The organism is Fertoeibacter niger (genome assembly GCF_009380135.2).
GTDB classification, from domain to species: Bacteria; Pseudomonadota; Alphaproteobacteria; order Rhodobacterales; family Rhodobacteraceae; genus Fertoeibacter; species Fertoeibacter niger.
Window position 1 is genome coordinate 1 of sequence record NZ_WHUT02000001.1, and the last position, 219,172, is coordinate 219,172.

The following is a 219,172-nucleotide window of genomic DNA, read 5'->3' on the forward strand; positions in this document are numbered from 1 at the left end:
AACATGCCCTCACGGGCCTGATATGAGAGCCACTGGCGGGTAGCATGAACCCAAGCAGGCAAAAAGACCTGCTGCGAACCCCTCACATCGCTGGTGGCGGTTGGTGCAGGAGTTTCCACACAGCCTAGGCCCTTGGCGGCTTCCTCGCCCTGCCACAGCGCCGTCAGCATCATTGCCCTGACTTTCGGAAACCCCGGCGGGCCAGCATCCTGTCCACAAAGCCGGGGGGCGTTAGCGGGTTCTTCGGGGGCGGGAACTTGATCGCGCGTTGCCACCCGATCCGGTCCAGATCCTTGCGGTCGAATTCCTTCGCTATCTCGTCCAGCCGACGACCGACTGCAGCCCTTTCCTCTGGACTCAATCCAAATCGCGCGCCGATCCTTGTCGGTTCTTCGTCCATCACCTACCCCGCAAGTTTTCGCGCCAGCGCGACCATGCCCGACGTGGGAAGCGCGTCGAGCCAGCCTATGGCCCTGCGGACATCCCCATCGTTCTGCCGGTCCAATACGCGCCACAGCCGCTCCTGCAAGACCGCAAGCTTGCGCGGCGCGTCATAGCCCCACTCATTCGCCAGCGCCCGATAGGCGGGCACCGTAGCAAGTCGCTGCATATCCTCTTCGCGGAACGGATCCGCGGCAACCGCGCGCCGGTCACACAGCATCGAGAAGGCCGCAGAATGGACCGACACCGGCAAGGCCGCGAAGCTGTCACCCACGGCCACCCGCGCGCCATCAGCCACCACGCTGGATTCACAAGATGAATCCCTCACGCGATTTGTGCAACAGAGCCCACAACCCGGCATGCCTTTGCGTCCGGGCCCCGGCGTCGGCCCTGTGTGCAACCGCAGGAAGGCAGTCATGCAGCGTGCCTGATGGGCTGCGCCCGCAAAACGTGCGACCGGTGCAGGGTGTTCAGCAGCGGCGGAACAGGGCGTCGGGGCTCAGGGCAGGGGATGCGGCCACAACCCGCCTTCCCGCCAGGTCGATCAGATGCGCCAGCAGGTTGCGTTGTGCCGCCGGCCACAGCGCCGGGGCAGTATCGGCATAGACCCGAGCCGTCAGCGCGGCCAGGCTTTGCGGGCCGTCGTCAAGGGCCGCAAGGATTGCGGCCTCACGCTGGCGGCGGTGCGCGGCCAGACCGGCCAGCCGGGCCGCAGCCCCCGTCACCGGCGCGCCGTGGCCGGGATAAAGCACCGCCCAGTCGCGCGCAGCCAGCCGGGCCAGCGATGCCATATAGGCCGCCATGTCGCCATCGGGGGGCGAGACCAGCGACGGGGCCCAGCCCATCACATGATCGCCGGTAAAGCAGCGCGCACCCCAGGCAAAGCACAGATGGTTGCCGAAATGCCCGGGCGTGTGCAGCGCCTCCAGACGCCAGCCGGGGCCATGGGCCAAAGGTGCGCCCGCGGGCTGCGGAATGGCGCGGCCGAAAGCCGCGTCGGGCGCCACCGCTTCCGACGGCACATCAGCCGCAACCACCCCGCCCGCTGTCACCTCTGCCCCGTCGGGCAGGGTCGTGTCGGGGGCAAAGCCCGCATCCACGCCTTCGCCGCCGCCCAGATCATCCAGCCCCGCCATGATGGCGCTGCGCCCGGCGCGGGCCGCGCCAAAGGCCAGCACCGTTGCACCGGTCAGCGCGGCCAATGGCCGGGCCAGCGGAGAATGGTCAAGATGCGCATGGGTCACCAGAATGTGGCTGATCCGCTCGCCCGGGCGCAGGGCCGCCAGCAGCGCCGCACGGTGGGCGGGTAGGTCGGGGCCAGGGTCGATCAGCGCCACCGTGCCCTCGCCGATGATATAGCTGTTGGTGCCCCAATGCGTCATCGGCGAAGGGTTGGGTGCCAGAACGCGCCGCAGGCCGGGTTCCAGCCAGATGCAATCGCCCGCCGATGGTTGTGCGCCGTCCATTCTCGCCCCTTTCGCCCGGGCGCGCGGGCCGCTAGGCTGCGCCCATGTTCCGCCCGCTGAAAACCCTGATGCCGCGCAGCCTTTATGGCCGTGCCGCGCTGATCCTGATCGTGCCCATCGTCACGATCCAGCTTGTCGTGTCCATCAGCTTTATCCAGCGGCACTTCGAACGAGTCACCCAGCAGATGACACAGGGGCTGGCGGTGGACCTGCGCTATCTGCTGACCGAGGCCGACGGGGCGGCCAGCGCGGCAGGGGCGCAGCTGCGCGCCGGTCGGCTGGCGCAGGCGCTGGAATTCACCCTGGCCTATCCGGCCGACTGGAACGGCGGGGCCGACCGGCGCGACATATGGGATCTGTCGGGCCGGGTGGTGGCGCGCACCCTGCGTGAGGCGCTTCCGGCGTTGCTGGCTGTCGATCTTCAGGCCGACAGCCGCGCGGTGCGGTTGCTGTTCTCGACGCGTTGGGGGCCGATGGCGGTGACGGTGGACCGGCGGCGTGTCACGGCGTCCAACCCGCATCAGTTGCTTGTGCTGATGATCTTCGCATCGGTGCTGATGACGGTGATCGCCTATCTGTTCCTGTCCAACCAGTTGCGCCCGATCCAGCGGCTGGCGATTGCCGCCGAAGCCTTCGGCAAGGGTCGCGTCGTGCCCTACCGCCCCCGGGGCGCGGTCGAGGTGCGGGCGGCGGGCAATGCGTTTCTGGACATGCGCGCGCGGATCGAGCGGCAGATCGAACAGCGCACTCTGATGCTGTCGGGCGTCAGCCATGACCTGCGCACGCCGCTGACCCGGCTGCGGCTGGGCCTTTCGATGCTGCCTGAGGATGACGAGACCGAGGCTTTGCTGGGCGATGTGGCCGACATGGAACGTCTGGTCGATGAATTCCTGTCCTTCGCGCGCGGTGACGCGCTGGACGAGGCGGTAGAGGCTGATCCGGTGGCACTGGTGCGCCGGGTGGTTGAAAACGCCCAGCGCGCAGGGCAGGCGGTGACGCTGGGGCAGGCCGAAGGCGCGGCGCTGGTGCGGCTGCGCCCGGCGGCGGTGCAGCGGGCGCTGGAAAATCTGGTGGGCAATGCCATCCGCTATGGCAAACGCGCCGTGGTCAGCGTGGTGGTGACAGACCGCGCGGTGCGGCTGGTGGTCGAGGATGACGGCCCGGGCATTCCCAAGGAACGGCGCGACGAGGCGCTGCACCCCTTCACCCGGCTTGATGGCGCGCGCGACCCCAACCGGGGCGGCGGTGTGGGGCTGGGCCTGTCGATCGCCACCGACATCGCCCGCAGCCACGGCGGCACCCTGCGGCTGGGCGAAAGCGAGGCGCTGGGCGGGCTGAAGGCCGAGATCGTGCTGGCACGGTAGGGCAGAATTTGCCGACATCTCAGCCGGCATGACGCGCAACGCCGGCCACCAATCCACTTAAGGTCTGCCTTGCACATGCCGGGCAGGTTTGCCAACCTTTGGAAGAGGTCAAACAACCGCGCACCGCCGTGCAGGCGGCATCATGGCGCGGGGCACACCCTCAATACAGCCCGTCAATCTCTACCGGCAGGCGGCGCACGGGTTTAGGTTCGGCCAGAAGGCTGCCCTTGTCGCGCGGATCGGCCTCGATGGCCTTCAGCCGCTGGAAGCGGTTGGTCGAAACGTTCGAAACATCCGTGCGGGTGCGCAGGATCGTGGGGCGCAGGAACACGAACAGCGTCTGCTTGCGCGCCGATTCGCCCCTTGAGCGGAAGAGCCCGCCCACGATGGGCAGCTTGCCCAGCCCCGGCACTTCTGACCGGGTGCTTTGCCTGTCATCGGTGATCAGCCCGCCCAGCACGATGGTGCCGCCATTGTCGGCCAGCACCGTGGTCTTGATGCTGCGGCGGTTGGTCACGATGTCGGCGGCGCCTGCCACAGCCGCGCTGGCCAGCGATGATACCTCTTGCGTGATGTCCAGCTGGATCACGTCACCCTGATTGACGCGCGGCACCACCCGCATGGTGATGCCCACGTCGCGCCGTTCGATGGTGCTTTGCGTGCTGCCCTCGCTGGTGAACGACCCGGTGCGGAACGGCACGTTCTGGCCCACGATGATCTCGGCGGGCTGGTTGTCCAGCGTGGTGATGCTGGGGGTGGACAACAGGTTGGCCTTGGTCGATTGCCCCAGCGCCTGTATCAGCAGCCCGTATTCATCCGCCCGCGACAGCCCGATGGAAAGCCCCGTCGGTGCCACCCCGGCAGCGACGGGCGAGCCCAGCAGCGTCAGGATATTGTCCAGCGTCACGCCCGCCTGCGAAAACGAGGTGGCGGCAAAGCCCCCCGGCGGGGCGGCGGCGCCAAAGCCCAGCTGCACGCCCAAAGCCTCGGATATGTCGCCCGACACTTCGACAATCGCCGCCTCGATCAGCACCTGCGGGCGGCGCTGGTCCAGCTCGAATATCAGGGATGCCAGATCGGCCTGCACCTCGGCCCGCGCGCGCACCACCACGGCGTTGCTTTCCAGCACGGGCTGGATGGTGATCTCCTCGGCCGCCAGCGACCCCACGGGCGGGGCCACCAGCCGCACATCGGCCAAAGGCTCGCCGGTTTCGGGGTCCAGCGCGGCCACTTGCGGCGCCAGTGCCTCGGCCACCGGATTGCCCACGGCGGTGGAGCCTGATCCGACAAGCCCGCGCAGCACCTCGGCCATCGAGCTCGCATCGGCGTATTTCAGGTTGTAGACCCGCGTGACCGGCACGGTAGACGGCACCGCGCGGCCCGGCACATCCAGATCGGCCACGATGCGCTGCACCATGGCAAAGGTTTCGGCATCACCGTTCAGGATCAGCAGGTTGGACCGCGCATCCACCGTCACGCGCGGCGCGTTGCCGCCCGTCACCGCCGGATCGGTGCCCAGAATGCTGGTCACGGCCGCGCCCACCTCTGTCGCATCGGCATTGCGGATCGGGATGGTGAACACCTCTTGCCCGTTGTCGCCATCCAGCGCGCGGGCAATCCCCTCGATCCGGCGCACGTTTTCTGCCGTGTCGGTGATGACCAGCGTGTTCGTTTCCGCCACCGCCTCGATATAGCCGAAATTCGCCACCAGCGGGCGCAGCGCGCCCACAGCCGTCGCCGCCGGGAAATTCTTCAAGGGCACCAGCCGGGTGATCACATCCAGCCGACCAAGGTCTGCGTCGCTTTCCACCACGCCGCCGCCCTCGCGGATCGTGGCCTGCGGCACGATGCGCCACAGGTTGCCCGAGGGCAGCGCGGCATAGCCCTGCACCCCCAGCACCGACTGGTAAAGCTCCCAAACGCCATCGACATCCAGGGGCTGCGTGGAAATCACCGTGACGATGCCTGCCACGTTCGGATCCAGCACCAGCGTGCGCCCGGTGATTTCCGACACCTGTTCCGACAGGGTGCGGATATCGGCATCGCGCAGGTTGATGACAAAGCTGGGCGGGGCGTCGGGCGCGTCCTGCGCCACAGCGGGCAGGGGTGCAAAGGCCAACAAAATCAGCGGGACAAGACGAAAAGGATGCAAGACGGATCCGCTCATCGCAAGGGAAAGGACATGACGATGCTTTGCCCGTCACGCTGGATTTCGACCCGGGCCCGCCCCGATGCCGCCACCTCATCGAAATAGCCGCGATCCGCCGCCATGTCGCCCACTTTCTGACCGTTCACGGTTGTGACCACATCGCCGGGACGAAAGCCCGCCTGCCGCACCCCGGGCGAGGCCTGATCGGTGATGCGGTAGCCCTGATCGGTGATTTCCAGCCCCAGCCGGTCCATCACGCCCTGCGCATCCTGCTGGATGGCATTGCGATACCGGGCGATCACCGCATCGGGGGCATTGTCGGGGGCAGGGGCGGCGGCGGCCCCCTGCTGCGGGATCAGGTTGCGCAGGTCGGTGCCAGCGGTGGCAGGGGCCGCAGCACCCGGCTTGGTGAAAGACAGCGTTTCCAGCCGGTCGCCCACGCGCAGCACCACATGGTCGGCCGCCACTGCATGCAGCAGGGCCGCGTCGGTGATGGCCGCCCCCACGGCATAGCTTTGCGCAACAGGCTCCGCCCCCGCGATGATGGCGCGCGAGGCGCTGGCGGGTGTGGCAATCGTGACGCCCAGCAGCGTCAGCCCCAGCGCGGTTTCGCCCGCCAGTTCAGGGGCCGCGGCCTGCGGCTGCGCCGCGCTGCCAAAGGGCGCAAAGGCCAGCACCGGGCCAAGATCGGTGCGCGGCGCGGGCTGATCCGGCTGGGCCATGGTCGCTGGCGGGCGCTGACCGGTCTCGCCCGCCAGTCGCCAGACCACGGGGCCTGCCGCAGCGCCAAGGCTGATCACGGTCAATGCCAGCGCCAGCCAGACCAGAAGGGGCGGCACCCGCATCATCCGCCACCGCCCTGCGGTTGCGCCAGAAATCCGGTCAGCCGGGCATAGGTGGTGCCATCGGCGCTGTCGGCCACGGTGATGTCGATCTGGCTCAGCCCCGGGTCAGTCGTGGCGCGCAGGTCTTCGGTGACGGCAAAGGCAAAGCCCAGCACCGGGCCGGGAGGCTGGGGCGCCACGCCCAACGTCCGCTCGGCCAGATGGTTTTCCGCCACCCATTGCGCCGCCGCCCGCGCCTCCAGCCCGCCGATGCGCGCGATATGTGCCTCGGTCGCACCCAGCAGCGCCACGGCGGATGTGGCCAGCACCGCCAGCGCCACCAGCGTCTCGATCAGTGTGAAGCCCGCCTCAGGCCGGCGGGCAGGGTGTTGCGCCGGCCGGTCCTGCGGGCAGCGCCGGGAGCGTGGCAGCCCCCGCCGCAGTCCCCGTCGCCCTGTCGGAAGCTTCATCCGGCGCGTCATGCCCCGCCCTCCGGCACGGCGCGGGCCGAAAAGCCGTCAAACAGCACCTGCCATCCCGCGCCGCGCCCGGTGATGGCAAACACCTGCGGCCTGCCGGTGGCGCTGGCGCTGATCAGCACCGGGGCCGGGTCAGCCTTGCCCGATGACAGTTCCAGCGGCCCGGCCAGTTCATGCCGCGCGCCAAGGGCCCCGGCGGCGGGTTGCCAGCCCGGTTCATCTTCCTGCCACCGCAGGAAACGATAGCCCCCGGCATCCCAGACCAGCGCCAGCGGCGCACCGGCCACCAGCGCCTCATCCACCCCCAGCGCCAGCCGCTGCGCCAGACGCTGCGCCTCGAACGCCGCCCCCGTGCCCCGGTCGGCGGCATTCACCCCCAGCAGCGTGGCCCCCGAGGCCACGCCGATCACCACCAGCACGATCAGCACCTCGATCAGCGTGATTCCCGCTTGGGGTGGGCGCACCAGCCGCGCGCCCTGCGGGCCCGATGTTCGCCCCGCCCCGCCAAAGCCCGCGCGCATCAACGTCGTTCGCCGCCGGGCTGCCCCGCCCAAGCCTGCCCTTTCCAAGCCTGCCCCTCTCATTCTCATACGGTCAGACATGCATACCGTCGCCGCCCGCACCCCGGTTGACGCGCGGACCCCTGTCATCCGCTGGCCCCGCCCCGGTGGGAAATGTCGGCATTCACACCCTCGCCGCCCGGCTCGCCATCGGCCCCCAGCGACATCAGGTCATAGGGCGCGTTTTCACCCGGGGCGCGGTAGATGTAGGGGCGGCCCCAGGGGTCTGTCGGGGTTTGCGGCAGATAGCCGCCCTCGGCCCAGTTCGGGGGCAGAGGGGCAACGGTGGGGGCCTCGGTCAGCGCGGCCAGCCCCTGCGCGGTTGTGGGGTAGCTGCGGTTGTCCAGACGGTACATCTCCAGGCTGGCGGCCACGGTGCGCAGATCAGCCCCCGCCACCTGCGCCCGCGCCTCGTCGGGCCGCCCGATCACATTGGGCACCACAAGGGCGGCCACGATGCCGATGATCACCAGGACCACCATCATCTCGATCAGCGTCACGCCGCTGTCGGCCCGGCGCGGGCGGCGCGTGCGCCGGGGGGCAAGTGGCAATCTGCGCAGGGGCATGGCGGAACTTTCTGCAAGGTCACTGTGGGTTATACCCTATACGGGTTGAAACTCGCCGGGGTTTCATCGCGTAATCAGATTGCCGCCAATTTCGTTGCGCGGCAAGGAGAGGCGTCCCGATGGCCGAAACCCCCAGCATCGCGGCAGTCCAGCGCCCGGCGCTTCATCTGGTCGTGGCCGGGCCGGCGACGCCCGCCTCGCCGGATGACGGGGCTGTGGAGGGCAGGCACCCCGGCCCGCCATTGCCCGCAGCGCCGCCCGCGCCGCCCGGCGTGGTCTGGCTGCCCGGCGAGGATGTGCTGCTTTTGGCCGTCGAACTGCCGGCAATGCCCGCCGCGCAGCGCCGCGCCGCCATCGGCTTTGCGGTCGAGGACCGCATCGCGCAACCGCTGGATGAGGTGGACGTGATCCTGGGCCCCGCGCTGGGTCCAAGCACATGGCTGGCGGCGGTCGTGGCGCGGAACCGCAGGCCGCAGGCCGGTGGCGCGCGGCTGCTGCCCGACACGCTGGCGCTGCCGGTGCCCGCCGCGGGTTGGGCCGTCTGGGCGGGTGCGCGGGTGCTGGTGCGGCCCGCCGACGGGTCGGGCTTTGCCTGCCGTCCCACCGATCTGGCGCTGTTCTGGGCGGCGGCGGGTGCGCCCCCCATCACGCTTTACGCGGGCGACCTGCCGCCCGGCATGGCCGTCACGGCCCGCGCCGCCCTGCCTGCTGCAATCGCGCCCGCGCTGGCGGGGTTTGATCTGGCGCAGCACCGCCATGGCGCGGGGCAGGGCCTGCCGCGCGGTCTGGGCGCGCTGGCCGCCGTGCTGACGCTGGCGGTGGCCGGGCATCTGGCACTGATGGCAGCCGATGTGCTGGCGCTCTCGCGGCTGTCTGCCTCGCGTGAGGCGGAATTGCGCGTGGCGCTGACCGCCGCAGGCCAGCCGCCCGGGGCCGATCTGGATACTTCGCTGGCCCGCGCGCTGGCCGCGCGTCAGCCCGCAGGGCAGGGCGGCTTTCTGCCGCTGATGGCGCAGGTCTTTGCCGCCATGGCCCCCGAGGCGGGTCACGTCACCCTGCGCGATCTGCGCTATGACGCGGCGGAGGGTTCTGCGCAGGCCACGCTGGATGCGCCCGATCTGGCCACGCTGCAAGGGCTGGAAACCGCGCTGGCCGCCGCCGGGCTGGCCGTGACCGCCGGGGCCGCCACCACCGGCGACGGCGGGGCCGAGGTGCAGATGACCCTGCGGGCGCTGCCATGACGCGCGCCCTGACCGATTGGCTGGCCCTGCGCACCCCGCGCGAGCGGCTGTTGCTGGGGGCCATGCTGGCGCTGGGGCTGGTCTGGCTGGTCCATGCGGCGCTGTGGCAGCCGCTGGCAGCGCGGCAGGCGGCACTCGCCGACCGCATCCAGCGGCATGACCGCGCCTTGGTGCTGCTGCAATCCCAGCCTGCCCGTGCCGCGTCCGCGCCCGCCGACACCCGCCCGCTGAACGTGATCGTCACCGAAACCGCCGCCGCCTTCGGCCTCGTGATCCGGCGGCTGGAGCCTGAGGGCGAAAGCCTGCGGCTGGTGCTGGACGAAGCCCCGTTCGATGCCGTGATCCTGTGGCTGGAGGCGGTGGAGCGTGACCACGGCCTGACGCTTGCCGCGCTTGACCTGCAACGCCGCCCCGCGCCCGGCGTGGTGAATGCCAGCCTGACGCTGGAAAGGCCCGCGCCATGACGCCGCCCACCCAACGCCATGGCGCAAGCCGCCACGCAGCCGCCCCGGTTCCCAGTCGCCCCCGCCTGTGCAGCCGCGCAGACAGGTGCCCCCCGCCACAAAGGCCCGCCCCATGACCGCCCCGCATCCGCGCCTGCCCTACAGCTTTGCCCGCCAGCATGGCGTGATCCTGGAACCGGGGGCCAGCGGCCCGGTATGTGCCCTGCGCCCCGGTGCCCCGGTCACGGCACTGGCCGAGGTGCAGCGGATCGCGCCCGGCCTGACATTCGAGCCGCTTTCCCCCGAGGCGTTCGAAGCCCGCCTTGCCGCCGCCTACCGCGACAATGCCGCCGACGCATCCGATGCCGCAGGGGCCGATGGCGGGCTGGCCAGCCTTGCCGATGCCACGGCGGTGGTGGATGACCTGCTTGACCAGTCCGAGGATGCCCCGGTGGTGCGGCTGATCAACGCCCTGCTGCTGGAGGCGATCCGCGAGGGCGCCTCCGACATCCATATCGAAACGCAGGAACGCAGCCTGAAGGTCCGCTTCCGCATCGACGGCATATTGCGCGAGATGGTGGAACCCAAACGCGCCCTTGCCCCGCTGCTGGTCAGCCGCATCAAGGTGATGGCGAAACTCGACATCGCCGAAAAACGCCTGCCGCAGGATGGCCGGGTCAGCCTCAGGGTGGGCGGGCATGAGGTGGATGTGCGCGTGTCCACCATCCCGTCGCAATATGGCGAACGGGTGGTGATGCGGCTGTTGGACCGTGACGCCACCCGGCTGGGGCTTGACCGGCTGGGCATGTCGCCCCGCGATGCCCAGGTGTTCGCGCGGATGCTGGCCCGGCCCGATGGCATGCTGCTGGTCACGGGCCCCACCGGCTCGGGCAAGACCACCACGCTTTACGCCGCACTTGACCATCTGAACGACAAATCCCGCAACATCATGACGGTCGAAGACCCGATCGAATATTCGGTAGATGGCATCGGCCAGATGCAGGTGAACCCGCGCACCGACCTCAGCTTTGCGCGGGGCCTGCGCGCCATCCTGCGGCAAGACCCCGATGTGATCATGGTGGGCGAGATCCGCGACCGCGAAACCGCGCAGGTGGCGGTGGAATCGGCGATGACCGGGCATCTGGTGCTGTCCACCCTGCACACCAACACGGCCATTGGTGCGGTGGCGCGGCTGACCGACATGGGGGTGGAACGGTTCCTGCTGGCACCGATGCTGGTGGGCGTGGTGGCGCAGCGGCTGGTGCGCCGCCTTTGCCCCGATTGCCGCCGCCCCGATACCGCCAGTGCCGCCGATGCCGCATTGGTCGAAGGGCTGGCCCCCGGCGACGCGCTCTACCGCGCCTGCGGCTGTCCGGCCTGCCACGGCCAGGGCTACCGTGGCCGCTCGGGCATCTACGAGGTGGTGGCCATCACCCGCGCGCTGGAAACACTGATCCATGCCGGGGCGTCCGAGGCCGATCTCACCGCCGCCGCCCGCGCCGATGGCCCCGGCCTGCTTGCCGACGGGCTGCGCCAGATCCGCGCGGGCCTCACCACGGTCGAGGATGTCGCCCGCGTCGCGGCCGAGGTGTAACCCATGCCCCGGCCCCCCGCAGCCGCCCCGCTTTCCCCACCCTCTGCCCGTCCTGCCGTGCTCTGCAAATTCTTGCTGGCCCAAATATCCCCGCCGGAGGCCTCCGCCACTGGCGAACCAGTTTACCGGCAGCGGTGGCGCGACAAGGCCACGCCACCGCCTTGGCCTGTTTTCGCGGGGCCGCCCTGATGGCCGCCTACCGCTTCAAGGCCGTGGATGCCGCCGGGGCCGCGCAATCGGGCATGATCGAGGCGGCCAGCCCGGCGGCGGCGCGTGCGGCGCTGCGCGGGCGCGGGCTGCTGCCGCTGGAACTGACGGCCTCGGTCGTGCCGCTGCGGCCTGCCAAGGCCGCTGCCGGTGCCCCTCCGCCCCCGCCGCGCAGCGGGCCGCGCCTGCCGTTGGCGGCGCTGACGCTGGTCACGCGGCAGATGGCCACGCTGCTGGGCTCGGGCCTGCGGATCGAGGATGCGCTTTCGACCATCGCCGCAGGCCAGCCGCCCAAGGTCGCAGGTGTGCTGTTGACCGTGCGGGCGGCGGTGCTGGAGGGGCGCAGCTTTGGCGATGCGCTGGCCGCCTATCCGCAGGTGTTTTCCGATTTCTACCGGGCCACGGTGCGGGCGGGTGAACAGTCGGGCACGCTTGACCAGGTGATGACCCATCTGGCGGCCTTTGTCGAAAACCGCGCGCGCAACCGCCAGACCGTGCAGCTGGCGCTGCTTTACCCCGCGCTGCTGGCGGTGGTCAGCCTGTCGATCATCACGCTGCTGATGGCCTTCGTGGTGCCCGACATCGTGCGGGTGTTCGCCTCGCGCGGGGCGGATCTGCCGTTCATCACCCGGGCGCTGATCGCCGTGTCGGCGGGGGTGCGGGGCTATGGGCTTTATGCCGGGCTGGGGCTGGCTGTGGCGATCCTTGGCTTTGGCCGCTGGGTGCAGATCCCGGCCAACCGCCTGCGCTGGGATGGCTTTCTGGCCCGGGCGCGGCTGACGCGCAAGCTGGTGCAACGGATGAATGCCGCGCAATTCGCAGGCACGCTGGCCACATTGGTGCAAAGCCGCGTGCCGCTGGTCGAGGCGCTGATGGCGGCGGCCGATGTCACCCCCAACCGGCATATCCGCGCCAAGGTGGCCGAGGTGACGGAAAAGGTCCGGCAGGGCAGCAGCCTGAAACGCGCGCTGGACGAGGCTGCGGTCTTTCCGCCGATGCTGACGGCCATGGTGGCCAGTGGCGAGGCGACGGGCAATCTGGGTGCCGCGCTGGACCATGCCGCCACCGACCAGCAGCGCGATCTGGATGCCTGGGTGCGCGCGCTGGTGGCGCTGGTGGAACCGGCGATCCTTCTGGTGATGGGCGGGCTGGTGATGCTGATGGTGCTGGCGATCCTGCTGCCGATCGTGTCGCTGAACGGGCTGGCCGGTGTGTGAGCGGGGCATTTCGGTGCAAGGGCAGGGCATCTGCGCATGGTCGCCAACGCCCGCCCCGGCAGGCTGCCGGCGCAATGCGGGACTGCGTACCGCGGCAGGTCGCGGGGCAGGGCGGTGCGCGGCCTCATCCGCAACAGCAGCCTGCGTGGCATCAGGGCAGCAGGGCCGCCAGCGGCAACTCGATCTCGCTGTCGGCACTGGCGGGCATGCCGGGCACCAGCGCGGCCCCGGCGGCATGGATGGTCAGCCGCAGGCGGTCATCCTGCGTCAGCAGCGCGGTCAGCAGCGGCAGGCCGGGCGTCTCGCCCGTCAGCACGGCCTGCACCCCGTCGGCGGTGGTGGTCAGTTCGGCCAGCAGGGCGGGGGTGGGCACCGGCGGCACCGCGCCATCGACCCTTGCGCAAGTGCCGGGGGCTGCGCTGATGCGGCCTTCGCCGGTGTAGGCCCCCCGTGCCAGCGCCAGCCGCAGCCCGGCGACCTGCGCCGTGGCGGTGCAGGTGATGGGCAGGCCCGGCATTGCGGCCTCGGCCAGCGCCCAGCCTGCCGTGCCCGCCACCCGGTCAAGCACCAGACCACCCGGGCGCAGCGCCGCTTGCCCGGCCAGTGCGGTGCCCGGCCCCTCGGCCTGCCAACCGGCCACCAGCGCCAGCCCGGTCAGGCTTGCCAGCGCATCGGTATCCCACCGCAGGCTATGGCCACCCTCCAGCCGCAGCGCGCCATGCCACAGCGTGCCCGACAGGCGGTCTGCCGCCACCGGCAAACCCACTTGCTGCGCGGCAAAGCGAAGCGGCATAGTGATGGCAAGCGAGAGCGCGAAGGCCGCCACACCAAGGAGCAGCACCAATGACCCCAGCAGAAACTGCCGCCAGCGCCGCCGGGGCACATCCCCGGTGTGAAACGCATCTGACGCGGCGTGGTCTTGTGCGCTCTGCCTTGGCAAGCTGGGCCGTTCCTTTTCTGGCCGCGCCTCTGGCGGCCTGCGGGGCCCTGCCATCGGGCGGGGGCGGGGGGGCGTCACGGGCGGGCGGGCGCGATGCGGCGCTGCTGTTGCCCCTGACCGGGGCCGCAGCGGCCCTTGGGCAGAATATGGGCCGCGCCGCCAGCCTTGTCACGCAGGGAGTGCCGCCCGAGGATGCGCCAAAGATCCATGACACCGCCGACAGCGCCGAAGGTGCGGCGGCGGCGGCGCGGGCGGCCATCGCGGCGGGGGCGCGGATACTGCTGGGGCCTCTGCGGTCAGACCAGACCCCGGCGGTGCTGGCGGTGGCGGGCAATGTGCCGGTGATCACCTTTTCCAATGACGATGCGCTGGGTCCGCAGGGGGCCTTCGTGATGGGCATCACCCCGGCGCAGTCGGTCTCGACCATGTTCAGCTATGCCCGCGCGCAGGGGGTGCAGCGCATCGCGCTGGTGGCGCGCGACACGCCGCTGGGGCAAGCCTCGGCGCAAGCCGCGCAGCGCATCGCGGCGGCGGGGGGCATCACACTGACCACGGCGCTGCTGCGCGACCCGGGCGCGGGCGGGCTGGTCGATGCGATCCGGCAGGCCAGTGGCGGCACCCTGCCGCAGGCGGTGTTCCTGCCCGATGGCGGCGCCACGCTGACGGCCTTTGCCCGCGCGCTGCGGGGCAGCAGCATGCAGATACTGGGCTCGGTGCAATGGGGGGTGGATGATGTGACCGGCGACGGCAATCTGGCGGGCGCATGGTTCGCCGCCCCGCCGCCCGATCTGTTCCTGCCCTTTGCCGACCGCTTTCAGGTGGCCTTTGGTGAACAGCCGGGCATTGTCGCAGCACTGGGCCATGATGCGGCGCTGCTGGCGGTGGGGCTGGGGGCCAACCGTGCGCTGAACCGCAGGGGGGTGGCGCGGGCGGCGGGTTTTACCGGCGTTCTGGGCGCGTTCCGGTTTCTGGACGACGGGCGCTGCCAGCGCGATCTGTCGGTGCTGGCCATCGAAGGCGGGCAGATCACCCTGCTGGGCGAGGTCGCCGGAACGTGACCGCCCGCCGGCAGGGGCCAGATCCGGGGCCAGATCCGGGGCCAGCTTTGGGGCCAGATCCGGGGCCGGATCCCGGGCTTCGTAAGGGCAATGCGGGCGTCACGCTGATCGAGGTTCTGGTGGCGCTGGCGCTGTTTGCGCTGATCGGCGGGGCGGGGTTTGCCATGCTGGATCAGGTGCTGCGAACCCAGTCCCGCACCGAGGGCAGGCTGGAGCGTCTGGCCGAAATGCAACGCGCCATGTATCTGGTATCGCAGGATTTTGCCCAGGCGCGCGGGCGGTCCCTGCGGGTCGAGGCCACGCCCGATGGCCCGCAGGTCACGCTGCGCCGCGCGGTGCCCCAGATGGCCGAGGGCACCATGACCCTGCGCTATGCGCTGACTGGCGATGTGCTGACCCGCAGCCTGTCGCGCGCCGCAGGCCCGCCGCTGGCGGTGCAGCCGCTGCTGACCGGGGTGGCCGGGGTGGAATGGGTGTTTCACGGCCCCGCAGGCTGGGGGCCGGACTGGCCGCCGCCCGGCACTGTGGCGCTGGCCGGTCAGGCCCCCGCCAACCCCGCTGCCGTGGCCCTGCGCCTGACGCTGGCCGAGGGTGGCAACCTGCGCCGCGTGGCCCTGCTGCCCGCCGAGGCGCGATGATGCGGGGAGCTGCCGCGTGGCGACAGCCTGTGTCGCGGCAGGGGCAAAGCGGCGTGGTGCTGATCAACGTGCTGGTGATCCTTGCGCTGACCTCGGCGATGGTATTCGCCATGATCAGCCTGTCGGATCTGTCGATTGCCCGCAGCCAGCGGTTCAGCGAGGCGGGGCAGGCGCAGGCCTTGATCGCGGCGGGCGAGGCCAGCGCCATGGTGGCCCTGCGCCGCGACATGGAGGAGGGGGCCGCAACCGACCATCCGGGTGAGCCATGGGCCCAGATCGCGCAGGCCGAAGTGCGCATCGACGCCGGGCGTTTCGCGCTGCAGATCGCCGATGCGCAGGGGCTGTTCAACCTCAACAGCCTGCCGGGAAGCGGGGCGGCAGGCGCACAGATCCTGCAACGTATCGTGGCGGTGCTGGATCTGCCCGCCGATGTCGGGCCGCGCATCATTGCCCGGCTGGCGCAGCCCGCGCCGCTGGAACGGCTGGCCGATCTGGTGGCCGAGGCCGGGCTGGAGGATGCCGAGGTGACAAGGCTGGCCACGCTTGTCACCGTGCTGCCGGGCCGGACCGAGGTGAACGTGAACACCGCGCCCGAGGCGCTGCTGGCCGTGCTGGCCGACAACCCCGTGCAGGCCAATGCGCTGGCGGGCCGCCGCGCCCGCAACGGCTTTCTGACGCCGGCGGATGTGGCGGCGGCGCGGGTGATATTGCCGCCGGGCGTGGGCTATACCTCACGGTTTTTCGCGCTGCGGGTGACGGTGACTGTGGGCGAGACGACGCAGACCGCCGCCAGCCTGCTGCAACGCCGCCGCGACGCGGGCGGGCCGCAAGTGGCGGTGATCGCCCGTGACAGTGGACCGGGCGGCCCGGTGCCGCTGCCGGACTAGGGGGCGCAGTTCCAGCCGCAACAGAGGGCCAGAGTGTCATCGGCACAAAATGCCGCTTTGTTCTCAGATGTTCTTATAAAGTTCTTGACGGAATGCGAGTCGCATGAGAACAATACAGCAACATAGAAAGGGAACATCTGATGCTGAAGGAAATCGCCGCCGTGTTCGACCGCTCCTCCGCCACGTTGCTGGAAGACAGCATCGGTGTCGCCGGGCTGTTCTCGCTTCTCATCGCCGCGCTGTGTCTGCCCGGCCTTGTCTGAATTCGTTCCTGCCGGGGGTCTGGCGTGATGCTGCCCTTGCCTGAACACACGTTTCTGCCTGCGGTCTGACCTCGGGGCGCATGTCCCCAACTGCCTCGCGTCATTGCCTCTGACGCCCTCCCGAACAGACACGCCACTTGCCGCCGCCATCCCTTTGGATGAGCGGCGGTTTTTTTTGACTTGGCTCGGGGCGGGTGACGTGCCGCAGCGGCGGCATTGCGCAGCCCCGATCACGCCAACCGGTCACACCGGTCCGATTTAGCCAACCGGTCTGGCCCCCCAGATCGCGCCATCAGATCACGCCGCCCCAGTCACGCCGCCCCAGTCACGCCGCCCGTTCGGCGGCCAGCATCGCCTCGGCGGCGGCCTCGATCGGCAGCAGGATCGAGGCATGGCGGTTCTTGTAGTCCCGCGCCGGAAGCAGCACCTCGAAACCGTCAAACGGCGCTGCGGGCACCGGGCCGCCATCCTTCAGCATGGCGCGCAAAGCATCGCGCGCCGCCTCCACCTCGGCGCGGCTGCGCCCCTTTAGCGCCCGGCCCATGACCGAGGCCGCCGCCTGACCCAGCGCGCAGGCTTTCACATCCTGTGCGAAATCCGCCACCCGCCCGTCGCGCAGCACCAGATCCACCGTCACGGTCGATCCACACAGCGGCGAGCGGCGTTTCGCGCTGCCCTGCGGGGCCGTCAGCCGCCCCAGATGCGGAATGTCGGCGGCCAGTTCCAGAATCCGGCCGGAGTAGAGTTTGATCAGATCGCTGTCGCTCATGCTGTGGTCTGCCTGTTTGCGCTGATGTCCGGCACCGGGCTTTCCTTGCCGGGCGCAGCACCTTAGATAGCCTGCAATCCAGATAGGGCCCTGCCGCCCGTTTGAAAAGGAGCAAGCCCGATGGCCTTCGACCCCTCAAGCCTAAAGTATGATGCCAATGGCCTGCTTCCCGCCATCGCGCAGGACCATGCGACGGGCGAGGTGCTGATGCTGGCCTGGATGAACGCGCAATCGCTGGCAGAAACGCTGGCCAGCGGGCAAGTGACTTATTGGTCACGCTCGCGGCAGGCGCTGTGGGCCAAGGGCGCGACCTCGGGCCATGTGCAGCGGCTAGTGGAGTTGCGGCTGGATTGCGACCGCGACTGCCTGCTGCTGCTGGTCGATCAGACCGGCCCGGCCTGCCACACCCTCCGCCGGTCATGCTTTTACACCGCGCTGCGCGGGGGGGACGAGGTGGAGATCATGGCACCTTTGCCGTAAGGGCAAGATTTTTCGCAGAAAAATCGAGGCGGCTAAAGGCTGGTCAGATCGCCCGCGCTATCCACCAGCGTGATGCGCCCCACCCCGGGCAGCCGGGCGCGGATGCCGGGAATCGCCGCGCGCGGCGCAAAGACCAGTGCCGTTGACAGGCCATCGGCCAGCGCCGCCGTATCCGCCTCGACCGTGACGCTGGACCACAGCGGCGCAAGACCTTGCGGATGCAGGATATGCGCCCGCCCACCGATGGTCATCGCCCCGGGGCTGGAGGTGGCCACCGCCCCGCCGGTGATCTGCCGCTGCGCCAGCATCCCGGCCACGGGGTCGGCCACCCCCAGCGCGAATGGCCCGCCAAGGGCGGCAAATTCGCCGATGTTGATCAGCGCATGGTCAAAGCCGTGCCGCGCCAGCAGCGCGCGCACCGCATCTGTGGCAAAACCCTGCGCGATGCCGTTGAAGGTCAGCGCCTGGCCGGGGGCCAGCACCACGGCCCCGTCATGCCGCACCCGCCGCCAGCCGGTGGCACGCGCTGCCGCAGCCACATCGCCGCCATCCGCCAGCGCCCGCCACAGGGGCTGCACCGTGGGGTCAAATATCCCGTCCGTTGCCTTGTGCAGCACATCGGTCAGGGCGCAGAGCGCGTGATACGCGGGCGAGGGGGAGGCCAACCGCCCCGCAGCGTTAAGCCGCACCAGCGCCGAATCCGCGCGATACAGGCTGAACTCTCGCTCGATCCGGGCCAGCAACGGCGGGATGGCGGCCAAGACGCGCTGGGCTGCCCCGGCCTCGCCCCGCAGCACCACCTCCGCCTCGGCCCCCAATGCGACACCTTGCCAGCGCCAGTCGCCCGCCTGCGCTGCACGCGGCAGCAGCGCCGCCGCCGCCACCTGCAAGAACCGCCGCCGTTTCATTCCGCCACCGCAGGCATCAAGGGCCGCCGCCCCCGCGCGGCAAGTATCAGGGGCACGCAGGCCTTGGGGTCGTCATGGATGGTCACGCAGTCAAGGCACTGGAAACATTCGGCATAGTCGATCTTGCCCGAGGGCTTTATCGCGCCATAGCTGCATTTCACACGGCACAGCTGGCAGGGTGATCCGCATTCCGCCCGCCGCGCGATCCAGTCGCGGCCCCGGATCAGCCCGCCGATGGCCATCACCGCGCCCAGCGGGCAGACATAGCGGCAGAACCCCTTGAAGGTGAACATCCCCAGCACCAGCCAGCCCGCCGCATAGGCCACATAATACCATTCGCGCAGGAAAAATGTGGTGATCGCGGTCTTGAACGGCTCCACCTCGGCCACAAGGTCGACCCGGTCGGGTGCAAGGGCCAGCGTCACCAGCATGCCCGCCAGCAGCGCGTATTTCACCCGCTTCAGCTGCCCGTCCCACAGCACCGACGGCTGCCATTGCGGCAGGCGCAGCAGGCGGCCCAGATGATGCGCAAACTCCTGCAACGCGCCGAAGGGGCAAAGCCAGCCACAGAACAGCCCGCGCCCCCACAGAACGAAACCCGCGATGGTCACGCCCCAGATGGCCAGCGAGAACGGATCATAGAGCAGATAGGCCAGTGAACCGCCCTCGACTCCCGTGCGCAGGGTGGCCAGCGGGGTGACGATGGACAGCTGCCCTTGCCCCCACCAGCCGATGAAGGCGGTGACAAAGGCAAGCACCACCAGCCTGACGGGCGTATATGTGGCCATGGCAGCCAACCGGTGCATCCCCGGCCCCAAGGCCAGCAAAAGCCCCGCCAGAAACACCGCCAGCACCACAAGATCGGCCTGCCGGTTGAAGATCGCCTCGCGCCATGGGGCCAGCCGTTCCACCACGCCGGGGCGCAGAAAGAACCGCTCGGGCGTGGCGTGGGTCAAAGACAGGGTGACAGTGCCGGATTCGGGCTGGAACATGCCGTGTTCCCGCACAGCCTGCACGTTCAGCACCCAGGGCCGCGTGGGGTCCAGCCCCAGCCGCCGGTCGGTGCGCAGGATCATCGCGCTGCCCTCGGGCACGCCGGGTGCGGTGGAAAAGATCAGATCGGCATCGCGCAGCGCCACCGGCAGGCCATCCTGATCCGCCGACAGCCGGTCTGGCGCGGTGTTGCGCACGAAATCGGGGCTGACCAGCCCGTGCCGCCCGGCGTCGATCACCAGAAACGGCTCGTCATGGTCGGAAACGGCCATGAAGCGTTGCAGGTCACGAAAGCCATCGTCATCCAGCACGGCGCGGGCAATGGCGGGCGGGCCGATATCCACCAGCCACAGGTCAAGATACAGGCCCTCGGGGTCGGCCTGCGCCTCAGGGTCGTCATCCGCCCAGAGCGTGCCCGCGAAAGCCGCGTCGATTTCGGCATTCGTCACCCGCAGATTGCGCGCCAGCCCCTGATCCACCAGCGCGGGCCAGTCCAGCGGCTCGGCATGATCCGGGTCGGGATAGGCGGGCGGGGCGGTGCTGATGCCCTGCATCTTTTCGCGCGCCACCTGCAACGTTGCCGCCAGCAGCGATTCATGCGCAATGCGGACCGATGCGGTGGCCTTGGTCACGCCGTCGAGGTAAACCAGATCAGACCCCGCACCGGCCTCGCCGTAAGGTGTGCCCACCACCAGCGCCGTGTTGATCGAATGGCCGCGGTATTGCTCGAAGAACTTGTGGAACGGGGCCTCGCCCAGACCCGAGACGAAAATCGGCTCGTTATGCGCGATCAGCCGCACGTCGATGAACCTGCCCTCCAGATCCAGCATCACCAGCATGTTGATCGGCGCGCCGGAAAAGCCGGGCAGGGGGGCCATCGGTTCTGTTTCAAAGACATAGCCCGCCTCGGCCCCGCCCGAATTGCGCAGCGACCACACCCCATTGTCGTTAAGCGGCTCGCCCAGGGCATAGGGTGGCACGATGAAGGCTTCGATCGCCGATTGCTCCAGCGGCGCTGCAGCCAGCAGCGGGGCGAACAGGAACCACAGGGCAAGGGCCAGAAAGTTGCGCATGGGCCGGACGATAGGCGCATCCCGGCCCCTGCGGCCATAGGACGAAGGTAGAGGCGCATCGCGGGCAGGCACGGCTTAAGGTTCGCCTGCGTCGGATGTGGCGCGGGGGCCACTCATCACGCCTTGGCGGGCGTTTTTCGTTGCGGCGCGCAACAAGCAACCGGCAGCGCGCGGCGGGCGATCCGGCCCGACAGAATGAAACCGCGTCACCCCCGGCGGGCGGAGGAACCATGCGCCAGACAACACGCGACCCGGTGATATTCCTGTTGTCGATGGCCGGTTTTGTGCTGTTCTGGGCGGCGCTGGCCTGGGCCAAGGCCGACCCCCGCGTTCTGCCCGGCCCGTGGGAGGTGATGGTTGAGGTGGCCGATGAGGCCGCGTCAGGCGCGCTGGCCCGGCATGTGGGGGCCACGCTGCTGCGCGTGGCGCTGGCCTTTGCGCTGGCGATGAGCCTGGGCACCGCGCTGGGGCTGGCGCTGGGCCGCTGGCGCAGGCTTGACCGCTGGGCCGACCCCTGGGTGATGATCTTCCTGAACCTGCCCGCGCTGGTGGTGATCGTGCTGTGCTATCTGTGGATCGGGCTGAACGAACTGGCCGCCGTGGTGGCCGTGACGGTGAACAAGACCGCCATGGTGCTGGTGACGGTGCGCGAAGGCGCCCGGACGCTGGACCGCGCGGTGGCCGAGATGGCGCAGGTCTACCGTCTGACCCCGCTGGCCCGCCTGCGCCATGTGGTGCTGCCGCAACTGGCGCCCTACATGGCGGCTTCGGCCCGCAACGGGCTGGCCGTCATCTGGAAAATCGTGCTTGTGGTGGAGTTTCTGGGCCGCTCCGATGGCGTGGGCTTCCAGATCCACCTGCGGTTCCAGCTGTTCGACATCCCCGGCGTGATGGCCTATGCGCTCAGCTTTGTGGCCGTGATGCTGGTGCTGGATTACGGGGTGATCCAGCCGTGGGAACGGAGAGCGGGGAAGTGGCGGGGGGTGTGAGTGTCACCCCCGCCCATGCCCCTCATCCCAATCCAGCACGGGGTTGATCGGCAAGATCCTGTGCGGGTTTATCGTGGCGTGGCTGTAGTGGTAGTGGCGCACGATATGGTCGAAATGCACCGTCTCGCGCACGCCCGGCCATTGGTAAAGCGCCCGGGCATAGGCCCACAGATGCGGGTAATCCACGATCCGCCGCCGGTTGCATTTGAAATGCAGGTGATAGACCGGATCAAACCGCAACAGCGTGGTGAACAGCCGCCAGTCGGCCTCGGTGATCACATCGCCTAGCAGATAGCGGTGGTCGGCAAGATGCCCCTCCAGCCAGTCGAGGCTGTCGAACAGCGGGTGCACGGCGGCATCATAGGCGGCCTGAGTGGTGGCGAAACCGGCCTTGTAGACGCCGTTGTTCACCGAGTCATAGATGCGGGTGTTGAACGCCTCGATCCGCTCGCGCAGCGGTTCGGGCCAGTAATCGGCGCTGTTTCCAGTCAGCCCGTCAAAGGCGCTGTTGAACATGCGGATGATTTCCGACGATTCATTGCTGACAATGGTTTCGCGCAGTGTGTCCCACAGCACCGGCACCGTCACGCGGCCCGAAATGCCCGGATCGGCGCGGGTGTAGATGTTACGCAGGAAGGGCAGGCCGAACAATGCGTCGCCGGTGGCGCCCGGAAAATCGGTGGCAAAGGTCCAGCCGTCATCCAGCATGTCGGGATGCACCACTGACACGCCGATATGCTCCTGCAAGCCCTTGAGGCTGCGGAAGATCAGCGTGCGGTGCGCCCAGGGGCAGGCATGCGAGACATAAAGGTGATAGCGCCCGGATTCGGCCGGAAATGCGCCGCTACCTGACGGCCCGGCGCTGTCATCGGGTGTAATCCAGTTGCGGAATGTGGTGGTGGTGCGTTCAAACCGCCCGCCGGTCGCGCGGGTGTCATACCATTCGCTGCTCCACGCGCCGTCGATCAGTTGTCCCATGGTCTGCCCCTTTGTTTCATTTGCAAAGATGGGCCCGCCGCCCGCGACTGCAACACCGCAGCAGCGCACAGCGCCTGTTCACCGCCCCCAGACCACCGCATTCTCGTGCCGCTTGATCAGGTGTTTCAGTTCCACAAAGGCCTTTGTCACAAAGGCCGCGAACCGGTCAGCCGCCTGCGACCGTTGCACCCCGGCCCGGCGCAAGATGCCAAGCGACCGGTTGGGCTGCGGTATCTCCAGCGGCAGCACGGTGATCCGCGCCTCTTTCCGCGTGGCAAAGACCACCGAATGCGGCAGAACGGCCAGAGCATTGGTTTCGGCCATGTAGTTGATCACGCTCATCAACGACCCGCCGGAATAGCGGATCGTCAGATCTGACATGCCGATGGTCAGAAGGATCGAATGCAGGTCCGACAGCAGGGGCGAGCCGGGCAGGGGGGCCACCCAGGGAAAATCCGTCAGATCCGAGGTTTGCAGCCGGGGTTTGCGCAGCAAGGGATGCGCCATGCGGCAGGCCACGATGTTGCGGCCCGGCAGAATCTCGGTGAATTCGAACCCCGGGGCCACATCCAGCAGGCCCATCGGCACGATGCCAAGGTCGATCTTTTCGCTTTCCAGCGCCTGTGAAAGCTCTGGCAGGTTGCCGTAGGACTGGTGCACCGCCACATCCGGCTCGATGTTCTGGAATTCTGCCACCATGCGCGAGATCATCGCATCCATGAAGAACGGCACGCCGCCCACCTGCACCTGCCCCTTGGTGCCGCGCAGGAAACCCTGCACCGCATCGGAGGCCTGCCGCGAGGCGGCGATGATGATGCGGCCCTGACCGGCCAGTTGCAGCCCCAGCGCGGTGGGTTGCAGCGGGCGTTTGCCTTTCTGGAACAGTGGCTCGCCCACCCGCGCCTCGAGCATGGCCAGCGACCGCGACACGGCGGGCTGCGACAGGCCCAGCAGCGCCGCCCCTTCCGAGACGCCGCCCGCGTCGATCACGGCGGCAAGTTGCATGAGATGGCGTTCGTTCAGGCGCATAACAGAATGGTATACTGTGTGGCGCAATAAGCATCAACTTTCTGTGCTCCGACGCTAACATTCCGACAGGGATCGGGGAGGATGCCTTGGAGGGAAATCAACCATCACTGGTGCCGTCTGCGCCCCTGCACGATCTGGCCCAGCGGCTGATCGCCACGGGCGAGGGCCGGCTGGTCAGCGGCCTGCTGGCGGCGGTGCAGCATGTGCATGCGCTGGTAGCCGAAACCCGCCCCTCGGCAGACGAGATGCGCGCCGTGATCGACTTTCTGACCGAGGTGGGCCACAGCGCCGACGCGCGGCGGCAGGAATGGGTATTGCTGGCCGATGTGCTGGGCGTGTCCACGCTGGTGGAGGATATGAACGCGCAGCGCCCGCTTGGTGCCACGCCGAATACCGTGGCCGGGCCGTTCTACCGCGCCGATGTGCCTGAAACCGCCAATGGTGGCAGCATCTGCCGCGATGGCAGCGGTGCGCCGCTGCGGGTGACGGGGCGGATCACCGATCTGGCCGGGGCCGGTCTGGGCCCGTCGCTGGTCGAGGTGTGGCAGGCCAATGGTGCGGGCGTCTACGAGAATCAGGAACCCGACCTGCAACCCGAATTCAACCTGCGCGGCCGGCTGGTGACAGATTCGCTGGGCCGGTTCAGCTTTCATTCCGTGCGGCCCAAGGGCTACCGGCTTCCCGATGATGGCCCGGTGGGGCGGGTGCTGACCGGGCTTGGCCTGGCGCTGGAACGGCCCGCGCATCTGCATTTCCGCGTGACCGCGCCCGGATGCCAGGTGCTGACCACGCATGTGTTTGACCGCAGCGACCCGGCGCTGGCGCGCGATGCGATGTTCGCGGTGAAACCGGAACTGCTGGCCGACATCACGCCTGACCCTGACCTGGCGGGGGCGTGGCGGCTGAACGTGACATTCGTGCTGGCCCCGCTGGCTGGCCACACACCACAACCGACCCGAGGGAGGATCTGACGATGGCCTTTGTAAGCGGCTACCACCACCTGACACTCAGCACCGACGGGGTGCAGGAAGACTATGATTTCTATACCAAGACGCTGGGCCTGCATTCGGTCAAGCGCACGGTGCTGTTCGATGGCACCATTCCGGTCTATCACCTGTATTACGGGGCGCGCGGCGGTGATGCCTCGACCATCATCACCACATTCCCGTTCCGCAAGCCCGGCATCTTTGGCCGCCGCGGCACCAACCAGTCGAAAACCATCATGCAGGCCATTCCGGTGGGGGCCGCCGAATTCTGGGTGAACCGGCTGAACGAGTGTGGCATCCCGGCGGAAAAGGGCAGCCGGTTCGGCCTGACCCGGGTGATGTTCAAACATCCCTGCGGCATTCCGCACGAACTGGTGGAAAACCCCGCCGACGCCCGCGCTCCCATCACCAATGACGCGCAGGGCATCGGTCCGGCGCATGGCATTCTGGGCATCTATGGCGGTGGCGTCGCGGTCTGGGACCGCACGGCGATGGATGATTTCCTGACCATCGGCATGGGCATGACCAAAGAGGCCGACAGCGACGAGGGCCTGATGTTTTCCGTGCCCAACCCCGGCGGGCCATCATCGGTGGTGGAGGTTCTGCACGAAACCACCGGGCCGCAGGGCACATGGACGCTGGCGGGCGGCACGATTCACCATCTGGCGCTGAACACAGGGAATGAGGAAAACCAGTTGAAGCTGAAGGCGCATCTCGAAGGGATGGGCTTTACCGACGTGTCCGACCAGAAGGACCGCAACTATTTCAAATCCTGCTATGTGCGCAGCCCGGGTGGCGCGCTGTTTGAAATCGCCTGGTCGGTTGAGGGCGGCTGGGCGCTGGACGAACCCGCCGATGCCATCGGCTCGACCCTGGTGTTCCCGCCGTGGTTCGAGCATCGTCGGGCGGAGCTGACCGAAGGCCTGGAACCGGCGGCGTTCTGAATGCAGGCCGATGACGCCCCCCTGACCCTTGGCGCGCCCCAGACCGGGGCGCGTGCGCTGTGTGTGTTCCTGCATGGCCGGGGCCAGACCCCGGAAGAGATGCAGGAACAGGTGATCCGCCATCTGACGGTGCCCGGGGTGGCCTATGTGTTGCCGCGTGCGCCGGGCAAGGTCTGGTATGATGCCAAGGCGGTGGATCCGCTGACAGAAACCACGCAGGCGCAACTGGTGGCGGGGCTTGACCGGATCGCCGCAACCATCGGCACGCCGCAGGTGCCGCTGCTGCTGGCGGGATTCAGCCAGGGGGCCTGCATGGCGCTGGAATATGCGCTGCTGCGCGGGGCATGGCATGGCGGGCTGGTGGCCTTTACCGGCTGCCGGGTGGGCGATGCCGCGCGGCCCGTCGCCGATCTGGGCAGCATGCCGGTGTATCTGACCGGCAGCGACGCCGACCCGTGGATACCGCTGCCGGCCTTTGCCGCTGCGGTCGAGGCCTGCGGCCGCGCCCGCGCGCAACTGCGCGCCGAATGCTTTCCGGGCCGGTCGCATGAGGTGTCGCGCGCCGAGATCAATGTTCTGGATCAGATGCTTGCCACGCTGGCCAGGCAGGAGGCGTGATGGACCCCTTTGTTTTCCCCGGCCTGACGACGCGGGTGATCTTCGGCTCTGGCACGCTGGCGCAGGTGGGGGCCGAGGTGGAACGGCTGGGCCATTCCCGCGTGCTGGTGCTGTCAACCGAAGGCCAGCAGGCGGATGCCGAGGCGCTGTCGGCCCGGCTTGGCGCGCTGTCGGCGGGGGTGTTTGCGCAAGCCGCCATGCACACGCCGGTCGAGGTGACGCAAACCGCGCTGGCGGCCTTCAAGGCTTCCAGTGCTACGGCGGTCGTATCGCTGGGCGGCGGATCGACCACGGGGCTGGGCAAGGCCATCGCCATTCGCACCGGGGCTGATCAGGTGGTGATCCCCACCACCTATGCCGGGTCGGAAATGACCGATATTCTGGGCGAAACGGCGGGCGGCCAGAAAACCACGCGCCGCGACCCGGGCATCCGCCCCGAGGTGGTGATCTATGACGTTGACCTGACGCTGACCCTGCCTCCCGCGCTGACCGTGACTTCGGCACTGAACGCCATCGCCCATGCGGTCGAGGCCTTCTATGCCACTGACCGCAACCCGGTAATCACCGCCATGTGCCGCGAGGCTTTGCCCGCCTTCCGCGACGGTTTGCCCATGATCGCCCGCGACCCGCGCGACACAGAGGCACGCTCGCAGGTGCTGTATGGCGCATGGCTGTGTTCCACCGCGCTGGGTTATGTGTCGATGGCGCTGCATCACAAGCTTGCGCATGTGCTGGGCGGCAGTTTCAACACGCCGCATGCCGATACCCATGCCATCCTCTTGCCGCATACCGCAGGTTTCAACGGTGCCGCCGTGCCCGGTCTGCTGGCCCCGGTGACAGAGGCTTTTGGCACCAGCCCCGGCGCGGGCCTGTGGGATTTTGCCAGTGCGGTGGGTGCCCCCCTGCGGCTGGCCGACCTTGGCCTGACCGAGGCCGATCTTGACCGCGCGGCGGATATTGCCGTGCAGAACCCCTATGCCAACCCGCGCCCGTTTGACCGCAGCGCCATCCGCGCGCTGTTGCAGGATGCCTGGGAAGGCCGCCGCCCCGCCACCTGACGCCAATCAAGGGCCACCAGGGCCATAAGCCATCAAGGTCACAAACCACCAAGGCCAGAAGCCATCAAGGGAGGAACCACCATGCTGACACGCCGCCGTTTCCTGCATACCAGCGCCGCCACCGGCCTTACCCTGGCCAGCAGCCACCTTGCCGCCCCCGCACTGGCCCAGGGCGCGAAGATCCGCCTTGGCTATGTCAGCCCGCAATCCGGGCCGCTGGCCGGTTTCGCCGAAAGCGACGCCTACAACATCAAGGCCTTCCTTGCGTCCGAGGCCGGGGCGAATTTCGAGGTCATCGTCAAGGACAGCCAGTCGAACCCCAACCGCGCCGCCGAAGTGGCCAAGGAACTGATCATCGACGACGAGATCAACCTGATGCTCGTCGCCTCCACCCCCGAAAACACCAACCCCGTCGCCACGACATGCGAGGCCGAGGGCATGCCGGTCATCTCTACCGCCGCCCCCTGGCAGCCGTGGTTCATTGGCCAGCAGGGCAACCCGGGCGATCCGGCGTCCTGGAAACCCTTCGATTTCGCCTTCCACTATTTCTGGGGGCTGGAAGATGTGATCGCCGTGTTCCTGAATATGTGGAACCAGCTTGATACCAACAAATCCATCGGCGGCCTGTTCCCCAATGATGCCGACGGCAACGCCTGGGGCGACCCGAACGTGGGCGTGGGCCCCGGTTTCGCCGCCGCAGGCTACACGCTGAACGACCCGGGCCGCTATCAGAACCTGACCGACGATTTCACCGCGCAGATCAACGCCTTCAAGGCGGCAAATGCCCAGATCGTGACCGGCGTGGTGATCCCGCCCGATTTCACGACCTTCTGGAATCAGGCCAAGCAGCAGGGCTTTGCGCCCAAGGCGGCGACGGTGGCCAAGGCCATCCTGTTCCCGCAATCGGTCGAGGCTTTGGGCGAGGCCGGTCACAACCTGTCGTCCGAGGTCTGGTGGTCGAACACGCATCCCTTCGCCTCGTCCCTCACCGGCCAGTCGGCGGCAGACCTTGCGGCAGGCTTCACGGCGGAAACCGGGCGGCCGTGGACGCAGCCCATCGGCTTCATCCATTCGCTGTTCCAAATGGCCACCAATGTCATGGGCCGGGTGGATGACGCCGCTGACCCCGAAGCGGTGGCGGCGGCGATTGCCGCGACCGACATGGATACGATCGTGGGCAAGGTGGCCTTCAACGGCGCGGGCCTGCCACCCTTCGCCGCCGCCAACGTCTGCAAGACCCCGCTGGTCGGCGGCCAGTGGCGGCGCAAGGCCGATGGCACCTTCGATCTGGTGGTGGTCGACAACCAGACCGCGCCGATGATCCCGACCGGCGGCGTGATGGAAGCGCTGGCCTGACAGGACGCCACGGCTGCGCCCCGCCCGGGGCGCGGCCAACCCCGGAGATTCCAGTGACCATCCTCAGCCTGCACAATGTCTCGAAACGCTTCGGTGCCCTGACGGTCACCGATGACGTGACCTTTGACGTGCCGCGCGGGCAGGCTCTGGGCATCATCGGGCCGAATGGCGCGGGCAAATCGACCTTGTTCAACCTGATCACCGGCAATATCCGCGCCGATGCCGGGCGCATCGACTTCCTTGGCCGCGACGTCACGCGCGACCCCGCGATGAAACGGGTGCAGGCCGGGGTGGGGCGCAGTTTCCAGATCCCGCAACCGTTTGAAAAGCTGACCGTGTTCGAAAACCTGGCCACCGCCGCCAGCTTTGGCCGCCGCCTGCCCGAACGCGCCGTGACCGCGGCCTGTCTCGACATCCTCGAACAGACCGAGCTGATGCGCCGCGCCAACACGCCGGCCGGGCAATTGTCGCTGCTGGAACGCAAGCGGCTGGAACTGGCCCGCGCCATGGCCACCGGGCCGCAACTGCTGCTGCTGGATGAAATCGCGGGCGGGCTGACCGAGGGCGAATGTCAGGCGCTTGTGGCCACGATCAGGGCCATCCATGCGCAGGGCACCACGATCATCTGGATCGAACATGTGCTGCACGCGCTGAACGCGGTGGTGGAACGGCTGCTGGTGCTGGATTTCGGCCGCGTGATCGGCATCGGCGAACCCGCCGCCATCATGGCCTCGAAAGAGGTGCGCGAGATCTATCTGGGGATCGAGATTTGACACCGCTGCTGGAAACCCGGGGCCTGACGGCCAATTACGGCGACTTCCGCGCACTGTTCGGCGTGGATATCACCGTTCAGCCCGGTGAAACCGTGGCGATCATCGGGGCCAATGGCGCGGGCAAGACCACGCTCCTTCGCGCCATCGCGGGCGTGCTGCGCTCGGCCCCCGCGCAGGTGCTGCACCACGGAGCCCCCATCGGCGCGCTGCCCGCCGATCAGGTGATGCAGCGCGGCATCAGCATGGTGCCCGAGGGGCGCCGGCTCTTCCCCTCGCTGTCGGTCGAGGAGAACCTGCTGATCGGCGGCCAGACCCGCCGCGCCAAAGGGCCGTGGTCGCTGGCAACTGTCTATGACTTGTTCCCCATCCTGCGCGAGCGCCGCCATTCCCCCGGCACGGCGCTTTCGGGGGGCCAGCAGCAGATGGTCGCCATCGGCCGCGCGCTGATGGCCAACCCTGAACTGATGCTGTGTGACGAGATCAGCCTTGGCCTCGCCCCCGTGGTTATCCGCGACATCTATGCCGCCCTGCCGCAGATCAAGGCGGGGGGTGCGTCGCTGGTGATCGTGGAGCAGGACATCGCCCAGGCCCTGCGCGTGGCCGACCGTGTCTATTGCCTGATGGAAGGCCGCGTCACCCTGACCGGCCGCCCCGCCGACATCACCCGCGACGCGATCCACGCCGCCTATTTCGGAGCGCCCGCATGACCATCCTCCACCTTGCGCATTTTCTGCCCCTAAATATCCCCGCCGGAGGCCTCCACCAAGGCGACCGCCGCCTCGGTCGGCGTCTCACCGGGTGGCAACGCCGCCTGAGGGGGCTCGATGCCCCCGAAGGCGGCTCCCCCCCGCTGGCCGTGGAAACCGGGGCGGGGGAGCCGCGCGCGGGGGCATCGAGCCCCCTTGCGCGGCGTTGCCACGGGACAAGCCCCGAGGAGGGCCGGTCGTTGCCGCTGTGGAGGCCTCCGGCGGGGATATTTAGGGGCAGAAAATGGGAAACCTGCGCCCTTGCGTACTGCGACCCGTGGGTGGCCGGCGGTGGAGGTCTGCGAAGTGGGTGTCTTTACAAGGACGAAAGGCGGACGGCGTGATCGGAGTTGATACCATCGTGCAGGGTGTGCTGCTGGGCGGGCTTTATGCGCTGTTCGCGGCGGGGTTGAGCCTGGTGTTCGGCATCATGCGGCTGGTGAACCTGGCGCATGGTGACCTGATCGTGATGGGGGCCTATCTGATCCTGATCCTGGTCACGCTGTCGGGGCTGAACCCGTTTCTGGCGGCGCTGGTGGCGGCGCCCCTGATGTTCGGGCTGGGATGGGGCTTGCAGCGGCTGGTCCTGAACCGCACGCTGGGCAAGGACATCCTGCCGCCGCTGCTGGTGACGTTCGGCCTGTCCATCGCCTTGCAAAACGCCTTGCTGGAGGGGTTTTCGGCCGACAGCCGCAAGATTTCGGCGGGCGGGCTGGAGACGGCCTCGGCCGATCTGGGGATCGTCACGGTGGGGGTGATGCCCTTGCTGACCTTCGCCTCGGCCATCGCGGTGATCGTGGGGCTGAACGCGCTGTTCTACCGCACCGCTTTGGGCCGGGCGTTCCGGGCGGTGTCGGATGATCCGGTGACGGCCAGCCTGATGGGTATCAGGCCCGCGCATGTCTTTGCCATGGCGACCGGGGTGGCCATGCTGGTGGTCACGGTGGCGGCGCTGTATTTCGGCATGCGGGCGAATTTCGATCCGGCGATCGGCCCCGCCCGGCTGATCTATGCCTTTGAGGCGGTGATCATCGGGGGGCTGGGCAGTCTGTGGGGCACGCTGGCGGGAGGGATCATCATCGGCGTGGCGCAGACAGTGGGGGCGGCGGTGAACCCCGAATGGCAGATACTGGCCGGGCATGTGGCCTTTCTGCTGGTGTTGCTGGTCAGGCCGCGCGGCCTGTTTCCCCGGGCGGTGGACTGATGCGCTACAGGGTTCAGACCCGCACCCGGGCGGGACATATCGCGGGATTTGTGGCGCTGGGGCTGATCGCGCTGGCCATCGTGCTGCCGGTCTTTGCCGGGCGCGGGCTGATACAGGACATGTTCTTCATCCTGACCATGCTGGTGCTGGCGCAGTTCTGGAACCTTCTGGCGGGCTATGGCGGGCTGGTGTCGGTGGGCCAGCAGGCTTTTGTCGGCATGGGGGCCTACGCGATGTTCGGCGCGGTGATCCTGTGGGGGGTGGACCCGATACCGGCGATTCTGGCGGGCGGGGTGGCGGCGCTGTTGCTGGCCGTGCCCACGGCCTATTTCGCGTTCCGCCTGCAGGGGGCCTATTTCGCCATCGGCACATGGGTGATCGCCGAGGTGACGCGGCTGATGGTGGCGCAGTGGAAGGCGCTGGGCGGGGGCACCGGCACATCGCTGCCGCGCGAGGCGACGGGCGACATGTGGGGTGTATCAGCAGTGCAGGCGCTGTTCGGCCTGCGCGAGGCGGCGGCGCGCGATGTGCTGGCCTATTGGCTGGCGCTGGCGCTGGCGGTGGCCACCATAGGCGGCATCTACTGGCTTTTGCGCAACCGGCTGGGGCTGGCGCTGTCGGCGGTGCGCGACAACACCGAGGCGGCGAAATCGGTGGGCGTCGATGCGGGCCGGATGAAATGGTTTGTCTTCCTGATCGCGGCCTTCGGCACCGGCCTGTGCGGCGCGCTGATCTTCGTGCAGACCGCCCGCATTTCCCCCGACGCCGCCTTCAACGTCAGCCAGTGGACGGCCTATGTCATCTTCATCGTGGTGATCGGCGGCATCGGCACCATCGAGGGGCCCATTCTGGGCGTGCTGATCTTTTTTGCGCTGCAATCGGCCTTTGCCGATTACGGCAGCTGGTATCTGTTCGCGCTGGGGATCATCGGCATCGTGGTGATGCTGGTGGCACCGCGCGGGCTTTGGGGCCTGTTTTCCGACAGGACCGGCATTCACCTGTTCCCGGTGCAGCGCAGGCTGGTCGGGCGGGATATTTCTGAGGGAGAGACGTGATGGCCGACATAACCACAGATGTTCTGATCATCGGCACCGGCCCCGCAGGGTCGGCCACGGCGGCGCTGCTGGCGAGTTACGGCGTGGCGCATATGGTGATCAACCGCTACCGCTGGCTGGCCACCACGCCGCGCGCGCATATCACCAACCAGCGCACGATGGAGGTGCTGCGCGATCTGGGGTCGGAGGTCGAGGGCGAGGCCTATATGCACGCCAGCCCGCAGGAGCTGATGGGCGAGAATGTGTTCTGCGAGAGTCTGGCGGGTGAGGAGATCGGCCGGATGAAAAGCTGGGGCAACCACCCCCTGTCGATGGCCGAACACCTGCTGTCCTCGCCCTGCAAGATGAACGACCTGCCGCAGACCTTCATGGAACCCCTGCTGTTCAAGACCGCCTGTTCGCGCGGCACCCAGGCCCGGATGAGCACCGAATACATCAGCCACGAACAGGATGCCGAAGGGGTGACAACCACCTGCCGCGACCGGCTGACCGGGGGCACGTTCACGGTGCGGTCAAAGTATCTGGTGGGGGCCGATGGCGGCAACAGCCTGGTGGCCGAGCATCTTGGCCTGCCGTTCGAGGGGCGCATGGGTGTGGGCGGGTCGATGAACATCCTGTTCCGCGCGGATCTGTCACGCTATGTCGCCCACCGCCCCTCGGTGCTTTACTGGGTGATGCAGCCGGGGGCCGACGTGGGTGGCATCGGCATGGGTCTGGTGCGCATGGTGCGGCCCTGGAACGAATGGCTGATCGTCTGGGGCTATGACATCAACGGCCCCGCCCCGGTGGTGGATGAAGCCATGGCCACGCAGGTGGCGCGGCAACTGGTGGGCGACCCGGCGCTGGAGATCGAACTGCTGGGGGCATCCGTCTGGACGGTGAACAACATGTTCGCCACCCATATGCAGAAAGGCCGGGTGTTCATCATGGGCGACGCCGCGCACCGGCACCCGCCGTCGAACGGGCTGGGGTCGAACACCTCGATTCAGGATGGCTTCAACCTGGCATGGAAACTGGCGGCGGTGCTGAAAGGGCAGGCGGGGGAACGGCTGCTTGACAGCTATTCCGCCGAACGCGCGCCCATCGCGCGGCAGATCGTGACCCGCGCCAACCAGTCGATCGGTGAATTCGGCCCGATTTTCAAGGCGTTGGGCATGGATGGCGGCACCGATCACGAAAAGATCCAGCGCAACATGGATGCGCGGGTAACGGCCGCCCCCGAGGCCGAGGCGCAGCGCGAGGCGCTCAGGCAGGCCTTCGCCTTCAAGAAATACGAATTCGACTGCCACGGGGTAGAGATGAACCAGCGCTACCGGTCGGATGCCATCCTGACCGACGGCCAGCCGGAACCCGCTTTCGAAAAGGATGCCGAACTGCATTATGCCCCCACCACCTGGCCCGGCGCGCGCCTGCCACATGTCTGGGTGTTCGCCAAATCCGGCGAAAAGCTCTCCACCCTCGACCTTTGCGGCAAGGGGCAGTTCACCCTCTTGACCGGCATCGGGGGTGAGGCTTGGGTCGCGGCTGCCGAAACGCTGGCCGCCGAACTGGGCTTGCCGATCCGCTGCCACCTGATCGGCCCGCGCCGCGCCGTCGAGGATCACACCGGCGACTGGGCCCGCGCATCGGAGATCCGCGATGCGGGCTGCCTTCTGGTGCGGCCCGACCATCACATTGCCTGGCGGTCGGAAACGCCGGCCGCCGATCCCGTGGCCGAACTGCGCCGCGTCCTGACAACCCTGCTGGCGAGGTAGCCATGACCACATCCCATGAATCCGGCTTTTTCACCGAAGAAACCTCGGCCGAGGTGGTGATCGCCCGCAATGCCAATGCGGGCAACGAACGGCTGAAACAGGTGATGGCCGTCATCACCCGCAAACTGCACGAGGCGGTGAAGGAAATTGAACCGACGCAGGACGAATGGATGCAGGCCATCCTGTTCCTGACCGAAACCGGCCATACCTGCACAGACTGGCGGCAGGAATTCATCCTGCTTTCCGATGTGCTGGGCGTGTCGATGCTGGTGGATGCGGTGAACAACCGCAAACCCTCGGGGGCATCGGAATCCACCGTGCTGGGGCCGTTCCATGTGGCCGATGCCCCGGAACTGCCGATGGGCGCAGATATCTGCCTTGACCAGAAAGGCACGCCGATGCTGGTGCATGGCCGCATTCTGGACACGGCGGGCAACCCGGTGGCAGGCGCGAAAATCGACGTGTGGCAGGCCAATGACGAGGGCTTCTACGACGTGCAGCAAAAAGGCATCCAGCCCGATTTCAACCTGCGCGGCGTGTTTCGCACCGGCGCGGACGGGCGCTACTGGTTCAAGGGGGTGAAACCGAAATTCTACCCGATCCCCGATGACGGCCCGGTGGGCAAGCTCCTGGCCGCGCTGGGCCGCCACCCCTACCGCCCTGCGCATCTGCATTACATCATCGAGGCCGAAGGGCTGGCCACGCTGGTCACGCATATCTTCGACCCCGACGATCCCTATATCGCCTCGGATGCGGTGTTCGGGGTGAAGGACGGGCTGATGGCGACGTTCAAGCCGGTGGACGATCCCGCCCGCATGGCCGATGCAGGCTTCGCCGCGCCCTTTGTCGAAGTGGCTTTCGATTTCGTGCTGGCACCACAACCCGCCTGACACCGCGCTGCGCTTTCTCATTGGCAAAAATATCCCCGCCGGAGGCCTCTGCCGTTGCCCGTCACGCAGAGGCCCGCGGGATAACGCAACCTTTCCCGCGGCCAAATTTCTTCAAAGAAATTTGCAAAAAATCCTTCCGAGGATTTTTGCCCGGCACCTCAGGCCTGCGCCCCGTCACCCCTCGGGCGGTTGCAGGATCAGCGCCAGAATGCGTTCCGCCGCAGGGGTAAGGCTGGCCCCGGCGCGGCGGATCAGGCCGAAGGGCTCCACCTCGATCCCCAGATCCAACGGCAGCACGCCGTAGGGGCTGCCCGGATCGGCGGTGAAACGCTCGGCCACGGCGCGGGCCAGCGGCGCTATGGCGTTGGTCTGCTGCAACAGCGCCAGCGTCAGCAGGAAGGACGAGGTCGATACCCGGCCCGGCGGGTCGGGCAGCCCCAGCGCGCGCAGCCGCGCCAGCACGGTGCGGCGCAGGATCGCATCGGGGCCGGGCATCACCCAGTCAAAGGCCATCAGATCGGCGGGAACCAGCGGCATGGCCGTCATCAGCCGGTGGCCGCGCCGCACCATCAGGCTGACCGGCTCGCTGGCCAGCATGGCAATCTCGAACAGGCCCGCAGCGGCGCGGTCGGGCAGGCGGGCGATGGCAAAGTCGATCCGCCCGGCCAGCAGCTGATCGCCCAGAATGTCGGATGTGGCGACCACCACCTCCACCGTCACCTGCGGCAGCGACAGACGTGCGGCGCGCAGCGCGGGCAACACTCGGTCCATCGCGGGGCCGGTGACGGAACCCAGCCGCACATGCCCGCCGGCACCTTTGGCCAGTTCCGACAGTTCGCGCCCGGCATCGGCAATCTCCATCAGCACCCTTGCTGCGCGCCGCGCCAAGGCCTGCCCCTCGGGCGTCAGCGCCACGCCGCGCCCGGTGCGGGCGTGAATGGCATGGCCGCTGATCCGCTCCACCTCGGCCAGAAGCCGCGAGGCGGCGGGCTGCGTGATGCCCAGCCGGTCGGCGGCCAACCCGATCTGCCCGGTCTCCGCCAGCCCCGCCACGATGCGCAGATGCGCCAGTTTCAGCCCCCGGCGCAGAAAATCTTCGGTCATCACCCAAATCCATACCAGAAGTGATATATCAACCTGCCATAATATGATTTGACCGGCATGGAAAGACTTGCGATGGCTTGGCCCGCGCCCAAGGAGGGGTGCGCCAATTGATCCGGGTGCCGCGCGCAACCGGCACCGACACAAGAACCGCCACCTGGGCCGCGCCCGGTGCGGCAATGGGAGGACGACAATGAAACGCTTCACACGGACGCTGGCCGCACTGGCGGCAGCGGCCATCGTCACGTCTGCGCCGGTCGCAGCGCAGGACAAGGGCACCATCGGCATCGCCATGCCCACCCAATCCTCGGCCCGCTGGATCACCGACGGCAATTCGATGGTGGAACAGTTCACCGCCGCCGGTTACGGCACCGATCTGCAATATGCCGAAGACGACATTCCGAACCAGCTGGCCCAGATCGAGAACATGATCACCAAGGGCGTGAAGGTTCTGGTCATCGCGGCCATCGACGGCACCACGCTGTCGAACGCGCTGGACAACGCCGCAGCCTCGGGCATCAAGGTCATCGCCTATGACCGCCTGATCCGCGATTCCGGCAGCGTCGATTACTATGCCACCTTTGACAACTTCAAGGTTGGCGTGCAGCAGGCCACCAGCCTTGTGGCCGGGATGCAGGAACGCTTCCCCGACACCAAACCGCTGAACGTCGAACTGTTCGGCGGCAGCCCGGATGACAACAACGCCTTCTTCTTCTACAACGGCGCGATGTCGGTGCTGGACCCGCTGATCGCCTCGGGCGACATCGTGATCCCGTCGGGCCAGATGGGCATGGATGTGGTCGGCACGCTGCGCTGGGATGGTGCCGTGGCACAGGCCCGCATGGATAACCTGCTGTCGGCCAACTATGGCGACAAGGTGCTGCATGGCGCGCTTTCCCCTTATGACGGGCTGTCGATCGGCATCCTTTCGTCGTTGAAAGGCGTGGGCTATGGTTCGGGCGATCTGGCGATGCCGATCGTGACCGGGCAGGACGCCGAAGTGCAGTCGGTGAAATCCATGATCGCGGGCGAACAGTATTCGACCGTGTTCAAGGACACCCGCGAACTGGCCCGCGTGACCGTGGGCATGGTCGATGCGCTGCTGAACGGCGGCGAGCCGGAAATCAACGACACCACCACCTATGACAACGGTGTGAAGGTCGTGCCGTCCTACCTGCTGGAGCCGGTGCCGGTCGATGTGTCGAACTACGAGGAAATCCTTGTGGGTTCGGGCTATTACACCGCCGATCAGCTGAAGTAAGACAAATGGGGCGGCGGCGCGGGATCATTCCGCATCCGCCGCCCCATCCCCAAATTGCAGGGCGCAAGAAAAATGGCACTTCTGGAAATGCGGGGAATCTCGAAAACCTTCCCCGGCGTGCGCGCACTGGACAACGTGACGCTGGCGGTCGAGCAGGGCGAGATCCACGCGATCTGCGGCGAGAATGGCGCAGGCAAATCCACCCTGATGAAGGTTCTGTCGGGCGTCTATCCGCATGGCAGCTATGAGGGTGACATTGTTTACAATGGCGAAACAATGGCCTTCCGTGGCATCCGCGACAGCGAAGACCGCGGCATCATCATCATCCATCAGGAACTTGCGCTGGTGCCGTTGCTGTCCATCGCCGAAAACCTGTTTCTGGGCAATGAACGCGCCAAGGGTGGCGTGATCAACTGGCCCGAAACCATGCAGCAGACCGAAGCCCTGCTGCGCAAGGTTGGGCTGACCGACGCACCCGCAACTCAGGTGGGCAAGCTGGGCGTCGGCAAGCAGCAACTGGTGGAAATCGCCAAGGCGCTGGCCAAGGATGTGCGCCTGCTGATCCTTGATGAACCCACCGCCGCCTTGCAGGAAAATGACAGCCAGAAGCTGCTGGATCTGTTGCTGGAGCTGAAGGCGCAGGGCGTCACATCCATCATGATCAGCCACAAGCTGAACGAGATTTCCCGCGTGGCCGACCGGATCACCGTGATCCGCGACGGGGCCACTGTTTCCACGCTGGACACAGCCGACATCACCGAGGAACGCATCATCCGCGACATGGTGGGCCGCGACATGGCGCACCGTTACCCCGACCGCACGCCGCAGATCGGCGAAGTGCTGATGGAGGTGAAGGGTTGGAACGTCTGGCACCCGGATCAGAAAGACCGCCAGATGATCCGCGACGCCGCGTTCCATGTGCGTAAGGGCGAGATCGTGGGCATCGCAGGCCTGATGGGCGCGGGCCGCACCGAACTGGCGATGAGCATCTTTGGCCGCAGCTATGGGCGCAACATCACCGGGCAGGTGATGATGGGCGGGCAGGTGGCCGATACATCGACCGTGGCCAAGGCGGTGGCGGCGGGGCTGGCCTATGTGACCGAAGACCGCAAGGTGCTGGGCCTTGTGCTGGAAGAACCGATCCTGCGCAACATCACGCTGGCAAACCTGCCGGGCGTGGCGCAGCGCGGCGTGCTGGACAAGCGGCGCGAATCTGCGGTGGCCGAGAAATACCGGCGTGCCATGGCGATCCGCACCCCCGGCGTGTTCCAGAAGGTCGTGAACCTGTCGGGCGGCAACCAGCAGAAGGTGGTGCTGTCGAAATGGCTGTTCACCGACCCGCAGGTGCTGATCCTGGACGAACCCACGCGCGGCATCGACGTGGGCGCGAAGTTTGAAATCTACGGCATCATGAACGATCTGGCCGCGCAGGGCCGGGGGGTGGTGATGATCAGTTCCGAAATGCCCGAGCTTCTGGGCATGTGTGACCGGATCTACGTGATGAACGAGGGGCGCATTCTGGGCGAACTGGCGCGGTCCGAGGCCAGCCAGGAACGCATCATGGCCCTGATCCTCAAGAACAACGGAAAGGCGGCGTGATGAGCGACCAGACCAAAACCATGGCAGGCGGCAAGGGCCTTGGCGCGCAACTGGGCGGCCATATGCGCGAAAGCGGGATGATGATGGCGCTTGTGGCCATCGTGCTGTTCTTCACCGTCATCCTGCGGGTGGTTCCGGCGAACCCGATCGATTTCCTGTCGGCGCAGAACATCACCAACATCTTCCTGCAAAACTCCTACGTCATCATCATGGCGCTGGGGATGCTGCTGGTCATCGTGGCAGGGCATATCGACCTGTCGGTGGGGTCTGTCGTGGGCTTCACCGGGGCGGTTGCGGCCTATCTGACGGTGACGCTGGGCTGGCCGGTCATCGCCGTGGTGCCTTCGTGCCTGCTGGTGGGCCTGCTGATCGGGGCCGCGCAGGGCTATTGGATCGCCTATTGGCGCATCCCCAGCTTCATCGTGACGCTGGCGGGGATGCTGGTGTTCCGCGGGCTTACGCTGTGGCTGCTGAACGGCCAGAACATCGGCCCGTTCCCCAGGGCGTTCCAGTCGCTGTCCACCGGCTTCATCCCCGACATGTTCGGGGTGGGGCGGCCCAACATGACGGCGCTGGCGCTGGTGACGCTGGCCGCGCTGGTGGTGGTTTACGTGGGCTGGCGCGCCCGGATCCGCGACGCCGAATTCGGCATCACGCCGGAACCGATGGGTGTCTTTATCATCCGCAACGCGGTGGTGGCGGCGGCGCTGATCTTCGTGGGCTGGAAGCTCGCGTCCTTCCGGGGCCTGCCGAACGTGGTCATCATCCTGTCGGTGCTGACCGTGCTTTACGCCTTTTTCACCGAGAATACGACCACCGGGCGGCGCATCTATGCCCTTGGCGGCAATGAGAAGGCTGCGAAACTTTCCGGCATCAAGACCGACCGGCTGGTGTTTCTTACCTTCTGCAACATGGGCGTGCTGGCGGCATTGGCGGGCATGATCGTGGCGGCGCGGCTGAACTCCTCCACCCCCAAGGCGGGCGCGGGGTTCGAGCTTGACGTGATCGCGGCGGTGTTCATCGGCGGCGCGTCGATGTCGGGCGGGGTTGGCAAGATACTGGGTGTCGTGGTCGGGGCGCTGATCATGGGTGTGATGAACAACGGCATGTCGATCATGGGCATCGGCATTGACTATCAGCAGGTGATCAAGGGGCTGGTGTTGCTGGCTGCCGTGATCTTCGATGTTTACAACAAGTCGAAATAGGGTGCAGGCATGCTTTTGTCTCAGATAACGGGGCCGGGCGGCCTTGCCGTAGTGGCGCGCGACGGGTCAGAGGCCGCCGTGGTGCGGGGGGCGGCCAGCACCTATGCGCTGGCGGTCGAGGCGGCGGAACAGGGCCGCTCACTGGCGCAGGTGATTGCCGCGCATGGGCTGGGCGAGGCGGTGGATCTGGTGGCGCTGGCCGCTGCGGGCCGCGTAACCTTTCCCGTCATGCACCCCGATCCGGCGCATCTGCATCTGACCGGCACGGGGCTGACGCATCTGGGCTCTGCCGCCACACGGGATGCGATGCACGCGAAACCCGAGGCCGAGATGACGGATTCGATGAAGATGTTCCGCATGGGGCTGGAAAACGGCCGCCCCGCGCCGGGGCATGAAGGCGTGCAGCCGGAATGGTTCTACAAGGGCAACGGTGCCGCCGCCGTGGCCCCCGGTGCCGCGCTGCAAAGCCCCGGCTTTGCGCTGGACGCGGGCGAAGAGCCCGAGATTGCGGGCATCTACCTGATCGCTGCCGATGGCACGCCCTGCCGCATCGGCTGGACGCTGGCGAATGAATTTTCCGACCATGTGACCGAACGCATCAACTACCTCTATCTGGCGCATTCGAAACTGCGGCAGGCATCCTTCGGCCCCGAGATTCTGGTGGGTGATCTGCCCGCCGATATCCGTGGCACCAGCCGCATCCGGCGCGATGGCGCGGTGATCTGGGAAAAACCGTTCCTGTCGGGCGAGGCGAACATGTCGCATAGTTTCGCCAATCTGGAACACCACCATTTCAAATACGCGCTGTTCCGCCAGCCCGGCGATCTGCATGTGCACATGTTTGGCACCGCCACGCTTTCCTTTGCCGATGGCATCAGCACCGCGCCGGGTGATGTGTTCGAGATCGAGGCAGAACCCTTTGGCCTGCCGCTGAAAAACCCCTTGGCCGTTGAACCCGCATCTGGCGTGGTTCAGGTGCGCCCGCTCTGAAAGGCCCCGAAGATGACCTTCACCCCCGCCCCCTGGCCCCGGAAACTGCGTTCGCAGGAATGGTTCGGCGGCACCACCAAGGATGCGATCTATCACCGTTCCTGGATGAAAAATCAGGGCCTGCCCGCTGACCTGTTCGATGGCCGCCCGGTGATCGGCATTTGCAACACCTGGTCGGAACTGACGCCTTGCAACGCCCATCTGCGCGATCTGGCGGAGAAGGTGAAATTCGGCGTGTATGAGGCGGGCGGCCTGCCGGTGGAATTCCCGGTGTTTTCACCCTCGGAATCCACTCTGCGCCCCACCGCCATGATGTTCCGCAACCTCTGCGCCATGGATGTGGAAGAGGCCATTCGCGGCAAATGCATTGACGGCGTGGTGCTGCTGGCGGGCTGCGACAAGACTACACCCGCGCTGCTGATGGGTGCGGCCTCGGTCGATCTGCCCGCGATCATGGTGTCGGGCGGGCCGATGCTGAACGGGCATTTCCGGGGCGAACGTGTGGGGTCGGGCACCCATCTGTGGAAATTCTCGGAAGCCGTGAAGGCGGGCGAGATGACGGCAGATGAATTTGTCGAGGCCGAGGCCTCGATGAGCCGCTCGCCCGGTTCCTGCAACACCATGGGCACGGCATCCACCATGGCCTCGATGGCCGAGGCGTTGGGCATGACGCTTTCGGGCAATGCGGCCATCCCGGCGGTGGATTCACGCCGCCGCATGATGGCGCATCTGACCGGGCGGCGCATCGTGCAGATGGTGAAGGATGACCTGAAACCCTCTGACATCATGACGAAAAACGCGTTTGAGAATGCCATCCGGGTGAACGGTGCCATCGGCGGTTCCACCAACGCGGTGATTCACCTGCTGGCCGTCGCGGGCCGCGTGGGCATCGACCTGACGCTTGATGACTGGGACCGTTGCGGGCGCGATGTGCCCACGGTGGTGAACCTGATGCCATCGGGCAAATACCTGATGGAGGAATTCTTCTTTGCCGGGGGCCTGCCTGTCGTGATCAAGCGGCTGGGGGAATCGGGCCTGTTGCACAAGGATGCGCTGACGGTGTCCGGTGGCCCGATCTGGGACGAGGTGAAGAACGTCCAGAACTGGAATGACGACGTGATCCTGCCGGTTGAAAAGGCGCTGGCGCAATCGGGCGGCATCGCCGTGCTGCGCGGCAATCTGGCCCCGGGCGGCGCGGTGCTGAAACCCTCGGCGGCCTCGCCCCACCTCATGCAGCACCGGGGCCGCGCCGTGGTGTTCGAGGATATCGACGATTACAAGGCTCGCATCGAGGATGAGGCGCTGGATATCGACGAGACCTGCGTGATGGTGCTGAAAAACTGCGGCCCGCGCGGCTATCCCGGCATGGCGGAGGTGGGCAACATGGGCCTGCCGCCCAAGGTGCTGCGCAAGGGCATCGTGGATATGGTGCGCATTTCCGACGCGCGCATGTCGGGCACCGCCTATGGCACCGTGGTTCTGCACACCTCGCCCGAGGCGGCGCGCGGCGGGCCGCTGGCCGTGGTGCGGTCGGGCGACATGATAGAGCTGGACGTGGCCGCGCGGCGCATCCATCTGGATATATCTGACGAGGAGCTTGCGGCCCGTCTGGCGGCCTGGGTGCCTGCGGTCAAGCCCCCGGTTGGTGGCTATGCCCAGCTTTACCACGAACGGGTGATGGGGCCGGATACCGGGGCCGATTTCGACTTTCTGGTGGGTTGCCGTGGCAATGCCGTGGCGCGGGAGTCGCATTGATGCAGCCGATAGCCTTGGTGGGTATCGGCAAGATCGCCGTTGATCAGCATGTGCCAGCACTGGCCGCCAGCCCCGACTGGCACCTGGCGGCCACGGTCAGCCGGTCGGGCACGGTGGAGGGTGTCGAACCCTTCACCGATTTTGCCGCGATGCTGGCCGCGCGCGAGGATATCCGCGTGATCTCGCTCTGCCTGCCGCCGCAGCCGCGCTTTGCCTATGCCGAGGCGGCGCTGAAGGCGGGCCGGCATTTGATGCTGGAAAAGCCGCCGGGCCAGACGCTGGCCGAGGTGCATGCGCTTCAGGCGCTGGCGGCAGCGCAAGGCGTGGTGCTGTTCGCCACCTGGCACAGCCGCATGGCGGCGGGTGTGGCGGCGGCAAAGGCCTGGCTGGCAGGGCGGGTGGTGCAAAGCGCCCATATCACCTGGCGCGAGGATGTGCGCAAATGGCACCCCGGGCAGGACTGGGTGTTTGAACCCGGCGGCATGGGTGTGTTCGACCCCGGCATCAACGCGCTGTCGGTGCTGACCGAGGTGCTGCCCGCGCCAGTGCATCTGACCGCCGCCGTTCTGCAATACCCCGCCAACCGCGCCACGCCGATCGCGGCGGCGCTGACATTTTCCGGCGGGGTGACGGCGGATTTCGACTGGCGGCAAGAGGGGCCCCAGACCTGGGACATCGCGGTTGAAACCGATGGCGGCAGCCTGTTGCTGCGTGACGGCGGGGCGCGGCTGCTGATCGACGGGGCGGAGCATCCGCAGGGGCCGAACCGCGAATATCCCGCACTTTATGACCGGATGGCGGAACTGGTGGCCGCTGGCCGGTCGGATGTCGATCTGGCGCCGATGGTGCATGTGGCCGATGCGCTTAGCCTGGGGCGGCGGGTCGTGGTGGAGCCGTTCCACTTCTGAACCGGGCGGCCCGGTCGACCCCGGCCCTGACGGGCCGGTGCGCGCGGGCCGCTGGCGCATCACGCCTGCCGGTCGCTTGGCCTGCCCGGCGGAGGCGCGCCGCGCGGGGATATTTAGAGACAGAAAATGCAAGAAGGGCGGCATTTGTCTGACCCTTCCGGGCTTTCATCTTGGCAAAGTGTCCGCGCTGCAGGCCTTCGCCGCGGTCAGACCTTGACCGATCAGATATCCTTCACCAGCCGCAGCGCGTCATAGATCGCGGCATGGGTGTTGCGGGCCGACACCGCATCGCCGATGCGGAACAGTTGGAACCCATCCCCGGGTCCGCCGTGCAGCGCCTGTGGGCGGCCGTCTATCAGCGCGGCGTGATCCACCGCGCCGTGGTTGCGCGACAGCGGTTTCAGCGCGAAATAAAGCTCGTCCAGCGGCAGGGTGCCGTGGTTCACCACGACCTGATCGTAGTGAGCTTCCTTGGCCAGTGTCTTGTAATCGCTGCCGATTGTGGCGCGCAGGCGGTTGCCGTCGCGCGCGACTGACCGCAGGCGGTAGGTGACGGTGAAGGTGGTATCCAGTGATTGCAGTGCGCGCATGTAGGGCACAAGGTTCATGCCCATCACATCGGGCGCGAAGGTGCGGTCGGGGGTCATGATTTCCACATGCGCGCCGGTTTCTGCAATCAGTTGCGCCGCTTGCAGGGCGGCGTGGTCGCCCGCGTCGTCGTAAAGCAGCACGTTGAGCCCCGGCTTCACATCGCCTGACAGGATGTCCCAGGCCGAAACCGTCAGGTCATTGCCGGATTCGAGGATGTCGGTGTTGGGCAGGCCGCCGGTGGCGATGATCACCACATCGGGCGATTGTGCCGTGATATCATCGGCTTCGGCATAGGTGTTGAAGTGGAATGTCACGTCGCGCGCCGCGCATTGCGCCATGCGCCAGTCGATGATGCCGATCATCTCGCGCCGCCGGGGGCTTTGCGCGGTCAGGCGGATCTGGCCGCCGGGGTTGGGGGCGGCTTCAAAGACCGTCACCTGATGCCCACGCTCGGCGGCCACGCGGGCGGCCTCCAGCCCGGCGGGGCCTGCACCGACGATTGTTATGCGTTTACGGGTGGTTGCGGGCGGAATTGCATGTGGTACGGTCAGTTCGCGGCCCGTGGCCGCGTTGTGGATGCACAAAGCCTCGCCCGCCTGATAGATCCGGTCCAGGCAATAGGTGGCGCCGACGCAGGGGCGGATGTCGGACTCACGGCCCTCGACGATTTTCCGCACGATGTGCGGGTCGGCCATATGGGCGCGGGTCATGCCCACCATGTCGAGCTTGCCCGAGGCCACGGCATGCCGGGCGGTGGCCACATCGGGGATGCGGGCGGCGTGGAAGGTTGGCAGGCCCACCTCAGCCCGGATGCGGCCCGCGAAATCGAGATGCGGGGCGGATGGCATGCCCTGAATCGGGATCACATCGGTCATCGCGGGGTCGGTGTGAATCTGGCCACGGATGATGTTCAGGAAATCCACCATGCCGCTGTCGCGGAACAGATGGCCCATGCGGATGCCATCCTCGGCGGTGATGCCGCCCTGCGCCACCTCGTCGGCGGTATAGCGGATGCCGATCAGGAAACCGGGGCCGGTGCGTTTGCGCACGGCCTCCAGCACGTCAATGGTGAAGCGGGAGCGGTTTTCGAAACTGCCGCCATAGGGGGCGGCCAGCGTGTTGGTGAGGGGGGACCAGAACTGATCCATCAGATGCCCGTAGCATTCGAATTCGATGCCATCCAGACCCGCCGCCTGCATGCGTTCGGCAGCATCGGCGTAATCCTCGATGATGCGGGCTATGTCCCAATCCTCCAGCACCTTGGGAAAGGCGCGGTGGGCGGGTTCACGGAACGGGCCGGGGGCGACGGAGGGCAGCCAGTCGCCCTTGTTCCATGTGGTGCGGCGGCCAAGATGGGTCAGCTGTATCATCACGGCGCAGCCATGGGCGTGGCATTCGTCGGTCAAGGCCTTCATCCATGGCACCACCTCATCCTTGTAGGCCAGGATGTTGTTGAACACCGGCGGGCTGTCGCGCGACACGGCTGCTGACCCCGCCGTCATGGTCAGCGCCACGCCCGCCTTGGCCCGTTCGGCGTGATAGGCGCGGTAGCGGTCTTTCGGCATGCCATCGACCGGATAGGCCGGTTCGTGGCTGGTCGTCATGATCCGGTTTTTCAGCGTCAGGTGCTTCAGCCGGTAGGGTTGCAGCAGCGGATCGGTTGACATGGGGCACCTGTATGACGGGGTTCGGACAAGGCTAGCAGCCCTTTGCGGGCGCGTCAGGGCAGGAATCGACATGGGTGTCGATTTTTGCCGGTTTCCGGCCGCGGCCTGTGCTAGCCTTGCCCCATGGAGAGCGGCACAAAGGAACGCGGCTGGCGCGGGTCGCCCGAACTGTGGCTGGAGGCCGCCTATGCGGCGCTGGTCACGGGCGGGGTCGATCAGGTGCGGGTGATGCCGCTGGCGCAGGCGCTTGGCCTGTCGCGCACCAGTTTCTACTGGCATTTCGCGGATCGCGAGGCGCTGCTGGCCGCCCTGGTGGACCGTTGGCAGGCCACCAACACGCGCAACCTGGTGGCGCGCTGCGAGGCGCCGGCGGCCAGCGTGACCGAGGCGATGCTGAACCTGTTCGATTGCTGGATCACGCCAGAACTGTTCGATGCGCGGCTGGAATTTGCCATGCGCAACTGGGCGCTGGCCGATGCCGGGGTGGCTGCCACGTTCCTGGCCACCGATGCGCGGCGGCTGGAGGCGCTGCGGGCGGTCTTCGCACGTTTCGGCTACGCGGCGGATCAGGCGGATGCGCGGGCGCGCACGATTTACCTTACCCAGGTCGGCTATATCGCCATGCGCACGGATGAGACGCTGGCCGAACGGGTGCGCCGCATGCCCGCCTATGTGGAAACCTTTACCGGGCTGGCCCCCACAGTGCCCGAGGTGGCGGCCTATCTGGCACGCCATGCGGCAAAGCTGGCGGGCGACCCCGCATGACGCAGGATCGGGTGCCACGGTGAAACGGGCGTTGCGTTGCGAAAAGCCGGGTTGCATGGCCCGCTGCGATGGGTCTGTGCCCGACCGGCGTTGATTCACGGGGCAGGGCGCAGTATCTCGGGCGGATGATCACGCAAAAGATGAAATATGCGCTGAAGGCCCTGATGGTGCTGGCCGATGAAAAAGCCGGCGAGGGCCAGTCTTTGCGCATCGAGGATATTGCCAGGCTGTCAGGCACGCCCAAGCGGTTTCTGGAACACATCCTGCTGGAAGTGCGCAACGCGGGCATCATCGCCTCGGTCCGGGGGCGGTCAGGCGGTTATGTGCTGATCAAGCCGCCCGAGGCGGTGTCGGTGTCTGAACTGTTGCGCCTGATTGACGGGCCGATTGCGCCCTTGCCCTGCCTGTCACGCCGGGCCTACCAGCGCTGCGAGGATTGCGCGGATGAGGAAAGCTGCCGCATCCGCCGGGTCTTTGCCGAAATCTTCTGGTCCTACTTGGTGCTGATCGATTCGCTGACGCTGGCCGATCTGGTGAAATCGCCCCCCGTGGCCGCGCAGGTTTTGGGCGCGCCAGAGCCTATCTGAGGCAAACAACTGAATTTAATGTAAAAATTCCTGAATTCGCGTCGCGGATGACGGTGGAATTATATCCCATAATCACGACAGATTTAGGCGTGTTATTTTTCTTGATAAACTCGATAAAGTCTGTAGTTATTAAGGGGTCAGCAGGGCCGACCCGGCCCGGTGCTGACTGGCAGACGAAAGGAGACCCCGATGACCCCATCTGTCCACGCCTTCGGCGCCCCCCTTGCGGGCAGCGTTCCGGTTCCGGTGATGCAGCAGGGCGCGACCTGCGCTGTCCGTCTGATCGACCGCCGCACCGGCCGCCCACACCGTCTGGCAGGAGTGCCGCTGACCGTTTTCACCAGGACGCCGCTGGAAACCGCCGCCGAACTGCTGGCGGGCCGCAACCCCGCCCATTGGGAAACCCGCATCGAAGCCCTGATCACGGTGCAGAGCCGATGAGCATCCACAGCGTTTTCGGGCTGCTGCCCCTGATCCCCCTGCGTGGCAATGGCCGTGCAGCCCCCTTGACCAAGGAGACAACACCCATGTTTGCCACCATCCGGATCGCCAGCCACATAACCGCGCAGGGCCACCATCTGCATGACCTGCCTGATGGCCGCGTGATGATTTCCACCGGCGAGCGCACGCTGATCGGCTGGCCCGTTGCGCGCAGGCTGCGCGGTGCGGTGACGGCGCTTGCGCTGGTGCTGGCAGGGCTTGCCGCGCCGCAAGGCGCGCAGGCCGACGCGCTGCTGAACGTAAGCTATGACCCGACGCGCGAATTCTACCGCGAATTCAACGAGGCTTTTACCGCGCATTGGGTGGCCGAAGGCAATGCGGCACCCGACATACAGACCTCGCATGGTGGGTCAGGGTCGCAGGCCCGCGCCGTGATCGACGGGCTGGAGGCGCAGGTTGTGACGCTGGCGCTGTCCTCCGACATCGACAGGATCGCCGAGGCGGGCAAGCTGCCCGCCGACTGGCAGGCCAGCCTGCCGCACAATTCCAGCCCCTATACCTCGACCATCGTGTTTCTGGTGCGCGAGGGCAACCCCAAGGGCCTGACCGACTGGGGCGATCTGGTGGCCGAGGGGGTGGAGGTGATTACCCCCAACCCAAAAACCTCGGGCGGGGCGCGGTGGAACTATCTGGCCGCCTGGGCCTGGGCGGAAAGGAACGGGCAGGATCCACAGGCCTTTGTCGGCGCGCTCTACAAGAACGTGCCGGTGCTGGATACCGGCGCGCGCGGATCGACCACCACGTTCGCGCAGCGTGGCATCGGTGACGTGCTGCTGGCCTGGGAAAATGAGGCCTATCTGGCGCTGAAGGAACTGGGCGAGGATGCGTTTGACATCGTGGTGCCATCCGTATCAGTGCTGGCCGAACCGCCGGTGGCGCTGGTCGAGGGCAATATCAAGACCGATGCTGACCGTGCGCTGGCAACCGCCTATCTCGACTATCTCTACAGCCCCGCAGGGCAGGCGCTGGCCTTCAGGCATTTCTATCGCGCCTGGGATGCGTCTGCGGCAGACCCTGCGGATGTGGCACGCTTTCCCGAACTGGAACTGGTGGACATCGGCCATTTCGGCGGCTGGGCGAAGGTGCAGCCTGAACATTTCGGCGATGGCGGGATCTTTGACCAGATCTATGTGGCGAAATGAGCAGGGCATTGCTGCACCCATCCCCCATGCCCGGGTTCGGGCTGGCCATGGGGGTCACGCTGACCATGCTGTCGCTGGTCGTGATCTTGCCGATTGGCGCCCTTCTGTGGAAGGGCGCTGCCTTTGGTCCGCTAGAGGTCTGGCGCGTCATCAACACGGAACGCAGCTTTGCGGCGCTGTTCCTGTCGTTCCGGGTGGCGCTGTTGGCGGCGTTGTTCAACCTGGTGTTCGGTTGCCTTTTGGCCTGGGTGCTGGTGCGCTATCGCTTTCCGGGCAGACGGCTGATCGACGCGGCGGTTGACCTGCCCTTTGCCCTGCCCACGGCCGTGGCGGGTATCGCGCTGACCGCGCTTTACGCGCCAAACGGGGCCATCGGGTCGCTGGCGCGCGAACTGGGCATGAAGATCGCCTACACCGAAACCGGCATCCTGATCGCGCTGATTTTCGTGGGCCTGCCCTTTGTCACCCGCACCGTGCAGCCAGTGATCGAGGAGATCGAAAAAGAGGTGGAGGAAGCCTCGGCCACGCTGGGGGCGACCCGCGCCTACACCCTGCGCCGGGTGGTGGTGCCGATGCTGGCACCAGCGGCGCTGACCGGGTTCGCGCTGGCGCTGGCGCGGTCGGTGGGCGAATACGGTTCGGTGATCTTCATCGCGGGCAACATCCCGCTTGTGACCGAAATCGCGCCGCTGCTGATCGTCATCAGGCTGGAGGAATTCGATTACAACGGTGCCGCCGCCATCGGCATAGCCATGCTGTTCATTTCATTCTCGATGCTGCTGGCGATCAATGCCGTGCAGATCTGGAGCCGCCGGAGGATTGGCTATGTCTGACGCCACGCTGGTCGACCTGCAACGCAGGCGCGCCTTTCGCGCGCCGACAAACGAGGCCCCCTGGCTGCGGGTGCTGCTGACCCTGGGGGTGGTGGGCGTGCTGGCGCTGCTGCTGTTCGCGCCGCTGATCGTGGTGTTCGTGGATGCGCTGGCACAGGGGGCGGGGGCGGCGCTGGCGTCGCTCGCCAACCCCGATGCGGAATCGGCCATCTGGCTGACGCTGACGGTGACGGCCATCGTGTTGCCGCTGAACGCCGCTTTCGGCATTGCCGCCGCCTGGGCGATCACCAAGTTCGACTTTCGCGGCAAGGCGTTTCTGATCACGCTGATCGACCTGCCGTTTTCCGTCTCGCCGGTGGTGGCGGGGCTGTGTCTGGTGCTGCTGTTCGGGTCGAACAGCCTGATCGGCGGCTGGCTGGTGGCCAGCGGGTATCCCATCATCTTTGCGCTGCCGGGCATCGTGCTGGCCACGCTGTTCGTGACCTTTCCCTTTGTGGCGCGTGAGCTGATCCCGGTGATGATCGAACAGGGCCGCGCCGAGGAAGAGGCGGCGCTGACGCTGGGGGCAGGGGGCTGGCGGGTGTTCTTCACCGTCACCCTGCCCAACATCCGCTGGGCGCTGCTGTATGGCGTTTTGCTGTGCAATGCCCGCGCCATGGGCGAGTTCGGCGCGGTGGCGGTGGTGTCGGGCAAGATCAGGGGCCAGACCGCCACCATGCCGATCACCATCGAGATGCTTTATAACGAGTATCTTTCGGTCGCGGCCTTTTCCATGGCCGCCCTGCTGGCGCTGCTGGCGCTGGTGACGCTGACGCTGAAAACCCTGCTGGAATGGCGCTATGCCGACCAGCTGGCTGCAAACCACCGGCATTGAGGGGCCTTGCCATGCACATCCAGATTGATGAAATCTCGAAAGAATTCGGCAGCACGGCGGCGCTGACGCCGGTGACGCTGGGCATCCCCTCGGGGGCGCTGGCGGCACTGCTGGGCCCATCGGGGTCGGGAAAGACGACCTTGCTGCGCATCCTGGGGGGCCTCGAATTCCCCAGTTCCGGCCGGGTGCTGTTTGACGGGCAGGATGCGACGGGCCTGTCGGTGCAGGAACGCCGGGCGGGTTTCGTGTTCCAGTCCTATGCGCTGTTCCGGCATATGACGGTGTTTGAGAACATCGCCTATGGGTTGCGCGCCCGGCCCCGGGTCAGCCGACCCGCCGATGCGGAAATCACGCGGCGGGTGACGAAACTGCTGGACCTGATCCAGTTGCCGCAGATCGGCACCCGCTATCCCAGCCAGTTGTCGGGCGGCCAGCGCCAACGCGTGGCGCTGGCCCGCGCGCTGGCGATCGAGCCGCGCATGCTGCTTCTGGACGAACCCTTCGGCGCGCTGGATGCCCGCGTGCGCAAGGAATTGCGGCAGGGCCTGCGCGAGATTCACGACAACACGGGGCTGACCACGGTTTTCGTGACACATGACCAGGAAGAGGCGATGGAACTGGCCGATCTGGTGGTGGTGATGTCGATGGGCCGCATCGAACAGGTGGGCCGCCCGGCCGACATCCGCGCCCGGCCAAAGACCGATTTCGTGCGGGAGTTCATCAGCGTGTAGAATTCTGGCCGGGGCGGCGTTGCGCAATGCCCATTGCGCAAGGCAGCCCCCGGCTTGCATTTCTCATCCGCAGATCGCAGCGCAGTTGGACGGCATGGCAAAGCGCCGTGACGTCGCACTGGCCCGGTTTGGTTTTCTTACCTTATCACGATCTCATCTGCCCGGATGTAGCCCAGCACGGTGCGGGCCTGTTCATCCAGCAGGTCAAGATCCAGATATTCATCTGACAGCCGTCTGGTCTTGTTCTCGATCTCGGCCAGCGCCAGCACCAGGCGGTCACGCTCCAGCCGCAGTTCCTCGGCCTCGGCGGCGATCTGCACCTGGCGGAACACGCCGTAATCGCCCTGCACGGCGGCAAAGGTGAAATAGGCCCCCAAGGTGCAGACCAGCAGGAAATACAGGCTGGCCCCGATGGCGGGGCGGTGAGTGGTGGGTGTCATCTGCGGGCCTCTGGCTGGCCCCGCTGCACGGGGGCTTTCGGGCGAATCATGCCACAGGGACGGGGCGATGTGAATCCCTCATTCTGCATGGCCCGAAAGGCCGCCTGTCACAGCCCGCTGAACTGAAGCCCGGTGTCGAATGTGCCGCTGAACTTGCGGCAGGCCCCGTTCTTGCCGCCGCGCGGGCACAATTCGGCGGTCAGCCGCCCGGACATGCTGCCATAGCCACTGCCGCTGCCCAGTTCGATGGCCGTAATCTCCAGCACCGCGGCCCGGCCCTGCGACGAAAGGCGCGGCCCTTCGAGGCCATCGTCGAAAATCTCGATCATCAGGGCTGTCGGCTTGCTGCCAACCTGCGGTGTGCTGGCATAGGTGGCTGCAACACGCAGTCGGCCCGTTTCGGCATCGGGGTCGCCGGGGGTGTAGCCGATCAGTTTAAACGTGATACCGTCATAAGTGTCGATCCAGGCCGAGGCGTCGAAGGCACCGATGGAAAAATCATAGGTCTGCCACGCCACGGCGTCGCGGCCCAGCGTGGCTGCCACATCGCCCAGAACAGGCGGATAGCCGGGCGGCGGATCGGGGTAATAGGCCTCTTGCCCCGCTGCGGGGGCGGCCAGCGCCAGAACCAGAACCGCCGCCCGCCACATCAGGCTTTGCCCTTGTAGATGTCGACCAGTTTCGCCAGCATCGCCAGCGCATCCTCGCGCGACCGCTGGAAGCTGTTGCGCCCGATGATCGACCCGTTGCCGCCGCCGTCGCGGATCGCGCGGGCGTCGTCATAGACCGCATCGGCACCCTTGGCCGCACCGCCCGAGAACACGATGATCCGGCGGCCGGCAAAGGACGCCTCGACACAATGCCTTACCCGCGCCGCCTGCGTGGCGATATCGATCTTTTCCTTTTCATAGACCTTCTTGGCCTCGCCCAGCATCAGGTGATCGGTCGAAAGCTTGATCTTGATGATATGCGCGCCCAGCAGGGCCGCCACATGCGCCGCATAAGCCGCCACGTCGATGGCGGTTTCGCCGTCTTTCGTCACGGCCTCGCCACGCGGATAGGACCAGATGACAGTGGCCACGCCCTTGGCGGCGGCCTCTTTGCGCATCTCGACGATTTCCTCGAACATGTCCAGCGCCATGTCCGACCCCGGATAGATTGTGAAACCGATGGCCGCGCAGCCCAGCCGCAGCGCATCATCAACCGATGCCGTCACGGCCTGATTCTTGCCCGCCGTATCCGACATCAGACTGTTGGCGCTGTTGCACTTCAGGATCGTGGGGATCTGGCCTGCGAATGTGTCGGCGCCCGCTTCCAGCGAGCCAAGGGGGGCTGCATAGGCGCTCAGCCCCGCGTCGATGGCCAGTTGGTAATGGTAATGCGGGTCATAGCCTGCCGTATTGGGCGCAAAGCTGCGGGCCGGGCCATGTTCAAACCCCTGATCGACGGGCAGGATGATCATCTTGCCGGTGCCGCCCAGCTTGCCTTCCATCAGCATGCTGCAAAGGTTGCCCTTCACGCCGGGCGTTTCGCCCTCATACATGCTCAGGATCTTCTGGACTGCCTTGGTCGCGCGCATCGGGGGGTTCCTTTCACTCAGCGGGCCGTGGCTCCGCGTCTAGAATCAGCCTTTCAGTCATGCAATCTTGTTGGCGCTAACAGGTTGCGCCAACATGACAAAGCGTTGCGTTCAGGTCTCAAGCGCGGCGACGCCGGGCAGAACCTTGCCCTCCATCCATTCCAGAAACGCCCCGCCCGCGGTGGAGATGAAGGTGAAATCATCGGCCGCCCCGGCCTTGTTCAGTGCCGCCACGGTATCACCGCCCCCCGCGACCGAGATCAGGCCACTCGCGCGCGTCATGGCCGCAGCCTGCGCCGCCGCCGCATTGGTGGCCGCATCAAACGGTTCGATTTCAAACGCGCCCAGCGGGCCGTTCCAGATAAGGGTTTTCGCCGTGGCGAATACCGCCGCCACCGCCGCCACCGTGGCGGGCCCGGCATCAAGGATCATGGCATCGGCGGGGCAGGCATCGGCGGCGACCACCTCGTTCGCCGCGCCTGCCTTGAATTCGCGCGCCACCACCACATCCACCGGCAGATGGATGGTGCAGCCCGCCGCCTTTGCCTTGGCGACAATCTCCAGCGCAGTTGGGGCCATGTCACGCTCGGCCAGTGATTTGCCCACCTCGATGCCCTGCGCCACAAGGAAGGTGTTGGCCATGCCGCCGCCGATCACCAGATGATCCACCTTGGTCACAAGATTGCCCAAGAGGTCCAGCTTGGTCGAAACCTTGGCCCCGCCCACCACCGCCACCACCGGGCGCTGCGGCTGGCCCAAAGCGGCCTCCAGCGCCTTCAGCTCCGCCTCCATCAACCGGCCAGCGGCGGCGGGCAGCAGCCGGGCAATCGCCTCGGTCGAGGAATGCGCGCGGTGTGCCGCCGAAAAGGCGTCATTCACATAGACTTCGCCCAAGGCCGCCATGCCCGCTGCAAGTTCGGCATCGTTCGTTTCCTCGCCCGCGTGGAAACGGGTGTTTTCCAACAGCAGCACATCGCCCGGCCCCATCGCCGCCACCGCCGCCTTGGCCGGGCCACCGATGCAATCCTTGGCAAAACCAACGCGATGCCCCGGCAAAGCGGCCTGCAAGGCGGGCAGCACCAGTTCAAGGCTCATCTCGGGCACCACCTTGCCCTTGGGCCGCCCGAAATGCGCAAGCAACACCGGCTTGCCGCCCTTGGCCAGAATGTCCGTAATCGTGGGCACGATCTTTTCGATCCGCGTCGCATCCGTGACCACGCCGTTTTCCATCGGCACGTTCACATCGACGCGCACCAGCACAACCTTGCCGTTCATGTCGATGTCGTCGAGTGTTTTCCAGCCCATGATGCCCTCGCAATTCGGTTTGCCCTGTTCCACCCTATCGGCGGGCATCCGTCAACCGCGCGCATCACGCAGCTTTGCCCTTTTCACCATGGCTGCGCCCGACTAGGGTTCGCCCACAGTTTTGCAGGAGGGCCCGATGGCCGAAATAACCGATCCCGAGAACACCATCATCATGACGCTGAAAACCGGCGAGGTGGTGATCCAGTTGCTGCCCGACGTGGCCCCCAAACATGTGGAGCGGATGAAGACCCTCGCCCGCGCCGGGGCCTATGACAATGTGGTGTTCCACCGCGTCATCGACGGCTTCATGGCCCAGACCGGCGACGTGGAAAACGGCAATGCCGAAAAGAACTTCAACCTGCGCCGCGCGGGCACGGGCGGGTCGGAGCATCCCGATCTGCCGGCCGAATTTTCCAAGCTGCCGCATGCGCGCGGGTCCATCGGGGCGGCGCGGTCGCAGAACCCCAACAGCGCCAACAGCCAGTTCTTCATCAACTTCACCGACAACAATTTCCTGAACGGGCAGTATACCGTTTACGGTCAGGTGATTTCCGGCATGGATCATGTGGACAAGATCACCCGGGGCGAGCCTGCGCCAAACCCGGACCGGATGATTTCGGTCAAGGTGGCTGCCGATGTCTAAGGTCATTCTTGCAGGGGTGGCCGCCCTTGGCCTTGCGGCGCTGGGCGGGTTCGCACTGTCGCAAACCGCGCAGGCGCAGGCCACCGATGGCCCCGGCCCCAATCTGGTGATCGAGGTGGCCGGCGCCGCCAATGGCACCGTGACCATCGACCTGCTGCCCGATGTGGCCCCGCTGCATGTGGCGCAGATCACGGCGCTGGCCAAAGAGGGCGCCTATGACGACGTGGTGTTCCACCGCGTCATCGACGGTTTCATGGCGCAGACCGGCGATGTGCAGTTCGGCAAGGGCGGTGTCACCGGCCAGTCGGGCATGGGCGGGTCTTCCTTGCCCGACATTCCGGCCGAGTTTTCGGATGTGAGCTTTGATCGCGGCGTGGTGGGCATGGCGCGGTCACAAGACCCGAATTCCGCCAACAGCCAGTTCTTCATCATGTTCGCGCCGGGCGAATTCCTGAACGGGCAATACACCGTGGTGGGCCGGGTGATTTCGGGCATGGATGTGGTGGACGCCATCCAGCGCGGCGAGCCGCCGTCGGCCGCCGACCGCATGGTGAAAGTGACCGTGGCCGAATAGCCGCTGTCGCGCTTGTTGAGAGCGCCGGGGGGGCTGCCTGCCCCCCCGGACCCCCCCGGGGATATTTAACGACAGAAAATGAAGAAGGTGCAGGGTCGCCTGAGTCACGCCATCCGCACGAGCCTGTGCTTCTTCTTGCCGATCGAGACTTTCAGTTCGGTCCCGATAAGATCGCCTGACACCGTGCCATTCGCATCCGTCACAAGATCATTGTTGAATCTGAGCCCGTGTTCGGCCACCAGCCGTTTCGCCTCTTTGCCCGAGGCGACCAGACCGGCGGCCACCAGGAAATGCGTGACCGACAGGCCATCGCCCAGAGTGGCTGCGGGCAGGGTGACAACCTCCAGATCCTCGCCCACGCCGCCCTGTTCGAACACCGCGCGCGCCGTGGCTTCGGCATTGGCGGCGGCCTCGGCACCATGCAGCAGGGTTGTGACCTGATTGGCCAGGATGATCTTGGCGTCGTTGATCGCCGAGCCTTCCAGCGCGCCCAGACGGTCGCATTCGTCGACCGGCAGTTCGGTATAGAGTTTCAGGAACCGGCCCACATCGGCATCGGTGGTGTTGCGCCAGAACTGCCAGAAATCATAGGGCGACAGCATCGCGCCGTTCAGCCAGACCGCGCCCCCCTGCGACTTGCCCATCTTGCGCCCGTCAGAGGTCGTCAGCAGCGGCGAGGTAAGGCCGAAGATCTGCTGGTCAATCACCCGGCGCGTCAGGTCGATGCCGTTGATGATATTGCCCCATTGATCCGACCCGCCCATCTGCAAAAGGCAGCCGTAGCGGCGGTTGATTTCAAGGAAATCATAGGCTTGCAGGATCATGTAGTTGAATTCGAGGAAGCTGAGGCTCTGTTCCCGATCCAGCCGCGATTTCACGCTTTCGAACGCCAGCATCCGGTTCACCGAGAAATGCCGCCCGATGTCGCGCAGGAAATCGAGGTAGTTCAGCCCATCCAGCCATTCGGCGTTGTTCAGCATGATGGCATCGGTCGGCCCGTCGCCGTAGGAAAGGTAGCGCGCGAAAACCGTGTTCATGCCCGCGATATTGGCGTCGATCTGCGCGGGCGTCAGCAGCGGGCGCTCATCGGCGCGAAACGACGGATCGCCCACTTTTGTGGTGCCGCCGCCCATCAGGGTGATCGGCTTGTGCCCGGTCTTTTGCAACCAGCGCAGCATCATGATGTTCAAGAGGTGGCCCACATGCAAGGACGCCGCCGTGGCATCATAGCCGATATAGGCAGGCACGACCCCCTTGACCAAAGCCTCGTCAAGCGCCTGATAATCCGTGCAGTCGGCCAGAAAGCCGCGCTCGGTCATCACACGCAGGAAGTCGGATTTCGCATGGTAGGTCATGGTGCTCTCGTGCATTAAAGACGTGTCCGTATACCGGGCGCGGGTATGAAGGGGAAGGCATGTTGAAAGCGGGGCCAGTCTGGGCGCTGGGGGCGATGTCGGGCACGTCGCTGGACGGCGTCGATGCTGCCATGCTGCTGACCGACGGGGTGCGGATACTGGACTTTGGCCCGGTGGGGTATCGGCCCTATACCGAGGCCGAACGCGCGGTGATCCGTGCGGGTTTCGGCCTCTGGCCCGGCGATCCGGGGGTGGAGGCGGCGGCGGAGGTGGTGGAAACCGCGCATGCCGAACTGCTGTCGGGCTTTTCCGGGGCCGATCTGGTGGGGTTTCACGGGCAGACACTGGCGCATGACCCGCGCGGGCGGGGCACGCATCAGGCGGGGTCGGGCGATGTGCTGGCGCAGGTGCTGGGCCTGCCGGTGGTCTGGGATTTCCGCAGCGCGGATGTGCGGATGGGCGGGCAGGGCGCACCGCTGGCCCCGTTCTATCACGCGGCCTGCGCGCAATGGATGGGGGCCACGGGGCCGCTGGCCTTCCTCAATCTGGGCGGGGTGGGCAACCTGACCTGGGTGGACCCGCGCGTGGCCGGCCCGGATGCGCCGGGGGCCTGTCTGGCCTTTGACACCGGCCCCGCCAATGCGCCGGTGAACGACCTGATGCTGGCGCGGCGGGGCCTGGCACAGGATGCGGGCGGGGCGCTGGCGGCCGAGGGTGTGCCGGATGCCGCCGTGCTGACCGCTTTCCTGAACCATCCGTATTTCTTCAAGATGCCGCCGAAGTCGCTGGACCGCAACGATTTTCCGGCACTTGTCGCGGCTGTGGCGGGGCTTTCGGATGCCGATGCCGCGGCCACCCTTACCGCCGCTGCCGCATTGGCCGTGGCGCGGGGGGCCGAGCATTTTCCCGTGGCGGTGGACCGTGTGCTGGTCTGTGGCGGCGGGCGGCACAATGCCACGCTGATGGCGATGCTGGCGGCTGAATTGCCCTGCACGGTGGCCCCGGTCGAGGATGCTGGGCTGGACGGCGACATGCTGGAGGCGCAGGCCTTTGCCTATCTGGCGGTGCGTGTGGCGCGGGGGCTGCCCACCTCGGGGCCATCGACCACGGGGGTTGCGGGGGCGGTGGGGGGCGGGCAGATCAGCCGGCCCTGATGCCGCCACGCGGCCCCGCGCCCGCCCTAGCAGACGGCCAGCCCGGTCTGGTGGCACCATTTGATGCTGACCGTTGTTTTCGGTCTGGCATAAACCCCGTCTTTACGCGCTGCCCCTGATAACGGCGCAACACAGCGCGCAGGGGGTTCCAATGGCGGTGGCAGCGAAACTGGCGGTAGATTCCTCGGCCGATGCCATGCAGATGGCAGATGCCATGTTCGGCAACGGGATCGCCGTGCAATCGGCCAGCTATATCGGCGCCGCGTCGGCCAAGGGCATCTACAGCAACGGCGATCTGGTTGCGCCCGGTCTTACCCCGTCCGACTCGGGGGTGATCCTGTCAACCGGCAAGGCGGCTGATGTGACGAACGCCGCTGGCGATGCCAATGTTTCGGCGGGAACGACGACAAATCACTACCGGCAAGGCGACGACGATCTGTCGCAGGTCTCTGGTCACGAGACGTTTGACGCGGCGGTGTTCGAGGCGACCTTCATCCCCGAGGGCAGCACGCTGACGATGCAGGTTGTGTTTTCGTCGGAGGAATATCTGGAGTTCACCAACTCGGGGTTCAATGATGCGGTGGGGGTCTGGGTCAACGGCGTTTCCGCTACGCTGACGGTCGGCACCGGCGACATCACGATCAACAACATCAATGACACCAGCAACGCCAACCTCTACATCGACAACCCGGCCAGTGCCGAGACGCACAACACCGAGATGGACGGCTTTACAGTGACACTGACGCTCAAGGCACCCGTCGTGCCGGGGCAGGTGAACACGATCAAGATCGGCATCGCCGATGGCGGTGACGCGGCCTATGACAGCAACCTGCTCATCGCGGGCAATTCCATCCAGACCGCGCTGATCGCCGGGGATGACGCTGTCAGCATGACTGCCGGAACGACAGCACAGATCGACGTGCTGGCCAATGACGTTTCGGCAACAGGCGGAACGCTGACGATCACCCACATCAACGGTCAGGCTGTCGCGGTTGGCGATACCATCACGCTTGCAACAGGCGAACAGATCACGCTGACGGCGACGGGTTTTCGTCTGGCGATCGACGCGGAAGAAGCAGGCAGCAACACGTTTTCCTATAACGTGGTGGATGACCTGGGCAATTCCGACGTGGCCTTTGTCACTGTCACAACGTCGGTGCCCTGCTTTGCCGCGGGCACGCTGGTTGCCACGCCAACCGGCCCCCGCCCGGTGGAGCGGATTTTGGTGGGTGATCTTGTCATGACGCTGGATCACGGCGCGCGGCCGGTGCGCTGGATCGGCAAGAGGCGGCTTTCGGGCAACGAACTGGCGGCGATGCCGGCTTTGCGCCCGATCCGCATCGCGCGAGGGGCCCTTGGGGCAGGGCGGCCGCTGGCGGATCTTCTGCTGTCGCCGCAGCATCGGGTGCTGGTCCGTTCGCGCATTGCACGGCGGATGTTCGATGCCGACGAAGTGCTGGTGGCGGCAAAGCAGCTGCTGGGGATGCCCGGTGTCACGCAGGACTCTGGGGCGCAGTCTGTGACCTATGTGCATCTGCTGTTTGACCGGCACGAACTGGTTCTGTCCAATGGTGCGGCGACCGAGTCGCTGTTCACCGGGGCAGAGGCGGTGAAAACCATCGAGCCCGCTGCGCTGGCCGAGATTTTCGCCATCTTCCCGGCGCTGCGCGCGCCGCAGCCGGTGCGCCCCTTTGTGCAGGGCAAGGCGGCGCGCCAGCTGGCCGCGCGCCACCAGCGCAACGATGTGGCGTTGCAGGCACTGTGATGGAACGGGACGGTGTGCGGGGCTGAGTGGCAGATTGATCCGGTGGCTTCTGTCAGGCCCCGGCAACCAGTTTGCAGCGAAGGTGCATTCCGCCGCAGATTGCGCCCGTCATCTGGCGCTGCGGGAAGTGGCCCGGCCGCAGGTGCAGCCCCCCGCCCGCCGCGGGTCAGCGCAGCAACACCATCCGGTCGCCGTCAATCTCCACCCGGAAGCGGCCCAGATAATCCATCCCCAACAGGGATCCATCCATCGGCGCCTCGTTCACAAAGGCGGTCAGGCGGCGGTCGGTGACGGGGCCAAGCGCCACATCCTCCAGCAACACGCGCGCCGTGCGGACGGGGCCGTTTGCGGTCTGGGCCTGCCCGTCGAACCGCAGGGTGGCCAGATCGATGCCCAGGGCCTGCGCATCGGCGGGCGACAGAACAACCGATGTGGCCCCGGTATCGGCCAGAAAGGTCACGGGCTGGCCCCGCACGGTCAGCGTCACATAGTAATGCCCGTCAGGTGCGCGGGGGATGGTGATGCCGCCGTCCTGCATCACCGCCTGCTGCGGGCGGCTGGCCTGCATGCCGGTCCAGACGCCGTAAGCCGCCATCAGGCCCAGAAAGATCATCCCCCAGGCCAGCGCCGTGCGCAGCGCAAGGCCCAGACGGCTGCGGTATTCGGCAAAGACCCAGCCACCCACGGCCATCAGCAGCAGCAAAAGATAGGCCAGTTGTCCGTAACTTCCGCCGTCCATCGCCCCGATCCTTCTGCTGTGCGCCCGTCCGATATAGGGGCCGCCCGCGCCGATGCAATTGGCGGGGGGCGTGGTCAGCCGATCAGCCCGGTGCCTCTGATCCCGTCGATCACGAATTGCACCGACAGCGCCGCCAGCAGCATGCCCAACAGGCGGGTGATCACGATGGTGCCGATGCGTCCCAGCATCCGCTCCAGCGGACCTGCGATCAGGAACAGCGCAAAGGCCAGCGCCACCACGAAGATCATCACCAGATGCACGGCCACCGTGCCCGCCCAGCCCGGACCGGATTCACCCACCAGCAGGATCATCGTGGCAATCGCCCCCGGCCCCGCGATCAGCGGGATGGCGATGGGAAACACCGACGGGTCATGCAGGGGCTCGTTCTTCTGGCCCTCGCGCCGCTGGGTGCGGCGTTCGAACAGCATGTCCAGCGCGGTCAGGAACAGGAGTATCCCGCCCGCGATGCGGAAGGCGGGCATGGAAATGCCGATGAAGTTCAGCACCGCCTCGCCTGCCAGCCCGAACACCGTCAGGATGCCGATGGCCACAATGCAGGCCCGCCCGCCAATCGCGCGGCGCTGCGCGGGCGACATGCCGGGGGTCAGCGCGATGAACAAAGGGATCAACCCCGGAGGGTCGATGACCACAAACAGCGTGGCAAAGGCGGTGATGAGGAAGGCGGTTTCGATCATCGGGAACCCTGCATGTCTGGCCCACCCATTCCTAGCCGCTGCGGTGGCCGCAAGCCAGAACTTACGGTTCAGACGATACGCGGCCCCAGTGTGGCGGGGTCGATGCCCGGCGTGGCCCAGAATTCGGCGGCAAAGGGCGGCAGGCGGGCGATCACCCGGTCAAGATCGCGCGCCTGCACCGCCTTGCGCAGGGCGATTGCCGTGGCGGCCACGCAGTTTTCCGGCGTCAGGTTGTGGTGCGGGCGCAGCGCGCGGGCCTCGGCCGTCCAGTCGGCACGGGTGCGGGGGTCGGCAGGCGGTGCCAACTGCCATTCCGCCACGAACAGCGCGCGCAGCACTGACGGCAGCACCCCGGCAAAATCCACCGCCTGTTGCGGGGTCAGACGGCGGCGAAAGGCGCGCAGCACGCCTTGCACCGCCGTGTAGGTGGAATTGTCGCTGACCAGCGCCATTTCGTCGCGCGCATCGGCCAGAAAGGCGCGCCATTCCGCCGTGGCCTGCCGGTAGGTTGCTGGCATCGGCATCGGCGATCAGGCCCCAACAAGCTCCAGCTTTTCCTGCGCTTTCAGCCACAGCGCCTCGGCACGGTCCAGACCTTCCATCACCTCGGCGTATTTCTTTTGCCAGGTTTCCGCCTCGGATCCGCGGGACGGGTCGTAAAGCGCAGGGTCAGCCAGCTTTTTCGCCAGTTTGTCGCGCATGTCGTTCAGCTTGCCCAGCCGTTCCTCGCATTTGCGCACCTCGGCCTTGAGGGCCAGAATCTCGTCGCGGCTGGCCTTTTTCGGCTTGTCCGCCACCACGGGTTTTTCCTTGGGCGTCTCGTCGCCCGCCAGCAGTTCGGCGCGGTAGGTGTCGAGATCCTTTTCATAGGGCACCACCGCTCCGCCCTTCACCAGCCAAAGCCGGTCGGCCACCAGCCCCAAAAGGTGCATGTCATGGCTGACCAGCACCACGGCACCGGAATATTGCGTCAGCGCCTCGACCAGCGCCTCGCGGCTTTCCATGTCAAGGTGGTTGGTCGGTTCGTCCAGAATCAGCAGATGCGGCGCGTCGATGGTGGCCAGCAGCAACGAGAGCCGCGCCTTTTGCCCGCCCGACAGGCGGCCCACGGCGGTTTCCGCCTGATCGGCCATCAGGCCAAAGCCCGCAAGCCGCGCCCGCAGCCTTGGCTGCCCCTCGGCGGGCCGCAGCCGCATGACATGTTGCAAGGGGGTTTCGTCGATATGCAGCTCGTCCACCTGATGCTGCGCGAAATAGCCGATGCGCAGTTTGGACGACCGCACGATCTTGCCCTCGGCCGTGGCCAGTTTCCCGGCCAGCAGCTTGGAAAGCGTCGATTTGCCTTCGCCGTTCCGCCCCAACAAGGCGATCCGGTCATCCTGATCTATGCGCAGGCTGAGTTTTTTCAGCACCGGCGGGCCGCCATAGCCCACAGCCGCATTGTCGATGTTGATGATCGGGGGCGACAGCTCTTCCGGCTCGGGGAAGGTGAAGACCTGTTTCTTCGCTTCCTCGGGCGGGGTGATCGTCTCCATCTTTTCCAGCATCTTCACGCGGCTTTGCGCCTGCACGGCTTTTGATGCCTTGGCCTTGAACCGGTCCACGAAAGATTGCAGATGCGCGCGCCGCGCCTCCTGCTTTTTCGCCTCGGCCACCAGAACGGCGCGCTTTTCGGCCATCTGGCGGGCGAACTGGTCATAAGGGCCGTTCCAGTAGGTCAGCTTTTTCTGATCCAGATGCAGGATGCCCTGCACCGCCCGGTTCAACAGCCCCCGGTCGTGGGAAATGATGATGACCGAATGCGGGTATTTCTGAAGGTATGACTCCAGCCACAAGGCGCCTTCCAGATCCAGATAGTTGGTCGGTTCGTCCAGAAGCAGCAGGTCGGGCTGGGCAAACAGCACGCCCGCAAGTGCCACGCGCATCCGCCAGCCGCCGGAAAAATCGGAACAGGGGCGCAACTGCGCCTCGGCGTCAAACCCCAGACCTTTCAGAATCGCCGAAGCCCGGCCTTCCGCCGACCAGGCATCAATATCGGCCAGCCGGGTCTGAATTTCGGAAATGCGCGCGGGGTCATGCGCGGTTTCCGATTCCTTCAGCAAGGCTGCGCGTTCTGTATCCGCCTCCAGCACCGTATCCAGCAAGGATGTGGAGGATGACGGCACCTCCTGCGCCACGCCACCGATGCGGGACCGCGCGGGCAGGCTGATCTCACCGCCCTCCAGCGCCAGTTCGCCCCTTATCAGCTTGAACAGGGTGGTCTTGCCGGTGCCGTTGCGGCCGACAAGGCCGACCTTGTGGCCAGCGGGAATCGTGGCCGTGGCCCCTTGCAGCAAGGGGCGGCCTTCGACGGAGTAATTTATATCCATGATGCGCAGCATGTGCGCGCCTTAGCAGAGCCCGGCGGCGGGGGGAAGGCAGAGCGTGTCAGCCGTGCGGTTGCCACAGCTCGATCGGGTGCCCCTCGGGGTCATGCAGCCGGGCGAACCGGCCAACGCCGTCACTGTCCCATTCCGCGCGGGTTTCCACCGCGATTCCCGCCCCCCGCAAGCTTGCGATCATTGCATCAAGGCCCGCGACGCGGAAATTCAGCATGAAGCGCTGGTCGGCGGCGAAATAATCACTGTCGGCGGCAAAGGGCTGAAACAGCAGCGGCCCCGCCTCGGTTGGCCAGAATGGCAGATCGCCCTGCGGGCCGATGCCCAGATGGGTGGCATACCACGCGGCCAATGCCGCAGGATCGCGCGCGCGAAAGAAAAATCCGCCGATTCCGGTTACAGGCATGGTCGCCTCCGTCAGTGCCGCAGCGTCATCCTACACCGCATCGGGCGGATTGAGGTGTTTTCTTCGCATCCGCCCCATGCTAGCAGGACGGCGCAATTCACCGGCGCGGGCAGGGGCCCGCACCGCCAGCATGGAAAGAGGGCATCATGGCCATCGAACGCACCCTGTCGATCATCAAACCCGATGCGACCCGCCGCAACCTGACCGGCAAGATCAACGCCAAATTCGAAGAAGCGGGCCTGCGCATCGTCGCGCAGAAGCGCGTTCACCTGAGCCTCGCCCAGGCGCAGAAATTCTACGAAGTGCATGCCGAGCGTCCGTTCTTCGGCGAACTGACCGAATTCATGGCGTCCGAGCCGGTGGTGGTGCAGGTGCTGGAAGGCGAAGGCGCCATTGCGAAAAACCGCGAAGTGATGGGCGCGACCAACCCGGCCAATGCCGCTGACGGCACGATCCGCAAGGAATTCGCCCTGTCGGTCGGCGAAAACTCGGTCCACGGGTCGGACGCGCCGGAAACCGCCGCTCAGGAAATCGCCTATTTCTTTGCCGGTCTGGAACTGGTCGGCTGATCTGACGACTGCGCAATGAAACGGTCGCATCCCCCGGGGTGCGGCCTTTTGATTCGAACCGTTCGGTGTCAGCCACGGGGACGGGGGCGTTCGATCACGCCGATCTGGTCAAGAAACGCATCAAGCGCGCGGTTGCGCCCCGATGGGGCGGCGCTGGCGGCATGCTGCGCCTTCAGCGCATCGAACCGCAGGCGCAGGGCCTTTTTCTCTTCCCCCTTGCAATCGTTCCAGGGGCGGCCTTGCAGACCCATTACCAGCACATAATAGCCGATGAAATGCGCCGCAACGCCGTTCGCCAAAAGGCGCAGATAGGCGGCATCGGCCCCCAAATCGCGGATCTCCTCGGCGGAATGGATGCCTGCGCGGGCAAAGGCCGCCTCGGATGCGGGGCCAAGGTTTGGGATGGATGTGACCGGGCTGGGCATGGCAAAGCCTTGTGGTTTTGCCGCAGCCTAGCCGCTGGCCCCGGGCGGGCAAGGCAAATTCGCCCTGTGTGCCTGTGCCAGCGGCCTGTCAGGCCGCAGGTGCCGCGCCTTGCGTCAGATCGACGCCCAGTCGCGGAAGATCGGCTTTTGGCCCTGCTGCGGGGCGGGGGCGGCGTCTTGCCCCTGCTGCTGGCTGGGCGAGGGCGCGCTGCCCTGTTGCGGGCTGGGTTGCGACGGGGTCTTGGCCATGTGACTGCTCCGGTGTTCTGGCTCTTGGGTCGTCATTCATCTGTCATAAACCATTTTCGCCCACGGATATGGCCGGGCAGCGACCGCTTCATGACAGTTTTGCGGCGATCTATGCGGTTCCTGGGCGGGCTGCAAGCCGGTCGATGTGACAATCATTGCCATGTGTTGCAGGGCCGTGAGGTGTAGCCATGCGCCTGTGGCATGGCGGCAATTCCTGTTGCATGGCTGACATCTGCCGCGCTGCGGCGTAAATTGGCTGCGGGGAGTGACAATTATCAGGATGATGCCATGACCCTTTCTTCACAAAGTTCCACCACCCCCGCCGACATGGATGCCATTCTGCGCGAGGCCCACCGCCTGCGCGCCGAAGCCCTGCGCGGTATGGGTGTGGCACTGCACCGCGCGCTGCGGTTGCGCTTTGCCCGCCTGACGGGCCGCCAGTCGCGCCGCGCCGCCTGACGCCCCTGCGCTGGGGCCTTTCGCCGGGGGGCGGAACCTAGTATCCGGGGGCATGACATCCCCCGATCCGCAAGCGCCCCGCCCCGCCATGCCCGACACTGAAACCGTCCAGACCGAAACCGCCCGCGCGCACCCCACCGTGCGGCTGAAGCCCAAGGCCGAGGCCCGGGCGATCCGCCACGGTTTCCCTTGGGTCTATGCCGATGAACTGGTGACAGACCGGCGCACACAGGGGCTGGCCCCCGGTGCCCTGGCCGTGCTGGAGGATGACCTGCGCCGCCCGCTGGGGCTGGTGACGGTGAACAACGCGTCCAAGATCATCGCCCGCATGCTGGACCGTGACGAAAACGCGGTGATTGATCAGGCTTGGTTCGCCGCCCGGCTGACCCGCGCGCTGGCGCTGCGCGAACGGCTTTATGCCACGCCCTTCTACCGGCTGGTGCATGCCGAGGCTGACGGCCTGCCGGGCGTGGTGATCGACCGTTTCGGCGATACCGCCGTGGTGCAGCCCAACGCCGCCTGGGCCGAGACGCATCTGGATACGCTGGTGGCGGCTTTGGTCGCCGTGACCGGCGTGGCGCATGTGGTGAAAAACGGCACCGGCCGCGCGCGCGGGCTGGAAGGCCTGCCCGAAGATACGCAGGTGCTGCGCGGCACGGTCGATGCGCCGATCCCGGTGCCGATGAACGGGGCCACCTATCTGGCCGATCTGATGGGCGGGCAGAAAACCGGGCTGTTCTTTGACCAGCGGCCCAACCATGCCTTTGCCGCCGGACTGGCCAAGGGCGCACGGGTGCTGGACATGTTCACCCATGTCGGCGGTTTTGCCCTGGCCGCGCTGGCCGGTGGCGCGCAATCGGCACTGGCGGTCGATGCGTCAGCCCCCGCCTTGGCGCTGGCGGAGCAGGGTGCTGCGGCCAGCGGCGTGGCCGACCGTTTCACCACCCGCCAGGGCGATGCCTTTGTGGTGCTGGAGACTTTGGGCACCGAGGGCGCGCAGTTCGACATGGTGATCTGCGACCCGCCCGCCTTTGCCCCCGCCAAACCGGCGCTTGAGGCGGGGCTTCGCGCCTATGAACGGCTGGCGCGGCTGGCGGCGCCGCTGGTGGCACCGGGCGGCTATCTGGTGCTGTGCTCCTGTTCGCATGCCGCCGACCTTGCCAGTTTCCGCAACGCCTCGGCGCGCGGCATCGGGCGGGGCGGGCGGCGGGCGCAACTGCTGCATACCGGATTTGCCGCGCCCGACCACCCGATGCTGCTGCAACTGGCGGAATCGGGCTATCTCAAGGCGCTGTTCTTCCGGCTTGACGGGTGAAGGTGGTTCTGGACGCCTGCGTTCTTTACCCATCCGTGTTGCGCGCGATCCTGCTGCGCGTGGCGGCGGCGGGCTGCTACACCCCGCTGTGGTCCGACCGGATACTGGAGGAATGGGCACGGGCCACGGCCAAGCTGGGCATGGCGGCCCAAGCCACGGCGCGCGCCGACATTGCGCTGATGCGCGGTGCGTTTCCGGGTGCGACAGTGCGCGCCCAGCCCAATCTTGAGGCGCGGCTGCACCTGCCGGACGAGAATGACATTCACGTTCTGGCGGTGGCCATCGGCAGCAGCGCCGATGCGATCCTGACCTTCAACGCGGCGGATTTCCCGCGGCATGTGCTGGCCGCCGAAGGGGTCGCACGCCGCGACCCCGACGGGTTTCTGTGGGAATTGTGGTCGCACCACCCCGCCCGCGTGACCGAGGCGCTGGAACAGGTGCGCGCCGAGGCGGAACGCATGGCAGGCACCCCGGTGGCGCTGAAACCGCTGCTGAAAAAGGCGCAACTGCCACGGCTGGCCAAGGCTGTTGCGGCCCAAACATGATTACGCGGCTGCGGCGGCAGCCTTGGGCGTGCAGGTCATGTCTTTCGGGCAGTCCGGTGGCGTTGCCGCCGTGATCGCCAGCCACATGAAAATGATCGAGGCCGCCAGCGCCAGTGCCTTTGGCCCCAAATCCTTCAACGCTTTCAACAGTTCGGCCAGTTTGCCCGGATCGACGCTGTCGATCAGCGCCTTGCCCTCAGGCGGCTGAATCGCCTCTTTGGCATTATTCCATTCATCCAAAAGCAGAAACAGAAAAATCACAAACGTCACGACGGAAAAGACAAGACTGACCCAGGCAATGTTTTCCAGCATAATGCGCACCCAAATGAAATTGTCCGATGCCTGACAATATCAGTTTCCGGGCGAGTCGCACAGTCGCCCTGCAACGCAGGGTCAGGGCACGCGCCTGTCAGGCAGCACCGGCACGCCCCATTTCTGTTCGCGCGCCTCGATGGCCCTGATGCGGTCTTCGGTCGCGGGGTGGCTCAGCAGCCAGGCGGGGGTGCCTGCGCCATGGCCCCCCGTCAGCACGCCCAGTTTGCGGAACAGAGATTTCTGCGGGCCGGTGCCGATGCCCGCCTTGACCAGCAGGGCCGAGGCATAGGCATCGGCCTCGTGCTCATCCCGGCGCGACAGGCGGGCGGCCAGTGCCGTGCTGATCAGCCGCGCGATCCAGATGCCGATGAAGGGCAAAAAGCGGTTCAGCAGTGCCGACAGCATCATGAACACTGCATTCTGGCCGGTAAAGTCGATCATCCGGCGGCGCGAATGCCCCAATGCCACATGCCCCAGTTCATGCGCGATGACCGATGCCAGTTCTTCCGCCGTCACCTCGCCCGCGCGGAATTTCTGCACGAACCCGCGCGTCAGGAATATCCGCCCGTCGGGGGCGGCCAGACCGTTCACCGCATCCACCTCGAACACATGCACCTTCACCTGTGGCACATCCAGCGCCACCGCCATCTTGTCAGCCAGCCGGGTAATCTCGCGCTCGGTCAGGGGCCGCGACTGCTGATCCAGCATCTTCGCCGTCCGCCAGGCGGAAAAGCGATACATCGCAAGGCCGTAAGCGATGGCAAGCAGAAAGGGGAGGAATTTCAGCATGAAGGGAATATGGGATGAAAACCGCCCGAGGCAAAGTGCGATGCAGGGAAAATTCGCGTCATCGCCCCAGCACCCTGATCCCTTGCGAAATGCCCTCCAGCGTCATGGGCACCATGCGGTCGGGGAAGATCTGGCGGATCAGGCGGGTGGAATGGGTATGTTCCCAGAACCGTTCCGGGGTGGGGTTGATCCACAGATGTGCGGGCCATTGCTGACAGGCGCGGGCCAGCCAGACATGGCCTGCCTCGGCGTTCCAGTGTTCGTTCGCGCCGCCGGGGTGCAGGATTTCATAGGGCGACATCGCCGCATCGCCGACAAAGATGCATTTCCAGTCCGGCCCATGGGTGCGCAGCACATCCCATGTGGGGGTCTGTGCATCCCAGCGCCGGGCATTGTCGCGCCACACGCCCTCATAAAGACAGTTGTGAAAGTAATAGGGCACCAGATGCTTGAATTCGCTGCGGGCGGCGGAAAACAGTTCTTCCATCACCTTGACATGCGCGTCCATCGAGCCGCCGATATCCAGAAACAGCAGCACCTTTACCGCATTGCGCCGCTCTGGTCGTGTCTGCACATCCAGCCAGCCATGTTCAGCGGTGGCGCGGATGGTGCCGTCCAGATCAAGCTCCTGCTCGGCACCATCCCGGGCCCACTTGCGCAACCGGCGCAGGGCGATCTTGATGTTGCGGGTACCCAGTTCCACCTGATCGTCCAGATTGCGGAATTCGCGCTTGTCCCAGACCTTCACCGCGCGCTGGTGGCGGCTGGCATCCTGACCGATGCGCACGCCCTCGGGGTTGTAGCCATAGGCACCAAAGGGGCTGGTGCCCGCCGTGCCCACCCATTTGTTGCCGCCCTGATGGCGGCCCTTCTGTTCCGCCAGCCGCTTTTTCAGCGTCTCCATCAACGCATCGAACCCGCCAAGCGCCGCGATGGCCGCGCGTTCCTCGGCGCTCAGGTGCTTTTCGGCCAGCTTTTCCAGCCAGTCGCGCGGCACGTCCAGCGCGGTCAGCACATCCTCGGGGCTGATGCCCTCCAGCCCCTTGAACGCCTCGGCAAAGGCGCGGTCGAAACGATCAAGGTGGCGTTCGTCCTTTACCATCGCCGTGCGGGCGAGGTAGTAGAATTCCTCGGGGTCATAGGTTGCCAGCCCTGCCGCCATGCCTTCGAGAAACGCCAGATATTCGCGCAGGGATACCGGAACCCCGGTGCGGCGCAGCGTGTCGAAGAACGGCAGGAACATCGCGGCTACAGCATCCTTTCCAGAAAGATCGTGGCGAACAGGCCCAGAAGGCCAAAGGCAATGCCGTAACCGGCGGCATATTGCAGCGCGTCCAGCACCTTGCCGCCGCGGCGCAACGCCACGCTGGCCCCCATGGCCGCCCCCAGCCCCAAACCTGCGATAACGATCACGAAACCCCCTTGCGGCGGCCGCTGCCGCCCGTGGCGGGGCGGTGTGTCATGCAACACCACGCGCCCCCGCATTTCCATTGTTCGCGCGACGCCGGGAAGCCCCCGGTCACGCCCTAACCCCCGGTGCCGCGTGGCGTCAGGAGTGCGATTTCCGACATCCGCGCCCGCACCTCGGGCTCTGCGCCAAAGCCATAACGCGCCCATCCCAGACTGTCGAGCCGCGCCGCCCGCGCCTCGGTGTCGCGGCCCAGCAGCGCCAGCGCCTCGGACCGGATCATCAAGAGTGTGGCCAGCAGGGCGGCATTTTCCGCCTCGCGCACCACGGGAATCGCCTGCCCGGTCAGCACCACAGCCTCGGCTGCCTGCCCCGATGACAGGGCAAAGGCCGCCATCTGCATATCGACATGCGCCGCATGCAGCCGCCCGGTGGGCAGGCCGCGGTAGATGCGCGCGGCCTCGGCAAAGGCGGTGACGGCGGTTTCCACCTCGTCTCCCATGCTCAGCCGCCCCAGCGCGAAATAGCTGAAGGCAAGGCGCGCATCTGTCCAGCCCTCGGCGCGGGCGATGGTCAGGGCGGTGCGCGCGGCGTCGCGGCGGCGCAGCGCCGGTGTGCGCGGGCCAAGGGCCGTCTCAACGGCGTTGATCCAGACGCGCGGCGTGGCACGGTCAACGGCTTGTCCCGGGCGCTGACCTGCGGGGTTCAATCGGGCCAACAGGCCGGGCAGAAGGGCCGCCACCTGCGCCTCGGTCATGCCCGACCGCAGCTCGGGCGCGTAATAGACCCGCAGCATCAGCATGTCGAAGCCGGTCAGCACCGTGTGGAAATTGTCGTCGTTGAACACCGAATCAGACAGCCGGTAAAGATCGTTCAGCGGACCCAGCGCCTGCGCCAGTTCCTCGTGCAGGCAATCGCGCACCTCTTGCGGGCTGGTATCCGATGGGATGAAGATCGCCACCCGTTCGCGTGTGGTCAGTGTCGTCCAATCCACCCGCGAAGAGGCGCGCGCGCCGCGGTATTCGGCAAACGAGGTGACGCGTGGCACCACGAAACAGGCGGCTGTGGGCACCACGGCCTGCATGCGCGCGCGGGGCAGGAATTCCACCGTGATGGCCGCATCGCCCGTGGCCTGCCGGATGTCCACCCCCGCCTCGGCGCGCAACCGCGCGATCAGCCGGGCCAGATCGGGGCCGGCACTGGCCGGCACCGCGCCTACCAGTGCCACGGTCACGGGGCCCTCGAACCGGGTCATCACCGGCACCGCGCGACCGCTTTCCATGCGGAATGTCAGGTCAAGAAAATCCTGCGCCATCTGGGTGTTGCTGCGCCCGGCGGCATCGGCCCGCGCGGGGGCAAAGGTTTTCATCGCGGGCAGCGCATCGGTGATCAGCAGGCGCTGGCGGTCCATCGACACATCCGCCCCCGGCGTGGCGCAGGCCGCCAGTGCCAGAAAGCCCAGCAGGGGGAAAAGGCGCATGTCAGGCGGTCCTGTTGTATTCGATGAACGGTGTCTTGACCGCCATCCTGTCATAAAGCCGTTGCGCTGTCGCGTTGTCTGCGGCGGTCAGCCAGTAAACATTCGCGGCGCCATGGGCATCGGCGGCGGCATAGACCGCTTCGATCAGCGCCCGGCCTACGCCCATGCCACGGGCGGCGGGCACGGCGTAAAGATCTTGCAGATAGCACAGATCGCCGGTTTCCCAGCAGGTGCGGTGAAACAGGTAGTGCGCCAGCCCCACCGGCTGCCCGCCCTGTTCCGCGATCAGCCCGCGAAATTCATGCGCGCTGCCGGATGTCAGCCGGGCAAAGGTGGCGGCAAACACCTCGGGCGGGCGGGTCGTCCCGTAGAACGCCAGATAGGCCTGCCACAGTCCGCGCCACGCAGCCTCATCCCCGGCAACCAGAGGGCGGATTGTCAGGTTGCCTGCGTCTGTCATCGCCCAGTCTCCCGCTACCGCTGGCCGCGCGCCATGAAGGCAAGCCGTTCGAACAGATGCACGTCCTGTTCATTCTTCAACAGCGCGCCATGCAGTTTGGGCAGGCTGTGCTTGCCGTCACGCCGCAAATCCTCGTGCGTCAGATCCTCGGCCAAGAGCAGCTTCAGCCAGTCCAGCACCTCGGATGTCGATGGCTTTTTCTTCAGCCCCGGCGTGTCGCGCAATTCCATGAACTGCGTCAGCGCGGTGGTCAGCAGCGCATCCTTGATGCCGGGGAAATGCACCTGCACGATGGCGCGCAACGTCTCCATGTCGGGGAAACGGATGAAGTGGAAAAAGCACCGCCGCAAGAACGCATCCGGCAGTTCCTTTTCGTTGTTCGAGGTGATGATGACCACGGGCCGGTGCAGCGCGCGCACCGTCTCGCCGGTTTCATAGACGTGGAATTCCATGCGGTCCAACTCCTGCAACAGGTCGTTGGGAAATTCGATGTCGGCCTTGTCGATCTCGTCGATCAGCAGCACCACGCGGCCCGGCGCGGTGAAGGCCTGCCACAATTTGCCGCGCCGGATGTAATGCGCCACGTCATGCACGCGCGCCTCGCCCAGCTGGCTGTCGCGCAGGCGCGACACCGCGTCATACTCGTAAAGCCCCTGCTGCGCCTTGGTGGTGGATTTCACATGCCACTCGATCAACGGCAGGTTGAGCGCGCCCGCCACCTGTCGCGCCAGTTCGGTCTTGCCGGTGCCCGGTTCGCCCTTGACCAGCAGGGGCCGCTGCAACGTCACCGCCGCATTCACCGCCACGGTCAGGTCGGCCGTGGCCACATAGCCGGCGGTCGAGGCAAATTTCATAAGCATCGCCTTGCGTTGCACCATTCTGTTGGCGCGACCTTAACACAGGCCGATTTCACCGCAAGGCGGCGACGGGGGCTAGTGACAATCCTTTTGCCATGCGGTAATGGACCCCGCATGAGGGAGTGCCGGATGTCAGCGACCCATAGTGCCGAGCGATCCGGCCTGCAGGAGAATGCAGCCATGAAAGCCGAAACCTTTCTTCCAGACGATTACCGGCCGGCCGAATCCGAGCCCTTCATGAATGACAGGCAGCTGGAGTATTTCCGCCGCAAGCTGCACATGTGGAAGCAGGAGCTGATGTCGCAGAGCGCCGAGACCATCGAAGGTCTGCAGGACTCGGGCCGCAACGTGCCAGACATCGCCGACCGCGCATCCGAGGAAACCGACCGCGCGCTGGAACTGCGCACCCGCGACCGCCAGCGCAAGCTGGTCAGCAAGATCGACGCGGCGCTGCGGCGGATCGACAATGGCGAATACGGCTATTGCGAAGTGTCCGGCGAGCCGATCTCGCTGAAGCGGCTGGATGCCCGCCCGATCGCCACGATGACGCTGGAAGCGCAGGAACGGCACGAACGCCGCGAAAAGGTGCACCGCGACGAATGATGCCTGCGCCCTGCGACGCGGGGCGGCATTGCCGTTGCGGCTGAAACACGGATGATGACGCGCCGGGCCGATGGTCCGGCGTTTGCATGTGCGGGGGGAGTGATGAGCCTGATCGGTGCCGAAGTGACCGTGCTGGGCGCGGGTGTGGCCGGGCTGGCGGTGGCCCGGGCGCTGGCCTTGCGCGGGGCGCGGGTGACGGTGCTGGAACAGGCCCCGGCGCTGGGTGAAGTGGGCGCGGGCATCCAGATTTCGCCCAACGGGGCGGCGGTGTTGCGGGCGCTGGGGCTGGGGGCGGCACTGGACGCTTCATCGCTGCGGGCGGGGGCGGTTGTCTTGCATGACGGAATCCGCGGCGGGCAGGTGCTGCGGCTGGATCTGGCGCGGCTGCGGCCCGGTCAGGGCTATCATTTCCTGCACCGGGCCGATCTGATCGCGCTGCTGGCGGCGGGGGCAGCCGAGGCGGGGGTGGTGCTGCGGCTGGGCGAAAAGGTGCGCGACGTGGCGCTTGGCGGTAGCCCGCAGATCACGCTGGGCAATGGCGCCGTGCATCGCCCCGCCTTGCTGCTGGGGGCCGACGGGCTGCATTCGCCGGTCAGGGCGGCGCTGAACGGCGTGGCTGCGCCGTTCTTCACCGGGCAGGTGGCCTGGCGCGCGGTGATCGCGGCCGAATCCGGGGCCGTGCCACAGGCCGAGGTGCATATGGGCCGGGGCCGCCATCTGGTCAGCTATCCCCTGCCGGGCGGACGGCGCAACATCGTGGCGGTGGAAGAGCGTGCAGGCTGGGCCGCCGAAGGCTGGTCGCACCGCGATGACCCCGCCCACCTGCGCCACGCCTTCCGCGATTTCAGCCCCCGGGTGCAGGGCTGGCTGGCCGAGGTAAAGGCCCCCGGGCTGTGGGGCCTGTTCCGCCACCCGGTCGCCGCGCATTGGCAGGGGCAGGGCGTGGCAATTCTGGGCGATGCCGCGCATCCCACGCTGCCATTCATGGCGCAGGGGGCCAACATGGCGCTGGAGGATGCCTGGGTGCTGGCCGCCTGCCTTGCCGGTCATGACGATCCGCAGGCCGGGCTTGCCGCCTATCAGGCGCGCCGCGCCCCGCGCTGCACCCGCATCGTGGCGGCGGCGGGCAACAGCGCGCGCATCTATCATCTGGGCGGCCCGGCCCGCCACATTGCCCATCTGGGCCTGCGCGGCATGGGGTGGCTGGCCCCCGGCCTTGCGCTGCGGCGGTTTGACTGGCTCTATGGGCATGATGTGACGGCCTGAGGACAGCCAATGCCCAAAGCCAGCAATGACATGATCCTTGATGCCGGGTTGCGGCTGCTGCTGCAACAGGGGCCGCAGCGGTTTTCCCCTGCCGATGTGGCGGAGGACCTGGGGCTGCACCGGGCGGCGCCCACCCGGCGCTTTGGCGGGCGGCAGGGCCTGATGCTGGCCATGGCCTCGCGGCAGTTGGTGCTGACCCGCCTGTGGCTGGACGGGTTCGCGCTGGAACGTTCACCCGCCGGGCTGCGCGCCTTTCTGGCGGGTGTCGTGGCGGCGATGGGCGAGGGCGGGGGGTTTTCGGCGCATCTGGCGCTGGCCGCGATGGAGGCCGAGGATGCGGACATGGCCAGTGCCACAGCCGAACGCTACGCCCTTATGCAGCAGGCCATCGCGGCGCGCGTGCCCGCGGGTCTGGCCCTGCCGCCTGATGCGGTGGCGGGGTTGCTGCATGCGATCATGGTGGGGGCGCCGCTGCAATGGGTGGCGCTGGGGCAGGGCCGGCTGGACGCATTCGTGCAGGCGCGGCTGGATCAGGCCTTGGCGGCGCTGCTGCCGGGCTGAGGGCTACGCCGCCAGATCGACCCAGACCGGCACATGGTCGGACGGTTTGTCGCCCGCCCGCACTTCGCGGTCGATGCGTGCATCGGCCAGCAGATCGGCGGCCTGCGGGCTGAGCAGCAGATGGTCGATGCGGATGCCGTTGTTTTTTTCCCAGGCACCCGCCTGATAATCCCAGAAACTGTAATGCCCCGGGCCGGGATTGCGGGTGCGGAACGCCTCGGTGAACCCTAGGTTCAGGATGCGCCGGTAGGCGGCACGGCTGGCGGGCAGGAACAGCGCGTCCTCGGTCCAGGCATCGGGGCGCGCGGCATCCTCGCGCTGCGGGATGATGTTGTAGTCGCCCGCCATGACCACGGGTTCTTCGGTCGCCAGCAAGGCGCGCGCACGGGTCAGCATCCGTGCCATCCAGGCCAGCTTGAAATCATATTTCGGCCCCGGTGCCGGGTTGCCGTTGGGCAGATACAATCCGCAGACCCGCACCGCACGCGCGCCGATCACCGTCGCCTCGATCCACCGCGCCTGTTCGTCGGCGTCATCGCCGGGCAACCCGCGCGTCACATCCTCCAGCGGCAGTTTCGACAGGATGGCCACGCCGTTGAAGCCCTTTTGCCCATGGGTTTCAACGCGGTATCCCATGTCTTCGAACAGCGCGCGGGGAAAACCCTCGTCCACCGACTTGATTTCCTGCAACAGCGCCACATCGGGCTTGGCGGCGATCAGCCAGGCGGGCAGGGCATCAATCCGCGCCTTGATGCCGTTGATGTTGAATGTGGCGATCTTCATCGGCGGCCCCCCGTTTGCCCCTGTTTAAGGTGCTGGGCTGGGTGGCGCAAGTCACGCGCTCAGCCGCCGCGCGGGCTGGGCCGCTGCCAGCCACAGCGCATCCAGTTCGGCCAGCGCCCGGGCATCGAACCGTGCTGCCTGTTCCCAATACCGCCCCGTTGGCACGACATAGCCAAGCTCGGCCTCGCGTGCCAGGGCGCGGGTGGCCAGCGCATCGTCAAAATCCTGCACCCGCACGCCCGCCAGCCCCGTGACCGAGGCGCGCGGAAACACCAGCCGCGAGGGGGCCTGCGACAGGTTCACCATCGCCGTGCCCTGCATGGCGGCCAGCACCATCAGCCGCGCCGCCTTGCCCTCCAGCGATTGCAGGGTGATGTCGGGCCGCAGCGGATCTGGCGACCCCATGCCATAGAAATGCGTGGGCCCGGTTTTGGGATAGGTCATGTCGCAACCCATCATCGCCACAACCCGGGGTGCATGGGCATGCAGCGCCCAGTAGGCGGCGGTAAAGGCCATGGTGCCACCGCCATAGACAAAACCGCCAAAGGCATTCTGTGCGGGCACGAAATCTTCCTGCGTGACCAGCCGCTGCGCGGGGCCGGGCACGGGGCGACGCTCGGCCGGGAAATCCCAGGGGTGGATCAGCGCATCCCAGTCAGGCCGCACGCGCCAGGCGTTGTTGATGGCAAGCACATGGTCAAAGCCTGCGCGCGGCCAGTGGCGGGCCTCGGTCACATTGGGGCCGGAGCCGAGAATAAGCTGAGACCGCATCGCCGCATTCCTTCACAAGACCGTCAGACGCGACATAGAGCGGGTCAGCAGAAAACCAGTGCCACGAAGAATTTTCGCAGAAAATTCGTCATGCGCTATGCGAATTTTCTGCGAAAATTCATAAGATTGAAAGCTGCTGTTCGCCCCGGTCAGATCGAGAAACTGGTGCCGCAGCCGCAGGAGGAACTGGCATTTGGGTTTTCGATCACGAAACGCGCGCCGATCAGTTCCTCGGAAAAGTCGATCACCGCATTCGCCAGGAACGGCAGCGATACGGAATCGACCAGCACTTTCTGCCCGTCCTTTTCCAGCACCAGATCATCCGGCGCGGGCGCATCCAGCTTTATGTCATACTGAAAGCCGGAACAGCCGCCACCCTCGACCGCCACGCGCAGCGCCTGTGCGCCGCCCATGCTTTCGGCAATCTCGGCCAGCCGGGCAAAGGCTCGGTCGGTCACGCGCGGGGGGAGTGTCAGGGTCTGCATTGATTTACCCGTGTCCTGTTCGTTACCAATTGCATATAGGATGCAGCAAAACACCGAACAAGAACAGGCAGAAACATGTTGGCCCCCTATGCCTGCCAGCCCGGCGCCAGCCGCGGGCGGCTTCATACCGAGCGGATGAGCAGTTTCCGCTCGCCCTTTCAGCGCGACCGTGACCGGATCATCCACTCATCGGCCTTCCGGAGGCTGAAGCACAAGACGCAGGTGTTTGTCGAACATGAGGGCGATTATTACCGCACCCGGCTGACCCACAGCATCGAGGTGGCGCAGGTGGCGCGCACCATCGCGGGCGTGCTGGGGCTGAACACCGATCTGGCCGAATGTATCGCGCTGGCGCATGACCTGGGCCACACGCCCTTTGGCCATACCGGCGAGGATGCTTTGGAGGCGCTGATGGCGCCCTATGGCGGGTTTGACCACAATGCGCAGGCGATCCGCATCGTGACCCGGCTGGAGCGGCATTATGCCGAGTTTGACGGGCTGAACCTGACATGGGAGGCGCTGGAAGGCATCGCCAAGCACAATGGCCCGCTGACCGGCCCCTTTGCCGATGAAAAGCATGCGGGCGCGTTGCCCTATGCCCTGGCCGAGGCGAATGCGGCCTGGGATCTGGAACTGCACACCTTCGCATCGGCCGAGGCGCAGGTGGCGGCCATCGCCGATGACGTGGCCTATTCGCACCATGACCTGCATGACGGCCTGCGGTCTGGCCTGTTCAACGAACGTGACCTGATGGACCTGCCCGTCACCGGCCCGGCGTTCGAGGCGGTGGATGCGCTTTACCCGGGGCTTGATCCGATGCGGCGGCGGCACGAGGCCTTGCGCCGCGTCTTTGGCCGCATGGTCGAGGATGTGATCGCCGTGGCGCAGGGCCGGCTGGAGGCCGCGCGGCCGCAATCAGTGGATGACATCCGCGCGATGGAGGGCACGATCATCCGCTTTTCCAAGCCGCTCTATCAGGAACTGAAGGTGATCCGCAGCTTTCTGTTCCACCGGATGTATCGCGCGCCTTCGGTGATGGTGGAACGCGCCAAGGTCACGCAGGTGGTGAATGACCTGTTTCCGCTGTTCATGGCGCGGCCTGACCTGCTGCCCGGCGAATGGCGGGTGGATGTGGCGGCGATGTCGGATGAAACCGCCGTGGCGCGTCTGGTGGCTGACTATGTGTCTGGCATGACAGACCGCTTTGCCTTGCAGGAGCATGCGCGGCTGTGTGGCGGGGTGTGAGGGGCCAAGGCCGCCAGCACCCCGAGGCACCGAACATGCTAGATCCGCGCGATACGCTCGGTCAGCAGGGCAAAGAACCCGTCGGCATCCACATCGCCCATGAACAGCGCGTTCTTTGGCCGTTTGGTGACGCCCCACCAGTCGGCCACCGTCATGCCCAGCGTCAGTTCGCTGCCGGTCTCCACCTCCACATTGATGTGGCGGCCCTTGAACAGATCAGGGCGGATCAGCCATGCGATGACGCAGGGGTCGTGCAAAGGCGCGCCCTCTGACCCGTATTTTGCCATGTCGAAACGTTCAAAGAAATCGGTCCATTCCGCCACCATGGTGCCCGCCTGCGTGCCAAGCGCGCGAAAGGCCGCGACCCGCGCCTTGTTGGTCAGCACCTTGTGCGTCACGTCCAGCGGCATCACCACAATGGGAATCCCGGATTTGAACACGATGTCAGCGGCTTCTGGGTCGACATAGATGTTGAATTCCGCTGCGGGTGTGATGTTGCCCACCTCGAAATAGGCGCCGCCCATCAGCACGATCTCCTGCACCCGTCCGGCTATGTCGGGCGCGCGTTGCAGGGCCACAGCGATATTGGTCAACGGCCCCAGCGGGCACAAGGTGACGCTGCCCGCGGGTTCGCGCCGCAGCGTGTCGATGATGAAATCCACCGCATGACCCTGGGCCAGCGGCATCACCGGGTCGGGCATCACCGGGCCATCGAGGCCGGTCTTGCCATGCACATGCTCGGCCGTCACCAGCGTGCGCTTCAGCGGCGCGTCGCAGCCGGCATAGACCGGCATGTCGGGCCGCCCGGCCAGTTCGCAGATGATACGCGCGTTTTTCTGCGTCAGGGGCAGCGGCACATTGCCCGCCACGGCGGTGATGCCCAGCACCGTCACATCCTCGGGGCTGGCCAGCGCCAGCAGGATGGCTACGGCGTCATCCTGCCCGGGGTCAGTGTCGATGATGATCTTGCGCGGTTTCGTCATGGTGTTCTCCGGGTGTTCCTTGCGAAGAAAACCGAAGGCGCGCGACTTGTCCATGTGCAAAGGGGGGCCATCGGCCCCCCTTTGTATGTCTGGCGACACTGGCTGTGGCGGCTATCCGCCGGTGGCCCGGCGGAAGGCGGCGTCTCAGCCGTCGTAGTTGACTTCTTCCATCAGCTTCAACGCGGCGGGGCGCTGGGCGGCCACATCGGCCAAAGGCAGCGTGTCCGGGGTGAACTCGCCCCAGCTTTGCACCAGCGCCGACCGTGCCACGCCCGGTTTCACCGGGAATTCGTTGTTGGTTTCGGCATAGATCGCCTGCGCCGCGTCCGACGACAGGAATTCCATCAGCTTCAGCGCCGATTCCCTGTTTGGCGCGGCCTTGGTCATCGCCACGCCCGAGATGTTCATGTGGGTGCCGCCATCCTCGAAGGTCGGGAACACGATGCGCACCGATTCCGCCCAGGCCTTTTGTTCGTCATCCGCCAGCATCTGCCCCATATAATAGGTGTTGCCGATGGAAATGTCGCATTCACCGGCCCAGATGGATTTCACCTGGTCGCGGTCGCCGCCATCGGGCTTTTTCGCCAGATTGCCTTTCAGCCCCTCGACCCAGGTTTTCGCGGCCTCGATCCCATCATGCGCGATGACCGCGCCCAGCAGCGCCACGTTGTAGTCATTGGTGCCCGAACGGGTGCAGATGCGGCCTTTCCACTTTTCCGAGGCCAGATCCTCATAGGTCGTCACCTCGCCATCGGCCACGCGTTCCTTGCTGGCATAGACGATGCGGGCGCGGGCGGTCAGGCCGAACCACTGGTCGGCCGGATCGCGGAATTCGGCGGGAATGTTTGCCTCCAGCACATCCGACTGCACGGGCTGGGTCACGCCCGCATCGACCACCTGCATCAGACGGGCGATATCGACGGTCAGCACCAGATCGGCGGGCGAGCGGTCGCCCTCGGCCACCAGACGTTCGGCCATGCCCTTGTCAACAAAGGCCACATTCACCGGGATGCCGGTTTCGGCGGTGAAGGCGTCGATCAGCGGCTGGATGAGTTCGGGCTGGCGGTGCGAATAGACATTCACCTCTTGGGCCAGCACGGGCAGGGCGGTGGACCCGAGGGCCAGGGCGAGCAGGGGCAGACGCAGGTTCATTGGGTGACCTTTCTTGTCGGAAATTATGCCGTCCATAAACATGAGTCTTTTACTTTGGTCAATCGTTGAGTGAAGTTGTCGGAAATTTTCCATGAAGGGGCGGTGTCCGTCAGGGACGGGCATTTTGCGCTACGGCACGGCTGGTAGCCCAAGAATTTTCGAAAATTCTTGCAAAAAAATCTTCGAAGATTTTTTCGGTGCGCGACCGGCAGGCCCGGTGCCTGTGCGGGGGCCTCATGCGTGCATCTATGGCCCAAGATGAACGTGCAGGGGCCGTTCAGCCCGTCAGGCGGATTTTTCTTCGGCCTTTGCGCGGTTCCACAGCGCGTCCATCTCGGCAAGGTCGCTTTGGTCGGGGGTCTTGCCGGCCTCGGCCAGCCAGGCCTCGATCCGGGCAAAGCGGCGGGTGAATTTGGCATTGGCGGCGCGCAGGGCGGCCTCGGGGTCAACCTTCATGTGGCGGGCAAGATTGGCCATCACGAACATCAGATCGCCGAATTCCTCTTCGACCTCGGCGGGGGAAAGGCTGTCGCGCGCCTCGACCAGTTCGCGCGATTCCTCCAGCAGTTTGTCCAGCACCTGATCGGTGGAGGGCCAGTCGAACCCCACCCGCGCCGCGCGCTTTTGCAGTTTCACCGCGCGGGTCAGGGCGGGCAGGCCCATCGCCACACCATCCAGCACGCCGCCCTGGGCTTTTTGCGCCCGTTCGGCCGCCTTGATCTTTTCCCAGTCGGCGGTCTGCTGGTCGGCGGATTTGTCGCGGCTTTCAGCCCCAAAGACATGCGGGTGGCGGGCCAGCATCTTGTCGGCAATGGATTTTGTCACGGAGGCAAAGTCGAAAAGCCCCGCCTCGGCCCCGATCTGGGCGTGGAACACGGTTTGCAACAAGAGGTCGCCCAACTCCCCTTCCAACTCGGGCCAGTCTTGCCGGGCGATGGCATCGGCCACTTCATGCGCCTCTTCAATGGTATAGGGCGCGATGGTGGCGAAGGTCTGCTGGATATCCCAGGGGCAGCCGGTGGCGGGGTCGCGCAGGCGGCGCATGATTTCCAGCAGGCGCGGCAGCCCGCCTGCGGGGTCGGCGATCAGGGCGGCGGCGTCAGGGGCATGGTCGGGCATTGCGGCGGCGTCCGTTTTGGGGTTCTGTGCAGCCTTCAATACGTCGCCGCAAGGAGCCTGACCATGCCCGTTCTGAACCGCATCGCCGCCTATGCGGAGGAGATGACAGGCTGGCGCCGCCATCTGCACCAGCACCCCGAGCTGAAATTCGATTGCCACCAGACCGCCGCCTTCATCGTGGAACGGCTGCGCGAATTCGGCGTGGACGAGGTGCATCAGGGCATCGCCACCTCGGGGGTCGTGGCCATCATCAACGGGCAGGGGCCGGGTGACACCATCGGGCTGCGCGCCGACATGGATGCGCTGCCGATGGATGAGATCACCGGGGCCGATTACGCCTCGACCGTGGCGGGCAAGATGCATGCCTGCGGCCATGATGGCCATGTGACCATGCTGCTGGGGGCTGCGAAATACCTGTGCGAGACGCGGCGTTTTACCGGCCGGGTGGCGCTGCTGTTCCAGCCCGCCGAGGAGGATGGCGGCGGCGGCGAGGTGATGGTGCAGGAGGGTGTGATGGACCGTTTCGGCATCAGCCAGGTCTACGGCATCCACAATGCGCCCAACGTGCCCTTCGGCAAGTTCGTCACCACGCCCGGGCCGCTGATGGCTGCGGTGGATACGGCAACCGTCTGGGTCACGGGCAAGGGTGGCCACGGGGCCACGCCGCATGAAACGGTTGACCCGGTGGTGGCAATCACCGGCATGGTGGGTGCGTTGCAGACCATCATCAGCCGCAACCTTTATGCGCTGGACGAGCTGGTGCTGTCGGTGACGCAGATCCATGTGGGATCGGCGTCGAACATCATCGCGGAAGAGGGCTGGTTCTGCGCCACGATCCGCACCTTCACCCCCGAGGTGCGCGCGCTGGTCGAACAGCGGTTCCGCTCGATTGTCGAGGGCCATGCGGCGGCCTATGGCTGCACCGTGCGCATCGACTATGAGCTGGGCTATCCGCCCACCGTCAACCACCCCGCCGAGACGGATTTTGCCGCGGATGTGGCGCGCGAAGTGTCGGGCGAGGATGGCATCGACGCCCGCGCCAACCGCGAGATGGGATCGGAGGATTTCGCCTATATGCTGGAGGCGCGGCCCGGCGCCTATCTGTTCCTTGGCACCGGGCCGGGGGCGGGGCTGCACCATCCGGCCTTTGATTTCAACGACGAGGCGGCACCGGTGGGGGCATCGTTCTTTGCCCGGCTGGTGGAACGGGCGCAGCCGCTGGCCTGATGCGGGGGGGGTGCAGGCGCGGTCAGGCCTGCCGGGCCTGCCGAACCAGCGCGCAAGATGACAATTGCCGTCACAGGGTCGCCGCGCCCTAGCAGCCCCTTGCCCGGCGAAGGGGCAACTGCCAAAGCTGGGTTGTCGGTGGCCACAATGGCGCACCGTCCTGGGAGACTGCGATGCTGAATTATCTGACTGCGGGGCTGTTGCTGGCCGCCGGACCCGTGTTTGCCGATGACATCGTGATGTTTCAGGCCCCGTCGGGCAACATCCACTGCATGATGATCGACGGCGAATATGCCGAAACCCGCTGCGACATCCGCGAATTCACCCCGTCCTTCACCGATTTCCCCGCCGATTGCGAGGGTGATTGGGGTGACAGTCTGGGCATCAGCCCCGGCGACCGGCGCGGGCGTGCCATTTGCCATGGCGATACGGTGATGATGCAGGAAAACCCGGTGATCGGCTATGGCAACAGCATCGAACATGGCGGGATGACCTGCGAGATCGCACAGCAGGGCGTGACCTGTTTCAACGCCGGTGGCGCAGGCTTTTCCATTGCCCGCGCCCAGCAGGCGGTGTTCTGATCCTTTGGCCCGGCTGCCGCCTGCGGTGGCCGGGCTATTGCGACGGGGGCAGCGTCAGCGCCAGAAGATGCGCGCGCAGCCGCGCCAGATCATCCGGCGCAGGGCCGCTGCCGCTGATCATGCCCAGCCAGATGCCATCGGCGGCAAAGCGCGCGGTTTGCAGGGCAATGTCCGGCCCATCCTCGGCATGGTCGGCCAGCCGCCCCGCCAGCCAGTCGCGCCAGCCATCGCGCAGTTCGGCGTTCGACAGCGTGGCGAAATAAACCGCGATCCACAGCCCGTCGCTGCCGCCCGCATCGGGCTCGGTCACGGCATGGATATAGGCGCGGGTGAACCGGCCATGGGGCAGGGGGTCGGCGGCAATCGCATCAGCCAGATAGGCATCCAGCCGGTCGATCAGGTCATGGAACACCGCCGCCACCAGCGCCTGCTTGCTGGGGAAATGGTGAAAGAACGCGCCCTTGGTCACGCCCGCCTCGGCCGATACCGCCTCGACGGTCACGGTCTGCACACCCGCCCGCGTGGCGATGCGGGCGGCGGCATCCAGAAGGTCGCGGCGCACTTTTTCGGGCTGCTTGCGGCGGGGGGTCAGACTCATCTTGCAAACTCAGATACCAAACGGTATCTATGATCATACCAACCATTTGGTATGATTCAAGCCCGAACGAGGATGCCATGACCGCCCCGACCAACCGCTCTGCCTGGGAAATGGACCGCAGCCACGCCCTGCACCCCTGGACCAACTTTGGCCCATTTGAGGATCAGGGCGCATTGGTGATCACCCGGGGCGAGGGCTGCCACCTGTGGGACGACCGCGGCAACCGTTACTTTGATGCGGTAGGGGGCCTGTGGTGCACCAACATCGGCCTTGGCCGCGCGGAAATGGCCGAAGCCATTGCCGATCAGGCACGCAGGCTGGCGTTTTCCAACACATTCGTTGACATGACCAATGATCCCTCTGCCCGGCTGGCGGCGAAACTGGCCGATCTGGCCCCGGGCGACTTGAACCGGGTGCATTTCACCACTGGCGGATCAACCGCCGTCGATACCGCCGCGCGGATGGTGCAGTATTATCAAAGCTGCATGGGCCGCCCCGAAAAGGGGCATCTGGTGGCGCGCGACCATTCGTATCACGGCTCCACTTACCTGTCGCAAAGCATCGGCAAACGGCCCGGCGACCGGGTGGAACAGTTCCGCTACAAAGAGGATGGCATCCACCACCTGTCCGTCCCCAACCCCTACCGCGCGCCGGATGGCATGGATGAGGCCGCGTTCTGCGACCATCTGGTTGCCGAGTTCGAGGCGCTGATCGCGCATGTTGGCGCAGACCGCATCGGCGGCTTCTTCGCCGAACCGATCCAGGCCTCGGGCGGGGTGATCGTGCCGCCCCAGGGCTATCTGCGCCGCATGTGGGAGGTGTGCCAGCGCCATGACATCCTGTTCGTGGCGGATGAGGTTGTCACCGCCTTTGGCCGTCTGGGCCACTGGTTCGCCTCATGGGATGAGTTTGGCGTGCAGCCCGACATCATCTGCACCGCCAAGGGTTTGACCTCGGGCTATATCCCGATGGGTGCGATGATCTTCTCCGACCGGATATGGCAGGCGATGGCGGCCGACGGCGCGCGCTGGTTCACCTCGGGCTTTACCTATGCCGGGCATCCGGTGGCCTGTGCCGCGGCGCTGAAGAACATCGAGATCATGGAACGCGAGGATCTGCTGGGCAACGCCACCCGCGTGGGCGCGCTGTTCGAGACGCGGATGAAAGCGCTGGAAGCCCTGCCGCTGATCGGTCAGGTGCGGGGCAAAAAGCTGATGGTCTGTGTCGAATCGGTGGCCGACAAGGCGACCCGCGCCCTGCTGCAGGACGAGGCAGATGTGGGCAAACGCATTTCCGACGCCTGCGAGGCGATGGGCCTGATGGTGCGCCCCATAGGCCACCTGAACGTCATGTCGCCGCCGCTGGTCATCACCGCCGATGACGTGGATTTCATCGGTGACACGCTGGAAACCGCGATCCGCCGCGTGGCCGACGATCTGGCGCGCGAAGGGCTGGTATAGCGCATCACGACAACGCCTGCTGGCCAGCGCCTTTCACCCTGGCGCGAATATCCCACCGGGGTCGGGCGGCGCGTGGCCACAGGCGCTGCCCTTGACAGTCTTCCCCCCAAAGGGCCTTCTGCCCCGAACCGGATCAAGCGGCGTCTCCGGCACCCAACGACTCCGCCGATTCTCATGAGGGCTGCCATGGGTCTGGAAGACGCGAAATCCGAGGTCGACACCGCTTTCACCCGCAAGGGCAACCGGGGCTATGCCTTCGAGAATGCCTTTGGCGGGACCACGTCCTTTCTGCGGCGCAGCTACAGCAAGGATCTGGCTGGGGTCGATCTGGCCATCACCGGCGTGCCCTTTGACCAGGCGGTCACGCACCGGCCCGGCACCCGCTTTGGCCCCCGCGCGATCCGCGAAGCATCGGCGCTGCAACCCTACGATCCGCCCTATGGCTGGCCCTTTGACCCGCTGGAGGAGATGAGCATCGTCGATTACGGCGATCTGGCCTTCGACTATGCGAAGGTGGCCGATTTCCCCGATGCGCTGACAGCCCATATCCGCACCATCCTTGCTGCGGGCGCGGGCACCGTCACGCTGGGGGGCGACCATTACATCACCTATCCGATCCTGCGCGCCTATGCCGAAAAGTTCGGCCCGTTGGGCGTCATCCATTTCGATGCGCATTCCGACCTTTGGCCCGATGATGACCTGACGCGCATCGACCACGGCACCATGCTTTACAAGGCCGTCAAGACCGGTCTGCTGGACCCCGCGCGTTCAGTGCAGATCGGCATCCGCACCACGACCGAGGATTATCTGGGCGTGCATGTGATCGACGCCCGCGAGGTGCATGAAAAGGGCACGGCAGCGGCGGTGGCCAAGGCCCGCGCCATCGTTGGCGACCAGCCCACCTATGTGACCTTCGACATCGACGCGCTGGACCCGGCCTTTGCCCCGGGCACCGGCACCCCGGTCTGGGGTGGGCTGGCCAGCTGGCAGGCGGCGGCGATGCTGCGCGATCTGGCAGGGATAAACATGGTCGGCGGTGACGTGGTCGAGGTCTCGCCCCCCTATGACACCACCGGCGCCACCGCCATCGCCGGCGCGCATGTGGCCTATGAGCTGATCTGCCTTTATGGCTGGACGCGCCGGAAAGGATGAGGCGGATGACCGACATCCTCATCATCCTTGCCGTGCTGGTGCTGGGCGCGCTCTTGTTCGTGCGCTTTGCACCCTCCGATCCGGCCGACTGGCACGCCGACCCGCTGACCGTCGCAAAACCCGCGCGGCCAAACCACTGGCTGATCCGCGACGGCGGCGATGCGCCTGCCGTTCTGCTGCCGCAGCCGCCCGATCAGGTGATGGCACGGCTTGACAGCATCGCGCGCGCCACCCCGCGCACCCGGCTGCTGGCCGGAACAGGCTTTCACAAGACCTGGCGCACGCGCTCGGCCACCCTTGGCTTTCCCGACTACACCTCGGTGCGGGTCGAACCGGCAGGTGCGGGCACAAGGCTGACGCTCTACGCCCGCGCGCGCTTTGGCAGTTCCGACTTCGGGGTGAACCGCAAGCGGGCCGAGGGCTGGATAGCACAGATCGCCGACTGACCAAACTCTTCTGCATTTTCTGCCCCTAAATATTCCACGGGGGTCCGGGGGTGTGAAACCCCCGGCGGCCAGCCCCCCTTGACCGGCTCCCCCTTGACCGGCCCCCCGGCATCAGCCAAACCCCGCCCATGGTTCCCATGGACACGCTTTTGCAAATCATCCGCCGTTTCGAGTTTCTCGAAGCGCGGCTTGCCGCCGGTGCCCCGCATGCCGAAATAGCCGCCCTCAGCCGCGAATATTCCGACCTGAAGCCGGTGGTGGCCGACATCACCGCTTACCGACAGGCGCTGGATGATCTGGCCGAGGCGGAAAAGATGCTGGCCGATCCCGAAATGCGCAGCCTGGCCGAGGATGAGATCCCCGCGCTGCGCGCCCGCATCCCCGAAATGGAACAGGCGCTGCGGCTGGCCCTTCTGCCCAAGGATGCCGCCGATGCCCGCCCCGCCATCCTTGAGATCCGCCCCGGCACCGGCGGGGACGAGGCCGCGCTGTTCGCCGCCGACCTGTTGCGCATGTATCAGAAATACGCCGAACAGCAGGGCTGGCGTTTCGAGATCCTTGAACAGGCGACCTCGGAACTGGGCGGCATCCGCGAAGTCACCGCCCATGTGCAGGGCGAGGGCGTCTTTGCCCGGCTGAAATACGAATCCGGCGTGCACCGCGTGCAGCGCGTGCCGGAAACCGAGGCGCAGGGCCGCATCCACACCTCGGCCGCCACCGTGGCCGTGCTGCCCGAGGCCGAGGCGGTGGAGCTTGACATCCCGGCCACCGACATCCGCATCGATACGATGCGCGCCAGCGGGGCCGGGGGCCAGCATGTGAACACCACCGATTCGGCGGTGCGCATCACCCATCTGCCCACCGGGCTGATCGTGACCTCATCCGAGAAATCCCAGCACCGCAACCGCGAGATCGCCATGCAGGTGCTGCGCGCCCGGCTTTACGATCTGGAACGCGCCCGGGTGGACAATGAACGCGCCGCCACCCGCAAATCGCAGGTGGGTTCGGGCGACCGGTCGGAACGCATCCGCACCTACAACTTTCCGCAGGGGCGGATGACCGACCACCGCATCAACCTTACGCTTTATGCGTTGCCGCAGATCATGGCAGGCGGGCTGGATGACATCATCGCGGCGCTGACCGCGCATGATCAGGCCGCACGGCTGGCCGAGATGGAGGCATGAGGGCGCAGGACGCCTTGCGCTTCGCGGTGCGCAGGCTGGCCGACGCAGGCATTCCCGACGCTGCCCGCGATGCGCGGCATCTGCTGGCCTTCGCCATGGGGCTGGCCGCCGACCGGCTGACCCTGCACCTGCCCGACGATCTGGCCCCGGGTGTCGAGGAACGGCTGGAGGCCGCGCTTGCCGCCCGCGCCGCCCGCCAGCCCGTTGCCCAGATCACTGGCCGCCGCCTGTTCTGGGGCCGCGCATTCCGCGTCACCCGCGACACGCTGGACCCGCGCCCCGAAACCGAAACGCTGATCGCGGCGGCGCTGGAGCGTCCGTTCTCCCGCGTGCTCGATCTGGGCACCGGCACGGGGGCGATCCTGCTGACCCTGCTGGCCGAACGCCCGCAGGCCAGCGGTCTTGGCACCGACATTTCGCCTGCCGCACTGGCCGTGGCGCAGGGCAATGCAGTGGCGCTTGGCCTTGCCCCTCGCGCGGCTTTTCAAACCGCTGACTGGTTCGATGCCATCAGCGGCAGCTTTGACCTGATCGTGTCAAACCCGCCCTATATCGCCGCCGCCGAAATGCCCGGCCTTGCCCCCGAGGTGCGCGAGTGGGAGCCGCATCTGGCCCTCACCCCCGGCGGCGATGGGTTGTCACCCTACCGCAGCATCGCCGCAGGGGCCGCCGGGCGCCTGACACCCGGCGGGCGGCTGTTGCTGGAAATCGGCCCCACCCAAGGCGTCGCGGTGGCCGCGCTGCTGGCAGCTGCCGGGTTTGGCACCATCACCATCCACCCCGACATGGATGGACGCGACCGCGTGGTTTCCGCCACCTGCGCGGCGAAATGACGCGCGACGCGGGGAATTGGGCCACAATGCGCCGGTTTTGCCATGCAAAACAGCAAAACCCACCGCGGCCTGTCAGAATCGTCTTGTCAGGCCGGGCGGGGCGTGATTATTCAAAGGCACGCGCCGGGTGGATGGTTTGGGTTGTCCAGTATCGTTGCCCGCGCGGTTAAGCCAAAAATGCACGACCCGCCGCGCACCAACGATCAGGACGCGGACGCAGCATGAACCCGCTGCACGGTGCTCTGCACGGCCAGATCATTCTGGATACAAGGACAAGATGAGATCCTCCAAGTCCCGCTCGCGTTCGAAATCGAACCGCCCGCGCACCCTGGGCAATATCGTGAACCGCGTCTTCGACAGCTCCGGCCCCGAAGGCAAGGTGCGCGGCACGCCCCAGCAGATCATTGAAAAATACCTGTTCCTGGCCCGTGACGCCCAATTGTCGAATGACCGGGTGGCGGCGGAAAACTTTCTGCAACACGCCGAACATTACACCCGCATGCTGGGCGAGGCGCAGCGCGAAATGGCGGCCGAGCAGGACAGCCGCGGCTATCAGGGCCAGAACGGCAACGGCCATGCCAATGGCAACGGCCCGCAGCCGCAGCACGACAACCGCCCCCGCGACGATCGGCAAGACAACCGGCCCCGCGATGACCGGCAAGACAATCGCCAGGACAACCGGCCCCGCGATGACCGGCAGGACAATCGTCAGGAAAACCGCCCGCGCGAGGAGCGGCAAGACAACCGCCAGGACAACCGCACCCGCGAAGATCGCCAGGATAACCGCCCACGGGATGAGCGCCCCCGTGAGGAGCGTCAGGACAATCGCCCCCGCGATGACCGCCAGCGCGATGAGCGTGCCGAACCCCGGCCCGACCCCCGGTCAAGCTACCGGCCCCAGCCCGATCCCGCGCAGGCCGACCAGCCGCAACCCGAGGTGATCCGGCCCGAAGCAGCGCGCGCCGAGCCGCTGAAATCCGTGCCCGAAGTGCTGGACCTGACCGTCGGCGAGGATGACACCGGGCTGGTCGAAACCCCGGAAACCCGCCGCAGCCCGCCGCCCCGCCGGCGTGAGCCGCGCCCGGCCCAGCCCGCCGCACCGGAAGCCAAATCCCCTGCGGCTGACCCGCAACCGGCAGAACCTGCCGCTGCGCAAGATACCCCCGCCGCATCACCGGCCGAAACCGTCCCCGCCGCAAAAGAGCCTGTCCGCCGCCCCCGCGCGCCGCGCAAACCGCGCAGCCCCAAGGCCGAAGGCGATGCGCCCGATCCCGGCGAACCCCGCGAAGCCGCCGAGTAACGCGGCGCGGCGCTGGCCCGAAACACAAAGGCGGCATCCCCGGATGCCGCCTTTTCCACATCCGGCCCTCGGTTCACATCCGGCCAGAAACCGTCAACCCCGCGCCACCTCGCGCGCCAGCGCGCAGAACCCCTCCAGCGAGATTTCCTCGGCCCGGGCTGTCGGCTCCAGCCCCGCCGCCAGCAGCCGCTCCTCGATCCCCGGCATCAGCCCCTTCAGGCTTGATCGCAGCATCTTGCGCCGCTGGTTGAAGGCCATGGCCGTCACCCGCTGCAACACCGCCTCATCCGCCGGGTAACGCGGGCCTGGCAGCGCCGTCAGATGCACCACCGCCGAATGCACCTTGGGCGCGGGCGTAAAAGCCTCGGGTGGCAGGATCATCACGATCTTCGCATCGCAGCGCCATTGCGCCAGCAGCGCCAGCCGCCCGTAATGATCGCCCCGCGGCTTGGCCACGATCCGCTCGGCCACCTCCTTTTGAAACATCAGCGTCAGGCTTTGCCAGAACGGCGGCCATTGCGCGGGCGTCAGCCAGCGGATCAGCAGTTCCGTGCCCACGTTGTAGGGCAGGTTCGCCACTACCCGCACCGGGGCCGTCAGATGCGCCTGCACATCCACCGCCAGCGCGTCGCCATTCACCACCTCCAGCCGCCCCGGGTAATGCGCGGCGATCTCGGCCAAGGGCGCCATGCAGCGCGCGTCCTTTTCCACCGCCAGCACACGCCGCGCGCCCTCGGCCAGCAGCCCGCGTGTCAGCCCGCCGGGCCCCGGCCCCACCTCCAGCACATCGCAGCCCGCCAGATCCCCCGCCAGCCGTGCGATCTTGGCGGTCAGGTTCAGATCCAGCAGAAAGTTCTGCCCCAGCTGCTTTTTCGCCACCAGATCATGCGCGGCAATCACTTCGCGCAATGGCGCAAGCCCGTCAATCGCCGCCATGGGCAGACCTCTACTTTCTCATTTTCTGTCCAAAAACATCCCACGGGGGGTCCGGGGGGGTGAAACCCCCCGGCTCCGCAAAGACAGCATACCAGCCGCCTGCTTAACCCGCCGCCCGTGCCGCCGCCATCACCGAAGCCATATCCAGCGCCGCGATCAGGCTTGACGGGTCGGCCACGCCTTGCCCCGCGATGTCGAATGCGGTGCCGTGGTCGGGCGAGGTGCGGATGAAGGGCAGGCCCAGCGTCACATTCACCCCGCCGGCAAAATCAATCGTCTTGATCGGGATCAGCGCCTGATCGTGATACATCGCCACGGCGGCGTCATAGCGCGCGCGCGCGGCCGCGTGAAACAGCGTATCCGCCGGATGCGGGCCGGTCAGCCGCATCCCCTCCGCCGCCAGCCGCGCCAGCACCGGGGCGATGACGTGGGCCTCCTGCTGCCCCATCGCCCCTCCCTCGCCGGCGTGGGGGTTCAGCCCGGTCACGGCGATGCGGGGGGCGGCGATGCCGAAATCGCGGATCAGGGCGGCATGGGTGATGCGCAGCGTCGCCTCCAGCAATTCGGGCGTCAGGGCGGCGGGCACATCCTCCAGCGCGATGTGGATCGTCACCGGCACCACGCGCAGCGCGGGGCAGGCCAGCATCATCACCACCCTATCCACCCCCGCCAAGGATGCCAGAAACTCGGTATGGCCGGGAAAGGCAAAACCTGCACCCTCATGCAGCGCCTGTTTGGAAATCGGCGCGGTGCAGATGGCTGAGGCTGCCCCGGCCTGCACCAGCGCCACGGCGCGCGAAATCGCCGTGACCACCGCCGTCGCGTTTCCGCCCGACGGGCGGCCCGGCACGGCGGCATCGGGAAACGGATGCGGCAGCACGGGCAGCAGTCCCGGCGGCACATCCACGGTATCCGATGGCGTGCGGATCACCTGAAACCCGCTGCCCGGCGGCAGATGGCGCGGATCGCCGATCCAGAAGAATGGCAGCCGCGACCCCAGCGCCAGGCGCGCCTTGACGGCGATTTCCGGGCCGATGCCCGCCGGTTCGCCGCAGGTCAGCGCGATGGGGCCCGTGGCCCGGGGCAGGGGGCCGCTGCCCTGCGCGGAGGGCAGCATGGTCACGGTTCGCGGATGATCGCGTTGGCGCGCAGATCCTGCAGATAGGCCTCGGCCAGACCGGCGATGCGCTGGTTCAGGATCTGCTGGCGGATCTCGTCGCGCGAGGGCACGGTTTCCAGCTGCGGGCGGCGGGCGCACAGCATCAGGAACACCCGGTTGCCGCCGCGCACCAGTGCGGTCGACACTTCGCCCGCATCCAGCCGGGCCAGTTCCAGCGCCACATCCTGCGGCACGGCTGACATGGGCTGGGTGGTGCGCGTCAGTTGCGGTTCGCCCGCGCCATCGGTGAGGCCGTAAAGATCGTTGCAGGTATCGACGCCGCTGCGCAGCCGGGCAAAGCTGGCCTCGGCGCTGCCGTCATTGGGCAGCAGATACTGGGCGTATTCCACCTCCATCGCGGCGGGGGCGGACAGGGCGGTTTCCTCCAGCGCGCGCAGCAGGAACACCGCCACGGCATCGGGGATGGCCACCGGCTGCGTCACCTCGCCGGGGCTCAGCGCCAGCACGAAAGGCGCTATGGCGGGCGGCAGGTTGGCCAGCGGCACCCAGTCGATCCGCCCGCCGTTGGCGGCCGAGGCTGCGGCGGAATACTGGCGCGCGGCGGCGGCAAAGGCGGCCTCGCCGCGTGTGTCGCGCGCGATGCGGCTGGCCAGGGCCAGGGCCTGCGCCTCGTTCCCTGCCGGGGCGGGGATGATGATTTCCGAAAGCAGCACGCGCACGGCGGCGCGGGGCTGGGCATTGGCCAGCGCGCGGTCGATGTCGATATCCGTCACTGACACGCGCGGCAGAAACCGGGCGCGCACCACTTCGCGCCACACCAGCCCTGCGGCCACGAAATCGCGAAAGGTTTCGGCATCCACCCCCGCCTCGCCCAAGGCCGTCACGAATTCCTCGGCCGTCAGATTGGCGCGGCCGGCGAATTCGGTCATGCCCGCCAGAACCTGCTCTTCGGTCAGCTCCAGATCCAGCGCCTCGGCGGCATCGCGGCGCAGCCGGTCCTCGATCAGCGCATCCATCGCCTCGGTTTCCGGGTCGCCGGGCGCGCGCAGCAGCCGCAGGAACTGGATACGCTGTTCCAGCTCGTAATTGGTAATCACCCGGTCATTGATGTAAAGCCGGGGCGCGAAGGGGCTTTGCTGGGCCACGGCCATTGGCGCGATGGCACAGATGCCCAGCAGCAGGGTTGCCGCGCGCATCAGGGCGAAGGGCCGCATCAGAAATTGTGGTCTCATCACTGCTGTTGCCGTTTTTCTGTTCGTTGTCATGCGATTGCCTGGTGCATCGGGCATCCCCTAGCGGCCACAGCGGCGGGACGGGCCGGGGGCCGTGCCACTGCCAAAGCCCAGAAGATCGACCGAAAGGCCAAAATCCGTGGTTGGTTGCACACTAGTCGAGGATGTGAACCGACGCGAGAGGGAAAGATCGACGCTCATGCATTCGTTGCGAAACTCCAGCCCGACACCGGCGCGGGCGGTGCGGTCGGCCTTCACGTCATAGCGGCTTGACGCCTTGGCCGTCCAGAAATCGGTGACGCGGTAGCGTCCGTCCAGCGTCAGTTCCGAAACCGGCGTGTCGCGGCTTTCCAGCGGGTCGGCCATCAGGCGCACATAGCTGGCGGCCAGGCCATAGTCATCGCGTTGCAGATCCATCCGCAGCTCGGCCTTGGTCACTTCCAGATCGTCGTCGAACAGCACGCGATTGGTCATCATCAGCCCGCCGTTCAGGCCAAGTTGCATGGCAACCAGCCAGTCCGACCGTTGCCCATCCAACCCCGAGGCCCCGCCGAACTGCGCGGTATCCCTGGTGCGGATCACCCGGCCGGCCGTCAGGCCCAACGACCAGCCCGCCGGATCGAACCGGGTCCAGCTGATGCCCAGATTGGCACGGGTTCCGCGCTCGGTGGCATCCGACCCCGGAAAGCGGTTCAACGAAAACAGGTTGCCCTCGTCAAATTCAACCAGTGCCGAATCCTCGTTGGGCAGATCTTCGGTGCTGGAGGGGCTCCAGATCAGTTGCGCCACGGGTTCCACCACATGCTGCGCGCCGCCGCGCCCGGCGCGCACCCAAGGCCAGCGAAACTCCATCGCGGCAGCGCCATGCAGACGGGTGGTGGTGCCGTCATAGATGTCATCCTGCGTGATCTGATAGACATCCGCCGTGGCCTCGCCCAAGAGCGTGCCGACAATGCCTGCGGGCAGCACCCAGTTGCGCCGCCAGTCCACCCGGACCGAGGCACGCGCCATGTCGCGCCCGTCGGCATCGGTGTCGGCGTCGATGTCGGTGTCAAACGGCAGGGTGGAACTGCGATACTGGCTGTGGGTTTGCAGCCGCAGCCCCGCCTCGCCGCCCAGGGGCCCCGCGCTGAACCGGCGGTGAAACGTCAGATCACCCACCAGCGAGGGCAGCGTGGCGTTGCTTTCCCCGTCGCGTATGGAATGGAAATAGATCAGCCGCCCCTCGATATGTTCGTTGCGCCTTGTGCGCGACACCTCGACGCGGCTGTCCAGACGGTCACGCTCGGGCAGGCCATAGTCAAGGTAATAGGCCGGGTCGCTGACACCCTCGATGCGGAAGGTCAGGTCGAAATCGCGCGGCAGCTCAAAGGCGCCGGTGGCCAGCACATGACCACGCAGGTCATCCGGCAGCAGCTCGTCGCGCGACCAGGCGCCACTCACCTCGATACCGCCGCTGGAAAAGGCCTGCCGGTAGCGCAGTTCCAGCGTGCGGCCGCCCTTTGTGGTGACATAGGGCGTCAGCGTCAGGTCGCGGCTGTCGCCCAGCGTGATGAAATAGGGCAGCTTCAGCCCGGTCCCCAGCCCGCTGGTGGTGCGCAGCGAGGGCGTCAGCACGCCACTGGCGCGGGTCAGCCGCGGGTCGGGCATGCGCAGGCGCGGCAGCCAGAACACCGGCATGCCCGCGATGCGCAGTTGCGCGTCGCTGAAATAGATCTGGCGCTGCACATCGTCATGCACCACCTGGCTGGCGCGGATTTCCCACAGCGGCGTGGGGTTTTCGGCACAGACCTGACAGGATGACGCCACCGTGCGCCCCAGCCGCGTATAGCGCCCGCCGATGCGGCTGATTTCGGTCGCGGCCAGTTGCAACTGCTGGTTCAAGACCAGCCGCGCGCTGGTCAGCACGCCTTGGGTCAGATCCGCCGACAGTTCGGCCTGATCGGCAAGGATGAAAGTGCCGCTGTCATCCTTCAGCACGATCGGGCCTTCGATGCTGAGGCTGTCGGCGGCCTGATTATAGATGATGCGCTGCGCCTGCACCCGGCGGCCCTGATAGAACACCTCGACATTGCCTTGTGCGACCAGAGTGCTTTCCCCGGTGATGGCGACGGAATCGGCCACCAGTGTGGCCGCTTGCTGTGCGGCCAGCGGCAGCGGGGCCAGAAAAGCGGCGCACAGCGCCAGAAGCCGGATCAGCCGCATCAGCCATCCTCCAGGTGCAGCAACAGCGCCAGCGCCAGCATGGCGGCGGCCAGTGGCGGGCTCCATGCCGCCAGCGCAATGGGGATCTGGCCGTTTTCACCCAGAACCTGTGCGAAATTGCGCAGGAAAAAGATGCCAAAGCCACCCATGAGCGCGAACAGCACCATCGTGCCGGTCTTGCCGAACCGCGCGTGGCGCATCGTGAAACCGGCGGCGATCAGCACCATCGCGGCCATCAGCAAAGGCAGGGCCAGTTCCATCTGATACCAGACCCGGTGCTGGCGCGCGGAAAAGCCGGCCCGTTCCAGATCGGCGATGTATTGCGGCAGTTCCCAGATCGGGATGCCCGAAGGTGTGCCGAAGCCGTCGCGGATACCCTCGCGCGTCAGGTTGGTGGGCAGGTCCATGGCCGCCGTCACCATCGCCCCGGATTCGGGGTTGGCCGCATCCAGTGCCCAGCGTTTCACGCCGCGCAACGCCCAGGCACCCGCGCCCAGCGTGGCACCCTCGGCCTCGATCCGCGTCGCCAGGGCGCCCGTTGCGTCATAGGTCAGGAAGGTCACGCCATAAAGCTCCGTCCCGTCCAGACTGGCGCGGGCGGCGTGGATCACGGTCTGGCCATCCTCGGCCCCCTGCCGCAGCCACAGCCCGTCATCGCTGACCGACAGCACGCTGTCATTGCCGCGCACCAGCCTGTCATAGGCCGCGTCATATTCCCGCGCCGTGGCCGCGACCATCGGGTTCAGCACCGTCACGGCAAACACCCCCAACAGCAATGCCGCCCCCGCGGGGGCCACCAGAAAGCGCAGGCCAGATCGCCCCGCCGCCCGCACCACCACCAGTTCGCTTGACCGCGCCAGCCCCAGAAACAGCGCGATCGACGCCAGAATCAGGATCAGCGGCAGGATGCGGTACAGGCTGGCAGGCACGTTCAGCGCCGCCAGTTCGATGGCCTGCGCCAGGCTGACACCCTGATCGGAAAACCGGCGCAACTGATCCAGGATGTCGATCAGCATCATGATCCCGAAAAAGATCAGGAACACGCGGATCACCATCACCACGAACCGCCGCGCGATATAAAGGCTCAGCGTCATGCTGCCACCGCCGCGCCGCGCCTGCGGTGCCGGGGCCGCTGCGCCAGCCACAACAGCCCCGCCGCCAGCCCGCAGCCGGTGACGGGCGCCAGATAGGCCAGTGGCCACAGCCGGTCATCCTGCAACCCGGCCGAACTGGCAGCGGTGTTCACCAGTTGCAACAGGATCAGCAGCAGCACCGCAAACAAAATCTGCCGCCACAGCCCGAACCGGCTGAACGCGCCCAGAAGAAGCGCGGCAAACCCGATCAGCGCGGCGGCAAGGCCCAGAAAGGGCTGGCCGATGCGGCTGTGCCCCTCAAACAGGAATGTCGCGCGGCTTTGCCCGGTCTCGGCCATCAGCGCAGCCGTGGGGGCCAGCAGTTCCATGGTGGCAAGCTCGTCCAGCGTGCGTGCATCCGGCCCGCCGGTGGTTATCAACCCGGCCAGATCATAGGTGAAATCGTCAAACCGGGTGATCGCCAGCCGCTGATCCTCGCGCCGCAGGATCTGCGCCATGCCGTCCAGCATCACCAGCTTCGGCCCCGTATCGCCCCGCACCAGCAGCGCACGCCGCGCGGTATAGGTGGTGCGTTCGCGGGGTGAACGGTCATCAGCCAGGAACAGGTCGCGCAATTCGCCATTCGCCGCAATCTCGCGGATATACAGGGTCACGCCGTCGCCCGGGTGCATGAACCGCCCGTCGTTCAGGAAACGCGCGGTGGCATTCTCGGCAATCTCGGCGCTGCGCACGGCCAGCGTGGCGCGGCTGGCGGGCACCAGCACATTCATCAGGATCACCATCATCAGCGCCACGATCAGCCCGAAATACAGCACCGGCCGCGCCAGCCGGAAGGCCGAAAACCCGGTGGCCTGAAGCACCACCAGCTCGCTGTCCTGCGTCAGGCGGTTCACCACATAAACCGTTGCGGCGAAAGCCGAAATCGGCAGCACCAGCCGTATGACATTGGGCAGCGTCAGCAGCGAGAATTCAAGGAACACCAGCGCCGACTGGCCATCGCCGATCAACTGGTCAAACAGCCCCACCGCGCGGTTGATCCAGTAGACCAGCACCAGCACCAGCGAGAAAAAGCCGAACAGCGCCACCAGCAGCGACAGCATGTATCGGTCCGTCCTTGCCACGCGCCATGTCCCCCAGGGCCGGGCCACACCGCCCCGCTGCGGCGGACGCTAGCGGAAATCGGCGGCGGGGAAAACTGGTATCTGGTCATTGGCCGGGGCAGGGGCTACCGTCCGGCAAAAGCGCGCTGCATGCAGGAGAGACCCCATGGCCCACCCCGTTCCGATCCAGTTCCGCGACCCCGATCTTGAGGCGCTGGCCAGTCTGCCGGGCCGTATCGTGATCCTGGCGGGTGAGGGCGGCGCACTGGGGCCGGGGGCCAAACGGGTGAACAAGCTGATGCGCGGCGCGGTCGAACGCTATGTCGCGTCAGACGCTTTCGCCAAGATGAAACAGGGTGACGCGCAGGATCTGGCCTGGCCCGCGGGCCTTGCCGCCGATGCGGTGCAGGTGGTGCGGCTGGACAAGCGCGCCGATGTGACCACGGCGCGCAAGGCGGGCGGTTCCATCGGCGCGAAACTGGGCAAGGCGGGCACCACCGTGCTGGCCGACGGGTTGCTGCGGGCGGCGGACCTGTCGTTCGGCCTGGTGCTGCGCGCCTATGAATTCACCGCGCACAAGACCGGCGAACACACGCCCCCCGGCCCGGTCACATTCATGGTGGCAGGGCCCGAGGCCGTGGCGGCGGCAGCCTCGCCGCTGGCCGCACTGGCCGAGGGTGTGTTCTTCACGCGCGATCTGGTGAATGAGCCCGCCAATATCCTGACCACCGATGATTTCGCCGCCCGGCTTGCCGCGATGCAGGAACTGGGGCTGGAGGTGGAAATTCTGGAAGAGGCCGATCTGACCAAGCTGGGCATGGGCGCTTTGCTGGGCGTGGGGCAGGGGTCGGAAAGCCCGTCCAAGGTTGTGGTCATGCAATGGAACGGCGGGCCGAAGGATCAGCCCCCCTTTGCGCTGGTCGGCAAGGGCGTGGTGTTCGACACGGGTGGCATCTCCATCAAGCCTGCGGGCGGGATGGAGGAAATGACCATGGACATGGGCGGGGCCGGTGTGGTTTCGGGCGTGATGCGCACGCTGGCGCTGCGCGGGGCCAAGGCCAATGTGGTGGGGCTGGTCGGCATCGTGGAAAACATGCCCGACGGCAAGGCCATCCGCCCCGGTGATGTGCTGACATCCATGAAGGGCGACACGATCGAGGTCATAAACACCGATGCCGAGGGGCGTTTGGTGCTGGCCGATGTGATGTGGTATGCGCAGGAACGGTTCAAACCCAGCGGCATGATCAACCTTGCCACGCTGACCGGGGCGATCATCGTGGCGCTGGGGCATGAGAATACCGGCGTGTTTTCCAACAACGATGCCTTGTGCAACGCCTTTCTCAAGGCCGCCGCCGCCGAGGGCGAGGGTGCATGGCGCATGCCGATGGGCGAGGCCTATGACGCCAAGCTGAAATCCCGCATCGCCGACATGATGAACGTGGGCGGCCGCGACGGCGGGGCGATCACGGCGGCGCAGTTCCTTGCCCGGTTCGTGAAGCCCGAGGTGCCGTGGTGCCATCTGGACATCGCAGGCACCGCGCTGCTGAAATCCGATACCGCGCTGGCACCCAAAGGGGCGACCGGCTGGGGCGTGATGGCGCTGAACCGGCTGATCAAGGACATGTATGAGGGCTAGGCCATGCTGATTGCTGCAACACGTTATCACGATTGCGAGGCGGCCCTGGCCTTTCTGACCGATGTGTTCGGGCTGGTGCCAGCTGGAGTTTATCGCGACGATTCCGGGCGTATCCAGCATGCGCAGATGATGCTGGGCACCGGGATGCTGATGTTCGGGCCGGAACAGGGCGGGGCATTTGATGCCTTCATGGCGCATCCGTCAGATACCGGCGGGCGGGCCACTGTCAGCCTATATGCCGTGGTCACTGATCTGGACGCGGTGCATGGCCGCTGCGTGGCGGCGGGCTGCACCCTGCTGATGCCGCTGCGCGAGGAATCCTATGGCGGGCGCAGCTTTTCGGTGCGTGACTGTGAAGGCCATGTCTGGACCTTTGGCACCTATGACCCCTTTGCGCTTGATCCTGCAACATTGGCAGGCTGATGGGCGTCGTGATGTTCTACCACCTCACCCGCTCGCCGCCTGAGGAGACGGCGCAGCTTTTGCTGGGCCGGGCCTTGGTGGCGGGCTGGCGGGTGATGCTGCGCGGCACCGATGCCGCGCGGCTTGATTGGTGGGATCAGCGGCTGTGGCTGGGGCCGGAAGAGGGGTTTCTGCCACATGGGCTGGCGGGGGGGCCGCATGACGCCGATCAGCCGGTGCTGCTGGGGCGGGGGGAAATCGGCAATGGCGCGCAGGCGCTGATGCTGGTGGATGGCGCTGCGGTGACTCCGGACGAGGCGCGCGGGCTGGAGCGTGTCTGGCTGCTGTTCGACGGGCAGGATGATGCGGCCACGGCGGCGGCCCGGGTGCAGTGGAAGGCGCTGACCGGCGCGGGGCTGGCCGCGCAATACTGGTCCGAGGAAACCGGCAAATGGCAGAAAAAGGCGGAAAGCGCCGGGGCTGCGGGCTGATACCCATGGGCCGCGTGACGGCCATGGCGCGCGGGCAACGCCAGCCGCAGGTTTCCGGCCCTCAGCGCCGCGTCGCCGCCAGCCAGACCAGCGCCAGACCCAGCGACAGCACCGCATTCCATGACGCCATCGACAGGCCCGCCATCGCCCAGGCCACCTCGTCACAGCGCACCAGCGGGGCCTCCATGATCTGCGCCAGCAAATCCTCGGGGGCCACGCCTGCGATGCTGCCGGATGTGCAGGTGCTGGGGCCTTCCCACCAGCCGCGCTCTACCCCGGTGTGAAACATCCCGATCCCGGCGGATGACAGCGCCGCCAACCCCCCCAGCCCCGCCAGCCAGCGCGCGGGCATCACCAGCGCCAGCAGTGCGATCATCACCGCCGCCGCATGGGGCCACCGCTGCCACAGGCACATGGCACAGGGCGCCAGCCCGCCGATGTATTGAAAGGCAAGGGCACCGGCCAGCAGCAGGCCAGACCCGGCCCCCGCGATCAGCATCAGCATCTTGCGCGTCATGTGGAACCCCCGGCCATCCGCCACGTTACTGCCCGGGTTGCATCACGCGCGGCTGGCTGGGTCAAGGTTCAAACCTTGCGGGCAGGGCGGGCAGGCATTAGCCTCACGCGCGTGTGAGTGGCGGATGGTGGTGACAGTCGCGCGGCCGGAGCCTTGCTGCGGCACCAGCCTGACGCGGCTCTGGGTGGCGTGTGTGAGCAACGGGGCAGGCCCCGGGAAACGGGGACAGAGGATGCAGTGGAAAGGCCGGCGGGGCAGCCGCAACATCGAGGACCGGCGCGGCATGTCCGGTGGCCGGGCGGGAAGCGTCGGCGGCGTGGGGCTGATCGCGGTGCTGCTGATCGGCTATTTCCTTGGCGTCGACGTGACGCCCTTGCTGGAAGGCACGTCCGCCCGCTCCGGTCCTGCCGAGATCACCGAGGCCGACCGTCAGGCGGGCGAGTTTGTGTCCGTCACCCTGGCCGACACCGAGGATATCTGGGCAGGCGTCTTTGCCGATCAGGTGGGCCGCGCTTACCGCCCGGCCACGCTGGTTCTGTTCAAGGGGGCCACGCAATCGCCCTGCGGCGGGGCCAGCGGGGCCACCGGCCCGTTCTACTGCCCGGCCGACCGAAAGGCCTATCTCGACACCGCGTTCTTCGTGACGATGGAGCAGCGGCTGGGCGCGGGCGGCGATTTTGCCGCCGCCTATGTGGTGGCCCATGAAATCGCGCATCATGTGCAGAACGAGCTGGGCATTCTGGGTCAGGCCAACCGGGCGCGCGCCCAGGCGACCGAGGCGGAAAGCAACGCCATCTCGGTGCGGCTGGAATTGCAGGCCGATTGTTATGCGGGCATCTGGGCGCGCGGGGCCGAGGCAGAGTTCGGCAGCATCCAGCCCGGTGATCTTGAGGAAGCGGTGAACGCCGCCCGCCAGATCGGCGACGACACGTTGCAGCGCAACGCAGGCCAGCGCCCGATGCCGCACACCTTTACCCACGGCACCTCGGAGCAGCGGTCGCGCTGGTTCCTGACGGGCTATGACAGCGGGTCACTGGCGGAATGCGACACTTTTGCGGCAGAGCGGCTTTGACCGGCGGTTGACGCCGCTTTGGGGCCGCGCTAAACGCTGTTTCCAAGGCCCGAGTGGTGGAATGGTAGACGCAGAGGACTCAAAATCCTCCGCCGCGAGGCATGTCGGTTCGAGTCCGACCTCGGGCACCACGTTGATTTTACTGCGTTATCTTGCATTTTGCCTCTCGCTTGTTTTTGCTGGTCCGGGCGTGTAGCCCACAGGCTTAGCCCACTTTCACGTTTCGTTTCTGTTCTGGTCCCTTCGATTCTGTGCCGCCTTGGATAGCTTCTTGCGGCTGGCCTTTTGGCGGTAGAACGCCACCATCGCCGCCGATTGATTGGTGACGGCTTGTATCTCCGCGTCGCTGCATCCGGCCTCGGCCAGTTGGACGATTGCCAGCTTGCGCAGCCCGTGCATGGAAAAGGGCTTGGCCTTCTCGCCCAAGGTTTCCCGCCAGTCGCGGAATTGTTTCTCCACTGCCGAATAGCCCAGCGGTTGCGTTAGGTTCTTCGCAAGCAGGTAAGCGCCGGTCTTGCGGATAGAGCCGACAAACTGGCGCAGCCGGACGGGACAGTAGACACTGAAACGCTCGTCGCCTTTCTCGTCAGACACCGACATTTCGTCACCGTCAAAGTCATCGTGTCGCATCGCAATGGCGGCACTCGGACGTTGACCAGTGCCCAGGATCAGTTCTGCCGCTGTCCGCACATCAGCCGGGGCAGAGGGCAGGGCATTGATCAGCCAATCGGGCCACGGCTCAAACTCGCGGGTCTTGCCATACAGATCAATTTTGGCTGCCGGGTTGTCGCCCAACGGCCAGTCGAGTTTGTCCTTGGCGAAGTTCCAAAGCAGCCGGATAACCTGAATCATGTGATCGGCTTTGCGGGGTGTATCAGCCAGCTTGTCATGGATCGCGCGGACGTGCTGGCGGGACGTTTCGGACACCGCCTTGCCCGCGTTCTTTTCAAGTATGGCGTCCATCGTGTGCCGATAGCTTTTCTTGGTCGAGTCGCTCAGCTTGCGCTGTATGCGCGGGTCTTTGCGCCACGCGATTACCACTGCCTGCCAGCTATGCTCCGGTGCCTTCGGCTTCTGGCCTTCATGCTGGCCCCGTTCGCAGAGCCAATACAGCCTGTCGAGTTCTTGCAGATCGCCTTTCCAGTCGAGCGTGATGACCTTTTCACGGCGCTTCCCGCCCTCGGTCCAAACCTTGCGATGCCGGGGCACCAGCTTGCCGCGAACCTCTTTCCACTCAAGCCTCGGTTTGACGGGCAGGCGGGTCATAGGGTCAAACCTCCATCGGGTCGCGCCAGTTCCCCCTTGGCGAGTTTGCGCAGTTCGTCTGTATCCCACCGCTTGAAGCCCGGTGCGATTTCCCGGCCCCCAGGCAGATGACCGCCCTCGACCAGCGCGCGAAACTCGGCAGGGCGCATGTCAAGCAGCGCCGCAGCCGTGGTTTCGTTCGCCAGTATGGGGACGGGGCGCGCGGTCATCAGTCGTTGTCATCCGATGCGAACAGCCCGCAGGCCCGCAACCGCACCAACTCGTGCTGCTGATCCAGTTCAATCGCCCGCGCCGGATTGCGGTCGTTGAAGTGGACGTCGAAGTATTCCAGATCGTCACCTTTCAGCCGCATCCCGCGCAGCTTCATAAACTCTTGCGTTTCCTCCAGCGTCAGACCAACCAACAGCCAGTTGCCCGCCTCGTCCTTTTCCCAAGCCTTGGTGAAATTCGCCTTTGGAGAAAATGGGTTTGGTTCCGGTTCAAGGTCTGGAATGGAAAAGTCCGGGACCTCCTCACCGGCGACGATAGCCATCAGTTGCCGGTGCGTTTCGTCAATCAGACGATCAACGTCCAACACCTGCACAGCGTTCGGCAGGCGGGGTTCTTCGCTAGTTTCGTTGTAGATCGGCACAACGGCCCAATCCCCGTTCTTCATGGGATAGGTGAGAATCGTCATGCCGGAGTTTTGCACAATGCCGTGGCCCCGCGCGAAAACACGCCGTCCCACCATTTCCGTCAGATCAATGGACCAACGTTGCGGAAAGCCCACCCGGTTCATCGTGTAGGCTGCGGCAATCATAAGCACTTGTTTGCCCGTGAACCTGCGCCGCTTGCCGGTCCCAGGGTTTACCCATTCCCCCATCAGGTGGACAAGCCCGCGCTTGGGGTCGAGAAAATGCTCCAATGCTTTCGGGGTCGCGCCGGTGATCTTACACACATCGGGCAAGAGAAACTGCGGTTCAGCCCAAATCTGGTTTGCATCGTTCAGCTTCTGCCAGAGTTCTTCGTGATCGACGGTCATAATGCAGCCCCATTGTGTGGGATTACCATAGCCCCACGGCATGGGGCTGTAAAGACCCATACCGTGGGGTTCTGCAAGTTTATGCCGCTTCGCCACTCACCGCCCTCGCCTCGGCCCAGTCGATCAGCGCCGTGCCGTGCATGGTTGCGGCGGCAACTACAACCTGCACCGCCGCCCTCAGCCCTTTCGGCATAGTCTGATCGTCATGCACATCTGCAATCTGATCGGCCAGAAAGCCCAATGCTGACAGGGCCACGCTCAGTTCGCAGGCCATGTTGTCAACGACAAAATCCCGCGCCATCACTGCACCCGTTCCAGATCGTTCACCAGACGGCTGGCCTTGGCCACCATTTCATCCGCCAGCGCGGTGCAGGCATTGGACGCGGGCGTTGCAGGGTTCCCTGCGTGGGCTTCTTCAAGCAGGATTTGCAGGCCCTGCAACAGCCCATGGAGGAAAGTCGCTGTCGTGCTGCAATCGGACAGCGTAGGGCGTTCGGGCAAGCCGGTATCGTTCCCCGGTGTGGGGGTTGTGGTGGTCATTGCATTTGCTCCTTGGGTCAGGTGGTCGGTTGCAGGTCGGTGCGGTCCATCGCGGCCCGGATTGCCCGGATCACTTCGCTGTTCTGGGAAGCGCCGTTCTTTTCAGCCTCGGCCTTAAGCCATGCTTTCAGGTCGGGCGGCAGGCGCAGTTGCAGGGGCTTTCGTTCGGTCATGATTGCCTCATGCTGGCAAGTTGCCATGTAACGTATGGCAGGTTGCCAGTATTGCGTCAACGTCTTTTGTAATGGCAAGTAGCCAGCATGAGTGACGCGCCTTCACAGTCTCAGGATAAGTTCATCGTTCGTTTGCCGGAGGGCATGCGGAAGCGGATCAAGGATGCGGCAGATGTAAGCGGTCGCAGCATGAACGCGGAAATCGTTCATACGCTTGAAAAAGCCTATCCACCGCCACCTAGCGACCATGCAACGGTTGCAAGGGTTATTGGTGGATTCAAGGCGATGCCTCGAAGAGTGCAGACAACGATCCTAGTTGAGGCTTTGGAAGCCTATCAACTCGAGCATGGCGAGAGCTTTGACAAGCACCTCGAAAGTCGCACACCTTACCCCGGTTCCCGAGACGACTGATAAGGGGTAAATACCGGCAATTGCGAGAATGTTTGTTCGCAGGCCAACAAAGTAAGCCGGGAAGCATCGCCCCCCGGCCCCTTGGCTGCCTATCCTGGCTGCCGGTGATCGGCCCCGGTGAAAGTCCGTGCCGATCTGCGCCACGCCCTCGAAAGGAGGCGGGAAGGCCGCGCCGTGACGGGGTTTTCGGCATGTCCTGCCGGGCACTCACCGTCTGATCCCAGATGCTTCGCGGAGACGAAACCGCAGGGCGCATCCCGCCCTATGCCAAATTATCCCCGCCGCCGAAGTTCACCGACAGCAGCGCCGATTCCATCTGTGCCGGTGACAGGCCCAGTTCCTTCGCCCGGCCCATGGCCTCGATGATCTGCGCCAGCGCCCTTGCCCGCCCGCCCGCATCAAAGGCTTGCAGCGGTCGGCCCACGTCGATCATCACAGCCGCGCCCAGCTTGGCAGATGCTTCCTCGGCCAGCAGTTCGGCCATGGGTTGCAGTATCCAGCCCGCAAGGTGGCGCTGTGCTTCGCGCACCATCGGCCCCGTGGTGGCGGCATTCATCAGCCCAGGCAGAACACCGAACACGCCGCAGATCGCATCCCGCGCCGCGCCAAGCGTTTCCGCCGTCATGCTGCGCGACAGGTCGGGGCTGATCTGATCCGGCTTCTGGCCCAGCTGCGGATTCATCCCCGCCGCCGTGGCTTGCGCCACGCCCTCGACCACCAGCGTTGAGCCGCGACGGCCCCGGAACGTGCCACGCATCGTTGCCATGTCATCCGCCGTGCCTTCCGGCAGGGGCAGGATCAGCGAACCAAGCGGGGCATCCCGATACACGTCGCGCAGCGCCGATTCCACCTCATGCAAAAGGCTCGCGGTCAGGCTGGCGCGCCGCAGCGGTGCCGTGCCGGTCCAGGGGGCCACCACATCGCCCCCGATGCGAAGGTGCAGCACTTCCGCCGCCAGCACGGTTTCGGTGCGGCCCCCGCCCGCTTCGGACACTGACAGGCGATAGGCGCGCGGGATGCCGTTGCGGGTGGACAAGTCCCAATCCGCACAGGGCACAAGGCCCTGATCCGTGATCAGCATCACACATTCGCCACGCAGAGCCGCAGCACGCGCCAGAAGCGCCATGCTGCGCCGGTCCAGCAGATCGGTGCCCTGCACATCGGCAAGGGCAAAGGCCCCTTCCCAGAGGCTCACACAGGTCTGCACCGTGGCAGTCAGTTCCCCGATGCCCGACATACCGCTGATGTAGCTTTCCCGCGCCGCCATGATCTGCGCCGTGTAGCCGCTGCCAGAGGATCGGGTTTCGTTCAATGGGGTGCGGTCGCCCTTACCCCGTTTCAACCATCCGAACATCAAAGCCTCCACCGATTTAGGGGGTGCAACTTGGTATGGCTGCCCCCACCAGGTTGCCAGTTGCGCGCCTCGATCTGCGCCGCTGGATAGGCCGGTTTTGTGACCACGCTGATTTCCACCAGGTCGGCAGAGCGAACAACGCGCATCAGCCCTTCGCCGTCACGCTTCACCAGATCGCCGCCCGCAGGCACCCGGAACCCCGGCGACACGCCCTTGACCAGCCCTGCCGCCAGCGTGCCCAGAAAGTCGGCCACATAGGACACGGCCCGCAGTTCGGGCGACAGGTCCGCCTCAAAGGTCAGCGCCTCGGCATCATCTGTCAGGATCAGGCTGCCCGCCGCGCGGCTGGCAAGCGGCTTGTCAAAGTCATGCCCGACCAGCAAGTGAATGTCGCCACCATCGGCCACAGAGGCACCGAAGGCCCGCGCCTCGAATACTTCCCGCCTGCGGTCGGGGCCACCCTGCAACAGAGTGGCCACGCCGTAGGGGAAGCGGCCCCGCAGCCGGGTTGCCCCGTCCGCAGAGCGACGGAGTTCAAGCCCGCCGTTGGAACCGCCCCAGAGCATCACGCAGCCGCCAATTCCAGCCCGGTCAGGACTTCCAGTTGCGCGCCGCGTGCCACGGTCACGTCTGCCGTGGTCAGCGCCGTGAGCCGCAGCCCGCCAGACTGTGCGTCGGTGTAGGGGTCGCGGATCATGTCCAAGGCCCCCCAGATGCCGACAAAGATCGGCGCGACACCGCCCGCCGCCGTGGTCAGCAGCGCCGACACCGCAGACGGGGAACCAGCCGGTGCCGCCAGCGCGTTCGTTGTCATGGCGATGTTGCCAGCCGGGATGATTTTCAACAGGCGGTCCCATTCCGACAGATCGGGCAGAGCCGATGCCACGCCGTCCATATAGTTCCATGCCTCGGGGCGAACCATCAGACGCACGGCACCCGGCCCGCTTGCAGCGTTCGCCACAAGGAACCGCGTGACAGCCGCCCGGAACACCGCCGCGTCAATCTCGGCATCAACTGCCGTTGCCGTGATGCCATAGGTTGCAACGCCGGGGATGACGCCCAGCGGCTGACCATCGGCCCCGGTGCCCCGGAAAATGGCCTTGTCGAGTTCGGCTTGCATCGTGCCGGCCATGTCGCGCCGGATCGCCTGTTCCAGCGCATCCCCGCTTTGCAGCATCGCCTTGCGGCTGATCCGCATGTGAATGCCCAGGTTGTGTTCCGGTTTCAGCGCCTTGTCGGTCGTGGCGTAAACGGTCGGCCCTGCCACGTTGCCCAATTCGGTTGCGGCCCATCCTGCCGTGACGGCCGAGGTCGTCACCGGCCATTCAATCGCACCGCTGCCGATGCTGATCAGTTGCGCGCCCATCTGTGCCGCGACAGAGCCGGGAAACAGGCGGTCAATCGTCGGGCGAGTCTGGATCGGGTCAGGGGTTGCGCCCGCGATGGTTTCACCCGCGCGACGTTCCAGCGCCATCAGGGGCACAGGGATGCCCTTGTATCCGCCGCTGTTGCGCAGTTCCTGCACCACCTCGGCAGTCTTGCCCGACAGCGCGCGGCCCTCGTTCAATGCGCCTATGATCTGGCGCACCTCAAACGCCGCCACCAGATCGGACCATTGTTTGCCCGAACGGGTTTCCAGTTCGGCCCCGGCGTCCCGGCGTTCGGTATCCTCGCAGATCAGCGCAGCCCGGTAGCGGGTTTCATTCTGGCGAAACTCAAGGTCCATGGCCTCGATGTTGCGCACTTCATCTTCGGTCGGCTTTTCCTTGCCCACCAGTCCCGCAAGGGCTTGGCGGATTTCCGACTGGCGCCGGGTGATCTTCACAGAGTCAAGCATCGTTGATTTCCTTCTGCATGATGCCTCGATCATCGCGGCCCGTGAGTTCGGACACCGCGTCCCGCCATGCTTGGCGGTCTTGGGAAAGGGGCTTGTGCCCGATTTCCAATCTCGTTTTTTTCGTGTGGCAGACGCGGCAAAGCGTCTGGCAATTTGCGGGGTTGAAAGACAGGTCAGGCCGCGCCCGCACCGGCTTTATGTGATCCACCTCAAGACGCCGCAGCGCCCCGCACTGGACGCAGGCCCAGCCGTCCCGCTCAAGCACGGCATGGCGCACCGCCTGCCAGCGTTTGGTAGACGTGATGCGCTTGGAGTGGCGGAAATGATCCTTCATGCCCACATCATCCTTGCCTTGCGCTTCGGCCTTGCCTGCATCCGCGCGCCCTCGGCCACGGCCAGCACCGATGCCGCCACCGCGTCGATCCGGCCTTTGCTGCGCGCTTTCGCCAGCTTCAGGTTATTCGCCGGGTCTTTCAGGCAGACCGCATCCGCGAAGGCAGACCGCAGCAACAGCGACGGCCTTGCCTTCACCAGCCCGTCAAAGGCAGCGCGTCGGAAGCGTTCCACATCTTCGGAACCGTCGCGCCAGCCCATGCCGCGCCAGATCACAGGACAGGACACGCCCGCCCGGTCCATCGCCTCGGCCAGCTCGGCCTGCTTGTAGCGGTCGGCCACCAGCGCCGCGATGTTTTCGCCCTCGGCCAAGCGCATCACCTCGGCCAGCCATGGGGCCACCGGCACGGTCTTGTCGCCCAAGGTGGAAAGCTCGCCCCGCTCGTTCATCTCGACATAGCGGCCCGACACACCATCCGCCGCGCCCCGGTCGGCCAGTGTCGGGTTGCCGGGGAAGGTGCCGAGGCATTCCAGCCGCCCGGTTTCCGGCCAGTAGAACGCCGCCGCCGTCATGCTGGCAGAGCCGCCGAGGTCAATCCCGATCACGCAAGGCCCGTCGCGATCCGGCAAAGACGAGGCTTCGCAGGCCATCCACTCATCAACCGTCAGCAGAAGATCCCGGCTTTCGCCGCTGATCCGTTCGTTGCGGTTGTAGAGCCGGAAGGCAGTCAGCGCAGAACCGCCCTGCGCCGCCGCCCGCCGCGCCTGCGATTCCAGCCAGTCGATGCCCGCGCCGATGCCATGCACCGCGCCGGGGTTCGCCAGCATCAGGCTTTCGCGGTCATCCACCGGCAGGCCCGGTGCGGGGCGATGTTCCTGCACATAGACGCCGGGTTGCGCGTCATCAATCCAGCGGCTGAAAGGGTGCGTGTCATCCGCCGCCGAGGTGCTGATGATCAGCGCCCGGCCATTGCGCTTGCCCAGACCGGACAGAAGCGCCGCTTCCAGATCGTTGCCCTTGTCCATCGCCCAATGGCCGCGCTCGTCCATCAGCACCAGCGTCGGGGCAGAGCCAAGCGCAGACTTGCCATCCGCCGCGATGGCCCGCAGCACATGCCCGCCGCCGTCGCCGGTAAACTCGATTTCCAGCCGGGGCGAACGCCGGAAGATCAGTTGCGCCTGAATGTCATCGGGCAGGCTTGCACAGAACCCCGCCACGAAACGCCAGGCGATTTGCGCCTGATCACGGGTCCGCGCCGCAACGAGGATCTCGCGCTTCGGCTGCCGGTCCCATTCGCCCAGCAACGCGCCCAGCCCGATGCCCGCCGCCAGCGCAGTTTTCGCCCCGCCGCGCCCGATCGACAGCACCGCCACGTTGACATCATCGGCCAGCGCGCCCTTGACGAATTGCCGCTGAAAGGGTGCCAGCTTCACCGGCTGCCCCGCGTTCGGCCCCTCGGGGATACGCAGACTTTGCAGGAATTGCATGGCCTTGGTCGCGGGTTTCATGCCTTCCCCCCGTCGCAACGCGAAAATGAAAAAGGACACACGCCGGTCCTGTGCACGAACGGAAGTTGCCCCATTGGGACCATATCCAGCGCGGTCATAGCCGCACCCTGCGATACCGGGCGATGACGCGCGCCGTGTGCGCAGACAGAGCCGGTCCTTTGTCGCTGATGCCGCCGCGCTGGTCATACAACCGCGCCGCCTGTTCACAGATCGCCAGCCCAAGATCACGCGGCACGCTGTCCGCATCCTCGCCATAGCCAGCAGGATAGGTGATGCGCAGCCGCCCGCCCGGTGTCGTGGTGAAGTGCAGGCGGGGGTAGCGCCCGCCCTCAAGCCAGAAGCCCGAGGCAACAGCCGTGGCGCTGCCGTCCAGTTCGATCACGGCCACAGTGGCCACCGCGCCCGATGCCACAGGCCCGACAGGCAGATCAATGATCGAGCCGGGGCAATCCCCGGTCGTGTGTGTGATCGTGGTGGCCAGCAGAGCCAGCCCGGTCATTGCCTCCACATCAGCCGCAGCGGAACGGATCATGTCGGCAATGGCCGTGTCGTCATCGCTGAACGTGATGCGCGTGTGTTCCTTGGCCTCGGCCAGGGTGATCGGCAGGTTGTCGTTCAGCGGTGTGCGTTCCGTGGTGGTCATTGTTTTGCCTTTCATTTCCAGCTTAACATAGGTCAGCAATACTTACCTAGTTCGTTCACGTTCAACCGGCCCCCGCTCCTTCCCCCCGCTACACAGGGGAAGGCCCTTCGCTTCCTGATCCGTATCCGCGCGATGCCTTTTGTCGGTGGCCAGCCGCTTCCCCCTGTGCCTCTCACACAGCCCGCCCTTGGCAGCTTTGCCTTGGTGCGGTCCCCGGTCTGTCACGCTGCCTGCTTGCAGCTTCACCAGCCGGTGGGTTTCGTCGTCGCGTTTCTGCACAGGTCCAGAAGGAGCCGACACTGTGCGGGGTGGGGTAGTCCCCGGATCATCGCTTGCGCTTGGTGGCCGGTGCGCAGGCAAACCGTGGCGACCATCTTTGCGGGGTTGTGCTGCGAGTGGCGAACGGTCGGGCGAAACCATGCGCAGCCCCCTTTGGTCACTCGATAACAGTCAGGTCTTCATCGCCCGATGCACGCGCCTCGAACATGTCGGACACCATCCGGCGCATCAGCGCCTCTTGCTTGGCGGTCGGATTCCAGCGCCGCCGCCGCGCCTGCTGAACGATGCTCTTGGCGAAGTCGCGCGCCCATGCCGTGCCAGCCACGCGGGCAGCGGTCGGCATGTGGAACACCAGTTCTTCAATGCTGTGCGGGCGCAGGTTCAGGTCGTGCATCATGCCACGGCCCCCCGCTGCACATGGGCGAGGAACGCAACCCGCACCTTCGGGCGCATCGCCTCGAAACAGGCCAGCGCATAGGCTTTCAGTTCGGGCGGGGTGGCGAAGGATGCCCACCAGCGCGCATCATCCATGGCAGACAGAAACACCGGCAGCGGCGAACCCATGGCCAGATCGGCCAGCGCCGCATCCATGATTTCGCGGGCATCGCGCGGATCACATTCGGCAATCGCATGGCACAGCGCAGTTGCCGCATCGGCCCGGTTGCGGTAGTGTTCCGTCTTGAAGCTGATCGCTTTATTGTCCTGAATGCCCCCGGTTGCGCCCGCCAGCGCACCGGGGTTTTCGTTTGCAGGGTTCAGGGCCGATGCAAAATCGGCATAGCCCACTTTCTCGGTGCGTTCACGATCCGTCCGTGTGCCGCCAGTGTGCGCAACGTCTTGAAACAGCGCCACATCGTCACAACTCAAAATCCTCCGCCGCGAGGCATGTCGGTTCGAGTCCGACCTCGGGCACCACCTATCAAGAATACATTATATTCGTCAACAGGTTAACCTGTGGCGTTTCCACTTGCGCCCCTTTCCGCGTTCTGCGCTCCCGGTGAAATGACGGCGGCGCGGCGGTCCATTTCGCGCTTTTGGGTGCGGCAAAGCGGCCGGGGCAGCACCGGGCGGCGATGCGCGGGCGGGGCTACGGTCGTGCCCCTGCTGTCAGCGGTGTCGTTCCGGTGTCTTGAGCCAGCCGATTCAGGATGAAATCTTTTGCACAGGTGCTAACCTTCGCCCATTCTTTCATGGGAGGTTGATATGGCCCGCAATCCGGTTCCTGGCAGCAGCGGCCCTGATCTGCTTGACGGCACCCTGCGCAGCGACCGCATCACGGGACTGGAGGGCGATGACACGATCTTCGCCGATGCCGGTCACGACGTGGCTTTTGGCGACCAGGGCCTTGATCTGATCTTTGGCGGGGCGGGCTTTGACACGCTCTATGGCGGAGACGATGATGACACGCTGAGTGGCGATGACGGCGATGACCTGCTGCATGGCGGCGCGGGGTTTGACGTGCTTGAAGGCGGTTCTGGCAATGATACGGTTTACGGTGCCGCGGGCGATGATGTGTTCTTCGGGGGCGAGGGCGAAGACTGGTATTATGGTGGCGACGGCAGTGATTTCATCCTTACCGGCGATTTTGGCTATGGCGGGGTAAACCATGCTTTCGGCGGCGATGGCGACGACTTCATCGCCATTTCCGTCGGTGGCGAAGGCGGGGCACATGGCGGCGCTGGCGTCGATGTGCTGTTGATAAACTGGTATGACAATTTCAACGGCGGCGGCGATATCGAGATCCGCTTGACAGGGCCGGATGCCGGCGCAACGGGCGATGGCCTGACGCTGGACATCAGCGGCATGGAAATACTGGTGGCCTTTACCTACACCGGCAACGATACCGTCATCGGCGGCCAGTATGGCGATGACATCAGCGTGCAACTGGGCGCGAATACCGTTCTTGCCATGGAAGGCGATGATCGCGTCACCTATGCCACCGGTGCGGTCAATCTGCTGGATGGCGGCGACGGTGACGATCTGCTGGTGCTGAGCCATGCACCCTCGACGGCGCTGGTGTTCACGGTCAGCGGGTCGCAGGCGGATGACGGTCACGGCTCGACCATACGCAATTTCGAGCATTATGCCGTTCAGGGCTATTTCGCCGCAGACGTGATCCAGCTGGGCAGCGGCGATGACTTTGCCCTGGGCAATGGCGGGAATGACAGCCTGTCGGGGTTCGACGGCGATGATTACCTCAACGGCGGGACGCAGGATGACGTGCTCGATGGCGGCGGCGGGGCGGATACATTGCTGGGCGACCGGGGCAACGACACGCTGTTTGGCGGTGACGGCGCCGATATCCTGCGGGGCGGCAAGGGCCGTGACGATCTTTTTGGCGGCGCGGGGGCCGACCAGTTCCGCATGGCGATCCCGCTTTTCGAGGCCGGATCACTGGCCGAAACGGATATCATCCACGATTTCGAGCTTGGCCTTGACCGGGTGACGGTCAACAATGCGGTGGTGGGGACGGCATTCGCCTCTGGCGCGCTGGACGCGGCGCTGTTCCATTTTGACGGGCCGGTCGGGACGGCGGCGCAGTTCTATCTGGAAGAACTGGCCTCGGGTGACGTTTTTCGGCTGATCCTGGACATGAACGGCACGGATGCCGACGGCGCGGCCGTGCTCGCCGATTTGCAGGGGGCGCATATCGCGGGCATGACGGCGGCTGACATCTTCATTCTCTGAGCATCGCAGGAAATCTCAAAGCCCCGCAGAAAAACCGTGCCGGTCACCCGGCGCGGTTTTAGGTCTTGCCCGTTCCGGCGCGGGCTGCGGCGATGCCCCGTGCCGGATCAGCCGCCGGCCAACCCCATGGCAATGCCGTTGCGGGGGGGGGGCCGTGGGATCGCGGGCCTATTCCAGCCGTGCTGGAAAGCCATCCGCCCGCAGATCGGTGCCCAGCACATCCTCCAGCAGTTTCACGATCTGCGTCGATTGCGCCGCGCCGCCATAGGCCGCCTTGCCCTTCACGAATGTCTGCTCCACCATCCCGGCCAGATCCAGCGGCACGCCGAATTCGCGGCCAAAGCCCATCGCAAAGCCCAGATCCTTGAGCGCCAGATCCATGGAAAACGCGATGTCATAGCTGCCGTTCAGGATCAGCTGCCCCTCGGTCTCATGCACGAAACTGCTGCCCGACGATGCCGCAATCGCCTGCCACGCGGTCGCAAGGTCCAGCCCCCCGCGTTTGGCCAGCATCAAGGCCTCGCCATCGGCCACCAGATGAATGAAGGCCAGCATGTTGGTGATCACCTTGATCACCGCAGCCGAGCCCAGCGGCCCCATGTGAAAGATGCGGTCGCCGATGGCTTGCAGGGCGGGCAGGTGCAGGTCGTAAAGGTCGCGGTCGCCCCCGGCCAGCACGGTGATCTTGCCTTGGGCCGCCAGATGCACGCCGCCTGTCACCGGGGCCTCCATCAGCCGCACGCCATGGCCTGCCGCCACAGCCCCCAGCCGCAGGATGTCATCGCGCCCGAGGGTGGAGTTTTCGATCCAATGCGCGCCCTCGCGCAGCGCGGGCAGCACCTGCGCCAGAACCGCATCTGACACGGCGGGCGAGGGCAGGCAGGTGAACACATGGTCCACCATCCCGGCCAAAGCTGCCGGGCTGTCGGCCCAGCCCGCGCCCATATCCACATGCCGCGCGCCAAGGGCGGGGTTCAGGTCATGCACCGTCACCCGGAAACCCGCGCGGATCAGGCTGGCGGCCAGATGGCCGCCCAGGTTGCCCAGACCGATATAGCCGTAATGCATCATGCCTCACCGTAGCCCACGATACCCTTGACCTCGCAGAAATCCGCGATGCCCCAGTCGGCATATTCACGCCCGTTGCCCGATTGCTTGTAACCGCCGAAAGGCGCGAACGTATCCCAGTCGGGGTAGTTCAGGTTGACGGTGCCCGCACGCAGCCGCCGCGCCACGGCCCGCGCCTCGGGCAGCGGCCCTTGAACATAGGCGGCAAGGCCATAGACGGTGTCATTGGCCATCGCCACCGCCTCGTCCACCGTGTCATAGGGCAGGATCGCTAGCACCGGGCCAAAGATTTCTTCGCGCGAAATGGTCATGTCGGGCGTCACATTGCCGAACACCGTGGGGCGCACGTAATAGCCGCGATTGAGGCCGGTTGGCAGGCCGGTGCCGCCGGTCACAAGGGTTGCACCCTCATCAATGCCTTTCTGGATCAGGCCCTGGATCTTGTCGAACTGGATGCGGCTGATCACCGGGCCCAGCGTGGTGTCGGGGCTGCGCGGATCGCCCGTCACCATCGCCTCGGCGGTTTCACGGGCGATCTCCAGTGCCGTGTCATGGCTGACGCGCGGCACGAACATACGGGTGGGCGCATCGCAGGATTGGCCGGTGTTGCCGAAACAACCCTCGACGCCGCCCGCCACCGCCGCCGCCAGATCGGCAGAGGGCAGGATGATATTGGCCGATTTGCCGCCCAGTTCCTGCGCCACACGCTTCACCGTGGGGGCCGCCGCCGCAGCCACCGCCGTGCCGGCACGGGTCGATCCGGTAAAGCTGACCATATCCACCTCGGGGTGGGCGGACATGCGCGCGCCGACCACCGGGCCGGTGCCGTTCACCAGATTGAACACGCCCGCAGGCACGCCCGCCGCATCGCAGACCTCGGCGAACAGCGCGCCCGACAAGGGTGCAATTTCCGACGGCTTCAACACCATGGTGCAACCGGCGATCAGGGCAGGGGCCACCTTGCAGGCGATCTGGTTCATCGGCCAGTTCCACGGCGTGATCAGCGCGGCCACGCCGATGCCCTCATGCACGATGCGGCTGTTGCCGCGCTGGTGTTCCCATTTGAAATCCTTGGCCGCCTGAATGGTGCTTTCGATATGCACCTGCCCGGCCCAGGCCTGCGCCGACCGCGCCCAGGCCAGCGGCGCACCCATCTCAAGGCTCATCGCCTGGGCGAATTCCTCATACCGTTCGTTGTAAATGTCCAGAATCCGCTGCACCAGCGCGATCCGGTCGGCCACCGGCCAGACGGTATAGGCATCAAACGCCGCCCGCGCGGCCATGATGGCGGCGTCGGCATCGGCCTCGGTCCCCAGCGCCAGCTTGGCGATGATTTCCTCGGTTGCGGGGTTTTCCACGCCCATCGACGTGGCACCGGGCAGCGGATCCACCCATGCGCCGTTGATGTAGAACTGCCCCAGATGCGCTGAAATGGCCATCACATTCTCCCTTTGGTCCCGCAGCAGCGGTTTGACGCAGCCTCAGGGCCGCGCGATTTCTTCAAGATACCAGCCGATGTAGCGTAACTCGTTCTGCTCCATCGGGGCAATCGGGCCGGGCACAAAGTATTTGGACCGCACGCCGCGCGCCGTATGCTCGATGATGGTCTTGTCTTCGGCGGTGGTGACGGACCAGAGCCATGTCAGCCGGGCCAGATCATAGTCGCGGCCTTCGGCGGCGCTGCCGTTGACCAGCCAGATCAACTCCATCTCGCAACTGTCCACCCCCGTGGGGACAAAGCGGTAGATCATCCCGTGGTCGGCATAGCATACCAGAAAACTGGTGCCGCCCAGATGCACCGATGTGACGCCGCCATCGAAATCGGTGAACCTGCCCATGAGCGGGGCCACCGGCCTGCCATCTTCTGACCCCGACTGCACCCCGTCATAAAGCGCATAGCGAAAGGCGTGGATCGCCTCGCGCCCGGCTTGGCTGGTTTGCCACAGGTCATCCTGGCCCACATCTATGCCAAGTGCCGTTGTGCGCTGCTCCATCGCCGCGTTCAGCGCCGCGATGCGGTCCAGCGGTTGTTCCAGCGCATGTGTCTGGGAATATTCAGGGTGGGCTGGCCCGCAATGATAGCATTCGACATAGTTTTCCACCGCGAGCTTCCAGTTGGCATCCACCGGATAGGTCTGGCGGTGGGCCACCCTGGCATCGGCCCAGCCATATTGCCCGCAGGTCGCCTGCAACAGCCGCTCCACCTCGGCAAAATCCAGCGGGTCATCGGCAAACGAGATGAACACCAGCCCGGCAGCCACCCGCACATGCAACTTGCGCAGGCCGTGATCCTCGCGCCGGAAATCCTTGGGCATCAGCCGCGCCGCCTTCAGCCGCCCGTCATTGCCATAGGTCCAGGCGTGATAGGGGCAGACAAAGGCCTTGGCATTGCCCTTCGCTTCGGTGCAGACCTCGGCCCCCCGGTGGCGGCAGATGTTCAGCAGCGCATGCACCACGCCATCCGTGTCGCGCGTCAGGATCACCTGTTCGGTGGCCATGCGGAACAACTCAAAGTCATTCGGGTTCGGGATGATCGATTCATGCCCGATGCAATGCCAGTGGCGGCGGAACACCCGGTCCAGATCACGTTCATAGATCGCGGGGTCATGGTAGAATTCACGCGACAGGCCGATGCCCGGCACCTGCGCCGCCACCAGCCGGTCGATGTAGTCGCCGGCATCCGGCGGGGTGATGTGATCCACAGCGCGCATAGCCGCCCTCCCGTGCAAGGCCCGGCCCCGTGGCCCGGCCTGAGTTGTTGTCGGGCGCGCAGATCATTCCGCACGCTCCGGATTTTCGCCCCCCGATCGGGCGCAAGTCGGGCAGGCCCATGGCCCGCCCGGTCTCATACCCCCACGGCGCCCCGCCGCAGGAGGCTGTCGATCTCATCCCCCGGGGCGGCGGCCTGCAGGGTGGCGAAAGATCCCTCGCCCAATATCCCCGCCATGCAATCGCGGATCGCCGCATGCGTGACCCGCGCCACCTGCGAGCCCAGCGAGATGCGCCGCACCCCCATCGCCGCCAGTTCCGCCACCGTCAGCGCCTTCAGCGGCCCCGCCGCCAGCGCATTCACCGGGGCAGTCACAGCGGCCAGCACCTGCGCCAGCCCCGCACGGTCGGGCGGCACCGGCAGATACAAAAGGTCGGCCCCCGCCGCCTGAAACGCCTGCAAGCGCCGTATCCCCTCGGCCAGATCATAGACCCCGTTCATCACCCCGTCGGCCCGCGCGCACAGCACGAAGGGCCGCCGCAGCGCCCGCGCCGCCGCCACCGCCGCGCGGATACGCTCCACCGCTGCTGCAAAGTCATGCGACCCGCCCGACATCACCGTATCCTCGATGGAACAGCCCGACAGCCCCACCTCGCCCGCCAGCCGCACGGTTTCGGCCACGCCATCCGGATCCGCCGCAAAGCCATCCTCGAAATCACCCGAGACGGGCAGGGCGGTCGCCCCCAGCAGCATCTGGGCATGGGCCAGCGCCTCGTCGCGGCTGACGCCCCCCATATCGGCCCGCCCCAGGGTAAAGGCATGCGCCGCAGAACTGGTGGCCAGCGCCACCGCGCCCGCCGCCGCCATCATCCGCGCCGACCCCGCATCCCAGGGGTTCGGGATCACGAAACACCCCGAAGCATGCAGGTCGGCGAACCGTTGGTGCCGCGTCATGCGCGCGTCCTTTCCGCCTTTGGGTCATACATGGGCGCCAGCGAGGCGATGGCCTTGTGCCGCCGCCCGGCAATCTCGATCTCATAATTCGAGGCCAGCACCTCCGCCGCCGTCTGGCCCGCGCAAGGCACATAGCCAAGCCCCACCGAGCCCCCCAGAAAATGCCCGTAATTGCCCGAGGTGACGGTGCCCACGATCACGCCATCCCGCACCACGCCCTCGTTGTGGAACATCATCGGCTCGGGGTCTTCCAGCCGGAACTGCACCAGACGCCGCGCCAGCCCCGCCTCCTGCTTTTTCAGCACCGCATCGCGCCCGATGAATTCGCCCTTGGCCGGTTTCACCGCAAAGCCAAGCCCCGCCTCCAGCACATGATCCTCATCGGTGATGTCATGGCCGAAATGGCGGAACCCCTTCTCAATCCGGCACGAATCCAGCGTGTGCAGCCCGCACAGCTTTACCTCGGGCGCGGCCTCCATGATCGCCTCGAACACATGCGCTGCCTGATCGGTGGAGACATACAATTCCCACCCCAGCTCGCCCACATAGGTCACGCGATGCGCACGGGCCAACCCCATGCCGATCTCGATTTCCCTTGCCGTGCCAAAGGGATGCGCTGCATTGCCAAAGTCATTGGGCGACACGCGGCCTAGCACGTCCCGCGCCTGCGGCCCCATCAGGCACAGCACCGCCTCGGCGGCCGTCACATCGGTGATGACGGCAAAATCCTCGGCCACGTGCCGCCGCAACCACGCCAGATCGCGCTGCAAGGTCGCCCCCGGCACCACCAGCAAAAACGCGGTTTCCGACAGCCGCGTCACCGTCAGATCGCTTTCGATCCCGCCGCGGGCGTTCAGCATCTGGGTATAGACGATCCGCCCCTTGGCCACATCCACATCATTCGCGCACAGCCGTTGCAGGAAGGCGCAGGCATCGCGCCCCTCGACCCGGATCTTGCCAAAGGATGTCATGTCGAACAGGCCAACCGCCTGCCGCACCGCCATATGCTCGGCCTTCTGGTTGCCGAACCAGTTCTGCCGCCCCCAGCCATAGCGGTATGCGCGTTCCTGGCCTTGATCGGCAAACCAGTTCGCCCGCTCCCACCCGGCCACCTCGCCAAACACCGCACCCCGCGCGGCCAGCGCCTCGTGCAGCGGGCTGCGCCGCACCCCGCGCGCGGTTTCGACCTGCCGGTAGGGGTAGTGGTCGGCGTAAAGCAGCCCCAGCGTTTCCGTCACCCGCTCCTTCAGATAGCGGCGGTTCTTCTGGAAGGGCTGGGCGCGGCGGATATCCACCTCCCACAGATCGAAGGGCGGCTCTCCGGTTGTCATCCATTGCGCCAGCGCCATGCCCGCCCCGCCCGACGACACGATGCCGACCGAATTATACCCTGCCGCAATCCAATACCCCTGCAATTCCGGCGCGGGGCCCAGATAATAGCGGTCATCGGGGGTAAAGCTTTCCGGCCCGTTGAAGAATGTGTGCACCCCGGCGGTCTGGAACAGCGGCATCCGGTGCATCGCCGCTTCAAGGATCGGCTGGAAATGATCGAAATCCTCGGGCAGAGAATCGAAACAGAAATCCTCGGGTATCCCGCCCATGCCCCAGGGCTTCGCCTTGGGTTCGAACGCGCCCAGCATCATCTTGCCCGCATCGGATTTGTAATAGGCGCATTCATCCGGCACCCGCAGCACGGGCAGATGGCCCAAGCCCGCAATCGGTTCTGTCACCAGATAGAAGTGTTCCGCCGCATGCAGGGGCAGCGTCACACCCGAGGCCGCCGCCAGATCGCGCCCCCACATGCCGCCGCAATTCACCACATGGTCGCAGGCGGTGAAACCCGGCTCGCCCCCGGCCTCCCATTCCACCCCGGTCACGCTGGCCCCGTCATCGCGCACGCGTGTCACCTTCACGCCTTCGATGATCCGCGCGCCCGCCATCCGCGCGCCCTTGGCCAGCGCCATGGCGATGTTGGCCGGGTCGCATTGCCCGTCCAGCGGCAGATGCACCGCCCCCACCACATCCTCCACGTTGAGATGCGGATACATCGCCTTGACCTGCGCAGAGGAAATCTCCTCCACCGCAACATCCAGCGCGCGCGCCAGCGTCGCCTGCCGCAACAACTCCTCATGCCGCGCCGCCGTCAGCGCCACGGAAATGCTGCCCACCTGCCGCATCCCGGTTTCCACCCCGGTTTCCGCCGCCAGCCGCACATACAGATCGGCAGAATATTTCGCCAGCCGCGTCATGTTCAGCGATCCGCGCAACTGCCCGATCAGCCCCGCCGCATGCCATGTGGTGCCGCAGGTCAGCTGCTTGCGCTCCAGCAGCACAACATCGCTCCAACCCGCTTTGGCCAGATGATAGGCCACCGAACAGCCCGAAATGCCGCCCCCGATGATCACCACCCGCGCTGTTTTCGGCACATCAATCATCACGTCCGCCCATGTTCTTGCTGGCCCAAATATCCCCGCCGGAGGCGCAGGTCAGCCAATCGCGATCCCGCCTCATGCCCTGATCCGCGCATTGTCACGGTCCCACACGCCGCCATCTTCCTGCACCACCGCCGCATGCCGCTGGCCGAAAATCTCCACCTCCAGCCCGGCACCGGCCACCGCCGCATCGGCGCGCAGCGTGGCAAGCGCCACGCAGGCGCCGACCCGGTGGCCAAAAGCCCCGCTTGTGACCTCGCCCACCACCGTATCGCCCTGCCAGACGGTTGACATATAGGGCGGATCGCACTCGCCCGCCTGCACCAGCAGCGTGACAAAGCGTTTCGTCACCCCGGCCTGCTTTTCCGCCAGCAATGCCGCGCGGCCGCGGAAATCGGCTTTGGACCAATCGACGAACCGCTCCAGCCCGCCCTGCAACACGGTGTAATCGGTGGAAAGATCACCCTTCCACGCGCGGTAGCCCTTTTCGATGCGCAGGGCATCCAGCGCGAACATGCCGAAGGGCCGCAACCCATGCGCCGCCCCCGCCGCCATCACCGCATCCCAGACCGCCGGCGTATCTGCCACATGGCTGTGAATCTCCCATCCCAGTTCACCCGCGAAACTGACCCGCATCAGCACCACCGCCGCCCCGGCAATCGTCGCGCGCTGCCAGGTCAACCATGGCCGCGACAGATCGGCATCGCACAGCCCGGCCAGCACGGCGCGCGAGGCGGGCCCGGTCAGGATCTGGCACGACCACAGGTCGGTTTCGTCGGTCAGGGTCAGCCCGTCCTCCATGTGGCGCATGAGCCAGTCGCGGTCATGCGCCTGCGCCGTGGCGGCGGTGATCAGCATCACTGTATCATCTGCCACCCGTGCCACCGACATTTCGGTGATGATGCGCCCCTTGTCATCGGCGAAATAGCCCAGCCCCAGCCGCCCCACGGGTGGCACCTTGCCGGTGATCTGCCGCGCCAGCCAATCCGCCACGCCCGCGCCGGTGATGCGGAACCGCGAAAACCCCGGCAAATCGAGGATGCCCGCCGCATCGCGCACCGCCTCGCATTCCGCCTTCACAGAGCCGAACCACGGGCCTTCCCGGTCCCATGTGCGCTGCGCCTGCTCCGAAACATCATCGCCGGGCCGGGCATACCACAGCGCCCGCTCCCACCCGTTATAGGCGCCGAACTGCGCGCCCATCGCCGCCGTGCGGTCATGCACCGCGCTCAGCTTCTTGCCGCGCCCGGCGGGCCAGGCATGTTTGGGGAAATGGATGGCGTATTCGTGGCCATAAACCTCCATCCCCTTGGCGATGCAGTAGTCCTGATCCTCGAACCCGGTAAAGCGGCGCGGGTCGCAAGACCACATGTCCCATTCCGTTGCCCCCTCCGTCACCCATTCGGCCAGCACCTTGCCCGCACCGCCCGCCTGGCAGATGCCAAAGGTGAACACGCAAGCCTCGAACGCATTGGGCACCCCCGGCATCGGCCCGATCAGCGGGTTGCCGTCGGGGGTATAGGGGATGGGGCCGTTGATCACCTTGGTCAGGTTGGCCTTTTCCAGCAGCGGCACCCGCGCCATGGCGTCGGATATATACCATTCCAGCCGTTCCAGATCGTCGGGGAAAAGCTGGAACGAAAAATCCTCGGGGAAGGGATCATCCGGCGTGATCCAGTGCGCCTTGCAGTTGCGCTCATAGGGGCCAAGGTTGAAGCCCTGCTTTTCCTGCCTGAGATAATAGGACGAATCCACATCGCGCAGCAGCGGCAACTTGTGGCCCGATTGCGCCTGCCATGCCGCCAGTTCGGGAATCGTGTCGAAAAGCATGTATTGATGGCTCATCACCATCATCGGCACCTCGCGGCCGAACCAGCGGCCAACCTCGCGCGCGTAATAGCCCGCGGCATTCACCACATATTCGCAGCGAATCTCGCCCTTGGGGGTGGAAATCACCCATTCCGCACCTTCGCGCCGCACGCCGGTGGCGGGGCAGAACCGCTCGATCCGCGCACCAAGGCTGCGCGCGCCCTTGGCCAGGGCCTGCGTCAGCTGCGCGGGGTCAATGTCGCCATCATAGGGATCATACAGCGCGCCGGTCAGGTCATGGGTTTCAAGGAACGGATATTTCGCGGCAATCTCGCCGGGGGCCAGCGTCTCAAGATCCATGCCCTGATAGCGCCCCATCCCCACAACGCGCTGGAATTCCTGCATCCGCTCGCGGCTGTGCGCCAGCCGGACGGAACCCGTCACATGATAATTCATCGGGTAATCCACCGCATCGCCCAGACCGCGATACAACTCGGCCGAATAGCGCTGCATGTTCATGATCGACCAGCTTGACGAAAACGTGGGCACATTGCCCGCCGCATGCCAGGTGCTGCCCGCCGTCAGCTCGTTCTTTTCCAGCAACACGCAATCTGTCCAGCCGGCGCGTGCCAGATGGTAAAGGCATGATGCCCCCACCGCCCCGCCACCGATGATCACCACTCGCGCTGTCGTCGGAAAACCGGCCATGAACCACCCCTTGATTTGCCCGCAGTATCCGCGCGCCACGCGGCAGTTTCAATTCGTGAAAGAGTGGTCTATTGATCGGAAAATCCGATCAGGGGCGCCAATGCAGACCGATCTTCTGGAAACCTTTCTCGACCTGGTGGACAGCCGCAGCTTCAGCCGCAGCGCGGAACGTCTGGGCGTCACGCAATCCACCGTATCGGCCCGCGTCGTGGCGCTGGAAACGGCGCTTGGCACCCGGCTGTTCGACCGTTCGCGCGCGGGCACGGCGCTGACCGCAGAAGGTGTGAAATTCGAATCCCACGCCCGTGCCCTGCGGCATGGCTGGGCCGAGGCGCGGCGCGCGGTGCAGCCGGGGGCGGGGCAAAGCCTGCGCATCGGCATCCAGACCGATCTGGCGGCGGCGCGCATCGGCGATTGGGTGGCCGGGTTCCGCGCCCGCCTGCCCGGTGTCGCCTTCTACATCGAGCCGGATTATTCCAACCAGATGTGCGAGGATCTGCTGCGCGGCAGCCTTGATTTTGCGGTGATGTTCAGCCCCCGCGCGCAGGCCGACCTGCATTTCACCACGCTGGGCGAGGTGCGCTACCGCATGGTCAGTTCCGATACCGACCGGCGGGCGGGGTTGCTGGCTGAGCGTTGCATCCGCGCCGCCTATTCCCCGGCGTTCGAGGACCAGCACCGCCAGTTGCTGCCCGAATTGCAGCAGGCCCCACTGGCCGCCGGGCAGAATGCGGCGGTGGCGGGGTTGCTGGCCAGCCTGGGCGGTGCCGGTTTCGTGCTGGAAGAGACGGCGGCGGCGCTGATCGCGGGGCAGGGGTTTCGCGCCGTGGCGGATGTGCCCGTGATCACCCAGCCGGTCTATGCCGCGCTGCACCTGCGGCACCGCACCTCGCCGCTGCACCGGCGGCTGTTGCGCAGCGTGCAGCGGCATTTCGCGCCGCGCTGAGCCGGGCCAAATTTTTTGGAGAAAAAATTTCTCAAAAGTTTTTTCAAAAACTTTTGCTGCGACGCTGCGACGCCGCGGCACTCAGCCGATTGCGCTGATGATCCGCGCCGCCTCGGCCCGCGGGTCGGCCAGCCCGCTGCGGTCTTCACCCGGAAAGAACCGTGCGCGGGTGGCGGTGGGCATTGGCGCCGGGGTGGCGATCACCACGCGCGGGCCGGTCTTTGCGGTTTCGGCAGCCCAGCTTTGCGCCAGCGCGATCTGCGCCGATTTGGTCGCGCCATATGCGGCAAAGAATTTCGCCCCGCCGCGCGGATCGTCCAGAAACAGCGCCGTGCCACTGGGCGAGGCGCGCAGCAAGGGTTCAATCAGAGGTATCAGGTTGCCCGTGGCGCGCAGGTTGATGGCCAGCGATTTTTCCCAATCCTTGCCGTCCAGATGCGCGGCAGGGGCCATGGGCGCGGCATGCACCGCCGCATGCACCCACAGATCCAGCCGCCCCCAGCGGTCATGCAGCGACCGGCAGAGGTGCTGCATGGCGTCAGGATTGGTGATGTCCATCGGGGCCAGCGTCAGCGCGCCGCCTCCCGGCTGGCGTTTGGCCTTCACCCGGTCATCCAGTTCTTCCAGCCCGCCAACGGTGCGGGCCAGCGCCACCACATGCCAGCCGCGCGCGGCCAGTTCCTCGGCCATGGCGGCACCTAGGCCACGGGATGCGCCGGTGACAAGGGCGATGCGCTGGTTCATGCTGGGGCCTTTCAGTGCAGCCGGGGCGCGGGCTGCCGCTGTCGAGGCCTCCGGCGGGGATATTCAAGGACAGAAAATGCCGAGGCGCTATTGCGCAGCCTTCAGCATTTCGAAGCCCTGTTCGATCTTGTCAGACGGGGCGACGGGATACTGGCCCGAGAAACAGGCGTCGCAATATTGCGGGGATGCGTTGTCGCGTCCCTGCGCCTCGCCCGCCGCGCGGTAGAGCCCGTCAAGCGTGATGAAGCGCAGCGAATTGACGCCGATCCAGTCGCGCATCTCGTCTTCCGACATGTTTGCAGCCAGCAATTTGCTGCGCTCGGGCGTGTCAACGCCGTAGAAGCACGGCCAGGCGGTGGGGGGCGAGGCGATGCGGAAATGGACCTCGGCGGCCCCGGCCTCAAGGATCATGTCCTTGATCTTGCGGCTGGTGGTGCCGCGCACCACCGAGTCGTCCACCAGGATCACCCGCTTGCCCTTGATCAGCGCGCGGTTCACGTTCAGCTTCAGCCGCACGCCCATGTTGCGGATGGACTCGGTCGGTTCGATGAAGGTGCGGCCCATGTATTGATTGCGGATGATGCCCATCGCATAGGGGATACCGCTTTCCTGGCTGTAGCCGATGGCGGCAGGGGTGCCAGAATCGGGCACCGGGCAGACAAGATCAGCCTCGACCGGGGCCTCGCGCGCCAGTTCCACGCCGATCTGGCGGCGGGTTTCATAGACGGAACGGCCGCCGAGGATAGAATCGGGGCGGCTGAAATACACATGTTCAAAGATGCAGAACCGCGATTTGGCAGGGGCGAAGGGCCGGGTGGATGTGACCTTGCCATCCTCGATCACCACCATTTCGCCAGGTTCGATCTCGCGGATGAACTCGGCCCCGATGATGTCGAGCCCGCAGGTTTCCGAACTCAGAGCCCAGGCGGTGTCGGAGATCCGGCCCAGCACAAGCGGGCGCACGCCCAAAGGGTCGCGCACGCCGATCAGTTTGGTGCGCGTCATGGCCACCACGGAAAACGCGCCTTCGACCCGGCGCAGCGCATCCTTGATGCGTTCAGAGATGTTCTTCTGGATCGACCGCGCCATCAGATGGATGATGCATTCGCTGTCGGATGATGATTGAAAGATCGATCCGCGTTCGATCAGCTCACGCCGCAGCGCGGCAGCATTGGTGAGGTTGCCGTTATGGGCAATCGCCGCACCGCCCATCGAAAACTCGCCAAAGAACGGCTGCACGTCGCGGATCGCGGTGGCCCCTTTGGACCCGGCGGTGGAATAGCGCACATGGCCGATGGCCAGCGGCCCGGGCAGGGTTTCCATCACATCGGCATTGGTGAAATTGTCGCGCACATAGCCGAAGCGCCGGGCCGAGTTGAAGCCATGTTCCGGGTGGTGGCTGACGATGCCGCCCGCCTCTTGCCCGCGGTGTTGCAGGGCGTGCAGGCCAAGGGCCACGAAGTTTGCCGCATCCGTCACGCCGATCACGCCGAAGATGCCGCATTCCTCTTTCAGCTTATCGTCGTCGAAAGGATGGCTCAGGAATGGGCGCATGTGCGGGGCTCCGAATCCGAGGGGCTGGGTCGCCCCTCATGTAGTCGCTTGTCACCCCAGTGTCACGGGGCGATGCGCCGCAGCCCGTCACCGCGCCGTGAACTCAGTTGCCAGCGGCGGGCGCAGGGGCCGCTTCGACCGGGGCGGCCGGGGCTGTGCAGCTGCCCACCAGCGATTCATACTGTGCCACGACCCAACCCGGCGCATCCGAGGGGATGTTTTCGTCGATGTTCTGCTGGAAGGACGCGAACACCTTGGCCGAGCGCGAATTGTCCACCATCGGCACGGTATCGGCGGCCACGGCGCGGTCATAGACGATGAAGGCCACCGCCACCAGCAGGATGCCCCGGATCACGCCGAACAGGAACCCCAGCCCCTGATCAATGCCCCCCAGCGCCGACCGCTGGATGACGGATGAGAACAGCGGCGTGAACAGCGACATGATCACAAGGCCAAGCGCGAACACGGCGGCAAAGGCGGCGATGATGCCCAACTCGCAGCTGTCGCCCAGAAATTCACCGATCACCGGCAGCTCGCGCACCAGGGGCTGCGCCTGCGGGGCGAAGATAAAGGCCAGCACCGCGGCACCGATCCAGCCCGCAATCGCCATGACCTCGCGCACCACGCCGCGCGAATAGGCCAGGATCGCCGAAAGCACGATGATCACCGCCACCACAGCGTCTATCAGGGTAAAGCCGTCCATCATCCGCTCCTCAAGGGCTTGTCCTGCCCCGATTATTTCGTTTTCGGGGCATCAGCCCGCCCCGAACATTTCGCCCACGAAAGCCGTCAGATCGGCCATTTCGCGCACCCGCATTCCTTCGCCGCCCCCGGTTTTCGACCGGGCGGGCAGCGCCGCCTGTGAAAAACCAAGTTTCGACGCTTCTTTCAACCTGTTTTCGGTCTGCGTCACCGGGCGCAGCGCACCCGACAGGCTGATTTCGCCGAATAGCACCATGTCTGGCGGAATTGCCACATCTTCGCGCGCTGACAAAAGGGCTGCCGCAACGGCAAGGTCGGCTGCGGGTTCACTGACCCGCATTCCGCCTGCCACGTTCAGGAACACGTCAAGCCCGGCAAAAGGGATGGCGCAGCGCGCCTCCAGCACCGCAAGGATGGTGGATAGGCGGCCCGAGTCGATGCCCACCACCGTGCGGCGCGGGGTGCCCAGCGTCGATGGCGCAACCAACGCCTGAATTTCGGTCAGCACCGGGCGCGTGCCCTCGATTCCCGCAAAGACCGCCGAACCGGGCGCGGGCGCGTCACGGTCCGACAGGAACAGCGCCGAGGGGTTCGTCACCTGCGCCAGCCCCATGCCGGTCATCTCGAACACGCCGATCTCATCCGCCGGGCCGAAGCGGTTCTTCACCGCGCGCAATATGCGGAACTGGTGGCCCCGCTCGCCCTCGAAATAAAGCACGGTATCGACCATGTGTTCCACCACGCGGGGGCCGGCGATCTGGCCCTCCTTCGTCACATGGCCCACCAGCACCACCGCCACGCCGCGCCGCTTGGCGAATGTCACCAGCTCATGCGCCGCCGCCCGCACCTGGCTGACCGAGCCGGGGGCACTGTCCACCGTATCCAGCCACATGGTCTGGATCGAATCGATGACCGCCAGCGCCGGGCGTTCGGCATCCAGCGTGGTCAGGATGTCGCGCAGGTTGGTCTCTGTCCCCAGAATCACCGGCGCGTCGGTCAGACCCAGCCGCGCCGCGCGCATCTGCACCTGCGCCGCCGCCTCCTCGCCCGAGATATACATGCATTTCAGCCCGGTGCGGGCAAAGCTGGCCGCCGCCTGAAGCAGCAGCGTGGATTTGCCGATGCCCGGATCGCCACCCACCAGAATGGCCGATGCGGGCACAAGGCCGCCGCCCAGCACTCGGTCCAATTCCTCCATCCCCGAGGGCGCACGGGGCGGGGCGGCCTCTTGCGTCGCCAGATCGGTCAGCGGGATGGCCCGCCCCTTGGCCCCCAGCGCCTTGGGGCCAGCCGACAGCGGCGCCTCCTCGGCAATGGTGTTCCACCCCCCGCAGGCATCACAGCGACCCACCCATTTCTTGTGGACGGCCCCGCAGGCGGAACAGGTGAAGGTGTGGGCGGGTGGCTTGGCCATGGCGCGTTGATGCAACGGAACGGGGGCGGGGGCAATGGGGGAGGAGGGGGGGCTTGGTGGTCGTCTGAACTGTGTCGCACTCGCGCGCTACCCTTGGCACTCAGTCTCCGCAAACTTGTTATGTGGTATCAAAAAACACCATTTGTGGCCTCAACGCCAATCCTGAAAGCTCTGGCTATAGCCGCGTTCGGTCAGAATTTTGGCGGTGAGTTCGTTCCATTTAAAGCTACCCGAAAAGATTTTCACTGCTTTGGTGGTTACGGGCCATGGAAAATCCCTGAGATAATCACTGTTTAGTGCAACTTTTGCTGAATGAAAGTCACGCAAGCGCGCTTGGTGCTCGAGACCAACGAGCCTTGCGAGCTCCTTGCAATTGAAAAGTGACAGGCGCTCAAGCTGTGCGCCAGTCAGGTCCACGGATTTCAACTGAAGCTGATCTTCGATCCGCAGATTGCGCAAGCAAGGAAAACGCGACAAATCTCCTAATGACTGAAATCCGCGAACACGCAGTATCTGTAAGGTTTGCAGTGTCTTGCTGGAAAACTCGTCGATAGTGTCCCGGCCGCCAAGGATCAGGGTCAACTTTTCAAGAGCCGGAAGCACGCGTAAGAAGGCTATGCTTTGTACCTTTGCAAAAGAACCGAGTGTGACTTCCTTGAGATTGCATAAGCGGGCAATGGCGTCGATACCCCTGGAATGACCCTGAACAAAAAGCCTTTCCAGCGACGAGCATTTTGACAGGGGAGTCAGATCTAGGTTTCGCTTTCTGTTTTCGCTCAACGTGAGCGATGTAAGACGTCGAAGATCGAGCCTTTCGAGCAAATCCGGGCGGTCAAATTCGAAAACTCCAAAATGTAGAGCAGACAAGCGTTGCAGACCCAACAGAACGTCTTCGTTCAATATGTTATTCAAACAGTCAAGCGACAGGGTTTTTACGTCAGGTAGTTCCCTCAGAACTGCTGCGTCAAAACTTGAACCATAATGACCATAAAACCTTACCTCCAGCCAGTCCGATGACTCACGGCAAATGTCGTTCAATGCCCGCAAGAGATGAGGTGTATAGGCGCCTGCATGACTGAATTGAACAACAAACTTACCGGGCGTCCCCATCTTTTCGGCGATTAGGAGCGGTGAGAGGGAAGTCGGATTTTCTATTCTTCTTGGATCAAGATTCACTGTGGACCCCCTTGCAAGCCAGTCAGAAGTTGTGCCGCCATATTGCTTTCGATGAGGCAACTCGGCAACAATTGCTGGCGAAATGAATGCTTCATCCGCAATGCCAACTGCTTCCGCTCACCCCCTCCGCCCCGCCATCACCGACACCACCAGCGACGCCAGAATGCACCCGGTAAAGAAATACAGCCCCCAGGCCACCTCCACCCGTGCCAGCCCCACCCCCTTGATTACCACGATATAGAGCGCGATCAGGAACACATCGGCCATCGCCAGTTTGCCCAGCACATGCAGGGCAGGCAGCAGGCGGGGGGACAGCAGGCGGGCATGGATCAGGGCGAGGGCGATGGTTTTCAGATAGGGCGCGAACAGTGCAAAGACTGTGACCACCAGCGCCAGCAAAACATCGGTGCCCCACAGCGCCTGCAACCCCGAGATCACCGAAATCTCCGACAGGCCGAACAGCGGCAGCACCCCGGCCCGCATCAAAGGTGCGAACCAGGACAGCGGGAACAGGATCAGCAGGGCCAGATTGGCCAGCGGCAGGGGGCGCAGCATGGGGGCCTCGGGGGTATGGGCCGGCGACGGGGCCGGGTGGCCGCAACCTGACCGGGGGGCCGTTAGCGGTCAAGACCCGGGTTCGCGGCGCGCCGATTGCGCCGCCCCATCACCGCGGGGAAGGCGGCAGTCCCAAGCGACAGGTGCAGCGCCTGCATCACCTCGGGCGCATCCCGGCACCGGCAGGCGGCCTTCACAGTCAGGCGGACGGCACGAGATCAGGGGCTTTGCCCCGCGCGGGCCAATTTCGGGCGGCCGCCCTGCCCATCGCGCAACCGATGCTATTTGCCGGGCTTTGGCAATGACACCACATTCGCCTCGCGCGGTTCGTCGAAATCATAGCCCAGCGTGGGCAGGATTTCGCGCAGGTCAGCCTCCAGCCGCTTGATCTGCTCATGGCTGGTGCGCTCGTCGGCCTCGATATCCTGCATCCAGCGGCGCAGGGCGTCGCAGGTCTGGCGGGCCAGGGTGATGCGTTCCGACAGGCCCTGCACCTCTTCCTGCCGCTGTTTCAGGAACATTTTCGCCCGCGCCACCCGTTCGTCCGAATAGGTGCGCGCCAGTTCGCGCGATTCGAAGCTCATCTGCGCAGCCAGTTGCAGCAGTTCGGGTTCCAGATGCCCAAGGTCGGGGTGTTTGCGCAGCAGATCCATCCGGCTGCGCAGCGCGTCAAACTCGCCTGACAGCGCGAACACCCCGGCGCGGTCGCCGGCATGGGCGGTGGAATAGGCGCGGCGCACATCCTCCATCGAGATCTGGAAACTGCGGTGGCTGCGCTCCAGCCGGGCCATGCGGGCATTGGCGGGCAGGAAAAAGCACATGAGCAGCAAGAGCGCGGTCAGCGCCACCTGCACCCACATGCCCGCCATCGGCAGCGCGGCCCCGCCGAAGGTCAGCACCAGATCGGGCCAGGGCAGCCACCCCACCGCCGCCATGAGCGTGGCCGCCAGCAGCGCCAGCGCCAGACCCACCAGCAGATACAGCGCCAGGGCCTGCATCATCCGCTGCGCCTGCCGCCAAAGGGAATCATTGAACATGCCGCCACCCCTGCAAAACAGGATTAACCATTTGGAAAGGCGCGGAAAATAGCAATGAAATTCGCAGACTTTTGCCAAAATTGCCATTGAAAACAGGCAGATACCCGTGATTGACGCGGGGCGGGAAACAATGTTCAACCGCCGGTTTTGCGCGGCTCAGAACCGCCAGGTCAGGATGACATGCGCCGCAAACATCCACAGCGCCAGCACCCCGGCGATTCCCGCCACGATCACCCAGCGCGCCCAACGTGCGTGACGCAGGTTCAGCATGCCAGCGGCGGCCAGCAGGGCAACCAGCGTCACAAAGATCAGGTTGGTATCGTCAGGGCGCAGCGGCAGGATGGAACGCAAGGCCGCAGCCAGCGGCCCGGCGGCCAGCGCCAGACCCAGCACCGCCAGCAGCCCCAGCGCCCGCAGGCGGAACCCGGGCTGGCAAAGCCCCAGCACCACCAAAGCCAACCCGCCACCAAAGCCGCACAGCGCACCGCCCAGCACAAGGATCAGCAACGCCTCATTCATCGCTCAACGCACCGAGGCAATGGGCCCTTCGGCACGGCCATGGATGAACTGCTGCACATAAGGGTCTGATGTCGCATCCATATCTGCCACCGGCCCTGTCCAGCGGATCAGCCCGCCATGCAGCATCGCCACATTGTCGGCAATCGCGCGCACCGAAGTCATGTCATGCGTGATGGTCATGGCTGTGGCCCCCATTTCCACCACGATCTCGCGGATCAATTCGTTGATCACCCCGGCCATGATCGGGTCAAGGCCCGTGGTCGGCTCGTCGAAAAAGATGATCTCGGGCTCGGCGGCAATCGCCCGGGCCAGACCCACGCGTTTCTGCATGCCGCCCGACAGTTCGCCGGGCAACTGGTCGGCGACCTCAGGCCGCAGGCCCACGCGGCGCAGCTTTTCGATGGCAATCTCGCGCGCCTCGGCCTTGGGGCGTTTCCTGGCCCCGCGCAGCAGGCGGAAGGCCACGTTTTCCCAGACTTTCAGCGAGTCAAACAGCGCGCCGCCCTGAAACAGCATGCCAAAGCGCGCCAGAAAGGCATCGCGTTCGGCGTGCGCCACATCCTCGCCATCCAGCGTGATGCGGCCCGCGTCCGGGCTCACCAGCCCCAGCACGCATTTCAAAAGCACCGATTTGCCGGTGCCCGACCCGCCGATGATGACCATCGACGACCCACGCGCAATCTGCAGGTCCACGCCGCGCAGCACGCGGTTGGCCCCGAACGTCTTTTCCACCCCGGTCAGCGCGATCATTGCGAAAACATCAGCGAGGTGAGCAGGAAGTTCGCGGCCAGTATCAGCACCGATGCCGTGGCCACGGCGGTCTTGGTCGCCGCCCCCACGCCCTGCGCCCCGCGCCCTGACCGCATGCCCTGATAGCAGCCGATCAGCGTGGCGATAAACCCAAAGGCCGCCCCCTTGACAAGCGATGATGCGATATCGGGCAGGGTCAGGAAATCCACCGTGTTCTGGATATAGCCAGCGCGGTTGAAACCCAGTTGCCCGGTGGCCACCATGAACCCCCCCATCACGCCGATGATATCGCCGATGCCCACCAGCAGCGGCACCGTCAGCGTGCCGGCCAGCACACGCGGAATCGTCAGGTATTTCATCGGGTTGGTAGACAAAGTGACCAAGGCATCAATCTGTTCGGTGACTTTCATCGTGGCAATTTCCGCCGCGATCGAGGATGTGACCCTTGCCGCCACCATCAGCCCCACCAGCACCGGCCCAAGTTCGCGCACCATGCCGATGGCCACAATTTGCGGCACCACCGCCTCGGCGTTGAAGCGCGAGCCGCCGGAATAGATCTGCAAGGCCAGCGCGCCGCCGGTGAACACCGCCGTCAGCCCCACCACCGGCAGGCTGAACCAGCCGATCTGCACCAGCGCCTGCCCGCATTCGCGCAGGTAGAACGGGCGGCGCGGGGCCAGCACGAACACCTGGCCCGCAAAGATCACGATGCGGCCAAAGGACGCCAACAGCGCCAGAAAGGCCCGGCCAATCGCGGCCAGCGGTGATGTCAGCGTCATGCGCCCCGCCCCGCATAGCGCCGGGCATAGCGGGGGCCAAGGCCGGTCAGAATCTCGTATCCGATGCTGCCACCCGCCGCCGCCAGATCATCCACACCCTGATACGGCCCCAAGAGGTCAAGCGCATCGGGCACAGCCTCCAGATGGCTGACATCCACTGTGATCAGATCCATCGACACCCGGCCCACCAAGGGGCAGGGCACATCGCCCGCCCAGAAGGTCGCATTGCCCGACAGGCTGCGCAGCAGCCCGTCGGCATAGCCGCCCGACAAAGTGGCGATCAGGGCAGGGGCCTCGGCCACATGGGCGCAGCCATAGCCTACCGCCTCGCCCGCCGCGACCTCGCGCAGCTGGATCACCGGCAGCGACAGGCTGACCACCGGATAGCCCGCGGCATGCGGCAAGCCACCGTAAAGCCCGATGCCGGGCCGTGTCAGGTCGAAATGAAATTCCGGCCCCAGCAGGATGCCCCCGGTGGCTGCAAGCGAGCGTGGCACGCCCACACCATCCGTCATCGCGTGAAATTCGACCAGCTGCGCCATGTTCAGCGGGTGATCCGGCTCATCCGCGCAGGCCAGATGGCTCATGACCAGTTCGGGCCCCGCGTCCAGCACAAGGGCCGCCACCGCCTCCCATTCCGCGCGTTCCAGCCCCAACCGGTTCATTCCGGTGTCCAATTGCAGGCCAAAACCATGTCCGGGCAAGGTTTCCAGATGCCGGGTGATCTGGTCGATGGAATTGAGCATCGGCGTCAGATCAAGGCTGCGGATCAATTCGGCATCGCCCGCCATATGCCCGCCCAGCACCGCGATCTGCGGCCCGGGGCCAAGCGCCTGCCGCAGCGCCACGCCTTCTTCCGCCACGGCCACGAAGAACCGCCGCGCGCCTGCCTGCGCCAGCGCCCGCGCCACCCGCGCCACGCCAAGACCGTAAGCATCGGCCTTGACCACCGCCGCCGTCTGGGTGCCGGGGGCGGACAATTGATCAAGCCCGCGCCAGTTGGCGGCAATGGCATCAAGGTCGATGGTGAGGGTAGCTGTGGCCATGGCCGTGTTTTGACAGCCGCGCGCGCAAGGTCAAGCGGAAAGGCACGGCTCTGGGCGGAGCCTTGCCCGGCCCCGGCCCGGGGGAGCCGCCCTCGGGGGCATCGAGCCCCCTTCGGGCGGCGTTGCCACGCGATGACCTTGGCGCGTTGCGGATGGTGCCGATGGCGGAGGCCTCCGGCGGGGATACTTGAACCAGCAAGAAAACGGGGGTCGGTCGCCTTGTCCATTGGTCGCATGCGCCCGATGCCTGCTTGACCCGCCCGGCCCGGCCCGCCACCCTGAACGCCAATGCGCAAAGGACCAGCCCCGTGACCGACATGCCCGACAGTATCGACGCCGTGGAAACCTTGCTTGCCGGTCAGAATTACGTCGCCTCGCGCGCGCTGGCCACGGTGGTGTTTCTGGCCCTGCGGCTGGGTCGCCCGCTGTTTCTGGAGGGCGAGGCCGGCGTGGGCAAGACCGAGATCGCCAAGGCCATCGCCACCGGCCTTGGCCGCCGGCTGATCCGGCTGCAATGCTATGAAGGCCTTGATGCGGCGCAGGCGGTCTATGAATGGAATTTCGCCGCCCAGATGATCGCCATCCGCACCGCCGAAGCCGGGGGCGGTGCTGATCGCAACGCGCTGAAGGCGGAACTCTTCACCGAGCAATACCTGATCGAACGCCCGCTGTTGCAGGCCATGCGCCCGCAGCCCGGCGGGGCCCCGGTGCTGCTGATTGACGAGCTGGACCGCACGGATGAGCCTTTCGAGGCGTTTCTGCTGGAGGCGCTTTCTGAATTTCAGGTCACGATCCCCGAAATCGGGCCGATCATCGCGCCCGAACCGCCCATCGTCATCCTCACCTCCAACCGCACGCGCGAGGTGCATGACGCGCTGAAGCGCCGTTGCCTCTATCACTGGGTCGATTACCCCAGCTTCGCGCGCGAAATCGAAATCCTCGCCGCCCGCGCGCCCGAAGCCACCGAAAGCCTCAGCCGCGAGGTGGTGGCTTTCGTGCAGCGGCTGCGCAGCGAGGATCTTTTCAAGAAACCCGGCGTCGCCGAAACCATCGACTGGGCGAAATGCCTGCTGGCGCTGGACGTGATCAGCCTCTCGCCCGAGGTGATCGCCGACACGCTGGGCGCGATCCTGAAATACCAGGATGACATCCAGAAAATCCAGGGCTCGGCGGCCAAGAAGCTGCTGGATGACGTGCGCCGCGAACTGGCCCCGGCATGAGCGCGCCTTTCTTCATTTTCTGTCTCTAAATATCCCCGGGGGGTCCGGGGGGCAGGCAGCCCCCCGGCGTTTGACAAAAGCACCGCATGACCGAATACGCCCCTCTCGACATCCCCGACCAGGGCAAGCTGGCCCACAACATCACCCATTTCGCCCGGGCCCTGCGCAAGGCCGGGCTGGCGATCGGGCCGGGGCGGGTGATCGACGCCATCCGCGCGGTCGAGGCTGCGGGCTTTACCGAGAAGCGTGATTTCTACTGGGTGCTGCACGCCTGTTTCGTTTCCCGCCCCGAGCATCGCCCGGTGTTCCAGCAGATTTTCCGGCTTTACTGGCGCGACCCGCGCTATCTGGAGCATATGATGGGCCTGATGCTGCCCGCCATCAAAGGCGTGCAGGAGGAACGCGCGGCGGCGGCGGCCGAAAAGCGCGCGGCCGAGGCGCTGCTGGACGGGGCCAACCGCGAGGTGCCGCAGCAACCCGAAGGCGAGGACGACGCCACGCAGATCGAGGTGGATGCGTCGCGCACCATGTCGGCGCAGGAACGGCTGCGATCGCTCGACTTCGAGCAGATGTCGATCGCCGAGGTGGCCGAGGCCAAGCGCATGCTGGCGCGGCTGTCGCTGCCGGTGAAGCCGCTGGCTTCGCGCCGCATGCAGCCGGGCGGGGGCGGGCAGCCCGACGGGAGGGCCACGTTGCGCGCGGCGCTGCGGCGGGGTGGCGAGATCGCCCGCATTGCCCGCAAGAGCCCCAGCATCCGCTGGCCCAATCTGGTCGTGCTTTGCGACATATCCGGCTCGATGAGCCAGTATTCCCGCATGGTGCTGCATTTCCTGCATGCGGTGGCCAACCGCAAGGGGCAGGGCTGGGCGCGGGTGCATGGCTTCACCTTTGGCACGCGGCTGACCAACATCACCCGCCATCTGCGGCAGCGCGATGTCGATGCGGCGCTGGCGGCGGCGGGGGCCGAGGCGCAGGATTGGTCGGGCGGCACGCGTATCGGGGCCAGCCTGCACGCCTTCAACCGCGACTGGTCGCGCCGGGTGCTGGGGCAGGGCGCGGTTGTCTTGCTGATCACTGACGGGCTGGACCGGGACGATGCCGGTGCGCTTTCGTGCGAAATGGAACGTCTGCACCTGTCGGCCCGCCGCCTGATCTGGCTGAACCCGCTCTTGCGGTGGGAGGGTTTTGCGCCCCGCGCCAGCGGCATCCGCGCGATGATGCCGCATGTCGACAGTTTACGCGCGGGCCATTCCATCGCCTCGCTGGAGGCTTTGGGGCGCGCGATCTCCGACGGTGGCGATGCGGGCGAAAAGGCCCGGCTGATGCGGTTGATCGGCACCGACCGATAGGGCACCGCAGCGCCGGAACAATCGTCATCGCCGCGCGTTATCTGATCTCAGGCCGTTCGTTATTGCATAGCAGGGTGCAGGATGCGCAATCAGGCCGCCAGAATGACGCGAAAGGGTGTCCCATGAAGAAACCGATCCGCAACCGCTTTGTCACCACGACGGCGGCCTTGTCCGTGGCGCTGGGTGCGATGCAGCCGCTGCCGCTGCTGGCGCAATCCGCCGAGGGCTGTGTGCCGACCGAAAACCAGCCATGCCCGCCCGAGGCGCAGGCCGCCGAACCCGAAGCCGCAGCCCCCGCAGCCGAGGGCGTGAACGAGGGCGACGCGGCGCCCGCACCCGAGGCTGTGGCACCAGAGCCTGCCCCGGAACCGGCCCCCGAAACCCCCGCCGATGCCCCGCCAGAGGCACCCGCCGACGCGCCCGTCGAAGTGCCCGCCGATACGCCGCCCGAGGCACCAGTTGAAGCCCCCGCCGAAGCCCCGGCGGAAGCCCCTGTCGAAGTTCCCGCCGATACGCCGCCCGAGGCGCCGGTAGAGGTGCCGGCAGAAGAACCTGCCGAAGCGCCGGTCGAAGTGCCGCAACCCGAAGCAGCACCCGAGGCCGCACCGGAACCGGTGCCCGAAGCAGCGCCAGAGGTGATGGAAGAACCGGCTACCGGCGCGGTTGATCAACCGGCCCTGCGCTCGGATGAAATTCCCGCCCCGCTGGCGGATGAAGCGCCCGATGCTCCAGCTGCCGAACCGCCCGTCGCCGAACCGCCCGTCGCCGAAGCACCGCTCGACAACACGACCACCGATGATGCCGGCGGCGCCGAGGCTGAACCTTCGGCTGACGGGTCGGCAACCCAGGATGCAGACAAGACATCTGACAATGCGCCAGAACAAAGCGTGATCCCCAAACCCCGCGCAGAACAGGCGACGGATGACAACACCGCCGCGACCGGCGCGCAAGACCAGAACGCCGCAGCCGCACCCGATGCGCCTGCCGCCACGCCCACCGAGGCGGCGGTTGATACGCTGACCAACATCCTGCAAGGCGAAACCGGCACCGCCGCCGCCGCCGCCGCCGCTGATGGCACCGCCCCCGCCGAGGCCCCCGCCGCCACAGTCACCGATGTGACCGAGGCGGACACCCGCGCCAGCGACGAGGATTTTGCCGATGCCCCCGCCGCCGAGGCGAAAAAGAAAGGCGGCCTCAGCGATCTGGAGAAATTCGGTCTGGTGGCCCTTGGCGCGCTGGCCGTGGGCGCCGTGCTGAACAACCGCGACAAGGTGGTGTCAAATTCCGGCGACCGCGTGGTGGTCGAACGTGACGACGGCAATTTTTATGTGCTGAAAGATGATGACACCCTGCTGCGCCAGCCTGGCAGCCGGGTCGAGACGCAGAATTTTGACGACGGCTCCACCCGCACGGTGGTGGATCGTGAGGATGGCAGCCGGATCATCACGATCCGCGATGCCTCGGGCCGGGTGCTGCGCCGCGCGCGGGTTGATCTGGATGGCAGCGAAACCCTGCTGATCGACGATCTGGCCCCGGTGCAGGAGGTGATCGTGGCCGATCTGCCGCCGCCCCCGGCGCAGCAACTGACCATTTCCACCGCCGATGACGGCCAGTCGCTGCGCGATGCCCTGGCCCAGATCGACGCCCGCGAACAGGATCGCGCCTATTCCCTGCGCCAGATCCGCGACTTCCGCGAGGTGCGGGCACTTGCGCCCACCATCGACGTGGACAGCATCACCTTCGACACCGGATCGGCGGCAATTGCCGTGACCGAAGCGGAAAAGCTGGCCGATCTGGGCAACCTGATTGCCGGGCTGATCGCCGAGCGGCCGAACGAGCTGCTGCTGATCGAAGGCCATACCGATGCCGTGGGTTCCGCCGCCTCCAACCTCGCGCTGTCGGACCGGCGCGCGGAATCGGTGGCGCTGGCGCTGACCGAATACTTTGCCGTGCCGCCGGAAAACCTTGTGGTTCAGGGGTATGGCGAAAGCGATCTGCGCATCCCCACCGATGCCGCCGAACCCGCAAACCGCCGTGTCGCCGTGCGCCTGATCACGCCGCTGATGCAGCAGGCCGCACTGGACTGACCTTACATCCGGTCATGCCTGACCTTCAGGCCCGCCCCCTTGCCCGGGGCGGGCCTTTTCAATGGCACCTTTTGCCTGTGGCCTCCCCGTTCAGGCTGCCGCATAATCCGCTCAACCCGAAGCAGCCGGAGTGACCCCATGCACGCCCATGACAGCATCCCCGAAATCGCGCTGGACTGGCACCGGACCGGCCGGGGCGCGGTGCTTGCCACGGTGGTGGAAACCTGGGGCTCCGCCCCGCGTGCGGCGGGCAGCCAGCTTGCCATATCCGGCGCGGGTGATCTGATGGGTTCCGTCTCGGGCGGCTGTGTCGAGGGCGCGGTGGTGGCCGAGGCGCTGGCCGCGCTGGCGGATGGCCAGCCGCGCCTGCTGACCTTCGGCGTCAGCGATGACCAGGCCTTTGCCGTGGGTCTGGCCTGCGGCGGCACCATCCGCGTGCTGGTGGACCCGGTTGTTGCAGATCCGGGGGGGCAGGGCCTGCCCGAATCCCTGCTGGCCGGTCTGGTCGCGGCCCGCGCCGCCCGCCAACCTGTCGCGCTCCAGGTGCAACCGGAACGCTGGGAACGCCGCCTCGGCGATGCGCGTGATCCGGCGGTGGCCGCACGGCTGCGGTCCGACAGGTCGGGGTCAGAAGAGGACGGCTGGTTCACCGGCGTTCACAACCCGCCGCTCAGGATGATCGTGGTGGGCGCGGTGCATATCGCACAGCCGCTGGTGCAGATGGCGCGGCTCACCGGCTACGACCCGGTGCTGATCGACCCGCGCGCGGCCTTCGGTTCAGCCGCGCGCTTTCCCGGCGAAACGATTCTGGAGGATTGGCCGGACGAGGCGATGACGGCGCTGGCCCCCGACACCCGCAGCGCGGTGGTCACGCTGACCCATGACCCGAAGCTGGACGATCCGGCGCTGCTGGCGGCGCTGGCCTCGCCCGCCTTCTATATCGGCTGCCTGGGGTCCAGCCGCACCCATGCCAAACGGCTGGACAGGCTGCGCGCGGCGGGCATCACCGAGCATCAGATCGCCCGCTTGCATGCCCCGGTGGGGCTGGATATCGGCGCGAAAACCCCCGCTGAAATTGCCGTCTCGGTGCTGGCGCAGATCACCCAGCGGCTGAGGCAGGGCTGATGCGCTTCGGCACCGTTCCCCTTGACGCCGCCCTTGGTGCAATCCTCGCGCATTCGGTTGGCTTGCCGCAGGGGAGGCTGCGGAAGGGCTGCTTTCTGGGGGTGGACGAGATCGCACAGTTGCGCGCTGCCGGTCTGGCGGCAGTCACCGTGGCGCAACTCGGGCCAACGGATGTGCATGAAGATGCGGCAGCGCTGGCTGTTGCGCAGGCGCTGGTGCCGGACCCTGTGGCTGCAGGGCTGCGGTTGCGTCCGGTGGGAACAGGGCGGGTGAACATCCACGCTGACGTGACCGGGCTGGCCGAGGTGCTTGCGGAGAGGGTGAATGCCTTGAACGCGGTCGATCCGATGATAACGCTGGCCACTGTGCCGCGCTGGCAGCGGCTGGCACAGACCGAGATGGTGGCCACGGTGAAGGTGATCGCCTATGGCGTCGGTCATGCCGCGGTCGTGGCGGCTTGCGCGGCGGGTGAAGGGGCCTTGCGGATGCGCCCGGTGGCGATGTCCGAGACCGCCCTGATCCAGACCGTTACCCCGAACGACGACGGCGAGAAGGGCCACCGTGCGATTCAAAAGCGGCTGTCTGCACTGAATGTTGTCTTGCAGCCGAAACGGCTTGTCGCCCACAGTGAAGACGAGCTTGCCGCCGCCCTGAATGCTGTGACGGGGGCCGACCTGATCCTGATCCTGACCGCCTCGGCCACCTCAGACGCGCAGGACGTGGCGCCACAGGCGCTGCGACGCGCCGGGGGCAGCGTCGAACGCTTCGGCATGCCGGTTGACCCCGGAAACCTGCTGTTTCTTGGCCAACTGGGTGGTGTTCCGGTCATCGGCCTGCCCGGTTGCGCGAAAAGCCCGGCGTTGAACGGTGCCGACTGGGTGATGGAACGGGTGATCTGCGGGGTGCCGGTGACGGGCGCGGATATTGCCGAAATGGGGGTTGGGGGGCTGTTGAAGGAAATTCCGGCGCGCGGCCGGTTGCGAAGCGCGACGCAGGAATGAACACGGGGGCCGTCTGGCCCCCGTGTTCATTCGGCTGACAGGGCAATCACTTCGGCCCGATCATCATCACCATCTGGCGCCCCTCAAGGCGCGGCATCGACTCGATCTTGCCGGCCTCGGCCGCGCCCACATCGGCGGCCACACGGTTCAGCAATTCCAGCCCCAGTTCCTGGTGCGCCATCTCGCGGCCACGAAAGCGCAAGGTGACTTTCACCTTGTCGCCCTCTTCCAGAAACTTCAGCACCGACCGCATCTTCACGTCATAATCATGCGTGTCGGTGCCCGGACGGAACTTGATTTCCTTGATCTCGATGATGTGCTGCTTCTTGCGGGCCTCGGCCTCGCGCTTCTGCTGCTCATACTTGAATTTGCCGAAGTCCATGATCTTGCAGACCGGCGGCTCCGCGTTGGGCGAAATCTCGACCAGATCGAGGCCCGCTTCTTCGGCCATCTGCATGGCGCGGGCGGGGGTCACGATGCCGACATTCTCGCCATCCGCGCCGATCAGGCGGATTTCGGGATTGCGGATGCGGTCGTTGATCCGGGGGCCCGTGTCGCGTTGCGGCGGGGCGTTGTGGGGTCTGCGGGCTATGGTGACAATCCTTCGTGTCATTGCGTGTGGCCGATAAAATAGACTGCAAGCCGGGCCGGTTCAACCGGAATCGGCCCGCGATCTGTGGCCGTGGCCGCCGCGCCGCGCCTTGATTCCCGGCAGGCCAGCCCCCAGATGCTTTTCATCCGCGCGGATTTCTGTCAGAGCGCGCACAACCGCCGCTTGCCTGCGGTTTATGGAGTGTGAAACATGAACAAGTCTGTGATCATCGGGGCCGTTCTGGTGCTGGCTGCCGGGGCTGGCTATTACCAGTTCAGCTATGTGCCGGCGCAGCAGGCCATCGCCCAGGCCGAGGCTGACGCGCAGGCCGCCGAAGAGGCCGCCGCCGCCGCCGCCGCCGAGGCCGAAGCCGCCGCTGCCGCCGCTGCGCAAGAGGCCGAAGCGGCCGCCGCCGCCGCCGCTGCCGAGGCTGAACAAACCGCCGCCGAAGCCGCCGCTGCGGCCGCAGCCGCCGCCGACAGCGCGACCGAGGCCGCGTCTGACGCCGCCGCCGCCGCATCCGATGCGGTCGAGGGCGCGGTCGATGCCGCCACCGAAGCCGCGACCGACGCTGCCGATGCCGCCACGACTGCGGCCACCGAGGCTGCCAATGCCGCAACCGAAGCGGCCACCGATGCCGCCGATGCCGCTGCCGACCTGCTGCCTGCCGATCTGCTGACGGTGGAAAACTTCGATCTGGCGCGGGTGAATGCGCTGATCGACGAATCCACCCTGGCCGCCGATGTGAAAACCACGCTGAAATCGACGGTCGAGGCCGCTGCGGCCACGCCCGCGCTGCTGGCCCCGGCGCTGGCATCGGTCAGAACCGCGCTGGGTCTCTGATCCACGCCACAGAAAAACGCCGCGCAGGATATGCGCGGCGTTTTTTTATGCGTTGCCCTTCAGTGGCTTGCGCGACAGCCCATCAGATCCCGTCGCCGACAAAGGCCTTTTCCACCACATATTCCAACGGTTCGGAATTCGCACCCTCGCGCAGGCCAAAGCCTTCCAGCACCGCCTTCACATCATGGTTGAAGGCCAGCGAACCGCAGACCATCGCGCGGTCATGCGCGGGGTCCATCGGTTCCAGCCCCAGATCGGCGAACACCTTGCCCGATGTCAGGTTGTCGGTGATGCGGCCCATCAGGGGCGTCTGTTCGCGCGTCGTGGTGGGGTAATACAACAGCTTGTCCGCCACCATCTCGCCGATCAGCTCGTCATCCTTCAGGCCTTCCACCAGCTGCCGGCCATAGTCCAGCTCGGCCGCCTCGCGGCAGGTGTGCATCATGATGACCTGATCGTATTTCTCATAGGTCTCGGGGTCGCGCATCAGGCTGGCGAAGGGTGCCAGCCCCGTGCCCGTGGCCAGAAACCACAGCCGCTTGCCCGGCAACAGCGCGTCATGCACCAATGTGCCCACGGGTTTCGGCCGCAGGATGATCTGGTCGCCCGGCACGATATGTTGCAGGCGGCTGGTCAGCGGCCCATCGGGCACCTTGATGGAATAGAACTCCAGCTCGTCATCCCAGTTGGGCGAGGCGATGGAATAGGCGCGCAGCAGGGGTTTGCCGTTGTCACCCAAAAGCCCGATCATCACGAATTCGCCGGAACGGAAACGCAGGCTGGCAGGCCGCGTCACGCGGAAGGAAAACAGCCGGTCCGTCCAGTGTTTTACAGCAGTGACGGTCTGGGCATCGGGCAGGGTTTTCACGGGGGCAACAACGGCGGTCTGATCGGTCATCGGTCCATCATCCAGAACCCGGGCAGCGGCCCGGGTATTTCATTTGTATACATACATATTTGCGCCCGATTCTCAAGGCGCTTGCCGGGTGGGGCCGCCAGGCCCGCGATCAGGCGCGCAGCCGCGCCTGATAATTATGCGCCTGCCAGTCGGCGCGAAAGGCCCATTGTGCCGCAGGCTGGCGGGCGACAAGATCATCGCCGATCTCCACCTCGTCAAAGCCGCTGCGCCGGGCCATGGCATATTGATCGGCCAGCACATGCCCGAAGGCGCGCAACCGCCCGGTATAGCCCATCCGGCGCAGGTGTGCAGCCAGGGTGAAGCCCCGCCCGTCATTGAAGGCCGGAAATGCGATGCGGATCAGTTGCAGGTTGGCCAACTGGTTGCCAAGCGCGGCCGGATCGGCGGTATTGGCCAGATCGACCGCGCCCTGATGCGCGGCCAGATCCTCCAGCGGCACAAAACCTGCCGCCCAGTCATCGGCCGCAAAGCCGGTATCGGTGACGATCACGCTCATGCCGCGTTCTCCGTATTGGGGGCATCAAGGGGCACGCGCACCATCTTGCCGTTGATGAAATGTATGCCGCATTCGGTTTTGTTGCTGCCACGCCAACGGCCTGCGCGCGGATCTTCACCCGGTTTCACCGGGCTGGTGCAGGGCGCGCAGCCGATCGATGGATAGCCCTTGGCCACCAGCGGATGCCGGGGCAGGCGGTTGTTGACCATATATTCCTCAAGATCATCCCGGCCCCAATGCGCCAAGGGGTTCACCTTGATGCGCAGATCGCCCTCGGCCTCGAAAAACTCCACCGCCGCGCGGGTTGACCCCTGATAGCGTTTGCGCCCGGTGATCCAGCTATCATAATCGCGCAGCGCGCGTTCCAAGGGTTCGGTCTTGCGCAGCGCGCAGCAGGCATCGGTGGAAAACTGGTGCAGCGTGCCGTCGGGGTCGTCGAAATCCACCCGGGCCTGATCGGCGCGGATGGTCTGGATATTGGTCAGTTCCAGCTTTTCCGCCAGTTCCTGCTGGTAGGCCAGCGTTTCGGGGAACAGCATCTGCGTGTCGATGAACAGCACCGGGGTGTTGGCATCCAGCACCGACAAAAGATGCAGAAGCACCACCGATTCCGCCCCAAAACTGGAGACAAGCGCGATGCGACCGACCTGGGGGTCGGTCAGCGCGCGTTCCAAGACGGCGGTGGCCCCGTGGTGGCGGTAGCGCGCGTTCAGATCGGCCACGCGTTCCGCCACCGGGGCAAGGGATGTGTCACGCGGCATTCTGCGCGGCCTCGGCGGGGTAAAGCGCCGCCTTGAACGGGGCAAGGCCGACACGGCGGTAGGTTTGCAGGAAGGTTTCCGCAGGTTCGGTGCGCTGTTCCAGATAGGCGTGGATCAGGCGTTCGATGGCGGGCACAATTTCAGTATAGGCGAAACCCGGGCCGGCCCGTTCGCCGACCACAGCGGTTTCGGTGCCGTCGCCGCCCAGCGTGATCTGGTAGTTTTCCACACCCGCACGGTCCAGCCCCAGAATGCCGATATGGCCGACATGGTGATGCCCGCAGGCGTTGATGCAGCCCGAGATCTTGATCTTCAGCGGGCCAACCTCATGCTCCAGCTTCAACTCGTCGAACCGCAGCGCGATGTCCTGCGCCACGGGGATCGAACGGGCCGTGGCCAAAGCGCAGTAATCCATGCCGGGGCAGGCGATGATATCGCTGATCAGGCCCACATTGGCCGTAGCCAGCCCCACCTGCGCCAAGGCGGCATGCAGGGCGGGAAGGTCGGACTTGTGGACATGCGGCAGGATCACGTTCTGCTCATGACTGATGCGCAGTTCCGAATGGCCATAGCGTTCGGCCAGATCGGCCATCGCGCGCATCTGCGCCGATGTGGCATCTCCGGGGGTTTCGCCATGCGCTTTCAGGCTGATGGTGACGATGGCGTATTCGTCGTTGCGGTGCCGGGCCAGATTGGTATCGGCCCAGGCGCGGAAGACCGGATCAGCGCTGTAGAAGGCATCATAGGCATCGGTTGGGGCAGTGCGGAACACCGGGGGGGCAAAGGCCGCCTCGATCTGCGCCAGCAGTTCCTGATCGTAGCCGCCAAAGCCGGGGCGGATTTCGGCAAAGCGTTCTTCGATCAGCCGGGTGATCTCGTCCACCCCCGTTTCATGCACGGTGATCTTGATGCGCGCCTTGTATTTGTTGTCGCGCCGACCCAGCATGTTGTAAACGCTCAGCACGGCCTCGACATAGGGCAGCAGGTCAGCCTTGGGCAGGAAGCCCCGCACGGTGTGGCCGATCATCGGGGTGCGGCCAAGGCCACCGCCCACGATCACCTCGAACCCCGGCTCGCCCGCCGCATTGCGCACCATGCGCAGGCCGATGTCATGCGCGCGGGTCACGGCACGGTCATTCGGGCTGCCGGTGATGGCGATCTTGAACTTGCGCGGCAGGAACTGGAATTCGGGGTGGTCGGTGGACCATTGGCGCAAAAGCTCGGCCACCGGGCGCGGATCCTCGATCTCGTCCGCCGCAGCACCGGCGAAATGGTCGGCGGTCACGTTGCGCACGCAGTTGCCGCTGGTCTGGATGGCGTGCATTTCCACATCGGCCAGGGCCGACAGGATCGCGGGCACATCTTTCAGCACTGGCCAGTTATACTGGATGTTCTGCCGCGTTGTGAAATGGCCATAGCCCTTGTCCCATGTGTCGGCTATATGGGCCAGTTGCCGCATCTGGCGCGGGTTCAGCGTGCCATAAGGGATGGCCACGCGCAGCATGTAGGCATGCAGTTGCAGGTAAAGCCCGTTCATCAGCCGCAGCGGGCGGAATTCATCCTCGGTCAGCGAGCCGTCGATGCGACGCTCCACCTGGCCCGAGAATTGCGCCACGCGGGCGCGCACGAAGGCTTCGTCGAAGTCGGAGTAGGTATACATGTGCCTGCCTGTGCTGCCTGATGCCGCGCTTACTGCGCTGCCGTTTCCTGCTTGCCGTGGAAATAGTTGGACGGGCCGCGCGTGCGGAACGCCTCGCGGAAATGCACCGGCTCCGGCCCGTTGGGGCCTGCCTTGGCATCGGCCAGATAGGCCCCGACGACCTTGCTTTTCTGCGCCGCCGCGTGCAGCAGGCGCATCTGGGCATGCGCCTCGTCCTCGATCAGTTCAGCCTCGTGATGCTGGCGCGACCAGCGGTCATCGGCGGTCAGATAGATCACGTCGCCCTCCAGCAGCGCATTTGCGGTGACGACTTTGGGGATATAGGGGCGGCTCATGCGGGCCTCATTCGGGCGAAGGGTGACAACGGGTGTTTCTGCCCTGCAATATAGGATATTTTCCTGTTGCAGCGCCATGGGACTGCGCAGATAAGGAAGATTGTTCCGTTTCAACGCCGCAATGGAACGGTTTTCCGGCAAAGGGGAGTTTCAGCGAATGGCAGTCCGGCTGGACGAGATGGACAGGAAAATCCTTGCCGAGTTGCAGGAGGATGCGGCGCAGTCGCTGGATGAGATTGCCCGCAAGGTGGGCTCGTCCAAGACCCCGGTGTGGAACCGCATCCGCCGCATGCGCGAACAGGGCGTGATCCTGCGCCAGACGGCCCTGCTGGACGCCGAGGCTTTGGGGCTGGAGGCGTGCTTCTTCGTGCTGATCCGCACATCGGAACATGAGGCGGAATGGCAGCGCAAGTTCCTCAAAGCCCTGCGCGAACGCCCCGAGGTGATGGAGGCGCACCGGCTGGCAGGCGACATCGACTATATCCTGAAAGTGCGGGTCGCCAATGCGCGGGCCTATGACACGTTCTATCAGGCGCTGATTTCCGAGGTGCGGATCTACAATGTGACTGCGTTGTTGAGCATGGAAGAGATCAAGGCGACCACGGTGCTGCCGCTGTAACGGGCGATTTTCCTGCGAAAAATCATCATGGCGCATCTCTTTTTCATGCGGCGCGCTTCCCGGGGCGCTGCCCCGGACCCCGGGATATTTGGGCCAGTGTGAAAGCCTGTAGGGTGTGTGCTGACACGCACCACGCCCGCAATCCATCAAGCCGCGGTGCGTGCGAGCACGCACCCTACGGGGGTTAGCCCCGCGCCACCATCAGCCGTTGCAACCCGTGGAAATGATAGGTGTCGGCATAGACCGGCGCCGCGGCGATCCTGAGGCCGGGCATCCGCGCGAACAGGATCGGCAGGGCAACGGTCAGCTCCAGCCGCGCCAAGGGGGCGCCCACGCAGAAATGCAGCCCCGCGCCCAGCGAGACATTGGGCGTCTGGCTGCGTGTGGGCAGGAAGGTTGCCGGGCTGTCATAGGCCGCCGGGTCGCGGTTCGCGGCGGCCAGCAGCAGCGCCACCTGCGCGCCTTTGGGAATGGTCTGGCCCATCACCTCGATATCGTCATAGGCATAGCGGGTGAACAGATGCAGCGGCGGATCAAAGCGCAGGATTTCCTCGACCGTGGCCGGGGCGGCCTCGGGCGCTAGGGCGCTGGCGGCGCATCCGCTTTCCAGCAGCGCCTTCACCCCGTTGCCGATCGAGTGCACCGTGGCCTCATGCCCCGCGTTCAAGAGCAGGATGCAGGTGCTGATCAGCTCGTCCGTGGTCAGACGCTCGCCTTCGGATTCGGCGGCGATCAGATGGGTAATCAGGTCATCGGCGGGGCGGGTGCGGCGGTCCTCGACATAGGCCCGCAGGAAGGCGGCGAAATCGGCGGCGGCGGCGGCGGCGCGGTGTTCGGTCTCCAGACTGCGGCCCGCCACATACATCGCCACCATGGCTTTGGACCAGCGCAGCAGGTCATCGGCCATGGTTTCGGGCACGCCCAGCAGACGGGCAATGATGATGACCGGCAGGCGCTGGCCGAAGGTTTTCAGCAGGTCGAATTCCCCCGGGGGCAGGGCATCGACCAGATCATGCGTCAGCTGCGCAATCTCGGGGGCCAGCCCCGCAATACGCCGCTGGGTAAATGCGCGCAGCACCAGACCGCGCAGGCGGGTATGAGTGGGGGGCTCCAGCTCCAGCAGGGAATGGCGTTCCACCGCGTCGAACGGTGCCAGGTGCGCGGGTGACGGGCGGGCCTGATCGGGTGGCACCGCGCGGCCAAAGCGGCGGTCGCGCAGGATGGCATTGACGGCGGCATGTGATGTGGTGGCCGCCATGCCGTAATCCTGCCAGTGAAAAAACGGGCCACAGGCGCGGGCCTTGTCGTAGAAGGCATAGGGATCCTGCACAAAGGCAGGGTCTTTGGGCGATTGGTTCAGGTGTTGCAAAGGTTCAGTTCCTTGCGCGGCGGGGCATCAGGCCCTGCGCGATGATCACGCCAAAGCCCACGATGGCGGCCCCCAGCACCTGCATCCATTCCCATGATCCGCCAAGCGCGTAAAGGAACAGCATGACATAGAACGGGGCTGCGTTGATGTGCAGCGCGGCAAGGCCGATGCCCAGCTGCCCCACGCTGATGATCCACAGGATCTGGCTGAGCGCCAGCGCGCCAAAGCCATAAAGCAGCAGCGCGGAAATCTCACGTGCGCCAAGCGCCGCCCAGTCGGGTGCGGGGCCACCCAGGCTGATCTGGGTGATGGCGGCAATGCCGGTGGCCAGCGCCCCCCCGGTCAACGTGATGGCCGTGCGGCCGATAGGCGACAGCGCCGGAAAGCTGATGACCGTGGCGCGCGACCCCCAGGTAAAGCAGACGACCGAGGCAAAGGCCGCCAGCGCCCCCAGGCCAAAGCCCACCGCGCCCAGCTTGCCGCCATAGGTCAGGAGCCCGCCCGCCAGGCTTAACGCGAGGCCCGCCACCAGCCCTGCGCGCAGGCGGCGGCCATCCAGCAGGCATTCCAGTGCGATGCCGATCACCGGCATGGTGGCGCTGATAACGGCGACCGTCACCGCATCGGTGCGCGACTGCGCAAAGATGAGGAGGTAGGAGCCTACGCCAAAGCCGATGCCGCCCACCAGAATGCCGCGCCCCCATTGCGCGCCTGCCACCACGGCCCGGCCATCGGCCAGCAGCCACAGCGGCAGCAGCACCCCCGCCGCCAGCGCCATGCGCAGCGCGGTCAGCGGCAGCGGCGGGATATGCACGATCAGCAGATCGGCAGCGGGCAGCCCCGCCGCCCAGATCAGCATCGAGGCCATGCAGATCAGGTTGGCCGAAAGGGTGGAGGGGCGGGCAAAGGCGGCGGTCATGATCGGGTCCGGGGCAGGGGCTGACAGGCCAGATAACCGCGATTCCCCCGGCGCGGTCTGCACCGGGGGCGACAGGAATGTGCGTTTCAGGACAGTGGTGCAGGCTCAGGCCGCGGCCAGCGCCGCGACAATCGCGCCGAAATCGGCGGCCTTCAGGCTGGCCCCGCCCACCAGCGCGCCATCGACATGCGGCAGCGCAAAAATCTCGGCGGCATTCGACGGCTTCACCGACCCGCCATACAGCAGCCGGAACCCGGCGGCATCCTCGCCGAACCGTTCCGTCAGCCGGGCGCGGATGAAGCTGTGCACCTCGGCAATCTCGGGCAGGGTGGGGGTGCGCCCGGTGCCGATGGCCCAGACCGGCTCGTAAGCCACCACCACCGATGCCGCCGCCGCCGCATCGGGCACCGACCCCGCAAGCTGTGCGCCGATCACTTCCAGCGTCACGCCGCGGTCACGCTCGCCCTCGGTCTCGCCCACGCAGACCACCGCGATCAGCCCCGCCGCCAGCGCAGCTTCGGCCTTGGCGCGCACCTGCGCATCCGTCTCGCCATGGTCGGCGCGGCGTTCGGAATGGCCCAGGATCACATGGCTGGCCCCGGCATCGACCAGCATGGCCGCCGCGATGTCACCGGTATGGGCGCCCGACGCCTTGGCGTGGCAATCCTGCCCGCCGATCAGCAGCGCGCTGCCCCGGGCCGCTGAGGCCATCGGCGCGATCAGCGTGGCGGGCGGGCACAGCAGCATGTCACAGCCCGGGGCCGGATGCGCGGCCAGCAGGGCCGACACCTCGGCCAATGCGGCTGTGGAGCCGTTCATCTTCCAGTTCCCGGCGGCGAGCTTGCGCATGTCCTGTCCTCCCAATCGGTTGCGGTGACAGGGTTAGCCGATGTTGCGGGGCAAGGGAACGGGCGGAATGGCGAGCGATAGGCGGCGGTCAGGCCGCCGCACCCGCATCCTTGAACTTGATCGATTCGCCGCAGCCGCAGGCCTCGGCCACATTGGGGTTGCGGAATTTGAACCCCGCCTCCAGCAGCGAGGTTTCATAGTCGATCACCGTGCCGAACAGGAACATCTGCGCCATGGGCGCGATCATCACCCGCGCGCCGTCCTGTTCCACGGTCTCGTCCATCGGGTTCACCTCGGACACATAATCCATGGTGTATTCCATGCCCGCACAGCCACCTTTCTTGATGCCGATGCGCAGGCCCTTTGAGCCTTGCTTCGTCATCAGCCGCGCGATCTGCGTGGCGGCGGCGGGGGTGAGGGTGACGGCCTGTTTTCCGGGGATGCCGAACATGGTGCGATCCTTTGCGTTCCCTTCAATCTAGGGCGTCGCGCCCGCAATCTCAAGCCGCGAAAGCCAAAGCAGGTGTTCCACCGCCAAAGCCGTGGCGATCGCCCAGGGGGATGGGGCGGGGGGGCCGACTATCACATGCTATGGCGTCGCCCTGTTTTCCGGCAAGGGGCCGCAATTCAGGACGGGTCTGAATGCCAGCGTCAAGGCTTGCTTCCGGCAAGTGCAAGCCCTCAGGCTTGCACGCCCGTCACATGAACCCCAGTTCCAGCCGCGCTTCGTCCGACATCATCTCCATCCCCCAGGGCGGATCAAAGGTCATGCCGACATTCACATGTTTCACGCCGGCCAGCGGCTCTACCGCATCGGCCACCCAGCCGGGCATCTCGCCTGCCACGGGGCAGCCGGGGGCGGTCAGCGTCATCAGGATTTCGACCTCGTTTTCAGGCGAGATATCAATGGTATAGACTAACCCCAGATCATAGATGTTCACCGGGATTTCCGGGTCGAACACCGTGCGGCAGGCCTCGACAACCTGGTCATACAGCGGGTGGTCGGTGGTGGATGGCTTGATCAGGGGCGCGCCCTCGATCTGGTCCGGCTGCTGGTTCATGGTCTATCCGTCGGTTTCCTGACCAAAGATATAGGGAATGCGCGGCCAAAGGTCCAGTGCTCAGGCCGCGCGGCGGCCACGCAGGGCGGCGGTCAGCAGCATGATGGCGGCCATCGCCTCCAGCGCCACGGGCAGAAAGGGCGTCACCAGCAACAGCGCGCCCGCCACCGGCAGCAGCGCACGGCGCGCGCCGGTCAGCAGCAGCCGGTCGCGCACGATCCACAGCCCGGCCAGATACAGCGCCAAGGGCACCGCCACCGCCACATCGCCGGCAAACAGGCCCACCTTGGCGTGATCGGTCAGCACATCGACCAGCACGGCAAAGCCCGCCCCCGCTGCCGCCCCGGCACCAAAGATCAGGATATGGCCGTAACCCCAGGCAAAGGCATGGGCATGGCTGCGGTCGGTCAGATGCTCGTCATCGGTGAAATAAAGCCACCACATCGAAAACGTGACGCACAGCGCCGCAAGGCACAGATGCACCAGCCGGATGTCAAACGCCTCGGCATCCGCCGCCGCCCGCACCGCCAATGCGATGGCCAGCAGCGCCTCGCCCAGCACGATGATGTTCAACAGACCATAGCGTTCGATGATGTGGTGCCGGTGCCAGGGCGTCATGCCCGACTTTTCCGACACGAACGGCACCGCAAGCTCCAGCACACCGCCCAGCACGAACAGCGCCACAAAAGCCGGGCCAAAGCCGGGCGGCAGCAGGAACAGCAGCGCCACCCAGTAAAGCTGCACCAATGCGATGCCGCCCGCATAGCGTGACGCCGTGGCGCGGTGCCCCGGGTCGCCCGCCGCAGCCGCCAGCCACAGCCAGATCATCGCCAGCCGCATGATTACATAGCCCAGAACCGCCAGAGTCAGGTCATGCGCGGCAAAGAACGCCTCGATTCCCCCGGCCATCACCAGCGCCCCGCTGATGAACACGAATGTCGCCAGCCGGAAATGCAGGCTGCCATCGTCATAGGCCGAGGCGAACCATGTATAGTTCATCCAGGCCCACCAGATGCCGAAAAACGCCAGCACGAAGGTCACGACACCTTCAAACGCATGGTCGGCGGAAATGGCATGGTGCAGGCCTGCGGCGGCGCTGGCAATGGCGATCACCGAGGCCAGATCGACGAACAGTTCCAGCGTGGTGGCAACACGGTGATGCTCATGCGGGTCGCGGCTGGTCAGTCGGGCGGGAATGACGGGCAAGGGGCACCTTCACACATGGGGGCAGATACTGTGGGGCAAATACTGTGGGGCAAATACTGTCAGGCATCAGGCCATGCGCCCCGGTTGGCAGCATAAATGGCCGACCGGGGCCGTGCAAGCCGGGGCAGGCGCGCGGCTTGGTCCGGCGATTGCCACTGGTCGGGCAGGCGCACCCGCAAACGGCGGCCGCCGCAACGCGAACCTGCCGCAGCCGCTTCACGCACCGGTCAAATCGCAGGGATCAGAACGGAATTTCATCATCCATGTCGCTGCGGCCACGGCCCGCGCCACCGCCACCGCCCGAGGCTGCGCCGCCGCGACCGCCGCCGTCATAGCCGCCCCGCCCGCCGCCCTCATAGTCGCCGCCGCCGCGTTCATCATAGCCGCCCGAGGCCCCGCCGCCCGAGGATGCGCCGTCACCGCGCCCGCCCAGCATGGTCATCGTGCTGCGGAAGGGGCGCAGCACCACTTCGGTCGTATAGCGGTCAGCGCCCGACTGGTCCTGCCATTTGCGCGTCTCAAGCTGGCCTTCCAGATAGACGGTGGACCCCTTGCGCAGATACTGCTCGGCCACCTTCACCAGATTTTCATCGAAAATCGCCACCGAATGCCATTCGGTCCGCTCCTTCCGCTCGCCCGACGCCTTGTCGCGCCAGTTTTCCGAGGTGGCAACGCGCAGGTTGCACACCTTGCCGCCGCTGGGAAAGCTGCGCACCTCGGGGTCGCGGCCCAGATTGCCGATGATGATGACCTTGTTGACCGATCCCGCCATGGATAACCCCACATTCGCTGCTCTGGTCCGGGCAGTCTCGCCCGAACTGGTAAACAAAACCTATAGACCCGCCGCGCCGCCCTCGCAACCCGGGCCGGGGCAGGGGAGTTCCGCCAATACCCCGCCCCATCGCAACCAAGACGCTGGCCAAAAGCTGCGACTTCCGTATATTGCTTGCCGGGACAGGGCAGGCGGTCAGGATGCGTTTTCATATCGGTGCGGTTATCGTGATCTCGGCGGCGCTTGTCGCAGGCCATGCGGCGGCCGAGGGGCTGAACCTGTCGGGCTCGTCTAAAAGCCGCCAGTCGCTGTTCAAGTCGCAGACCAAACTGCTGGATACCCGCGCGGCAAAGCAATACGCGGCTTCGGTGCGGCTGCAGCCCAAAGCACCCAAGGTGCAGAAGGATGCCGCGATCCCGGGCTATTCCGGGCGCTACAAGGGCGAATATCTGGCGGTGGCCAAGACGGTGGCGCGCAAGCATGGCGTGCCGGAGGATCTGTTCCTGCGCCTTGTGCAGCAGGAATCGGGCTGGAACGCCGGGGCCAAATCGCACAAGGGGGCCACGGGGCTGGCGCAGCTGATGCCCGGCACCGCGCAGCTCTTGCGCGTGAACATCGACGACCCGGCGGAAAACCTCGAAGGCGGCGCGCGCTATCTGCGCATGATGTATGACAAATTCGGCACCTGGCAGCTGGCGCTGGCCGCCTATAACGCAGGCCCCAAGGCGGTTGAAAAGCACGACGGCATCCCGCCCTATGATGAAACCCGGAATTACGTGAAGGTCATTCTGGGAAGCTGAGGCACCAGCGCGCCGGGCGATCCCCCGGTCCCACTCTTTCCAGAGAAAAATATCCTGCGGGGGTGCGGGGGTGCAAAACCCCCGCTTCCGCCCTCAGACCAGCGCGCCATCCGCCGAAATCCGCGTGCGCCCGCCCAGATAAGGATGCAGCGCGGCAGGCAGTTCCACCGACCCATCCGCCTGCTGGCCGTTCTCCAGCACCGCGATCAGGCAACGCCCCACCGCCAGCCCCGAACCGTTCAGCGTATGCACGAATTCGGGCTTGCCGCCCGGGGCCTTGAAGCGGGCATTCATCCGCCGCGCCTGGAAATCGCCGCAGACCGACACCGAGGATATCTCGCGGTAGGTATCCTGACCCGGCAGCCAGACCTCCAGATCATGCGTTTTGGTGGCGCCGAACCCCATGTCGCCCGTGCACAGCACCATCACCCGGTAGGGCAGGCCCAGCTTTTGCAGGATCGCCTCGGCGCAGCCGGTCATGCGGTCATGCTCGGCAAGGCTGGTGCCGGGCGTGGTGATGCTGACCATCTCCACCTTTTCGAACTGGTGCTGGCGCAGCATGCCCGCCGTATCGCGCCCCGCCGACCCGGCCTCGGACCGGAAGCATTGGGTATGCGCGGTCATGCGGATCGGCAGCGCCGCCTCCTCCAGCACCTCTCCCGCCGCCATATTGGTCAGCGTCACTTCCGATGTGGGGATAAGCCACCAGCCGTTGGTGGTCTGATAGCTGTCCTCGGCGAATTTCGGCAACTGGTTGGTGCCATACATCGCCTCTTCCTTGACCAGAACCGGGGTCCAGGTCTCGGTCAGGCCATGGTCGTTCACGTGCGTGTCCAGCATGAACTGCGCCAGCGCGCGGTGCACCCGGATCACCGCCCCGCGCAGCACGACAAAACGCGCGCCCGACAGTTTGGCGGCCATTGCAAAATCCATGCCGGGTTTCACGCCGGCGATGTCGTAATGCTCCTTCGGTGCGAAATCAAAGGCGCGCGGGCTGCCCCAGCGACGCAATTCCACATTGCCCGCCTCATCCGCGCCATCGGGCACATCGGCCAGCGGCAGGTTGGGGATGGTCATCAGCAGATCGCGCAGCGCGGCATCTTCTGCCGCGGCCTCCTCGGTCAGCCGGGCGATGTCGGCCTTGGTCTGGGCCACCAGCGCGCGCAGGCGCTCGAACTCTGCATCATCGCCGCGCGCGCGGGCCGCGCCCACATCCTTGCTGGCGCGGTTCTGTTCGGCCTGCGCGGTTTCCGCCGCCAGGATTTTCGCCCGCCGCGCCTCGTCCAGCGCCAGTATCTGCGACGACAGCCCCGACAGGCCCCGGCGTGCCAGAGCGGCGTCGAAAGCGGCGGGGTTTTCGCGGATGGCGCGGATGTCGTGCATGGCAAACCTCTTGCAGCGTGAGTCGGTCGTCTGCGCCTTATGCGCTATTGTCGCGCAAAGCGTAACTCCGGCGCGGCCTGATGCCCCCGTTGTTGCGGCACAGCGAACACAGGGCGAAAAAGTTTGCCAGCCTGCCACGCTGCTTTCATAGTTCCGCCCGAAACCGCCGCCATACCCCCTGCTGCCCCCGCCTCTGGAGTTTGCCGATGACCGCGCCCTTCCTGCCCTTCGACCCCGAGACGCTGCTCTTGCCCCCCGATGCGGCGCGCGAGGCCGCCAAGCCCTTCACCGACGCCTACCGCAGCGCCGCGCCCTATCCGCATGCGGGGTTTGACAATTTCCTGCCGACGGAAATTCTGGAACGGGTGATCGGTGAACTGGCCGAGCTGCCGGAGTCTGAGACCAGCTTCAACCGTGCGCAAGAGCGGCTGAAAAGCAGCTACACCCCCGAACGGCTGGGCACCTACACGAAAAACCTGTTCTACGCGCTGAACTCCAAACCCTTCATCCTTTTCCTTGAGGAGCTGACCGGCATCGAAGGCCTGATCCCCGACCCCTATTTCGCGGGCGGCGGCATCCACCGGATCGAGACCGGCGGCCATCTGGATATCCACGCCGATTTCAACCACCACGCCAAGCTGAACCTGGAACGGCGGCTGAACGTGTTGATCTACCTCAACCACGACTGGAAGGCCGAATACGGCGGGTCGTTCGAACTGTGGAACAAGGACATGACGGCCAAGGTCGGCTCCTTCGTGCCCACCTTCAACCGCATGGTCTGCTTTTCCACCACGTCGGACAGCTGGCACGGCAACCCCGAGCCGGTGAACCACCCGGCAGGCACGCCCCGCCAGTCGATAGCGCTCTACTACTACACCGCCACCTGGGACGCGACGCGGAAAGACCACACGACATTGTTCAAACCCCGCCCGGGAACAGCGGACCAACGCGACAAGCAGACCGCGCGGCGTGAGATGCTGCAAGACCTGCTGCCCCCGGTGATTTTCAGGAAGCTGGCGCCAAGGCTGCACCGGATCGGGTTGTAAAGGATTATGTTTTGGCCGGGGAGTAACCGATGGTGCGCTGAAAGGCTTGCCACTGGACTTCGAACTGCGCGTCGTCCAGCACCTCTGATGGCCAATGGGTGGGCCACTCGGAGTGGCCAGCTGTGACACCGCCTGGAAGGATCACACTCGCATCGCCAAACATTGACCGAATTTGCTCAGGGGCTATGCCGATATTAGACATGTCGATTGCTCTGGCGGCAGCACCATCAAATACAGTTCCTGTCAGAGTAGTTGAGGCAGAAAACTGAGTCCCCCAGAGTTCCGCACCTTGCATCTGAGCACCCGTGAGGTCAGCCCCCTGAAACTGTGCAATGCGGACATAAGCTCCTTGCAGTTCTGCCCCCCAGAGGTCCGCGCCCTGCATCTGAGTTCCCCATAGGTTCGCCCCCTGCATACGCGCTTCGATCAACAAGGCGTTCTGAAAACGCCCGTAGGCCAACGAAGCAGACTGCAAGTTTGCATCACGCAATCCTAGCCTGTAGCCAACTTCGCTGCCGAATGTTGGCGCGGCGCGTTCTAATTCTATCTGCGGTGTGCCGCGCCGACCAAGGATGGTCAGCGCGGTTTGAACGTCGGTGCGGGGCAGGGGCAGGTGACTGACCCAGACCGAGATATTGTAGCTGGTTAACTCGTGCGGTTCCCAGAAATAGATATTCGCCGACTTGTAATCGGCATGCCGAAAAGCTGCTTCTGGCGATAAACCCTGATCCCCGGTAAGCCGCCTCAACACCTCATGCGGGCTCTGCTTCGCATCCTTCGCCGGAGCATTCTCCCGCACATAGGCGCAGATGATTTCCATCACCCGGATGTGGTCGCGGCCCTTGTCATAGGTCATTGAATCCTGAGCGATGCGTTCCAGCGCGTAAAGCCCGCCGATCCGCACCTCGATGTTGGGTTGTGTTCTCTCAACAGTGATGTCCTTGCCGTCGGCATCCTTGCCCGGCTCTTTCACCGTCTTTTCCTGCCCCAACTGCTCCACCGCCTTGGAAATGCGGTCTGTCATGTGGCCCTGTTCTGCCGTTCGGGTTTGGCGTTCGGTGGTATAGACGCGGATTAGTGCCAGCGGGGCTGACACCAGCGCACCCAGCGCAGTGACAAGTCCAACAAAGGCCAGCACATGCCAACGCAGGTCATCACCGCGCAGGGCCGTCTCGAACCCCAGCGAAATGCGCCAGATGCCATACAGCACCATGCCCAGCAGCATCATCCAGATCGGGGCCAGCACGATGGCAAAGGTGTTCAGCGCGTTCAGCGACCAGTCATCCACCGAACGGCGCTCCTCCCGCTTCTCAGCCAGAACCAGAAACACCAGTAAGGACGCAAGGCCCACACCCAGCGCGATCAGCAGCACCCAACCCTGTTGCACCGTCAGGGGCAGGGGCAGCATCAGCCATTCGCCTGCATCGGTTGTCGCCACCATCCCGCCCCCGCCCTCTGGTAATTCCGCGCATCCCGCCATACATCCCACGCGAACTCAAGCGCCGCCCGCTGCCTTGTCATCGCCTGACTGCGGGGATAGGGTGCGCCACCAGAATTCCGGGCCAACCCCGGCAGCCGAAAGGACGATCCATGTTCGCAACCCCCGCCTATGCCCAGGCCGCCGGAGGCGCCGCCGGCGCGCTGACCAGCTTTGTGCCGCTGATCCTGATCTTCGGGATCATGTATTTCCTGCTGATCCGCCCGCAGCAGAAGAAGCTGAAGGAACACAAGGCCATGGTCGAGGCGCTGCGCCGGGGCGACCAGGTGCTGACCCAGGGCGGCATCATCGGCAAAGTGTCGAAAGTGGGCGATGACGGCATCATCGAGGTGGATATCGCCGAAGGTGTGAAGGTTCGCATCATGCGTTCGACCATCGTGCAGGTGATGTCGAAAACCGAACCGGCGGTCTGATCCGCCCCACCCATGCCCCGCGCGCCCCCGCTGGCGCGCGGCCCCTTCGGCCTGACCCCGGACATACACATGCTGCAAATTCCACTGTGGAAGCGCGTTCTGATCTGGGGCATTTGTGCCCTTGGCGTGCTCTATGCGACGCCGAATTTCTTTTACGCGCAGGTCGAACAGCACAATGACGCTGTGGCGGCCATTGATGCGGCAGGCGGCACCGCCACGCCCGATCAGGCGGCGGCGCGGGCGCTGTGGCCCGACTGGCTGCCGTCGGAAATCGTGAACCTTGGCCTTGATCTGCGCGGCGGCGCGCATCTGCTGGCCGAGGTGCAGGTGGAAGATGTCTATGCCAGCCGGATCGACGGCATGTGGCCGCTGGTGCGTGATGCGCTGCGCGACGTGCGCGACCAGGTGGGCAACGTGCGGCGCCAGCCTTCGGTGCCCGGCGTGCTGCGCGTGGCGATCTCGAACCCCGAGGGCATGCCGCAGGCGCTGGCCGCCGTGCAGGCGCTGGCGCAGCCGGTGATCACCCTGACCGGCGTGGGCCAGAACGACATAACCGTGACCGCCGAGGGTGACGAGATCGTGGTGCAACTGTCCGAGGCGGAGCGTGTGGCGACCGACAGCCGCACCATCCAGCAAAGCCTTGAAATCATCCGCCGCCGGGTGGATGAGGTGGGCACGCGCGAACCGACCATCCAGCGCCAGGGCACCGACCGCATCCTGATCCAGGTGCCCGGCATCGGATCGGCGGCCGAACTGAAGGCGCTGATCGGCACCACGGCCAAGCTGACCTTCAACCCCGTGGTGCGCGTGACAGCCGATGCAGGGGCTGCCCCCGGCCCGCGCAACCTGCTGCTGCCCGCCATGGACGAGCCCGGCACCTATTATGTGGTCGAGGAAACCCCAGTCGTGACGGGCGAGGAGCTGGTCGATGCCCAGCCCGCGTTTGACCAGAACAACCGCCCCGCGGTGAACTTCCGCTTCAACCCCACCGGCGCGCGCAAGTTCGGCGACTACACCGCCAACAACATCGGCAAACCCTTTGCCATCGTGCTGGATGAAGAGGTGATTTCCGCCCCCGTGATCCAAAGCCACATCCCCGGCGGGTCTGGCATCATCACCGGCACTTTCTCGGTCGAGGAATCGACCAGTCTGGCCGTGCTGTTGCGGGCAGGGGCCTTGCCCGCCGAGATGACCTTCCTTGAAGAACGCACCATCGGCCCGGAACTGGGGCAGGACAGCATTGATGCAGGCGCCCGCGCGGCGGTGATCGGCATGATCGCGGTCGTCTGCTTCATGGTGGCCTGTTACGGCTGGTTCGGCGTGATGGCCAATATCGCGCTGGCGGTGAACATCGCACTCTTGTTCGCCATCCTGTCGGTGATCGGCGCCACCCTGACCCTGCCCGGCATCGCGGGTATCGTGCTGACCATGGGCATGGCGGTGGATGCCAACGTGCTGATCTATGAGCGCATCCGCGAGGAATTGCGGCAGGGTCGCCCGCCGGGCCGCGCCATCGAGATCGGCTTTGAAAAGGCGCTGTCGGCCATCACCGATTCCAACGTGACCGCGATTCTGACCGCGCTCATCATGTTTGCCGTGGGCTCCGGCCCGGTGCGCGGCTTTGCCGTGACGCTGGGCATCGGCATCATCACCTCGATGTTCACTGCCGTCTATGTCACCCGTCTGGTCATCCATACCTGGATGGCATGGCGCAAGCCCAAAACCATCGTGGTCTGAGGAGACAGAGATGCGCCTGAGACTGGCCCCCGAAAAAACCAATATCGACTTTTTCAAGCTGCAATTCGTGACCTTCGGGTTTTCGATCGTGCTGGTGCTGCTGACCTTCCTGTCGCTGGCGGTTTACGGTCTGAACCTTGGCATCGACTTTCGCGGCGGCACGACGATCCGCACGGAATCGACCTTGGCCGTGGATGTGGGCGATTACCGCGAGGCGCTGACGCCGCTGGGTCTGGGTGACGTGGCGATTTCCGAGGTGTTCGACCCCGGCTTTGCCGCCGATCAGCATGTGGCGATGATCCGCATCCAGGCGCAGGACGGGGCCGAGGCGGTGACACCCGAAATCATCGCCAGCATGGAGGCGGCGCTGAAGGCGGTTGATCCGGCCATCACCTTTCCATCGGTGGAATCGGTGGGGCCAAAGGTATCGGCAGAGCTGATCTGGCAGGCGCTGCTGGCGGTGGCGGCGGGATCCTTCGGCATTCTGGCCTATGTCTGGATGCGCTTCGAATGGCAGTTCGCCGTGGGCACCGTGGCGGCCCTGCTGCATGACGTGATCGTGACGGTGGGGGTATTTTCATTCTTCCAGTTGAAATTCGATCTGACCATCGTGGCGGCCCTGCTGACCATCCTGGGCTATTCGGTGAACGACACGGTGGTGATATTCGACCGCCTGCGTGAGAACCTGGCGAAATACAAGTCGATGCCGCTGCGCGACCTGATGAACCTTTCGGCCAACGAAACCCTCAGCCGCACGCTGATGACCGCGCTGACCACGCTGATCGCGCTGACCGTGCTGTTGATCTTTGGCGGTGACGTGATCCGCGGCTTTGTCTTTGCCATGCTGTTCGGCGTGATCATCGGCACCTATTCCACGCTGTATGTCGCCAAGAACATCGTGCTGATGCTGGGCCTGAACCGCGAGCCGAAGGACAACAAGCCGAAATCCGGCAGTGAATTCGCCAATATCGACGCCTGACCGCAGGATGCGCCTATGCCGATGACCGAGATCACCTATGACGAGGCGATGCCGATCGAAAGCTACGGCCCCGGGTTTTTCCGCATCGCGGGGCAGGTGCTGCGCGGCCCGGTCATGGTCTCGCCCTGGGGGGCGGGGCCTTGGGGCGGGCTTGACGACACGGCCACGCCGCTGGCCCTGGCGGGCCGCATCGACGTGCTTTTCCTCGGCATGGGGGGCGACATCGCGCATGCCCCCGCCGCATTCCGCGACATGATGGAACAGGCCGGCATGGGGGTCGAGGTGATGAATTCTCCTGCCGCCTGCCGCACCTACAATGTGCTTTTGTCCGAAGGCCGCCGTGTCGCCTGCCTTCTGCTGCCTGTCTGACGCCACCCCGCTGCCCAGGTTCCGGCAGGGTCTTCCACCGCTGCACATTTTCTGTCCCCAAATATCCCCGCCGGAGGCCTCTGCCATTTGCCGCACGCGCCGCGCCCCCCGGCCCCTCTCAGCGGCCAAAGGTCACGCACCCTTCCCGCATCCCTGCCGATAGGCTAGGCCTGTGCCATGACCTGCACCGTCACCGATCTTGCCTGCGCCCGCGGCGGCGTCACCCTGCTGGAGCGCGTCAGCTTCGCGCTGCATCCCGGCGCGGCTTTGTGCCTGCGCGGGCCCAACGGCATCGGCAAGACCACCTTGCTGCGCACCATCGCCGGCCTGCAACCGGCCCTGCGCGGCAGCGTGACACTGCCCCCCGACGCCATCGCCTATGCCGCCCATGCCGACGGGGTGAAAGACACGCTGACCGTGGCCGAGAACCTGGCCTTCTGGGCCGCGATCCATGGCACCCCGGGCATTGCCCCCGCGCTGGAGGCGCTTGATCTGGCGACCCTGCGCGACCGCCCCGCGCGTGAACTTTCCGCCGGGCAGCGGCGGCGGCTGGGGCTGGCGCGGCTCTTGGTCACGGGTCGTCCGCTGTGGGTGCTGGATGAACCCACCGTGTCGCTGGATGCAGCCTCGGTCGCACGTTTTGCCGGGGTGGTGCAGGCGCATCTGGGGCAGGGTGGCATGGCGCTGATCGCCACGCATATCGACCTGGGTCTGGTGGCCGATGTGCTGGATCTGGCACCGTTCAAGGCGCGTCCCCGCTCCGGCATCTCGGGCTTTGACGAGGCTTTCGCATGATCGCCCTGCTGGCCCGCGACCTGCGGCTGGCGCTGCGTTCAGGCGGCGGCTTTGGCCTTGGACTGGCGTTTTTCCTGCTGGTCGCGGTGCTGGTGCCGCTGGGCGTGGGGCCGGAACCGGCCACGCTGGCCCGCATCGCCCCCGGCATCCTGTGGGTGGCGGCCCTGCTGGCCTGCCTTTTGTCGCTGGACCGCATCTTTGCGCTGGATCACGAGGATGGCTCGCTTGATCTTCTGGCCACCGCGCCGATCCCGCTGGAGGGGGTGGCGGTGACAAAGGCGCTGGCGCATTGGCTGACCACCGGCCTGCCGCTGACGCTGGCCGCACCGCTGCTGGGGCTGCTGTTGAACCTGCCGCCACAGGGTTATCTGTGGCTGGTCGTGGCGCTGGCGCTGGGAACGCCCGCGCTGTCGGTGATCGGCACGTTCGGCGCGGCGCTGACCGTGGGCATCAGGCGCGGCGGGTTGCTGCTCAGCCTGCTGGTGCTGCCGCTCTACATCCCCACGCTGGTGTTCGGTGCCGAGGCGGCCAAGCGCGGGGCCGAGGGCCTGTCGCCCGCCACGCCGCTTCTGCTGCTGGCGGGCATCACCGCCGGGGCGGCCGCCCTGCTGCCCTTTGCCACGGCGCAGGCCTTGCGCGTCAACCTTCGGTGAACACGGCCATGATCCATCTTGCACCCCCGCACGGAAGGCCCTAGCAAAACGCCATGTCATTGTGGGAATATGCCAATCCGAAGAAATTCATGCAGGCCTCGGGGCTTGTTCTGCCCTGGGTCACGGGGCTGGCCACGCTTTTGCTGATCATCGGCCTGATCTGGGGGTTCTTCTTCACGCCCGAGGCGGTGAATTTCGGATCATCCGTCAAGATCATCTACCTGCATGTGCCCGCCGCCCTGATGGCGATCAACGCCTGGCTGATGATGCTGGTGGCCAGCCTGATCTGGCTGGTGCGCCGCCACCATGTCTCCGCCCTGGCCGCCCGCGCCGCAGCCCCGGTGGGCGTGACCATGACCCTGATCGCGCTGGTGACGGGCGCCATCTGGGGCCAGCCGATGTGGGGCACCTGGTGGGCCTGGGATCCGCGACTGACCTCGTTCCTGATCCTGTTCCTGTTCTACCTCGGCTATATCGCGCTGTGGCAAGCCATCGAAGACCCCGACACGGCCGCCGATCTCACATCCATCCTGTGCCTTGTCGGCTCCGTCTTTGCCATTCTCTCGCGCTATGCGGTGAATTTCTGGAACCAGGGCCTGCATCAGGGCGCATCCCTCAGCCTCGACAAGGAAACCAACGTGGCCGATGTCTATTACCTGCCGCTTCTGGTCTGCATCGCGGGCTTCGTGCTGCTGTTCCTGTCGCTGGTGCTGCTGCGCACGCGCACGGAAATCCGCGCCCGCCGCCTGCAGGCCCTGCTGGCGCGGGAGCGTGCCGCATGATCGCCGCCCTGGGGAAATACGCAGGTGCCGTTCTGTGGTCCTATGCCGCCTCCATCGCGCTGATCCTGGCGCTGGTGGGCCTCAGCCTCTGGCGCGCGGCAAAGGTGCGCCGGGCGCTGCAAGCGGTTGAAAACCGGCAGGCCCGCGATGAATAGGCTGCTCCTCCTCCTGCCACCGCTGCTGTTTGTCGGCCTTGCGGTGCTGTTCTACACCGGCATGCAGCGGGATGACCCCGAGGGCCTGCCCTCCGCCATGCAGGGCCGCGCAGCCCCTGCGGTGGAGGTCTCGCCGCTGGGTGACGGCGCCCCCTTCACAGACGCCATGCTGCGCGAGGGCGGGGTGAAACTGGTGAATTATTGGGCCAGCTGGTGCGCGCCCTGCCGCGCCGAACACCCGCTCCTCGAACAACTGGCGGCCGAAGGCGTGCCGATCTACGGCGTGAACTACAAGGACGACCCGGCCAAGGCGCTGGCCTTTCTGGCCGAACTCGGCAATCCCTTTGCCGCGATGGGGGCCGACGACACCGGCCGCATGGCACTGAACTGGGGCCTCTATGGCGTGCCTGAAACCTTCGTGCTGGCCGCCGATGGCACGGTGATCCTGCGCTATGCCGGCCCGATCACGGCGCGCAGCCTTGAGGATACAATCCGCCCGGCCCTGGCCGAGGCTGCGGCGCAGTGAAACTCACAGCTATTTGTCTTCCACTGAAATCTGAAATCAGCGTGCGCCGGGCTACTCTAGTTGCCAAAGTTCAAAAATTTCAGTTTCGTTGAGTGATGATCATTTGGCTGGAAAGCCGCTGACGCGTTGCCTCTTTGTGCTTTTGCACCATTCCAGGGATAAGAAACAGGTCCACCAGCACCCATATGCCTATGGCGAAAAGCAAAAAACCACCGACCACAATCGGCAGTGTAATCCAGCCCAAAATGAAAATTACAAGCATTGCAGCGGCGGACCCTGTAGAGCCCAGATAAAATCTGTGTGCTCCCAAGCCACCGAAAAAAATCACAAGAAGGTAAGCAACACCTGCTGACTTTGCTTCGTTGGTCACACGTTGTTCAACAAGCATCTGCTCTTGAGTATTAAGCGTCATTACACACCATCCAAAATGATCATCGCCACCATAATAGTTTGCGTCGGTCAGAAATCAGTCAACTGGAAAATTCCGATTCTGACACGAACGCTTTGAGTGTTGCATTAAAAGTGTAAAATTTCTGCATATACGATCAGTGGAACGGGGCCACAAACAGAGTGGCCCCGTTTGGCTTTGCTTGACGCCGGTTACGATGCCTTGGCCAGATCGCGCAGGACATAGTGCAGCACGCCGCCGTGTTCCACATATTCAATCTCGATCTCGGTATCGATCCGGCATTTGATGTCGATCACGCGCGTCGTGCCATCGGCGTAAACGATGGTGCAGGGCACGATGCTCAGCGGTTTCAGGTCGCCGTCAAGACCGGCAATCGACACCACCTCGTCACCCTTCAGGCCCAGCGACTTGCGGGTTTCACCGCCGGTGAACTCGAACGGGATGACCCCCATCCCCACCAGATTCGACCGGTGGATGCGCTCGAAGCTTTCCGCGATCACCGCCTTCACCCCCAGCAGGGCCGTGCCCTTGGCCGCCCAGTCGCGGCTGGAGCCTGCGCCGTATTCGATGCCGCCAAAGATCACCAGCGGCACGCCCGCCTCCTGATAGGCCATCGAGGCGTCATAGATCGAGGTCTGAACCCCGTCCGGCCCCAGAGTATAGCCGCCCTCGACACCCGACAGCATCTCGTTCTTGATGCGGATGTTGGCGAAGGTGCCGCGCATCATCACCTCGTGGTTGCCGCGACGCGAGCCGTAGGAGTTGAACTCGCTGGTCGCCACCTGCCGTTCCGACAGGTATTTCCCGGCGGGGGTGGTGGCCTTGAACGAACCCGCAGGGCTGATGTGGTCGGTGGTAATCATGTCGCCCAGGATCGCCAGCACACGCGCGCCGTCGATGTTGGAAATCACCCCCGGTTCCTTGGCCATGCCGCGGAAATAGGGCGGGTTCTGGATATAGGTCGAGGCTGCGGGCCAGTCATAGGTTTCCGAATCGGGCGTCTGCACCGCCTGCCACTTCTCGTCACCCTTGAACACATCGGCGTATTTCTTCTGGAACGCCGCGCGGGTCACGGTGCTTTCCACCAGTTCCGCAATCTCGGCATTCGTTGGCCAGACATCTTTCAGGTAAACCGGCCCATCTTTGCCCATGCCCAGCGGATCGCGGGTGATGTCGATGTTCATGTCACCGGCCAGCGCATAGGCCACCACCAGCGGCGGCGAGGCCAGATAGTTGGCGCGCACATCGGGGGAAATCCGGCCCTCGAAGTTGCGGTTGCCCGACAGCACGGCCGTGGCCACCAGATCGCCCTCGTTGATTGCCGCCGAGATTTCCGGCTGCAAGGGGCCGGAGTTGCCGATGCAGGTGGTGCAGCCATAGCCGACCAGGTTGAAGCCGATGGCGTCAAGATCCTCTTGCAGGTTGGCGGCCTCCAGATATTCCGACACCACCTGCGACCCGGGGGCCAGCGAGGTTTTCACCCAGGGCTTGCGCGTCAGCCCCAGCGCGCGCGCTTTCCGCGCCACCAGACCGGCGCCGATCATCACATAGGGGTTCGACGTGTTGGTGCAGGAGGTGATGGAGGCGATGACGATGGACCCGTCATGCAGCATGTAATCCTCACCCGCCACGGCGGCGCTGGAAAACCCGTCATGCCGGTTGCCGGGCAGGTCGGCCGGGGCGGGGTTGCCGCCTTCGGCGACCAGCGTGGCCTTGTCCTCGGCCGAAACGGTGGGCAGTTTGCGCGTGGTGCGAATGTATTCGCCGAACACCTGCGCGGCATCGGTCAGCGCCACGAAATCCTGCGGGCGTTTCGGGCCGGAAATGGCCGGAACGATGGTGCCCATGTCCAGATGCAGGGTGGAGGTGTAGATCGGGTCATAGCCCGCATCGCGCCACATGCCGTTGGCCTTGGCATAGGCCTCGACCAGTGCCACCCGGCCCTCGTCGCGGCCGGTGTTGCGCAGGTAGCGCAGGGTCTCGGTGTCGATCGGGAAGAAGCCGCAGGTCGCGCCATATTCCGGCGCCATGTTGGCGATTGTGGCGCGGTCGGCCAAAGGCAGGCGGTCCAGCCCGTCGCCATAGAATTCGACGAACTTGTTCACCACGCCATGCTTGCGCAGCATTTGAACGACTTTCAGCACCAGATCGGTGGCGGTGGTGCCTTCAACCATCGTGCCGGTCAGCTTGAAGCCCACCACTTCGGGGATCAGCATCGACACCGGCTGGCCCAGCATCGCGGCCTCGGCCTCGATCCCGCCCACGCCCCAGCCCAGAACGGCCAGACCGTTGACCATGGTGGTATGGCTGTCAGTGCCCACCAGCGTATCGGGGTAGGCCACCTGCTGCCCGTGCTGGTCGGCATCGGTCCAGACCGTCTGCGCCAGATATTCCAGGTTCACCTGATGGCAGATGCCGGTGCCCGGCGGCACCACGCGGAAGTTGTTGAACGCTTTCTGCCCCCATTTCAGGAAGGTATAGCGTTCCATGTTCCGCTCGTATTCGCGGTCCACGTTCATCTGGAACGCGCGCGGGTTGCCGAATTCGTCGATCATCACCGAATGGTCGATCACCAGATCGACCGGGGCCAAGGGGTTGATCTGCTGGGCATTCCCGCCAAGCCCCAGAATGCCGTCACGCATCGCGGCAAGGTCAACCACGGCCGGAACGCCGGTGAAATCCTGCATCAGCACGCGGGCCGGGCGATAGGCGATCTCGCGCGGGTTCTTGCCGCCCAGTGTGGCCCATTCGCCAAAGGCGCGGATGTCATCGACCGTCACGGTCTTGCCATCCTCGAACCGCAGCATGTTTTCCAGCACGACCTTCAGCGCGGCAGGCAGGCGGCTGAAATCGCCCAAGCCCGCTTCTTGCGCGGCGGGGATCGAGTAATAGGCAACCGACTGGCCGCCGGCGGTCAGGGTCTTGCGGGTGTTCTGGCTGTCGTGTCCGACGGTGACGGTCATACGGGCCTCCTGGCACTGGCTCGGGAAAAATGCGGCATCGCATCGCTTGATCCTGCATGCCCCAGCGCGGGGCGTCGTGCAAGACGCAAGGGAGTCGCGTTGTTTGTATACCACGGCATGCCGAAAATCCAGCCCCGGTTTCGCACCTTTTGCACAGGGCTGTGGCAACCCGCCCACGCAGAATGCCCCCTGGCAAAACCTTTGCCGACCCGCGAGGCGCGGCCGCTGTTGCAGCCCGCCCACGCAGTTTGCGCACTCGCAAAACCTTGATTGGCAGGTGTATGGGTCCGGGGCTACAACGGAATGGAACGATGGGGATCGGGAACCAGAACATGCGTCAGATGATAAGCGCCGCCTGCGGCCTGTGGCTTGGCCTTGCCGCAACCGGACATGCGCAGTCTCAACCGGTGGTCGTGGTTGAACTTTACACCTCGCAGGGCTGTTCGTCCTGCCCGCCTGCTGACGAACACATGGCAAAACTGGTGGCTGACCCGCGCGTGATCCCCCTGGCCCTGCATGTGGATTACTGGGATTACATCGGCTGGAAAGACAAGTTCGCCAGCCCCGACTTTACCAAACGCCAGAAGGCCTATGCGCGTGCGGCGGGCAGTCGCACCATTTATACCCCCCAGATGATCGTGGCCGGGCAGGAACGTGTCGAGGGCCACCAGCCCGATGCGCTGGCGGCGCTCATCGGGCTGCATGCGGCGCTGGCCACGCCGGTGACATTGCGGCTGGAACGCAGCGGCGGCATGCTGCTGATCCGTGCCGAGGCCGATCCGCCGCTGGGGCAGGGCGTGCAGGTGCAACTGGTGCGTTACCGCCCCGTCGAACAGACCACCATCGAAAGCGGCGAGAATGCGGGCAAGACGGTGACATACCATAACATCGTCACCTCCTGGCAGAACCTTGGCCTCTGGTCAGGCACAGTGCCGCTGGAGATGGAGGCGGTGGCCGACGGTGACGAGCCCGTGGTCGTGATCCTGCAGAACGAGGGCCCGGCGGGCATCGTGGCCGCTGCCCGGCTGAACTGAGCGGCACCGGGTTTTCGGCGCTGCCGGGGGTCAGGCGGCAGGCGGGCCCTTCCAGCGGCGGTGAATCCAGAACCACTGGTCCAAGTGCTGGCGCACCAAAGCCTCAAGGCTGTTGTTCAAGGCCTGTGTCATGTCTTCGGCCGTGCCGGCGGGAATGGGGGCCTCGACCACAATGTCGAAACTCAGCCCGTCTGCCTTGCGGATCGCATAGGTGGGGATCATCAACGCATTGTATTTCAACGCCATTTCCGCAGCCGACAGGGCGGTCATCGCATCATGGCCAAAGAACTGCAAAGGCACGCCGTCGCGCATGTGCACGTCGATCAGCATGCCCAGCATGCCGCCGCCGCGCAGAAAGCGCAGCATCTGGCCCAGCCCCTGCCGCCCGCGCGGAAACACCGGCTGGCCGATGGTCGAAATCGCCGCGACATAATGCGTGTTGAAATACAGGTTTTTCATCGGGCGATACAATGCGCCCACACGGTAGCCCCGCGCGATCAGGGCGGCGCGGCTGGCGTCGTAATTGCCGAAATGCCCGGTCACAAGGATGACCGGGCGCCCCGCTGCATGGGCGGCGTCCAGCGCCGCCACGCCGGGGCCGGTCAGCGGCTGGCTTGCGGCGCGGGCCACGAAATCACGGCCTGAATAAATCTCTATGACCGTGCGGCCCACGTTGTTGGGCACCGCGCGCATCAGCCGTTTCACCTCGGCCTGCGGCAGACCGGGCAGGATCAGCGCCAGATTGTCACGCACCCGCCGGTCATAGCCCGCGATGGGCGCGATGACATGCGCCATGACCCATCCGCACAGCGGCACCCGCCAGCGGTAGGGCAGCAGCAGCAACGCCCCGATGAGCCCGCGCAACAGCGCATTCTGCAACCACAGGGCAGGGTGGCGTTTGCCCTGCACCGATTTGGTCCGCGCGGTGGCGGCTGCCGGTTCCGTTGCCCCTTCGGTCGGGAGGGTGGGGGCTGACGGGTGGTCGGGCCGGGGGTCTGCTGGCGTCATCGGGCCTCATGCGGCGGTCAGCCGCCCTTGTCTCGTGCTGCCAGACATAAGGCCCCGTTGCCATGATCACAAGCACGCCGCTGCGGCTTTGGCGGCCCGGGGTTGCAGCAACCGCAAGTGATGGCAAGACCGCAAGTGACGGGGATTGCGCTGTGGCAAGGTTCAATCCCTTACTCCTCCTCTGTCAGCAGAACCACCTCGCCCGCCGCCTCCAGTTGGCGGATTGCCGTCACGACGGCCGCCATCGCCGCCTCGGCGTCCTTGTCGCGCGGTTTGCCGCGTGTGGCCATTTCCTCGCGCAGGGCCTGCGCCAGCCGTTGCGACATGTTGGCCAGGATGAACTCCACCGTCGCGGGGGCGACGGCCTCTGCGGCCACCAGCGCCGTCACCATCACTGGCTGATCGACCAGCCGCACCACCTTTGGCACGTCCCGCGTCGCCAGCCGCGCCGGGATATGCGCAAAGGTGAAGATCGCGCGGCGCACCTGTTCGGCAAAGGCGGCATCGGTTTCTTCCAGCCCTTTCAGCACATCCTCGCGCATCAGCGCGCCCGCAACGTTCAGGATCGCCCCCACCCGTTCCACCGGCCCGGTATCAAAGGCGCGGGCGGGCTGGCTTTCCACCTGCTGCGCCAGCGACAGACCGATGCGGCGCACCGTTTCGGGGTTCACATTGCCGGTCATCGACACGGCATAGGCCACGCGGCGGGCCTTTTCGCCGGGCAGGCGGCCCAGCAGATCGGCGGCCTTTGGCACAGGCAGTTTTGAAAGCATCACGGCCGCCACCTCGACGCTTTCCTGTTCCAGCACCGGCAGCAGGCGTTCGGGCGGCAGGGTTGTCAGCCTGTCCCAGGGGTCCGCCTTGGCCGAAGCCCCGGCCAGTCGCCGCAGCCGGTTGGCCGCCGTGGCGCTGATATGGCCATCCATCAGGCCAAGCGCGCCCTCGATCCCGCCGGGGAAAGCCAGGCCCACCTGCTCCAGCTCGGTCACGAATTCATCCACCACGGCGCCCAGGGTGCTGCGGTCGATCAGGCGCATCAGGCCGATCTGTTCGGTCAGCGCGGCCTGCATATGCTCGGGCAGCGCCGACAGCGGCAGCGACGATCCTTCGGCCAGCAGCAGCCGCACGATCACCGCCGCCTTTTCACGGTTGCTGAGTTGACGGGGCGGCGGCGCGGCCCCGGCAGGAACCGCCACCATCCGCTGCGCCGGTGTGATCTGGGCCAAAGCCTGTGCCATGTCGCCTCCTGTGATTCGCATCTGTCAGGGGGCAGCATGGTGCCGCGCGGTTAAGGCCGCCTTTAGGCCTTAGCTGGTCGTCGCGGGAACACAGGCCCTGACGGTCGCGTCATAGGTCTGGCCTTCACCGCAGGCCGAGGCGGTCACGTCTTTTTCATACATGCAGCCCTGTGCCAGGCTGACGCCGGGCAAAAGCGCAAGGAACAGGGCGGCAAGGCTGATCTTCATCGGCATCTTCATTCTCCTGTCAGGGTCAGTGGTTGTAGGTCACTCCGGTGGCAATGGCATGGGCCAGCGCGGTTTCGGCCCAGCTTCCCGCCCCGCCGCGCTGGCGGATCTCGGCCAGTTGCAGGTTGGCCAGTTCGATTTCCCCTTGCACGACAAAGCCCTGGCCCATGTAGGACCGCGCAAGGATATTGCCGGGGTCCAGCACCAGCGCGCGGTCATAGGCTGCCTGGCCTTCTTCCAGCCGCCCGGCCATGCGATGCGCGAACCCCATATAGGTCAGCACCCGGCCGGTTTCGCCCTCGGTCATGGCGGCCAGCACCTGCAAGGCCGCATCCGGCTGCCCGGCATAGGCCAGTTCGCGCGCGGCACGAAAACGGGTGTCGTCGTTCAGCCGGGCATCCTTGGCATCGGTGCAGGTCTTGGTCGCCTCGTCCCACACTTTGCCATCGGTGCAGGTGGTTGTGGTTTCGGTGGGCTTCGGCGGTTCGTCATCATCGGTGCCCACGGCAAAGGCGGCATGGGGCAGGACAGCAACGGCCATGACGGCCAGACCGGTAAGCATGCGCAGCATCGGAGTTCCCAAGCAGTTGTTCGCCCGATCCTACCACGAATCGGGCGAACAACGTGACGGGAAATGGCGCAGCGGCCCGCCGCATGCGCCATTGCGCACCTTTGCGCAAAAAACCGCCAGCCTTGCCCTGCAGGGGTCAGGTGTTGCCGAACACCCGGGCAAAGATCGTGTCCACATGTTTGGTGTGATAGCCCAGATCGAATTTCTCGGCGATTTCGGCGGGGCTGAGGGCGGCGGTCACTTCCGGGTCGGCCAGCAGTTCGGTCTGGAAATCAGCGCCATGCTCCCACACCTTCATCGCGTTGCGCTGCACCAGGCGGTAGCTGTCTTCGCGGCTGACGCCGGCCTGCGTCAACGCCAGCAGCACGCGCTGGCTCATCACCAGACCACGGAATTTGTTCATGTTGGCCAGCATGTTGGCCGGGTAGATCACCAGCTTTTCCACCAGCCCCGCCAGCCGGTGCAGCGCGAAATCCAGCGTGATCGTGGTGTCGGGGCCGATGGCGCGTTCCACGCTCGAATGGCTGATGTCGCGCTCATGCCACAGCGCCACATTCTCCAGCGCCGGGATCACCGACATGCGCACCAGCCGCGCAAGGCCGGTCAGGTTTTCCGACAGCACGGGGTTGCGCTTGTGCGGCATGGCGGACGAGCCCTTTTGCCCGGGGCTGAAAAACTCTTCGGCCTCCAGCACCTCGGTCCGCTGCATGTGGCGGATTTCAATGGCGATATTTTCTATGCTGCTGGCAATCACGCCCAGTGTGGCGAAATACATCGCATGCCGGTCACGCGGGATCACCTGGGTGCTGATCGGTTCAGGCGTCAGGCCCAGTGCCGCGCAGACATGCTCTTCGACGGCGGGGTCGATATTGGCGAAGGTGCCCACCGCGCCGGAAATCGCCCCGGTCGCCACTTCGGCCCGGGCCGCGACCAGCCGCGCGCGCCCCCGCGCCATTTCGGCGTAAAACCGGGCAAAGGTCAGGCCCATGGTGGTGGGTTCGGCATGGATGCCATGGCTGCGGCCGATGCGGACGGTATCCTTATGCTCCATTGCGCGGGCCTTCAGCGCGGCCAGCACCCGGTCCATTCCCGCAAGCAACAGATCCGTCGCGCGCACCAGTTGCACGTTGAAGGTGGTGTCCAGCACGTCAGAGCTTGTCATGCCCTGATGCACGAACCGCGCGTCATCGGCACCGATATGTTCGGCCAGATGGGTCAGAAAAGCGATCACGTCATGTTTGGTGACGGCCTCGATCTCATCAATCCGGGCCACGTCAAAGGTCACGTCCTTTGCCCGCCATACCGCCTCGGCATTGGCCTTGGGTATCACGCCAAGTGCCGCCTGCGCGTCGCAGGCATGGGCCTCGATCTCGAACCAGATGCGGAACTTGGTTTCCGGCGACCAGAGGGCCACCATTTCGGGGCGGGAATAGCGGGGGATCATGGCAGGCCTTTCGGTTGGCAGGGCAGGCGAGGCTGCCTTAGACTGCACGGGCAGCCATGACAAGCGCCGCGCACCCGCTCTGGCAATTCGCGGCCCGGGCTTGCGCTACAGCGGCTCGCTGTCGCGGTAAAGCTTCCATTCCTCGATCACGCTGCCGTCGGGCAGGTGGCAATACAGCAGCGCCGCCTGTGCTTCGCCGCGCTGTTCCAGCCGCCCGCCGCGTTCGTTGCAATAGACCGAGGCCGGGTTGGCCATGCCGATGCGCGTGAGTTCGGGCGCGGTCTGCCCGCCGCTGCCCCCGCCACCGCAGGCTGCCAGCAGGCCAAGCGGCAGGCCGCGCAGAAGTTTGATGCAAGATATCAAGGGCCGCCCATAAGTTGCTGATCAAACGGATATTTTGTCAGGTTCTCATGCCCGGTCTCGGTTATCAACACCTGATCCTCCAGCTTGATCGAGAAATCGCCCCCCTCGGGCGACACCAGCGCCTCGACACACAGCACCATACCGGGTTGAAGGTGATAGTCGAAACTGCCCGCAACCCATTGATCCGGATAGGCAATCAGCGGCCATTCATCGCACAGCCCCACGCCATGCATCTTGCAGCCGTATTTCTGTTTTTGATACTGCGGGGCCAGATGGTGCCCCAGATGCGTCAGATCGTGAAAGCTGACCCCGGGTTTCAGCAGCGCCATGTTGGTCTGGATATGCTCATGCGCGTGCTGCATCGCGGCCACCATGTCGGGGCGCGGTTTGGCATCGCCGATCCACCAGGTGCGGCTGATGTCGATGCAGATGCCATAGCTGCCGATCAGGTCGGTATCAAAGGCCAGAATCTCGTTGTTGCGCAAAATGCGGGGTCCGCATTCCTGAAACCAGGGGTTGGTGCGGGGCCCGGTGGCCAACAGCCGCGTCTCGATCCATTCGCCACCCCGCTTGATGTTCTCGGCATGCAGCACGGCCCAGATCGCATCTTCGGACATGCCGGGTGCTGCCGCCGCCTGCATCGCCGCCACCGCCTTTTCACAGGCATCATGGGCGCAGCGCATGGCAAGAATCTCGTCCACGCCCTTGATCGCACGGGTTTTTTCGGTCAGCTCCTCACCTTCCATCACCTGAAAACCCTGCGCCTCCAGCGCGCGCAGGCCGTGGACCATGATCTTGTCCACCGCCAACCGCTTGTTGCCGCCGCCATGCGCTGCGATCAGATCCTCCACTTCGGCTGCAAAGGCGCGGGCCACTTCGCCCGCCCGGTCGCCGCGGTCAAAATAGAAGAAATCCGCGCCGGATCGCTGCTCGCGCACCAAGGGGTTGAATGACGACAGGAAGGGCGAGTTCTTGTAATCCCAGATCACCATATAGCCATCGGCGCAGATCAACAGCGCGCGAAAGGCGTTGTGCGTGTTCCACAATTGCATGTTGGTGCTGTCGGTGGCGTAGCGGATGTTCAGCGGATCGAACATCAGCACCCCACCATAGTCGCGCGCCACAACCGCTTGCGTCAGCCGCCGCCAGCGATGTTCCCTCATCGCGGCAAGGTTTGGCAAGGCCAGACCCGCCGCCGCCCATTCCCCAAAGGCCAGTTGTGTTGGGCCGATTTCCACCCGGTCATTGTCATTGGGTGATCCATCGCCCAGCGTGTCGCCTCGGCTGGGGTCGATCTTGCGGCGGTCGGAATAATGCTGGGTCATGGCGGGCCTCCGGGCTGGGGCCAGCGTCAGCCAACTGCGCCTGTGCGGCTTGCCCAGCCGCGACGCGCGCCGCGTCGCAAACGGGATCAGCCGTTGCGGCAAAGCGACATCGCCCGGCCGGGCGGCGACGCGGGGCTTGGCCCGCAACGCCGCGCTGCGCTAGTCTGCCCGCGATGGAACCGATCCTGCAAAAAAACCTGCCCTTCGCCCCCTGGATGGACCCGCGCACCGCCCGCCTGCCCGGCATCCTGCCGGTAGAGGGGGACGACTGGCTGCGCGTGGACGATGCCTTTGCCGGCCAGATGGCAGAGCGTGACCGGCTGATCGCCGAGCGCCCGCAACTGGTGCATGGCCTGCTGCCCGAGGCCCGCCCGGCGGCGGCGGAGCTGTTTGCGGCGGTGCTGGCCCGGTTGGCCACGACGCCCGGCTATGTCGTGGCGCCGGATGCCGTGACGCGCCCCGATGGTGTGACGGTGCCGCTGGACCATGACGCGCCACTTCTGACACTGGGCCGTCTGGTGCAAGAGGATCTGTGCCTGATGCAGGCGACTGGTGCCGAACATGTGCTGACCGGGGCGATGCTGTGCTTTCCGGCAAGCTGGACACTGGCGGAAAAGCTGGGCCGCCCGATGACCGGCATCCATGTGCCGGTGGCGCATTACGACGACAACATCGCGCGACGGGTGCAGCGGCTGTTCGATGCGATCCGCCCCGAACAGATGCTGTGGCGGGCTAATGCGCTGGTTTACGACGAACATGCGCTGCACCAGCCAAGGCTGGAGGGTCAGCGCCGGCCCCGCCCGGTGCAGCGGCTGTATCTGCGGTCGGAACGGCAATGCCTGATGCGTCTGCCGGTCAGCCGGGCTGTGGTGTTCTCCATCCACACCTATCTGGTGCGGATGGAGGATGTTTCGCCCGAGGCGCGGGCGGGCATGGCTGCGGCGGGGCTGTAGCCGCGTTCAGATGGCCGCCAGCATGCTTTGCCCCATCGCGCTTTGCGAAAAGGCCAGCGCCGCGCCGGTCAGCGCCATGGCGCGGCCCGACAGGCGCATATCCTCGCCGCGCAGCACCGAATAGGTGATCATGGCCGCACCCACCGGCAGCGACACCAGCACCAGCGTGGCGTTCAACGCATGCACCGCCAGCCGCTGCGCCGGGGTGGCGCGGGGGGCTGGCAGCATGACCGGCGTGGATTCGCCCTGATAGCCCTCGGGGTAAAGCGCCGAGCGCAGCCGCATCAGTTCGGCGCTGGGGGCCTGCGGCCGGTCGGCGCGGTCATTCGCAAGGTCGGTGGCAGGGTGGTTCACCTTGATCTTGATCGGGCGCACGCGGCTGCGTTTGATCACATCCAGCGGCGGCAGTTCTTCGGTCATCGCGTCCAGCAATTCGCTGGTCAGCGGTTCGTCCGACTGGTGCCACAGGATCGCATCGGCCTGAAACCGTGACTGAATCCGGTCCACGATCAGCCGGCACATCGCCTCGCCGCGCTTCAACAGCGGGCTGGTGCCGTCTGATCCGGGACGCGGGCCGACCGAGGCCGTCAGGCAGGCCCCATGGCCGTGGCCGGGGCGTTCGGCATAGCCCAGCACGATGCGGGCATCGTCCAGATCGAACAGCGCGATATCCTCGCAATCCCAGGTCAGCCGGTGGCTTTGCGTTGGGCAGCGCGCAAGTGCGCAATCCAGCTCGCCGACCATATGGGCAAAGTTCAGGCGCGGGGGCTTCACAAACAGAAGCTGGGCAATCGTACTGGTCGATATGTTACGCATGGCGAACTCTCCAACCGGTTTCGTCTGTGCAAACTGCCGGGGCATTGAGCCCGCAATGCGCGGGGATTGTGGCAATAGCAGGGAATTGGCCCTTAACCCCACCGTTGGCGGTTTCGGACCAATCAACGTGGCAAGGGCGAACTGTTTCCTGCCCATTTTTTAGGCAAAAGTCGGCCTCGTCGATAAATCACGCGGGTTCAGAGGTTTAGCGGGCCGAATCGCCCGGCGTGCCGGGGCAGGTTGCGCCAAGTGGGAATTTCGTGGTCCCGATCCCCCTGTCGCTGCGGCGACACTGGCGCGCGGCGCTGTTTCCCGGGCGTCGCAAATCCGCAACCGCAGGCCGAAATGCCAAAGGGCGCCCCAAGGGACGCCCTTTGCCAGAAACTTCCCTGCGGATCAGCAGGAGTAATACATCGCGTATTCGATCGGGTGGGGCGTATGCTCATAGGCATAAACCTCTTCCCATTTCAGCGCCATGTAGCCTTCCAGCTGGTCTTTGGTGAACACGTCACCGGCCAGCAGGAAGTCATGATCCTTTTCAAGCTCTTGCAGCGCCTCGCGCAGGCTGCCGCACACGGTGGGGATCGCGGCCAGTTCTTCGGGCGGCAGATCATACAGATCCTTGTCCGAGGCGGGGCCCGGGTCGATCTTGTTCTTGATGCCGTCCAGACCGGCCATCAGCAGGCCCGCGAAGGCCAGATAGGGGTTGGCCGCCGGATCGGGGAAACGCGCCTCGACCCGCTTGGCCTTGGGCGATTCCGTCCACGGAATCCGCACGGCGCCCGAACGGTTGCGGGCCGAATAGGCCAGCAGCACCGGCGCCTCGAAGCCCGGGATCAGCCGCTTGTAGCTGTTGGTCGCCGGGTTGGTCAGGGCGTTCAGCGCCTTGGCATGCTTGATGATGCCTCCGATGAAATACAGCGCCTCTTGCGAAAGGTCGGCGTATTTGTCGCCTGCGAACAGCGGCTTGCCGTCTTTCCAGATCGACATGTTCACGTGCATCCCCGACCCGTTGTCGCCCTTCATGGGCTTGGGCATGAAGGTGACGGTCTTGCCATAGGCGTGGGCCACGTTGTGGATCACGTATTTGTATTTCTGGATGTTGTCAGCCTGTTCGACCAGACCGCCAAAGATCATGCCCAGTTCGTGCTGGCAGGTGGCAACCTCGTGGTGGTGCTTGTCCACCTTGATGCCCATGCGCTTCATCGTGGACAGCATCTCGCCGCGGATGTCCTGCGCCTCGTCGATCGGGTTCACCGGGAAATAGCCGCCCTTGTGCGCCGCGCGATGCGCCAGGTTGCCGCCTTCCATGGCTGTGTCGGTGTTCCAGGCAGCCGCCTCGGCGTCGATCTGGAACGACACTTTCTGCGGCGTCACGCAGTAGCGCACATCGTCGAACAGGAAGAATTCCGCCTCGGGGCCGCAGTAGAACGCATCGCCGATGCCGCTGGATTTCAGATAGGCCTCGGCCTTTTCCGCCGTGCCGCGCGGGTCGCGGCTGTAGGGCTCGCCCGTGTCGGGCTCCACCACGTTGCAATGCACGCACATGGTTTTTTCGGCATAGAACGGGTCGATATAGACCGAGGACGCATCCGGGATCAGTTTCATGTCGGATTGGTCAATGGATTTCCAGCCCGCGATGGAGGATCCGTCGAACATGAAGCCTTCCTCGAAGAAGTCTTCATCCACAAGATCGGCCACCAGCGTCACATGCTGAAGCTTGCCCTTGGGGTCGGTAAAGCGGATGTCCACATATTCGACATCCTCGTCCTTCATCAGTTTCAGAGCTTTGGCGACTGCGCTCATCATGATGCCTTTCGGTTGAGTGTTGCAGTTTGGGCGGATCGCCCGGTGTCCGTGTGCGCCCCGCATTCGGCCATGCCCGGCAAGGTGCCAGGGCACGCCCCGCGGGGCCGGTGTCAGATCGCGTCGTCGCCGGTTTCGCCGGTGCGGATGCGGATGGCCTGTTCGACGGGGCTGACAAAGATCTTGCCATCGCCGATCTTGTCGGTGCGCGCGGCCGAGACGATGGCCTCGATGGCGGCATCCACCATGTCATCGGCCAGCACGACCTCGATCTTCACCTTGGGCAGGAAATCGACGACATATTCGGCACCGCGATACAATTCCGTATGGCCCTTCTGGCGACCGAAACCCTTGACTTCGGTAACGGAAAGCCCCTGCACGCCGGCGGCCTGAAGGGCTTCCTTCACCTCATCCAGCTTGAAGGGCTTGATGATCGCCTCGATCTTCTTCATGGGCCGACTCCCCCGCTTATTTCGCATTCGAAAGCCAGTGACCACTTCTGTTCCGGCTGAACAATTGGCTAGGCTTCATGGGCAAGGATCAGCCGGGGGATTCTGAATGTGAAGCCCAAATTTTGTGCCATCAGTTGAAAAAATGGGCGAAAAATAAACGAATATGAGGCGTGAATGACCGAACTTCTGACATCTGCCCAAATGCGCGGCATCGAGGCGGCGGCGATGGCCAGCGGCGCGGTCACGGGGCTGGATCTGATGGAGCGTGCGGGGCAGGGCGTGGTTGATGCGCTGCTGGCGATGTGGCCGGACCTGGCCAGCGGCGTTCCGCGCGTGGCGGTGCTGTGCGGCCCGGGCAACAATGGCGGTGACGGTTTCGTGGTGGCGCGGCTGCTGCGCGAACGCGGCTGGCAGGTTGAGGTGTTCGCGCATGGCGCGCCAGACCGCCTGCCGCCCGACGCCCGCGCCAACCATGACCGCTGGCTTGCGCTTGGCCCGGTGGCCCCGCTGGGCGATCTTTGCGGCGGCTTTGGCAAGGCGCATGTCGATCTGGTGGTGGATGCGGTGTTCGGCACCGGGCTGACGCGTGCGCTGGATTGGGATGTGGAACAGCCGCTGGCCGATATCAGCGAATGGCGGCTGAAACCCTGGCGGCAGGGGCACACGCGCATCGTGGCGGTGGACGTGCCTTCGGGGCTCTGCGCCGACAGCGGGCGCGATCTGGGCCTGCGGCTGGCGGCCGATCTGACGGTGACATTTCACCGTGCCAAGCCCGGGCAATATCTGGCCGAGGGGCCGGACCATTGCGGCAGACTGGTGGTGGCCGACATCGGCCTGCCGCCTGCGGCCCCGCGTTCTTCACAGCCGGGCGAGGTGACGCTGGTCGATGCGCGCGCGCCGCGCAGCGCGCTGAAATGGGGCGGGCAGAAATATGACCACGGCCATGTGCTTGTGCTGGCGGGGGGCGTGGGGCAGGGCGGCGCTGCCCGCATGGCCGCGCGCGGTGCGCTGCGCATGGGGGCGGGGCTGGTGACGCTGGGCTGCCCGCCCGCCGCGCTGATCGAGAATGCCGCCCAGCTGAATGCCATCATGCTGCGGCGGGTGGACGACCCGGCGGCGCTGACCGCGCTGCTGGAGGACCGGCGCATCAACGCGCTGTGCCTTGGCCCCGGGCTGGGGGTGGAGCGTGCGGCGGGGCTGCTGCCTGCGGCGCTGGCGGCGCGGCGCGAACAGGCGGCGGTATTCTGGCCCGGGCTGGTGCTGGATGCCGATGCGCTGACCGCGCTGGCCGCTGACCCCGCGCTGATGGCCTTGCTGCACCGCAATTGCGTGCTGACCCCGCATCGCGGCGAATTTGCCCGGCTGTTCCCGGACCTGATCGAGCGGCTGCACGCGGAGCCGAAGGGCGGCCCGGTCTTTTCCAAGGCCGATGCCACGCGTGAGGCGGCGCGGCGTGCGGGCTGCGTCGTGCTGTTCAAGGGGGCCGACACGGTGATCGCCGATCCGGAAGGGCGGTGCAGCATCCACGCCGCCGCCTATGACCGCCCCGCACCCTGGCTGGCCACCGCGGGGGCGGGCGATGTGCTGGCGGGCTTCATCGCCGGGCTGCTGGCGCGGCGCAACCCGGCAGTGCGGGCGGCGGAATCGGCGGCCTGGCTGCATGTGGATTGCGCGCGCAGCTTTGGCCCCGGCCTGATCGCCGAGGATCTGCCGGAGGAGTTGCCGAAGGTGTTCCGCGCGCTGGGGTGGTAGGCGGGGTGGGCGGCGACGATTTTTCTGCGAAAAATCCCGGCGGCCCGCCACGCATGGCCGATTTTTCGCAGAAAAATCGTTGCCGGCAAAGATCAGGCCACCGCCACCCGCCTGGCCCGGCTGCCCAGTTCCATCCCGCCCGCGTAAAGGATCACATGCTCGGCGAATTCCAGATGGAACAGCCGCAGTTCCGCCAGCCGCGCAGCCCGGATGTATTCGCCATCCGCCAACCGGTGCAGCGGCACCAACGCCTCGCGCGCGCCGCACAAAGCCTTTGCCCGCCAGTCGCGCAGCAGCACCGGCTGGTCTGGCAACAGGTGCAGCGCAGCCGCGGGCCGGTCATGCGCCAGCGTGCCCGCGCCCACGCGCAGCACATCGGCCGGGCGCAGCAGCGTCATGCGCAGGCCCGACAGTCGCCGTGCGCCCGCCCGCGTGATGATGCGGTCGCCAGCGCCCAGATATTCCACGGGCAACGCCCCGTCGAGCGTCAGCACCTCGGCCCCTTCGGGCAAGGCAATACTGTGGCGATGCGTGACAACAGGGGCCAAAGCCCCCGCTTTCCCGGTGCCGTTCTGGGTCATGATCGTGCCTGTTCTGCTCTGTCCGGTCTTCTGCCGGTCCATTTGAACCAGCGTAAATGAACAACGGCTGAATGGCGAGGGAATTCCCGGTGCCGCCCCGGCAATTTGCGCTTTTCCTCTCGCATACCTTCCGGGGCTTTGTTAGAAGGGCGCGGATTTTCAGGGCGGCTCCGGTCTTCGGACGGGGGCCGCCCTGTGACATGCGGGTGTGGCGAAATTGGCAGACGCACCAGATTTAGGTTCTGGCGCCGCAAGGCGTGGGGGTTCAAGTCCCTCCACCCGCACCAGAGAACACGGGAAGGACGAACACATGCAGGTCACCGAGACCCTGAACGAAGGTCTGAAACGCGGCTACACCATCACGGTGACAGCAGCGGAACTCGACGCCAAGGTGCAGGAAAAACTGATCGAGGCGCAGCCCGAGGTCGAGATGAAGGGCTTTCGCAAGGGCAAGGTGCCGATGGCCATGCTGAAAAAGCAGTTTGGCCCGCGCCTGATCGGCGACGCGATGCAAGAGGCCATCGACGGCGCGATGAAATCGCATTTCGAGGCATCGGGCGACCGTCCGGCCATGCAGCCCGAAGTGAAGATGGTGGGCGGCGAGACCTGGGCCGAGGGCCAGGATGTCGTGGTGGAAATGGCCTACGAGGCCCTGCCCGAGATCCCCGAGATCGACGCATCGGCCATCACGCTGGAGCGTCTGCTGGTAAAGGCCGAAGACGCGGCGGTGGACGAGGCTTTGGCCAATCTGGCCGCGACCGCCACCACCTTTGCCGCGCGTGAGGCCGGTGAGGCCGCCGCCGACGGCGATCAGGTGGTGATCGACTTCAAGGGTTCGGTAGACGGTGACTTCTTTGAAGGTGGCACCGCCGAGGATTATCCGCTGGTGCTGGGCTCCAACTCCTTCATCCCCGGCTTCGAGGCGCAGCTTGTCGGTGCCAAGGCTGGCGATGATGTCGAGGTGAAGGTGTCCTTCCCCGCAGAATACGGTGCGGCGCATCTGGCGGGCAAGGACGCGCTGTTTGCCTGCACCGTCAAAGAGGTGAAAGCCCCGCAGGCGGCCCAGATCGACGACGAGCTGGCCAAGAAATACGGTGCCGCCGATCTGGCCGCGCTGAAGGCCCAGATCGCCGAGCGTCTGGAGGCGGAATACAAGGGCGCCTCGCGCGCCGTGATGAAGCGCGCGCTGCTGGATCAGCTGGATGGTCTGGTGTCGTTCGACCTGCCTGCCACGCTGGTGGATGCCGAGGCCGCGCAGATCGCGCATCAGCTTTGGCACGAGGAAAACCCCGAAGTCCACGACCACAACCACGGCGCGGTTGAAACCACGGACGAGCACAAGACCCTGGCCGTGCGCCGCGTGCGTCTGGGCCTGCTGTTGGCCGAGATCGGCCGCAAGGCCGATGTGCAGGTGACGGATGCCGAGATGACCCAGGCGGTGCTGGCCCAGGCCCGGCAATACCCGGGGCAGGAGCGCCAGTATTTCGAATTCGTGCAGAAGAACCCGCAGATGCAGCAGCAGCTGCGCGCGCCGATCTTCGAGGACAAGGTGGTTGATTTCATCGTGGCCGGTGCGAATGTGTCGGATAAAGAGGTCGGCAAGGACGACCTGCAAAAGGCCATCGAAGCACTGGACGAGATGTAAGATTTCCCCCTGCGGGAGAGTGAAAGGCCGCCCTCCGGGGCGGCCTTTCGCGTTTTGCGATACGGTTGCGCCCGGTCACATGACAAATGCCGTCTGCCGCCAAGTGGTTGTTGCCCCGCTGCTTTTCATGCTCCATTCTCGATGTGCGGGGACGCAAACCGCGCAGCTCTTGCAGCCTGCGCATCTGTCGCAAGCGCGACAACCGAAAGGCCTTTGCCCATGTTGCCCAAGTTCCACCTCTCTGCCGCCGCTCTGGCGCTGGCTTGCCTGTCGCCGCAGGGCGCATTGGCGCAAAGCAGCGACGCGTGCTATCAGATGGCCGCAAACCTTTGTGGTTCGCACTCGCTTGGCCAGTGTTTCACCTATCAGGGCAACTGGGACAATTTGCCCGATGCCTGCCACGGCGACATCCAGATGCAGATCGAGATGGACCGCGAGTTTGAAGAGCAGGCGCATAGGGATTCGCAAGACCACGGTGCCGCACCCAGCAGCGACCAGTGCTATGAAACCGCCGCGATGATCTGCCACACCATCCCGCTGGGCACCTGTTTCCAGCAGCAGGATGCCTGGGATTCGATTGACGCCTCGTGCCACGGCGACATTCAGCGCCAGATCGAGATGGACCGCGAGGCGAACGAGCAGTCCGGAGCGGAAATCCAGAGCGGCGGCTATGTGACGGGCATGGCCTGGGGCGGCAAGATGCGCGACGGACCGGGGATGAACTTTCGCCAGATCGACAGCATGACCGAAGGCGAAGGCATTGAAATCGTGAGCGATACGGGTCAGTGGTACAATGATTTCCAATGGTATGAGGTGATCGCCCACGGGCGACACGGCTTCGTCTGGGGCGGCAACTTCTGCCACGACGGCGGCGGCCACATGGACGGATCGGGCGGGGCCTGCAACTGACGCGACACGGCTTTGCAGAATAAAAAAAGCGCGCCAGTTGCCTGGCGCGCTTTGGTATTCAGGAAGGCAAAGCGATCAGTCGCGGCCCAGATCCTGGCCGTCCTGGGCGGCGCCCATTTCGCTGAACAGTTCCGCAATCTCGAATTCGGCTTCGGCTTCGGCTTCGGCGGCCAGTTCGGCCACTGATTTGCCCGAGGCTTGCAGCTCGGCTTCTTCGGGCGAACGCGCCACGTTCAGCGTCAGCTTGACCGTCACTTCGGGGTGCAGCGTCACGGTGACGGAATGCAGACCCAGTTCCTTGATCGGACGGTCCAGCACGATCTGGCCACGCTCGACAGTGAAACCGCCGGCGGTTGCGGCATCGGCCACGTCACGGGTGGTGACGGAACCGTAAAGCGCGCCCGAATCGGATGCCGACCGGATCACGATGAACACCTGGCCGTCCAGCTTTTCAGCCACGGCTTCGGCTTCTTTTTTCGTCTCGAGGTTCTGCGTCTCGAGCTGGGCTTTTTTCGATTCGAACTGCTTGATGTTCGCGGGGTTGGCGCGCAGCGCCTTGCCCTGCGGCAACAGGTAGTTGCGGCCGAAACCGTCCTTGACGGTGACGACATCGCCCATCTGGCCCAGTTTGGCCACGCGCTGAAGAAGGATGACTTGCATGTTGGTCGCTCCTTATTTCACGGCATAGGGCAGCAGGGCGAGGAAGCGGGCGCGCTTGATCGCGCGGGCCAGCTCACGCTGCTTGATCGCCGAAACGGCGGTGATGCGCGACGGCACGATCTTGCCACGCTCGGAGATGTAGCGTTGCAGCAGCCGCGTGTCTTTGTAGTCGATGGCCGGTGCGTTGTCGCCCGAGAACGGGCAGACCTTGCGGCGGCGGAAGAAGGGTTTGTTCGCCATGGTTTATGTCCTTTCCTGCCTGATCAACGCCGACGGTCGCCGCCGCCGAAGCCGCCACGATCACCGCCGAAGCCGCCACCGCTGCGTTCCGGGCGATCACCACGGTCGCCGCCAAAGCTGCGCTCGGGACGGTCGCCGCGATCCGGGCGGTCGCCACGGTCGGGACGGTCGCCGCGCTCACGCTCGTCGCGCTTCTGCATCTGCACCGACGGGCCTTCGGCATGGCCATCAACCTTGATGGTCAGAATGCGCATTACGTCGTCATGCAGGCGCATCAGGCGTTCCATTTCCTGCACGGCCGCCGAGGGGGCATCCGATTTCAGAAAGGCATAGTGGCCCTTGCGGTTCTTGTTGATCTTGTAGGCCATCGTCTTGACGCCCCAGTATTCGTGTTCAACGATCTTGCCACCGTTGTCTGCGATCACTGCGGAGAAATGTTCGATAAGGCCTTCGGCTTGCGTGTTGGAAAGATCCTGACGCGCAATGAAAACATGCTCGTAAAGCGGCATGTCAGCTCCATTTCTATCAAGGCGCATTTCATAGGTCGGGCCAAATCCTTGCCGCGGCCCGTCCACGAGAGGCTGCGCCGGTTCACGTGAGTGCGGAAGGATGGGGCCTTATACAGGCGTTTTGCCGCGATGCAAGGGTCAAGCGGTCTTGCTGCGGCGCAGCGTGCCCCGTGGCTGTGACTGGGCGAACACAATATGTTCAAGTCTGTGCAATTGCTTGGGCGATGCTGCGCGTGCATCTATGCCCCAGACGCATTCGTCCTTCCCAACCCGGAGACTTCGATGACCCGTTTCTTCCCCGCCCTGGCTTTCGCATCGGCGCTGGCACTTGGCACCGCCGCACAGGCCGCGCCCGAGAAATACACCCTGGACGCCAGCCACAGCCAGATCGTGTTTTCCTACAACCACCTGGGTTTTTCCACTGGCTATGGCATGTTTTCCGGCTTCAACGGCGAGATCATGTTCGATCAGGCCGACCCGGCTGCATCGTCGGTGACGGTGTCCTTCCCGGTGAACACCATGCTGACCGGCTGGCAGGAACGGTTTGACCATTTCATGTCTCCCGACTTTTTCGGCGCGACGGATGACGAGATGGTCACATTCACCTCGACCGGCATCGAAGTGACCGGCGAGAAAACCGCGCTGATCACCGGCGACCTGACGCTGAACGGTGTCACGAAATCGGTGGTGCTGGATGCGGTGCTGAACCAGGTCGGCGATCACCCGATGGCGGGCACGCCCTGGGCCGGCTTCAACGCCACCACCACGCTGCTGCGGTCAGACTATGGCCTCGGCATGTTCGCGCCCTTCGTGTCCGAAGAAGTGGCCGTGACGATCAGCGTCGAGGCGATGAAAGCCGAGTGATCCATCCTGCGGGATGACAACAGGCCGCCGGGGCAACCCGGCGGCTTTTTGCTGCACGGTGGTCAGCTGCCGCTGCGCTCAAGCTCCAGAACCAGCGCGCCGGCGTGAAAATGGCCTCGGATCAGATGCCCAGGTTCGCGCACCTCGGGGTGCGTTCCGGCCCAGTCGCGGAAGCGGTCGTTGCTGACGATGCGCGCGCCAAGGTCGCGGGCGGCGGCCAGCAGCACCGGGTCGGCCTGCGTGCCCTTGCCCACCACCATCACCCGGTCTGCGGGCAGGCCCAGCTGCGCCGCCAGCGCCCCGTCATGCTGATAACGCCCTGAGGTCAGGTGGCCCGCATTGGCGTCGAACACCACACCGGGGCTGTAACCTTGCGCCTTCAGGTGGTCCACCACCGCCCGCACCGTGGCAATCCGCGGCGTGCCATCCTGCCAGTGCATCACGTTTGATCCGTCAATCACGACCCAGCGCGGGGCCCTGGCCACCCGGCCACGCGCAGACCGCAGCAGCAGAAACAGACTGGCCAGCGCGCAGGGCACGGCCAGCAGCAAAAGATCGGCCAGCCCGGGCAGCAGAACCGCCCAGGCCACACCTGCCAGCGAAAGCAGCAACAAAATCAGCGGAACCATCATGCGGCCAGGTTACAGCCGCGCCGCCGGTTCGGCCAGCGCGGTCTTGGCCCGCGCGGGCGTTCAATCGACAGGGTTTGCATCAAAGGCGCAGCATCTTGCCTTCAAACCCCCGCGCGCAGCGGGTGCCTATTCCACCCGCTGCGCCGTCAGCGTGACATTCACCACCACGCCAAAGCCCACCGATGACTCGTCGCTGTAACTCGCCCCCATGCCAAAATCGCGGCGGTCCAGCGTGGTGCTGCCCTGCATCGTGGCCGTGTCGCCGGTGATGGTCAGGGTGAAGGGTAGGCTGACGGGCTGTTGCACCCCGCGCAGGCTGAGGGTGCCCTGGGCCACATAGCCCTGATCCGCCGGCAGAATATCGGCGGTGAAGGTGGCAGCGGGGTGTGTGGCGGTGTCAAGGAAATCCGCCGTCTTGGCCTGCGCGGTCACTGACCCCAGCGTCAGGCTGTCAGTGGCGATGCTGACGGTGACGGTGCCGTGCTTGCCCTCCACCGCCGCCTCGTCGAACACGATCGCGGCGGTCCAGTCGGCAAAGCTGCCCTGCACCTCGGCCCCCATCTGGCGCACGCCAAAGCCAAGGGTGCCTTCGGTGACTTGCCAGTTCGGCCCGGCAGAAGTGGTCGCCGGGGCAGGGGCCTCGGCCACCACCGGCGCGGGCTGCGGTGCCTCATGCGCGGGCATCAGCGCAAAGGCCACGCCTGCCCCCACGGCATAGATCGCCGCTGCGGCCACGGCGGGCCAGCTGCGGTGCCGCGCGCGCGCCTTGCCCGCCGGGCGGCCCGAGATCATGCGCCGCAGCGTGGCGTCGCGGTCGATCAGGTGATGTTTCAGTGCGCCTGCAACATGCGCCAGAATCGTCACGATCAGGATTTTCGTGAACAGCCAGTGCATTGCCGCCGCCGTTTCGGCCACAGTCACCGATTGCGGCACAAAGGGCAGGCCCTGACCGAACGGCCACAGGATCGGCGCAAAGCCGGTGGTGGCGGCATGTTCCACCCAGCCCGACAAGGGCACGATGACCAGCGACAGATACAGCAGCCAATGCGCCACCTCGGCCAGCGCGGTTTCCGCCCGCCGTTCGGGGTGCAGGGCCTGCGGGCGGGTCTGCACCAGCGCCCACAGAATGCGGATCAGCGCGACAAAGAACACCGCCACCCCCAGCGTCTTGTGCAGGGAAAACAGCTGCGCCTTCTGCGCCAGCGCCTCGGACGTGTCATAGGGCAAGTCATTGGCGATCAGCCCCAGCGGTATTGCGGTCAGGATCATCAGGGCGGTCAGCCAGTGCAGGATGCGGGCGACCGACCCATAGGATTGGGTGGTATTGGCGAGCGGCATGAAAGCCTCCGGTAAGTTGCGACGGCCCTGCGCGTGGCCGCGATCATGTTGCAGCGCAGCATAGCACCCCGGGGCAGGGGGCGGAACACCGTCGCCCGCACAGCTTTTGTGCGAAACATTGCACGCGCTTGCCGCTTCGCGCTATGCCGGGGCAAAGCAAACAGGAGATTGCCATGACCCGCGCATTCGTTTTCCCCGGGCAGGGGGCCCAGACCATCGGCATGGGCCGTGCCCTGGCCGAGGCCTATCCCGCTGCGAAGGCCGTGTTTGACGAAGTGGATGATGCGCTGGACGAAAAGCTGTCGGCGCTGATCTGGGATGGGGCGATCGATGATCTGACACTGACGCAGAACGCCCAGCCCGCGCTGATGGCCACATCCATGGCGGCGCTGGCCGCGCTGAAATCCGAAGGTATCGGCATCGACAGCGCCGCTTTTGTGGCCGGGCACAGCCTGGGCGAATATTCGGCGCTTTGCGCCGTGGGGTCGCTGGCGCTGGCCGATACCGCCCGCCTGCTGCGCATCCGGGGGGCCGCGATGCAAGAGGCCGTGCCGGTGGGCGTGGGCGCGATGGCCGCCCTGCTGGGCCTTGATTTCGCCACCGCGGCCGAGGTCGCGGCCGAGGCTGCGGGTTCGCAGGTCTGCCAGGCCGCAAATGACAATGACCCCGGGCAGGTGGTGGTTTCGGGCCACCGCGAGGCGGTGGAGCGCGCGCTGGTGATCGCCAAGGCGCGCGGGGCCAAACGCGCGCTACTGCTGCCGGTGTCGGCCCCCTTTCACTGTTCGCTGATGGCCCCGGCGGCGGCGGTGATGGGCGAGGCGCTGGCCGGTGTGGTGATCAGCGCGCCCGAAGTGCCGGTGGTGGTGAATGTGCGGGCCGAGGCGGTGACGGAACCCGACCGCATCCGCGCCCTGCTGATTGCGCAGGTCACAGGCTCTGTCCGCTGGCGCGAATCCGTGCTGTGGATGGAGGGTGCGGGCGTGACCGATTACTGGGAAATCGGCGCGGGCAAGGCGCTGTCGGGCATGATCAAGCGCATCGTCAGCGGGGCCACCACCCGCGCCGTGGGCACGCCCGAGGATGTGGCGGCAGCCGTGGCGGGGTGACGGTCAGGCCTTCCGGTTGCACCGGGCAGGTTGCCGCGCGCCATTGCATGCCTGTGGTTGCATGGTGGTGGCAGCGGCAACGTCCTTCAACTTTTCCTCGGTGAATGTCGCTTGTCCAGAAACAGCGCGGGTGGAAAACTGCAAAATCCGCTGCTAAACACGCCGAAATCTGTATGGGGGATGATCATGTTCGATCTGACGGGTAAATCGGCGCTGGTGACGGGCGCTTCGGGGGGTATCGGCGGGGCAGTGGCGCGGGCGCTGCACGGGGCAGGCGCCTCGGTTGCGCTGTCGGGCACAAGGGCCGGGCCGCTGGAGGCGCTGGCGGCGGAACTGGGCAGCCGCGCCCATGTGCTGCCCTGCGACCTGTCCGACATGGCGGCGGTGGATGCGCTGCCGAAACAGGCGGCTGACGCCATGGGCGCCGTGGATATTCTGGTGAACAATGCAGGCATCACCCGTGACGGGCTGATGATGCGCATGTCAGATGACGACTGGGATCAGGTGATTGCCGTGAACCTCGGCTCCACCTTCCGGCTTTGCCGTGGGGTGCTGCGCGGCATGATGAAGGCGCGCTGGGGCCGCATCGTCAACATCACTTCCGTGGTGGCCCAGGCAGGCAACCCGGGGCAGGCCAATTACGCCGCCGCCAAGGCCGGGGTGGCGGGCATGTCGCGCTCGCTGGCGCAGGAAATCGCCAGCCGGGGCGTGACGGTGAATTGCGTGGCCCCCGGCCTGATTGCCACCGCCATGACCGACAAGCTGAACGACGAACAGCGCGGCAAGATTCTGGCCGGCGTGCCTGCGGGCCGGATGGGCGAACCAGCGGAAGTGGCCGCCGCCGTGCTGTTCCTCGCATCAGCGGAAGCTGCCTATATCACAGGCGCCACGCTGGACGTGAACGGCGGCGGCGACATGCTCTGACCGGGTCGCGCGGGGGCGGCGGTGCGGCGCGCGGGAAAGCGTTTGCCAAGCCCGTCACCCCTTGCTATAGGCGCGAAGGAAGACCCCGGAACCATGTTTTCCGTGGCACCGCGCGAAGGCGCGGCACGAACCGCCCCTCGGGGCAAGGGACACGAAGACCGGGAAACCTCCCGCAACGGATAAGGAACTGACAATGAGCGACATCGCTGTTCGGGTTAAGAAGATCGTCGTCGAGCATCTTGGCGTCGAGGAAGACAAGGTAACTGAGAATGCCTCGTTCATCGACGATCTGGGCGCCGACAGCCTTGATACGGTCGAGCTGGTGATGGCGTTCGAAGAAGAATTCGGCATCGAGATCCCGGATGACGCGGCCGAAACCATCCAGACCTTCGGCGACGCGGTAAAGTTCATCAGCGAAGCGGCCTGAGGTTTCGGGATGTGGTTACGGAAAGGGCACCCGCGAGGGTGCCTTTTTTGCTTTTGGACGGCGAACTGCCGATGGGAGTTTGCGGAAGCAAGAAAGACTTTGTGTTTCGTACAAGTTCGCGGAAAACTGTATTGGAGAATTCAACTAGAACTTTATCGAAGAAAGGCCTTCATCTATGAAGGGTAGGTCGTTTCCGCATGCTATTGTGCCAATCAGTGAAGACGACCTCGCGTTGCTATCTATGTCAGATGACGAAATTGCCATCAAGAACAGCAATTTTTCATTTGATTTCGATGAAATGCACAAGAGGATGTTTAGCGGAGACCGCTCGTATCAGTTGATTCAAGCGCATTTATATTGCGAGCATATTGTTTTGCAGATGGTGCGCGAGGCCTTGCCCTTTCCAGAGGAAATTTCTGTCGATAGAATGGGTTTCGCCCAAAGGTTCCAACTTGTGATGGCGCTGGGTTTGATAGATAAGAAGCTTGCTGCGCCTATCAAAATGATCAACAAGTTAAGGAACAAGGTCGCGCACGATTTGACATTTAGCGTATCCGAGGCCGATGCCAAAAGCTTATTTGATTGCACCCCGAGTGATCTGATTGAAGCTGTACTTGATATGCCAAGTCGGTGTGGAAATGCCGCAAGCTTTGAAGACTTGTTGTTTGTTGTCGTCGTAAAGTTTGATATTGTCAGGCAACAGCATGTGGTTCAACGGGTTCTTGGCAGAAAGTCGCAAATCCACTTGAGGGATGCATTGAATAAGGCTTACCCACTAATAAAGAACGCATAACCAATTCATTATTGTGCTTCTGATTGGTTTTAAGACCACCCTACCCCTCATACACCTCAAGCGGCAGCCCATCCGGGTCCGCGAAAAACGTGAACCGCCGCCCGGTCAGCGCATCCACCCGCACCTCCTCCACCGCCACGCCCAGCTCCTCCAGCCAGGCTTTGCAGGCCTCCACATCCGCCACGGCAAAGCACAGATGCCGCAGGCCCTGCGCCTCGGGGCGCGAGGGGCGCGGCGGGGGGTTGGGGAACGAAAACAGCTCGATCTGCCCGCCATCGGGCAGGGCAAGATCCAGCTTCATCGACTGCCGCTCCACCCGGTTGGTTTCGGCAATCACCCGCAGGCCCAGCACGTCAACATAGAAATGCCGCGACCGGGCATAGTCAGAGCAGATGATGGCCGCGTGATGGAAACCCAGAAGCATGGTGTTGATTCCGTTATCAATCCGATGAAGAACGACAGGCCTGCACCCCGCCGGGGCGGGCCCGTTGCGCCCGCATCAATACCGCCCGCCGTCCTGCTGCCAGGGTTTCACCAGATTGCCAAAGCGGGTGAAGCGGCCTTCAAAGCTCAGCTCCACCGTGCCGATCGGCCCGTGGCGCTGCTTGCCGATCACGACCTCGGCCTTGCCATGGACCTGCTCCATGATCGCCTGCCATTTCGCCATGGCCTCCAGATCGTGATCGCCCGGCTTTTCGCGTTCCTTGTAATATTCGTCGCGGTAGACGAACATCACCACATCGGCATCCTGTTCAATCGAGCCGGATTCGCGCAGGTCACTCAGTTGGGGCCGCTTGTCCTCGCGGCTTTCCACCTGACGGGAAAGCTGCGACAGGGCGACCACGGGAATGTTCAGCTCCTTGGCGATGGCCTTCAACCCTTGGGTGATTTCCGACACCTCGTTCACCCGGTTGTCGTTTTTTCCCGTGCCCTTCAGCAGTTGCAGGTAATCCACCATCAGCACATCAAGCCCGTGCGTGCGCTTCAGCCGCCGCGCGCGGGCCGCCACCTGGCTGATCGGCAGGGCAGGCGTGTCGTCGATATACAGCGGGCAGGCCTCCAGTGATTTCGCCGCCTCGACGAAACGGCGGAACTCGGCCTCGGTCATGTCGCCGCGCCGGATCTGTTCCGACGGCACTTCGGATGCTTCTGACAGGATACGTGCCGCCAGTTGCTCGGCGCTCATCTCCAGGCTGAAAAAGCCCACCACCCCGCCTTCCACCGCGCCATCATGCCCGTCATGGGTGCGCCCGCGCTTGTAGGCCTTGGCGATGTTGAAGGCGATGTTGGTGGCCAGCGAGGTCTTGCCCATCGACGGGCGGCCCGCGAGGATCAACAGGTCAGACGGGTGCAGCCCGCCCAGCTTCTTGTCCAGGTCGACCAACCCGGTGGAAATGCCCGCCAGCCCGCCATCGCGCTGATAGGCGGCATTGGCCACGTTCACCGCATCGGTCACGGCCTTGAGGAAGCTTTGAAACCCGCGTTCCGCATGGCCCTGCTCGCCCAGTTTGTAAAGCCGCTGCTCCGCCTCGACGATCTGTTCCTTCGGCTCGGAGGCCACATCCACCTTGGCCGCCTTGGCCGAGATATCCCGGCCAAGGGCGATCAGTTCGCGCCGCACCGCCAGATCATAGATCATCTGCGCATAGTCGCGCGCGGCAAAGGCCGAAATCGCCGCCCCCGCCAGACGTGCCAGATAGGCCGGCCCGCCCAGTTGCCGCAGCCCTTCGTCATCCTCCAGAAACGCCTTCAGCGTGACCGGCGAGGCCAGAGCGTTCTTCAATATCCGCGCCGAGGCGATCTCGAAAATCCGGCAATGCACCGGGTCAAAGAAATGCTCGGCCTTCACGATGGATGAGATGCGGTCATAGACCTCGTTGTTGGTCAGGATGACACCCAGCAACTGCTGTTCGGCCTCGATATTGTGCGGCAGCGTGTCGCCTTCGGCCCGCCCGGCGGTGTCCGGCAGGTTGGGCCGGAAAGTCGTGATCTCGTTCATGTTCTGCCCTGTCTCTGCGGTCCGATCCCGGCCCTGCGGATTGGTCCCGCCAGTCCCGGTCAGCCCTGCTGCCCTTGTTCTTGCCCCCCGGCATAGCGGCTGTGCGGTGCCGATCAAGCCGGGAAAGATCGGTGGAAAAGTTGCCGCAAAACCTGTGGAAAAGCCGGTGACATGGCCGCCGTCTCCCACATCTTGCGGTGTCGCCTATGCATCATACCATGAAACGCGATTCGGGTCAGCGGCGCTTCTGTCTTATCCCCAATCTGTCACAGGGTTCTCCACAAGCCGCTCAGGGCGCTGTCGTCACGTCGGCGGGTTTCCGCGCCTCCTGCCATTGGCGGGGCGCGGTCAGGAACGCCTCCACCTCGGCCAGCGTGGCCGCATCAAACGCGCCCTGCGCCCGGGCTTCGGCCAGCACATCCCACCAGGTGCACAGGTGATGCAGCGTCACGCCATGCGCGGCCAGCCTCTCCTCGGTGCCCGGAAAGATGCCATAGTAAAAGATCACCGCCGTATGCGCGCAGTCCGCCCCGGTCTCGCGGATCGCATCGACAAAGGACAGCTTGCTGCCCCCGTCGGTCGTCAGATCCTCCACCAACAGCACGCGCTGCCCGGGTGTCATCGCACCCTCGATGCGGGCATTGCGCCCGTAACCTTTGGGCTTTTTCCGCACATAGGTCATCGGCAGCGCCATCCGTTCGGCCACCAGTGCCGCAAAGGGAATGCCCGCCGTCTCGCCGCCCGCGATATTGTCGAACGCCTCGAACCCCGCGTCGCGCATCACCGTCACGGTCAGGAAATCCATCAGCGCGGACCGGATGCGCGGATAGGAAATCAGCTTGCGGCAGTCGATATAGGTGGGCGAAGGCAGGCCCGAGGCCAGGATGAACGGCTCGGCGGCATTGAAATGCACAGCCCGGATCTCCAGCAGCATGCGCGCGGTCAGCCGGGCGATCTCTTCGCGGGGCGGGAAAGCGGTAGGGATCATGCGCATCGTCCTTCTTCTGTCTGCATTTTCTGTCTCAAAATATCCCCGCCGGAGGCCTCCGCCGCCCGGCAAACAGCGACCGGCCACCAGCCCCGCGCGCGGCAGCGCCGCCAAGCGGGGGCTCGATGCCCCCCGAGGCGGCACCCCCGGCCTCAGGCGTCCACATGCCAGTGCAGCGCGAAGCCGGGGTCGAAGACCGTCACCGGCCCGGCCTCGGTCAGGATCTTGTCGGGCAGTTCCAGCGCCGCGCCGCGCGTCAGCGTCAGGCGCGCCTCGGTCAGCGGCAGGCCGTAGAACCCGGCACCGTTCAGGGCGCAGAACGCCTCCAGCCGGTCCAGCGCGCCCATCTCTTCGAACACGTGGGCCAGAATGGGCATTGTGTTCGTGGCGGTGAAACAGCCGGCACAGCCGCAGGCATGTTCCTTCAGCGCGTCCACATGCGGGGCGGAATCGGTGCCAAGGAAAAACCGCGCCTCGCCCGATGTGGCCGCTTGGCGCAGCGCCAGACGGTGCTCCTCGCGCTTCGCCACCGGCAGGCAGTAGTAGTGCGGCTTGATCCCGCCTACCAGTATATGATTGCGGTTGATGATCAGGTGATGCGTCGTGATCGTGGCGGCCAGATCATCGCCGCCCGACCGCGCATAGGCCACGCCCTCGGCTGTGGTGATATGCTCCATCACCACGCGCAGGCCGGGGTTCGCGCGGCGCAGGGGCTCCAGCACGGTGTCGATGAACACGGCCTCGCGGTCAAAGATGTCAACCTCGGGTGTCGTCACCTCGCCATGGATGCACAGGGGCAGGCCGATCTCGGCCATCCTGTCCAGCACGGCGCGCACGCGGGCGAAATCGCGCACGCCACCGTGGCTGTTGGTGGTGGCCCCGGCGGGGTAAAGCTTCACCGCCTTCACCAGACCGCTGGCATGGGCGGCGGCCACATCGGCGGGGTCGGTGTCTTCGGTCAGATAGAGGGTCATCAGGGGCTCGAACACCGCGCCTTCGGGCAAGGCGGCCATGATGCGGTCGCGGTAGGCCGCGGCATCGGCGGCCGTCACCACGGGGGGCACCAGATTGGGCATGATGATTGCGCGGGCGAAATGCCGGGTGGTTTCGGGCAGCACACCTTGCAGAACCGCGCCGTCGCGCAGGTGCAGGTGCATGTCATCGGGGCGGCGGATGGTGATGCTGAGGCTCATGCGCTTGCGCGTAGCGCATCAGGGCTGCGGATTCCAGTGGCTTTGCGGCGGTGGCGGTAGCACGGGCGCAAATAGCGGGGGTGCAAACCGCTGGCGCGGCGGGCGCGATTGGTGTTTGGTTGGCATCTGATCCAAGCCGAAGGTGCCCCGATGTCCCGCTTGCTGCCGCTGATCCTGCCCGCCGTTCTGGCCTTTGCCGCCCTGCCTGTCGCCGCGCAGAACGTGAACTGCAACACCGCGCAGACGCAGGTGGAGATGACCTTTTGCGCCGAACAGGACTGGCTGGTGGCAGATGACGATCTGAACGCCGCTTACCGCGAGGCGCGCGACATGATGCGCGCCATCGACGCCAACCTGCCGGTGGTGCAGCGCGGCGCGGAAGAACAGTTGCGCAACGGCCAGCGCGCCTGGGTGACGTTCCGCGATGCCACCTGCGCCGCCGAGGGCTATGCCTTTCACGGCGGGTCGGCAGAGCCGATGATCATCTATTCCTGCCGCGCGCGTCTGACGCAGCAGCGCGCGGCGGATCTGTGGCTGATGTCACAGCCTTACTGACCTTACAGCGTGGCTGAACTTGTGGCTGGGCCTGCGGCGGCGGCGCTTTCCAGTTCGGCCAGCCGCTTGCGGAAACGCGGCGCGTTGAGCCGCTGGCTGACCGAACGGCACACCATGATCTCGCGCGCCGGGCGGCCCTCGGTCAGCGCCCAGAGCGTGCGCAGATAAGGGCCGTATTGCCGTCGCCCGCGCCAGAGGCTGTGAAACAGCGGGGCTGACATGCGGCCTTCGCAGGCGGCCTCGATCAGCTGCGACAGGATGTTCATCTGGGTCAGTGCCTGCGGCAGGTCGGCCCGGCGGGTCAGGTGGCGGCAGCGCAGTTGTGTGACATAGGGTTTGGTGAACAGGGCCGCATGCATGGCGTCCAGCGGTTGCGCCGGGTCATGCAGCACGAACACCTCGCCGGTGCCCTCGGTCATGTCGGGGGCGAAACCGTAGCGGTCGGTGAAGGACAGGCGGCGTTTGGCCATGTCGCGCCGGTCCCATCCGGCCACCGCCGGGTCCAGCGTGGCGCGGGGTTGCAGGGCCAGCACGGTGGCCCCGGGGGCGGTGACGGAATAGGCGCAGGCGGCATAGCCCCCCATGCCCGAGCCATAGAACACCACGCGGTCGAAATCCTCGAAAAACGCATCATCCACCAGCCGGTCGAAATAGCGGTAGACGGCGGCGTCACGATACCAGGTGTCACCCTCGGCGATCAGGCACAGATGCGACCAGCCTTTTGCCGCGGCGATGGCATGGCCTGCGGGCATTTGCCCCGGTGTGGCGCGGATGGCGGCCAATGATTCGAACGTGACCAGCAAGACCGGGCTTTGATCGCTGAAAAATGCCCAATGCGCATCGCCCAGCGGCTGAAAATACCCGGCCTCCTCGCCGATGTCATCCATCAGGGCAAGCCAGGAGTCACGGTCGGTCGCCCCGGCGGCATCGGGGGCCGCAGCGGGCGATACAGGCACATCAACAGACATTTTCTCAACCTTTGCGCAGAAAATCCGGCGGGTGACACCGGATCTGGTCATCAAGGCTGCCAGTGTGGCGCGGCGAAAGCATGCGGGCAATGGGGCAGAGATGCGGCAGTTGGCGGAAATCCGCGAACAGTGCGGGGCGATTGTTTCGCCGGTGTGGCCGGTGGTCAGGTCAGCCGCGCGGCCCCGCTGTGCTGCCAGATCGGGCGCAGCTCATCCGGTGTCAGCACCCGGCTGGGGGGGGTCAGCAGCAGGCGGCCATAAAGCGCGCGCCAGGGTTCCTCGGCCATCAGGGCGGCAAAGCGGGCGTGGCGCCACGCAACGCCCTCGGCATGCAGGCGCGCCAGTGCGGGGTCGGATTTCAGTTCGGCCAGCAGGGGGGCGCTGCGGGGGGCAATGGCCACAATGCTGGCATCCTCGGTGTCGCAGAAGTTGCGGTCCACCCAATAGCCCATGTCAAAGGTCGAAGCCTCGCGGTTGGCGCGGCCCCGGTCGCATTTCACGATGTAGCTTTCCATCGCGCCAAGGGCGTAGTGGTTGAGCTGCACCAGCTGGTAGTTGTCCTGGCCAAAGACCGAAAACAGCCGCTGGGTGTGGAACAGGGGGGGCAGTTCGCGGCCCGATCCGTCGAACCAGCGTTGGGCGGGCAGGCGGGTCTTGTCGGGGCTGCGCGGGCGGTGGACGCCCAGCTTGCGGTAGCTGCCGTCATTGCGGAACAGCGTCTTGAACAGCGCCGCCCGCCATGGCCAGTAAAGCACGGCGGGGGCGGCGCGGGTGAAGGTTGCGGTGACGGGCGCGTCGGTGAAGGCGGTGACACCGGCATTGCCGAACATGCGCCAGGTCAGGGGGATCGCGGTGGCATCCGGCAGGGCCGCCAGCAGGGCGGGCAGGGTGCGGTCGCCCGCGTGAATGTTCACGAATTCGTCGATGTCCGACACAAGCACCCAGTCGGCGGCGGCCATCAGCGGGTGACGGTCGGCCTGTTTCAGTGCCGCCCATTGCGGGCCTTCGGGGAAAGGGCCGATGTTGCGGATGTGGGTCAGCTGTCCCATGGCTTGCAGCCGGTCCAGCATCGCATCGGTGCCATCCGTGCAATCGTTGGAAAACACGAGGAAATCTGTAAAACCGCAGGCGCGGTGATGCGCCAGCCATTCCAGCAGGAAGGCCGCCTCGTTGCGCAGGGTCAGGATGGCGAGGAAACGCATCGGGCTCTTTCGCTGGGCTGTGTGGTGCTTGGCCTAGCACGGGCCGCGCTTGCGGGGAAAGCGTTTCGGGCGATTGCGCGCGGTCTGGAAACAATGGCGGGTGGCGGCGGGCCGCCCAGGGATCGCCCGGCGATTGTTGCGCGGGCCGGGCGGGCCGTGTATCACCCGGGCGGACACTGGCCCCGGCGGGGCGGGAATGACAGCCCCGTCGGGGCAAAGGTTAACTGCCCCTGCGGGGCATGGATAAGGAAAGCTGCCGATGCGTCGCGTTGTTGTCACGGGTCTGGGGATGGTCACGCCGCTGGCTTGCGGGGTGGAAGAAACCTGGAGCCGCCTGATCGCGGGGCAGTCTGGCGCGGGGCCGATCACCCGGTTCGATGCGTCGCGGGTGGTCACGCAATATGCCTGCGAGATCCCGATGGGTGACGGCACCGACGGCACGTTCAACCCCGATGACTGGATGGAGCCGAAGGACCGCCGCAAGGTGGATGATTTCATCCTGTATGGCATGGCGGCGGCGGTGCAGGCGGTGCGGGATTCGGGCTGGGAACCTGCGAATGAAGAGGAGCGCTGCCGCACCGGGGTGATGATCGGGTCGGGCATCGGCGGGCTGACCTCGATCGCTGAAACCGCGGTGCTGATCGCAGAGCGCGGGCCGAAACGGGTATCGCCGTTCTTCATTCCCGGGGCGCTGATCAACCTGATTTCGGGGCAGGTTTCCATTCGCTTCGGCTTCAAGGGGCCGAACCATGCGGTTGTGACGGCCTGTTCGACGGGCGCGCATGCCATTGGCGATGCGGCGCGGTTGATTCAATGGGGCGATGCGGATGTGATGATCGCGGGCGGCGCGGAGTCGCCGATTAGCGAGATCGGGATTGCGGGGTTCAACGCCTGCAAGGCGCTGAGCACCAAGCGGGCGGATGATCCGACCAAGGCCAGCCGCCCCTATGACGCCGACCGCGATGGTTTCGTGATGGGCGAAGGCGCGGGTGTGGTGGTACTGGAGGAATACGAACACGCCGTGGCGCGGGGGGCAAAGATTTACGCCGAGGTGCTGGGTTACGGGCTGTCGGGCGATGCCTATCACATCACGGCACCTGCCGAGGATGGCGATGGCGGATTCCGGTCGATGCAGATGGCGCTGAAACGCGCGGGGCTGGAACCGGCGGCGGTGGATTACATCAACGCGCATGGCACATCCACCATGGCCGACACGATTGAATTGAAGGCGGTGGAGCGGATGCTGGGCGAAGCGGCAGCGGGGGCGACGATGAGTTCGACCAAATCGGCCACCGGGCATCTGCTCGGGGCGGCGGGGGCCGTGGAGGCGATATTCGGCGTGCTGGCGCTGCGCGACCAGGTGGCGCCGCCGACGATCAACCTCGACAATCCGGCGGTGGTGCCGGTGCTGGATCTGGCGGCCAATGTGGCGGTGAAGCGGAAGATCGACGTGGTGCTTTCCAATTCCTTCGGGTTCGGGGGCACCAATGCCTCGCTGATCCTGGGCCGGGTGGCGGGCTGATGTGGCGCTCCATCGCCTCGAACGCGCTGACGCTGTTCATTGCCGTGCTGGTGCTGGCGGCGGGGCTGCTGGCCTGGGGGCGGGAAGAGTTTACCGGGCCGGGGCCGCTGGCCGAGGCGGTCTGTGTGCGGGTGGAGCGGGGGGCCTCGCTTTCGGCCGTGTCGCGCACGCTGGAAGCGCAGGGCGCGGTATCGGATGCGCGGATTTTCCGCATCGGGGCAGATTATGCTGACCGGGCGGGCGGGCTGAAATTCGGGTCGTATCTGGTGCCGCCGGGGGCCTCGATGACCGAGGTGCTGGATATCCTGACCACCAGTGGCCAGTCGACCTGCGGGCGCGAGGTGATCTATCGCATCGGCGTGCTGACCGCAGAAATGGTGCTGCGCGAGCTTGATGCGGCGACCAACCGCTATGTCGAGGTGGTGGCCTTTGACCCGGCCGCCGATGCGCCCCCGGCGGAATATGTCGATGCGGCCGAAGCGGATGACCTGCGCTGGCGCGTGACGCTGGCCGAGGGCGTGACAAGCTGGCAGGTGGTGGAAAGCCTGAAACGGGCCGATTTCCTGACCGGCGAAGTGGCGGCGGTGCCGCCAGAGGGCAGCCTTGCCCCCGACAGCTATGAGGTGGCGCGGGGCGACGACCGCGCGGCGCTGCTGGGGCTGATGGCGGAACGGCAGACCAGCATTCTGGCCGACCTTTGGGCCGCACGGGCCGAGGGGCTGCCCTATGAGACGCCCGAAGAGGCACTGGTGATGGCCAGCATCGTGGAAAAGGAAACCGGCATCGCCGAGGAACGGCGGCAGGTGGCGAGCGTGTTCGTGAACCGGATGCGGCAGGGCATGCGGTTGCAGACCGACCCGACGGTGATCTATGGCATCACCAATGGCGAGGGTGCGCTGGGGCGCGGGTTGCGGCAAAGTGAGCTTCGCCGCGCAACGCCTTACAATACCTATGTGATTGACGGATTGCCCCCCACGCCCATCGCCAACCCCGGGCGGCTGAGCATCGAAGCGGCGCTGAACCCCGATACCACCGACTACATCTTCTTTGTGGCGGATGGCACGGGCGGGCATGCCTTTGCGACCAATCTGGCCGATCACAACACCAATGTGGCGGCCTGGCGGGCGATCGAGGCGCAGCGGGGCGAGGAACCCACTGGCGTACAGGGCGACTGATGGTTAAGGCGCGGTTAACGCAGCGCGCGCCAAGCCATTGATAGCGCTGCGTTTTTAGATTGACTTTGCGCCCGGTCCGATGTAGGACTTGGGGCATGCTGGAAGAAATGGGCGAGCGGCGCGGGGCAACCTGTTGCCGCTTTTTCATTTCCCTCGTGCGGAGCGGCAAGGGGCGGGCGTAAGCGACAATGACAATCACATTCTCCGTCGGGGAACCGCCGCCAGTGGATATTCTGGCGGCGACAGAGGAACTTTATCGGGACATCGCGGCAGAGCTGATCCGGGCGCGGGACAAGATCCGCGACGGGGAGCTGGACGAGGTCAAGACCGCCGTGCAGGCGGTGAAAGACCTGAAAACCGCATTCCAGATGGTGATGGATGAAAGGACCAGGGTTGAAAAACTCCGCAAGCAGGTTGCCGGGGTCGTCCACGATTACGCCCTCGACTTTGACGCCGCGCGCGATGAGATCGGGCGCAGGCTGGCTCGCCTCCGCGACGCCGGAAGTGGTGGATGAGTTTCTGGGGGGCTTGGGTGACAATCCGCTGCTGGCGCTGCCCTGGATGTTCGAATTCTGGGCGCTGCCGCATCAGTTGCCACCCGATGGGGCGTGGAAAAGCTGGGTGATCATGGGGGGGCGCGGTGCGGGCAAGACCCGCGCCGGGGCCGAATGGGTGCGCGCCGAGGTGGAAGGCGCGCGGCCCCTGGACCCGGGCCGGTCTAGGCGCGTGGCGCTGGTGGGCGAAACCATCGAGCAGGTGCGCGAGGTGATGGTGTTCGGCGACAGCGGTTTGCTGGCCTGCTCGCCCCCCGACCGCCGCCCGGAATGGGAGGCCACGCGCAAGCGGCTGGTCTGGCCCAATGGCGCGGTGGCGCAGGTGTTTTCGGCGCATGAGCCGGAATCCTTGCGCGGGCCGCAGTTCGATGCCGCCTGGGTGGACGAACTGGCGAAATGGAAGCGGGCGGAGGAGGCGTGGGACATGCTGCAATTCGCGCTGCGGCTGGGCGATCACCCGCGGCAGGTGGTCACGACCACGCCGCGCAATGTGGGGGTGCTGCGGGCGATTCTGAAGAACCCCTCGACCGTGATCACCCATGCGCCGACCGAGGCGAACCGCGCCTATCTGGCGGCCTCGTTCCTGGAGGAGGTGAAGGCGCGCTATGCCGGAACCCGGCTGGGGCAGCAGGAACTGGCGGGCGAATTGCTGGAGGATGTGGACGGTGCGCTGTGGACCACGGCAGGGCTGGAGGCGGGGCGGCGTGACGTGGCCCCGGCGTTCAGCCGCGTGGTGGTGGCGGTGGACCCGCCGGTGTCGGGGCATCAGGGGTCGGACGAATGCGGAATCGTGGTGGTGGGGGCGGTGACCGAGGGCCCGCCGCAGGATTGGCGCGCGGTGGTGCTGGAGGATGCGTCGGTGACGGCGGCCTCGCCCGAGACCTGGGCGCGTGCGGCGCTGGATGCGATGGCGCGGCACGGTGCCGACCGGATGGTGGCCGAGGTGAACCAGGGCGGCGATCTGGTGGAGGCGGTGATCCGGCAGATTGACCCGCTGGTGTCTTTGCGCAAGGTGCGGGCGTCGAAGGGCAAGGTGGCCCGGGCCGAGCCGGTGGCGGCGCTGTATGAACAGGGCCGGGTGACGCATCTGCGCGGGCTGGGGCGGCTGGAAGACCAGATGTGCCGAATGTCGGCGCGCGGCTATCAGGGCAAGGGCTCGCCCGACCGGGTGGATGCGCTGGTCTGGGCGCTGCATGAGCTGATGATCGACCCGGCGCAGCATTGGGTGCGGCCCGCGGTCAGGCGGCTGTAGCCGGGGGAGCCACGCTTGCGGGCATCGAGCCCGCGCGCGCGGCCTGCCGGCAGAGATACATGCGGCCGGTCAAGCGAGGCCGGACGGCGGAGGCCTGCGGCGCGGATATTTGCGGCCTTATGTAGCAAACGCACCAAGGAAATCATACCGCCAAACGACTGATCTGGCTATCCTGTGGCCATGCAGGAAAAGAGCATTATCAACGCGCTGCTGCATGTGCGGGCGCAGATCATCCGTGACCGGCTAGACGGGCTGGATCACGTCAACGCGCTGCTTGTGGCGCGCGGGGTGGTGCCTGAGGCGCAGCATGTGCCCCGCAAGCTTGCACAGCGCCGGGATACTGCCCGGCTGGCCCTGGACGCGCTGCGGTCTGGCCCCAAGCGCAGCAGCGAGGTTGCGGCGCATGCCATGGCTGCGGCTGGCCTGTCAGAGCAGAAGGCCAAGGCTATCATGTATCAGGCGCTGTATAACCTTCACAGGCGCGGGCTTGTGGCGCAGGATGGTAAGGTGTGGCGGCTGTCTAGTGATAAAGTGGCGGCTTGACTCTCTTAATCAGCGGCCACTATGTTCTTGCTATGTCCAGAGCATACATTTTTTCCGACGAGGCCGGGTGTTTTTCCTTTGCAAGAAATGCACGTGCTAGCAAGTATTTTTTGGTCTGCACTGTAACCATTTCGGACTGCAGCCTTGGAGGCGATCTTCTGGCACTGCGCCGTGACATGGTTTGGCGTGGCTTACCTGTTAGGGAAGATTTCCATGCCACAGAAGACAAACAGGAAGTGCGCAATGAGGTTTATGCGTTCATTGCTGGTCATGATATTCGGGTTGACGCGACAATACTAGAAAAGTCAAAGGCTCAGCCTCACACCCGGGAATCTTCTGATAGATTTTACAAATATGCTTGGTATTATCACTTCAAGCATGTTGGCCCAAAAATTCTTCGTGGTAGCACAGAAGCCATGATTACTGCGGCAGCGCTCGGGACAAAAAAAGGCCAAGCAGTCTACACCGCAGCCGTGAATGACGTCATGCAGCAAACAACGAAAGGGAAGAAATGGAAGACTTGTTTCCCGAGGGCGGTTGCAGACCCATGCCTGCAAATCGCTGACTACTGCGCTTGGGCAATACAACGGAAATGGGAAAGAGATGATACAAGATCATACGATCTCATCTCAGGTAAAATCGAAACAGAGTATAACTTGTGGCGTACTGGTGTGGTGCATTATTATTAGGAAAAGTTGTGGCCCGCAATCTCAGCTATCCCGAAGGAAGCGCCCGAGGGGGCTTGTCACTGAGCAAGGGCCACTATCTGAATATAGTGTGTTAGCGCGATTCCGTCAATGGAATCAGTCACTTTTGAGGTATTATCTATTAGTGCCTTGATAAGTAAGGCGCTTGTTGCCTTCCCTGCACTGGCCCTCACGCCACCCGCTGCCAGTAGCCCTTCCAGACCCGGCTGACGGGCGCGCCCATGGCGGACTGCACCAGCCCATAGGCCAGCGCGCCGTTGCTCTGGCGGCGGTTGTCTTCCAGCCATGCGGCTTGGTTGGCATACTGGTGCAGGTATTTCGGGCTGACGTGGTGATGCTGCCCGACGACCATGCGGCGCAGGCGGGAGAAGTAGCTTTCGGCCCAGTTGGTGTGCTTGCCGTGGTCGCTGTAAACTTCGCTGTGGTTCACGCGGTCCACTGACCAGCCTGCATGCAGCATGTCCCAGTGCGAGGCTTCATCAGCCGACAGGGTAGCCATGCGGCTGACGTTCTCATTCACCAGCGCCACGCCATCGGCCTCTGCCATGGCCACCACGGGCAGGGTGCGGCCAAGGCGCTCACGCATGACCACGACGACGCGGCGGCGTCCGTTCTGGTGTTCCTTGCGGCGACGGTCCACACGGTCGGCTTTCAGGTTGGCCGGGCGGATGGTGCCGCCGAAGTAAGCGCCATCAACCTCGACATGGCCCGACAGAACTTCGCCGGTCTGCACTTCGGTCGCCATGGCTTCGCGCAGCTTGTGCGCCAGCACGAAGGCCGTTTTATATTGGCAGTCCAGATCGCGGGAAAGCTGCACCATGGAAACGCCTTTGGAGGCGTTCACGGTGATGCAGATCGCGGCCAGCAGATCGACGAAAGCCATTTTGCGGCTGGCGAAGATGGTGCCCGAAGTGACGCTGAACTGGTGCGCGCAGGCCTTGCACTTGAACTTGCGGCGGGTGGTGATGGTGTAGGTTTCGCAGCAGCCGCACTGGGGGCAGATCGCATCGCCATCGGTTTCTGGCCAACGCATCTTGCAGAACGCTTCGTAAGCCGCTTCCTCGCCTGCCTTGTAGATCGCCTTGAGGCTCAGAGTGCGAGCAGCGGCGGAAAGGAGGAAGTGTTGGGCCATTTTCATACCGTATCCGATGTTTACCTATCGAATATAGTATGTAGACATACTGCAAGCAAGGGAATATATACTGTTTACGATATTTTTTTACTGTAGGTGAAACATGCCGACACAAGACCCGTGGGAGGCCATGGCTGCGAACATCCTCAAGGCCGAGCTGAAGCGAAAGGGCGTGACATACGCCCAGCTTGTCGAGAAGCTGGCGGCTATTGGAATCAACGAGAAGGAAGCGAACGTTGCGAATAAGCTTTCCAGAGGGAAGTTCAGCGCGGCGTTCCTATTGCAATGCCTGAAAGCTATTGGCGAGGACCACTTGCGTTTGTAATTTTTGGTATAGTGCTGTCAGCGGTCGCTGCATTGCTGATCTGGGACTATGCCGCAATCCTAACCGAGCAAAGAGTGCGCTATGAGGAGGCTTCCCGCAGCTATGCTGATCAGGCCGCAGAGAGGATAAAGCGCGACTGCGGGGCCGACCTTGCTGCGGCGTCCTTGCGTGACTGCATTCGCAAGGAAATAGAAGCCGCCGAAGATAGTAAGCGCGCCGAGCGCGATCTTGATGCTCAAGAGACCATGGCCAGGTTTACGCGGGTGATGGGGTATACCGGCCTTATCGGGTTGGCTCTTGGCGTTGGCTCTGTGTATTTGATCTGGGCCACGCTGAGTGAAACCCAGAGGATGGCCAAGATTACGAGAGATATCGGTCAGAAGCAGGTGAGGGCATATATTGCTGTCACTGGTGCAGAACTTCTGGCGGACCTCGAGCACGGACGCATGATGGTTCGGATCTATATCAGAAATTCGGGGAATTCTCCGGCCACCATGGTAAAAGTTGGCGTTGTAATGGAAATGTTCAATCCTCGGGATGCCGAGGCTAACATCGGCTCCCTTGCTTGGAAGGCTCCCTTCCGTAACCCACACGCTGACATTGTTGCCAATGAAGTTCGTGAGATCAACCTCAGGCCAGCTAAGCTGATGTTCAATCGTGGCGCGTCCCCACGAACTTTCCGTCTGGCCGGGGAAGTGATCTATGCTGACGTTTTTTCCGAGACGGGCCTGGAAACACACACATATCGCTTCGCATTCTTTGCCAACGAAAACTTCGTTGGAGTCCCCATGGCTCTTGAAATGGCTCCAGCCCACTTGATCAGGGGCAAAAAGCATAAGAAAGCTAAGGAAAACAGCTAAGATCGATGTCATTTAGTCCTCCGCATGGGAGGAGTCGGCCACGTAGCACTCTCGCTTCTTGGTGCGTTTGCTACATAAGGCCGGATATTTGGGCCAGCGAGAAACGCAGCCTCGGGAGTTTGCCTCTGGTTCGCATTTTCTGTCTTAAAATATCCCCGCCGGAGGCCTCGACACTGGCCCCCGGCGCGGTGGCTGACGGTTTTCTGGCGGCAGCGCCGGCCGAGTGCCCCTCGATGGGGCCGAGGGCGGCTCCTCCGGGTGGACGATTTCAACGGGCGTCAGGCCCGGCGGACGAGGAGAGATCATGGTGTTTGATTTTCTGCGGCGGCAGGCGGCGCCTGTGGTGCCGGAGGTGAAGGCCTCGGCCACCGGGCCGGTGATTGCGTGGCAGGGCGGCGGGCGGGTGGCGTGGTCGCCGCGTGATGTGGTGTCTTTGACCCGGGCGGGGTTTCAGGGCAATCCGATAGGCTTTCGCGCGGTGACGCTGATTGCGGAGGCGGCGGCGGCCTTGCCACTGGTATTGCAGGACCATGAGCGGCGCTATGATCAGCATCCGGTGCTGGCGCTGGTGGCGCGGCCCAATGCGGTGCAGGGGCGGGCGGATCTGTTTCAGGCGCTTTATGCGCAGTTGTTGCTGTCGGGCAATGCCTATCTGGAGGCGGTGCCGGGTTCGGTTGTTGGTGGGGGCCGGGTGCCGGGCGAATTGCATGTGCTGCGGTCGGACCGGATGGCGCTGGTGCCGGGGGCGGATGGCTGGCCGGTGGCTTATGACTATGCCGTGGGGGGGCGCAAGCACCGTTTTGACATGACCGGGGGCACGCCGATCTGCCATATCAAGAGCTTCCACCCGCAGGATGACCATTACGGCTTTTCGCCGATGCAGGCGGCGGCGGTGGCGGTGGATGTGCATGTGGCGGCCTCGCGCTGGTCGAAGGCCTTGCTGGACAATGCGGCGCGGCCCAGCGGGGCGATCGTCTACAAGGGGCCGGACGGGCAGGCCAACCTGAGCCCCGAGCAGTATGACCGGCTGGTGGGCGAGATCGAGGCGAACCATCAGGGTGCGCGCAATGCCGGGCGGCCGATGCTGCTGGAAGGTGGGCTGGACTGGAAGCCGATGGGCTTTTCGCCCAGTGACATGGAGTTTCAGAAGACCAAGGAGGCGGCGGCGCGCGAGATTGCCATCGCCTTTGGCGTGCCGCCGATGCTGATGGGCATCCCCGGTGACGCGACCTATGCCAATTACCAGGAGGCGAACCGGGCGTTTTACCGGCTGACCGTGCTGCCCTTGGTGGCGCGGGTGACGGCGGCGGTGTCGCATTGGCTGGCGGGGTTTACCGGCGAGGCGGTGGAACTGCGCCCCGACCCCGACCAGGTGCCCGCGCTGGCGGTGGAGCGGGATCAGCAATGGGCGCGGGTGGGGGCGGCGGATTTCCTGACGGTGGCGGAAAAGCGCGCGGCGCTGGGGCTGCCGCGGATCGCGGAGGAATGACCATGCGCGAGGGGGGCTCGCGGTTTCTTTACGACAGCTTCGATGCGGCGGCGGCGCGGATCGAGGCGAACGAGCGCGTGGCCGAGGAACGCTGGTCGGGGCTGGAATACCGGTTGGGGCAGATAGAGGGCGCGCTGGACCGGCTGGAAAAGCGCGTGTGGCTGGGGGTGTATGGCGTGGCGGCGTTTCTGTTGACCGAAGGGGCGCAGGTTTTGCTGAAGGCGGCGATGAGGGGATGATGATGCAGGATTTCGGCGCGCCGGAGCGCAAGTTCCACCGGCCCGAGGCGGGGATCGTGGTGACGGAGGGGCATGTGGTGGCGGGTTACGCCAGCCTGTTCGGACGGCGCGACCAAGGCGGTGATGTGGTGCGGGCGGGGGCCTATGCGGCATCTTTGGCCGGGCTGGCCAAGGCGGGGCGGCGGGTGAAGATGCTGTGGCAGCATGACCCGGGCCAGCCCATCGGCGTGTGGGACGAGGTGCGCGAGGATGCCACCGGGCTTTACGTCAAGGGCCGCATCCTGACCGAGGTGGAACGCGGGCGCGAGGCGGTGGCCTTGCTGGCGGCGGGGGCGATTGACGGGTTGTCAATCGGCTATCGCACGGTGCGGGCCGAGCGGGACAGTGCGGGCGCGCGGGTGCTGGCCGAGGTGGAATTGTGGGAAGTGTCTTTGGTGACGTTTCCCATGCTGCCAGAGGCGCGGGTGCAGGCCAAGGCCGAGGCGGAGTTCGTCTGGCGCGATCTGGCGCAGATCTTTGAGGATGCGCGGCGGCGGCTGACGGCAGGCTGAGCGGGGTTCAACGGAAGGGATGACGAGATGACCGAGATGAAGGCTCGGGCCGGGGAAGATCTGCCCCGTGCCCATCCCGTTGCGGAGGTGAAGACCGCGATGGAAGGATTTCTGGGGGCGTTTGGCAGCTTTCAGATCGAAGTGAAGACGGCGTTGCAACAACAGGAAGAGCGACTGACCATGCTGGATCGGAAAACCATGACTTACGGGCGCCCTGCGCTGTCGGCGGCAGTCGAGGGCGACGTGCCGCATACCAAGGCGTTTGACGCCTATCTGCGCTCGGGCGATGACGATGGGTTGCGCGGCCTTGTGCTGGAAGGCAAGGCGATGAGCACAGCCGTGGCGGCGGATGGCGGCTATCTGGTGGACCCCAAGACGGCGGAAACCATCCAGTCGCTGCTGCTGTCCACGGCATCCATCCGCGCGATTGCCAATGTGGTGCATGTGGAGGCGACCAGTTTCGACGTGCTGGTGGACCGGACCGAGGTGGGGTCGGGCTGGGCGACCGAAGTGGCGGCCACGACCGAGACCGGCACGCCCACCATCGAGCGGATTTCCATTCCGCTGCATGAATTGTCGGCGATGCCGAAGGCCAGCCAGCGGCTGCTGGATGACAGCGCGTTTGACGTGGAGGGCTGGCTGGCAGGCAAGATTGCCACGCGGTTCATCCGGGCGGAATCGGCGGCCTTTGTCAGCGGTGACGGGGTGGACAAGCCGCGCGGCTTTCTGGCGGCGACCAAGGTGGCGAATGCAAGCTGGACCTGGGGCAACCTGGGCTATGTGGCGACCGGGGCGGCGGCGGATTTTGCCAGCACGAATGCGGCCGATTGCATCATCGACCTGATCTATGCGCTGGGGGCGCCTTACCGCGCCAATGCGGGGTTCGTGATGAATTCGAAAACCGCGGGCGCGGTGCGCAAGATGAAGGATGGAGGCGGCGGTCTATACCCCCAGCGATGCGGTGGATGAGCGGGTGGTGCCGCGTGCCTTTGTTGCACCGGTGCCAGTGTTTCCGGTGTTTCTGGACCTGCCGCTGCTGACGGGTGCCGAGGTGCCGCATGCGCCACATATTGCAGTGGCTGGCACGCCCTGGCCCGGTTCGGTGGCGCTGTGGTCGGCGGCGGAAGATGCGGGCTATGATGTAAACCGGCTGCTGGCAGCCCCGGCGGTGATCGGGGTGACGGAAACGGCACTGTTTGCCGCCCCGCTGGGCCTGTGGGACCGGGGAACGGCGCTGCGAGTGCGGGTCTATGGCGGCAGCCTGAGTGCCGCATCGGAACTGGCGGTGCTGAACGGGGCCAATGTGATGGCGATCGGTGACGGTTCGTCGGATCGGTGGGAGGTGTTTCAGTTCGCGCAGGCCGTGCTGGTTGAGCCGGGCACGTATGACATTTCGCTGCGGCTGCGGGGGCAGGCGGGCAGCGATGCTGTGATGCCGGAGGTCTGGCCTGCGGGCTCTTTGGTGGTGCTGCTGAACAAGGCGGTGCAGCAGGTGGAGCTGGCGGCCTCGGCGCGCGGGTTGGCGCGGCATTATCGGATTGGGGCGGCGGCGCGGGGCTTTGCTGATCCGGCGGTGGTGCACCGGGTAGAGGCGTTTCAGGGCATCGGGCTGCGGCCCTATGCGCCGGTGCATTTGCGGGCTGTGGCAGAGGGCGGCGACCTGCATCTGAGTTGGGTGCGGCGGGGGCGGCTGGACGGCGATACCTGGGAGTCGCAGGAGGTGCCGCTGGGCGAGGAGCGCGAGGCTTATCTGCTGCGGGTGACGGCGGGTGGTATGGTGTTGCGGGAGGTCGAGGTGGCGGGACCGGCGTGGACCTATACGGCGGCGATGCGGGGTGCCGATGGTATCAGCGGGGCCTATCAGATCGGCGTGGCGCAGGTGTCGGACAGGTTCGGGCCGGGGCCGTTCCGGCTGCTGGACCTGATGGCGTGACAAGTGCGGACTGTTCTTTTGGCCGATATTCTGGCGGTGGCACGGGTGCTGCTGGCGGTGGCCCCTGCTGCGCGGGTGGTTGTGCTTCAGCGCATGCTTTTCCGCGCCCATGCCGCGCATAGGGTCTCAAAGCGGCTGGGCCGCGCGCATGGTGACTGGGGGTCGGGCAGCCTGGGAGACCTGGCCGCCCGGCAGCCCCAGCGGCGGGAACCGTTCGCATCAGACCCTGACTATCTGGCGGTGCTGGAATTGGTGATCGGGGCGCTGCGGAGGCGAGGCAGTCACCGAAAGGTGAGGTCTGATGCCGGGGCTGTTGGTGGCGAAAAGCCTGTGCTAGATTCAAGGCCTCAAACGGAGGAACGGTGATGCCCGAAATCAAACCGCGCGTGTCCACAGTTGACCCGGTCTGGCAGCGGATCTGTGACGAGGCTGTCGATGCGATCCGCGCCGAGCCGCTGATGGGTGGGTTGATACATTCCGGGCTGCTGCATCACGCGACGATGGAACGGGCGCTGGCCTATCGGTTTTCGCTGAAACTCGCCTCGGGCGAGATGAGCGAGCAGATCCTGCGCGAGATTGCGGACGAGGCCTATGCCAGCGACCCCGATCTGGGGCAGGCGGCGCGGGCCGATGTGATGGCGGTGTTTGAGCGTGATCCGGCCTGCCACAGGTTCTTGCAGCCGGTGCTGTTCTTCAAGGGCTATCAGGCGGTGCAGGCGTATCGCGTGGGGCATTGGCTGTGGCAGACCGGGCGGCGCGATCTGGCCTATTTCGTGCAGATGCGGGTGTCGGAGGTGTATGGCGTGGACATTCATCCGGCGGCGCGGGTGGGGCGCGGGCTGATGATCGATCATGCGCATTCCATCGTGATCGGCGAGACGGCGGTGGTGGGTGACAATGTGTCGATGCTGCATTCCGTCACGCTGGGCGGCACGGGGAAAGAGGATGGCGACCGCCACCCCAAGATCGGCAATGGCGTGCTGATCGGGGCAGGGGCCAAGGTGCTGGGCAATATCACCATCGGCCATTGCAGCCGCATCGCGGCGGGGTCCGTTGTGTTGCAGGATGTGCCGCCGTGCAAGACGGTTGCCGGTGTGCCCGCGCGCGTTGTGGGCGAGGCGGGCTGCGCGCAGCCCTCGGTCAGCATGGATCAGGTGATTTCCAGCGCGGTGTAACGCGTGCGTCAGTTCTTCGGGGCCGGCTGAAAGCAAGAGTATCGAGGCAAAAGGCCCGGAGCATGCTCCGGGCCTTTGTCGTCAGATGCCGCAACCAGTGGTGTCAGGCCAGCATGGCCATCGGGTTTTCCAGATTTTCGATGATCGCCTTGAGGAATTCCGCCCCCAGCGCGCCGTCGATCACGCGGTGATCGACCGAAAGCGTCATCGACATGACAGTGGCCACTGCCAGAGTGCCATCCTTGGCAACCACCGGTTTTTTCACCCCGGCGCCCACGGCAAGGATCGAGCCATGGGGCGGGTTGATCACGGCGTCGAAATTGTCGATGCCGAACATCCCGAGGTTGGAAATGGCAAAACTGCCGCCCTGGTATTCATGCGGGGCCAGCTTCTTGGTCTTGGCCCGGCCCGCCAGATCCTTCATCTCGGCAGACAGGGCCGAAAGCGATTTCTGGTGCGCGTCGCGCAGCACGGGGGTGAAAAGCCCGCCCTCGATGGCCACGGCCACGGCCACATCGGACGGTTTGATCCGCAGGATGCGGTCGCCCGCCCAGACGGCATTGGCGGCGGGAACAGCTTGAAGCGCCAGGGCACAGGCCTTGATGATGAAGTCGTTCACGCTGAGCTTGATGCCGCGCGATTCCACCTGCTTGTTCAGCGTTTCGCGGAATTTCAGCAGGGCGTCGAGTTGCACGTCACGCCGCAGGTAGAAATGCGGGATGGTCTGCTTGGCTTCGGTCAAGCGGGCGGCGATGGTCTTGCGCATGCCGTCGAGGGTGATTTCCTCGAAGCTGCGGTCGGCGAACATCTTTTTCACCGTTTCAGCCGACATGCCCGTGGGCATGGCTGTCGCAACAGGGGCAGGCGCAGCGGCGGGTGCTGCTGCCGGGGCGGCCACGACGGCTGCCGCAGTGACAGGTTTTGCGCCTTCGACATCGGCCTTGACGATACGGCCATGCGGGCCCGAGCCTTTGATCAGGCTCAGGTCAAGGCCTTTGTCTGCGGCGATCCGCCGCGCCAGCGGCGACGCTATGACGCGAGACCCGGCAGGTTTTGCTGCCGGTGAGGCCGCGACGGCAGCAGCGGGTGCCACTGTTTCAGCTTTGGGCGCGGCGGCGGCTGGCGCAGTGGCGGCGGGGGCAGGCGCGGCATCGGCGCTTTCGCCTTCTTCCACCATCACGGCGATGGGTGTGTTTACTTTCACCCCCGACGTGCCTTCTGCGATCAAGAGCTTGCCGACGATCCCTTCATCGACGGCCTCGAACTCCATCGTCGCCTTGTCGGTTTCGATCTCGGCCAGGATCTGGCCGGATTTCACCGTGTCGCCCTCTTTCACCAGCCATTTCGCCAGCGTGCCTTCCTCCATCGTGGGGGAGAGCGCGGGCATCAGGATTTGCGTAGCCATGGCGGTCCTCCTTACCGGTAGCAGACGGATTTGACGGCTTCGACCACTTCGGCAGTCGTCACCAGGGCCAACTTTTCAAGGTTGGCGGCATAGGGCATCGGCACGTCCTTGCCCGTCAGGTTGATGACCGGCGCATCGAGATAGTCGAAGGCTTTCATCATGATGGTGGCCGAGATGTGGTTGCCGATGGAGCCTACCGGCCAGCCTTCCTCGACCGTCACGCAGCGGTTGGTCTTTTGCACCGATGCCAGCACCGTATCGTAATCAATCGGGCGCAGGGTGCGCAGGTCGATCACCTCGGCGCTGATGCCATCGGCGGCGAGTTTGTCTGCCGCTTCAAGCGCATAGGTCATGCCGATGCCGAAGGACACGATGGTTACATCGGTGCCTTCGCGCCAGATGCGGGCCTTGCCGAAGGGGATGGTGAAATCATCCAGCACCGGAACCTCGAACGATTTGCCATAGAGGATTTCGTTTTCAAGGAAGATGACCGGGTTCGGGTCGCGGATCGCCTGTTTCAAAAGGCCTTTGGCATCGGATGCCGAATAGGGCATCACCACTTTCAGGCCCGGGATCTGGGCATACCAGGCGGCGTAGTCCTGGCTGTGCTGGGCACCCACGCGGGCGGCGGCGCCGTTCGGGCCGCGGAACACGATGGGGCAGCCCATCTGGCCGCCCGACATATACAGCGTCTTTGCGGCCGAGTTCAGCAGATGGTCAATCGCCTGCATGGCAAAGTTGAAGGTCATGAATTCGACGATCGGGTTCAGGCCAGCCATGGCCGAACCAACAGCGATACCGGCAAAGCCATGTTCGGTGATGGGGGTATCGACCACCCGCTTGGGGCCGAACTCATCCAGCAGGCCCTGCGAGATTTTATAGGCCCCCTGATATTCGCCCACTTCCTCGCCCATCAGATACACGCGGTCATTGCCGCGCATTTCCTCGGCCATCGCCTCGCGCAGCGCCTCACGCATGGTCATCGTCTTCATCGCCGTGCCCTCGGGCCAGTCGGGCGAGCGGGAAACCTTGACCTCGACCGGGCCAGCCGCCGCAGCCGTGGCAATGGCGGGTGCCGCAGACGCAGGAGCCGCGGTGGGCGCCGCTGCCGCTGCCGGGGCAGGTGCCACATCGGCGCTTTCGCCCTCGCCGATCAGCACGGCGATGGGGGTGTTGACCTTGACCCCTGCCGTGCCCTCGGCGACCAGCAGCTTGCCGATCACCCCCTCATCCACCGCCTCGAATTCCATCGTGGCCTTGTCGGTCTCGATCTCGGCGAGGATTTGGCCGGACTTGACCGTTTCGCCTTCCTTCACCAGCCACTTGGCCAGCGTGCCCTCTTCCATCGTGGGTGAGAGCGCGGGCATCAGTATTTCGGTTGCCATGGTCGATCTCCCCTCAGGCGTAAATGTCGGTCCAGAGCTCGCTCAGCGCGGGCTCGGGGCTTTCCTTGGCGAATTCCGCACTTTCGTTCACAATCGCCTTGATGTCCTTGTCGATGGCCTTCAGGTCGTCATCTGTGGCATGGCCGCCCTGCAGCAGCAGGTCGCGCACATGTTCGATGGCGTCCTTTTCGTCGCGCATCTTCTGCACCTCTTCGCGGGTGCGGTATTTCGCGGGGTCCGACATCGAATGGCCGCGGTAGCGGTAGGTGTTCATTTCCAGAATGTAGGGGCCTTCGCCCGCACGGCAGAAGGCCACGGCCTTTTCGCCCGCAGCCTTCACCGCCAGCACATCCATGCCGTCCACGGCCTCGCCCTTGATGCCATAGGCGGCGCCACGCTCCCACAGGCTGGGCGACTTGGTGGAGCGTTTCACCGATGTGCCCATGGCATACTGGTTGTTTTCAATGACGAAAATCACGGGCAGGTTCCACAGTTCGGCCATGTTGTAGGTCTCATAGACCTGGCCCTGGTTGGCCGCGCCATCGCCGAAATAGGTGAAGGTCACATTGTCATTGCCCATGTATTTGTCGGCAAAGGCAAGACCGGCGCCCAACGGCACCTGCGCGCCCACGATGCCATGGCCGCCGTAGAAATGCTTTTCCTTGGAAAACATGTGCATCGAGCCGCCTTTGCCGCGCGAATAGCCGCCTTCGCGGCCGGTCAGCTCGGCCATCACGCCCTTGGGGTCCATCCCGCAGGCCAGCATGTGACCGTGATCGCGGTAAGAGGTGATGCGCTTGTCGCCTTCCTTGGCCGCGGCCTCAAGGCCCACGACCACGGCTTCCTGCCCGATGTAAAGGTGGCAGAAGCCGCCGATCAGACCCATCCCGTAAAGTTGGCCCGCCTTCTCCTCGAATCGGCGGATCAGCAGCATCTCCCGGTAGTAATGCAGCAATTCATCTTTCGAGATGTTTGATTTCTCGGGCGATTTCCTGGTGGCCATCGCGGCGTCCTCCCATCGCGGAACAAGTAGTTTAGTATTAAACCACCTTTACCCAACTGCGATGTGCAAAACAAGCGGCTATAGCGACAGCCAACCTTGGCGTCTTGGGCAGGAAAAAGGGGTATGTTTGGTAGGCCCGGAGGGACGGATCGCGAATTCATTTAAGGCCATGATATAAAACAGTTATATTTACTTCATGTGTCACGTTGTATCGCGCTCTGTAGCACATTTAGGGGCACTTCTGTGTGGTGGGTTTGTCACTAGCAATAATCATCGAACACATCGCCACCCTCCCACGGTAAACCTTGAGCCAGCGCGAATGCCTTTTCGGCTCCGTCGCGCATGAAGAATGTCCCCTGGCTCTCATGCACATATTGACCATCTTCGAATGTTATCTGCGCCATCGACCACGGCTTGATGGCATCATCCCCGTGCTCGCCGAGAAGGTAGATAGCATTTCCACCAACTGCGATTGCAGCATCTCCCACCTTAGTTTCTCCCCATGGTGAAATGACTGCTACTGCTCCTTTCTTCAAACGCCCGAAGTATGTCGTCAGAGGTGCGATATCCTTCGTATCCGGGCAAAGTGGGAAAACTGCTGGCACCTGCCAGTTTCGTTGCACTGCACCTGGAGTCTTTGAGGCCACCAACTGTGGGATCGGTTTTTCAACTGGCGCGTTTCCACGTTCGAATATCCATTCACCCAGTCTACCACCCCTTGATGCCTTGTCGGCTCTGGCCCAGGCCAGCATGCGCTCACGGCTGTAATCGGCTTCTGCGGGTGAGACTGTGCGCATCCATTCAAAATCTGCTGTCAGTGACCCGTTCTTTGGATTTCGTGGGTCTGCGAGGAAGTCCTCTATGCTCCCGTAAAGGTTCTCGATACGCTTTGCCGTAATGGGGTTGAGAAGAATGTTCTCAAGTCGAGTGACCCATCGAAGGTTTTCAGATCGGTTGTTGCGGCGGTTCGTGTCGATGTGATCGACAACATAGCTCTTGGTTGGCGGCCCGCCGTGGAAAGCTGTGGCGACGATTCGGTGAACCTTGTGACCTGAGATCGCCATGTAGCCGTCGTGACTGCTAGGAGTGCCAAAGGTCCAAACATCGTCAAGTGGTCGCTTCCGTTGCCCAGGACGGGAGCAACGACTGATAGCGCCGTTGTCTCGGACAAGAAAGTTCTCGTCACGATAGCTGCATGCCACTTCGGCATTGAAGCTATCCACATCGTCGATCCTAATCACCAGTTCGTCTTTCGTCTTTCCTTGAATGTGCCGCGCGGATGGAGCGCCTCCCTCATACGCAGCTTGATCAATTTCATTTTGGGCTTCGTGATTCATGATTTAGTGGACTGTTTGATGAGGAGCGAAATCAGCCCCTGGTATTTCTCAACATCGAGCGGTTCCGATGGTGGGCTAGTGCGGCCCCGCGTTTCCTGCCGCAGAATTTCCACAACAGCTTCGCCTACGACATCGGGGGGTGGCTTGGCGTCCAGTCGTTGGACTTCGGCTTCCACCATGGCGACGACCTCGCCGATCCGCCTGTAAAGTGCTGCCGTGGATTGGGTGGTTGCCGTGACGCCCTTGAACAAAACCAGCGGGTCAACGTCATAAACAGCAGCGAGGACGAACAGCCGTTCCGCCGTGATGGTTTCAGCCTTGTTTTCCATCCGCCACACCTGAACCCTGCTCACGCCAAGCTTTTCAGCCGCTTCGCTGACGGTGAGCCCAGCACGTTCCCGTGCATCCTTGATCCGTTCGTAGAGGTGTTCCACAGCTTCGCCTGAACATGGTGACGTTTCACGGTATGAAACGATTTTGTGGATTCTGCAACAAACATGAAGGTT

The 219,172-nt window shown here is 65.5% G+C and carries 231 protein-coding genes, 2 tRNA genes and 1 pseudogene (1 of these 234 cut by a window edge); 109 read left to right on the forward strand and 125 right to left on the reverse strand.

Features of this window, described 5'->3' with window-relative positions:
* Positions 1 to 169: 169 nt before the first annotated feature.
* From GEU84_RS00005 to GEU84_RS00015, 3 genes are all read right to left on the reverse strand, one after another.
* The gene (locus GEU84_RS00005; protein WP_152823462.1) at positions 170 to 400 is read right to left on the reverse strand and encodes a hypothetical protein; all 231 of its coding nucleotides are present in this window, start codon (positions 398 to 400) and stop codon (positions 170 to 172) included.
* 3 nt (positions 401 to 403) lie between these two features.
* Positions 404 to 769: a hypothetical protein gene (locus tag GEU84_RS00010; RefSeq protein WP_152823463.1), complete on the reverse strand. Its 366-nt coding sequence runs from the start codon at positions 767 to 769 to the stop codon at positions 404 to 406.
* 142 nt (positions 770 to 911) lie between these two features.
* Positions 912 to 1,907 carry an MBL fold metallo-hydrolase gene (locus tag GEU84_RS00015; protein WP_152823464.1) on the reverse strand — a complete coding sequence of 332 codons (996 nt, stop codon included), beginning with the start codon at positions 1,905 to 1,907 and terminating at the stop codon, positions 912 to 914.
* Between the two features lie 44 nt (positions 1,908 to 1,951).
* Between GEU84_RS00015 and GEU84_RS00020 the strand changes: the two genes are divergently transcribed.
* Positions 1,952 to 3,271, forward strand: coding sequence for an ATP-binding protein (locus tag GEU84_RS00020; protein WP_152823465.1), 1,320 nt, complete (start codon positions 1,952 to 1,954; stop codon positions 3,269 to 3,271).
* Positions 3,272 to 3,431: 160 nt separating this feature from the next.
* On the opposite strand, the gene gspD is transcribed toward GEU84_RS00020, so the two are convergent.
* The 5 genes from gspD to gspG form a co-directional block, all read right to left on the reverse strand.
* Positions 3,432 to 5,390, reverse strand: a complete 1,959-nt coding sequence (gene gspD / locus GEU84_RS00025; RefSeq protein ID WP_241427533.1) for a type II secretion system secretin GspD — start codon at positions 5,388 to 5,390, stop codon at positions 3,432 to 3,434.
* A gap of 44 nt (positions 5,391 to 5,434) precedes the next feature.
* Positions 5,435 to 6,265 (reverse strand): type II secretion system protein N, encoded by an 831-nt coding sequence (locus GEU84_RS00030; protein ID WP_174539228.1) that lies wholly within the window; start codon positions 6,263 to 6,265, stop codon positions 5,435 to 5,437.
* Positions 6,265 to 6,714, reverse strand: coding sequence for a type II secretion system minor pseudopilin GspI (gspI, locus tag GEU84_RS00035; RefSeq protein WP_174539229.1), 450 nt, complete (start codon positions 6,712 to 6,714; stop codon positions 6,265 to 6,267). The genes GEU84_RS00030 and gspI overlap by 1 nt, the downstream gene beginning before the upstream one ends.
* 8 nt (positions 6,715 to 6,722) lie before the next feature.
* On the reverse strand, positions 6,723 to 7,187 hold the full coding sequence (locus tag GEU84_RS00040) for a prepilin-type N-terminal cleavage/methylation domain-containing protein (RefSeq protein ID WP_174539230.1): 465 nt from the start codon (positions 7,185 to 7,187) through the stop codon (positions 6,723 to 6,725).
* 182 nt (positions 7,188 to 7,369) lie between these two features.
* A complete protein-coding gene (gspG, locus tag GEU84_RS00045; RefSeq protein WP_152823470.1) occupies positions 7,370 to 7,849 on the reverse strand; it encodes a type II secretion system major pseudopilin GspG in 480 nt (159 codons plus the stop codon).
* 119 nt (positions 7,850 to 7,968) lie between these two features.
* Here gspG and gspL point away from each other — a divergent pair, with 119 nt between their 5' ends.
* From gspL to GEU84_RS00065, 4 genes are all read left to right on the forward strand, one after another.
* Positions 7,969 to 9,090 (forward strand): type II secretion system protein GspL, encoded by a 1,122-nt coding sequence (gene gspL / locus GEU84_RS00050; protein ID WP_152823471.1) that lies wholly within the window; start codon positions 7,969 to 7,971, stop codon positions 9,088 to 9,090.
* On the forward strand, positions 9,087 to 9,554 hold the full coding sequence (gene gspM / locus GEU84_RS00055) for a type II secretion system protein GspM (protein WP_152823472.1): 468 nt from the start codon (positions 9,087 to 9,089) through the stop codon (positions 9,552 to 9,554). The genes gspL and gspM overlap by 4 nt, the downstream gene beginning before the upstream one ends.
* Before the next feature lie 112 nt (positions 9,555 to 9,666).
* On the forward strand, positions 9,667 to 11,127 hold the full coding sequence (locus GEU84_RS00060) for a GspE/PulE family protein (protein ID WP_152823473.1): 1,461 nt from the start codon (positions 9,667 to 9,669) through the stop codon (positions 11,125 to 11,127).
* A 188-nt stretch (positions 11,128 to 11,315) separates the two neighbouring features.
* A complete protein-coding gene (locus GEU84_RS00065) occupies positions 11,316 to 12,551 on the forward strand; it encodes a type II secretion system F family protein (RefSeq protein WP_152823474.1) in 1,236 nt (411 codons plus the stop codon).
* Between the two features lie 151 nt (positions 12,552 to 12,702).
* Here GEU84_RS00065 and GEU84_RS00070 read toward each other — a convergent pair whose 3' ends face one another.
* The gene (locus tag GEU84_RS00070; protein ID WP_174539231.1) at positions 12,703 to 13,344 is read right to left on the reverse strand and encodes a hypothetical protein; all 642 of its coding nucleotides are present in this window, start codon (positions 13,342 to 13,344) and stop codon (positions 12,703 to 12,705) included.
* A 50-nt stretch (positions 13,345 to 13,394) separates the two neighbouring features.
* On the opposite strand from GEU84_RS00070, the gene GEU84_RS00075 reads away from it, so the two are divergent.
* The 4 genes from GEU84_RS00075 to GEU84_RS21285 all read left to right on the forward strand — a co-directional run bounded on the left by GEU84_RS00075 (position 13,395) and on the right by GEU84_RS21285 (position 16,337).
* On the forward strand, positions 13,395 to 14,549 hold the full coding sequence (locus tag GEU84_RS00075; protein ID WP_152823476.1) for a penicillin-binding protein activator: 1,155 nt from the start codon (positions 13,395 to 13,397) through the stop codon (positions 14,547 to 14,549).
* Positions 14,546 to 15,187 carry a type II secretion system protein GspJ gene (locus GEU84_RS00080; protein ID WP_152823477.1) on the forward strand — a complete coding sequence of 214 codons (642 nt, stop codon included), beginning with the start codon at positions 14,546 to 14,548 and terminating at the stop codon, positions 15,185 to 15,187. Before GEU84_RS00075 ends, GEU84_RS00080 begins: the two co-directional genes overlap by 4 nt.
* On the forward strand, positions 15,187 to 16,074 hold the full coding sequence (gene gspK / locus GEU84_RS00085; RefSeq protein ID WP_174539232.1) for a type II secretion system minor pseudopilin GspK: 888 nt from the start codon (positions 15,187 to 15,189) through the stop codon (positions 16,072 to 16,074). The genes GEU84_RS00080 and gspK overlap by 1 nt, the downstream gene beginning before the upstream one ends.
* A gap of 140 nt (positions 16,075 to 16,214) precedes the next feature.
* The gene (locus tag GEU84_RS21285; RefSeq protein WP_277604722.1) at positions 16,215 to 16,337 is read left to right on the forward strand and encodes a hypothetical protein; all 123 of its coding nucleotides are present in this window, start codon (positions 16,215 to 16,217) and stop codon (positions 16,335 to 16,337) included.
* 325 nt (positions 16,338 to 16,662) lie between these two features.
* On the opposite strand, the gene GEU84_RS00090 is transcribed toward GEU84_RS21285, so the two are convergent.
* Complete coding sequence (locus GEU84_RS00090) at positions 16,663 to 17,106, reverse strand: iron-sulfur cluster assembly scaffold protein (protein ID WP_152823479.1); 444 nt, start codon at positions 17,104 to 17,106, stop codon at positions 16,663 to 16,665.
* 120 nt (positions 17,107 to 17,226) lie between these two features.
* Between GEU84_RS00090 and hisI the strand changes: the two genes are divergently transcribed.
* A complete protein-coding gene (gene hisI, locus GEU84_RS00095) occupies positions 17,227 to 17,586 on the forward strand; it encodes a phosphoribosyl-AMP cyclohydrolase (protein WP_152823480.1) in 360 nt (119 codons plus the stop codon).
* A 32-nt stretch (positions 17,587 to 17,618) separates the two neighbouring features.
* Here the strand turns inward: hisI and GEU84_RS00100 are convergent, their stop codons facing one another.
* Positions 17,619 to 18,494, reverse strand: a complete 876-nt coding sequence (locus GEU84_RS00100) for an FAD:protein FMN transferase (protein ID WP_152823481.1) — start codon at positions 18,492 to 18,494, stop codon at positions 17,619 to 17,621.
* Positions 18,491 to 20,560, reverse strand: a complete 2,070-nt coding sequence (locus GEU84_RS00105; RefSeq protein ID WP_152823482.1) for a 4Fe-4S binding protein — start codon at positions 20,558 to 20,560, stop codon at positions 18,491 to 18,493. Before GEU84_RS00105 ends, GEU84_RS00100 begins: the two co-directional genes overlap by 4 nt.
* 230 nt (positions 20,561 to 20,790) lie before the next feature.
* Here GEU84_RS00105 and GEU84_RS00110 point away from each other — a divergent pair, with 230 nt between their 5' ends.
* Positions 20,791 to 21,549 (forward strand): ABC transporter permease, encoded by a 759-nt coding sequence (locus GEU84_RS00110; RefSeq protein WP_152823483.1) that lies wholly within the window; start codon positions 20,791 to 20,793, stop codon positions 21,547 to 21,549.
* 3 nt (positions 21,550 to 21,552) lie between these two features.
* On the opposite strand, the gene GEU84_RS00115 is transcribed toward GEU84_RS00110, so the two are convergent.
* Entirely contained in the window at positions 21,553 to 22,527 is a 975-nt protein-coding gene (locus tag GEU84_RS00115; RefSeq protein ID WP_152823484.1) for a glutathione S-transferase family protein, read from the reverse strand.
* Positions 22,528 to 22,605: 78 nt separating this feature from the next.
* Positions 22,606 to 23,532 (reverse strand): LysR family transcriptional regulator, encoded by a 927-nt coding sequence (locus GEU84_RS00120; protein WP_241427535.1) that lies wholly within the window; start codon positions 23,530 to 23,532, stop codon positions 22,606 to 22,608.
* A 134-nt stretch (positions 23,533 to 23,666) separates the two neighbouring features.
* On the opposite strand from GEU84_RS00120, the gene GEU84_RS00125 reads away from it, so the two are divergent.
* From GEU84_RS00125 to GEU84_RS00175, 11 genes are all read left to right on the forward strand, one after another.
* The gene (locus GEU84_RS00125) at positions 23,667 to 24,527 is read left to right on the forward strand and encodes a dioxygenase family protein (RefSeq protein WP_217438490.1); all 861 of its coding nucleotides are present in this window, start codon (positions 23,667 to 23,669) and stop codon (positions 24,525 to 24,527) included.
* Positions 24,528 to 24,529: 2 nt separating this feature from the next.
* Positions 24,530 to 25,486, forward strand: a complete 957-nt coding sequence (locus tag GEU84_RS00130; protein WP_152823487.1) for a VOC family protein — start codon at positions 24,530 to 24,532, stop codon at positions 25,484 to 25,486.
* The gene (locus tag GEU84_RS00135; protein WP_152823488.1) at positions 25,487 to 26,104 is read left to right on the forward strand and encodes an alpha/beta hydrolase; all 618 of its coding nucleotides are present in this window, start codon (positions 25,487 to 25,489) and stop codon (positions 26,102 to 26,104) included.
* On the forward strand, positions 26,104 to 27,162 hold the full coding sequence (locus tag GEU84_RS00140; RefSeq protein WP_152823489.1) for a maleylacetate reductase: 1,059 nt from the start codon (positions 26,104 to 26,106) through the stop codon (positions 27,160 to 27,162). Before GEU84_RS00135 ends, GEU84_RS00140 begins: the two co-directional genes overlap by 1 nt.
* Positions 27,163 to 27,243: 81 nt before the next feature.
* Positions 27,244 to 28,518, forward strand: coding sequence for an ABC transporter substrate-binding protein (locus GEU84_RS00145; protein WP_152823490.1), 1,275 nt, complete (start codon positions 27,244 to 27,246; stop codon positions 28,516 to 28,518).
* 53 nt (positions 28,519 to 28,571) lie between these two features.
* On the forward strand, positions 28,572 to 29,291 hold the full coding sequence (locus tag GEU84_RS00150) for an ATP-binding cassette domain-containing protein (protein ID WP_174539233.1): 720 nt from the start codon (positions 28,572 to 28,574) through the stop codon (positions 29,289 to 29,291).
* Complete coding sequence (locus GEU84_RS00155; RefSeq protein ID WP_217438491.1) at positions 29,288 to 29,998, forward strand: ABC transporter ATP-binding protein; 711 nt, start codon at positions 29,288 to 29,290, stop codon at positions 29,996 to 29,998. Before GEU84_RS00150 ends, GEU84_RS00155 begins: the two co-directional genes overlap by 4 nt.
* A 379-nt stretch (positions 29,999 to 30,377) precedes the next feature.
* On the forward strand, positions 30,378 to 31,241 hold the full coding sequence (locus GEU84_RS00160; RefSeq protein ID WP_174539234.1) for an ABC transporter permease subunit: 864 nt from the start codon (positions 30,378 to 30,380) through the stop codon (positions 31,239 to 31,241).
* Positions 31,241 to 32,296 carry a branched-chain amino acid ABC transporter permease gene (locus tag GEU84_RS00165; protein ID WP_152823492.1) on the forward strand — a complete coding sequence of 352 codons (1,056 nt, stop codon included), beginning with the start codon at positions 31,241 to 31,243 and terminating at the stop codon, positions 32,294 to 32,296. The genes GEU84_RS00160 and GEU84_RS00165 overlap by 1 nt, the downstream gene beginning before the upstream one ends.
* On the forward strand, positions 32,296 to 34,050 hold the full coding sequence (locus tag GEU84_RS00170; protein WP_152823493.1) for an FAD-dependent oxidoreductase: 1,755 nt from the start codon (positions 32,296 to 32,298) through the stop codon (positions 34,048 to 34,050). The genes GEU84_RS00165 and GEU84_RS00170 overlap by 1 nt, the downstream gene beginning before the upstream one ends.
* 2 nt (positions 34,051 to 34,052) lie before the next feature.
* Positions 34,053 to 34,940, forward strand: coding sequence for an intradiol ring-cleavage dioxygenase (locus GEU84_RS00175; protein ID WP_152823494.1), 888 nt, complete (start codon positions 34,053 to 34,055; stop codon positions 34,938 to 34,940).
* A gap of 174 nt (positions 34,941 to 35,114) precedes the next feature.
* Here the strand turns inward: GEU84_RS00175 and GEU84_RS00180 are convergent, their stop codons facing one another.
* The gene (locus GEU84_RS00180; RefSeq protein WP_152823495.1) at positions 35,115 to 36,044 is read right to left on the reverse strand and encodes a LysR family transcriptional regulator; all 930 of its coding nucleotides are present in this window, start codon (positions 36,042 to 36,044) and stop codon (positions 35,115 to 35,117) included.
* Between the two features lie 190 nt (positions 36,045 to 36,234).
* Here GEU84_RS00180 and chvE point away from each other — a divergent pair, with 190 nt between their 5' ends.
* From chvE to GEU84_RS00210, 6 genes are all read left to right on the forward strand, one after another.
* Entirely contained in the window at positions 36,235 to 37,302 is a 1,068-nt protein-coding gene (chvE, locus tag GEU84_RS00185) for a multiple monosaccharide ABC transporter substrate-binding protein (RefSeq protein WP_152823496.1), read from the forward strand.
* A gap of 72 nt (positions 37,303 to 37,374) precedes the next feature.
* Positions 37,375 to 38,901 (forward strand): multiple monosaccharide ABC transporter ATP-binding protein, encoded by a 1,527-nt coding sequence (mmsA, locus tag GEU84_RS00190; protein WP_152823497.1) that lies wholly within the window; start codon positions 37,375 to 37,377, stop codon positions 38,899 to 38,901.
* Entirely contained in the window at positions 38,901 to 40,106 is a 1,206-nt protein-coding gene (gene mmsB / locus GEU84_RS00195) for a multiple monosaccharide ABC transporter permease (protein ID WP_152823498.1), read from the forward strand. The genes mmsA and mmsB overlap by 1 nt, the downstream gene beginning before the upstream one ends.
* Positions 40,107 to 40,115: 9 nt before the next feature.
* Complete coding sequence (gene araD1 / locus GEU84_RS00200) at positions 40,116 to 41,096, forward strand: AraD1 family protein (protein ID WP_152823499.1); 981 nt, start codon at positions 40,116 to 40,118, stop codon at positions 41,094 to 41,096.
* Positions 41,097 to 41,108: 12 nt separating this feature from the next.
* Entirely contained in the window at positions 41,109 to 42,851 is a 1,743-nt protein-coding gene (gene araD / locus GEU84_RS00205; RefSeq protein ID WP_152823500.1) for an L-arabinonate dehydratase, read from the forward strand.
* Positions 42,851 to 43,759 (forward strand): Gfo/Idh/MocA family protein, encoded by a 909-nt coding sequence (locus tag GEU84_RS00210; RefSeq protein ID WP_152823501.1) that lies wholly within the window; start codon positions 42,851 to 42,853, stop codon positions 43,757 to 43,759. Before araD ends, GEU84_RS00210 begins: the two co-directional genes overlap by 1 nt.
* A gap of 221 nt (positions 43,760 to 43,980) precedes the next feature.
* Here GEU84_RS00210 and GEU84_RS00215 read toward each other — a convergent pair whose 3' ends face one another.
* The gene (locus GEU84_RS00215) at positions 43,981 to 46,017 is read right to left on the reverse strand and encodes an NADH:flavin oxidoreductase (protein ID WP_152823502.1); all 2,037 of its coding nucleotides are present in this window, start codon (positions 46,015 to 46,017) and stop codon (positions 43,981 to 43,983) included.
* 123 nt (positions 46,018 to 46,140) lie between these two features.
* Here GEU84_RS00215 and GEU84_RS00220 point away from each other — a divergent pair, with 123 nt between their 5' ends.
* The 7 genes from GEU84_RS00220 to GEU84_RS00250 all read left to right on the forward strand — a co-directional run bounded on the left by GEU84_RS00220 (position 46,141) and on the right by GEU84_RS00250 (position 51,450).
* A complete protein-coding gene (locus GEU84_RS00220; RefSeq protein ID WP_217438492.1) occupies positions 46,141 to 46,782 on the forward strand; it encodes a TetR/AcrR family transcriptional regulator in 642 nt (213 codons plus the stop codon).
* Positions 46,783 to 46,907: 125 nt separating this feature from the next.
* On the forward strand, positions 46,908 to 47,369 hold the full coding sequence (locus GEU84_RS00225; protein WP_152823503.1) for an RrF2 family transcriptional regulator: 462 nt from the start codon (positions 46,908 to 46,910) through the stop codon (positions 47,367 to 47,369).
* Between the two features lie 189 nt (positions 47,370 to 47,558).
* Entirely contained in the window at positions 47,559 to 47,810 is a 252-nt protein-coding gene (locus tag GEU84_RS00230; protein WP_241427536.1) for a hypothetical protein, read from the forward strand.
* 164 nt (positions 47,811 to 47,974) lie between these two features.
* Positions 47,975 to 49,012 (forward strand): sulfate ABC transporter substrate-binding protein, encoded by a 1,038-nt coding sequence (locus tag GEU84_RS00235; protein ID WP_152824062.1) that lies wholly within the window; start codon positions 47,975 to 47,977, stop codon positions 49,010 to 49,012.
* Positions 49,009 to 49,845: a sulfate ABC transporter permease subunit CysT gene (gene cysT / locus GEU84_RS00240; protein ID WP_152823504.1), complete on the forward strand. Its 837-nt coding sequence runs from the start codon at positions 49,009 to 49,011 to the stop codon at positions 49,843 to 49,845. Before GEU84_RS00235 ends, cysT begins: the two co-directional genes overlap by 4 nt.
* The gene (gene cysW, locus GEU84_RS00245; RefSeq protein WP_152823505.1) at positions 49,838 to 50,719 is read left to right on the forward strand and encodes a sulfate ABC transporter permease subunit CysW; all 882 of its coding nucleotides are present in this window, start codon (positions 49,838 to 49,840) and stop codon (positions 50,717 to 50,719) included. Before cysT ends, cysW begins: the two co-directional genes overlap by 8 nt.
* An 11-nt stretch (positions 50,720 to 50,730) precedes the next feature.
* Complete coding sequence (locus tag GEU84_RS00250; RefSeq protein ID WP_174539235.1) at positions 50,731 to 51,450, forward strand: sulfate/molybdate ABC transporter ATP-binding protein; 720 nt, start codon at positions 50,731 to 50,733, stop codon at positions 51,448 to 51,450.
* Positions 51,451 to 51,587: 137 nt separating this feature from the next.
* Here the strand turns inward: GEU84_RS00250 and GEU84_RS00255 are convergent, their stop codons facing one another.
* The 4 genes from GEU84_RS00255 to GEU84_RS00270 all read right to left on the reverse strand — a co-directional run bounded on the left by GEU84_RS00255 (position 51,588) and on the right by GEU84_RS00270 (position 54,774).
* A complete protein-coding gene (locus GEU84_RS00255; protein WP_152823507.1) occupies positions 51,588 to 51,890 on the reverse strand; it encodes an FtsB family cell division protein in 303 nt (100 codons plus the stop codon).
* Positions 51,891 to 51,997: 107 nt separating this feature from the next.
* Entirely contained in the window at positions 51,998 to 52,540 is a 543-nt protein-coding gene (locus tag GEU84_RS00260) for a hypothetical protein (protein ID WP_152823508.1), read from the reverse strand.
* Positions 52,540 to 53,469 carry a class I fructose-bisphosphate aldolase gene (locus GEU84_RS00265; RefSeq protein ID WP_152823509.1) on the reverse strand — a complete coding sequence of 310 codons (930 nt, stop codon included), beginning with the start codon at positions 53,467 to 53,469 and terminating at the stop codon, positions 52,540 to 52,542. The genes GEU84_RS00260 and GEU84_RS00265 overlap by 1 nt, the downstream gene beginning before the upstream one ends.
* Before the next feature lie 111 nt (positions 53,470 to 53,580).
* A complete protein-coding gene (locus GEU84_RS00270; protein ID WP_152824063.1) occupies positions 53,581 to 54,774 on the reverse strand; it encodes a phosphoglycerate kinase in 1,194 nt (397 codons plus the stop codon).
* A gap of 136 nt (positions 54,775 to 54,910) precedes the next feature.
* Here GEU84_RS00270 and GEU84_RS00275 point away from each other — a divergent pair, with 136 nt between their 5' ends.
* Together GEU84_RS00275 and GEU84_RS00280 are read left to right on the forward strand one after the other, a co-directional pair.
* Complete coding sequence (locus tag GEU84_RS00275) at positions 54,911 to 55,417, forward strand: peptidylprolyl isomerase (RefSeq protein WP_152823510.1); 507 nt, start codon at positions 54,911 to 54,913, stop codon at positions 55,415 to 55,417.
* Positions 55,410 to 55,991: a peptidylprolyl isomerase gene (locus tag GEU84_RS00280; protein WP_152823511.1), complete on the forward strand. Its 582-nt coding sequence runs from the start codon at positions 55,410 to 55,412 to the stop codon at positions 55,989 to 55,991. Before GEU84_RS00275 ends, GEU84_RS00280 begins: the two co-directional genes overlap by 8 nt.
* Before the next feature lie 104 nt (positions 55,992 to 56,095).
* On the opposite strand, the gene tyrS is transcribed toward GEU84_RS00280, so the two are convergent.
* The gene (gene tyrS / locus GEU84_RS00285) at positions 56,096 to 57,346 is read right to left on the reverse strand and encodes a tyrosine--tRNA ligase (protein ID WP_152823512.1); all 1,251 of its coding nucleotides are present in this window, start codon (positions 57,344 to 57,346) and stop codon (positions 56,096 to 56,098) included.
* A 59-nt stretch (positions 57,347 to 57,405) separates the two neighbouring features.
* Between tyrS and GEU84_RS00290 the strand changes: the two genes are divergently transcribed.
* Entirely contained in the window at positions 57,406 to 58,500 is a 1,095-nt protein-coding gene (locus GEU84_RS00290) for an anhydro-N-acetylmuramic acid kinase (RefSeq protein WP_152823513.1), read from the forward strand.
* Positions 58,501 to 58,651: 151 nt separating this feature from the next.
* Entirely contained in the window at positions 58,652 to 60,265 is a 1,614-nt protein-coding gene (locus tag GEU84_RS00295; protein ID WP_152823514.1) for a Hint domain-containing protein, read from the forward strand.
* 166 nt (positions 60,266 to 60,431) lie between these two features.
* Here the strand turns inward: GEU84_RS00295 and GEU84_RS00300 are convergent, their stop codons facing one another.
* The 5 genes from GEU84_RS00300 to GEU84_RS00320 form a co-directional block, all read right to left on the reverse strand.
* On the reverse strand, positions 60,432 to 61,004 hold the full coding sequence (locus GEU84_RS00300; protein WP_152823515.1) for a retropepsin-like aspartic protease family protein: 573 nt from the start codon (positions 61,002 to 61,004) through the stop codon (positions 60,432 to 60,434).
* Between the two features lie 74 nt (positions 61,005 to 61,078).
* On the reverse strand, positions 61,079 to 61,699 hold the full coding sequence (locus tag GEU84_RS00305) for a MarC family protein (protein WP_152823516.1): 621 nt from the start codon (positions 61,697 to 61,699) through the stop codon (positions 61,079 to 61,081).
* A gap of 68 nt (positions 61,700 to 61,767) precedes the next feature.
* On the reverse strand, positions 61,768 to 62,223 hold the full coding sequence (locus GEU84_RS00310; RefSeq protein WP_152823517.1) for a DUF2267 domain-containing protein: 456 nt from the start codon (positions 62,221 to 62,223) through the stop codon (positions 61,768 to 61,770).
* A 6-nt stretch (positions 62,224 to 62,229) separates the two neighbouring features.
* The gene (locus tag GEU84_RS00315; protein ID WP_152823518.1) at positions 62,230 to 64,080 is read right to left on the reverse strand and encodes an ABC-F family ATP-binding cassette domain-containing protein; all 1,851 of its coding nucleotides are present in this window, start codon (positions 64,078 to 64,080) and stop codon (positions 62,230 to 62,232) included.
* 46 nt (positions 64,081 to 64,126) lie between these two features.
* Positions 64,127 to 64,483, reverse strand: coding sequence for a VOC family protein (locus tag GEU84_RS00320; protein WP_152823519.1), 357 nt, complete (start codon positions 64,481 to 64,483; stop codon positions 64,127 to 64,129).
* Between the two features lie 146 nt (positions 64,484 to 64,629).
* On the opposite strand from GEU84_RS00320, the gene ndk reads away from it, so the two are divergent.
* Positions 64,630 to 65,052 (forward strand): nucleoside-diphosphate kinase, encoded by a 423-nt coding sequence (gene ndk / locus GEU84_RS00325; RefSeq protein ID WP_152823520.1) that lies wholly within the window; start codon positions 64,630 to 64,632, stop codon positions 65,050 to 65,052.
* Positions 65,053 to 65,120: 68 nt separating this feature from the next.
* Here the strand turns inward: ndk and GEU84_RS00330 are convergent, their stop codons facing one another.
* Both GEU84_RS00330 and GEU84_RS21290 read right to left on the reverse strand, forming a co-directional pair.
* Positions 65,121 to 65,477 carry a TfoX/Sxy family protein gene (locus GEU84_RS00330; protein WP_152823521.1) on the reverse strand — a complete coding sequence of 119 codons (357 nt, stop codon included), beginning with the start codon at positions 65,475 to 65,477 and terminating at the stop codon, positions 65,121 to 65,123.
* Positions 65,478 to 65,591: 114 nt separating this feature from the next.
* The gene (locus tag GEU84_RS21290) at positions 65,592 to 65,726 is read right to left on the reverse strand and encodes a hypothetical protein (RefSeq protein WP_277604729.1); all 135 of its coding nucleotides are present in this window, start codon (positions 65,724 to 65,726) and stop codon (positions 65,592 to 65,594) included.
* 288 nt (positions 65,727 to 66,014) lie between these two features.
* Between GEU84_RS21290 and GEU84_RS00335 the strand changes: the two genes are divergently transcribed.
* The 3 genes from GEU84_RS00335 to GEU84_RS00345 all read left to right on the forward strand — a co-directional run bounded on the left by GEU84_RS00335 (position 66,015) and on the right by GEU84_RS00345 (position 68,045).
* The gene (locus GEU84_RS00335) at positions 66,015 to 66,185 is read left to right on the forward strand and encodes an RSP_7527 family protein (RefSeq protein WP_174539236.1); all 171 of its coding nucleotides are present in this window, start codon (positions 66,015 to 66,017) and stop codon (positions 66,183 to 66,185) included.
* Positions 66,186 to 66,273: 88 nt separating this feature from the next.
* Complete coding sequence (locus GEU84_RS00340; protein ID WP_152823522.1) at positions 66,274 to 67,500, forward strand: RSP_2647 family RNA methyltransferase; 1,227 nt, start codon at positions 66,274 to 66,276, stop codon at positions 67,498 to 67,500.
* Positions 67,497 to 68,045 carry an RSP_2648 family PIN domain-containing protein gene (locus GEU84_RS00345; protein ID WP_174539238.1) on the forward strand — a complete coding sequence of 183 codons (549 nt, stop codon included), beginning with the start codon at positions 67,497 to 67,499 and terminating at the stop codon, positions 68,043 to 68,045. Before GEU84_RS00340 ends, GEU84_RS00345 begins: the two co-directional genes overlap by 4 nt.
* On the opposite strand, the gene GEU84_RS00350 is transcribed toward GEU84_RS00345, so the two are convergent.
* The 7 genes from GEU84_RS00350 to GEU84_RS00380 all read right to left on the reverse strand — a co-directional run bounded on the left by GEU84_RS00350 (position 68,046) and on the right by GEU84_RS00380 (position 73,351).
* On the reverse strand, positions 68,046 to 68,357 hold the full coding sequence (locus GEU84_RS00350) for a hypothetical protein (RefSeq protein ID WP_152823523.1): 312 nt from the start codon (positions 68,355 to 68,357) through the stop codon (positions 68,046 to 68,048).
* Between the two features lie 81 nt (positions 68,358 to 68,438).
* Entirely contained in the window at positions 68,439 to 69,149 is a 711-nt protein-coding gene (locus GEU84_RS00355) for a M48 family metallopeptidase (protein ID WP_152823524.1), read from the reverse strand.
* A gap of 58 nt (positions 69,150 to 69,207) precedes the next feature.
* Positions 69,208 to 70,392, reverse strand: coding sequence for a vWA domain-containing protein (locus tag GEU84_RS00360; protein WP_152823525.1), 1,185 nt, complete (start codon positions 70,390 to 70,392; stop codon positions 69,208 to 69,210).
* Between the two features lie 5 nt (positions 70,393 to 70,397).
* Positions 70,398 to 70,562: a hypothetical protein gene (locus GEU84_RS00365; RefSeq protein ID WP_174539239.1), complete on the reverse strand. Its 165-nt coding sequence runs from the start codon at positions 70,560 to 70,562 to the stop codon at positions 70,398 to 70,400.
* Positions 70,563 to 70,675: 113 nt separating this feature from the next.
* Positions 70,676 to 72,037 carry a DUF2927 domain-containing protein gene (locus GEU84_RS00370; protein ID WP_152823526.1) on the reverse strand — a complete coding sequence of 454 codons (1,362 nt, stop codon included), beginning with the start codon at positions 72,035 to 72,037 and terminating at the stop codon, positions 70,676 to 70,678.
* A gap of 1 nt (position 72,038) precedes the next feature.
* Positions 72,039 to 72,497: a GNAT family N-acetyltransferase gene (locus GEU84_RS00375; RefSeq protein ID WP_152823527.1), complete on the reverse strand. Its 459-nt coding sequence runs from the start codon at positions 72,495 to 72,497 to the stop codon at positions 72,039 to 72,041.
* A 14-nt stretch (positions 72,498 to 72,511) separates the two neighbouring features.
* Positions 72,512 to 73,351 carry an AAA family ATPase gene (locus tag GEU84_RS00380; RefSeq protein WP_152823528.1) on the reverse strand — a complete coding sequence of 280 codons (840 nt, stop codon included), beginning with the start codon at positions 73,349 to 73,351 and terminating at the stop codon, positions 72,512 to 72,514.
* Positions 73,352 to 73,534: 183 nt separating this feature from the next.
* On the opposite strand from GEU84_RS00380, the gene dksA reads away from it, so the two are divergent.
* From dksA to GEU84_RS00395, 3 genes are all read left to right on the forward strand, one after another.
* Positions 73,535 to 73,957, forward strand: coding sequence for an RNA polymerase-binding protein DksA (gene dksA, locus GEU84_RS00385; RefSeq protein ID WP_174539240.1), 423 nt, complete (start codon positions 73,535 to 73,537; stop codon positions 73,955 to 73,957).
* Between the two features lie 102 nt (positions 73,958 to 74,059).
* Positions 74,060 to 75,223 (forward strand): FAD-dependent oxidoreductase, encoded by a 1,164-nt coding sequence (locus GEU84_RS00390; RefSeq protein ID WP_152823530.1) that lies wholly within the window; start codon positions 74,060 to 74,062, stop codon positions 75,221 to 75,223.
* A gap of 9 nt (positions 75,224 to 75,232) precedes the next feature.
* The gene (locus tag GEU84_RS00395) at positions 75,233 to 75,784 is read left to right on the forward strand and encodes a TetR/AcrR family transcriptional regulator (protein WP_152823531.1); all 552 of its coding nucleotides are present in this window, start codon (positions 75,233 to 75,235) and stop codon (positions 75,782 to 75,784) included.
* Between the two features lie 3 nt (positions 75,785 to 75,787).
* On the opposite strand, the gene xth is transcribed toward GEU84_RS00395, so the two are convergent.
* The 3 genes from xth to GEU84_RS00410 form a co-directional block, all read right to left on the reverse strand.
* Positions 75,788 to 76,567: an exodeoxyribonuclease III gene (xth, locus tag GEU84_RS00400; RefSeq protein WP_152823532.1), complete on the reverse strand. Its 780-nt coding sequence runs from the start codon at positions 76,565 to 76,567 to the stop codon at positions 75,788 to 75,790.
* 51 nt (positions 76,568 to 76,618) lie between these two features.
* Positions 76,619 to 77,338, reverse strand: coding sequence for a hypothetical protein (locus tag GEU84_RS00405; RefSeq protein ID WP_152823533.1), 720 nt, complete (start codon positions 77,336 to 77,338; stop codon positions 76,619 to 76,621).
* A 149-nt stretch (positions 77,339 to 77,487) separates the two neighbouring features.
* The gene (locus tag GEU84_RS00410; RefSeq protein WP_152824065.1) at positions 77,488 to 77,814 is read right to left on the reverse strand and encodes a HesB/IscA family protein; all 327 of its coding nucleotides are present in this window, start codon (positions 77,812 to 77,814) and stop codon (positions 77,488 to 77,490) included.
* 84 nt (positions 77,815 to 77,898) lie between these two features.
* Between GEU84_RS00410 and GEU84_RS00415 the strand changes: the two genes are divergently transcribed.
* Positions 77,899 to 79,068 (forward strand): deoxyguanosinetriphosphate triphosphohydrolase, encoded by a 1,170-nt coding sequence (locus GEU84_RS00415; RefSeq protein ID WP_152823534.1) that lies wholly within the window; start codon positions 77,899 to 77,901, stop codon positions 79,066 to 79,068.
* Positions 79,069 to 79,106: 38 nt separating this feature from the next.
* On the opposite strand, the gene GEU84_RS00420 is transcribed toward GEU84_RS00415, so the two are convergent.
* The 3 genes from GEU84_RS00420 to mazG form a co-directional block, all read right to left on the reverse strand.
* Positions 79,107 to 80,051 (reverse strand): nucleoside hydrolase, encoded by a 945-nt coding sequence (locus GEU84_RS00420; RefSeq protein WP_152823535.1) that lies wholly within the window; start codon positions 80,049 to 80,051, stop codon positions 79,107 to 79,109.
* Between the two features lie 144 nt (positions 80,052 to 80,195).
* The gene (locus GEU84_RS00425) at positions 80,196 to 81,203 is read right to left on the reverse strand and encodes a Fe(3+) ABC transporter substrate-binding protein (RefSeq protein WP_152823536.1); all 1,008 of its coding nucleotides are present in this window, start codon (positions 81,201 to 81,203) and stop codon (positions 80,196 to 80,198) included.
* A gap of 285 nt (positions 81,204 to 81,488) precedes the next feature.
* The gene (gene mazG, locus GEU84_RS00430) at positions 81,489 to 82,322 is read right to left on the reverse strand and encodes a nucleoside triphosphate pyrophosphohydrolase (RefSeq protein ID WP_152823537.1); all 834 of its coding nucleotides are present in this window, start codon (positions 82,320 to 82,322) and stop codon (positions 81,489 to 81,491) included.
* A 63-nt stretch (positions 82,323 to 82,385) separates the two neighbouring features.
* Here mazG and GEU84_RS00435 point away from each other — a divergent pair, with 63 nt between their 5' ends.
* Positions 82,386 to 83,549 carry a M20 aminoacylase family protein gene (locus GEU84_RS00435; protein ID WP_152823538.1) on the forward strand — a complete coding sequence of 388 codons (1,164 nt, stop codon included), beginning with the start codon at positions 82,386 to 82,388 and terminating at the stop codon, positions 83,547 to 83,549.
* A gap of 173 nt (positions 83,550 to 83,722) precedes the next feature.
* Positions 83,723 to 84,130, forward strand: coding sequence for a DUF6636 domain-containing protein (locus GEU84_RS00440; RefSeq protein ID WP_152823539.1), 408 nt, complete (start codon positions 83,723 to 83,725; stop codon positions 84,128 to 84,130).
* Between the two features lie 34 nt (positions 84,131 to 84,164).
* Here the strand turns inward: GEU84_RS00440 and GEU84_RS00445 are convergent, their stop codons facing one another.
* The gene (locus GEU84_RS00445; RefSeq protein WP_152823540.1) at positions 84,165 to 84,728 is read right to left on the reverse strand and encodes a TetR/AcrR family transcriptional regulator; all 564 of its coding nucleotides are present in this window, start codon (positions 84,726 to 84,728) and stop codon (positions 84,165 to 84,167) included.
* Between the two features lie 77 nt (positions 84,729 to 84,805).
* On the opposite strand from GEU84_RS00445, the gene GEU84_RS00450 reads away from it, so the two are divergent.
* From GEU84_RS00450 to GEU84_RS00475, 6 genes are all read left to right on the forward strand, one after another.
* Positions 84,806 to 86,188, forward strand: a complete 1,383-nt coding sequence (locus tag GEU84_RS00450; protein ID WP_152823541.1) for an aminotransferase — start codon at positions 84,806 to 84,808, stop codon at positions 86,186 to 86,188.
* A gap of 186 nt (positions 86,189 to 86,374) precedes the next feature.
* Positions 86,375 to 87,340 carry an agmatinase gene (gene speB / locus GEU84_RS00455; protein WP_152823542.1) on the forward strand — a complete coding sequence of 322 codons (966 nt, stop codon included), beginning with the start codon at positions 86,375 to 86,377 and terminating at the stop codon, positions 87,338 to 87,340.
* A gap of 5 nt (positions 87,341 to 87,345) precedes the next feature.
* Positions 87,346 to 87,786 (forward strand): DUF1499 domain-containing protein, encoded by a 441-nt coding sequence (locus GEU84_RS00460; RefSeq protein ID WP_152823543.1) that lies wholly within the window; start codon positions 87,346 to 87,348, stop codon positions 87,784 to 87,786.
* Positions 87,787 to 87,914: 128 nt separating this feature from the next.
* Positions 87,915 to 88,970 carry a peptide chain release factor 1 gene (gene prfA, locus GEU84_RS00465; RefSeq protein WP_152823544.1) on the forward strand — a complete coding sequence of 352 codons (1,056 nt, stop codon included), beginning with the start codon at positions 87,915 to 87,917 and terminating at the stop codon, positions 88,968 to 88,970.
* A complete protein-coding gene (gene prmC / locus GEU84_RS00470) occupies positions 88,967 to 89,803 on the forward strand; it encodes a peptide chain release factor N(5)-glutamine methyltransferase (RefSeq protein WP_152823545.1) in 837 nt (278 codons plus the stop codon). Before prfA ends, prmC begins: the two co-directional genes overlap by 4 nt.
* 277 nt (positions 89,804 to 90,080) lie before the next feature.
* Positions 90,081 to 91,103, forward strand: a complete 1,023-nt coding sequence (locus tag GEU84_RS00475) for a DUF4167 domain-containing protein (protein WP_152823546.1) — start codon at positions 90,081 to 90,083, stop codon at positions 91,101 to 91,103.
* 93 nt (positions 91,104 to 91,196) lie between these two features.
* On the opposite strand, the gene rsmA is transcribed toward GEU84_RS00475, so the two are convergent.
* The 6 genes from rsmA to lptF all read right to left on the reverse strand — a co-directional run bounded on the left by rsmA (position 91,197) and on the right by lptF (position 98,811).
* On the reverse strand, positions 91,197 to 92,039 hold the full coding sequence (gene rsmA / locus GEU84_RS00480) for a 16S rRNA (adenine(1518)-N(6)/adenine(1519)-N(6))-dimethyltransferase RsmA (RefSeq protein WP_152823547.1): 843 nt from the start codon (positions 92,037 to 92,039) through the stop codon (positions 91,197 to 91,199).
* A gap of 103 nt (positions 92,040 to 92,142) precedes the next feature.
* Positions 92,143 to 93,156, reverse strand: a complete 1,014-nt coding sequence (gene pdxA / locus GEU84_RS00485; RefSeq protein WP_152823548.1) for a 4-hydroxythreonine-4-phosphate dehydrogenase PdxA — start codon at positions 93,154 to 93,156, stop codon at positions 92,143 to 92,145.
* Between the two features lie 2 nt (positions 93,157 to 93,158).
* On the reverse strand, positions 93,159 to 94,391 hold the full coding sequence (locus GEU84_RS00490; RefSeq protein ID WP_152823549.1) for a peptidylprolyl isomerase: 1,233 nt from the start codon (positions 94,389 to 94,391) through the stop codon (positions 93,159 to 93,161).
* Positions 94,392 to 94,451: 60 nt separating this feature from the next.
* Positions 94,452 to 96,596, reverse strand: coding sequence for an LPS-assembly protein LptD (locus tag GEU84_RS00495; protein WP_152823550.1), 2,145 nt, complete (start codon positions 96,594 to 96,596; stop codon positions 94,452 to 94,454).
* Positions 96,596 to 97,690, reverse strand: a complete 1,095-nt coding sequence (lptG, locus tag GEU84_RS00500; protein ID WP_152823551.1) for an LPS export ABC transporter permease LptG — start codon at positions 97,688 to 97,690, stop codon at positions 96,596 to 96,598. Before lptG ends, GEU84_RS00495 begins: the two co-directional genes overlap by 1 nt.
* The gene (lptF, locus tag GEU84_RS00505; RefSeq protein WP_174539242.1) at positions 97,687 to 98,811 is read right to left on the reverse strand and encodes an LPS export ABC transporter permease LptF; all 1,125 of its coding nucleotides are present in this window, start codon (positions 98,809 to 98,811) and stop codon (positions 97,687 to 97,689) included. The genes lptG and lptF overlap by 4 nt, the downstream gene beginning before the upstream one ends.
* 145 nt (positions 98,812 to 98,956) lie before the next feature.
* Between lptF and GEU84_RS00510 the strand changes: the two genes are divergently transcribed.
* Genes GEU84_RS00510 through GEU84_RS00520 form a run of 3 tightly spaced genes read left to right on the forward strand, consistent with a single transcriptional unit; the run spans position 98,957 to position 101,319 of the window.
* Positions 98,957 to 100,426, forward strand: coding sequence for a leucyl aminopeptidase (locus GEU84_RS00510; RefSeq protein WP_152823553.1), 1,470 nt, complete (start codon positions 98,957 to 98,959; stop codon positions 100,424 to 100,426).
* A gap of 3 nt (positions 100,427 to 100,429) precedes the next feature.
* Entirely contained in the window at positions 100,430 to 100,849 is a 420-nt protein-coding gene (locus GEU84_RS00515) for a VOC family protein (protein ID WP_152823554.1), read from the forward strand.
* A complete protein-coding gene (locus GEU84_RS00520) occupies positions 100,849 to 101,319 on the forward strand; it encodes a DNA polymerase III subunit chi (RefSeq protein WP_152823555.1) in 471 nt (156 codons plus the stop codon). Before GEU84_RS00515 ends, GEU84_RS00520 begins: the two co-directional genes overlap by 1 nt.
* A 61-nt stretch (positions 101,320 to 101,380) precedes the next feature.
* On the opposite strand, the gene GEU84_RS00525 is transcribed toward GEU84_RS00520, so the two are convergent.
* The gene (locus GEU84_RS00525) at positions 101,381 to 101,836 is read right to left on the reverse strand and encodes a disulfide bond formation protein B (protein ID WP_152823556.1); all 456 of its coding nucleotides are present in this window, start codon (positions 101,834 to 101,836) and stop codon (positions 101,381 to 101,383) included.
* 232 nt (positions 101,837 to 102,068) lie between these two features.
* Between GEU84_RS00525 and ypfJ the strand changes: the two genes are divergently transcribed.
* Both ypfJ and GEU84_RS00535 read left to right on the forward strand, forming a co-directional pair.
* Positions 102,069 to 102,908 (forward strand): KPN_02809 family neutral zinc metallopeptidase, encoded by an 840-nt coding sequence (ypfJ, locus tag GEU84_RS00530; protein WP_152823557.1) that lies wholly within the window; start codon positions 102,069 to 102,071, stop codon positions 102,906 to 102,908.
* A gap of 47 nt (positions 102,909 to 102,955) precedes the next feature.
* Positions 102,956 to 103,039, forward strand: a tRNA-Leu gene (locus GEU84_RS00535).
* A gap of 85 nt (positions 103,040 to 103,124) precedes the next feature.
* Here GEU84_RS00535 and GEU84_RS00540 read toward each other — a convergent pair.
* Genes GEU84_RS00540 through GEU84_RS00565 form a run of 6 tightly spaced genes read right to left on the reverse strand, consistent with a single transcriptional unit; the run spans position 103,125 to position 105,935 of the window.
* Positions 103,125 to 104,174, reverse strand: a complete 1,050-nt coding sequence (locus GEU84_RS00540) for a tyrosine-type recombinase/integrase (protein WP_152823558.1) — start codon at positions 104,172 to 104,174, stop codon at positions 103,125 to 103,127.
* A complete protein-coding gene (locus tag GEU84_RS00545; RefSeq protein ID WP_152823559.1) occupies positions 104,171 to 104,383 on the reverse strand; it encodes a hypothetical protein in 213 nt (70 codons plus the stop codon). The genes GEU84_RS00540 and GEU84_RS00545 overlap by 4 nt, the downstream gene beginning before the upstream one ends.
* Positions 104,383 to 105,237, reverse strand: coding sequence for a hypothetical protein (locus tag GEU84_RS00550; protein ID WP_152823560.1), 855 nt, complete (start codon positions 105,235 to 105,237; stop codon positions 104,383 to 104,385). The genes GEU84_RS00545 and GEU84_RS00550 overlap by 1 nt, the downstream gene beginning before the upstream one ends.
* A gap of 37 nt (positions 105,238 to 105,274) precedes the next feature.
* Positions 105,275 to 105,496, reverse strand: a complete 222-nt coding sequence (locus GEU84_RS00555) for a hypothetical protein (protein ID WP_152823561.1) — start codon at positions 105,494 to 105,496, stop codon at positions 105,275 to 105,277.
* Complete coding sequence (locus GEU84_RS00560) at positions 105,496 to 105,735, reverse strand: hypothetical protein (RefSeq protein WP_152823562.1); 240 nt, start codon at positions 105,733 to 105,735, stop codon at positions 105,496 to 105,498. The genes GEU84_RS00555 and GEU84_RS00560 overlap by 1 nt, the downstream gene beginning before the upstream one ends.
* Positions 105,736 to 105,752: 17 nt before the next feature.
* Positions 105,753 to 105,935 (reverse strand): Arc family DNA-binding protein, encoded by a 183-nt coding sequence (locus GEU84_RS00565; RefSeq protein ID WP_152823563.1) that lies wholly within the window; start codon positions 105,933 to 105,935, stop codon positions 105,753 to 105,755.
* A gap of 60 nt (positions 105,936 to 105,995) precedes the next feature.
* Between GEU84_RS00565 and GEU84_RS00570 the strand changes: the two genes are divergently transcribed.
* Positions 105,996 to 106,319 carry an Arc family DNA-binding protein gene (locus GEU84_RS00570; RefSeq protein WP_152823564.1) on the forward strand — a complete coding sequence of 108 codons (324 nt, stop codon included), beginning with the start codon at positions 105,996 to 105,998 and terminating at the stop codon, positions 106,317 to 106,319.
* Positions 106,320 to 106,581: 262 nt separating this feature from the next.
* Here the strand turns inward: GEU84_RS00570 and GEU84_RS00575 are convergent, their stop codons facing one another.
* The 8 genes from GEU84_RS00575 to GEU84_RS00610 form a co-directional block, all read right to left on the reverse strand.
* Positions 106,582 to 107,673, reverse strand: coding sequence for a phage portal protein (locus GEU84_RS00575; RefSeq protein WP_152823565.1), 1,092 nt, complete (start codon positions 107,671 to 107,673; stop codon positions 106,582 to 106,584).
* On the reverse strand, positions 107,673 to 108,239 hold the full coding sequence (locus GEU84_RS00580; protein ID WP_152823566.1) for an HK97 family phage prohead protease: 567 nt from the start codon (positions 108,237 to 108,239) through the stop codon (positions 107,673 to 107,675). The genes GEU84_RS00575 and GEU84_RS00580 overlap by 1 nt, the downstream gene beginning before the upstream one ends.
* On the reverse strand, positions 108,239 to 109,510 hold the full coding sequence (locus tag GEU84_RS00585) for a phage major capsid protein (RefSeq protein WP_152823567.1): 1,272 nt from the start codon (positions 109,508 to 109,510) through the stop codon (positions 108,239 to 108,241). The genes GEU84_RS00580 and GEU84_RS00585 overlap by 1 nt, the downstream gene beginning before the upstream one ends.
* Positions 109,503 to 109,844 (reverse strand): HNH endonuclease, encoded by a 342-nt coding sequence (locus GEU84_RS00590; RefSeq protein ID WP_152823568.1) that lies wholly within the window; start codon positions 109,842 to 109,844, stop codon positions 109,503 to 109,505. The genes GEU84_RS00585 and GEU84_RS00590 overlap by 8 nt, the downstream gene beginning before the upstream one ends.
* Positions 109,841 to 111,352, reverse strand: coding sequence for a terminase large subunit domain-containing protein (locus tag GEU84_RS00595; protein WP_152823569.1), 1,512 nt, complete (start codon positions 111,350 to 111,352; stop codon positions 109,841 to 109,843). The genes GEU84_RS00590 and GEU84_RS00595 overlap by 4 nt, the downstream gene beginning before the upstream one ends.
* A 94-nt stretch (positions 111,353 to 111,446) precedes the next feature.
* Positions 111,447 to 111,995: a head-tail connector protein gene (locus tag GEU84_RS00600; protein WP_174539243.1), complete on the reverse strand. Its 549-nt coding sequence runs from the start codon at positions 111,993 to 111,995 to the stop codon at positions 111,447 to 111,449.
* 436 nt (positions 111,996 to 112,431) lie between these two features.
* Complete coding sequence (locus GEU84_RS00605; protein ID WP_152823571.1) at positions 112,432 to 112,671, reverse strand: hypothetical protein; 240 nt, start codon at positions 112,669 to 112,671, stop codon at positions 112,432 to 112,434.
* Positions 112,668 to 113,126: a hypothetical protein gene (locus tag GEU84_RS00610; RefSeq protein ID WP_152823572.1), complete on the reverse strand. Its 459-nt coding sequence runs from the start codon at positions 113,124 to 113,126 to the stop codon at positions 112,668 to 112,670. The genes GEU84_RS00605 and GEU84_RS00610 overlap by 4 nt, the downstream gene beginning before the upstream one ends.
* 351 nt (positions 113,127 to 113,477) lie before the next feature.
* On the opposite strand from GEU84_RS00610, the gene GEU84_RS00615 reads away from it, so the two are divergent.
* Positions 113,478 to 114,962, forward strand: coding sequence for a calcium-binding protein (locus tag GEU84_RS00615; RefSeq protein WP_152823573.1), 1,485 nt, complete (start codon positions 113,478 to 113,480; stop codon positions 114,960 to 114,962).
* A 168-nt stretch (positions 114,963 to 115,130) separates the two neighbouring features.
* Here the strand turns inward: GEU84_RS00615 and GEU84_RS00620 are convergent, their stop codons facing one another.
* The 6 genes from GEU84_RS00620 to GEU84_RS00645 form a co-directional block, all read right to left on the reverse strand.
* On the reverse strand, positions 115,131 to 116,030 hold the full coding sequence (locus GEU84_RS00620) for an NAD(P)-dependent oxidoreductase (protein WP_152823574.1): 900 nt from the start codon (positions 116,028 to 116,030) through the stop codon (positions 115,131 to 115,133).
* On the reverse strand, positions 116,030 to 117,469 hold the full coding sequence (locus GEU84_RS00625; protein ID WP_152823575.1) for an aldehyde dehydrogenase family protein: 1,440 nt from the start codon (positions 117,467 to 117,469) through the stop codon (positions 116,030 to 116,032). Before GEU84_RS00625 ends, GEU84_RS00620 begins: the two co-directional genes overlap by 1 nt.
* A 42-nt stretch (positions 117,470 to 117,511) precedes the next feature.
* A complete protein-coding gene (locus GEU84_RS00630; protein ID WP_152823576.1) occupies positions 117,512 to 118,741 on the reverse strand; it encodes an aromatic ring-hydroxylating oxygenase subunit alpha in 1,230 nt (409 codons plus the stop codon).
* A 134-nt stretch (positions 118,742 to 118,875) separates the two neighbouring features.
* The gene (locus tag GEU84_RS00635; RefSeq protein WP_152823577.1) at positions 118,876 to 119,694 is read right to left on the reverse strand and encodes an isocitrate lyase/PEP mutase family protein; all 819 of its coding nucleotides are present in this window, start codon (positions 119,692 to 119,694) and stop codon (positions 118,876 to 118,878) included.
* Positions 119,691 to 122,129: a GcvT family protein gene (locus GEU84_RS00640; RefSeq protein WP_152824066.1), complete on the reverse strand. Its 2,439-nt coding sequence runs from the start codon at positions 122,127 to 122,129 to the stop codon at positions 119,691 to 119,693. The genes GEU84_RS00635 and GEU84_RS00640 overlap by 4 nt, the downstream gene beginning before the upstream one ends.
* Before the next feature lie 72 nt (positions 122,130 to 122,201).
* Positions 122,202 to 124,643, reverse strand: a complete 2,442-nt coding sequence (locus GEU84_RS00645; RefSeq protein WP_152823578.1) for a GcvT family protein — start codon at positions 124,641 to 124,643, stop codon at positions 122,202 to 122,204.
* 100 nt (positions 124,644 to 124,743) lie between these two features.
* Here GEU84_RS00645 and GEU84_RS00650 point away from each other — a divergent pair, with 100 nt between their 5' ends.
* Positions 124,744 to 125,589: a LysR family transcriptional regulator gene (locus GEU84_RS00650; protein WP_152823579.1), complete on the forward strand. Its 846-nt coding sequence runs from the start codon at positions 124,744 to 124,746 to the stop codon at positions 125,587 to 125,589.
* Between the two features lie 81 nt (positions 125,590 to 125,670).
* Here GEU84_RS00650 and GEU84_RS00655 read toward each other — a convergent pair whose 3' ends face one another.
* The 11 genes from GEU84_RS00655 to alr all read right to left on the reverse strand — a co-directional run bounded on the left by GEU84_RS00655 (position 125,671) and on the right by alr (position 135,865).
* Complete coding sequence (locus tag GEU84_RS00655) at positions 125,671 to 126,333, reverse strand: SDR family NAD(P)-dependent oxidoreductase (RefSeq protein ID WP_152823580.1); 663 nt, start codon at positions 126,331 to 126,333, stop codon at positions 125,671 to 125,673.
* A gap of 87 nt (positions 126,334 to 126,420) precedes the next feature.
* On the reverse strand, positions 126,421 to 127,887 hold the full coding sequence (gene purF, locus GEU84_RS00660) for an amidophosphoribosyltransferase (RefSeq protein WP_152823581.1): 1,467 nt from the start codon (positions 127,885 to 127,887) through the stop codon (positions 126,421 to 126,423).
* A 103-nt stretch (positions 127,888 to 127,990) separates the two neighbouring features.
* Positions 127,991 to 128,590: a CvpA family protein gene (locus GEU84_RS00665; RefSeq protein WP_152823582.1), complete on the reverse strand. Its 600-nt coding sequence runs from the start codon at positions 128,588 to 128,590 to the stop codon at positions 127,991 to 127,993.
* Between the two features lie 51 nt (positions 128,591 to 128,641).
* Positions 128,642 to 130,003: a DNA repair protein RadA gene (gene radA / locus GEU84_RS00670; RefSeq protein ID WP_152823583.1), complete on the reverse strand. Its 1,362-nt coding sequence runs from the start codon at positions 130,001 to 130,003 to the stop codon at positions 128,642 to 128,644.
* Positions 130,004 to 130,153: 150 nt separating this feature from the next.
* On the reverse strand, positions 130,154 to 131,179 hold the full coding sequence (locus GEU84_RS00675; RefSeq protein ID WP_152823584.1) for a hypothetical protein: 1,026 nt from the start codon (positions 131,177 to 131,179) through the stop codon (positions 130,154 to 130,156).
* A 117-nt stretch (positions 131,180 to 131,296) separates the two neighbouring features.
* Positions 131,297 to 131,734, reverse strand: coding sequence for a paraquat-inducible protein A (locus tag GEU84_RS00680; protein ID WP_152823585.1), 438 nt, complete (start codon positions 131,732 to 131,734; stop codon positions 131,297 to 131,299).
* A gap of 281 nt (positions 131,735 to 132,015) precedes the next feature.
* On the reverse strand, positions 132,016 to 132,771 hold the full coding sequence (locus tag GEU84_RS00685) for a DNA repair protein (protein ID WP_152823586.1): 756 nt from the start codon (positions 132,769 to 132,771) through the stop codon (positions 132,016 to 132,018).
* Between the two features lie 156 nt (positions 132,772 to 132,927).
* The gene (locus tag GEU84_RS00690) at positions 132,928 to 133,290 is read right to left on the reverse strand and encodes a hypothetical protein (protein ID WP_152823587.1); all 363 of its coding nucleotides are present in this window, start codon (positions 133,288 to 133,290) and stop codon (positions 132,928 to 132,930) included.
* Positions 133,291 to 133,293: 3 nt separating this feature from the next.
* Positions 133,294 to 134,040 (reverse strand): ABC transporter ATP-binding protein, encoded by a 747-nt coding sequence (locus GEU84_RS00695; RefSeq protein ID WP_152823588.1) that lies wholly within the window; start codon positions 134,038 to 134,040, stop codon positions 133,294 to 133,296.
* Entirely contained in the window at positions 134,037 to 134,819 is a 783-nt protein-coding gene (locus GEU84_RS00700; RefSeq protein ID WP_152823589.1) for an MlaE family ABC transporter permease, read from the reverse strand. Before GEU84_RS00700 ends, GEU84_RS00695 begins: the two co-directional genes overlap by 4 nt.
* Positions 134,816 to 135,865: an alanine racemase gene (alr, locus tag GEU84_RS00705; RefSeq protein WP_152823590.1), complete on the reverse strand. Its 1,050-nt coding sequence runs from the start codon at positions 135,863 to 135,865 to the stop codon at positions 134,816 to 134,818. Before alr ends, GEU84_RS00700 begins: the two co-directional genes overlap by 4 nt.
* A gap of 317 nt (positions 135,866 to 136,182) precedes the next feature.
* On the opposite strand from alr, the gene GEU84_RS00710 reads away from it, so the two are divergent.
* The 5 genes from GEU84_RS00710 to GEU84_RS00730 all read left to right on the forward strand — a co-directional run bounded on the left by GEU84_RS00710 (position 136,183) and on the right by GEU84_RS00730 (position 142,647).
* Positions 136,183 to 137,085, forward strand: coding sequence for an AAA family ATPase (locus GEU84_RS00710; protein WP_152824067.1), 903 nt, complete (start codon positions 136,183 to 136,185; stop codon positions 137,083 to 137,085).
* Between the two features lie 86 nt (positions 137,086 to 137,171).
* Positions 137,172 to 138,434 carry a vWA domain-containing protein gene (locus GEU84_RS00715; RefSeq protein WP_152823591.1) on the forward strand — a complete coding sequence of 421 codons (1,263 nt, stop codon included), beginning with the start codon at positions 137,172 to 137,174 and terminating at the stop codon, positions 138,432 to 138,434.
* A gap of 122 nt (positions 138,435 to 138,556) precedes the next feature.
* Positions 138,557 to 140,521: an OmpA family protein gene (locus tag GEU84_RS00720; protein WP_152823592.1), complete on the forward strand. Its 1,965-nt coding sequence runs from the start codon at positions 138,557 to 138,559 to the stop codon at positions 140,519 to 140,521.
* Positions 140,522 to 140,659: 138 nt separating this feature from the next.
* Positions 140,660 to 141,646, forward strand: coding sequence for an XdhC family protein (locus tag GEU84_RS00725; protein WP_152823593.1), 987 nt, complete (start codon positions 140,660 to 140,662; stop codon positions 141,644 to 141,646).
* A complete protein-coding gene (locus GEU84_RS00730) occupies positions 141,646 to 142,647 on the forward strand; it encodes a molybdopterin-binding protein (protein ID WP_152823594.1) in 1,002 nt (333 codons plus the stop codon). Before GEU84_RS00725 ends, GEU84_RS00730 begins: the two co-directional genes overlap by 1 nt.
* Positions 142,648 to 142,693: 46 nt before the next feature.
* On the opposite strand, the gene infC is transcribed toward GEU84_RS00730, so the two are convergent.
* The gene (gene infC, locus GEU84_RS00735; RefSeq protein ID WP_152823595.1) at positions 142,694 to 143,260 is read right to left on the reverse strand and encodes a translation initiation factor IF-3; all 567 of its coding nucleotides are present in this window, start codon (positions 143,258 to 143,260) and stop codon (positions 142,694 to 142,696) included.
* Between the two features lie 189 nt (positions 143,261 to 143,449).
* Here infC and GEU84_RS00740 point away from each other — a divergent pair, with 189 nt between their 5' ends.
* Positions 143,450 to 144,082 (forward strand): hypothetical protein, encoded by a 633-nt coding sequence (locus GEU84_RS00740; protein WP_152823596.1) that lies wholly within the window; start codon positions 143,450 to 143,452, stop codon positions 144,080 to 144,082.
* 82 nt (positions 144,083 to 144,164) lie between these two features.
* On the opposite strand, the gene GEU84_RS00745 is transcribed toward GEU84_RS00740, so the two are convergent.
* From GEU84_RS00745 to GEU84_RS00765, 5 genes are all read right to left on the reverse strand, one after another.
* Positions 144,165 to 144,980 (reverse strand): ferredoxin--NADP reductase, encoded by an 816-nt coding sequence (locus tag GEU84_RS00745; protein ID WP_152823597.1) that lies wholly within the window; start codon positions 144,978 to 144,980, stop codon positions 144,165 to 144,167.
* Between the two features lie 109 nt (positions 144,981 to 145,089).
* Positions 145,090 to 145,497, reverse strand: a complete 408-nt coding sequence (locus GEU84_RS00750; RefSeq protein ID WP_152823598.1) for a DUF934 domain-containing protein — start codon at positions 145,495 to 145,497, stop codon at positions 145,090 to 145,092.
* The gene (locus tag GEU84_RS00755) at positions 145,494 to 146,258 is read right to left on the reverse strand and encodes a phosphoadenylyl-sulfate reductase (protein ID WP_152823599.1); all 765 of its coding nucleotides are present in this window, start codon (positions 146,256 to 146,258) and stop codon (positions 145,494 to 145,496) included. The genes GEU84_RS00750 and GEU84_RS00755 overlap by 4 nt, the downstream gene beginning before the upstream one ends.
* Positions 146,248 to 147,918, reverse strand: a complete 1,671-nt coding sequence (locus GEU84_RS00760; protein ID WP_152823600.1) for a nitrite/sulfite reductase — start codon at positions 147,916 to 147,918, stop codon at positions 146,248 to 146,250. Before GEU84_RS00760 ends, GEU84_RS00755 begins: the two co-directional genes overlap by 11 nt.
* A gap of 29 nt (positions 147,919 to 147,947) precedes the next feature.
* Positions 147,948 to 148,253: a DUF2849 domain-containing protein gene (locus GEU84_RS00765; RefSeq protein ID WP_152823601.1), complete on the reverse strand. Its 306-nt coding sequence runs from the start codon at positions 148,251 to 148,253 to the stop codon at positions 147,948 to 147,950.
* A 157-nt stretch (positions 148,254 to 148,410) separates the two neighbouring features.
* On the opposite strand from GEU84_RS00765, the gene GEU84_RS00770 reads away from it, so the two are divergent.
* Positions 148,411 to 148,872: an Lrp/AsnC family transcriptional regulator gene (locus GEU84_RS00770; RefSeq protein WP_152823602.1), complete on the forward strand. Its 462-nt coding sequence runs from the start codon at positions 148,411 to 148,413 to the stop codon at positions 148,870 to 148,872.
* A 184-nt stretch (positions 148,873 to 149,056) separates the two neighbouring features.
* Here the strand turns inward: GEU84_RS00770 and GEU84_RS00775 are convergent, their stop codons facing one another.
* The 7 genes from GEU84_RS00775 to ssb all read right to left on the reverse strand — a co-directional run bounded on the left by GEU84_RS00775 (position 149,057) and on the right by ssb (position 155,048).
* The gene (locus GEU84_RS00775; RefSeq protein WP_152823603.1) at positions 149,057 to 150,241 is read right to left on the reverse strand and encodes a cytochrome P450; all 1,185 of its coding nucleotides are present in this window, start codon (positions 150,239 to 150,241) and stop codon (positions 149,057 to 149,059) included.
* 4 nt (positions 150,242 to 150,245) lie between these two features.
* Positions 150,246 to 151,160: a DMT family transporter gene (locus GEU84_RS00780; protein WP_152823604.1), complete on the reverse strand. Its 915-nt coding sequence runs from the start codon at positions 151,158 to 151,160 to the stop codon at positions 150,246 to 150,248.
* Positions 151,161 to 151,265: 105 nt separating this feature from the next.
* The gene (tpiA, locus tag GEU84_RS00785; RefSeq protein WP_152823605.1) at positions 151,266 to 152,009 is read right to left on the reverse strand and encodes a triose-phosphate isomerase; all 744 of its coding nucleotides are present in this window, start codon (positions 152,007 to 152,009) and stop codon (positions 151,266 to 151,268) included.
* 88 nt (positions 152,010 to 152,097) lie between these two features.
* Complete coding sequence (locus GEU84_RS00790) at positions 152,098 to 152,460, reverse strand: HesB/IscA family protein (protein WP_152823606.1); 363 nt, start codon at positions 152,458 to 152,460, stop codon at positions 152,098 to 152,100.
* A 247-nt stretch (positions 152,461 to 152,707) separates the two neighbouring features.
* A complete protein-coding gene (locus GEU84_RS00795; protein WP_152823607.1) occupies positions 152,708 to 153,070 on the reverse strand; it encodes an SUF system Fe-S cluster assembly protein in 363 nt (120 codons plus the stop codon).
* Positions 153,071 to 153,130: 60 nt separating this feature from the next.
* Entirely contained in the window at positions 153,131 to 154,276 is a 1,146-nt protein-coding gene (locus GEU84_RS00800) for a low temperature requirement protein A (RefSeq protein ID WP_152823608.1), read from the reverse strand.
* A 241-nt stretch (positions 154,277 to 154,517) separates the two neighbouring features.
* Positions 154,518 to 155,048 carry a single-stranded DNA-binding protein gene (ssb, locus tag GEU84_RS00805; protein ID WP_152823609.1) on the reverse strand — a complete coding sequence of 177 codons (531 nt, stop codon included), beginning with the start codon at positions 155,046 to 155,048 and terminating at the stop codon, positions 154,518 to 154,520.
* Positions 155,049 to 155,248: 200 nt separating this feature from the next.
* Between ssb and GEU84_RS00810 the strand changes: the two genes are divergently transcribed.
* Positions 155,249 to 155,848: a lytic transglycosylase domain-containing protein gene (locus GEU84_RS00810; RefSeq protein ID WP_152823610.1), complete on the forward strand. Its 600-nt coding sequence runs from the start codon at positions 155,249 to 155,251 to the stop codon at positions 155,846 to 155,848.
* A gap of 93 nt (positions 155,849 to 155,941) precedes the next feature.
* On the opposite strand, the gene serS is transcribed toward GEU84_RS00810, so the two are convergent.
* Positions 155,942 to 157,231 carry a serine--tRNA ligase gene (gene serS / locus GEU84_RS00815; protein WP_152823611.1) on the reverse strand — a complete coding sequence of 430 codons (1,290 nt, stop codon included), beginning with the start codon at positions 157,229 to 157,231 and terminating at the stop codon, positions 155,942 to 155,944.
* Positions 157,232 to 157,437: 206 nt separating this feature from the next.
* On the opposite strand from serS, the gene GEU84_RS00820 reads away from it, so the two are divergent.
* The gene (locus GEU84_RS00820; protein WP_152823612.1) at positions 157,438 to 158,277 is read left to right on the forward strand and encodes a 2OG-Fe(II) oxygenase; all 840 of its coding nucleotides are present in this window, start codon (positions 157,438 to 157,440) and stop codon (positions 158,275 to 158,277) included.
* Between the two features lie 4 nt (positions 158,278 to 158,281).
* Here GEU84_RS00820 and GEU84_RS00825 read toward each other — a convergent pair whose 3' ends face one another.
* A complete protein-coding gene (locus GEU84_RS00825) occupies positions 158,282 to 159,718 on the reverse strand; it encodes a pentapeptide repeat-containing protein (RefSeq protein ID WP_174539244.1) in 1,437 nt (478 codons plus the stop codon).
* A gap of 149 nt (positions 159,719 to 159,867) precedes the next feature.
* Between GEU84_RS00825 and yajC the strand changes: the two genes are divergently transcribed.
* From yajC to GEU84_RS00870, 9 genes are all read left to right on the forward strand, one after another.
* Positions 159,868 to 160,188 carry a preprotein translocase subunit YajC gene (gene yajC, locus GEU84_RS00830; protein WP_152823614.1) on the forward strand — a complete coding sequence of 107 codons (321 nt, stop codon included), beginning with the start codon at positions 159,868 to 159,870 and terminating at the stop codon, positions 160,186 to 160,188.
* A gap of 69 nt (positions 160,189 to 160,257) precedes the next feature.
* Positions 160,258 to 161,925, forward strand: a complete 1,668-nt coding sequence (gene secD / locus GEU84_RS00835) for a protein translocase subunit SecD (protein WP_152824068.1) — start codon at positions 160,258 to 160,260, stop codon at positions 161,923 to 161,925.
* A 10-nt stretch (positions 161,926 to 161,935) separates the two neighbouring features.
* Complete coding sequence (gene secF, locus GEU84_RS00840) at positions 161,936 to 162,904, forward strand: protein translocase subunit SecF (protein WP_152823615.1); 969 nt, start codon at positions 161,936 to 161,938, stop codon at positions 162,902 to 162,904.
* A gap of 15 nt (positions 162,905 to 162,919) precedes the next feature.
* Positions 162,920 to 163,273 (forward strand): Mth938-like domain-containing protein, encoded by a 354-nt coding sequence (locus GEU84_RS00845; protein WP_152823616.1) that lies wholly within the window; start codon positions 162,920 to 162,922, stop codon positions 163,271 to 163,273.
* Between the two features lie 177 nt (positions 163,274 to 163,450).
* Complete coding sequence (ccmA, locus tag GEU84_RS00850; RefSeq protein ID WP_152823617.1) at positions 163,451 to 164,068, forward strand: heme ABC exporter ATP-binding protein CcmA; 618 nt, start codon at positions 163,451 to 163,453, stop codon at positions 164,066 to 164,068.
* Positions 164,065 to 164,721: a heme exporter protein CcmB gene (gene ccmB / locus GEU84_RS00855; protein WP_152823618.1), complete on the forward strand. Its 657-nt coding sequence runs from the start codon at positions 164,065 to 164,067 to the stop codon at positions 164,719 to 164,721. Before ccmA ends, ccmB begins: the two co-directional genes overlap by 4 nt.
* A gap of 53 nt (positions 164,722 to 164,774) precedes the next feature.
* A complete protein-coding gene (locus GEU84_RS00860) occupies positions 164,775 to 165,503 on the forward strand; it encodes a heme ABC transporter permease (protein ID WP_152823619.1) in 729 nt (242 codons plus the stop codon).
* A complete protein-coding gene (gene ccmD / locus GEU84_RS00865; protein ID WP_152823620.1) occupies positions 165,500 to 165,658 on the forward strand; it encodes a heme exporter protein CcmD in 159 nt (52 codons plus the stop codon). Before GEU84_RS00860 ends, ccmD begins: the two co-directional genes overlap by 4 nt.
* Positions 165,651 to 166,184 (forward strand): DsbE family thiol:disulfide interchange protein, encoded by a 534-nt coding sequence (locus tag GEU84_RS00870; protein WP_152823621.1) that lies wholly within the window; start codon positions 165,651 to 165,653, stop codon positions 166,182 to 166,184. The genes ccmD and GEU84_RS00870 overlap by 8 nt, the downstream gene beginning before the upstream one ends.
* A gap of 79 nt (positions 166,185 to 166,263) precedes the next feature.
* Here GEU84_RS00870 and GEU84_RS00875 read toward each other — a convergent pair whose 3' ends face one another.
* Both GEU84_RS00875 and acnA read right to left on the reverse strand, forming a co-directional pair.
* Entirely contained in the window at positions 166,264 to 166,596 is a 333-nt protein-coding gene (locus tag GEU84_RS00875; protein ID WP_152823622.1) for a TM2 domain-containing protein, read from the reverse strand.
* A gap of 188 nt (positions 166,597 to 166,784) precedes the next feature.
* Positions 166,785 to 169,556 (reverse strand): aconitate hydratase AcnA, encoded by a 2,772-nt coding sequence (acnA, locus tag GEU84_RS00880; RefSeq protein WP_152823623.1) that lies wholly within the window; start codon positions 169,554 to 169,556, stop codon positions 166,785 to 166,787.
* A gap of 332 nt (positions 169,557 to 169,888) precedes the next feature.
* On the opposite strand from acnA, the gene GEU84_RS00885 reads away from it, so the two are divergent.
* Positions 169,889 to 170,590, forward strand: a complete 702-nt coding sequence (locus tag GEU84_RS00885; RefSeq protein ID WP_152823624.1) for a DUF1223 domain-containing protein — start codon at positions 169,889 to 169,891, stop codon at positions 170,588 to 170,590.
* A 30-nt stretch (positions 170,591 to 170,620) separates the two neighbouring features.
* On the opposite strand, the gene GEU84_RS00890 is transcribed toward GEU84_RS00885, so the two are convergent.
* The 7 genes from GEU84_RS00890 to dddP form a co-directional block, all read right to left on the reverse strand.
* Positions 170,621 to 171,598 (reverse strand): lysophospholipid acyltransferase family protein, encoded by a 978-nt coding sequence (locus GEU84_RS00890; RefSeq protein WP_152823625.1) that lies wholly within the window; start codon positions 171,596 to 171,598, stop codon positions 170,621 to 170,623.
* A gap of 170 nt (positions 171,599 to 171,768) precedes the next feature.
* The gene (locus GEU84_RS00895; RefSeq protein WP_152823626.1) at positions 171,769 to 172,836 is read right to left on the reverse strand and encodes a flagellar motor switch protein FliG; all 1,068 of its coding nucleotides are present in this window, start codon (positions 172,834 to 172,836) and stop codon (positions 171,769 to 171,771) included.
* Positions 172,837 to 172,905: 69 nt separating this feature from the next.
* Positions 172,906 to 173,070: a hypothetical protein gene (locus GEU84_RS00900; RefSeq protein WP_174539245.1), complete on the reverse strand. Its 165-nt coding sequence runs from the start codon at positions 173,068 to 173,070 to the stop codon at positions 172,906 to 172,908.
* Between the two features lie 19 nt (positions 173,071 to 173,089).
* A complete protein-coding gene (locus GEU84_RS00905) occupies positions 173,090 to 173,635 on the reverse strand; it encodes a tetratricopeptide repeat protein (protein ID WP_152823627.1) in 546 nt (181 codons plus the stop codon).
* Between the two features lie 136 nt (positions 173,636 to 173,771).
* Positions 173,772 to 175,079 carry an adenylosuccinate lyase gene (gene purB, locus GEU84_RS00910; RefSeq protein ID WP_152823628.1) on the reverse strand — a complete coding sequence of 436 codons (1,308 nt, stop codon included), beginning with the start codon at positions 175,077 to 175,079 and terminating at the stop codon, positions 173,772 to 173,774.
* A gap of 105 nt (positions 175,080 to 175,184) precedes the next feature.
* Complete coding sequence (locus tag GEU84_RS20995; protein WP_241427539.1) at positions 175,185 to 175,442, reverse strand: putative hemolysin; 258 nt, start codon at positions 175,440 to 175,442, stop codon at positions 175,185 to 175,187.
* Positions 175,439 to 176,767 carry a dimethylsulfonioproprionate lyase DddP gene (dddP, locus tag GEU84_RS00920; RefSeq protein ID WP_152823629.1) on the reverse strand — a complete coding sequence of 443 codons (1,329 nt, stop codon included), beginning with the start codon at positions 176,765 to 176,767 and terminating at the stop codon, positions 175,439 to 175,441. The genes GEU84_RS20995 and dddP overlap by 4 nt, the downstream gene beginning before the upstream one ends.
* Positions 176,768 to 176,982: 215 nt before the next feature.
* Between dddP and GEU84_RS00925 the strand changes: the two genes are divergently transcribed.
* Positions 176,983 to 177,720 carry a heme-dependent oxidative N-demethylase family protein gene (locus tag GEU84_RS00925; protein ID WP_241427540.1) on the forward strand — a complete coding sequence of 246 codons (738 nt, stop codon included), beginning with the start codon at positions 176,983 to 176,985 and terminating at the stop codon, positions 177,718 to 177,720.
* 6 nt (positions 177,721 to 177,726) lie between these two features.
* Here the strand turns inward: GEU84_RS00925 and GEU84_RS00930 are convergent, their stop codons facing one another.
* The 3 genes from GEU84_RS00930 to GEU84_RS00940 form a co-directional block, all read right to left on the reverse strand.
* Positions 177,727 to 178,536 (reverse strand): hypothetical protein, encoded by an 810-nt coding sequence (locus tag GEU84_RS00930; protein WP_152823631.1) that lies wholly within the window; start codon positions 178,534 to 178,536, stop codon positions 177,727 to 177,729.
* 396 nt (positions 178,537 to 178,932) lie between these two features.
* Positions 178,933 to 180,342, reverse strand: coding sequence for a type I glutamate--ammonia ligase (glnA, locus tag GEU84_RS00935; RefSeq protein WP_152823632.1), 1,410 nt, complete (start codon positions 180,340 to 180,342; stop codon positions 178,933 to 178,935).
* Between the two features lie 113 nt (positions 180,343 to 180,455).
* Positions 180,456 to 180,794: a P-II family nitrogen regulator gene (locus GEU84_RS00940; RefSeq protein ID WP_152823633.1), complete on the reverse strand. Its 339-nt coding sequence runs from the start codon at positions 180,792 to 180,794 to the stop codon at positions 180,456 to 180,458.
* A gap of 174 nt (positions 180,795 to 180,968) precedes the next feature.
* Here GEU84_RS00940 and GEU84_RS00945 point away from each other — a divergent pair, with 174 nt between their 5' ends.
* Positions 180,969 to 182,546 (forward strand): NAD(P)H-hydrate epimerase, encoded by a 1,578-nt coding sequence (locus GEU84_RS00945; RefSeq protein WP_152823634.1) that lies wholly within the window; start codon positions 180,969 to 180,971, stop codon positions 182,544 to 182,546.
* Between the two features lie 92 nt (positions 182,547 to 182,638).
* On the opposite strand, the gene GEU84_RS00950 is transcribed toward GEU84_RS00945, so the two are convergent.
* The gene (locus tag GEU84_RS00950) at positions 182,639 to 183,127 is read right to left on the reverse strand and encodes a Hint domain-containing protein (protein WP_174539246.1); all 489 of its coding nucleotides are present in this window, start codon (positions 183,125 to 183,127) and stop codon (positions 182,639 to 182,641) included.
* 202 nt (positions 183,128 to 183,329) lie between these two features.
* On the opposite strand from GEU84_RS00950, the gene GEU84_RS00955 reads away from it, so the two are divergent.
* The 3 genes from GEU84_RS00955 to GEU84_RS00965 all read left to right on the forward strand — a co-directional run bounded on the left by GEU84_RS00955 (position 183,330) and on the right by GEU84_RS00965 (position 185,681).
* Positions 183,330 to 183,414, forward strand: a tRNA-Leu gene (locus tag GEU84_RS00955).
* 23 nt (positions 183,415 to 183,437) lie between these two features.
* Positions 183,438 to 184,772 (forward strand): trigger factor, encoded by a 1,335-nt coding sequence (gene tig / locus GEU84_RS00960; protein WP_152823636.1) that lies wholly within the window; start codon positions 183,438 to 183,440, stop codon positions 184,770 to 184,772.
* A gap of 219 nt (positions 184,773 to 184,991) precedes the next feature.
* The gene (locus tag GEU84_RS00965) at positions 184,992 to 185,681 is read left to right on the forward strand and encodes an SH3 domain-containing protein (protein ID WP_152823637.1); all 690 of its coding nucleotides are present in this window, start codon (positions 184,992 to 184,994) and stop codon (positions 185,679 to 185,681) included.
* 75 nt (positions 185,682 to 185,756) lie between these two features.
* On the opposite strand, the gene rplI is transcribed toward GEU84_RS00965, so the two are convergent.
* From rplI to rpsF, 3 genes are read right to left on the reverse strand one after another with little or no spacing between them, the layout of a single operon-like run.
* A complete protein-coding gene (gene rplI, locus GEU84_RS00970; protein WP_152823638.1) occupies positions 185,757 to 186,341 on the reverse strand; it encodes a 50S ribosomal protein L9 in 585 nt (194 codons plus the stop codon).
* Positions 186,342 to 186,353: 12 nt separating this feature from the next.
* Positions 186,354 to 186,581 (reverse strand): 30S ribosomal protein S18, encoded by a 228-nt coding sequence (gene rpsR, locus GEU84_RS00975; RefSeq protein ID WP_100198517.1) that lies wholly within the window; start codon positions 186,579 to 186,581, stop codon positions 186,354 to 186,356.
* Between the two features lie 23 nt (positions 186,582 to 186,604).
* Positions 186,605 to 187,090: a 30S ribosomal protein S6 gene (gene rpsF / locus GEU84_RS00980; RefSeq protein ID WP_152823639.1), complete on the reverse strand. Its 486-nt coding sequence runs from the start codon at positions 187,088 to 187,090 to the stop codon at positions 186,605 to 186,607.
* Between the two features lie 282 nt (positions 187,091 to 187,372).
* Here rpsF and GEU84_RS00985 point away from each other — a divergent pair, with 282 nt between their 5' ends.
* Positions 187,373 to 187,954, forward strand: a complete 582-nt coding sequence (locus GEU84_RS00985; protein ID WP_152823640.1) for a YceI family protein — start codon at positions 187,373 to 187,375, stop codon at positions 187,952 to 187,954.
* A 62-nt stretch (positions 187,955 to 188,016) separates the two neighbouring features.
* On the opposite strand, the gene GEU84_RS00990 is transcribed toward GEU84_RS00985, so the two are convergent.
* Both GEU84_RS00990 and GEU84_RS00995 read right to left on the reverse strand, forming a co-directional pair.
* Complete coding sequence (locus GEU84_RS00990) at positions 188,017 to 188,586, reverse strand: NYN domain-containing protein (protein WP_152823641.1); 570 nt, start codon at positions 188,584 to 188,586, stop codon at positions 188,017 to 188,019.
* A gap of 126 nt (positions 188,587 to 188,712) precedes the next feature.
* On the reverse strand, positions 188,713 to 189,924 hold the full coding sequence (locus GEU84_RS00995) for a cytochrome b/b6 domain-containing protein (RefSeq protein ID WP_152823642.1): 1,212 nt from the start codon (positions 189,922 to 189,924) through the stop codon (positions 188,713 to 188,715).
* Between the two features lie 173 nt (positions 189,925 to 190,097).
* Here GEU84_RS00995 and fabD point away from each other — a divergent pair, with 173 nt between their 5' ends.
* The 4 genes from fabD (at position 190,098) to GEU84_RS01015 (ending at position 193,174) form a co-directional block, all read left to right on the forward strand.
* On the forward strand, positions 190,098 to 191,030 hold the full coding sequence (gene fabD, locus GEU84_RS01000; RefSeq protein WP_152823643.1) for an ACP S-malonyltransferase: 933 nt from the start codon (positions 190,098 to 190,100) through the stop codon (positions 191,028 to 191,030).
* Positions 191,031 to 191,216: 186 nt separating this feature from the next.
* Complete coding sequence (gene fabG / locus GEU84_RS01005; protein WP_152823644.1) at positions 191,217 to 191,954, forward strand: 3-oxoacyl-[acyl-carrier-protein] reductase; 738 nt, start codon at positions 191,217 to 191,219, stop codon at positions 191,952 to 191,954.
* 193 nt (positions 191,955 to 192,147) lie between these two features.
* Complete coding sequence (locus tag GEU84_RS01010) at positions 192,148 to 192,381, forward strand: acyl carrier protein (protein ID WP_152823645.1); 234 nt, start codon at positions 192,148 to 192,150, stop codon at positions 192,379 to 192,381.
* Between the two features lie 205 nt (positions 192,382 to 192,586).
* Positions 192,587 to 193,174 (forward strand): hypothetical protein, encoded by a 588-nt coding sequence (locus tag GEU84_RS01015; protein ID WP_174539247.1) that lies wholly within the window; start codon positions 192,587 to 192,589, stop codon positions 193,172 to 193,174.
* A gap of 40 nt (positions 193,175 to 193,214) precedes the next feature.
* Here GEU84_RS01015 and gloA2 read toward each other — a convergent pair whose 3' ends face one another.
* The 4 genes from gloA2 to pyrC form a co-directional block, all read right to left on the reverse strand.
* Complete coding sequence (gloA2, locus tag GEU84_RS01020; RefSeq protein ID WP_152823647.1) at positions 193,215 to 193,598, reverse strand: SMU1112c/YaeR family gloxylase I-like metalloprotein; 384 nt, start codon at positions 193,596 to 193,598, stop codon at positions 193,215 to 193,217.
* A 75-nt stretch (positions 193,599 to 193,673) separates the two neighbouring features.
* Entirely contained in the window at positions 193,674 to 195,173 is a 1,500-nt protein-coding gene (locus tag GEU84_RS01025; protein WP_174539248.1) for a replicative DNA helicase, read from the reverse strand.
* 289 nt (positions 195,174 to 195,462) lie between these two features.
* Positions 195,463 to 196,161, reverse strand: a complete 699-nt coding sequence (locus GEU84_RS01030; protein ID WP_152823648.1) for an orotate phosphoribosyltransferase — start codon at positions 196,159 to 196,161, stop codon at positions 195,463 to 195,465.
* A gap of 152 nt (positions 196,162 to 196,313) precedes the next feature.
* Entirely contained in the window at positions 196,314 to 197,354 is a 1,041-nt protein-coding gene (gene pyrC / locus GEU84_RS01035; protein WP_152823649.1) for a dihydroorotase, read from the reverse strand.
* 150 nt (positions 197,355 to 197,504) lie between these two features.
* Here pyrC and GEU84_RS01040 point away from each other — a divergent pair, with 150 nt between their 5' ends.
* On the forward strand, positions 197,505 to 197,909 hold the full coding sequence (locus GEU84_RS01040; RefSeq protein ID WP_152823650.1) for a lysozyme inhibitor LprI family protein: 405 nt from the start codon (positions 197,505 to 197,507) through the stop codon (positions 197,907 to 197,909).
* Between the two features lie 2 nt (positions 197,910 to 197,911).
* Here GEU84_RS01040 and GEU84_RS01045 read toward each other — a convergent pair whose 3' ends face one another.
* Together GEU84_RS01045 and GEU84_RS01050 are read right to left on the reverse strand one after the other, a co-directional pair.
* Complete coding sequence (locus GEU84_RS01045) at positions 197,912 to 198,877, reverse strand: phosphoadenosine phosphosulfate reductase (RefSeq protein WP_152823651.1); 966 nt, start codon at positions 198,875 to 198,877, stop codon at positions 197,912 to 197,914.
* A gap of 164 nt (positions 198,878 to 199,041) precedes the next feature.
* Positions 199,042 to 200,079, reverse strand: coding sequence for a glycosyltransferase family 2 protein (locus tag GEU84_RS01050; RefSeq protein ID WP_152823652.1), 1,038 nt, complete (start codon positions 200,077 to 200,079; stop codon positions 199,042 to 199,044).
* 259 nt (positions 200,080 to 200,338) lie between these two features.
* Here GEU84_RS01050 and fabF point away from each other — a divergent pair, with 259 nt between their 5' ends.
* The 6 genes from fabF (at position 200,339) to GEU84_RS01080 (ending at position 205,814) form a co-directional block, all read left to right on the forward strand.
* Positions 200,339 to 201,601 (forward strand): beta-ketoacyl-ACP synthase II, encoded by a 1,263-nt coding sequence (fabF, locus tag GEU84_RS01055; RefSeq protein ID WP_152823653.1) that lies wholly within the window; start codon positions 200,339 to 200,341, stop codon positions 201,599 to 201,601.
* On the forward strand, positions 201,601 to 202,776 hold the full coding sequence (gene mltG / locus GEU84_RS01060) for an endolytic transglycosylase MltG (protein ID WP_152823654.1): 1,176 nt from the start codon (positions 201,601 to 201,603) through the stop codon (positions 202,774 to 202,776). The genes fabF and mltG overlap by 1 nt, the downstream gene beginning before the upstream one ends.
* 224 nt (positions 202,777 to 203,000) lie before the next feature.
* Entirely contained in the window at positions 203,001 to 203,291 is a 291-nt protein-coding gene (locus tag GEU84_RS01065; protein WP_338144734.1) for a hypothetical protein, read from the forward strand.
* On the forward strand, positions 203,239 to 204,582 hold the full coding sequence (locus GEU84_RS01070) for a DNA-packaging protein (protein ID WP_152823656.1): 1,344 nt from the start codon (positions 203,239 to 203,241) through the stop codon (positions 204,580 to 204,582). The genes GEU84_RS01065 and GEU84_RS01070 overlap by 53 nt, the downstream gene beginning before the upstream one ends.
* A gap of 180 nt (positions 204,583 to 204,762) precedes the next feature.
* Positions 204,763 to 205,125, forward strand: a complete 363-nt coding sequence (locus GEU84_RS01075) for a hypothetical protein (protein WP_152823657.1) — start codon at positions 204,763 to 204,765, stop codon at positions 205,123 to 205,125.
* 32 nt (positions 205,126 to 205,157) lie between these two features.
* Positions 205,158 to 205,814: a DUF3800 domain-containing protein gene (locus tag GEU84_RS01080; RefSeq protein ID WP_152823658.1), complete on the forward strand. Its 657-nt coding sequence runs from the start codon at positions 205,158 to 205,160 to the stop codon at positions 205,812 to 205,814.
* A gap of 187 nt (positions 205,815 to 206,001) precedes the next feature.
* Here the strand turns inward: GEU84_RS01080 and GEU84_RS01085 are convergent, their stop codons facing one another.
* Positions 206,002 to 206,964 carry an IS1595 family transposase gene (locus GEU84_RS01085; protein WP_152823659.1) on the reverse strand — a complete coding sequence of 321 codons (963 nt, stop codon included), beginning with the start codon at positions 206,962 to 206,964 and terminating at the stop codon, positions 206,002 to 206,004.
* A gap of 130 nt (positions 206,965 to 207,094) precedes the next feature.
* On the opposite strand from GEU84_RS01085, the gene GEU84_RS01090 reads away from it, so the two are divergent.
* The 9 genes and pseudogenes from GEU84_RS01090 (at position 207,095) to cysE (ending at position 213,536) form a co-directional block, all read left to right on the forward strand.
* Complete coding sequence (locus GEU84_RS01090; protein WP_241427541.1) at positions 207,095 to 207,289, forward strand: DUF6471 domain-containing protein; 195 nt, start codon at positions 207,095 to 207,097, stop codon at positions 207,287 to 207,289.
* Positions 207,250 to 208,149 carry a hypothetical protein gene (locus GEU84_RS01095; RefSeq protein ID WP_152823661.1) on the forward strand — a complete coding sequence of 300 codons (900 nt, stop codon included), beginning with the start codon at positions 207,250 to 207,252 and terminating at the stop codon, positions 208,147 to 208,149. Before GEU84_RS01090 ends, GEU84_RS01095 begins: the two co-directional genes overlap by 40 nt.
* A gap of 304 nt (positions 208,150 to 208,453) precedes the next feature.
* Positions 208,454 to 209,638, forward strand: coding sequence for a phage portal protein (locus GEU84_RS01100; protein WP_152823662.1), 1,185 nt, complete (start codon positions 208,454 to 208,456; stop codon positions 209,636 to 209,638).
* Positions 209,639 to 209,640: 2 nt separating this feature from the next.
* On the forward strand, positions 209,641 to 209,877 hold the full coding sequence (locus GEU84_RS01105; RefSeq protein ID WP_152823663.1) for a GTA head formation protein, RCAP_rcc01685 family: 237 nt from the start codon (positions 209,641 to 209,643) through the stop codon (positions 209,875 to 209,877).
* Positions 209,877 to 210,428 (forward strand): HK97 family phage prohead protease, encoded by a 552-nt coding sequence (locus tag GEU84_RS01110; RefSeq protein ID WP_420899254.1) that lies wholly within the window; start codon positions 209,877 to 209,879, stop codon positions 210,426 to 210,428. The genes GEU84_RS01105 and GEU84_RS01110 overlap by 1 nt, the downstream gene beginning before the upstream one ends.
* Positions 210,429 to 210,455: 27 nt before the next feature.
* Positions 210,456 to 211,367 (forward strand): annotated as a pseudogene (locus GEU84_RS01115) (phage major capsid protein); the annotation flags it as partial.
* Positions 211,357 to 212,361 (forward strand): GTA baseplate fiber-binding domain-containing protein, encoded by a 1,005-nt coding sequence (locus tag GEU84_RS01120; protein WP_152823665.1) that lies wholly within the window; start codon positions 211,357 to 211,359, stop codon positions 212,359 to 212,361. The pseudogene GEU84_RS01115 and the gene GEU84_RS01120, both read left to right, overlap by 11 nt.
* 3 nt (positions 212,362 to 212,364) lie before the next feature.
* Complete coding sequence (locus GEU84_RS21545) at positions 212,365 to 212,727, forward strand: DUF7742 family protein (protein WP_478284389.1); 363 nt, start codon at positions 212,365 to 212,367, stop codon at positions 212,725 to 212,727.
* The gene (gene cysE / locus GEU84_RS01125; RefSeq protein WP_152823666.1) at positions 212,727 to 213,536 is read left to right on the forward strand and encodes a serine O-acetyltransferase; all 810 of its coding nucleotides are present in this window, start codon (positions 212,727 to 212,729) and stop codon (positions 213,534 to 213,536) included. Before GEU84_RS21545 ends, cysE begins: the two co-directional genes overlap by 1 nt.
* A 103-nt stretch (positions 213,537 to 213,639) precedes the next feature.
* On the opposite strand, the gene GEU84_RS01130 is transcribed toward cysE, so the two are convergent.
* The 5 genes from GEU84_RS01130 to GEU84_RS01150 form a co-directional block, all read right to left on the reverse strand.
* A complete protein-coding gene (locus tag GEU84_RS01130) occupies positions 213,640 to 214,941 on the reverse strand; it encodes a pyruvate dehydrogenase complex dihydrolipoamide acetyltransferase (protein ID WP_152823667.1) in 1,302 nt (433 codons plus the stop codon).
* Positions 214,942 to 214,952: 11 nt separating this feature from the next.
* Positions 214,953 to 216,326: a pyruvate dehydrogenase complex E1 component subunit beta gene (locus GEU84_RS01135; RefSeq protein WP_152823668.1), complete on the reverse strand. Its 1,374-nt coding sequence runs from the start codon at positions 216,324 to 216,326 to the stop codon at positions 214,953 to 214,955.
* Positions 216,327 to 216,339: 13 nt separating this feature from the next.
* Complete coding sequence (gene pdhA, locus GEU84_RS01140) at positions 216,340 to 217,329, reverse strand: pyruvate dehydrogenase (acetyl-transferring) E1 component subunit alpha (RefSeq protein WP_152823669.1); 990 nt, start codon at positions 217,327 to 217,329, stop codon at positions 216,340 to 216,342.
* Between the two features lie 260 nt (positions 217,330 to 217,589).
* Positions 217,590 to 218,666 (reverse strand): HNH endonuclease signature motif containing protein, encoded by a 1,077-nt coding sequence (locus tag GEU84_RS01145; RefSeq protein ID WP_152823670.1) that lies wholly within the window; start codon positions 218,664 to 218,666, stop codon positions 217,590 to 217,592.
* Positions 218,663 to 219,100 (reverse strand): helix-turn-helix domain-containing protein, encoded by a 438-nt coding sequence (locus tag GEU84_RS01150; RefSeq protein WP_152823671.1) that lies wholly within the window; start codon positions 219,098 to 219,100, stop codon positions 218,663 to 218,665. Before GEU84_RS01150 ends, GEU84_RS01145 begins: the two co-directional genes overlap by 4 nt.
* A 63-nt stretch (positions 219,101 to 219,163) precedes the next feature.
* On the opposite strand from GEU84_RS01150, the gene GEU84_RS01155 reads away from it, so the two are divergent.
* On the forward strand, positions 219,164 to 219,172 hold the 5' end (the start) of the coding sequence (locus GEU84_RS01155) for a helix-turn-helix domain-containing protein (protein WP_152823672.1). The gene runs 252 nt beyond the window's last position; 9 of the gene's 261 nt are visible here — the first part of the coding sequence; the start codon lies at positions 219,164 to 219,166; the stop codon falls past the right edge of the window.

Bases quoted from the DNA above. Each gene is read 5' to 3' on its own strand.
- prfA (WP_152823544.1), top strand. From the start codon at position 87,915: ATGGTTCCCATGGACACGCTTTTGCAAATCATCCGCCGTTTCGAGTTT.
- GEU84_RS00120 (WP_241427535.1), bottom strand. From the start codon at position 23,532: ATGCAACTTGCCGCCGTGATCGACGCGGGCGGCGTCTCGGAAGGGGCG.
- pdhA (WP_152823669.1), bottom strand. From the start codon at position 217,329: ATGGCCACCAGGAAATCGCCCGAGAAATCAAACATCTCGAAAGATGAA.
- GEU84_RS00575 (WP_152823565.1), bottom strand. From the start codon at position 107,673: ATGTTCGGATGGTTGAAACGGGGTAAGGGCGACCGCACCCCATTGAAC.
- GEU84_RS00030 (WP_174539228.1), bottom strand. From the start codon at position 6,265: ATGCGGGTGCCGCCCCTTCTGGTCTGGCTGGCGCTGGCATTGACCGTG.
- GEU84_RS00060 (WP_152823473.1), top strand. From the start codon at position 9,667: ATGACCGCCCCGCATCCGCGCCTGCCCTACAGCTTTGCCCGCCAGCAT.
- speB (WP_152823542.1), top strand. From the start codon at position 86,375: ATGGGTCTGGAAGACGCGAAATCCGAGGTCGACACCGCTTTCACCCGC.
- GEU84_RS00755 (WP_152823599.1), bottom strand. From the start codon at position 146,258: ATGCCGCGTGACACATCCCTTGCCCCGGTGGCGGAACGCGTGGCCGAT.
- GEU84_RS00350 (WP_152823523.1), bottom strand. From the start codon at position 68,357: ATGCTGGAAAACATTGCCTGGGTCAGTCTTGTCTTTTCCGTCGTGACG.
- GEU84_RS00275 (WP_152823510.1), top strand. From the start codon at position 54,911: ATGGCCGAAATAACCGATCCCGAGAACACCATCATCATGACGCTGAAA.
- GEU84_RS00625 (WP_152823575.1), bottom strand. From the start codon at position 117,469: ATGGCCATTTCAGCGCATCTGGGGCAGTTCTACATCAACGGCGCATGG.
- GEU84_RS00355 (WP_152823524.1), bottom strand. From the start codon at position 69,149: ATGCTGAAATTCCTCCCCTTTCTGCTTGCCATCGCTTACGGCCTTGCG.
- GEU84_RS00520 (WP_152823555.1), top strand. From the start codon at position 100,849: ATGGGCGTCGTGATGTTCTACCACCTCACCCGCTCGCCGCCTGAGGAG.
- lptG (WP_152823551.1), bottom strand. From the start codon at position 97,690: ATGACGCTGAGCCTTTATATCGCGCGGCGGTTCGTGGTGATGGTGATC.
- GEU84_RS01120 (WP_152823665.1), top strand. From the start codon at position 211,357: ATGGAGGCGGCGGTCTATACCCCCAGCGATGCGGTGGATGAGCGGGTG.
- ccmD (WP_152823620.1), top strand. From the start codon at position 165,500: ATGATCGCCGCCCTGGGGAAATACGCAGGTGCCGTTCTGTGGTCCTAT.
- GEU84_RS00100 (WP_152823481.1), bottom strand. From the start codon at position 18,494: ATGAAACGGCGGCGGTTCTTGCAGGTGGCGGCGGCGGCGCTGCTGCCG.
- GEU84_RS00810 (WP_152823610.1), top strand. From the start codon at position 155,249: ATGCGTTTTCATATCGGTGCGGTTATCGTGATCTCGGCGGCGCTTGTC.
- GEU84_RS01145 (WP_152823670.1), bottom strand. From the start codon at position 218,666: ATGAATCACGAAGCCCAAAATGAAATTGATCAAGCTGCGTATGAGGGA.
- GEU84_RS00405 (WP_152823533.1), bottom strand. From the start codon at position 77,338: ATGCGGTCTCAGCTTATTCTCGGCTCCGGCCCCAATGTGACCGAGGCC.
- cysE (WP_152823666.1), top strand. From the start codon at position 212,727: ATGCCCGAAATCAAACCGCGCGTGTCCACAGTTGACCCGGTCTGGCAG.
- GEU84_RS01110 (WP_420899254.1), top strand. From the start codon at position 209,877: ATGATGCAGGATTTCGGCGCGCCGGAGCGCAAGTTCCACCGGCCCGAG.
- GEU84_RS00720 (WP_152823592.1), top strand. From the start codon at position 138,557: ATGAAGAAACCGATCCGCAACCGCTTTGTCACCACGACGGCGGCCTTG.
- serS (WP_152823611.1), bottom strand. From the start codon at position 157,231: ATGCACGACATCCGCGCCATCCGCGAAAACCCCGCCGCTTTCGACGCC.
- tyrS (WP_152823512.1), bottom strand. From the start codon at position 57,346: ATGACCTACCATGCGAAATCCGACTTCCTGCGTGTGATGACCGAGCGC.
- GEU84_RS00995 (WP_152823642.1), bottom strand. From the start codon at position 189,924: ATGCCGCTCGCCAATACCACCCAATCCTATGGGTCGGTCGCCCGCATC.
- mltG (WP_152823654.1), top strand. From the start codon at position 201,601: ATGTGGCGCTCCATCGCCTCGAACGCGCTGACGCTGTTCATTGCCGTG.
- GEU84_RS00280 (WP_152823511.1), top strand. From the start codon at position 55,410: ATGTCTAAGGTCATTCTTGCAGGGGTGGCCGCCCTTGGCCTTGCGGCG.
- purB (WP_152823628.1), bottom strand. From the start codon at position 175,079: ATGATCCCCCGCTATTCCCGCCCCGAAATGGTGGCCCTCTGGTCGCCG.
- GEU84_RS01105 (WP_152823663.1), top strand. From the start codon at position 209,641: ATGCGCGAGGGGGGCTCGCGGTTTCTTTACGACAGCTTCGATGCGGCG.
- GEU84_RS01075 (WP_152823657.1), top strand. From the start codon at position 204,763: ATGCAGGAAAAGAGCATTATCAACGCGCTGCTGCATGTGCGGGCGCAG.
- GEU84_RS00615 (WP_152823573.1), top strand. From the start codon at position 113,478: ATGGCCCGCAATCCGGTTCCTGGCAGCAGCGGCCCTGATCTGCTTGAC.
- GEU84_RS00695 (WP_152823588.1), bottom strand. From the start codon at position 134,040: ATGATCGCGCTGACCGGGGTGGAAAAGACGTTCGGGGCCAACCGCGTG.
- GEU84_RS00770 (WP_152823602.1), top strand. From the start codon at position 148,411: ATGGCAGTCCGGCTGGACGAGATGGACAGGAAAATCCTTGCCGAGTTG.
- GEU84_RS00945 (WP_152823634.1), top strand. From the start codon at position 180,969: ATGACCGAACTTCTGACATCTGCCCAAATGCGCGGCATCGAGGCGGCG.
- chvE (WP_152823496.1), top strand. From the start codon at position 36,235: ATGAAACGCTTCACACGGACGCTGGCCGCACTGGCGGCAGCGGCCATC.
- GEU84_RS00540 (WP_152823558.1), bottom strand. From the start codon at position 104,174: ATGACCCGCCTGCCCGTCAAACCGAGGCTTGAGTGGAAAGAGGTTCGC.
- GEU84_RS00090 (WP_152823479.1), bottom strand. From the start codon at position 17,106: ATGAGCGACAGCGATCTGATCAAACTCTACTCCGGCCGGATTCTGGAA.
- GEU84_RS00110 (WP_152823483.1), top strand. From the start codon at position 20,791: ATGCGCCAGACAACACGCGACCCGGTGATATTCCTGTTGTCGATGGCC.
- GEU84_RS00315 (WP_152823518.1), bottom strand. From the start codon at position 64,080: ATGCTGCGCATCATGGATATAAATTACTCCGTCGAAGGCCGCCCCTTG.
- GEU84_RS00020 (WP_152823465.1), top strand. From the start codon at position 1,952: ATGTTCCGCCCGCTGAAAACCCTGATGCCGCGCAGCCTTTATGGCCGT.
- GEU84_RS00070 (WP_174539231.1), bottom strand. From the start codon at position 13,344: ATGCCGCTTCGCTTTGCCGCGCAGCAAGTGGGTTTGCCGGTGGCGGCA.
- gspG (WP_152823470.1), bottom strand. From the start codon at position 7,849: ATGCCCCTGCGCAGATTGCCACTTGCCCCCCGGCGCACGCGCCGCCCG.
- GEU84_RS01050 (WP_152823652.1), bottom strand. From the start codon at position 200,079: ATGCGTTTCCTCGCCATCCTGACCCTGCGCAACGAGGCGGCCTTCCTG.
- GEU84_RS00860 (WP_152823619.1), top strand. From the start codon at position 164,775: ATGTCATTGTGGGAATATGCCAATCCGAAGAAATTCATGCAGGCCTCG.
- alr (WP_152823590.1), bottom strand. From the start codon at position 135,865: ATGGCCACAGCTACCCTCACCATCGACCTTGATGCCATTGCCGCCAAC.
- GEU84_RS00595 (WP_152823569.1), bottom strand. From the start codon at position 111,352: ATGAAACCCGCGACCAAGGCCATGCAATTCCTGCAAAGTCTGCGTATC.
- GEU84_RS00635 (WP_152823577.1), bottom strand. From the start codon at position 119,694: ATGACGCGGCACCAACGGTTCGCCGACCTGCATGCTTCGGGGTGTTTC.
- GEU84_RS00760 (WP_152823600.1), bottom strand. From the start codon at position 147,918: ATGTATACCTACTCCGACTTCGACGAAGCCTTCGTGCGCGCCCGCGTG.
- dddP (WP_152823629.1), bottom strand. From the start codon at position 176,767: ATGACCCAGCATTATTCCGACCGCCGCAAGATCGACCCCAGCCGAGGC.
- GEU84_RS01070 (WP_152823656.1), top strand. From the start codon at position 203,239: ATGAGATCGGGCGCAGGCTGGCTCGCCTCCGCGACGCCGGAAGTGGTG.
- GEU84_RS01090 (WP_241427541.1), top strand. From the start codon at position 207,095: ATGGCTGCGAACATCCTCAAGGCCGAGCTGAAGCGAAAGGGCGTGACA.
- GEU84_RS00270 (WP_152824063.1), bottom strand. From the start codon at position 54,774: ATGGGCTGGAAAACACTCGACGACATCGACATGAACGGCAAGGTTGTG.
- gspM (WP_152823472.1), top strand. From the start codon at position 9,087: ATGACGCGCGCCCTGACCGATTGGCTGGCCCTGCGCACCCCGCGCGAG.
- GEU84_RS00420 (WP_152823535.1), bottom strand. From the start codon at position 80,051: ATGACGAAACCGCGCAAGATCATCATCGACACTGACCCCGGGCAGGAT.
- GEU84_RS01095 (WP_152823661.1), top strand. From the start codon at position 207,250: ATGCCTGAAAGCTATTGGCGAGGACCACTTGCGTTTGTAATTTTTGGT.
- yajC (WP_152823614.1), top strand. From the start codon at position 159,868: ATGTTCGCAACCCCCGCCTATGCCCAGGCCGCCGGAGGCGCCGCCGGC.
- GEU84_RS00065 (WP_152823474.1), top strand. From the start codon at position 11,316: ATGGCCGCCTACCGCTTCAAGGCCGTGGATGCCGCCGGGGCCGCGCAA.
- prmC (WP_152823545.1), top strand. From the start codon at position 88,967: ATGAGGGCGCAGGACGCCTTGCGCTTCGCGGTGCGCAGGCTGGCCGAC.
- GEU84_RS01130 (WP_152823667.1), bottom strand. From the start codon at position 214,941: ATGGCTACGCAAATCCTGATGCCCGCGCTCTCCCCCACGATGGAGGAA.
- mazG (WP_152823537.1), bottom strand. From the start codon at position 82,322: ATGCCCGACCATGCCCCTGACGCCGCCGCCCTGATCGCCGACCCCGCA.
- GEU84_RS00620 (WP_152823574.1), bottom strand. From the start codon at position 116,030: ATGCATTACGGCTATATCGGTCTGGGCAACCTGGGCGGCCATCTGGCC.
- tig (WP_152823636.1), top strand. From the start codon at position 183,438: ATGCAGGTCACCGAGACCCTGAACGAAGGTCTGAAACGCGGCTACACC.
- GEU84_RS00570 (WP_152823564.1), top strand. From the start codon at position 105,996: ATGAGTGACGCGCCTTCACAGTCTCAGGATAAGTTCATCGTTCGTTTG.
- secD (WP_152824068.1), top strand. From the start codon at position 160,258: ATGCTGCAAATTCCACTGTGGAAGCGCGTTCTGATCTGGGGCATTTGT.
- GEU84_RS00225 (WP_152823503.1), top strand. From the start codon at position 46,908: ATGATCACGCAAAAGATGAAATATGCGCTGAAGGCCCTGATGGTGCTG.
- GEU84_RS00435 (WP_152823538.1), top strand. From the start codon at position 82,386: ATGCCCGTTCTGAACCGCATCGCCGCCTATGCGGAGGAGATGACAGGC.
- pyrC (WP_152823649.1), bottom strand. From the start codon at position 197,354: ATGAGCCTCAGCATCACCATCCGCCGCCCCGATGACATGCACCTGCAC.
- cysW (WP_152823505.1), top strand. From the start codon at position 49,838: ATGTCTGACGCCACGCTGGTCGACCTGCAACGCAGGCGCGCCTTTCGC.
- GEU84_RS00330 (WP_152823521.1), bottom strand. From the start codon at position 65,477: ATGCCCAGCCCGGTCACATCCATCCCAAACCTTGGCCCCGCATCCGAG.
- GEU84_RS00890 (WP_152823625.1), bottom strand. From the start codon at position 171,598: ATGACGCCAGCAGACCCCCGGCCCGACCACCCGTCAGCCCCCACCCTC.
- GEU84_RS00380 (WP_152823528.1), bottom strand. From the start codon at position 73,351: ATGAAATTTGCCTCGACCGCCGGCTATGTGGCCACGGCCGACCTGACC.
- GEU84_RS00075 (WP_152823476.1), top strand. From the start codon at position 13,395: ATGACCCCAGCAGAAACTGCCGCCAGCGCCGCCGGGGCACATCCCCGG.
- dksA (WP_174539240.1), top strand. From the start codon at position 73,535: ATGAAAGCCGAAACCTTTCTTCCAGACGATTACCGGCCGGCCGAATCC.
- GEU84_RS00930 (WP_152823631.1), bottom strand. From the start codon at position 178,536: ATGCGTAACATATCGACCAGTACGATTGCCCAGCTTCTGTTTGTGAAG.
- purF (WP_152823581.1), bottom strand. From the start codon at position 127,887: ATGCGCCCATTCCTGAGCCATCCTTTCGACGACGATAAGCTGAAAGAG.
- GEU84_RS00925 (WP_241427540.1), top strand. From the start codon at position 176,983: ATGGACCCGCGCACCGCCCGCCTGCCCGGCATCCTGCCGGTAGAGGGG.
- gspL (WP_152823471.1), top strand. From the start codon at position 7,969: ATGGCCGAAACCCCCAGCATCGCGGCAGTCCAGCGCCCGGCGCTTCAT.
- pdxA (WP_152823548.1), bottom strand. From the start codon at position 93,156: ATGCTGCCCTCCGCGCAGGGCAGCGGCCCCCTGCCCCGGGCCACGGGC.
- GEU84_RS00375 (WP_152823527.1), bottom strand. From the start codon at position 72,497: ATGACAGACGCAGGCAACCTGACAATCCGCCCTCTGGTTGCCGGGGAT.
- GEU84_RS00550 (WP_152823560.1), bottom strand. From the start codon at position 105,237: ATGCCGTGGGGCTATGGTAATCCCACACAATGGGGCTGCATTATGACC.
- GEU84_RS01080 (WP_152823658.1), top strand. From the start codon at position 205,158: ATGTCCAGAGCATACATTTTTTCCGACGAGGCCGGGTGTTTTTCCTTT.
- GEU84_RS00820 (WP_152823612.1), top strand. From the start codon at position 157,438: ATGACCGCGCCCTTCCTGCCCTTCGACCCCGAGACGCTGCTCTTGCCC.
- gspI (WP_174539229.1), bottom strand. From the start codon at position 6,714: ATGAAGCTTCCGACAGGGCGACGGGGACTGCGGCGGGGGCTGCCACGC.
- fabD (WP_152823643.1), top strand. From the start codon at position 190,098: ATGACCCGCGCATTCGTTTTCCCCGGGCAGGGGGCCCAGACCATCGGC.
- GEU84_RS00370 (WP_152823526.1), bottom strand. From the start codon at position 72,037: ATGCGCCTTTTCCCCCTGCTGGGCTTTCTGGCACTGGCGGCCTGCGCC.
- GEU84_RS00870 (WP_152823621.1), top strand. From the start codon at position 165,651: ATGAATAGGCTGCTCCTCCTCCTGCCACCGCTGCTGTTTGTCGGCCTT.
- GEU84_RS00560 (WP_152823562.1), bottom strand. From the start codon at position 105,735: ATGACCACCACAACCCCCACACCGGGGAACGATACCGGCTTGCCCGAA.
- infC (WP_152823595.1), bottom strand. From the start codon at position 143,260: ATGACACGAAGGATTGTCACCATAGCCCGCAGACCCCACAACGCCCCG.
- GEU84_RS00320 (WP_152823519.1), bottom strand. From the start codon at position 64,483: ATGCCTGTAACCGGAATCGGCGGATTTTTCTTTCGCGCGCGCGATCCT.
- GEU84_RS00650 (WP_152823579.1), top strand. From the start codon at position 124,744: ATGCAGACCGATCTTCTGGAAACCTTTCTCGACCTGGTGGACAGCCGC.
- GEU84_RS00220 (WP_217438492.1), top strand. From the start codon at position 46,141: ATGGAGAGCGGCACAAAGGAACGCGGCTGGCGCGGGTCGCCCGAACTG.
- GEU84_RS00795 (WP_152823607.1), bottom strand. From the start codon at position 153,070: ATGAACCAGCAGCCGGACCAGATCGAGGGCGCGCCCCTGATCAAGCCA.
- GEU84_RS00580 (WP_152823566.1), bottom strand. From the start codon at position 108,239: ATGCTCTGGGGCGGTTCCAACGGCGGGCTTGAACTCCGTCGCTCTGCG.
- GEU84_RS00340 (WP_152823522.1), top strand. From the start codon at position 66,274: ATGCCCGACACTGAAACCGTCCAGACCGAAACCGCCCGCGCGCACCCC.
- GEU84_RS00490 (WP_152823549.1), bottom strand. From the start codon at position 94,391: ATGAGACCACAATTTCTGATGCGGCCCTTCGCCCTGATGCGCGCGGCA.
- GEU84_RS00630 (WP_152823576.1), bottom strand. From the start codon at position 118,741: ATGCGCGCTGTGGATCACATCACCCCGCCGGATGCCGGCGACTACATC.
- GEU84_RS00565 (WP_152823563.1), bottom strand. From the start codon at position 105,935: ATGGCAACTTGCCAGCATGAGGCAATCATGACCGAACGAAAGCCCCTG.
- GEU84_RS00265 (WP_152823509.1), bottom strand. From the start codon at position 53,469: ATGCGCGCGACCAAGGCAGTCCAGAAGATCCTGAGCATGTATGAGGGC.
- GEU84_RS00825 (WP_174539244.1), bottom strand. From the start codon at position 159,718: ATGGTGGCGACAACCGATGCAGGCGAATGGCTGATGCTGCCCCTGCCC.
- GEU84_RS00875 (WP_152823622.1), bottom strand. From the start codon at position 166,596: ATGACGCTTAATACTCAAGAGCAGATGCTTGTTGAACAACGTGTGACC.
- GEU84_RS00310 (WP_152823517.1), bottom strand. From the start codon at position 62,223: ATGCCGATGCCAGCAACCTACCGGCAGGCCACGGCGGAATGGCGCGCC.
- GEU84_RS00545 (WP_152823559.1), bottom strand. From the start codon at position 104,383: ATGACCGCGCGCCCCGTCCCCATACTGGCGAACGAAACCACGGCTGCG.
- GEU84_RS00145 (WP_152823490.1), top strand. From the start codon at position 27,244: ATGCTGACACGCCGCCGTTTCCTGCATACCAGCGCCGCCACCGGCCTT.
- GEU84_RS00640 (WP_152824066.1), bottom strand. From the start codon at position 122,129: ATGATTGATGTGCCGAAAACAGCGCGGGTGGTGATCATCGGGGGCGGC.
- hisI (WP_152823480.1), top strand. From the start codon at position 17,227: ATGGCCTTCGACCCCTCAAGCCTAAAGTATGATGCCAATGGCCTGCTT.
- GEU84_RS00130 (WP_152823487.1), top strand. From the start codon at position 24,530: ATGGCCTTTGTAAGCGGCTACCACCACCTGACACTCAGCACCGACGGG.
- GEU84_RS00235 (WP_152824062.1), top strand. From the start codon at position 47,975: ATGATTTCCACCGGCGAGCGCACGCTGATCGGCTGGCCCGTTGCGCGC.
- GEU84_RS00425 (WP_152823536.1), bottom strand. From the start codon at position 81,203: ATGAACCTGCGTCTGCCCCTGCTCGCCCTGGCCCTCGGGTCCACCGCC.
- GEU84_RS00600 (WP_174539243.1), bottom strand. From the start codon at position 111,995: ATGACCACCACGGAACGCACACCGCTGAACGACAACCTGCCGATCACC.
- GEU84_RS00475 (WP_152823546.1), top strand. From the start codon at position 90,081: ATGAGATCCTCCAAGTCCCGCTCGCGTTCGAAATCGAACCGCCCGCGC.
- GEU84_RS00790 (WP_152823606.1), bottom strand. From the start codon at position 152,460: ATGTTCGGCATCCCCGGAAAACAGGCCGTCACCCTCACCCCCGCCGCC.
- GEU84_RS00780 (WP_152823604.1), bottom strand. From the start codon at position 151,160: ATGACCGCCGCCTTTGCCCGCCCCTCCACCCTTTCGGCCAACCTGATC.
- GEU84_RS00690 (WP_152823587.1), bottom strand. From the start codon at position 133,290: ATGAATGAGGCGTTGCTGATCCTTGTGCTGGGCGGTGCGCTGTGCGGC.
- GEU84_RS01100 (WP_152823662.1), top strand. From the start codon at position 208,454: ATGGTGTTTGATTTTCTGCGGCGGCAGGCGGCGCCTGTGGTGCCGGAG.
- GEU84_RS00175 (WP_152823494.1), top strand. From the start codon at position 34,053: ATGACCACATCCCATGAATCCGGCTTTTTCACCGAAGAAACCTCGGCC.
- ccmA (WP_152823617.1), top strand. From the start codon at position 163,451: ATGACCTGCACCGTCACCGATCTTGCCTGCGCCCGCGGCGGCGTCACC.
- mmsA (WP_152823497.1), top strand. From the start codon at position 37,375: ATGGCACTTCTGGAAATGCGGGGAATCTCGAAAACCTTCCCCGGCGTG.
- ndk (WP_152823520.1), top strand. From the start codon at position 64,630: ATGGCCATCGAACGCACCCTGTCGATCATCAAACCCGATGCGACCCGC.
- GEU84_RS00230 (WP_241427536.1), top strand. From the start codon at position 47,559: ATGACCCCATCTGTCCACGCCTTCGGCGCCCCCCTTGCGGGCAGCGTT.
- GEU84_RS00740 (WP_152823596.1), top strand. From the start codon at position 143,450: ATGAACAAGTCTGTGATCATCGGGGCCGTTCTGGTGCTGGCTGCCGGG.
- GEU84_RS00005 (WP_152823462.1), bottom strand. From the start codon at position 400: ATGGACGAAGAACCGACAAGGATCGGCGCGCGATTTGGATTGAGTCCA.
- GEU84_RS00555 (WP_152823561.1), bottom strand. From the start codon at position 105,496: ATGGCGCGGGATTTTGTCGTTGACAACATGGCCTGCGAACTGAGCGTG.
- GEU84_RS00305 (WP_152823516.1), bottom strand. From the start codon at position 61,699: ATGATCGAAACCGCCTTCCTCATCACCGCCTTTGCCACGCTGTTTGTG.
- glnA (WP_152823632.1), bottom strand. From the start codon at position 180,342: ATGAGCGCAGTCGCCAAAGCTCTGAAACTGATGAAGGACGAGGATGTC.
- rpsF (WP_152823639.1), bottom strand. From the start codon at position 187,090: ATGCCGCTTTACGAGCATGTTTTCATTGCGCGTCAGGATCTTTCCAAC.
- GEU84_RS00395 (WP_152823531.1), top strand. From the start codon at position 75,233: ATGCCCAAAGCCAGCAATGACATGATCCTTGATGCCGGGTTGCGGCTG.
- GEU84_RS00965 (WP_152823637.1), top strand. From the start codon at position 184,992: ATGTTGCCCAAGTTCCACCTCTCTGCCGCCGCTCTGGCGCTGGCTTGC.
- GEU84_RS00725 (WP_152823593.1), top strand. From the start codon at position 140,660: ATGCACGCCCATGACAGCATCCCCGAAATCGCGCTGGACTGGCACCGG.
- GEU84_RS01030 (WP_152823648.1), bottom strand. From the start codon at position 196,161: ATGATCCCTACCGCTTTCCCGCCCCGCGAAGAGATCGCCCGGCTGACC.
- GEU84_RS00140 (WP_152823489.1), top strand. From the start codon at position 26,104: ATGGACCCCTTTGTTTTCCCCGGCCTGACGACGCGGGTGATCTTCGGC.
- GEU84_RS00510 (WP_152823553.1), top strand. From the start codon at position 98,957: ATGGCCCACCCCGTTCCGATCCAGTTCCGCGACCCCGATCTTGAGGCG.
- GEU84_RS00895 (WP_152823626.1), bottom strand. From the start codon at position 172,836: ATGGCACAGGCTTTGGCCCAGATCACACCGGCGCAGCGGATGGTGGCG.
- GEU84_RS00605 (WP_152823571.1), bottom strand. From the start codon at position 112,671: ATGATGCACGACCTGAACCTGCGCCCGCACAGCATTGAAGAACTGGTG.
- radA (WP_152823583.1), bottom strand. From the start codon at position 130,003: ATGGCCAAGCCACCCGCCCACACCTTCACCTGTTCCGCCTGCGGGGCC.
- GEU84_RS00165 (WP_152823492.1), top strand. From the start codon at position 31,241: ATGCGCTACAGGGTTCAGACCCGCACCCGGGCGGGACATATCGCGGGA.
- GEU84_RS01085 (WP_152823659.1), bottom strand. From the start codon at position 206,964: ATGGCCCAACACTTCCTCCTTTCCGCCGCTGCTCGCACTCTGAGCCTC.
- GEU84_RS00440 (WP_152823539.1), top strand. From the start codon at position 83,723: ATGCTGAATTATCTGACTGCGGGGCTGTTGCTGGCCGCCGGACCCGTG.
- gspK (WP_174539232.1), top strand. From the start codon at position 15,187: ATGCGGGGAGCTGCCGCGTGGCGACAGCCTGTGTCGCGGCAGGGGCAA.
- GEU84_RS00655 (WP_152823580.1), bottom strand. From the start codon at position 126,333: ATGAACCAGCGCATCGCCCTTGTCACCGGCGCATCCCGTGGCCTAGGT.
- GEU84_RS00745 (WP_152823597.1), bottom strand. From the start codon at position 144,980: ATGACCGATCAGACCGCCGTTGTTGCCCCCGTGAAAACCCTGCCCGAT.
- secF (WP_152823615.1), top strand. From the start codon at position 161,936: ATGCGCCTGAGACTGGCCCCCGAAAAAACCAATATCGACTTTTTCAAG.
- GEU84_RS00360 (WP_152823525.1), bottom strand. From the start codon at position 70,392: ATGTTCCTGCCGTTCTTCGACACGCTGCGCCGCACCGGGGTTCCGGTA.
- GEU84_RS00300 (WP_152823515.1), bottom strand. From the start codon at position 61,004: ATGGACGGCGGAAGTTACGGACAACTGGCCTATCTTTTGCTGCTGCTG.
- GEU84_RS00990 (WP_152823641.1), bottom strand. From the start codon at position 188,586: ATGATGGTTCCGCTGATTTTGTTGCTGCTTTCGCTGGCAGGTGTGGCC.
- GEU84_RS00415 (WP_152823534.1), top strand. From the start codon at position 77,899: ATGTTGGCCCCCTATGCCTGCCAGCCCGGCGCCAGCCGCGGGCGGCTT.
- GEU84_RS00255 (WP_152823507.1), bottom strand. From the start codon at position 51,890: ATGACACCCACCACTCACCGCCCCGCCATCGGGGCCAGCCTGTATTTC.
- GEU84_RS00715 (WP_152823591.1), top strand. From the start codon at position 137,172: ATGACCGAATACGCCCCTCTCGACATCCCCGACCAGGGCAAGCTGGCC.
- GEU84_RS00845 (WP_152823616.1), top strand. From the start codon at position 162,920: ATGCCGATGACCGAGATCACCTATGACGAGGCGATGCCGATCGAAAGC.
- GEU84_RS00685 (WP_152823586.1), bottom strand. From the start codon at position 132,771: ATGTTCAATGATTCCCTTTGGCGGCAGGCGCAGCGGATGATGCAGGCC.
- GEU84_RS00905 (WP_152823627.1), bottom strand. From the start codon at position 173,635: ATGCTGCGCATGCTTACCGGTCTGGCCGTCATGGCCGTTGCTGTCCTG.
- GEU84_RS00390 (WP_152823530.1), top strand. From the start codon at position 74,060: ATGAGCCTGATCGGTGCCGAAGTGACCGTGCTGGGCGCGGGTGTGGCC.
- rplI (WP_152823638.1), bottom strand. From the start codon at position 186,341: ATGCAAGTCATCCTTCTTCAGCGCGTGGCCAAACTGGGCCAGATGGGC.
- GEU84_RS00495 (WP_152823550.1), bottom strand. From the start codon at position 96,596: ATGCGGCTGATCCGGCTTCTGGCGCTGTGCGCCGCTTTTCTGGCCCCG.
- GEU84_RS00135 (WP_152823488.1), top strand. From the start codon at position 25,487: ATGCAGGCCGATGACGCCCCCCTGACCCTTGGCGCGCCCCAGACCGGG.
- rsmA (WP_152823547.1), bottom strand. From the start codon at position 92,039: ATGGCGGCGATTGACGGGCTTGCGCCATTGCGCGAAGTGATTGCCGCG.
- GEU84_RS21285 (WP_277604722.1), top strand. From the start codon at position 16,215: ATGCTGAAGGAAATCGCCGCCGTGTTCGACCGCTCCTCCGCCACGTTG.
- GEU84_RS21290 (WP_277604729.1), bottom strand. From the start codon at position 65,726: ATGGCCAAGACCCCGTCGCAACCCAGCCCGCAACAGGGCAGCGCGCCC.
- araD (WP_152823500.1), top strand. From the start codon at position 41,109: ATGACCTTCACCCCCGCCCCCTGGCCCCGGAAACTGCGTTCGCAGGAA.
- GEU84_RS00215 (WP_152823502.1), bottom strand. From the start codon at position 46,017: ATGTCAACCGATCCGCTGCTGCAACCCTACCGGCTGAAGCACCTGACG.
- GEU84_RS00015 (WP_152823464.1), bottom strand. From the start codon at position 1,907: ATGGACGGCGCACAACCATCGGCGGGCGATTGCATCTGGCTGGAACCC.
- GEU84_RS00105 (WP_152823482.1), bottom strand. From the start codon at position 20,560: ATGCGCAACTTTCTGGCCCTTGCCCTGTGGTTCCTGTTCGCCCCGCTG.
- GEU84_RS00950 (WP_174539246.1), bottom strand. From the start codon at position 183,127: ATGACCCAGAACGGCACCGGGAAAGCGGGGGCTTTGGCCCCTGTTGTC.
- GEU84_RS00210 (WP_152823501.1), top strand. From the start codon at position 42,851: ATGCAGCCGATAGCCTTGGTGGGTATCGGCAAGATCGCCGTTGATCAG.
- GEU84_RS00940 (WP_152823633.1), bottom strand. From the start codon at position 180,794: ATGAAGAAGATCGAGGCGATCATCAAGCCCTTCAAGCTGGATGAGGTG.
- fabG (WP_152823644.1), top strand. From the start codon at position 191,217: ATGTTCGATCTGACGGGTAAATCGGCGCTGGTGACGGGCGCTTCGGGG.
- GEU84_RS00590 (WP_152823568.1), bottom strand. From the start codon at position 109,844: ATGAAGGATCATTTCCGCCACTCCAAGCGCATCACGTCTACCAAACGC.
- rpsR (WP_100198517.1), bottom strand. From the start codon at position 186,581: ATGGCGAACAAACCCTTCTTCCGCCGCCGCAAGGTCTGCCCGTTCTCG.
- araD1 (WP_152823499.1), top strand. From the start codon at position 40,116: ATGCTTTTGTCTCAGATAACGGGGCCGGGCGGCCTTGCCGTAGTGGCG.
- GEU84_RS00525 (WP_152823556.1), bottom strand. From the start codon at position 101,836: ATGACGCGCAAGATGCTGATGCTGATCGCGGGGGCCGGGTCTGGCCTG.
- fabF (WP_152823653.1), top strand. From the start codon at position 200,339: ATGCGTCGCGTTGTTGTCACGGGTCTGGGGATGGTCACGCCGCTGGCT.
- GEU84_RS00115 (WP_152823484.1), bottom strand. From the start codon at position 22,527: ATGGGACAACTGATCGACGGCGCGTGGAGCAGCGAATGGTATGACACC.
- GEU84_RS00680 (WP_152823585.1), bottom strand. From the start codon at position 131,734: ATGCTGCGCCCCCTGCCGCTGGCCAATCTGGCCCTGCTGATCCTGTTC.
- GEU84_RS00885 (WP_152823624.1), top strand. From the start codon at position 169,889: ATGCGTCAGATGATAAGCGCCGCCTGCGGCCTGTGGCTTGGCCTTGCC.
- GEU84_RS00765 (WP_152823601.1), bottom strand. From the start codon at position 148,253: ATGAGCCGCCCCTATATCCCCAAAGTCGTCACCGCAAATGCGCTGCTG.
- mmsB (WP_152823498.1), top strand. From the start codon at position 38,901: ATGAGCGACCAGACCAAAACCATGGCAGGCGGCAAGGGCCTTGGCGCG.
- GEU84_RS00700 (WP_152823589.1), bottom strand. From the start codon at position 134,819: ATGACGCTGACATCACCGCTGGCCGCGATTGGCCGGGCCTTTCTGGCG.
- ypfJ (WP_152823557.1), top strand. From the start codon at position 102,069: ATGCAGTGGAAAGGCCGGCGGGGCAGCCGCAACATCGAGGACCGGCGC.
- GEU84_RS01025 (WP_174539248.1), bottom strand. From the start codon at position 195,173: ATGAACGAGATCACGACTTTCCGGCCCAACCTGCCGGACACCGCCGGG.
- GEU84_RS00585 (WP_152823567.1), bottom strand. From the start codon at position 109,510: ATGCTTGACTCTGTGAAGATCACCCGGCGCCAGTCGGAAATCCGCCAA.
- GEU84_RS00450 (WP_152823541.1), top strand. From the start codon at position 84,806: ATGACCGCCCCGACCAACCGCTCTGCCTGGGAAATGGACCGCAGCCAC.
- GEU84_RS00515 (WP_152823554.1), top strand. From the start codon at position 100,430: ATGCTGATTGCTGCAACACGTTATCACGATTGCGAGGCGGCCCTGGCC.
- GEU84_RS00750 (WP_152823598.1), bottom strand. From the start codon at position 145,497: ATGAGCGTGATCGTCACCGATACCGGCTTTGCGGCCGATGACTGGGCG.
- GEU84_RS00260 (WP_152823508.1), bottom strand. From the start codon at position 52,540: ATGTGGCGGGCGGCGGTTCTGGTTCTGGCGCTGGCCGCCCCCGCAGCG.
- GEU84_RS00170 (WP_152823493.1), top strand. From the start codon at position 32,296: ATGGCCGACATAACCACAGATGTTCTGATCATCGGCACCGGCCCCGCA.
- GEU84_RS00900 (WP_174539245.1), bottom strand. From the start codon at position 173,070: ATGCCGATGAAGATCAGCCTTGCCGCCCTGTTCCTTGCGCTTTTGCCC.
- ssb (WP_152823609.1), bottom strand. From the start codon at position 155,048: ATGGCGGGATCGGTCAACAAGGTCATCATCATCGGCAATCTGGGCCGC.
- GEU84_RS00335 (WP_174539236.1), top strand. From the start codon at position 66,015: ATGACCCTTTCTTCACAAAGTTCCACCACCCCCGCCGACATGGATGCC.
- tpiA (WP_152823605.1), bottom strand. From the start codon at position 152,009: ATGCGCAAGCTCGCCGCCGGGAACTGGAAGATGAACGGCTCCACAGCC.
- GEU84_RS00290 (WP_152823513.1), top strand. From the start codon at position 57,406: ATGTTGAAAGCGGGGCCAGTCTGGGCGCTGGGGGCGATGTCGGGCACG.
- GEU84_RS00665 (WP_152823582.1), bottom strand. From the start codon at position 128,590: ATGGACGGCTTTACCCTGATAGACGCTGTGGTGGCGGTGATCATCGTG.
- GEU84_RS01010 (WP_152823645.1), top strand. From the start codon at position 192,148: ATGAGCGACATCGCTGTTCGGGTTAAGAAGATCGTCGTCGAGCATCTT.
- GEU84_RS00730 (WP_152823594.1), top strand. From the start codon at position 141,646: ATGCGCTTCGGCACCGTTCCCCTTGACGCCGCCCTTGGTGCAATCCTC.
- GEU84_RS00295 (WP_152823514.1), top strand. From the start codon at position 58,652: ATGGCGGTGGCAGCGAAACTGGCGGTAGATTCCTCGGCCGATGCCATG.
- ccmB (WP_152823618.1), top strand. From the start codon at position 164,065: ATGATCGCCCTGCTGGCCCGCGACCTGCGGCTGGCGCTGCGTTCAGGC.
- GEU84_RS00180 (WP_152823495.1), bottom strand. From the start codon at position 36,044: ATGACCGAAGATTTTCTGCGCCGGGGGCTGAAACTGGCGCATCTGCGC.
- GEU84_RS00985 (WP_152823640.1), top strand. From the start codon at position 187,373: ATGACCCGTTTCTTCCCCGCCCTGGCTTTCGCATCGGCGCTGGCACTT.
- cysT (WP_152823504.1), top strand. From the start codon at position 49,009: ATGAGCAGGGCATTGCTGCACCCATCCCCCATGCCCGGGTTCGGGCTG.
- GEU84_RS00710 (WP_152824067.1), top strand. From the start codon at position 136,183: ATGCCCGACAGTATCGACGCCGTGGAAACCTTGCTTGCCGGTCAGAAT.
- gloA2 (WP_152823647.1), bottom strand. From the start codon at position 193,598: ATGCTTCTGGGTTTCCATCACGCGGCCATCATCTGCTCTGACTATGCC.
- GEU84_RS01040 (WP_152823650.1), top strand. From the start codon at position 197,505: ATGTCCCGCTTGCTGCCGCTGATCCTGCCCGCCGTTCTGGCCTTTGCC.
- GEU84_RS01135 (WP_152823668.1), bottom strand. From the start codon at position 216,326: ATGGCAACCGAAATACTGATGCCCGCGCTCTCACCCACGATGGAAGAG.
- GEU84_RS00445 (WP_152823540.1), bottom strand. From the start codon at position 84,728: ATGAGTCTGACCCCCCGCCGCAAGCAGCCCGAAAAAGTGCGCCGCGAC.
- xth (WP_152823532.1), bottom strand. From the start codon at position 76,567: ATGAAGATCGCCACATTCAACATCAACGGCATCAAGGCGCGGATTGAT.
- GEU84_RS01045 (WP_152823651.1), bottom strand. From the start codon at position 198,877: ATGTCTGTTGATGTGCCTGTATCGCCCGCTGCGGCCCCCGATGCCGCC.
- GEU84_RS00250 (WP_174539235.1), top strand. From the start codon at position 50,731: ATGCACATCCAGATTGATGAAATCTCGAAAGAATTCGGCAGCACGGCG.
- GEU84_RS00460 (WP_152823543.1), top strand. From the start codon at position 87,346: ATGACCGACATCCTCATCATCCTTGCCGTGCTGGTGCTGGGCGCGCTC.
- acnA (WP_152823623.1), bottom strand. From the start codon at position 169,556: ATGACCGTCACCGTCGGACACGACAGCCAGAACACCCGCAAGACCCTG.
- GEU84_RS00645 (WP_152823578.1), bottom strand. From the start codon at position 124,643: ATGGCCGGTTTTCCGACGACAGCGCGAGTGGTGATCATCGGTGGCGGG.